At 56.0% G+C, this 230,686-nt stretch carries 209 protein-coding genes, 9 pseudogenes and 1 riboswitch (1 of these 219 cut by a window edge); of the genes and pseudogenes, 104 read left to right on the plus strand and 114 right to left on the minus strand.

Features of this window, described 5'->3' with window-relative positions; translation table 11 throughout:
- The 5 genes and pseudogenes from ACXAET_RS15415 to ACXAET_RS15435 all read left to right on the plus strand — a co-directional run.
- Positions 1–1,308 carry an AAA family ATPase gene (locus tag ACXAET_RS15415; RefSeq protein WP_475187253.1) on the plus strand — a complete coding sequence of 436 codons (1,308 nt, stop codon included), beginning with the start codon at positions 1–3 and terminating at the stop codon, positions 1,306–1,308.
- On the plus strand, positions 1,305–2,411 hold the full coding sequence (locus tag ACXAET_RS15420) for a ParB/RepB/Spo0J family partition protein (protein WP_475187256.1): 1,107 nt from the start codon (positions 1,305–1,307) through the stop codon (positions 2,409–2,411). Before ACXAET_RS15415 ends, ACXAET_RS15420 begins: the two co-directional genes overlap by 4 nt.
- A gap of 1,304 nt (positions 2,412–3,715) precedes the next feature.
- Complete coding sequence (locus ACXAET_RS15425; protein WP_475187258.1) at positions 3,716–4,315, plus strand: DsbA family oxidoreductase; 600 nt, start codon at positions 3,716–3,718, stop codon at positions 4,313–4,315.
- Positions 4,312–4,806, plus strand: a complete 495-nt coding sequence (locus ACXAET_RS15430; protein ID WP_475187259.1) for a nucleoside deaminase — start codon at positions 4,312–4,314, stop codon at positions 4,804–4,806. Before ACXAET_RS15425 ends, ACXAET_RS15430 begins: the two co-directional genes overlap by 4 nt.
- A 129-nt stretch (positions 4,807–4,935) precedes the next feature.
- Positions 4,936–5,578 (plus strand): annotated as a pseudogene (locus ACXAET_RS15435) (IS6 family transposase); the annotation flags it as partial.
- Positions 5,579–5,623: 45 nt separating this feature from the next.
- Here ACXAET_RS15435 and ACXAET_RS15440 read toward each other — a convergent pair.
- From ACXAET_RS15440 to ACXAET_RS15475, 8 genes and pseudogenes are all read right to left on the minus strand, one after another.
- Positions 5,624–6,316: pseudogene (locus ACXAET_RS15440) on the minus strand (IS6 family transposase); the annotation flags it as partial.
- Between the two features lie 124 nt (positions 6,317–6,440).
- Positions 6,441–7,406: a Gfo/Idh/MocA family protein gene (locus ACXAET_RS15445; protein WP_475187261.1), complete on the minus strand. Its 966-nt coding sequence runs from the start codon at positions 7,404–7,406 to the stop codon at positions 6,441–6,443.
- Complete coding sequence (locus tag ACXAET_RS15450) at positions 7,406–8,344, minus strand: sugar kinase (protein WP_475187262.1); 939 nt, start codon at positions 8,342–8,344, stop codon at positions 7,406–7,408. Before ACXAET_RS15450 ends, ACXAET_RS15445 begins: the two co-directional genes overlap by 1 nt.
- A complete protein-coding gene (locus tag ACXAET_RS15455; RefSeq protein ID WP_475187263.1) occupies positions 8,341–9,261 on the minus strand; it encodes a 2-hydroxyacid dehydrogenase in 921 nt (306 codons plus the stop codon). Before ACXAET_RS15455 ends, ACXAET_RS15450 begins: the two co-directional genes overlap by 4 nt.
- On the minus strand, positions 9,261–10,577 hold the full coding sequence (locus ACXAET_RS15460; protein ID WP_475187264.1) for a TRAP transporter large permease: 1,317 nt from the start codon (positions 10,575–10,577) through the stop codon (positions 9,261–9,263). Before ACXAET_RS15460 ends, ACXAET_RS15455 begins: the two co-directional genes overlap by 1 nt.
- A 1-nt stretch (position 10,578) precedes the next feature.
- Positions 10,579–11,160 carry a TRAP transporter small permease gene (locus ACXAET_RS15465; RefSeq protein ID WP_475187266.1) on the minus strand — a complete coding sequence of 194 codons (582 nt, stop codon included), beginning with the start codon at positions 11,158–11,160 and terminating at the stop codon, positions 10,579–10,581.
- Positions 11,161–11,265: 105 nt separating this feature from the next.
- On the minus strand, positions 11,266–12,270 hold the full coding sequence (locus ACXAET_RS15470) for a TRAP transporter substrate-binding protein (RefSeq protein ID WP_475187267.1): 1,005 nt from the start codon (positions 12,268–12,270) through the stop codon (positions 11,266–11,268).
- A gap of 66 nt (positions 12,271–12,336) precedes the next feature.
- Positions 12,337–13,395 (minus strand): LacI family DNA-binding transcriptional regulator, encoded by a 1,059-nt coding sequence (locus tag ACXAET_RS15475; protein WP_475187268.1) that lies wholly within the window; start codon positions 13,393–13,395, stop codon positions 12,337–12,339.
- 246 nt (positions 13,396–13,641) lie between these two features.
- On the opposite strand from ACXAET_RS15475, the pseudogene ACXAET_RS15480 reads away from it, so the two are divergent.
- Together ACXAET_RS15480 and ACXAET_RS15485 are read left to right on the plus strand one after the other, a co-directional pair.
- Positions 13,642–13,833 (plus strand): annotated as a pseudogene (locus tag ACXAET_RS15480) (DDE-type integrase/transposase/recombinase); the annotation flags it as partial.
- 182 nt (positions 13,834–14,015) lie between these two features.
- A pseudogene (locus ACXAET_RS15485) lies at positions 14,016–14,937 on the plus strand (IS5 family transposase).
- Between the two features lie 150 nt (positions 14,938–15,087).
- Here ACXAET_RS15485 and ACXAET_RS15490 read toward each other — a convergent pair.
- On the minus strand, positions 15,088–16,104 hold the full coding sequence (locus tag ACXAET_RS15490; protein ID WP_475187269.1) for a GntR family transcriptional regulator: 1,017 nt from the start codon (positions 16,102–16,104) through the stop codon (positions 15,088–15,090).
- 179 nt (positions 16,105–16,283) lie between these two features.
- Here ACXAET_RS15490 and ACXAET_RS15495 point away from each other — a divergent pair, with 179 nt between their 5' ends.
- The 5 genes from ACXAET_RS15495 to ACXAET_RS15515 all read left to right on the plus strand — a co-directional run bounded on the left by ACXAET_RS15495 (position 16,284) and on the right by ACXAET_RS15515 (position 22,619).
- Complete coding sequence (locus ACXAET_RS15495) at positions 16,284–17,792, plus strand: NCS1 family transporter (protein ID WP_475187270.1); 1,509 nt, start codon at positions 16,284–16,286, stop codon at positions 17,790–17,792.
- 50 nt (positions 17,793–17,842) lie between these two features.
- On the plus strand, positions 17,843–19,189 hold the full coding sequence (locus tag ACXAET_RS15500; protein ID WP_475187271.1) for an amidase family protein: 1,347 nt from the start codon (positions 17,843–17,845) through the stop codon (positions 19,187–19,189).
- 11 nt (positions 19,190–19,200) lie between these two features.
- Positions 19,201–20,082: a polysaccharide deacetylase family protein gene (locus ACXAET_RS15505; protein ID WP_475187273.1), complete on the plus strand. Its 882-nt coding sequence runs from the start codon at positions 19,201–19,203 to the stop codon at positions 20,080–20,082.
- A 368-nt stretch (positions 20,083–20,450) separates the two neighbouring features.
- Positions 20,451–21,416, plus strand: coding sequence for a CobW family GTP-binding protein (locus ACXAET_RS15510; protein ID WP_475187274.1), 966 nt, complete (start codon positions 20,451–20,453; stop codon positions 21,414–21,416).
- 15 nt (positions 21,417–21,431) lie between these two features.
- A complete protein-coding gene (locus ACXAET_RS15515; RefSeq protein WP_475187278.1) occupies positions 21,432–22,619 on the plus strand; it encodes an ABC transporter substrate-binding protein in 1,188 nt (395 codons plus the stop codon).
- A gap of 313 nt (positions 22,620–22,932) precedes the next feature.
- On the opposite strand, the gene metC is transcribed toward ACXAET_RS15515, so the two are convergent.
- The 12 genes from metC to ACXAET_RS15575 all read right to left on the minus strand — a co-directional run bounded on the left by metC (position 22,933) and on the right by ACXAET_RS15575 (position 34,240).
- Positions 22,933–24,111: a cystathionine beta-lyase gene (metC, locus tag ACXAET_RS15520; RefSeq protein ID WP_475187279.1), complete on the minus strand. Its 1,179-nt coding sequence runs from the start codon at positions 24,109–24,111 to the stop codon at positions 22,933–22,935.
- Positions 24,104–25,675, minus strand: coding sequence for a rhodanese-like domain-containing protein (locus ACXAET_RS15525; RefSeq protein WP_475187281.1), 1,572 nt, complete (start codon positions 25,673–25,675; stop codon positions 24,104–24,106). Before ACXAET_RS15525 ends, metC begins: the two co-directional genes overlap by 8 nt.
- Positions 25,672–26,271, minus strand: coding sequence for a cysteine dioxygenase family protein (locus ACXAET_RS15530; protein WP_475187285.1), 600 nt, complete (start codon positions 26,269–26,271; stop codon positions 25,672–25,674). The genes ACXAET_RS15525 and ACXAET_RS15530 overlap by 4 nt, the downstream gene beginning before the upstream one ends.
- Positions 26,272–26,306: 35 nt before the next feature.
- Positions 26,307–26,906: a DUF1989 domain-containing protein gene (locus tag ACXAET_RS15535; protein ID WP_475187286.1), complete on the minus strand. Its 600-nt coding sequence runs from the start codon at positions 26,904–26,906 to the stop codon at positions 26,307–26,309.
- A 34-nt stretch (positions 26,907–26,940) separates the two neighbouring features.
- Positions 26,941–27,723 carry an IclR family transcriptional regulator gene (locus tag ACXAET_RS15540; protein WP_475187288.1) on the minus strand — a complete coding sequence of 261 codons (783 nt, stop codon included), beginning with the start codon at positions 27,721–27,723 and terminating at the stop codon, positions 26,941–26,943.
- The gene (locus tag ACXAET_RS15545; protein WP_475187290.1) at positions 27,720–28,565 is read right to left on the minus strand and encodes a nitrilase-related carbon-nitrogen hydrolase; all 846 of its coding nucleotides are present in this window, start codon (positions 28,563–28,565) and stop codon (positions 27,720–27,722) included. The genes ACXAET_RS15540 and ACXAET_RS15545 overlap by 4 nt, the downstream gene beginning before the upstream one ends.
- A complete protein-coding gene (locus ACXAET_RS15550; RefSeq protein ID WP_475187291.1) occupies positions 28,555–29,598 on the minus strand; it encodes a M14 family metallopeptidase in 1,044 nt (347 codons plus the stop codon). The genes ACXAET_RS15545 and ACXAET_RS15550 overlap by 11 nt, the downstream gene beginning before the upstream one ends.
- Before the next feature lie 32 nt (positions 29,599–29,630).
- Complete coding sequence (locus ACXAET_RS15555) at positions 29,631–30,359, minus strand: ABC transporter ATP-binding protein (protein ID WP_475187294.1); 729 nt, start codon at positions 30,357–30,359, stop codon at positions 29,631–29,633.
- Positions 30,352–31,161, minus strand: coding sequence for an ABC transporter ATP-binding protein (locus ACXAET_RS15560; protein ID WP_475187295.1), 810 nt, complete (start codon positions 31,159–31,161; stop codon positions 30,352–30,354). Before ACXAET_RS15560 ends, ACXAET_RS15555 begins: the two co-directional genes overlap by 8 nt.
- Positions 31,158–32,162, minus strand: a complete 1,005-nt coding sequence (locus tag ACXAET_RS15565) for a branched-chain amino acid ABC transporter permease (protein WP_475187297.1) — start codon at positions 32,160–32,162, stop codon at positions 31,158–31,160. The genes ACXAET_RS15560 and ACXAET_RS15565 overlap by 4 nt, the downstream gene beginning before the upstream one ends.
- On the minus strand, positions 32,159–33,034 hold the full coding sequence (locus tag ACXAET_RS15570) for a branched-chain amino acid ABC transporter permease (RefSeq protein WP_475187300.1): 876 nt from the start codon (positions 33,032–33,034) through the stop codon (positions 32,159–32,161). Before ACXAET_RS15570 ends, ACXAET_RS15565 begins: the two co-directional genes overlap by 4 nt.
- Positions 33,035–33,103: 69 nt before the next feature.
- Positions 33,104–34,240, minus strand: coding sequence for an ABC transporter substrate-binding protein (locus tag ACXAET_RS15575; protein ID WP_475187304.1), 1,137 nt, complete (start codon positions 34,238–34,240; stop codon positions 33,104–33,106).
- A gap of 218 nt (positions 34,241–34,458) precedes the next feature.
- Here ACXAET_RS15575 and ACXAET_RS15580 point away from each other — a divergent pair, with 218 nt between their 5' ends.
- A complete protein-coding gene (locus ACXAET_RS15580; RefSeq protein WP_475187307.1) occupies positions 34,459–35,412 on the plus strand; it encodes a YeiH family protein in 954 nt (317 codons plus the stop codon).
- A 130-nt stretch (positions 35,413–35,542) separates the two neighbouring features.
- Here ACXAET_RS15580 and ACXAET_RS15585 read toward each other — a convergent pair.
- The 3 genes and pseudogenes from ACXAET_RS15585 to ACXAET_RS15595 form a co-directional block, all read right to left on the minus strand.
- A pseudogene (locus ACXAET_RS15585) lies at positions 35,543–35,850 on the minus strand (IS6 family transposase); the annotation flags it as partial.
- A 132-nt stretch (positions 35,851–35,982) separates the two neighbouring features.
- Complete coding sequence (locus tag ACXAET_RS15590; RefSeq protein ID WP_475187309.1) at positions 35,983–36,477, minus strand: hypothetical protein; 495 nt, start codon at positions 36,475–36,477, stop codon at positions 35,983–35,985.
- Between the two features lie 22 nt (positions 36,478–36,499).
- Positions 36,500–36,688, minus strand: a complete 189-nt coding sequence (locus tag ACXAET_RS15595) for a hypothetical protein (RefSeq protein WP_475187311.1) — start codon at positions 36,686–36,688, stop codon at positions 36,500–36,502.
- 212 nt (positions 36,689–36,900) lie between these two features.
- Between ACXAET_RS15595 and ACXAET_RS15600 the strand changes: the two genes are divergently transcribed.
- Positions 36,901–38,580, plus strand: a complete 1,680-nt coding sequence (locus ACXAET_RS15600; RefSeq protein ID WP_475187314.1) for a tetratricopeptide repeat protein — start codon at positions 36,901–36,903, stop codon at positions 38,578–38,580.
- Between the two features lie 123 nt (positions 38,581–38,703).
- On the opposite strand, the gene ACXAET_RS15605 is transcribed toward ACXAET_RS15600, so the two are convergent.
- Positions 38,704–39,432: a transposase gene (locus ACXAET_RS15605; RefSeq protein ID WP_475187316.1), complete on the minus strand. Its 729-nt coding sequence runs from the start codon at positions 39,430–39,432 to the stop codon at positions 38,704–38,706.
- Positions 39,433–39,683: 251 nt separating this feature from the next.
- Between ACXAET_RS15605 and ACXAET_RS15610 the strand changes: the two are divergent.
- Positions 39,684–40,440: pseudogene (locus tag ACXAET_RS15610) on the plus strand (IS5 family transposase).
- A gap of 174 nt (positions 40,441–40,614) precedes the next feature.
- Here ACXAET_RS15610 and ACXAET_RS15615 read toward each other — a convergent pair.
- The 3 genes from ACXAET_RS15615 to gstA are packed head-to-tail and all read right to left on the minus strand — an operon-like array spanning position 40,615 to position 41,889.
- Positions 40,615–40,821 (minus strand): tautomerase family protein, encoded by a 207-nt coding sequence (locus tag ACXAET_RS15615; RefSeq protein WP_475187317.1) that lies wholly within the window; start codon positions 40,819–40,821, stop codon positions 40,615–40,617.
- A 3-nt stretch (positions 40,822–40,824) separates the two neighbouring features.
- Positions 40,825–41,217, minus strand: coding sequence for a nuclear transport factor 2 family protein (locus ACXAET_RS15620; protein ID WP_475187319.1), 393 nt, complete (start codon positions 41,215–41,217; stop codon positions 40,825–40,827).
- 57 nt (positions 41,218–41,274) lie between these two features.
- Positions 41,275–41,889 (minus strand): glutathione transferase GstA, encoded by a 615-nt coding sequence (gstA, locus tag ACXAET_RS15625; protein ID WP_475187320.1) that lies wholly within the window; start codon positions 41,887–41,889, stop codon positions 41,275–41,277.
- Positions 41,890–42,015: 126 nt separating this feature from the next.
- Here gstA and ACXAET_RS15630 point away from each other — a divergent pair, with 126 nt between their 5' ends.
- Positions 42,016–42,426, plus strand: a complete 411-nt coding sequence (locus ACXAET_RS15630; protein ID WP_475187322.1) for a winged helix-turn-helix transcriptional regulator — start codon at positions 42,016–42,018, stop codon at positions 42,424–42,426.
- A 370-nt stretch (positions 42,427–42,796) separates the two neighbouring features.
- On the opposite strand, the gene ACXAET_RS15635 is transcribed toward ACXAET_RS15630, so the two are convergent.
- Both ACXAET_RS15635 and ACXAET_RS15640 read right to left on the minus strand, forming a co-directional pair.
- The gene (locus tag ACXAET_RS15635) at positions 42,797–43,039 is read right to left on the minus strand and encodes a cupin domain-containing protein (RefSeq protein WP_475187323.1); all 243 of its coding nucleotides are present in this window, start codon (positions 43,037–43,039) and stop codon (positions 42,797–42,799) included.
- 196 nt (positions 43,040–43,235) lie between these two features.
- Entirely contained in the window at positions 43,236–43,886 is a 651-nt protein-coding gene (locus ACXAET_RS15640; protein WP_475187326.1) for a glutathione S-transferase N-terminal domain-containing protein, read from the minus strand.
- A 1,136-nt stretch (positions 43,887–45,022) separates the two neighbouring features.
- Between ACXAET_RS15640 and ACXAET_RS15645 the strand changes: the two genes are divergently transcribed.
- Positions 45,023–46,738 carry an ankyrin repeat domain-containing protein gene (locus ACXAET_RS15645; protein ID WP_475187328.1) on the plus strand — a complete coding sequence of 572 codons (1,716 nt, stop codon included), beginning with the start codon at positions 45,023–45,025 and terminating at the stop codon, positions 46,736–46,738.
- Positions 46,739–46,868: 130 nt separating this feature from the next.
- On the opposite strand, the gene ACXAET_RS15650 is transcribed toward ACXAET_RS15645, so the two are convergent.
- Positions 46,869–48,065: an NADH:flavin oxidoreductase/NADH oxidase family protein gene (locus tag ACXAET_RS15650; RefSeq protein WP_475187330.1), complete on the minus strand. Its 1,197-nt coding sequence runs from the start codon at positions 48,063–48,065 to the stop codon at positions 46,869–46,871.
- Between the two features lie 101 nt (positions 48,066–48,166).
- Here ACXAET_RS15650 and ACXAET_RS15655 point away from each other — a divergent pair, with 101 nt between their 5' ends.
- On the plus strand, positions 48,167–48,424 hold the full coding sequence (locus tag ACXAET_RS15655) for a helix-turn-helix domain-containing protein (protein WP_475187331.1): 258 nt from the start codon (positions 48,167–48,169) through the stop codon (positions 48,422–48,424).
- Here the strand turns inward: ACXAET_RS15655 and ACXAET_RS15660 are convergent.
- Positions 48,340–48,717, minus strand: a pseudogene (locus ACXAET_RS15660) (helix-turn-helix domain-containing protein); the annotation flags it as partial. The gene ACXAET_RS15655 and the pseudogene ACXAET_RS15660 sit on opposite strands and share 85 nt — an antisense overlap.
- Positions 48,718–49,206: 489 nt before the next feature.
- Here ACXAET_RS15660 and ACXAET_RS15665 point away from each other — a divergent pair.
- Entirely contained in the window at positions 49,207–50,148 is a 942-nt protein-coding gene (locus ACXAET_RS15665) for an NAD(P)/FAD-dependent oxidoreductase (RefSeq protein ID WP_475187332.1), read from the plus strand.
- Positions 50,149–50,383: 235 nt separating this feature from the next.
- Here the strand turns inward: ACXAET_RS15665 and ACXAET_RS15670 are convergent, their stop codons facing one another.
- The 4 genes from ACXAET_RS15670 to ACXAET_RS15685 all read right to left on the minus strand — a co-directional run bounded on the left by ACXAET_RS15670 (position 50,384) and on the right by ACXAET_RS15685 (position 54,486).
- Entirely contained in the window at positions 50,384–51,142 is a 759-nt protein-coding gene (locus tag ACXAET_RS15670; protein WP_475187333.1) for a LamG domain-containing protein, read from the minus strand.
- Between the two features lie 319 nt (positions 51,143–51,461).
- Positions 51,462–52,478: an ABC transporter substrate-binding protein gene (locus ACXAET_RS15675; protein ID WP_475187334.1), complete on the minus strand. Its 1,017-nt coding sequence runs from the start codon at positions 52,476–52,478 to the stop codon at positions 51,462–51,464.
- Positions 52,448–53,824 (minus strand): sensor histidine kinase, encoded by a 1,377-nt coding sequence (locus ACXAET_RS15680; protein ID WP_475187335.1) that lies wholly within the window; start codon positions 53,822–53,824, stop codon positions 52,448–52,450. Before ACXAET_RS15680 ends, ACXAET_RS15675 begins: the two co-directional genes overlap by 31 nt.
- Positions 53,821–54,486 carry a response regulator transcription factor gene (locus ACXAET_RS15685; protein ID WP_475187336.1) on the minus strand — a complete coding sequence of 222 codons (666 nt, stop codon included), beginning with the start codon at positions 54,484–54,486 and terminating at the stop codon, positions 53,821–53,823. The genes ACXAET_RS15680 and ACXAET_RS15685 overlap by 4 nt, the downstream gene beginning before the upstream one ends.
- Positions 54,487–54,608: 122 nt before the next feature.
- Between ACXAET_RS15685 and ACXAET_RS15690 the strand changes: the two genes are divergently transcribed.
- From ACXAET_RS15690 to ACXAET_RS15715, 6 genes are all read left to right on the plus strand, one after another.
- A complete protein-coding gene (locus tag ACXAET_RS15690; RefSeq protein WP_475187337.1) occupies positions 54,609–55,583 on the plus strand; it encodes a tripartite tricarboxylate transporter substrate binding protein in 975 nt (324 codons plus the stop codon).
- 67 nt (positions 55,584–55,650) lie between these two features.
- A complete protein-coding gene (locus ACXAET_RS15695; RefSeq protein ID WP_475187339.1) occupies positions 55,651–56,133 on the plus strand; it encodes a tripartite tricarboxylate transporter TctB family protein in 483 nt (160 codons plus the stop codon).
- Positions 56,134–56,144: 11 nt separating this feature from the next.
- On the plus strand, positions 56,145–57,659 hold the full coding sequence (locus ACXAET_RS15700) for a tripartite tricarboxylate transporter permease (protein ID WP_475187340.1): 1,515 nt from the start codon (positions 56,145–56,147) through the stop codon (positions 57,657–57,659).
- A 57-nt stretch (positions 57,660–57,716) separates the two neighbouring features.
- A complete protein-coding gene (locus ACXAET_RS15705; RefSeq protein WP_475187341.1) occupies positions 57,717–58,754 on the plus strand; it encodes an AbrB family transcriptional regulator in 1,038 nt (345 codons plus the stop codon).
- Positions 58,751–59,935, plus strand: coding sequence for a CaiB/BaiF CoA transferase family protein (locus ACXAET_RS15710; protein ID WP_475187343.1), 1,185 nt, complete (start codon positions 58,751–58,753; stop codon positions 59,933–59,935). The genes ACXAET_RS15705 and ACXAET_RS15710 overlap by 4 nt, the downstream gene beginning before the upstream one ends.
- The gene (locus ACXAET_RS15715) at positions 59,932–60,735 is read left to right on the plus strand and encodes a citryl-CoA lyase (RefSeq protein ID WP_475187344.1); all 804 of its coding nucleotides are present in this window, start codon (positions 59,932–59,934) and stop codon (positions 60,733–60,735) included. The genes ACXAET_RS15710 and ACXAET_RS15715 overlap by 4 nt, the downstream gene beginning before the upstream one ends.
- Positions 60,736–60,956: 221 nt before the next feature.
- Here ACXAET_RS15715 and ACXAET_RS15720 read toward each other — a convergent pair whose 3' ends face one another.
- Genes ACXAET_RS15720 through ACXAET_RS15735 form a run of 4 tightly spaced genes read right to left on the minus strand, consistent with a single transcriptional unit; the run spans position 60,957 to position 65,172 of the window.
- Positions 60,957–61,739: an arginine deiminase family protein gene (locus ACXAET_RS15720; protein ID WP_475187345.1), complete on the minus strand. Its 783-nt coding sequence runs from the start codon at positions 61,737–61,739 to the stop codon at positions 60,957–60,959.
- A 3-nt stretch (positions 61,740–61,742) separates the two neighbouring features.
- On the minus strand, positions 61,743–63,347 hold the full coding sequence (locus ACXAET_RS15725; protein ID WP_475187346.1) for a 5-guanidino-2-oxopentanoate decarboxylase: 1,605 nt from the start codon (positions 63,345–63,347) through the stop codon (positions 61,743–61,745).
- Positions 63,344–64,528 (minus strand): pyridoxal phosphate-dependent aminotransferase, encoded by a 1,185-nt coding sequence (locus tag ACXAET_RS15730; protein ID WP_475187347.1) that lies wholly within the window; start codon positions 64,526–64,528, stop codon positions 63,344–63,346. Before ACXAET_RS15730 ends, ACXAET_RS15725 begins: the two co-directional genes overlap by 4 nt.
- On the minus strand, positions 64,525–65,172 hold the full coding sequence (locus tag ACXAET_RS15735) for a TetR/AcrR family transcriptional regulator (RefSeq protein WP_475187348.1): 648 nt from the start codon (positions 65,170–65,172) through the stop codon (positions 64,525–64,527). The genes ACXAET_RS15730 and ACXAET_RS15735 overlap by 4 nt, the downstream gene beginning before the upstream one ends.
- A 94-nt stretch (positions 65,173–65,266) precedes the next feature.
- On the opposite strand from ACXAET_RS15735, the gene ACXAET_RS15740 reads away from it, so the two are divergent.
- From ACXAET_RS15740 to ACXAET_RS15755, 4 genes are read left to right on the plus strand one after another with little or no spacing between them, the layout of a single operon-like run.
- Positions 65,267–66,064 carry an ABC transporter ATP-binding protein gene (locus ACXAET_RS15740; RefSeq protein WP_475187349.1) on the plus strand — a complete coding sequence of 266 codons (798 nt, stop codon included), beginning with the start codon at positions 65,267–65,269 and terminating at the stop codon, positions 66,062–66,064.
- Positions 66,065–66,100: 36 nt separating this feature from the next.
- Positions 66,101–66,865 carry a transporter substrate-binding domain-containing protein gene (locus ACXAET_RS15745; protein ID WP_475187350.1) on the plus strand — a complete coding sequence of 255 codons (765 nt, stop codon included), beginning with the start codon at positions 66,101–66,103 and terminating at the stop codon, positions 66,863–66,865.
- A gap of 9 nt (positions 66,866–66,874) precedes the next feature.
- Positions 66,875–67,621 carry an ABC transporter permease gene (locus ACXAET_RS15750; protein ID WP_475187351.1) on the plus strand — a complete coding sequence of 249 codons (747 nt, stop codon included), beginning with the start codon at positions 66,875–66,877 and terminating at the stop codon, positions 67,619–67,621.
- The gene (locus ACXAET_RS15755; protein WP_475187352.1) at positions 67,618–68,379 is read left to right on the plus strand and encodes an ABC transporter permease; all 762 of its coding nucleotides are present in this window, start codon (positions 67,618–67,620) and stop codon (positions 68,377–68,379) included. Before ACXAET_RS15750 ends, ACXAET_RS15755 begins: the two co-directional genes overlap by 4 nt.
- A gap of 123 nt (positions 68,380–68,502) precedes the next feature.
- Here ACXAET_RS15755 and ACXAET_RS15760 read toward each other — a convergent pair.
- From ACXAET_RS15760 to ACXAET_RS15800, 9 genes and pseudogenes are all read right to left on the minus strand, one after another.
- A pseudogene (locus tag ACXAET_RS15760) lies at positions 68,503–68,799 on the minus strand (hypothetical protein); the annotation flags it as partial.
- A gap of 223 nt (positions 68,800–69,022) precedes the next feature.
- Positions 69,023–70,201: an acetyl-CoA C-acyltransferase gene (locus ACXAET_RS15765; RefSeq protein WP_475187354.1), complete on the minus strand. Its 1,179-nt coding sequence runs from the start codon at positions 70,199–70,201 to the stop codon at positions 69,023–69,025.
- A 10-nt stretch (positions 70,202–70,211) separates the two neighbouring features.
- Positions 70,212–72,299, minus strand: a complete 2,088-nt coding sequence (locus ACXAET_RS15770; RefSeq protein WP_475187355.1) for a 3-hydroxyacyl-CoA dehydrogenase NAD-binding domain-containing protein — start codon at positions 72,297–72,299, stop codon at positions 70,212–70,214.
- A 41-nt stretch (positions 72,300–72,340) separates the two neighbouring features.
- Positions 72,341–72,727, minus strand: coding sequence for a PaaI family thioesterase (locus ACXAET_RS15775; RefSeq protein WP_224890193.1), 387 nt, complete (start codon positions 72,725–72,727; stop codon positions 72,341–72,343).
- Complete coding sequence (locus ACXAET_RS15780; RefSeq protein ID WP_475187356.1) at positions 72,724–73,803, minus strand: acyl-CoA dehydrogenase family protein; 1,080 nt, start codon at positions 73,801–73,803, stop codon at positions 72,724–72,726. Before ACXAET_RS15780 ends, ACXAET_RS15775 begins: the two co-directional genes overlap by 4 nt.
- Positions 73,804–73,806: 3 nt before the next feature.
- The gene (locus ACXAET_RS15785; protein ID WP_475188390.1) at positions 73,807–74,991 is read right to left on the minus strand and encodes an acyl-CoA dehydrogenase family protein; all 1,185 of its coding nucleotides are present in this window, start codon (positions 74,989–74,991) and stop codon (positions 73,807–73,809) included.
- 39 nt (positions 74,992–75,030) lie between these two features.
- Positions 75,031–76,524, minus strand: a complete 1,494-nt coding sequence (locus tag ACXAET_RS15790; protein WP_475187357.1) for a class I adenylate-forming enzyme family protein — start codon at positions 76,522–76,524, stop codon at positions 75,031–75,033.
- On the minus strand, positions 76,524–78,482 hold the full coding sequence (locus tag ACXAET_RS15795) for a TRAP transporter permease (RefSeq protein ID WP_475187358.1): 1,959 nt from the start codon (positions 78,480–78,482) through the stop codon (positions 76,524–76,526). The genes ACXAET_RS15790 and ACXAET_RS15795 overlap by 1 nt, the downstream gene beginning before the upstream one ends.
- 97 nt (positions 78,483–78,579) lie before the next feature.
- A complete protein-coding gene (locus ACXAET_RS15800; protein ID WP_475187359.1) occupies positions 78,580–79,719 on the minus strand; it encodes a TAXI family TRAP transporter solute-binding subunit in 1,140 nt (379 codons plus the stop codon).
- Between the two features lie 169 nt (positions 79,720–79,888).
- On the opposite strand from ACXAET_RS15800, the gene ACXAET_RS15805 reads away from it, so the two are divergent.
- Positions 79,889–80,671: an IclR family transcriptional regulator gene (locus ACXAET_RS15805; protein WP_475187360.1), complete on the plus strand. Its 783-nt coding sequence runs from the start codon at positions 79,889–79,891 to the stop codon at positions 80,669–80,671.
- Positions 80,672–80,930: 259 nt separating this feature from the next.
- Positions 80,931–81,725, plus strand: coding sequence for a hypothetical protein (locus ACXAET_RS15810; protein WP_475187361.1), 795 nt, complete (start codon positions 80,931–80,933; stop codon positions 81,723–81,725).
- 613 nt (positions 81,726–82,338) lie between these two features.
- On the opposite strand, the gene ACXAET_RS15815 is transcribed toward ACXAET_RS15810, so the two are convergent.
- From ACXAET_RS15815 to ACXAET_RS15840, 6 genes are all read right to left on the minus strand, one after another.
- Entirely contained in the window at positions 82,339–83,397 is a 1,059-nt protein-coding gene (locus tag ACXAET_RS15815) for a Hint domain-containing protein (RefSeq protein ID WP_475187362.1), read from the minus strand.
- Positions 83,398–83,606: 209 nt separating this feature from the next.
- The gene (locus tag ACXAET_RS15820; RefSeq protein ID WP_475187363.1) at positions 83,607–84,188 is read right to left on the minus strand and encodes a carboxymuconolactone decarboxylase family protein; all 582 of its coding nucleotides are present in this window, start codon (positions 84,186–84,188) and stop codon (positions 83,607–83,609) included.
- Between the two features lie 32 nt (positions 84,189–84,220).
- A complete protein-coding gene (locus tag ACXAET_RS15825; RefSeq protein WP_475187364.1) occupies positions 84,221–85,078 on the minus strand; it encodes an SDR family NAD(P)-dependent oxidoreductase in 858 nt (285 codons plus the stop codon).
- 28 nt (positions 85,079–85,106) lie between these two features.
- Entirely contained in the window at positions 85,107–85,322 is a 216-nt protein-coding gene (locus ACXAET_RS15830; RefSeq protein WP_475187366.1) for a tautomerase family protein, read from the minus strand.
- Positions 85,323–85,406: 84 nt separating this feature from the next.
- Positions 85,407–86,036 (minus strand): FMN-dependent NADH-azoreductase, encoded by a 630-nt coding sequence (locus tag ACXAET_RS15835; RefSeq protein ID WP_475187367.1) that lies wholly within the window; start codon positions 86,034–86,036, stop codon positions 85,407–85,409.
- A gap of 29 nt (positions 86,037–86,065) precedes the next feature.
- Positions 86,066–87,010: an alpha/beta fold hydrolase gene (locus ACXAET_RS15840; protein ID WP_475187368.1), complete on the minus strand. Its 945-nt coding sequence runs from the start codon at positions 87,008–87,010 to the stop codon at positions 86,066–86,068.
- Between the two features lie 176 nt (positions 87,011–87,186).
- Between ACXAET_RS15840 and ACXAET_RS15845 the strand changes: the two genes are divergently transcribed.
- The gene (locus ACXAET_RS15845; RefSeq protein ID WP_475187369.1) at positions 87,187–87,804 is read left to right on the plus strand and encodes a CGNR zinc finger domain-containing protein; all 618 of its coding nucleotides are present in this window, start codon (positions 87,187–87,189) and stop codon (positions 87,802–87,804) included.
- 132 nt (positions 87,805–87,936) lie between these two features.
- Here the strand turns inward: ACXAET_RS15845 and ACXAET_RS15850 are convergent, their stop codons facing one another.
- The 5 genes from ACXAET_RS15850 to folE all read right to left on the minus strand — a co-directional run bounded on the left by ACXAET_RS15850 (position 87,937) and on the right by folE (position 91,034).
- Positions 87,937–88,476 carry a YcnI family copper-binding membrane protein gene (locus ACXAET_RS15850; RefSeq protein ID WP_475187370.1) on the minus strand — a complete coding sequence of 180 codons (540 nt, stop codon included), beginning with the start codon at positions 88,474–88,476 and terminating at the stop codon, positions 87,937–87,939.
- Positions 88,477–89,047: 571 nt separating this feature from the next.
- A complete protein-coding gene (locus tag ACXAET_RS15855; protein ID WP_475187371.1) occupies positions 89,048–89,428 on the minus strand; it encodes a COG4315 family predicted lipoprotein in 381 nt (126 codons plus the stop codon).
- A gap of 112 nt (positions 89,429–89,540) precedes the next feature.
- The gene (locus ACXAET_RS15860; RefSeq protein WP_475187373.1) at positions 89,541–89,909 is read right to left on the minus strand and encodes a cupredoxin domain-containing protein; all 369 of its coding nucleotides are present in this window, start codon (positions 89,907–89,909) and stop codon (positions 89,541–89,543) included.
- Entirely contained in the window at positions 89,897–90,490 is a 594-nt protein-coding gene (locus tag ACXAET_RS15865; RefSeq protein ID WP_475187374.1) for a DUF4142 domain-containing protein, read from the minus strand. The genes ACXAET_RS15860 and ACXAET_RS15865 overlap by 13 nt, the downstream gene beginning before the upstream one ends.
- Complete coding sequence (folE, locus tag ACXAET_RS15870; RefSeq protein WP_475187375.1) at positions 90,444–91,034, minus strand: GTP cyclohydrolase I FolE; 591 nt, start codon at positions 91,032–91,034, stop codon at positions 90,444–90,446. Before folE ends, ACXAET_RS15865 begins: the two co-directional genes overlap by 47 nt.
- Before the next feature lie 104 nt (positions 91,035–91,138).
- Here folE and ACXAET_RS15875 point away from each other — a divergent pair, with 104 nt between their 5' ends.
- The gene (locus ACXAET_RS15875; RefSeq protein WP_475187377.1) at positions 91,139–91,774 is read left to right on the plus strand and encodes a helix-turn-helix transcriptional regulator; all 636 of its coding nucleotides are present in this window, start codon (positions 91,139–91,141) and stop codon (positions 91,772–91,774) included.
- Positions 91,775–91,970: 196 nt separating this feature from the next.
- On the plus strand, positions 91,971–92,357 hold the full coding sequence (locus ACXAET_RS15880) for a transposase domain-containing protein (protein WP_475188395.1): 387 nt from the start codon (positions 91,971–91,973) through the stop codon (positions 92,355–92,357).
- A gap of 177 nt (positions 92,358–92,534) precedes the next feature.
- On the opposite strand, the gene ACXAET_RS15885 is transcribed toward ACXAET_RS15880, so the two are convergent.
- A complete protein-coding gene (locus tag ACXAET_RS15885) occupies positions 92,535–93,683 on the minus strand; it encodes a cytochrome-c peroxidase (RefSeq protein WP_475187378.1) in 1,149 nt (382 codons plus the stop codon).
- Positions 93,684–94,270: 587 nt separating this feature from the next.
- Between ACXAET_RS15885 and ACXAET_RS15890 the strand changes: the two genes are divergently transcribed.
- From ACXAET_RS15890 to ACXAET_RS15950, 13 genes and pseudogenes are all read left to right on the plus strand, one after another.
- Positions 94,271–95,164, plus strand: coding sequence for a MotA/TolQ/ExbB proton channel family protein (locus ACXAET_RS15890; RefSeq protein ID WP_475187379.1), 894 nt, complete (start codon positions 94,271–94,273; stop codon positions 95,162–95,164).
- 3 nt (positions 95,165–95,167) lie between these two features.
- A complete protein-coding gene (locus ACXAET_RS15895) occupies positions 95,168–95,542 on the plus strand; it encodes an ExbD/TolR family protein (RefSeq protein ID WP_475187380.1) in 375 nt (124 codons plus the stop codon).
- A gap of 5 nt (positions 95,543–95,547) precedes the next feature.
- Positions 95,548–95,931, plus strand: coding sequence for an ExbD/TolR family protein (locus ACXAET_RS15900; RefSeq protein WP_475187381.1), 384 nt, complete (start codon positions 95,548–95,550; stop codon positions 95,929–95,931).
- Between the two features lie 53 nt (positions 95,932–95,984).
- Positions 95,985–96,857, plus strand: coding sequence for a cell envelope integrity protein TolA (gene tolA / locus ACXAET_RS15905; protein ID WP_475187383.1), 873 nt, complete (start codon positions 95,985–95,987; stop codon positions 96,855–96,857).
- Between the two features lie 151 nt (positions 96,858–97,008).
- A pseudogene (locus tag ACXAET_RS15910) lies at positions 97,009–97,420 on the plus strand (transposase family protein); the annotation flags it as partial.
- Between the two features lie 675 nt (positions 97,421–98,095).
- On the plus strand, positions 98,096–99,130 hold the full coding sequence (locus ACXAET_RS15915) for a sugar ABC transporter substrate-binding protein (protein WP_475187384.1): 1,035 nt from the start codon (positions 98,096–98,098) through the stop codon (positions 99,128–99,130).
- 61 nt (positions 99,131–99,191) lie between these two features.
- The gene (locus tag ACXAET_RS15920) at positions 99,192–100,718 is read left to right on the plus strand and encodes a sugar ABC transporter ATP-binding protein (RefSeq protein ID WP_475187385.1); all 1,527 of its coding nucleotides are present in this window, start codon (positions 99,192–99,194) and stop codon (positions 100,716–100,718) included.
- Positions 100,719–100,741: 23 nt separating this feature from the next.
- Positions 100,742–101,755, plus strand: coding sequence for an ABC transporter permease (locus ACXAET_RS15925; protein WP_475187386.1), 1,014 nt, complete (start codon positions 100,742–100,744; stop codon positions 101,753–101,755).
- Positions 101,752–102,738 carry an ABC transporter permease gene (locus tag ACXAET_RS15930; protein ID WP_475187387.1) on the plus strand — a complete coding sequence of 329 codons (987 nt, stop codon included), beginning with the start codon at positions 101,752–101,754 and terminating at the stop codon, positions 102,736–102,738. The genes ACXAET_RS15925 and ACXAET_RS15930 overlap by 4 nt, the downstream gene beginning before the upstream one ends.
- A 4-nt stretch (positions 102,739–102,742) precedes the next feature.
- Positions 102,743–103,804: a zinc-dependent alcohol dehydrogenase gene (locus tag ACXAET_RS15935; protein WP_475187389.1), complete on the plus strand. Its 1,062-nt coding sequence runs from the start codon at positions 102,743–102,745 to the stop codon at positions 103,802–103,804.
- 29 nt (positions 103,805–103,833) lie between these two features.
- Complete coding sequence (locus ACXAET_RS15940; RefSeq protein WP_475187390.1) at positions 103,834–105,390, plus strand: xylulokinase; 1,557 nt, start codon at positions 103,834–103,836, stop codon at positions 105,388–105,390.
- A gap of 4 nt (positions 105,391–105,394) precedes the next feature.
- On the plus strand, positions 105,395–106,258 hold the full coding sequence (locus tag ACXAET_RS15945) for a class II fructose-bisphosphate aldolase (RefSeq protein ID WP_475187391.1): 864 nt from the start codon (positions 105,395–105,397) through the stop codon (positions 106,256–106,258).
- Positions 106,255–107,001, plus strand: a complete 747-nt coding sequence (locus ACXAET_RS15950; RefSeq protein WP_475187393.1) for an HAD-IA family hydrolase — start codon at positions 106,255–106,257, stop codon at positions 106,999–107,001. Before ACXAET_RS15945 ends, ACXAET_RS15950 begins: the two co-directional genes overlap by 4 nt.
- Here the strand turns inward: ACXAET_RS15950 and ACXAET_RS15955 are convergent.
- Together ACXAET_RS15955 and ACXAET_RS15960 are read right to left on the minus strand one after the other, a co-directional pair.
- A complete protein-coding gene (locus ACXAET_RS15955) occupies positions 106,966–107,745 on the minus strand; it encodes an HAD-IIA family hydrolase (protein ID WP_475187395.1) in 780 nt (259 codons plus the stop codon). The genes ACXAET_RS15950 and ACXAET_RS15955 overlap by 36 nt on opposite strands.
- A 23-nt stretch (positions 107,746–107,768) precedes the next feature.
- On the minus strand, positions 107,769–108,656 hold the full coding sequence (locus tag ACXAET_RS15960) for a MurR/RpiR family transcriptional regulator (RefSeq protein ID WP_475187396.1): 888 nt from the start codon (positions 108,654–108,656) through the stop codon (positions 107,769–107,771).
- A gap of 293 nt (positions 108,657–108,949) precedes the next feature.
- Here ACXAET_RS15960 and ACXAET_RS15965 point away from each other — a divergent pair, with 293 nt between their 5' ends.
- From ACXAET_RS15965 to ACXAET_RS15995, 7 genes are read left to right on the plus strand one after another with little or no spacing between them, the layout of a single operon-like run.
- Entirely contained in the window at positions 108,950–109,936 is a 987-nt protein-coding gene (locus tag ACXAET_RS15965; RefSeq protein WP_475187397.1) for a thiamine pyrophosphate-dependent dehydrogenase E1 component subunit alpha, read from the plus strand.
- A gap of 18 nt (positions 109,937–109,954) precedes the next feature.
- Positions 109,955–110,959, plus strand: a complete 1,005-nt coding sequence (locus tag ACXAET_RS15970; RefSeq protein ID WP_475187399.1) for an alpha-ketoacid dehydrogenase subunit beta — start codon at positions 109,955–109,957, stop codon at positions 110,957–110,959.
- Positions 110,960–110,963: 4 nt separating this feature from the next.
- Entirely contained in the window at positions 110,964–112,178 is a 1,215-nt protein-coding gene (locus ACXAET_RS15975) for a transaldolase family protein (RefSeq protein ID WP_475187400.1), read from the plus strand.
- A gap of 11 nt (positions 112,179–112,189) precedes the next feature.
- Positions 112,190–113,419 carry a dihydrolipoamide acetyltransferase family protein gene (locus ACXAET_RS15980; protein WP_475187401.1) on the plus strand — a complete coding sequence of 410 codons (1,230 nt, stop codon included), beginning with the start codon at positions 112,190–112,192 and terminating at the stop codon, positions 113,417–113,419.
- 29 nt (positions 113,420–113,448) lie between these two features.
- Positions 113,449–115,449 carry a transketolase gene (tkt, locus tag ACXAET_RS15985; RefSeq protein WP_475187402.1) on the plus strand — a complete coding sequence of 667 codons (2,001 nt, stop codon included), beginning with the start codon at positions 113,449–113,451 and terminating at the stop codon, positions 115,447–115,449.
- Entirely contained in the window at positions 115,446–116,885 is a 1,440-nt protein-coding gene (gene lpdA / locus ACXAET_RS15990) for a dihydrolipoyl dehydrogenase (RefSeq protein WP_475187403.1), read from the plus strand. Before tkt ends, lpdA begins: the two co-directional genes overlap by 4 nt.
- Before the next feature lie 9 nt (positions 116,886–116,894).
- The gene (locus ACXAET_RS15995; protein ID WP_475187404.1) at positions 116,895–117,188 is read left to right on the plus strand and encodes a hypothetical protein; all 294 of its coding nucleotides are present in this window, start codon (positions 116,895–116,897) and stop codon (positions 117,186–117,188) included.
- Positions 117,189–117,359: 171 nt separating this feature from the next.
- Here ACXAET_RS15995 and ACXAET_RS16000 read toward each other — a convergent pair whose 3' ends face one another.
- The 3 genes from ACXAET_RS16000 to ACXAET_RS16010 form a co-directional block, all read right to left on the minus strand.
- Positions 117,360–118,487, minus strand: coding sequence for a hypothetical protein (locus ACXAET_RS16000; RefSeq protein WP_475187406.1), 1,128 nt, complete (start codon positions 118,485–118,487; stop codon positions 117,360–117,362).
- A gap of 172 nt (positions 118,488–118,659) precedes the next feature.
- A complete protein-coding gene (locus ACXAET_RS16005; RefSeq protein ID WP_475187407.1) occupies positions 118,660–119,436 on the minus strand; it encodes a helix-turn-helix transcriptional regulator in 777 nt (258 codons plus the stop codon).
- A gap of 203 nt (positions 119,437–119,639) precedes the next feature.
- The gene (locus ACXAET_RS16010) at positions 119,640–120,677 is read right to left on the minus strand and encodes a helix-turn-helix domain-containing protein (protein ID WP_475187408.1); all 1,038 of its coding nucleotides are present in this window, start codon (positions 120,675–120,677) and stop codon (positions 119,640–119,642) included.
- A 163-nt stretch (positions 120,678–120,840) separates the two neighbouring features.
- Here ACXAET_RS16010 and ACXAET_RS16015 point away from each other — a divergent pair, with 163 nt between their 5' ends.
- The 3 genes from ACXAET_RS16015 (at position 120,841) to ACXAET_RS16025 (ending at position 123,953) form a co-directional block, all read left to right on the plus strand.
- Positions 120,841–122,040 (plus strand): sterol desaturase family protein, encoded by a 1,200-nt coding sequence (locus ACXAET_RS16015; protein WP_475187411.1) that lies wholly within the window; start codon positions 120,841–120,843, stop codon positions 122,038–122,040.
- 249 nt (positions 122,041–122,289) lie between these two features.
- On the plus strand, positions 122,290–122,475 hold the full coding sequence (locus ACXAET_RS16020) for a hypothetical protein (RefSeq protein WP_475187413.1): 186 nt from the start codon (positions 122,290–122,292) through the stop codon (positions 122,473–122,475).
- A complete protein-coding gene (locus ACXAET_RS16025) occupies positions 122,472–123,953 on the plus strand; it encodes a sodium:solute symporter family protein (protein WP_475187415.1) in 1,482 nt (493 codons plus the stop codon). Before ACXAET_RS16020 ends, ACXAET_RS16025 begins: the two co-directional genes overlap by 4 nt.
- 195 nt (positions 123,954–124,148) lie before the next feature.
- Here the strand turns inward: ACXAET_RS16025 and ACXAET_RS16030 are convergent, their stop codons facing one another.
- Both ACXAET_RS16030 and uxuA read right to left on the minus strand, forming a co-directional pair.
- On the minus strand, positions 124,149–125,642 hold the full coding sequence (locus ACXAET_RS16030) for a mannitol dehydrogenase family protein (protein ID WP_475187418.1): 1,494 nt from the start codon (positions 125,640–125,642) through the stop codon (positions 124,149–124,151).
- Positions 125,617–126,822: a mannonate dehydratase gene (uxuA, locus tag ACXAET_RS16035; RefSeq protein WP_475187419.1), complete on the minus strand. Its 1,206-nt coding sequence runs from the start codon at positions 126,820–126,822 to the stop codon at positions 125,617–125,619. Before uxuA ends, ACXAET_RS16030 begins: the two co-directional genes overlap by 26 nt.
- A 116-nt stretch (positions 126,823–126,938) precedes the next feature.
- On the opposite strand from uxuA, the gene ACXAET_RS16040 reads away from it, so the two are divergent.
- The 7 genes from ACXAET_RS16040 to ACXAET_RS16070 all read left to right on the plus strand — a co-directional run bounded on the left by ACXAET_RS16040 (position 126,939) and on the right by ACXAET_RS16070 (position 133,205).
- Positions 126,939–127,649, plus strand: coding sequence for a GntR family transcriptional regulator (locus tag ACXAET_RS16040; protein WP_475187422.1), 711 nt, complete (start codon positions 126,939–126,941; stop codon positions 127,647–127,649).
- A gap of 19 nt (positions 127,650–127,668) precedes the next feature.
- On the plus strand, positions 127,669–128,646 hold the full coding sequence (locus ACXAET_RS16045; RefSeq protein WP_475187425.1) for a TRAP transporter substrate-binding protein: 978 nt from the start codon (positions 127,669–127,671) through the stop codon (positions 128,644–128,646).
- Between the two features lie 67 nt (positions 128,647–128,713).
- Entirely contained in the window at positions 128,714–129,211 is a 498-nt protein-coding gene (locus ACXAET_RS16050; protein WP_475188400.1) for a TRAP transporter small permease, read from the plus strand.
- Positions 129,211–130,488 carry a TRAP transporter large permease gene (locus ACXAET_RS16055; protein ID WP_475187427.1) on the plus strand — a complete coding sequence of 426 codons (1,278 nt, stop codon included), beginning with the start codon at positions 129,211–129,213 and terminating at the stop codon, positions 130,486–130,488. Before ACXAET_RS16050 ends, ACXAET_RS16055 begins: the two co-directional genes overlap by 1 nt.
- 8 nt (positions 130,489–130,496) lie before the next feature.
- Positions 130,497–131,552 carry an L-idonate 5-dehydrogenase gene (locus ACXAET_RS16060; RefSeq protein WP_475187429.1) on the plus strand — a complete coding sequence of 352 codons (1,056 nt, stop codon included), beginning with the start codon at positions 130,497–130,499 and terminating at the stop codon, positions 131,550–131,552.
- Positions 131,549–132,454: a sugar kinase gene (locus tag ACXAET_RS16065; RefSeq protein ID WP_475187431.1), complete on the plus strand. Its 906-nt coding sequence runs from the start codon at positions 131,549–131,551 to the stop codon at positions 132,452–132,454. The genes ACXAET_RS16060 and ACXAET_RS16065 overlap by 4 nt, the downstream gene beginning before the upstream one ends.
- A gap of 196 nt (positions 132,455–132,650) precedes the next feature.
- Positions 132,651–133,205: a hypothetical protein gene (locus ACXAET_RS16070; RefSeq protein WP_475187432.1), complete on the plus strand. Its 555-nt coding sequence runs from the start codon at positions 132,651–132,653 to the stop codon at positions 133,203–133,205.
- 42 nt (positions 133,206–133,247) lie between these two features.
- On the opposite strand, the gene ACXAET_RS16075 is transcribed toward ACXAET_RS16070, so the two are convergent.
- The 7 genes from ACXAET_RS16075 to paaG form a co-directional block, all read right to left on the minus strand.
- A complete protein-coding gene (locus ACXAET_RS16075) occupies positions 133,248–134,228 on the minus strand; it encodes a YeeE/YedE thiosulfate transporter family protein (protein ID WP_475187433.1) in 981 nt (326 codons plus the stop codon).
- A 390-nt stretch (positions 134,229–134,618) separates the two neighbouring features.
- Complete coding sequence (locus tag ACXAET_RS16080; RefSeq protein ID WP_475187435.1) at positions 134,619–135,029, minus strand: ester cyclase; 411 nt, start codon at positions 135,027–135,029, stop codon at positions 134,619–134,621.
- A 595-nt stretch (positions 135,030–135,624) separates the two neighbouring features.
- Positions 135,625–136,245 (minus strand): acyltransferase, encoded by a 621-nt coding sequence (locus tag ACXAET_RS16085; protein ID WP_475187437.1) that lies wholly within the window; start codon positions 136,243–136,245, stop codon positions 135,625–135,627.
- A gap of 273 nt (positions 136,246–136,518) precedes the next feature.
- Positions 136,519–137,115, minus strand: a complete 597-nt coding sequence (locus ACXAET_RS16090; protein ID WP_068332888.1) for a TetR/AcrR family transcriptional regulator — start codon at positions 137,113–137,115, stop codon at positions 136,519–136,521.
- A 3-nt stretch (positions 137,116–137,118) separates the two neighbouring features.
- Positions 137,119–138,429, minus strand: coding sequence for a phenylacetate--CoA ligase PaaK (gene paaK / locus ACXAET_RS16095; RefSeq protein WP_475187438.1), 1,311 nt, complete (start codon positions 138,427–138,429; stop codon positions 137,119–137,121).
- Between the two features lie 23 nt (positions 138,430–138,452).
- The gene (paaI, locus tag ACXAET_RS16100; RefSeq protein WP_475187440.1) at positions 138,453–138,878 is read right to left on the minus strand and encodes a hydroxyphenylacetyl-CoA thioesterase PaaI; all 426 of its coding nucleotides are present in this window, start codon (positions 138,876–138,878) and stop codon (positions 138,453–138,455) included.
- A 2-nt stretch (positions 138,879–138,880) separates the two neighbouring features.
- Positions 138,881–139,666 (minus strand): 2-(1,2-epoxy-1,2-dihydrophenyl)acetyl-CoA isomerase PaaG, encoded by a 786-nt coding sequence (gene paaG, locus ACXAET_RS16105; RefSeq protein WP_475187443.1) that lies wholly within the window; start codon positions 139,664–139,666, stop codon positions 138,881–138,883.
- A 103-nt stretch (positions 139,667–139,769) separates the two neighbouring features.
- Here paaG and ACXAET_RS16110 point away from each other — a divergent pair, with 103 nt between their 5' ends.
- The 14 genes from ACXAET_RS16110 (at position 139,770) to ACXAET_RS16175 (ending at position 154,875) form a co-directional block, all read left to right on the plus strand.
- Complete coding sequence (locus ACXAET_RS16110) at positions 139,770–141,797, plus strand: FAD-dependent oxidoreductase (protein WP_475187446.1); 2,028 nt, start codon at positions 139,770–139,772, stop codon at positions 141,795–141,797.
- A 77-nt stretch (positions 141,798–141,874) separates the two neighbouring features.
- A complete protein-coding gene (locus ACXAET_RS16115; RefSeq protein WP_475187450.1) occupies positions 141,875–142,897 on the plus strand; it encodes a TRAP transporter substrate-binding protein in 1,023 nt (340 codons plus the stop codon).
- A gap of 57 nt (positions 142,898–142,954) precedes the next feature.
- Positions 142,955–143,461: a TRAP transporter small permease gene (locus ACXAET_RS16120; RefSeq protein ID WP_224889927.1), complete on the plus strand. Its 507-nt coding sequence runs from the start codon at positions 142,955–142,957 to the stop codon at positions 143,459–143,461.
- A complete protein-coding gene (locus ACXAET_RS16125) occupies positions 143,458–144,810 on the plus strand; it encodes a TRAP transporter large permease (RefSeq protein WP_475187453.1) in 1,353 nt (450 codons plus the stop codon). The genes ACXAET_RS16120 and ACXAET_RS16125 overlap by 4 nt, the downstream gene beginning before the upstream one ends.
- On the plus strand, positions 144,810–145,997 hold the full coding sequence (locus ACXAET_RS16130; RefSeq protein WP_475187454.1) for a cytochrome P450: 1,188 nt from the start codon (positions 144,810–144,812) through the stop codon (positions 145,995–145,997). The genes ACXAET_RS16125 and ACXAET_RS16130 overlap by 1 nt, the downstream gene beginning before the upstream one ends.
- A gap of 119 nt (positions 145,998–146,116) precedes the next feature.
- Positions 146,117–148,147 carry a phenylacetic acid degradation bifunctional protein PaaZ gene (gene paaZ / locus ACXAET_RS16135; RefSeq protein ID WP_475187455.1) on the plus strand — a complete coding sequence of 677 codons (2,031 nt, stop codon included), beginning with the start codon at positions 146,117–146,119 and terminating at the stop codon, positions 148,145–148,147.
- A gap of 49 nt (positions 148,148–148,196) precedes the next feature.
- On the plus strand, positions 148,197–149,012 hold the full coding sequence (locus ACXAET_RS16140; protein WP_475187457.1) for a PaaX family transcriptional regulator C-terminal domain-containing protein: 816 nt from the start codon (positions 148,197–148,199) through the stop codon (positions 149,010–149,012).
- Between the two features lie 209 nt (positions 149,013–149,221).
- Positions 149,222–150,424 (plus strand): 3-oxoadipyl-CoA thiolase, encoded by a 1,203-nt coding sequence (pcaF, locus tag ACXAET_RS16145; protein ID WP_475187460.1) that lies wholly within the window; start codon positions 149,222–149,224, stop codon positions 150,422–150,424.
- 68 nt (positions 150,425–150,492) lie between these two features.
- Positions 150,493–151,470, plus strand: a complete 978-nt coding sequence (gene paaA, locus ACXAET_RS16150) for a 1,2-phenylacetyl-CoA epoxidase subunit PaaA (protein ID WP_475187463.1) — start codon at positions 150,493–150,495, stop codon at positions 151,468–151,470.
- Between the two features lie 23 nt (positions 151,471–151,493).
- Positions 151,494–151,778, plus strand: coding sequence for a 1,2-phenylacetyl-CoA epoxidase subunit PaaB (gene paaB, locus ACXAET_RS16155; RefSeq protein WP_039130972.1), 285 nt, complete (start codon positions 151,494–151,496; stop codon positions 151,776–151,778).
- The gene (gene paaC, locus ACXAET_RS16160) at positions 151,778–152,536 is read left to right on the plus strand and encodes a 1,2-phenylacetyl-CoA epoxidase subunit PaaC (protein WP_475187466.1); all 759 of its coding nucleotides are present in this window, start codon (positions 151,778–151,780) and stop codon (positions 152,534–152,536) included. The genes paaB and paaC overlap by 1 nt, the downstream gene beginning before the upstream one ends.
- 6 nt (positions 152,537–152,542) lie before the next feature.
- Positions 152,543–153,004, plus strand: coding sequence for a 1,2-phenylacetyl-CoA epoxidase subunit PaaD (gene paaD / locus ACXAET_RS16165; RefSeq protein ID WP_224889934.1), 462 nt, complete (start codon positions 152,543–152,545; stop codon positions 153,002–153,004).
- Between the two features lie 13 nt (positions 153,005–153,017).
- Complete coding sequence (locus ACXAET_RS16170) at positions 153,018–154,091, plus strand: 2Fe-2S iron-sulfur cluster-binding protein (RefSeq protein WP_475187469.1); 1,074 nt, start codon at positions 153,018–153,020, stop codon at positions 154,089–154,091.
- A gap of 13 nt (positions 154,092–154,104) precedes the next feature.
- On the plus strand, positions 154,105–154,875 hold the full coding sequence (locus tag ACXAET_RS16175) for a Phenylacetic acid catabolic protein (RefSeq protein ID WP_475187472.1): 771 nt from the start codon (positions 154,105–154,107) through the stop codon (positions 154,873–154,875).
- A 136-nt stretch (positions 154,876–155,011) separates the two neighbouring features.
- On the opposite strand, the gene ACXAET_RS16180 is transcribed toward ACXAET_RS16175, so the two are convergent.
- From ACXAET_RS16180 to hmgA, 5 genes are all read right to left on the minus strand, one after another.
- Positions 155,012–155,200 (minus strand): DUF2783 domain-containing protein, encoded by a 189-nt coding sequence (locus ACXAET_RS16180; RefSeq protein WP_068332935.1) that lies wholly within the window; start codon positions 155,198–155,200, stop codon positions 155,012–155,014.
- 4 nt (positions 155,201–155,204) lie between these two features.
- Complete coding sequence (locus ACXAET_RS16185) at positions 155,205–156,830, minus strand: FAD-dependent oxidoreductase (protein WP_475187475.1); 1,626 nt, start codon at positions 156,828–156,830, stop codon at positions 155,205–155,207.
- A 42-nt stretch (positions 156,831–156,872) separates the two neighbouring features.
- Complete coding sequence (locus ACXAET_RS16190) at positions 156,873–157,823, minus strand: MBL fold metallo-hydrolase (protein ID WP_475187477.1); 951 nt, start codon at positions 157,821–157,823, stop codon at positions 156,873–156,875.
- An 86-nt stretch (positions 157,824–157,909) separates the two neighbouring features.
- Positions 157,910–159,166, minus strand: coding sequence for a fumarylacetoacetase (fahA, locus tag ACXAET_RS16195; protein WP_475187478.1), 1,257 nt, complete (start codon positions 159,164–159,166; stop codon positions 157,910–157,912).
- Positions 159,167–159,221: 55 nt separating this feature from the next.
- Complete coding sequence (gene hmgA, locus ACXAET_RS16200) at positions 159,222–160,577, minus strand: homogentisate 1,2-dioxygenase (RefSeq protein ID WP_475187480.1); 1,356 nt, start codon at positions 160,575–160,577, stop codon at positions 159,222–159,224.
- Between the two features lie 135 nt (positions 160,578–160,712).
- Between hmgA and ACXAET_RS16205 the strand changes: the two genes are divergently transcribed.
- Both ACXAET_RS16205 and maiA read left to right on the plus strand, forming a co-directional pair.
- The gene (locus tag ACXAET_RS16205; protein WP_475187481.1) at positions 160,713–161,150 is read left to right on the plus strand and encodes a MarR family winged helix-turn-helix transcriptional regulator; all 438 of its coding nucleotides are present in this window, start codon (positions 160,713–160,715) and stop codon (positions 161,148–161,150) included.
- Positions 161,151–161,768: a maleylacetoacetate isomerase gene (maiA, locus tag ACXAET_RS16210; RefSeq protein ID WP_475187483.1), complete on the plus strand. Its 618-nt coding sequence runs from the start codon at positions 161,151–161,153 to the stop codon at positions 161,766–161,768. It abuts the gene before it with no gap.
- Here the strand turns inward: maiA and ACXAET_RS16215 are convergent.
- From ACXAET_RS16215 to ACXAET_RS16225, 3 genes are all read right to left on the minus strand, one after another.
- Entirely contained in the window at positions 161,765–162,220 is a 456-nt protein-coding gene (locus ACXAET_RS16215) for a MarR family winged helix-turn-helix transcriptional regulator (RefSeq protein WP_475187484.1), read from the minus strand. The two genes, maiA and ACXAET_RS16215, sit on opposite strands and share 4 nt — an antisense overlap.
- A 281-nt stretch (positions 162,221–162,501) precedes the next feature.
- Entirely contained in the window at positions 162,502–164,808 is a 2,307-nt protein-coding gene (locus tag ACXAET_RS16220; RefSeq protein WP_475187485.1) for a Tex family protein, read from the minus strand.
- A 65-nt stretch (positions 164,809–164,873) separates the two neighbouring features.
- Positions 164,874–165,905, minus strand: a complete 1,032-nt coding sequence (locus tag ACXAET_RS16225) for an Ldh family oxidoreductase (RefSeq protein WP_475187487.1) — start codon at positions 165,903–165,905, stop codon at positions 164,874–164,876.
- A 249-nt stretch (positions 165,906–166,154) separates the two neighbouring features.
- Here ACXAET_RS16225 and ACXAET_RS16230 point away from each other — a divergent pair, with 249 nt between their 5' ends.
- Positions 166,155–167,234 (plus strand): helix-turn-helix domain-containing protein, encoded by a 1,080-nt coding sequence (locus ACXAET_RS16230; protein WP_475187488.1) that lies wholly within the window; start codon positions 166,155–166,157, stop codon positions 167,232–167,234.
- Here ACXAET_RS16230 and ACXAET_RS16235 read toward each other — a convergent pair.
- Positions 167,207–168,097, minus strand: coding sequence for a LysR family transcriptional regulator (locus tag ACXAET_RS16235; RefSeq protein ID WP_475187489.1), 891 nt, complete (start codon positions 168,095–168,097; stop codon positions 167,207–167,209). The two genes, ACXAET_RS16230 and ACXAET_RS16235, sit on opposite strands and share 28 nt — an antisense overlap.
- Positions 168,098–168,200: 103 nt before the next feature.
- On the opposite strand from ACXAET_RS16235, the gene ACXAET_RS16240 reads away from it, so the two are divergent.
- The 3 genes from ACXAET_RS16240 to fcl all read left to right on the plus strand — a co-directional run bounded on the left by ACXAET_RS16240 (position 168,201) and on the right by fcl (position 171,399).
- Positions 168,201–169,082, plus strand: coding sequence for a phytanoyl-CoA dioxygenase family protein (locus tag ACXAET_RS16240; protein ID WP_475187490.1), 882 nt, complete (start codon positions 168,201–168,203; stop codon positions 169,080–169,082).
- 204 nt (positions 169,083–169,286) lie between these two features.
- Positions 169,287–170,411, plus strand: a complete 1,125-nt coding sequence (gmd, locus tag ACXAET_RS16245; protein ID WP_068333209.1) for a GDP-mannose 4,6-dehydratase — start codon at positions 169,287–169,289, stop codon at positions 170,409–170,411.
- A gap of 10 nt (positions 170,412–170,421) precedes the next feature.
- Positions 170,422–171,399: a GDP-L-fucose synthase gene (gene fcl / locus ACXAET_RS16250; RefSeq protein ID WP_475187491.1), complete on the plus strand. Its 978-nt coding sequence runs from the start codon at positions 170,422–170,424 to the stop codon at positions 171,397–171,399.
- 33 nt (positions 171,400–171,432) lie between these two features.
- Here the strand turns inward: fcl and ACXAET_RS16255 are convergent, their stop codons facing one another.
- From ACXAET_RS16255 to ACXAET_RS16285, 7 genes are all read right to left on the minus strand, one after another.
- Complete coding sequence (locus tag ACXAET_RS16255) at positions 171,433–172,509, minus strand: DUF2793 domain-containing protein (RefSeq protein ID WP_475187492.1); 1,077 nt, start codon at positions 172,507–172,509, stop codon at positions 171,433–171,435.
- Between the two features lie 216 nt (positions 172,510–172,725).
- Entirely contained in the window at positions 172,726–173,619 is an 894-nt protein-coding gene (gene galU / locus ACXAET_RS16260; protein ID WP_475187494.1) for a UTP--glucose-1-phosphate uridylyltransferase GalU, read from the minus strand.
- A gap of 307 nt (positions 173,620–173,926) precedes the next feature.
- A complete protein-coding gene (locus ACXAET_RS16265) occupies positions 173,927–175,732 on the minus strand; it encodes an ABC transporter ATP-binding protein (RefSeq protein ID WP_475187495.1) in 1,806 nt (601 codons plus the stop codon).
- Between the two features lies 1 nt (position 175,733).
- Positions 175,734–176,663 (minus strand): ABC transporter permease subunit, encoded by a 930-nt coding sequence (locus ACXAET_RS16270; protein ID WP_475187496.1) that lies wholly within the window; start codon positions 176,661–176,663, stop codon positions 175,734–175,736.
- Positions 176,664–176,674: 11 nt separating this feature from the next.
- Positions 176,675–177,598, minus strand: coding sequence for an oligopeptide ABC transporter permease OppB (oppB, locus tag ACXAET_RS16275; RefSeq protein ID WP_068333192.1), 924 nt, complete (start codon positions 177,596–177,598; stop codon positions 176,675–176,677).
- 66 nt (positions 177,599–177,664) lie between these two features.
- Entirely contained in the window at positions 177,665–179,293 is a 1,629-nt protein-coding gene (locus ACXAET_RS16280) for a peptide ABC transporter substrate-binding protein (protein WP_475187497.1), read from the minus strand.
- Between the two features lie 397 nt (positions 179,294–179,690).
- Positions 179,691–180,926 (minus strand): lytic murein transglycosylase, encoded by a 1,236-nt coding sequence (locus ACXAET_RS16285; RefSeq protein WP_475187498.1) that lies wholly within the window; start codon positions 180,924–180,926, stop codon positions 179,691–179,693.
- A 185-nt stretch (positions 180,927–181,111) separates the two neighbouring features.
- On the opposite strand from ACXAET_RS16285, the gene ACXAET_RS16290 reads away from it, so the two are divergent.
- Genes ACXAET_RS16290 through ACXAET_RS16305 form a run of 4 tightly spaced genes read left to right on the plus strand, consistent with a single transcriptional unit; the run spans position 181,112 to position 185,103 of the window.
- Positions 181,112–182,074, plus strand: a complete 963-nt coding sequence (locus ACXAET_RS16290) for a cytochrome ubiquinol oxidase subunit II (protein ID WP_475187500.1) — start codon at positions 181,112–181,114, stop codon at positions 182,072–182,074.
- Complete coding sequence (locus ACXAET_RS16295) at positions 182,071–184,155, plus strand: cbb3-type cytochrome c oxidase subunit I (protein WP_475187501.1); 2,085 nt, start codon at positions 182,071–182,073, stop codon at positions 184,153–184,155. Before ACXAET_RS16290 ends, ACXAET_RS16295 begins: the two co-directional genes overlap by 4 nt.
- Positions 184,152–184,784, plus strand: coding sequence for a cytochrome c oxidase subunit 3 (locus ACXAET_RS16300; protein WP_475187502.1), 633 nt, complete (start codon positions 184,152–184,154; stop codon positions 184,782–184,784). The genes ACXAET_RS16295 and ACXAET_RS16300 overlap by 4 nt, the downstream gene beginning before the upstream one ends.
- A complete protein-coding gene (locus tag ACXAET_RS16305) occupies positions 184,777–185,103 on the plus strand; it encodes a cytochrome o ubiquinol oxidase subunit IV (protein WP_475187504.1) in 327 nt (108 codons plus the stop codon). Before ACXAET_RS16300 ends, ACXAET_RS16305 begins: the two co-directional genes overlap by 8 nt.
- A gap of 99 nt (positions 185,104–185,202) precedes the next feature.
- Here the strand turns inward: ACXAET_RS16305 and ACXAET_RS16310 are convergent, their stop codons facing one another.
- Together ACXAET_RS16310 and ACXAET_RS16315 are read right to left on the minus strand one after the other, a co-directional pair.
- On the minus strand, positions 185,203–185,565 hold the full coding sequence (locus ACXAET_RS16310) for a fluoride efflux transporter FluC (RefSeq protein ID WP_475187506.1): 363 nt from the start codon (positions 185,563–185,565) through the stop codon (positions 185,203–185,205).
- Positions 185,562–185,969: a fluoride efflux transporter FluC gene (locus ACXAET_RS16315; RefSeq protein WP_475187508.1), complete on the minus strand. Its 408-nt coding sequence runs from the start codon at positions 185,967–185,969 to the stop codon at positions 185,562–185,564. Before ACXAET_RS16315 ends, ACXAET_RS16310 begins: the two co-directional genes overlap by 4 nt.
- Before the next feature lie 197 nt (positions 185,970–186,166).
- Between ACXAET_RS16315 and ACXAET_RS16320 the strand changes: the two genes are divergently transcribed.
- Entirely contained in the window at positions 186,167–187,747 is a 1,581-nt protein-coding gene (locus ACXAET_RS16320) for an FMN-binding glutamate synthase family protein (protein ID WP_475187509.1), read from the plus strand.
- A 513-nt stretch (positions 187,748–188,260) separates the two neighbouring features.
- On the opposite strand, the gene ACXAET_RS16325 is transcribed toward ACXAET_RS16320, so the two are convergent.
- Together ACXAET_RS16325 and ACXAET_RS16330 are read right to left on the minus strand one after the other, a co-directional pair.
- The gene (locus ACXAET_RS16325; RefSeq protein ID WP_475187512.1) at positions 188,261–188,716 is read right to left on the minus strand and encodes a hypothetical protein; all 456 of its coding nucleotides are present in this window, start codon (positions 188,714–188,716) and stop codon (positions 188,261–188,263) included.
- Entirely contained in the window at positions 188,713–190,125 is a 1,413-nt protein-coding gene (locus ACXAET_RS16330; RefSeq protein ID WP_475187513.1) for a GMC oxidoreductase, read from the minus strand. The genes ACXAET_RS16325 and ACXAET_RS16330 overlap by 4 nt, the downstream gene beginning before the upstream one ends.
- Positions 190,126–190,496: 371 nt before the next feature.
- Here ACXAET_RS16330 and ACXAET_RS16335 point away from each other — a divergent pair, with 371 nt between their 5' ends.
- The gene (locus ACXAET_RS16335) at positions 190,497–191,648 is read left to right on the plus strand and encodes an alpha-hydroxy acid oxidase (RefSeq protein ID WP_475187515.1); all 1,152 of its coding nucleotides are present in this window, start codon (positions 190,497–190,499) and stop codon (positions 191,646–191,648) included.
- 18 nt (positions 191,649–191,666) lie between these two features.
- The gene (gene dld, locus ACXAET_RS16340) at positions 191,667–193,364 is read left to right on the plus strand and encodes a D-lactate dehydrogenase (protein WP_475187516.1); all 1,698 of its coding nucleotides are present in this window, start codon (positions 191,667–191,669) and stop codon (positions 193,362–193,364) included.
- 90 nt (positions 193,365–193,454) lie between these two features.
- Here the strand turns inward: dld and ACXAET_RS16345 are convergent, their stop codons facing one another.
- The 5 genes from ACXAET_RS16345 to ACXAET_RS16365 form a co-directional block, all read right to left on the minus strand.
- Positions 193,455–195,557: an alkyl/aryl-sulfatase gene (locus ACXAET_RS16345; protein WP_475187519.1), complete on the minus strand. Its 2,103-nt coding sequence runs from the start codon at positions 195,555–195,557 to the stop codon at positions 193,455–193,457.
- 126 nt (positions 195,558–195,683) lie between these two features.
- Positions 195,684–196,748, minus strand: coding sequence for a helix-turn-helix domain-containing protein (locus tag ACXAET_RS16350; protein WP_475187522.1), 1,065 nt, complete (start codon positions 196,746–196,748; stop codon positions 195,684–195,686).
- 157 nt (positions 196,749–196,905) lie between these two features.
- Positions 196,906–197,985: an FAD-binding oxidoreductase gene (locus tag ACXAET_RS16355; protein WP_475187524.1), complete on the minus strand. Its 1,080-nt coding sequence runs from the start codon at positions 197,983–197,985 to the stop codon at positions 196,906–196,908.
- Between the two features lie 5 nt (positions 197,986–197,990).
- Entirely contained in the window at positions 197,991–199,244 is a 1,254-nt protein-coding gene (locus tag ACXAET_RS16360) for an aromatic ring-hydroxylating oxygenase subunit alpha (protein WP_475188404.1), read from the minus strand.
- Between the two features lie 82 nt (positions 199,245–199,326).
- Positions 199,327–199,530, minus strand: a riboswitch (cobalamin riboswitch).
- 138 nt (positions 199,531–199,668) lie between these two features.
- A complete protein-coding gene (locus ACXAET_RS16365) occupies positions 199,669–200,556 on the minus strand; it encodes a LysR family transcriptional regulator (RefSeq protein WP_475187526.1) in 888 nt (295 codons plus the stop codon).
- A gap of 125 nt (positions 200,557–200,681) precedes the next feature.
- On the opposite strand from ACXAET_RS16365, the gene ACXAET_RS16370 reads away from it, so the two are divergent.
- From ACXAET_RS16370 to ACXAET_RS16385, 4 genes are all read left to right on the plus strand, one after another.
- A complete protein-coding gene (locus ACXAET_RS16370) occupies positions 200,682–201,305 on the plus strand; it encodes a glutathione S-transferase family protein (protein ID WP_475187527.1) in 624 nt (207 codons plus the stop codon).
- Between the two features lie 67 nt (positions 201,306–201,372).
- Positions 201,373–202,338: a pyridoxamine 5'-phosphate oxidase family protein gene (locus ACXAET_RS16375; RefSeq protein ID WP_475187529.1), complete on the plus strand. Its 966-nt coding sequence runs from the start codon at positions 201,373–201,375 to the stop codon at positions 202,336–202,338.
- 244 nt (positions 202,339–202,582) lie between these two features.
- Entirely contained in the window at positions 202,583–203,251 is a 669-nt protein-coding gene (trhA, locus tag ACXAET_RS16380) for a PAQR family membrane homeostasis protein TrhA (RefSeq protein WP_475187531.1), read from the plus strand.
- A gap of 203 nt (positions 203,252–203,454) precedes the next feature.
- A complete protein-coding gene (locus tag ACXAET_RS16385; RefSeq protein WP_475187533.1) occupies positions 203,455–204,696 on the plus strand; it encodes an acyl-CoA dehydrogenase family protein in 1,242 nt (413 codons plus the stop codon).
- Between the two features lie 4 nt (positions 204,697–204,700).
- Here ACXAET_RS16385 and ACXAET_RS16390 read toward each other — a convergent pair whose 3' ends face one another.
- From ACXAET_RS16390 to ACXAET_RS16400, 3 genes are read right to left on the minus strand one after another with little or no spacing between them, the layout of a single operon-like run.
- Positions 204,701–205,480: a carnitinyl-CoA dehydratase gene (locus ACXAET_RS16390; RefSeq protein WP_475187536.1), complete on the minus strand. Its 780-nt coding sequence runs from the start codon at positions 205,478–205,480 to the stop codon at positions 204,701–204,703.
- 3 nt (positions 205,481–205,483) lie between these two features.
- Positions 205,484–207,499 (minus strand): acetate--CoA ligase family protein, encoded by a 2,016-nt coding sequence (locus ACXAET_RS16395; RefSeq protein ID WP_475187537.1) that lies wholly within the window; start codon positions 207,497–207,499, stop codon positions 205,484–205,486.
- 2 nt (positions 207,500–207,501) lie between these two features.
- A complete protein-coding gene (locus ACXAET_RS16400) occupies positions 207,502–208,662 on the minus strand; it encodes an acyl-CoA dehydrogenase family protein (RefSeq protein ID WP_475187539.1) in 1,161 nt (386 codons plus the stop codon).
- Positions 208,663–208,758: 96 nt separating this feature from the next.
- On the opposite strand from ACXAET_RS16400, the gene ACXAET_RS16405 reads away from it, so the two are divergent.
- The 5 genes from ACXAET_RS16405 (at position 208,759) to ACXAET_RS16425 (ending at position 215,655) form a co-directional block, all read left to right on the plus strand.
- Positions 208,759–209,688: a GlxA family transcriptional regulator gene (locus ACXAET_RS16405; protein ID WP_475187541.1), complete on the plus strand. Its 930-nt coding sequence runs from the start codon at positions 208,759–208,761 to the stop codon at positions 209,686–209,688.
- A 211-nt stretch (positions 209,689–209,899) separates the two neighbouring features.
- Complete coding sequence (fabI, locus tag ACXAET_RS16410) at positions 209,900–210,664, plus strand: enoyl-ACP reductase FabI (RefSeq protein ID WP_475187544.1); 765 nt, start codon at positions 209,900–209,902, stop codon at positions 210,662–210,664.
- A gap of 11 nt (positions 210,665–210,675) precedes the next feature.
- A complete protein-coding gene (locus ACXAET_RS16415; RefSeq protein ID WP_475187547.1) occupies positions 210,676–213,099 on the plus strand; it encodes a DUF3141 domain-containing protein in 2,424 nt (807 codons plus the stop codon).
- Positions 213,096–214,490 carry a bifunctional enoyl-CoA hydratase/phosphate acetyltransferase gene (locus tag ACXAET_RS16420; protein WP_475187550.1) on the plus strand — a complete coding sequence of 465 codons (1,395 nt, stop codon included), beginning with the start codon at positions 213,096–213,098 and terminating at the stop codon, positions 214,488–214,490. The genes ACXAET_RS16415 and ACXAET_RS16420 overlap by 4 nt, the downstream gene beginning before the upstream one ends.
- A complete protein-coding gene (locus ACXAET_RS16425; protein WP_475187551.1) occupies positions 214,483–215,655 on the plus strand; it encodes an acetate/propionate family kinase in 1,173 nt (390 codons plus the stop codon). Before ACXAET_RS16420 ends, ACXAET_RS16425 begins: the two co-directional genes overlap by 8 nt.
- Before the next feature lie 3 nt (positions 215,656–215,658).
- On the opposite strand, the gene ACXAET_RS16430 is transcribed toward ACXAET_RS16425, so the two are convergent.
- From ACXAET_RS16430 to ACXAET_RS16450, 5 genes are all read right to left on the minus strand, one after another.
- A complete protein-coding gene (locus ACXAET_RS16430; protein WP_475187553.1) occupies positions 215,659–216,132 on the minus strand; it encodes a phage holin family protein in 474 nt (157 codons plus the stop codon).
- A 3-nt stretch (positions 216,133–216,135) separates the two neighbouring features.
- Positions 216,136–216,399, minus strand: coding sequence for a hypothetical protein (locus tag ACXAET_RS16435; protein WP_475187555.1), 264 nt, complete (start codon positions 216,397–216,399; stop codon positions 216,136–216,138).
- A 113-nt stretch (positions 216,400–216,512) separates the two neighbouring features.
- Positions 216,513–217,184, minus strand: coding sequence for a D-lyxose/D-mannose family sugar isomerase (locus tag ACXAET_RS16440; RefSeq protein WP_475187558.1), 672 nt, complete (start codon positions 217,182–217,184; stop codon positions 216,513–216,515).
- A gap of 16 nt (positions 217,185–217,200) precedes the next feature.
- Positions 217,201–218,127, minus strand: a complete 927-nt coding sequence (locus tag ACXAET_RS16445; protein ID WP_475187561.1) for a carbohydrate kinase family protein — start codon at positions 218,125–218,127, stop codon at positions 217,201–217,203.
- A gap of 39 nt (positions 218,128–218,166) precedes the next feature.
- Positions 218,167–220,158: a family 1 glycosylhydrolase gene (locus ACXAET_RS16450; RefSeq protein WP_475187562.1), complete on the minus strand. Its 1,992-nt coding sequence runs from the start codon at positions 220,156–220,158 to the stop codon at positions 218,167–218,169.
- Positions 220,159–220,555: 397 nt separating this feature from the next.
- Between ACXAET_RS16450 and ACXAET_RS16455 the strand changes: the two genes are divergently transcribed.
- The 4 genes from ACXAET_RS16455 to ACXAET_RS16470 all read left to right on the plus strand — a co-directional run bounded on the left by ACXAET_RS16455 (position 220,556) and on the right by ACXAET_RS16470 (position 225,101).
- Positions 220,556–221,680, plus strand: coding sequence for an extracellular solute-binding protein (locus ACXAET_RS16455; protein ID WP_475187564.1), 1,125 nt, complete (start codon positions 220,556–220,558; stop codon positions 221,678–221,680).
- A gap of 118 nt (positions 221,681–221,798) precedes the next feature.
- Positions 221,799–222,911 carry an ABC transporter ATP-binding protein gene (locus tag ACXAET_RS16460; protein WP_475187567.1) on the plus strand — a complete coding sequence of 371 codons (1,113 nt, stop codon included), beginning with the start codon at positions 221,799–221,801 and terminating at the stop codon, positions 222,909–222,911.
- Between the two features lie 13 nt (positions 222,912–222,924).
- Positions 222,925–223,845, plus strand: a complete 921-nt coding sequence (locus tag ACXAET_RS16465) for an ABC transporter permease (RefSeq protein ID WP_475187569.1) — start codon at positions 222,925–222,927, stop codon at positions 223,843–223,845.
- A complete protein-coding gene (locus tag ACXAET_RS16470; protein ID WP_475187571.1) occupies positions 223,842–225,101 on the plus strand; it encodes an ABC transporter permease in 1,260 nt (419 codons plus the stop codon). The genes ACXAET_RS16465 and ACXAET_RS16470 overlap by 4 nt, the downstream gene beginning before the upstream one ends.
- Positions 225,102–225,140: 39 nt before the next feature.
- Here ACXAET_RS16470 and ACXAET_RS16475 read toward each other — a convergent pair whose 3' ends face one another.
- The 6 genes in view from ACXAET_RS16475 to ACXAET_RS16500 are tightly spaced (at most 4 nt apart) and all read right to left on the minus strand, a layout consistent with a single transcriptional unit that may run on beyond the window.
- Positions 225,141–227,060 (minus strand): beta-galactosidase, encoded by a 1,920-nt coding sequence (locus tag ACXAET_RS16475; protein ID WP_475187573.1) that lies wholly within the window; start codon positions 227,058–227,060, stop codon positions 225,141–225,143.
- A complete protein-coding gene (locus ACXAET_RS16480) occupies positions 227,057–227,917 on the minus strand; it encodes an SMP-30/gluconolactonase/LRE family protein (protein WP_475187574.1) in 861 nt (286 codons plus the stop codon). Before ACXAET_RS16480 ends, ACXAET_RS16475 begins: the two co-directional genes overlap by 4 nt.
- Positions 227,914–228,519 (minus strand): 2-dehydro-3-deoxy-6-phosphogalactonate aldolase, encoded by a 606-nt coding sequence (locus tag ACXAET_RS16485; RefSeq protein WP_475187577.1) that lies wholly within the window; start codon positions 228,517–228,519, stop codon positions 227,914–227,916. Before ACXAET_RS16485 ends, ACXAET_RS16480 begins: the two co-directional genes overlap by 4 nt.
- Complete coding sequence (locus tag ACXAET_RS16490; protein ID WP_475187579.1) at positions 228,516–229,409, minus strand: 2-dehydro-3-deoxygalactonokinase; 894 nt, start codon at positions 229,407–229,409, stop codon at positions 228,516–228,518. Before ACXAET_RS16490 ends, ACXAET_RS16485 begins: the two co-directional genes overlap by 4 nt.
- 4 nt (positions 229,410–229,413) lie before the next feature.
- Positions 229,414–230,181: an SDR family NAD(P)-dependent oxidoreductase gene (locus ACXAET_RS16495; RefSeq protein ID WP_475187581.1), complete on the minus strand. Its 768-nt coding sequence runs from the start codon at positions 230,179–230,181 to the stop codon at positions 229,414–229,416.
- On the minus strand, positions 230,181–230,686 hold the 3' portion of the coding sequence (locus ACXAET_RS16500) for an IlvD/Edd family dehydratase (protein ID WP_475187583.1). It continues 1,204 nt past the right edge of the window; the window shows 506 of its 1,710 coding nt (coding positions 1,205–1,710); the start codon falls outside the window, past its right edge; it ends in the stop codon at positions 230,181–230,183. The genes ACXAET_RS16495 and ACXAET_RS16500 overlap by 1 nt, the downstream gene beginning before the upstream one ends.

The raw sequence follows: 230,686 nt of genomic DNA on the forward strand, positions 1-230,686 counted from the left end.
ATGTACACGCACGAAGACCTGAACGCATTGCGCAATCAGTCCCTCAAACTTCAGGGCTGGATCCGCCAGCAAACATTCAGCCCAGAGATGGAGAAGACCCTCCGGCGGTTTTCGAGCTGGGAGGTGTCGGAACTGATCTTTCGCGTCAACCAGTCGACCTTTCGCGGTAAGCTGGCGTCAGATCCAACCTTACCCAGTGGTGAGGTTGAACCCGATGGCCGCCAGCGCTGGTTCAGCCTGGAAGAGGTAAATGAGTTGCGACGCCGTCTCAGGGTAAACCGCAAATCCCTGATGCCACCTCGCCCCGTGGGCAAGCGCGCGATCCGCGCAGCGGTGGCCAATTTCAAAGGCGGGGCTGGTAAGTCGACTGTGGCACTGCATTTGGCACACGCCGCCGCTTTGGACGGTTACCGCGTGCTTGTGGTTGATTTCGATCCGCAAGCGACGCTGAGCCATTCGATGGGTCTGACTGACGTGGCTGAGGATTTCACCGTGTGGGGTATCATGGCCCGCGACCTGATCCGTGAGACGGCAAGAATGAACAATCGCCCATCCGCTGCGGAATCCGGAACCGCCCTGCCCCGCCGCGAACTGCCGCCCTCGATCACGGATATGGGCCTTGGGGATCTGCGTATTGCAGACTTCATTAAGCAAAGCTCGTGGTCGACTATTGACGTCATCCCCTCTTGCGCCAACGCAGCGTTTGTCGAGTTCGCGTCGGCGCAGTACCGTCATCTGAATCCTGAATGGTCATTTTTTGCTGCCGTCTCGCGGTATCTGGACCAGATTCCCGACGATGCGTACGACCTGATCCTTTTCGATTGTCCACCTGCGATCGGCTATCAATCGATGAACGCGGTCTTTGCGGCTGACATGCTCTACGTTCCGTCTGGCCCCGGATACTGGGAATATGATTCGACGACGTCCTTCATTGGTCAGTTGGCCGAGGCGCTTGAAGATCTGGCTTACGGTTTCGACAAAACCTTACCCACGGGTAAGATCGGCCTTCCTAAGACGTTCTGTGAGCTGCGGTTTCTCTTGACCCGTTATGAACCAGGCAACGCCTTGCACCTTGCCATGTTCGATGCGTTCAAGAAGGTATTCGGTGATCATGTTGCCGAGCATCCGGTTGAGATGACGCGTGCCGTTGAACAATCCGGCCGCTTTCTGAGTTCGGTCTATGAGATGGATTACCGCGAGATGACGCGCGAGACCTGGCGCCGCGCCCGGTCGACATTTGACAACGTGTATGAAGAATTCCGGGGCGTGATGCTGTCGGCCTGGGACCAGCTGGAGGATGACGCATGAGCCGTAAACGCAGAATGTTCGACATCGATATGCCGGTGATGGATGATATACCGGTTGGGAAAGTTCCTGATAAGGTGCTAGAAAAGCGACGTGGTCCAATGGCCGCTGCAATCTCTGAGAACGCGGACGCCCTACGCAATCAACAATCTACCGAAGATACCATTCGCGCCGAAAACGACCGATTGGCTCATGAGTTGGTTCGCCTGCGCTCCGAAGGTCTCGTGACGGAACACGTTGACCTGTCGGATGTCGTCACAGAGAAACTGACGCGTGACCGCAAGCCGGGTCCTGACCCAGAGCTGGATGAGCTTAAGGATTCGATCCGCGATATTGGCCTGTCGAACCCGATCCGATTAGAGCGTCGTTCGGACGGTCGCTTCGATCTGATACAGGGCATGCGCCGCTTATCCGCTTATCGGGCGTTGTATGAGGAAACGGGCGAAGAGCGTTACGCCAAAATCCCTGCAGGCATTTCAGCGGCAACCGATGTGAGCGACAGTTATCGTCGGATGGTGGATGAGAACCTGATCCGCAAGGATATCTCCTTTGCCGAAATGGGCGCTTTGGCGCGTGCCTATGCAGAGGATCCGTCGCATGATTGCGATAGCGTCGACAAAGCTGTTGCGATCTTATTCAAATCCGCGAGCTATACCAAACGCAGCTATATCCGTGCATTCGCGAGTCTTTTGATGATGCTGGATAAGGTTCTGATGCATCCAAATGATATTCCCCGGAATTTGGGGGTCGAACTTAAGCGCAAAATGGATGCCGATCCAGGGTTGGTACGTCACATCAGTACAGCAGTAATGAATGAGCCTGACCGCGATGCAGCGCGCGAAGTGGCGATCCTTCGGGGATTTGTAGAACCCGATGCTGTGACAACAAAAAAGCCGACGGCGACAAGTGGTAGCAAAACGCGGCGGGCAAAAACAACGTTCCAAGTGTCGGGACGGGCAGGGGTCGCGAAATGCGCGGCCTCAAGTGGGCGGATCGAAGTTCGCTATGACCTGGACTTTACTCGGGTTGATCGGGCCAAGCTAGAGCAGGCGATTGCCATTATGCTTGAGGATCTTCAGGAGGAGGACGATCTTACCCACGGGTAAGGTTTCCCCTAGTCACAAAGTATAGGCGCCGGGTTCAAAACTCGGCGTTTTTTTTACAACGTTAATCCGTCGCCGGGTTTTCCGCTATGTCTTCGTCGTCGTATTACTTCTGCACCTCGGCCATGGTGCGATGCAGGGAAGGGCGCATGGCGGCTTGGATTGGGGCGCCGTCCAGCGCCGTCTGGGTTAGAAAGTCTGAGCACAGCCCCTACGGCGTTGCGGCACCCGCAGCCGGCGGCGCTTCAGATGGATGAATTCCAGCATGTGGTGCGACAGGGGTTCGGAGTGTTCAGGAGCTCGTGCAACCAATGCCAGGAACCTTTATCTCCGGCCGGCCTGTCGCTTACCCATTTTGCCAGCGGTGCCACGCCCCAACCAGACACGGTACCGGGCGATGACCGGGGTCCTGGATTGGGGTGCCCTGGAAGCCTGCGCAATCGCGGCTTCGGAATAAAACGTTTTACTGGCCGATATGCCGTTCTCGGTCGCGCGCAATGGGGCCCAAGCTGGGGCAGGGTGCCTGTCGCACCGACGCATAGGGCTGTAGTTCTCCTAAAACTGCCATACTCGGTTTCAGTCTTCGATGGGTTGAAAAAGAGCGTGGCAGAGGCGCGCCGATCAGATCTTGCTGAAGCAGAGAGTCCGGCAGGGCAGGGGCCTACGGACCAAAGCCGTCGCGTGTCCAGTGGTTAATGGAAACCGACAATGGGGCCCAGCCTGAGCCCATTTCCCGGCAAAATCAATCACCCGAGATAAGCGATACTTAACGGATGTAATGGCAAGACTCATAGTGTCAGCCTGTAATGTGCATAATACTTAAATTATGCACATTAAACGACATGGGCGTCTCTCTTTACGGGATGAATTTGGATCAGTTTGCAGAACAGCCATTTGCGTATTGACATATGTGGACGGTAGCTTGTGAAGCATCGTCAACGCCGTTGGCGGAATTGATATCGAACAGGTATGAGCCTATCTGAGACGCTAATCTCGGTTGGAATCTGCGTCGACTTTCGATCGGCGCGTGGTTGTCTCGTAAACTCTGTTTGAGCTCCCGAAAATCCTGCCTAAAACTGTCACTTGCACCGTCCATTTGATTGGCTGGTCTTGGTAAGGATTCGAACGCTGATCCTGCACCGGTCGCATGAGGATTCGAGAAAGCCATCCCAACATGGTTCAGGCCCTTGCAGCATGTTGCCAGCCCCACCCCTTGGTGCTACCTGCACAACCTGAGCGCGTTCAGCGCGCGAGATAGCGGCACCTCCGCGCCAACCTCAGACCTGATCAACTAGGATCCCAACCCCGTGAAACAAATCCACGTCTATTCAGATTTTGTCTGTCCTTACTGCCTGCTTGCGGAACCGCTGATCAGCGAAGCTGCCGCCGCGGAAGCCGCAGAGATCGTCTGGCACCCGTTTGAACTGCGTCCCGAACCGGTCCCGACCCTGCGGCCGGAGGACCCCTATCTGCCGGATATCTGGCAGCGCTCGGTTTACCCGTTGGCCAAGCGGCTCGGTCAGGACATTACTCTGCCGACGACTTCACCGCAGCCGCGCAGTGCTCGCGCTTTTGAAGGTTTCGCCTTCGCGCGCGACCATGGCCGCGGAAATGAATACACGTTGGCCGTCTTTAACGCCTTCTTCGTCGAGGATCGCGATATCGGTGATATCGACGTGCTGGCAACAGTGGCCGACTCGGTGGGCCTGGATGCGGACGCGCTGTGCGAGGCTCTGCACGAGGGACGCTACCGCGATAACCATGCCAAGGCTCTGCAGGACGCCGCCAACGCGCAGATCAGAGCTGTGCCGACTATCGTGATTGGCGACACCCGTATCGAAGGCATGCCCACACCCGAGACCCTGCGCAATGCGCTGCAGGCCGTGAACGCAGAGGAAAAAGCATGAGCGGAAGCATACTTGCCCCAGAGCTCGCCGAACGACTGATGCGCGAGGTTGTCGAATTATCCGACGCTCGCGTGGCAGAAGGCGGTGTGCCTTTTGCCGCCCATGTGGTGACCCCGGATGGCCGGGTGTTGGGCTCTGGCGTCAACACGGTTCTCGAGGACCATGACCCGACCGCGCATGCGGAAGTCTGCGCAATTCGTGATGCCTGTGCTCAGAATGGCCGCACCAACCTGGCTGGCACCGTCTTGCTTGCATCCGGTGAGCCTTGCGCGCTGTGCTATATGGCGGCGCTTTTTGCCGGGGTATCCGAGGTGTTTTATGCCGTTAGCGCCAGCGAAGCAGCTCAGTATGGCTATGGCTACGGCACGTCATATCGGCTTCTGTCAGGGTTCCCGCAGAGCTTCCCGCTCCCGACGCACCACCTGCCGGTCTCCAATGCGTTAAACCCTTTTGAGAACCAGAACACTCAGATCAGGAAACTGAAGGAGTAAGAAGTCGCGGTAAAATTATGGGCTTGCACCCCTCAGGACAACGCTGGGGTTCTGTCGCAAACTTTGTTCCCACCTGTCAGAGTAAGCTTCGTTTTGGTAGTTGATGCTCAGGTAAGACAGGAGCAGACCGTGACACTCTCATTCAATGGTGCACACCTTCCGAAAGAAGTGATCTTGTACGCTGTTTTCTTCTATCTCAAATACGGCGTGTCATATCAGGATCTGGAAGAAATCATGGCGGAACGTGGCGTTGAACTGGATCACGCGACGCTCAGCCGTTGGGTGAGTCGATACGCCAGACTTGTAGCGAAGGCTTCGCGGTACAAGAAAGCGTCTTGCCGACCGTTCATAGCGCATGCATGAGACATATGTGAAAGTGGAGGGTGAGTGGGTTTATCTCTATCGCGCCATCGACAAACACGGCAAGACCCTCGACGTCGTGCTATCCAAGCGCCGCAATAAAGCGGCTGGGACCAAGTTCTTCGCTCGGGCGCTTGAAGCGAACGGTTTGCCACGGAAAATTGTCATCGACAAAAGTGGTGCAAACACTGCTGGCATCAAAGCCATAAACAAGATGCTGAAAGGCTTTGATTGTCCGATCCCGATCGAGATGGAGAGGCGGAAGTATCTGAATAACATCATCGAACAAGACCATCGCTTCATAAAACTTCGGATCAGGCCAATGCTGGGTTTCAAGTCTTTCGATTCTGCTGCATCCGCCATGGCTGGCATAGAACTGATCAACATGATCCGCAAAGTTCAATTCAAACCCGGGTTTTGTCACGTTAATTTCCGGACGGCCTATGAATACTGTTTTTTGAATGGCGGCATTCCAGACGTCAAGCGCTTCGAGACGGTGATATCGGATTGTTAAGGCGGAGCGGCGGCGAGCGGGGACGCTGAAGCAATTGCGGATTGCTGAGTGGGTCGCCACGAACCTTTGTATCCAGCTCGGAGAGCGATGGCTTTGCATCGTCCTTTCCCGCTTTCGGAAAGGGAGATGACTGTTTTCAGCTCGATCGTTGAGGCCTTTGTGCGACCAATGATCCAAACCCGGTGCGACCTCTCGCTTGGCGGCGCCATACGAGCGTAGCTTGTCCGTGATGATCCGCTTGGGAATGAAACCAAGACGCTTGATCAGACGGTGCAACAGCCGTTTTGCCGCCCGTTTGTCCCGCCCGGGTTGGGGGATTTCGTCCAGCACGACGCCATGCTGATCAACCGCACGCCAAAGCCAATACTTGCGCCCCGCGATTCTCACAGCAACTTCATCCAGATGCCAGACATCATCTGGACGGTTCAGTCTCTGCCGCAGATTTCGAGCTACCGCCGGTCCGAGCTTGATGACCCAACGCCGGACAGTTTAGTAAGAAGCATCGATTCCGCGCTGCAGCAGCATCTCTTCAACTTCCCGCAGGCTCAGATTGAAGCGAAAGTACAGCCACACCGCGTGTGCGATGATCTGAGTAGGAAATCGGTGACGCTTGTAGCAGATTGATGATGACTTCATCGATGTCACCTACGCCCAAATCACATCATGGGCAACCGAACGACAGTTAACGTGACAACACCAGTTAAAGTGACAACACCCTCAATCCGGTCATCTCGTTTGCCCATCGATTGGATTATAAGGTTTAGCGGTATCCGTTCAGGATCGTGTCCATGCAACGCGACGTGCGTACAGATTCCGAGAAATCGTTCGGACTGTCTGCACCAGTTGCGATGGCATCGGTAACCGCTTGGATCATCGGTTGGTGCACATGCGGCGGCAGATCCGCCTCGATCCGGCGCGTACCGTCCGTTGAAGTCAACAGAACCGGTTGAGAGTCGAACACGGAAAACGCAAGTGATCCGGCCTCGCCTTCTATGTGGATGCGGTCAGTATTGACGTTTTTGTGGTACACCCATTCGCCGATGCCCGACACACCCGTTACTGTCTGAAATGAGGCTGTCACTTCGTCGGGTACGTCAAACTGCCCTGAGATGTTTTTCGCGGTACCGCTGCATTCGGTAAAATGTCCCAGCAAAAATTGGGTAAGGTCAATCGCATGGCTGCCCATGTCCATGAAAATTCCACCGTCACCTGCGCCCGTTGCATGACGCCACCCGGCTTCTTCCTCGCTCGGCGGGGCTTTTGCATGCATGATTTGGAAGGACTTGGGTTGTCCGATGGCCCCTGTGTCAAGCAAGTCCTTGATCTTCAGAAATCTCGGCAGCGCCCGGCGGTAGAATGCGCAAAACAGGCGTACTCCGCGGTCGGCGCAGTACTGTCCCATGCGCTCGGCATCGGCAAGGCGGTTGGCAAGCGGCTTTTCAACGAGGATCGGCTTGCCTGCCTTCGCTGCAAGTTCTGTTAGCGCAAGGTGTGTGTCTGGCGGAGTTGCGATGTAAATTGCATCCACATTGGGTGAGAATGCAAGCTTCTCGGCATCGTCCGTCCACTCGGGAACGCCGTGACGGTTTGCGTAATCCGCCGCAAGATCGCGATTGCGCCGCATAACAACCGTGAGCGCCGTATTTGAGGCCTTTTGAAATCCCGGGCCGCTTTTTACCTCGGTTACGTCACCGCATCCAATGATGCCCCATCTGACACGATCCATCACACAGCCTCGCTTTCTTCGGACATTGCGGGCATGGCGGCATGCGGGATGATTGCCCCCTTGTGCAAAATTACGACCGAAGCCAACTCATGCCCCAACTCAATCGCTTTGGAAACGGGTTTGCCGGAAAGTCTTGCCGCGATATAGCCTGCGTTAAAGCTGTCACCTGCGCCGGTAGTGTCGACGGGTCTCTCATTGCGCAGCATGGGAACTTTCAGGGTACCGTGAGGGTCACGGTGATAGACAGGACCACCGCCGGTTTTCAGAAGAATTTCTGTTGCACCGAGGGACGAAAGCACTTCCAAACCCGCCTCTGGTGTATCTGCACCCCAAAGCGCTGCAACATCGTCGAAAGACGGAAGAACGGTCGAAGCGAGTGTAATGAAACGTGCAATAGTCTCGCGGGCGACAGTGGCGGAGTTCCAAAGCTGCGGTCTATAGTTGAGATCCAACCAAATGTCCGCGCCGCGTGCACGGGCCCGTTTCAGGGCGTTATACAGCCGCTCGCGACCTGCCGGTTCGATGATGGCGAGCGTCACAGCAGACACAAAAAGCCCTTGCGCCTCGTCCAGTGCAAGGTCCTCTCCGTCATCAAGGGCGAACATCTGTCTGGCCGGGCTTTGGCTGCGCCAATAGGTGAACGAACGCTCTCCGGTCGCGTCGCATTCTATCATGCTAATACCTGGTGCACCGGTCTCTGATTGACGGAGCAAGCCGCAACCGACGCCATTTTGGGACAGCGTCTCAATAATCCAACGGGACTGCGTGTCTTTGCCAAGCCGTGTCATGTACGAGATAGCACCGGGCCCAAGCAGCCGCGCGAGATAGACGGCGGTGTTCAAAGTATCCCCGCCCAAGCCTCGGCGATAAATATCTGCGTCTGCGTCAGATTGGGTGAATTCAATCAGGGGTTCGCCAATGGCGATCACTGTCTTCATGACAGCACCTCAAAAGGTGTAACGAGCGGCCGGTCGTCGAAAAACGCCGCCAGATTGTCAATCACAAGTCGTCCCATTGCAATCCGCGCGTCAATGGTCGCAGACGCCAGATGCGGCGTTAGAACGACATTTGACATTTTCAAAAGGTCGGGGCGCGGGTTTGGTTCATTCTGAAACACATCAAGCGCAGCGCCAGCAATGTCACCAGTGTTCAGGGCGGCGATCAGATCTTCTTCGTTCACGACACTGCCGCGCGCGACATTGACCAGAAGACCGTTTGGACCCAGTGCCGACAGAACCTTTTGGTCGACAAGCCCGTCCGTTCCGGAACCACCAGCTGCGGCAATCACCAATACATCGCTATCTTGCGCCAGCGCGGCAGGGCTAGATCGAAAGGCATCCTCTTCCCCCGCAACCGCCTGAAGATCGGTGTACAAGACATCCATCCCCATGGCCCGTGCCAGTTCAGCGATGCGCCGACCGATACGGCCATAGCCCAGCACACCCAAGGTGCGCCCACGGATGCTGTAGCCAAGACCCAGTTTCCCCTTGGCCCAGGCCCCTGTCCGTACATGGCGGTCGCCTTCCGCGATGCGCCGGGTTGCAGCAAGGATGAGCGCAATCGCCTGCTCGGCCACGGCGTCGGTCAGCACACCGGGTGTCGTGGTTATTGCAATACCCCGAGCTTGTGCCTGAGTAAGGTCGATCTTGTCTACACCCACGCCATAAACCGCAATCATGCGCAGCGATGGGAGTTTTGCCATAACCTCGCCGGGCAACCCGATGTCACCTTTGGTTACGACTGCAGTGATCTTTTCGGGCATTGCCAAGGCCTCGGCCTCGTCACGCGTATCAAAGCGCGCGCGGATTTCATCCGTGATCTGAGGCGGCTGCAATGGTGAGCGGAGCATTAACATTAGCGCAGTCCAATCATTTCAGGTGCAATCCAACGGGGAAGGCCCAGCGTGATCTCGGGGAAAACGATGATCGCAAGCAAAACAACCAGCATGCCGGTCAGGTACACCAATGTCGGCCCCATAGATTTAAGCAGGGCGATGCCCCCGATCTTGGAAGCGATCATTAGGCACAGGCCATACGGTGGCGTAATCAGCCCGAAACCCAGAGCCATGACACCAACGATGCCAAAATGGACCGGGTGAATCCCGGCAGTCAGGGCAAGTGGTAGAAACAGCGGTGCCAAGATTGCCATGGCAGGCAAGCTGTCCATGAAGGTCCCAATCAGCAACATGACAAGCGCCATGACGATCAAAAGAACAGTTGGGTTGCCGATCTCAATTCCACCCATCAGCATCGGGGGGATTTGATAGAAGGAAATCAGATAGCCGAAGACCGATGCGCCGACCAGGCTGAAAAGTGAGAGAGATGCCAGCCGCACCGTTGCACTGGATGCTTCCAGAACCTTGCGCCCGTTCAAAGTGCGGTACACGACAAAGCCCAGAAACAACGCGTAGAGAACCGCGATAACGGCAGCCTCGGTCGGGGTGAATATACCGATCCGGATACCTCCGATGATGATAACCGGGATAGCTGCAGCAAGCAGGCCATCGCGCGCCGACGACAACACCTCACGCATGGGTGCGGGCTCGTGAACCGGAACGTCGTATTTGCCGACAAACCAGTAATTCACGGCAAATTGCGATAGCCCCAGCAAGAGTCCGGGCACAATTCCAGCCAGGAACAACCCGCCGATCGACGTGTTCGTCAACGCGCCCCAGACGATCATGTTGATCGAGGGCGGGATGATGATTCCGATCACCGAAGACGCGGCCGTTACCGCAACGGCAAATGGGGTGGGGTATCCTTCGCGTTTCATCGACGGAATAAGGATCGCGCCAACCCCGGCACTGTCCGCGGTGGACGAGCCCGAGACCCCCGCAAACATGATCGAAACAGCGACATTCACATTCGCAAGCGCGCCCTTGAACCTGCCGAAAATGTTCAGGGCAAAGCGGATGAGCTTGTCGGTAACTTCGGCCTTGTTGATCAGGTTTCCGGCCAAAAGAAAAATTGGAACGGCCAGAAGGACAAAGCTGTCCATGCCGTTGTACATCCGTTGAAACACGACCCAGGCGGTGACGCGATCATCTAGGAACACCATGGACATCGCCGCAAGCACAAGGCTGAAGGCAATCGGAATACCAAGCGTGATGTATAGAAACAGCAGGCCAAAAAGCAGCCATGGAAAGATGAAGTAGAAGTCAGGACCCAACATCTCAGCGATCCTCTGATTTAGTGTCAACGGCAATGCTGGGGACTGCATCGCTTGCCTGTAACGCCACTTCTTCTGGTGGCGACGCGTTCAGCTCATGCTCCATCGCGTCCAACCCTTTGGTCACAAGCGTCAGCAGTCTTTGAAGCGAGAACAAAGCCATAAGAACGCCGGATGCGAAAAAGCAGACATAGACCCAAAACATCGGAAGCTGTGCCGCAGTAGACCGACGCCGCCAGCCGGTCTCGGCGAATTCCCAGCCGGACCAGATGAAAAAGACCGCAATGATGACAAGGACGATTTCGCGTGAATACCGCGTGAACCTGTCAATCCGTGAATTCTTTGGGAAGGCATCCAGCACAAAGTGGTCGAAGTGATAAACACCAAGCGCCGTGCCCAACATGATCGCCCATTGGAAGGAAAAGCGCGAAAACTCTTCGGTCCAGTAGATCGTAGGCAGGACCGGCAAGTTGCGACTGACGACTTGATAGAGAATGAGGCTTAGAAACAGTCCCAGCAGGCCGAGCAGAACCCACTCCAAGACTTTTTCCAGCCGTTTGTTAAAGGCGTCGAGACCACGAAGCATGACGCACCCTCCTTGTCATCTGCATGTGCAGACGTCCGCGAAGTTTCGATGTTGTGAAAACTGGGCCAACCCGCCTCTGGGGCCGGCCCGAAAGATCAGGGCGACTTAGCTGCCGCTTGCGTCGTCAGCCGCGCTTGCCTGAATCCGATCATAAAGTTCCGCCAGCCCCATGCGTTCGGCAACTTCGAGCACTGCGGGGCGAACCATCTCCTGCATTTTTTCGCGATCCATTTTGTACAGGATTGCGCCCTCGGCTTTCAAAAGCTCCATGGCTTCGGCATCCTGGCGAAGTTGAACCTCGCGGGCGAGGGCGGACGCTTCGGCACCTGCACGCAGGACGACGTCGCGCTGTTCTTCGGTCATACGGTCCCAGGTTGCACCCGAGAATGTAACCAGCCGTACAGTGATGTCATGTTCGGACAGTCCGATATGCGGTGCAACTTCGTGGAACCGCATCCGGTGAATCCACTCGGCTTCGTTCAACAGCCCGTCAATCGAGCCCAGTTGAAGACCTGTGTAGATTTCTTTCCAGGCAAAATTCGTCGGACGGGTGCCCAAAGCACTCCAGGACGCAATCAGCGGGTCGGTCGGGTTGGTCCGCAGTTTCATATCAGCGAGGTCTTCAAGCGACTCGAGCGGACGGTTGGACACGACCTGCCGCTTACCGCCACCGAAATATCCGATGACCTGAACGCTGCTTTCCTCTTTCAGAATGTCGGCAATGTCGCGGCCAACTTCACCCGAAAGAACGGCTTTCCAATGAGCTTCGTCCTTGTAAAGGAAAGGAAACGTAAAGATATTCGCTGTTGGTGCGAAATCCGTTATGTTTCCTGGGTTGATGACCGAGACATCAAGCGCACCTGCCATTTGTTGTTCAAACATCTGGCTTTCACCACCCAGAACGCCGTTTGGGAAGATCTGGACCTCAATGGCACCATCCGAATACTCTTCGGCCAACCGTTTGAACTCCAGCGCACCTGCCTGGTATGCCGTGTCTTCGGCGCCAAGATGGCCAAATCGCAGCGTGAGGTCGGCCGCGCTGGCGCTGCCAGCGGCAAAGGCCAGTGTCGCGCCTGCGACGAGCATTGAGAGTTTCTTGGTAAATTTCACAGTGGGTCCTCCCTACTTGTGGATTGGCGTTATTGCCTAAGCGAAAGTGCGGTGTGTCGGTCTGGATCAGGTCTCGCCTGTTCCCTCAATGTCTCTGGAGGCAAGTGTCGCGCCGCAGGACTCTCGGATGATCAGCCGTGTGGGCACGATGATCCTTTCGTTCGACATGGTGGGGCCTTCGATGCGACGCAACAGAAGCCGCCCGGCCTCACGCCCGATATCACGCGCATGTGTTTCGACAGTCGTGAGGGCAGGGTATGCTTCGGCACCGGCATTGATGTTGTCAAAGCCTGTCACTGCAATATCGCGCCCGGGTACAAGGCCCGCTGCGCGGACAGCAGCCATAGCGCCGAGTGCGACGCGGTCGTTGAAACATGCGATTGCAGTGGGTGGATTCTGGGAATTCAACAACTTGGCCGCGCCGTCGCGCCCTCCGCTACTATCGCTTGCCGTTTTCACGATCAGATCCGAAGGCAGTTGAGCCCGGTCGAGCGCGGCCTTGAAGCCTTTGATGCGCTGGCGCGTGGCTGAGTGATCAAGGTTTCCGCCAAGGAATGCGATACGCTTGTGGCCAAGTCGGATCAGGTGAGCGCACAATGTCTCTATGCCGGTTTGGTAGTCCGCGCTGACGAAGTCACCCTTGGTGTCAGAAACAGAACGCAGCATCTGAATGACGGGTATGCCCCAGTCATGCATCGTATCAAGAAGGTCGCTGCGTGTTCCCGGGGCCGGACACAGGATCAGCCCATCAACCGATTGCTCACGCATCCTGACAAGTAATTCTTTTTGACGCCCCGCGTCTTCGCGGGTGTTCAGAAGAAACGAGATTTTACGCGCTTCGCCGATTATCTCATCGACACCACACACGAGCTCACCGAAGAAGCTGTTGGACAACGTCCCAATCACGACCCCAACAGTATTTGATTGACCAGTGCGCAGACGCGCTGCGCCCCTGTCGTAGACATAGCCCAGTTCCTGCGCTACCGCTTCGACCCGCTGTTTCGTCGCCTGAGAGACGCCCGAGCCGCCACGTAACGCCATAGAGACCGCAGCAGTCGATATACCGAGGCGCTGAGCGATGTCGCCAAGCTTTATCCGTCGGGCAGGATCTGAGGTGGACTTCATCGGTTAAACTGTTTGCCTTCCTGCTGGGCGACCTGCGCCGGGTAAGTCTTGGTGAATTAACTTAAACGATTAATTTTGTCAATCACAGGCCCTAAAACAGTGTGACTTTGGTAGGCTGGGTGGCTTCGCCTGCAATTCTAGCGAGATTAATTTATTTGAATCAGAAGGTTGCTGAGGCTAGGCTGTCGCAGAACGATGGCTCACGAATGCTTTGGCTGCCCGATCCCAATCGTGATGGTCAGGCGGAGGTATCTGAACAACATCGTGGAGCAGGACCATCGCTTCATCATGAGACGAACTCGGTCGATGTTAGGGTCCAAGGCCTTCGCTTCAGCGGCGGCTACACTGGGCGGGGTCGAAGTGGCGCACATAATCCGCAAAGGTCAGCTCACGCCCGGAATCTGTCTGTTTCGTCAATTTGCGGAACTGGCGGCATGAGCCGCGGGTTCGGTGTCAATTTTGCGGTCAGTAAGAAACTTTACAACAGATCCACCAAAGCCTGCTGTTCTTATTGACTGAGTAGCCGCAAACAAGTCGTATGAAGAATTGCTGGCATCGGCTTCGTTGCACGAATCATGCGTGGGCCTCACTGTATGAATCCAGCATGATAGCTGGGAGGCATGAGCAGCTGGACCCTGACGAAGTACAAGACCAAGAACTGGCCTTCGTATAGCATATCGCTGAAGCAACGCGGATCGCTTTCGGTCTGGTTTGATCCCGAGATGGTCTGGGTGCCGCCACCAAGCGGCAAGCGTGGACGCCAGTGCCGGTTCAGCGACGCGGCGATTCAGACCTGCCTGACCCTGAAGGTGCTGTTCGGTATGCCACTGCGGCAAACGACCGGCTTCGTAGAGAGCCTATTGCGGTTGGCCGGGCTGGACTGGGCGGTGCCCGACTACAGAAGCCTTTGCCGCCGTCAGAGAAGGCTGAACGTGAGCCTTCCGTATCGCGGTGGAACCGGCCCGCTGAACCTCCTCATCGACAGCACCAGCATCAAGGCCGAGGGTGAAGGTGAATGGAATGCGCGTAGGCACGGTGGCTCGAAGCGGCGCCTTTGGCGTAAGAAACACATCGGGATTGACGAAGAAACGCTGGAGGGAAGTCACAACCAGCAATATCGGCGATGCACCTACGCTGCCCGAGTTGCTGAACCAAATTTCACCCGAACAGGACGTTGGGTCAGTGACCGCAGACGGGGCCTATGACACGCGCAAATGCCATGACGCGATTGCCGCTCGTGGTGCCCATGCGGTCATCCCGCCCCGCAAGAACGCCAGGCCATGGAAGCCCACGAGCAAAGGTGCCATCGCCCGGAACGAAGCAGGCAATACCTCGCGATATCTGGGTCGGACCATCTGGCGACGATGGAGTGGATACCACCGCCGAAGCCGTGACAAGACCAAGATGAACTGCATCAGACTTCTTGGCCAATCCCTGATGGCAAAAGACTTTGATCGGCAGGTCGCGGAAATCCAGGTCTGTGTCGCCGTTCTCAATCGCTACACCGCTCTTGGCATACCCGTCACAGAGCCCGTAGGATAAGTCCGTCCGGGGAAAGGGGAAGTGCGGGCACACCACGGTTTGTGCAACAAAGCCCTCTGGCAGTGCTATGCTCTCGAAATAACCGTGCGATCGAAGCCAGGCAGGTCTTCCGCGCTCAAGGCGAGTGAATTGGCGATCTGGAAAATAAACCTACCTCCCTTTGAGCAATGCCGTTTGATTAATAGAAACCGTTCCTTGGGTCAGATAGCCAGGCAGTTTTGGCGACGGCAAGACAGATAGAGTCTGTAACCTTCTGCACGTCCGCTCCCGTGCTTCCAGAAGATGAAGTTCCAGCAGTGAGGCTGCATTTGCGGTGTCGTTGCGCGCAAGTGCTTCAAGAACTGAGATGTGTTCTTGAATAAGACGGCCTGCTGCAGGAGACCGGCCAAGAAGCAGGCGAAACATCTCATTGATTGCCAGAACCAGACGCGATTTTTGGAGGACCTTGAGGAGATGGGTGTTTGTGCAGCCTGAGAGCGCTTGAACATGCAGCGCGTTCTCTATCTCCGAAAGAGCGGCCGCGCTTGGTTCAGCTTCTTGACTGGTAAGTTCCTTGGCAAATTCCAGCGCGATTTCGATATTCGATTTTTCGAGCCGCGGCGCAGCTTCGGATAGGGCGACGGGTTCAAGCAAGATGCGCAACTGATAGTGGTTGCGCACATCCAAAGCGGTCAAAACCGGAAGCACCCATTTAGAGCGTTCATTCTTCGCAACAATGCCGGAACTGCGAAGCTGCGAAAGCATGTCTCGGACAACTGAGCGGCTGACCAAAAAACGATCGGTTAGCTGCGCTTCGTTAATTTGCAGGGGGCCAAAGGGCAGGGCACGTATCAGTTCTTCGCGCAGGACTGGCAGCATTTGGTCAGTGTTGGAAACAGCCCGTGGAACCGTGCCACCTGTCTTGGAATCGAACAAGGCCTGCTCAATCGAATCTCTGCGCGGGGGTGCGGAGGAATCAGTTCCAACAAGAAAGCCGCGGCCGTCGAAACGCGTGATCAATTGCGTCGTGTGAAGCTCGGCAAGCGCCTTTCGGATGGTGGTTCTGCTGGCGTCGAAATGTCGGGCCAAAGGTTCTTCCGTCAAGACTTGGCCAGTCTCTAACCGACCGGCTTTGATGGCTTCCCTGATCGCCTGAGAGATCGATATGTATCTGGGAATTATCGACAAATTCTTTTTAAACCTTTGCGTTTTGCCCTGAAGGTCCGGCCGTCGGCTTGAACTTTCAGAGCGCTGAGCCTCTCGCCGCTCGACATCCTAAGGGGCAAGATCACAAAACAAAAGACTTCTCTTTTACAAAAAACGATCTTATGAATACGAAAAATCATTAATGTGTGGGAGGACACAGAATGGCACTTTCCGAAGCGACAGAGCAAAGCCCGTATTCGGGTGAAAGATCGCATCTGCTAGAGGAGTCCATTCTACCCGTCTGGCTAAATCAGCGGACGATTGGTGGACTGGGATATGTGTGGATTTGGATCGGTATGGCGGTGATCATTGCAACGTTCCAGTTGGGAGCGGGCGGGGTCGCCGGTCTACCCCTGACAACGGTGATCGCCACGATATTTCTCGCGAACCTTACGCTAGGTCTGGTAATGGCGCTCACAGCGGATATTGGCACCGAACACGGCATCAGCTTTGCCGTCTATCTACGGGCCCCGTTTGGCACCGTTGGCACACATTTACCTTCGGTCACACGAGGGATCGTTGCGGCTGCCTGGTTCGGCATTCAGACCTATCTCGGAGCGCTCGCATTGAACGGTATCGTGTCCTACCTGGGTGGGTTCGACAGCTGGGTATTCTGGTATGTCGTGTTCGGACTGGTCCAGATCATCAATACCGCCATGGGTATCCGGGCCGTTCAACTGCTTGCCAGTATTGCAGCGCCTGCGATCATTGCGATTTCGATCTGGATGTATTTCACCCTCGAGAACGTTGCTGCGGCAGGCGGACACAACATCTGGACCTTCGCTGGCGATGCGGAAATGAGCGTCATTGCGCTTTTCGTGGCCAACATGGCATTCTGGTCGGCGCTAGCGGTGGATATCCCGAATATCACCCGGTTTTTGAAAACTGAAGGAGGCGAGAAAAGCTTCTTTCGCCGCAACCGCAATATCTTTGCCGCGCAGTTCATCGCGCTGCCGGTGGCGCAAAGCTGGATCGCGCTGATCGGGGCAGTTTCATTTATCGCGACCGGGGATTGGAATCCCATCAACGTTATTCAAGCTCAGGGCACTGGGGTAACGCTGATTGTTTTGCTGGTGATGGTAATCCTGGCGCAATGGTCCACCAACACCAGCGCAAACCTGATCCCTGCCGCGCTAACCTTCGTGAATGCTGGCGCACCGCGTATCACCTATGCGATGGGTATCTTGATTGCGGGTATCGTTGGCACGCTCACTATGCCCTGGCTCATCCTGAACCATCTGTTCACCTATCTTGGCATGTATGGGGCAATGCTTTCTGCAGTAGGCGGTATCATGGTTTGCGACTATTTCCTGATCCGTGGTCGCCGCCTGAACGTTCCCGAACTGTACCGTGAACACGGCCAGTTCCGTTACTTTGGTGGCTGGAACCCGGCGGGTCTGATTGCCTGGGTCGTTGGCGGTGGGCTGGCGCTGTACTTCATCCAATATGCCTATGTCGTTGGCTTCCCGACTGCGATGGCAGTGTATTTCATCCTGATGAAAGTCTGGATTCTGCCGCGCCATGCTCAGGCCGAGATCAAAGACCCGGATGATGAAAAATACCTTGCGACATCGGTGAACATGAACTGGGTCTACACGGCGGAAAGCGGAATGCAACGGGTCAGAACCGCGGACATTCCAGCGGATGCGGTCGCCCGCGAAGACTTGTAATCCGGGTCAATCCGGGCGGGTGCTGACCACACCCGCCCATGGAGAACATCATGACAGAGTTTCACGAACATCACCCAGCCGAGGCAAAGACAGCCTCGGTAACGGACCAGACCGTCGCTGCGCTGCGGGCGCTGGAAAGCTGGAAAGCCTCAGGCGCCTGCACCGCCACCACGGCAGATCGCGCGATGAAGCTGGCAACGCAGGCTGAGGAACGGGCCGCTTATGGCCGGTCATTGGGGCCTTTGGACGGGATGGGTGTCGTTTGGAAGGACATCATAGATCAGAAGGGGCAGGTGACCACTTGCGGATCGGAGCTGCTCAAATCTGCGCCACCGGCGATGCAGGACGCGCGTTGTGTCGCGTTACTTGAGGCGGCCGGAGGAGTATCTCTTGCTCGGACCGGGCTGTCGGAATTCGCCTTCTCAGGCCTTGGCATCAATCCGCATTTCGGCACGCCGCCATCGGCCTTGTCGGAGACGGTCCCGCTGCTGCCGGGGGGGTCAACGTCAGGATCCGCAGTTCTGGTTGCGGCTGGTCTGGCTGATCTGGGGGTGGGAACGGACACCTCTGGTTCCATCCGACTGCCTGCGGCGCTGAACGGCATTTATGGCTTCAAACCCAGTTCGAACCGCTATGACGGAGCTGGTGTTCACGAGCTGTCCCGGACTCTTGATACCGTTGGCACGCTGGCGCGGTCCTTTGACGTGCTGCGTTCGGCCGATCAAGTTCTGAGCATCCAACCGACCGCAAGCGCCGACACTGCGAAGACCGAAATACTGGACCTTTCAGGTTCCTTAGGGCCGGCTTGGGGGCAGGATGTTGCTGCAGCCTATGAGGCGGCGCTTGACCGTATCACAGCGGCTGGATGGACTGTGCGTCCTGCGCGTCTGAAATCGGTTGATGAGTTGCGTGTCTTGACCGCCTCTGAGGGGCCGCTGGTCGCAATCGAGGCTAGGCGGAAATATGCAGATCTGCTTGCCAGCGCACAGGCCAATAAGATTGATCCGATGATCCGCGCGCGGCTAGAGCAAGCACCGGTTTTCAGCGATGCGCAATATGCCGGATACCTGCGCAAGCGGGAACAGTTGATTTCTGCCGCCCGCGCCGAGATCGGGAACAGGCTGCTCGCCTTTCCTACAGTGCCGTCGCTGCGCCATTCATTACCTGTTTACCAGAATGACCCAGACGCGGCGCAGGAACTGAACGCCGGATTGCTGGCCGCCACAATGGTCGGCAGCCTTTTGGACTGGCCCGGTCTTGCCGTGCCGTTGCGCGACGCGGGTGGCCGGGTCGAGGGTTCGATCCTGTTTTCGGCCGCGTCCGGAAATGACGATGGGCTGCTGTCCCAAGCCGAACAGCTCATTCCCGCACTCACCCATCCAATCTTAAACACGTAAGGGAGAATGAAATGACAAAGAAGATTTTTGTCGCTTATGGCGTGGATGTCGATGCCGTTGCCGGCTGGCTCGGGTCCTACGGGGGCGAGGACTCACCTGATGACATTTCGCGCGGGATGTTCGCGGGTGAAGTCGGTGCGCCACGATTGTTGAAGCTTTTTGACAAATACGGCATCAAAGCCACCTGGTTCATTCCCGGCCACTCGATAGAGACTTTCCCCGAAGAGATGGCGGCGGTGGCAGATGCGGGCCACGAGATCGGCGTCCACGGCTATTCGCACGAAAATCCGATCGCGATGACCCGCGAGCAGGAAACAGTGGTCCTGGACAAATCGATCGAGCTGGTAACTCAGCTGAGCGGCAAACGCCCGACCGGTTACGTTGCACCTTGGTGGGAGTTCTCGAATGTCACCAATGAACTGCTGCTGGAGCGCGGGATCAAATACGACCACTCGCTGATGCACGACGACTTCCACCCCTACCGGGTGCGGGTCGGCGATAGCTGGACCAAGATCGACTATAGCCAGCATCCCGATAGCTGGATGAAACCGCTGGAGCGGGGCGAAGAAACCGATCTGATCGAAATCCCCGCTAACTGGTATCTGGATGATCTGCCGCCGATGATGTTCATCAAAAAATCGCCGAACAGCCACGGTTTCGTCAATCCGCGCGATATTGAGCAAATGTGGAAGGATCAGTTCGACTACGTTTACCGCGAAAACGACTATGCGGTGTTCACCATGACCATCCACCCGGATGTGTCGGGCCGTCCGCAGGTGCTGCTGATGCACGAGCGTATTATCGAATACATCAACAGCCACGAGGGCGTGCAATGGGCCACCTTCGACGAGATCGCTGACGACTACAACGCACGAGCACCACGCAAGTCGTAATCCAAACGGGCAGGCGGGACCGCGACCCGCCTGTCCGGTACAGAGGACCATAAAATGTGCGGATTATGCGGAATATTTGGTACAGACAATCACTGGAGTGCCGCAGGGCGAGAAACAGGCGCTTCGGCAGATCCGGTGCAACGGCGTCGAGATCGTGCCGATCGAATTGCCGCAGTAAATCGGATGCTGGCCCACAGACGCATTCAACTTTCGGATTGGCAGGGACAAAGTTACGTCCTACGAAATATGACCGGCCATACGGCCATTGTCAGCAACGTAACCGAAGTATGGGCCGCGCTGGAGACAGAATTCGGTAACAGCTTCGACCCATTGGACGAAGCGAACTTCCCTTGTGTGGAGGATGGGAAATGAGCCAACGGTCTCTTGTTCCAATCACTCTTCTGACAGGTTTTCTGGGTGCAGGAAAAACGACATGGCTCTCAGCTGCGTTGCAGAGTGAAACTGCCGACCGGGTCGCAGTTCTTGTGAATGAATTTGGTGAAGTTGGCATAGATCACATATTGGTCGGGGAAATTGCGCCGGACACTGTGCTGCTCAACTCAGGGTGCGTCTGCTGCCAGATCCGCGGAGAACTGAAAGACGCGATCCTGAATTTGTTAACTCGGGCCCACCGCGGTGAAATCCCTCAATTTGACCGAATTGTAATAGAAACCACAGGGCTGGCCGATCCATCACAGATTCTTTCCACGCTAACGTTCGACCCAGTGTTGCATAACCAGGTCGTCTTGCAGGATGTTGTTACCGTGGTCGACGTTCTGAACGGTGCATCTTTGCATGCTGATCAGCCGGAATGGGTCGCCCAAGTGGCCGCAGCCAGCACGATCCTGATATCAAAAACTGATCTTGTTCCGGAAGCTTTACTGCCGGACCTGCAGCTACGGCTAAGTTTGATCAACCCGGTCGCACGACAACTGGACGCCCTGCAAAATCTGACGTTCGCTGATGTTACGTCCAGTTCAAGCATCGACCTGAGCACCCTGCGGTTTCCCGGGTCGGCCCATCGCGACGGTACCGGGGCGGCGACCCTTGGCCTGACTTTTGAAACGTCACTGGACTGGACAACGTTTGTAGTCTGGCTGTCTGCTCTGGTTCAACGACATGGGGCCAATCTTCTGCGCGTAAAATGCTTGTTAAAAACGCAGGAAGGGGTTGTTCTGATTGATGGCGTTGGACATACGCTGCATCACCCGCGTCATCTTGACAGTGAAATCGCTTCCAATCAAAAGTCGCACCTCGTATTCATTGCGCGTGACCTTGATATGGTTCGACTTCGCGCTTCTTTCGAAGCTTTCTTGAACGTAAAGGTTTCGTAACGGGCGGAGTGAAGAATGTCTGAGCCAGTGACAACGCCCTTTGTGAACACTAATCCCTCGGTGCTTCGCGTGTTGGGTACTGGCGTGACGCTGATCGATACGATTCAAGCTTCTGCCGAGGCCGATTTGGGCATTCGTCTGGAGTTTACCGCTCTGGATGGGATCAAGGCACAACGTCGAGGCGTGCTGGCACCAGAGAGTTTTGATATCTACGATCAGTGGTTTCATGATCTTGATCTGGTATGGCCAGCAAGGTCACTGCGCCCGATTGATGTTGCCCGCATCACCAGTTGGGACCAAGTAAGCAACTGGGCCGTATTGCAACCCGGACCAAACAAGCGTGCACCAAGCGGGACACCGCTGGACCGGCTTTATGTGCAGGAAAATGGCGAATTGGGAAGCGCTGTCTCTGGGCGTATTTCGATGCTGCCGACAGTCTACAACGCCGACAGTTTTGCAATCGTAGGAGAAAGCTCCGTACCCGAACCTACCAGTTGGGGAGATCTTTTATCTGAACAATGGCGCGGTCGCGTCGCTATTCAGGCAGACGCCGCCATTGGTGTACCCGACCTTCTACTGGCTTTGCGTGCACGGGGTGAGTTTCTTTGTGACAACCCCGGCAATTTGACCTTAAACGAAATCAAAAGCTTCATCCGGTTGGTCAAGCAATATCAACTTGCGGGTCATTTTGCTGGTTTCTGGACTGACAGAACACCCAGCCCCGATAACGGCGCCACGCTGTCAACAATGTGGTGGTCGAACTATCTGTCTCAAAAGGCGAAAGGCATACCAATTCGGATGTGTTCTCCTTCGGAAGGATATCGGGGATGGTGCGGCGGTATGGCGCTTTCGCAGAAAATGGATAAGCGCACGGAAGGGCTTGCATACGCCTATCTGAACTGGTGGCTGTCGGGCCCGGCTGGTGCAATCATGGCTCGCAACGGCGCATATATGGTCGCTCCGGATGCGGTTCGCAAAAACCTTTCTGCCAATGAATGGAATTTCTGGTATGGAGGAGAACCGGCCGTTTCGGAAATTCATGATGCCTTTGGCAACGTAGTTTACCGACCCGGAGAACGCCGCGAAGGCGGTAGTTACGAGACCAGGCAAGGGAAAATCGCAATCTGGAATTCCGTGATGGAGGAACACAATTTCCTGGTGAGGTTGTGGGATTTAATCACCATGGATGCACTCATCAAGTAACTCTTCAAAGGTGACACGCGCCGACAAACACTCAAGGCTTAAGCGCAGAGGGGACAGTCACCGAGAACGGTTACTTGTCCCCGTGCATTTCTATCAGCGGTTTTGCCAACCCGGAAACCCGGTCTTAGGGCAGAGGTCGTTTTGGTCAGCCGTCTCTACCTGATCAAATGGTTTTTTGTGCTGCCCAAGTCGTGCGCAATACGTTGGGCATCAGCTATTGATCCTACGGCTTCGGTGACAGGTATACTACGAGCGGTTAAGCAAGCCGAGATAGGATTGATAACGTCTATGTTCAACACTGTGATCTTGCCCGCTAAGTGGCGTCCGCGCATCCGTCGTTGCCGATAGCTCCAAAGGCGCCTGCTATATCGTGAATCAGGTCGTCGACGCACTCAAGTCCAATATGCAGGCGTATTACTACACTATCTTCGGCCTTCGATGTCGTGCTGCCAAGAATAAGAGGCAGCGCAAGGCTTTCGTATCCACCCCACGAAGCGCCGATGCCAAACAACGAAAGCGCATCGACGAATTCATCGGATCGCTTATTCAGCGGCGCGGCGAGGCGGAAGGCGAAAAGGCCCGAAGATCCTGTGAAGTCTCGTTGCCAAAGCTCGTGCCCCGCAAAGCTCTCAAGTGCTGGGTGCAGCACAGCCGCTACGTCATTGCGTTGTTCCAGCCACTGGGCAATCTTCAATGCGCTACGTTCATGAGTCTCCAGTCGGCTCTTTAACGTGCGGAGGCCCCGCAGTGCTGTATAGCAGTCATCCGGGCTGACGCAGATGCCAAAGTCGCTGTTAAGATCAAAGATTGGACGGTACACCGCTTCGCGAGTGACGACTGCGCCCATCATGACGTCGGAATGGCCGCAGATGTATTTGGTCGCGGCTTGGATTGAGATATCGGCACCATGTTGCAGCGGCTTAAAGAAAACACCGGCCGACCAAGTATTGTCCACAGCCAAAAGCGCGCCATGCTTGCGGGTAACTTCGGCCGTTGCAGGCAGGTCGATCATATCGAAGCTGTTTGAGCCGGGACATTCCGCCAACACCAGCCGCGTGTTTGGCTGCATGACATCACGCAATGCCTCTGTCTCTGGCGGGAAAAAGCTGACCTCGACGCCGCGAGGTTTGAAATAATTTTCCGCAAGCCTCCGCACCGGGGGATAGGCCGTCTCGATGATCGCCACATGGTCACCGGGCCGCGTATATGCCAGAAAAACCGCCCCCAAGGCCGCCAGGCCGGAAGGATAGAGAAACGCCCGATCGCCCTGTTCCAGCTCGCACAACGCATCCTCAAACGCCATTGACGACGGTGTACCGCGTGCGCCGTAACTGAAAAGGCGTTCGCCGGTCGTGCGGCGTTGACGATAATCGCGCATCGTGGCGATATCGGGAAAAAGCACCGTCGACGCCCTCACGACGGGGGGGTTTACAGCATGTGGCGAGTCTGCTTTTGCTTTTGCCGCGTGAACCATTCGGGTGGCATCATCCATCTGCATGTTCCTCAGCCCGGATGAGTTGAAATACGGCCCGTTCCATCGGATCGAGCTGATCCACGAGGCCCGTTTCCCACTCGAGATACCGGCGGGAGGCATCAAGGTTTCCGTTGTGCCGGTCGTGGACGAAGAACAGAAAATCGATGGCAGCCTCGTCGGGGGGAGAGCCTTGGCTGCCATCGATCGGTCCGCCAGTGGCGATCCATTCTTGCATACCGCCCGCGAGGTAGCGGCATTTTGCTGGGGTGAGTGTGTTCAGTTCTGATGCAAAGAGCGCGGCGACTCTGGGATTGTCGGCAACGAGGATGACCTGCTCAGTCAGGTCCTTTGCCACTGCCGCTGCCCGTGGGCGAATGGCCCAGATCGCCCCTGGTATATGTCCCTTGCGGAAGGCCATGCTGGACCGCAGATCAAGGATGGTGACGGGGCCGGACACTCGCACGACCTCATCTGCAGAGACGGTCGGAAGGGTTCCGGCTTGGTCGGGCGTGGTGACCTTCTCGGCGTAGTTGAGGCCATTGCGGACTATAACGGCGTCGTGCCCCATCTGACGGAGCCAGAACGCCGCCGAGGCCGCGCGGACGCCGTTGTCGTCGATCAGTGCGATCCGCGCACGGCGCATGGCGACCCATTCATCCGTGGCTTGCACAAGCTGGACAACGGGCGCGTGTATCGACCCGGGAACATGGTCCTCCGCAAATTCTTCGTCCGAGCGGACATCGAGCAGATAGGCGTTCTCCCGACGCCAGGCCGGCAGGTCGGCCGCATCAATGACAGGCAGGTCATGTTTAGAGATCAAGCGGCCTGCAAGGTCCGCGCCCTGTTTCACTTGCTTGGCCGTGAGTTTTGGCAACGCCTTTGGAGTATTGTTGCGCGACAGCTTTTTGCCGGACAAGACCCACCCCTGCGTACCGTTTTCCAGCGCGTAGACTGGATTTGCGATACTGGCGTTGATCAGGCTCTGTGCGCCGATCAGACCGCGGGTGCGGCCGGCACAATGGATGACGATGGGCCGGTCTTCGGGCAGGTCAAGCGCGGCAAGCCGGTAGAGCAGTTCTCCATTGGGAATGTTTCGGGCACCTGGAATTGTCATCTTACGGAAATCATTGGCAGGGCGCCCATCGATCAGGCTTGGGGGGCGTGGCTCTCTCTGCATGTCCAGAAGTTTGTCGGCCGTGATCTGTGGCGTATGTTCGGCTAGTTCAACCAGCTCACCCAACACTTTGCTCGGGACATTGACGCCCTTGAAGACGCCGTATCCGGCTGACCGCCAGGCCGGCAGACCGCCGGACAGGATCGAGACGTCCTTGTAGCCAATCTCTGTAAGGCGAAGGGCGGCGCGCTCGGCGACGTCGTCACCATCATCGTAGAGGTAAATCTCGGCCTGCTTGTCCGGAAGAAGGCGCGAAACTTGCAGTTCCAGACGGCTGTAGGGGCAGTTCGACGCAAAGAGCAGATGACCTTCGCCGTACTGACCGTGCTCGCGCACATCGAGAAGCCCGATCCGTGCTTGCGCGTCGAGTCTGGTTTTCAGGGCGGCTGCAGAAACGGATCCGGTCATTTGTCTGCCTTTCGTGTCTGTACGCCGACATCCATGGTCCAGCATGTGCCTGTTTCCGGGTCAAACATCACACGTTCTGAAAGGGTTTCCAGAGCCCGACCGTAAAAGTGCAGGTGCCGGATGACGCTGTCACCGGGAATGAAGACGGAATGTATGTCGTCGGGCAGCAGGCCGATTGCGGTTCCTGGCTCGATAGAAACCTCGCGGTCTTTTTGCACAGTTGCGCGGCCGGGTTGCGTTTTATCATCCGTGCGAGTCCAGAGCGTGTTGAGCTCGGTTCCTTCAACTGCGGCAACGCAAGCCCAAGTGGTGTGGTTGTGCGGCGGGATACGCTTCCCTGGCCGCATGACGTTGAGGTAAAGAGCAAATGTTTTGCCTTCATCCTCGGCGATCAGGTAGCGCGCCTGTTTGCTGTCGTCGTCCGGGGGTGGAAACTGGTCCTCTGACCAGAGTTGGGCCTGACCTGCAATGTCCCTTAGGTCATCGGCAATTGCGGCGATAGCCTCGCGGGTGACGCCCTGCGCGGCGATGCGCGCGCGCGCAGCTTGACGCAGAGCGTCTACAAGTTGGGTGCGCTGCAGGGTGTGATCGGTCATCGGTTGTGCTCCTTTGGAATTGACTTTGGCCGGGCTCAGAACAGCACGACATGCGCTTCTGTCGGCATCCGGGTTTCGCCATTGATCGGAATGAGGTCCTGCGGGCACGCGGAGAGCACAAGGACGATGTCGCGCGCGGCCCGGAAGGCAACATAGTCGCCAGGGCGGGTGACCGGGGGCTTGCGTGAGAACCCGCCATCTGCGCCGAGCGGGTAGTTCATGAACAAGTTAAGAGGGGCCGGAGTGTGGCGTGAGGCAAGCCCCACCTCGGCCAGAGCTGCGTGCAGGTTATCCTCGCAATTGTCATGATACTCGGTACAGCCCATGCGCTCGTAGATCGGCATGGAACAGCAGCACATAAGCATGTCATGTACACCCGGCGAGGTGTCTTCAAGTACCGTCAGCATCGGCTGGTAGTGGTTGTCGACCAGCGTGTCGTTGGGTCGGATATGAATACGGCTGATAAATGAGCGTGTGTGCGCCATCGACAGAAAAGTTGAAGTGTCACCGGCGGCAAAGGCCCACGTGTCGAGCACCTGGGTGCCATGGGTATTGATCACCCGAAATTCCTGACCGGCGGCGACATCGATCGCCTTGCCGCGCCGTGCCGGAACGGTATGTTCGTGTCTGCTCATGATTTAGGTGCTCCCTTGCTTCGGCGTCTTGATGTCATTTCGAGGACGCCCCACCGGCGCCAAATGGGAAATCCCGAGCGCCGAGTTTCAGCGACAGTGTGCGCGAGGCATCGAAAAGTTGTTCGCGCAGATGGTCGAGGTCCTCGGTTTCGAAAAGCGGATCCGGCAAGACGACTCCGAGGGCCAGCGGAACCTCGTTTGCTGCGTCGAAAACAGGCACGGCCAGCGCCGCGAGTCCGGGCGCGCTTTCGCCGCGGGTGACAGAGCAGCCGGATTCGCGGATATCAGCCAGGACGGCTTCGAGATGGTCGCGGCGCGTGATCGTTTTTTCGGTGAGCGGGCGGAGATCCAGATTGCTTAGCGATTCCTTGCGCTGCGCTTCAGGTTGCCAAGCCAGCAGGACCTTCCCGGCTGAGGTGCCATGCACCGGTAGGCGGTTTCCGACGCGCCAGCGGCCGTCAATGTAATGTGGTCCTTCGACGGCCATGATATGCAGTACGTGGGTGCCACGCAGAATGCTGAGGGTCGCAGAGTGGCCGGACGCGTTCACAAGCTGGCGCATCACCGGAAGGGCGTCGCGCGCCTGTTGCGAACGGACGATGTACCGGGTGCCGAGCTCAAACGCCTCGACCCCGACAGAATAGCGCCGGGTGACGGGGTTCTGTTCCACCATTCCGGCATTGCGCAATGTGCTGAGTATCTTCGATACGTGGCTTTTCTTCAAATCGACGAGTTCGACGACTTCGTTCACAGACAGGTCGCTGTCGGCGTCGATAAAGACCCTCAGGACGTTCAGTGCGGTTTCTAGTGACTTCAAGACGCATCCTCCCGTGTTTGGACCGCGTAGATATCCGTGCGCCGGGATTCCATATGGCTTTGCGCTGCGCCAAGGGTGGGACCGATGGCGATGTCGGCGATCAGAAGGTCAGTCGTGTCGGCTGGGGCCGGACCGGCGGCGACATCCCCGGTGCCGGAGATAATGCAGCTGTTGCCAAGGAAGGTAAGGTCTCTTTCATGGCCGACACGGTCGGCGACGATTACCGGAACCTCGTTCACGCAAGCGGTTGAACGGGCGACATGAAACCCCATCGCCTGTCCGTGCGCGTCCAGCGGCGATTTCATCCGAGGGTTTCCGGCCCAGTTCGCAGGACAGGCGATCACCTGTGCGCCATCCAGCGCCAGTGCCCGGCTCAGTTCCGGAAACCAAAGGTCATAGCAGATCATTATGCCGATCCGGCCGGCCGGAGTGTCGGCGATGACAGCGCGGTTGCCGGGGCTATACAGGTCGCGCTCTATTCCCCAGAGGTGCAGCTTTCGATAGGTTGAAACATTCCCATCCGGCGTAATCACGACAGCGCTGTCGTAAAGGCCGTCGTCGGCCAGTTCGATAATTCCGGCGACGAGGGTCAGGCCGTGCCGTGCCGCGCGCGCGCGCCATGCCGCGATGGCCGGTCCGTCCAACGGGGTTGCGTACGGTGCGGCGGCCTCTGTGTCTGTGAAGACGTAGCCGCTGAGACAGCACTCAGGTAAAACCAGAAGGCTTGCACTGTCTGCCGCGGCCCGGTCGATCCATTTGAGGCTGGTGTCGAGATTGGCCTGCGTATCACCCAATACCGGGGAGTATTGCGCGGCCGCAGCTCTGATTTCTTTACTGACCATGCCAATCATCCCATTCCAGCCCAACGAAGCCGACCCGATCGCCGGAATGCACCACCGGATCGTTACGGACGCCTATGACCTGCACGTCCTGCGAGAAAGTGATTGTCTCCAAAATATTGCCCGCGACGCCCTGAATAAGGCCCAGCGGCTGGCCAGCGGGCAAGGTTGTTCCCGCAGCCGCGTGCTGGCGGAAAAAGCCGCCTTGATGACTGAAGACATGAGTGCGGCGCGTGACGCGCCGGATGGGTCCGGGTTTCGTCGCAATGGTGGATATCATCCCCAGATGCGCTGCGAGACGTTTGAGCCCATCGACCCCAGACCGGATACAATCGGGCTGCTGCTGGCTTCCGGCACCAAGCTCGATCATGAAGGCCAGTTTGCCAAGCTTCAGGCACTGGTAATCAAGTGCGCCGGCATTGTTGCCGGGCAATTCCGATGCGGATGTCACGGACATGCGGCAGGCCACGAATGGCGAGAATTGCGATACGGCGCCAAGGATGTCACTTTCGCCTGGGGCGCCGTCGCCTGCATCCTTGTAAACCGCATATGGCATGCTGGAGAACAGCGGGTTCATCGTATGGAAGTTAACCACCACGTCGGCGCTTTGGCGGATTCCGTCGAACACCGCGTGGGCCAGCAGCTGGGCCAACATACCTGCGTCGCTGCCTGGAAAGCTCTGGTCAAGATCCTGTTCGTCCTGCGGCACACGCTTGCGTCGCGCGTCAAGCGCCGTGGGGTTCGATATCGGCGTTGCCACCACTGTTCCCGCCAGATTGTTGCAGTCCAGCCCGGCCATAAAGTCAGAAATCGCCAGGATGCCGTTAATCTCGTCGCCGTGGACCGCGCCGTTCAGCCACAGGACTGGCCCCTCAGCGCGACCTTTCGCCACCAACAGGGGCAGGGTGATAGGCTGGCCGCTGGCCATTGCTCCGACCTGTAGAGTCGAATGAGTGAATTCGCCCGGGGCTGCACGTTCGACCTGCTCGGATGCGTTGGCGCGGCGTTGAGTTTCGGGTGTCAAAGGCAGATTCATAACTTCGTACTTTCGTTCTTGAAAAGAGGGGCTTAGGCGTCGACCGGCTCACCACCGAGAAAAGCCGCCCGGATTTTCGGGTCGCTCATCACGTCGCGGGCCGGGCCTTCGATCAGCTTGGTGCCGAGGTCCAGCACCACCGCGCTGTCCGATACAAGGAGCGAACCCACGACATTTTGCTCGGCCATGATCACGGTCACGCCCGCATCGCGCAGCTGTGCCACGTTGTCGAACACGTCCTGTTGCATCTTTGGCGAAAGGCCCAGCGATGGCTCGTCGAGCAGAAGCAGCACCGGGTCGGTTTCCAGCACCATGGCGGTTTCCAGCACCTGCTGTTCGCCACCACTAAGATTGCCAGCCACTGTCCTGAGTTTCCGGCCAAGCATCGGGAACAACTCGATCACCCGATCCTGGGCCGCCGCCTTGTCACCCTTGGCGAGCGTATAGGCGCCCATTTCAAGATTTTCACGCACCGTCATCTGTGGGAAGTTGCAGCGGCCCTGAGGCACGATGCCTATGCCTGCACGCATGCATTCGCCGGGGCTCTTGCCGTGTAACGGCTGGCCTTGAAAGATGATCTCGCCGCTGAACCATTTCGACAGGCCAAAGAGCGACTTGAGCAAGGTAGACTTGCCTGCACCGTTGCCGCCCAGAAGGCTCCATATCGTTTGTTTCTGCACATCCAGCGAGAAATCGCGTACGATCGGGTCGTCGAGATAGCCGACCGCAAGGCTGCGAAGGGACAGGATTGGGTCAGACATGAAGGGTCTCCTCTTCGGCGTATTCGGCGTAGTTACCCAAGTAGGCCTCTAGTACGCGAGGGTCGCTGCGGATGACCTCTGGTGCGCCCTCGGTCAGGAGACGCCCCTGTTCAAGCACAATCACCTTGCCGCAATGGCGCATGATGAAATCGACATTGTGTTCGATCAGCAGGAACGTCTGGCCTTGCGCGTTGAGTGTGTCGATCAGTTCGGAAATCCGGCGGATCACCGTCGGGTTCACGCCGGCCAGCGGCTCATCCAAGATGATCAGGCGCGGCCGACCCATAAGACACATGGCGAAGGCCACCAATTTGCGCTGGCCGTAGGACAGAATGCCGGCGGGTGCATCGGCATATTTCTCGATGCCGACCAGACGCAGATGAGACAGGGCCTCGTCGCGCAGCTCTGCTTCGTGCTGTGTGACGCGAGGCAGTTTCAGAACCTGTTCGGCCCATGTGAAGCGCCGCAGGCTGCGGGCGGCAACAACAAGGTTGTCGGTAACCGTCATCCCCTCGTAGATGCGCACGTTCTGGAAAGTGCGCACCATCCCTGCCGCAGCCAGCTGCTCGGGACGCCAACTGGTCACGTCGCGACCATCAAATTGGGCACTCCCACTGTCGGGCCGGGCGAATCCGGTCAGGCAGTCGATGGTGGTGGATTTTCCGGAACCGTTGGGTCCGATCAGGCCGACGATGCTGCCGGGCAGGACGTCGAAAGTGACATTGTCCACTGCGGTGACGCCTGCGAAGGTTTTGGTCAAGTTGGAGACGCGCAGCATGTGCGCCGGGTTATCGAGGGTCATGGGCGGACCTCCTTTCTCCAGCGTTTCAGATTGGTGTCCCGCAGATACCCACCGAAACCGCCCGGCAGAACCAGCGCCGCGCCGACAAGTATCGCCCCGAACATCACCAGCCGAAGCTCCGGGTCAAACCGCAGCAATTCAGGCACTGCTGTCAGGACAAAGGCAGCAACGATCACGGTCCAAAAGTTTCCAGCTCCGCCAAGGATCACGATGATCAGCAGCATTTCGCTGTAATAGGCGTCGAAGATCGACGGGTCGACGATGCCGAGGTGAAAGATGTACAGACCGCCGGTCATCCCGCTGAAGGCAGCGGCCACCGAAAAGGCCAGAAGCTGGTAGTGCTTCACGTTGATCCCCTGCGATCGGGCCAGCGCCTCATTCTGGTTGGTCGCCAACAGGATGCGACCGATGGGTGAGCGGATCAGCGCGAACATGAAGCCCAGTGCCAGCACCGCAAACCCGAGCATGATGCAATAGAATGTCAGCGGATCGTGCCCGTCGATCAGCACGCGGTCACCGAACGCAATGGAAGGCGCAGGCAAGCCGGGAATGCCGAGCGGTCCGCGCGTTACATCAATCCAGCTTCGCGACAGCAGTGTCGCCAGCAGGGTAAAGCTGAGCGATACGATAACGAAGGAGGCACGCGACACGCGCAGCGCCGGGATGCCGACCAGGATCGCGAGTATGCCGGTGAACGCGCCGCCTGCAAGGAAGGCCAGCCATGGCGAAATGCCGTAGTCTGACGTTGCGATCGCCGCAACGTAGGCGCCGACGCCCCAGAAGCCGACCTGGGCAAAGGACAGCAGTCCGGTAAAGCCAAAGATCAGGTTCAGCGAGGTTGCCAGGACAGCGAAGGCCAGGGCCAGCGAACCGACATTGAGCACATAGCTTGAACCAGTCAGTGTCGGGGCAAGTGCAAGGATGGCTATGCAAATTAACCAGCGAGAGTCAGGAGAGAGAGATCCGCCGGAGCGGCTGTCTTTTAGGGTTCGCGTCATCATACCCGAACTCCTTTTCCAAAGAGTCCTTCCGGGCGGGCCATGAGGATCGCGATCATTGCGAAAAAGGCAACGGCATCCTGTAGCGCGACCGGGCCAAAACCCCCCACGAGACTTTCTGTCACGCCAATCAGTACGGCTGCCAGCACGGCCCCCGGAATATGGCCGAGCCCGCCGATGATGACGATCGCGAAGGCCTTGAAGAGAATTGGAATACCCATCGCCGGATGCACAGTGAAGACCGGCGCGAGCGAGGCACCAGCAAGCCCGGCCAGTCCGATACCAAGGCTAACCGCCGTGCCGGCAATGACCGCAGGCCGGATTCCGACCATGAAGGCAGCTTCGCGATTCTGGGCAAAGGCACGCATGGCTTTCCCGATCTGGCTGTGTTGCAGAAGCAGATAAAGACCGCCCATGGCCAGCGCGCTTAACCCGATCGTAAGCAGCCGCATCAGGTCGATCCGCAAACCCCCCATTTCCAGATAGATGAAACTGAACTCGGTATCGATGACACGGGGCTGAGCACCGTAAAGATAGGTGATGCCGTTCTGCAGCACCATTCCGATGCCAATGGTCAGGATGATGCCCCGTTCGAATTCACCTTGCTGGAGATGACGCAGAACCGTCGCATAAAGCAACAGCCCGGTCACCGCCACAACCAGTGTTGCAAGCAGCACGGCGGGAAAATACCCAAGGCCCAGCACGGTTACGCAGGTCAGCATCGCGGTGGCGCCCAGCATGTAAACCTGTCCATGCGCGAAGTTCACGATTTCCATCACGCCGAAGATAAGTGACAGGCCGACGGCGATAAGCGCATAGGTCAGTCCGATCACGACGCCATTCAGCACCAGTTGACTAATGAAAAGCCCGGTCAAGATATTTGCCTCCCTACAGTCTGCTTTGAGGAAGAGAGGCCGAGACCTCTCCTCCAACGAACGCGCGGATCAGGTGTCCGACTGCGCTTCGATGACGACCTCGGTGCCATCGACGCGCATGATGATGGCCGCGTTATGAGCCTGGTTGTTCTCATCGAAGGCGATCGTGCGGCCAGTCAACGAGGTATATTCTGTCTTCTCCAGCGCGTCGCGGATCGCGGCGCGGTCGGTTGAGCCGGCCCGCTGGATCGCGTCGGCGATGATCTTGACCGCCTCGTATGCCTCGAAGCTCTGATAGTTGGGCAACTCGCCATACTTTGCTTTGAAGGCTGCAACAAACGCCTGGTTTTCGGGCGTATCCAGATCGGCGGCGTAGGGGAAGACGCTTGTCGCCCCGTCGATGGCGCCTGAGGTTATCACCGTATCGCGGATCTCATCAAAGGCGATACGGCCCGTAAGGTGCGAGGGCAGGCCCATGCCGCGAAACTGGCGCAGAAAGTTGAGTTCGTCCGCACCGACAGCATAGAGAGCAATGGCATCAGGTGCGGTATTTGCCAGCCGGGTCAGCAGCGTGGTGAAATCTGGAGTGTTCTGTTGAAAGAAATCAGCCGAGACAACTTCGACTCCGTTGGCCTCAAGAGCTGCGGCAATTGCCTCGTGTCCGCCGCGACCGTAATCAGTATCCTCACCAACGAAGGCGACAGTTTCGATATCGCCAGTGGAGGCAATGTAGTTGGCCATTGCAACGGCAAGTCCCACGTCGGAGGGGTTGATGCGGAAGGTCCAGTCATTTCCGCCGATGCCAGATTTCTCGGTGATGACCTTAGAGGTCGAGACGGCGACGACCAACGGAACTTCTTTGCGCTCGACCATCGGCATGATCGCAAGCGTGACTGAGCTGCATAAAGCGCCGATAATAGCGACGGGATCATTCCGCAGCAGGTTTTCAACACTGGTCACACCCTGCGAGGGGTTACACTGGTTGTCCTGAGCGTCGAGTGTAAGCGTATGGCCGTCAACGCCGCCAGCGGCGTTCAGTTCTTCGATAGCCAGTTCGGCCCCCCACATCTCATGTTGGCCCAACGCGGCGACACCGCCGGACAACGGTGTGCTGAGACCGATGCGAAGATCGTCCGCATAGGCAGGACTGAGTCCAAAGCCGAGCCCGGTGATTGTCGCCGCAAGGGCAAAAGCCTTCAGTTCCATTTTAAGTCTCCCAGTTGTTTCCTATCTAGAAACTAGATTTCCTATTTGTGAACTTAGATAACCACGATATAGGTCGCCTGTCAAACGGCACGCCGGTAATCGGCATCGAAAGGCGAAAAATGCGGCAGAAATCTGAGACTTCGGAGCTTGATACCCTTGATACGAATCAGCGGACCCTTCGTTCGCGATGGCGGAAGGTTCTTTCGTGGCTTCCCGGCATGGGCGTTTGCCTTCTGGCCGGCAGCCTGGCGATATTGGCTGCGGGGCACAGCCAGCTTCCGGCGATGCTGATCGCGTTGCTGCTTGGCACGTGCTCTGGCCCGCTTCGTCGAAACACTTTGCTGGCGCCGGGATTGACGCTCACGGTACGATCGCTGACCAAATGCGGCGTTGCACTCTTGGGGCTGCAGATCAGCCTTGGCACCGTATTACAGCTTGGAGCGGGCAGTTTGTTCTTTCTTCTAGGAGCTACCGCAGCAACCATCGGTCTGACGATCTTGGCAGCGCCGCTTTTCGGGCAGCGGCGGGATTTTGGTTTGCTGATGGGAGGTGCGACTGCGATCTGCGGTGCCTCGGCCGCGCTTGCGATCTCGGCGCTGTTGCCACCGTCCGCGCGGCTCAACCGACACCTGTCTTTTACCATCATGGTGGTCACACTGCTTTCCACCATCGCCATGGTCGCCTATCCCGCCGGTCTTTTGGCCCTTGGTTTCAGCGATGAACGGGCAGGATTCGTGCTGGGCGCGTCCATACATGACGTGGCGCAGGTCGTGGGGGCTGGTTATGCGATGTCCGATACGGCTGGCGAAACGGCAGTTGTGGTCAAACTGTTCCGAGTGATGCTTCTGTTTCCGCTGGTTTTTGTTTTGGCCCATTTGAACCGTCATACCGGGGGGGCAGGTTCCAAGCCACGTCTGCCACTCTTCATCCTGGCCTTCCTCATGGGTGTTCTGGTGAATACGATGGGTGCGATCCCGGTATGGCTGGTGGACACCACAACTCTTATTTCTCAACTGATGCTCACTGCATCGGTTTACGCTGTCTGCGTTCTGACACCATTTTTTGAAGTTAGGCGCGTGGGTCCTGCCCCTGCTGCGCTATCAGTGTCGGCCACACTACTCATTCTCTGTTTTGCTGTGGCTGCTTCGATGTTTCTTCCAACCTTCAGATGAGAGGGAAGGAGTAGATGTGCTTTCCTTCAAAAATGCAGTTTCCATCAAGTTTTTTTGGCTGAGATAAATGCGGGGTCACGACAACTCAAATCGTCAGGCCTCCTGAATTATAGATACTGATCCAAACAAAACCGTCAGGCGAGGCGGCCCGCCAAAACCATATCTTCGCGCCGTTGATTGGCACGACAACTTCATCGAGGTGTCACTTATCTGTTGCAGCGGGCCGGTCGCGCTTGATGCAATCTGCGAAATGTCGACCAAACCGGTTCAACCATTTGCGGACGGTTTCTCGGTTGACGGTTACGCCTCGCTCGACAAGCGGAATTTCTACATCAGCCGTGCTCAGCGCGAACCGGTGGTAGACCCACGCGACGTAAGCGATGACTTAGCGGGGAAACAGTTACCTTTCAGGTGGAGCATCTCAGCAGGTATTTTCATAGCAACCGCCTAGACTTCACTGTAGGCGACGGCAAGTTGGCAATGCCTCGCGGAAGCTAGGCACTGGCCGGGACGCGCATCGTGGCTGATGCACGTCCTTTTCTGGTTTCACCGATACAACAGGTGCCTTTATTATGGCTGTTCAGCGGTTAATCGGGACCCTGTTGTATGATGGATCAGCCGAATTATCATCATCGCATGTGTGACCAGAAGAACCGGGACCACAAAGGTCGGGATATACCAGGCGGCATTGAAGTGCGGAACAACCTCAAGCTGCTTCAACGCATTCATAAGGTCAAAGACGCCAACAATATTGAGTGCCCATAACAGGGGTAGGGCGACAACCCAGCCGCGCCAAAGCGCGATCAGTGTCAGGATGCCAACGACGGCCGAGCTCAAGTCTCCGTAGCCTGCTTCCGCTGCGAACCCGCCTGGCATTGATTCTGCAACCACGCCCGGAACAAGGAAAACCAGCCCCAAATGACGGAGGGCATGAGGTACTGCCAGCCAAAACATGGCGTCTGGCCACTCAAGTCTGTTCAGTGCCGGAGAAATTCGGATCGCGACAAGCGTACAGACCACTAGACTAAGAGCGAACTGCAACAAGAAAATCTGTTCAACTGACATCTTTTTTCCTTTCTGGTTTAGCTCAACTGACGGAAATTGTGTCAGCGTGAGCGGTATCGGATGCTTCCAATGTGTCGAGACGCCTTTCCATTTGTTGGATGCGAAACAGCAAATGATCTGTAGCGTCTGCGTGGATGGCCTCGTCCCAATCCGAAAGAAAGGTTCCGACCTGCTTTAGAAACTTGCGCGTGCGAGTAAGTGTTTCAGTCATTTGGACGCCCTTTCCCTTGCATCGAATGGATTGTGTGCAAGGTGCGAACAAAAGCCGGAACCGAAAAGTATGTAACGGTTATCGTGGCGTTACCTGTTGACGTAACCTTCGTGAGAAGTGTTTAAAAATAAAGGCTTATAGTGTCGACGGCAGCGTTGCCAACAGATCGAAGCGTCGAGGTCCGTTGTTGGACACGCTTGAGTTGGTTGCGTATGTTAGCCTGGTTGGCAGGTCAGGGGGCTCGGATCGCGAATTCTGACAAAATCGAAATCAAAAAAGTTCGGGAGCAGCTGGAGCGCATTCTCGACTTCAAGGCATTCGCTCAGGCCGAACGGCAAACCAAATTCCTGCGATACATTGTTGAGCAGTCTCTAGCAGGCAAAGATACTGATCTGAATCAATTCTCGATCGGCATGGATGTCTTTGATCGAGGACAGGATTTTGACCCGACCACTGATGCAATCGTTCGGGTCGAAGCCGGGCGGTTGCGATCCAGGATTGCCGACTATTATGCAACGACAGGCAAGAACGATCCGATCCTCATAGATTTACCGAAGGGTGGATACACGCCGGTAATCACTATGCGCATGGCTGAACTCTCAGACCAGAATGCGCGTTCCGATCAATTGGGCACCGCACGTATTTCGCGCCGTCTTGTATACCCTACTTTGGTGGCTGTTTTTGCCGGCATGTCTTTTCTCCTTTGGTCGGCATTCAGCCAGGAGGGTGGAGACGTGCCTTCACCTCTTCCATCAACCGATCATTCGGTTGCGGTTCTGCCGTTCGACAACTTGAGCACTGACCCGGAGCAGGAGTATTTCAGCGACGGCATCGCCGAGGATATTATTACGGATTTGTCGGTGATTTCCGGGCTTCGTGTCATCGCCCGACATTCTACATTTGTTTACAAGGGTAGGCCGGTCACCATCAGAGAGATCGGAGACGAACTAAACGTTCGTTACGTTCTGGAAGGCAGCGTGCGCAGGCAAGGCGACCGCTTAAGGATTACGGCCCAGCTGATCGATGTCGCCACCGAGGGTCACATCTGGGCCGCGCGATTTGATCGGGGCGTTTCGGACGTATTCGATGTTCAGGACGAGGTGACTGCTCAGATCGTAAGTGCATTGGAAGTGGTTCTGACTGACGCTGAAGTAGAACGGTTGAGCCATAGAAACACGGCCAGCGCGGAGGCGCATGATCTTTATCTGCGTGGTCAGGAGAGATTTTGGCACCTTGATGCTAAGGGAGTAACCGAAGCCATCGCGCTGTTCCAAGGTGCCATTGATACCGACCCGGACTATGCTGAGGCGTATGCGTGGAAAGCCCGCGCGCTGACATTTGCGTTTCTTAGTGGCATTAATTCCTCCAAACGCGAGACAATCGAACGCGCCGTTGATCTTGCCAACGAGGCAATCAAGATTGATGAACGTTTGCCGATGGCTTACGCCAACCTTGCCTGGGCGCTTCGATGGCACAGGGAACTTACCGAGGCACAAAGATCAGTGGAAACTGCGATCACTTTGGATCCGAATTTTGCCGATGCACTGTTGTGGAAATCGATGATCCACTCCGCGGCATTGGACGGTGAAGGGGCGTTGAACGCAATCAACCGGGCGATTGAACTAAATCCAAACTATAGCGTGACATACACTCTGGCGCTTGGGCGGGCTTACTTTGCGCTTGGCGATTACGAGGCAGCCCTGTCCAATTTTCGGCGAACGGTAGCGAGAAATCCCCAATTTCTTCCGGGGCGCATTCATGAGGCTCTTACGCTGGAGCGTCTCGGAAAAATAGAGGCTTCAAATACCGCTTTTTCAAATATCGAAAAAGCGTTCCCAGACTACCGAAACAGCCCCAGTTATGAGATCATTCAGTTGGAATGGCCAAAGTAATACAGTTCCAAATTTTCGCATGCTGAGCACTTGGCAGCAACGGACTGCCTGAGCCCTTCAGTCGAATGCGGTCACCGCATAGATAGGACGTCACTGTTCGGTTCGTGCGTGCGGACGAGGAACTTATGCGATGACCTCAAAAAACAAATTCCATGGGTGGCGGATCAGCATAGCGCTGGCAACGGGGCCGATCCCAGGGACAGAACGCAAGATACCAGCGGTTTGTGCTAGGCCCTGATCTGCGGCGATGGTCTGCGCAATCTGATCTTCCAATTTACCGATCTGTCGGTCCAACAGCGCCCTCAGCTTAGCATCAACTTCAGTGAATATCCCATCCGTTCCCAACTTCTCATGCGCCTTGATCTGCGCCAGAACTCTCTTGCGCGTCTCGACACGTTGCGCACGCTTTGATGCCAAGGCTCTGAGAAGGCGCAATTTCCCATGTGGCAGTACGCGCCCTGCGTCTGGTCGAAATGCCATGAATCGCGCAATGAGTTCCGCGTCGATCCGATCCGATCCGTCTTGGCGCGTGTGCCATGGCTGGCGGCGAAGGCTTTGATCTGAGCTGGCGGCAACTGCCGAGTAGCAATACCGGCTGCATCCAGCGCGGTCCACAGACGCCATTCCTGCCCACCGCCACTCGGGAAAACGATCCCCCGGATCGTCTTCTGATCCTCGTAGCCCTCGAAACAGACAGGTGCGTGCGTTTATTTGTGCCAGGCCAACAAGCTGCGCGTAGCCCTCATCGCTGTTCGGGAGCCGCAACCTACGAATGTCCGGCAGACAATGAACGTCAAGCCAATCGCGGCTGACGTCTATGCCGATGATCTGCTCTTGTGATACTTTGTTCATACCCTCTTCCTTCTGCTCCGCGGTCCAGACCGGCCGCATTCAACTGTTCGAGACGAGGAAGAGAGACGGTGCTGGCTCGCTAGAACACGTGGTCATGCCACAAGGCTCAGACGCCATACACCGCCCCGTCAGTAACCTCGGCAAAGGTGGCTGACGGGGGTTAAGTTAGCAAACTCGAGATACAGAAGGCTCAGGATGCATTGAATATCGCGGCACTCCGTAATTCACAGCTCAGAAAACGGAGCGTTGACATGAGCGACCTTTATTGGCTTGCAGATGAGCAGATGGCCAAGCTTTCCCCTTTCTTCCCGAAGTCGCATGGCAAGCCGCGGGTCGATGATAAACGGGTGTTGAGCGGGATTATCTTTGTCAATCGCAATGGATTGCGCTGGCGAGACGCCCCGGAAGCGTATGGACCGCACAAAACGCTTTTCAGCCGGTGGAAGCGTTGGAGCGAGAAAGGCATCTTCGCACGAATGATGGCTGGTCTGTCCGCCGAGCACGGTAAAAAGAAGACGGTCATGATCGACGCCACATACCTAAAAGCCCATCGCAATGCGTCCAGTTTGGGCGTCAAAAAGGGGGGCGTGGTCGCCTGATTGGCAGAACCAAAGGCGGTATGAATACCAAGTTGCACGCAATCTGTAACAGCAAAGGGCGGCCATTGAACCTATTTGTCACCGCCGGGCAGGTCAGCGATTACGTCGGTGCGCGGGCTCTGCTCAGCAGCTACCAAATGTGGACTGGCTACTCGGGGATCGCGGCTATGACGCCGATTGGTTCCGAGATGCGTTGAAAGACAAAGGGATACGCGCCTGCATCCCTGGGCGAGTACAGCGCAAGACGCCGGTCAAATTCGACAAACGCAGATGAAGGCGGCGAAACCGCATAGAGATCATGTTTGGCAGGCTCAAGGATTAGCGGCGCGTGGCAACACGCTATGACCGTTGTCCCAAGGTCTTCCTATCAGCCATCGCACTCGCGGCAACCGTCATGTACTGGTTATGAATCCTGACCCTAAGAAGGACATTTTACGAAAGAAGAAGACGGAGAATGTAAACGCTTTGTATCCTCTTGTGGCAGAGTCGCAGTGTCGGCCGTTGCAGGCCGACACCACTCCCGCTACCGTTGGCGCGAACCAGAATTGTTAGAGACGATTGGGTCCATGGCAACCTTTTGCCGTCACTTGCCGGATTGTCGGCGGTACTCTTCGACCGGCAGTCCGCCGATGCCCCAGTGTTCCATCTCGACTTCGTCGATGACGACAAATGTCGTTGCCGGGCTCTTACCGAGCACTTCGACAAGAAGATCCGTTGCGCCCTTTATCAAGCGTGCTTTTTCTTCGGCAGTGGCGCCTTCCCGAGTTATTTTGATGTTTACGTAGGGCATGGATTACTCCTGAAGGTGCAGTGTGGGTATCAGATCAAAGTGGAAGACTTTGGCGATAATCCGCCAGCCTTCGTCTGTTCGAATGAAGCTGAGAAAATCGGTGAAATAGCGATCGCCAACGGCACAATGCGCAACTACTAACGCGGTTTTCTCGCCAGCCAACGTGATCGAGACAATCTCGTCGCGACGCGTTTCCTTGCGAGCGGCTGGTGGTTCGCGCCCGGCAACGATCTGAAAGTATTCCTCGAGCTTGAGATTGATCGTTTCGTCACCGGTCGCGCAGACATAGCGTGCTTCGGGCGCAAAGACGCGATCAAGTCTGTGCACGTCGCTATAATAGAGCCCGTCAAAATAGAGCGCCATCTGCGCTTCGATGCAAGAGAAAGGACTGTGCATAACATCACCTCCGAAACTGGTTGATGTCGGGGGCGGCCGAAGCTGCCCCCAGAAGTATCAGGCGGCAAGCCCTTCACGTTGCAGGACTTCATGTACCTTCGGTCGGCTAGCAACACGCGCGACGTAATCCTTTACGTGCGGGTGCCCGGTCAGATCAAAGTCGATGACTTTTGCCCAGGATGCGACGACAAAGGTATAGGCATCGGCCACGGTGAAAGTATCGCCCATGACATAGCTCCGACCGTCGGCCAACCGTGCCTCAAGCTCATCGAAACGTTTGCCAAGTTTCACCAGTGCCTGTTCTTTCAATGCCCCTTCAGGTTTCAGCGGAGCAAAAAATGGGCCGAAGGATTTGTGCAGTTCCGACGCCGTATAGTTTAACTCCGCCTGAAGGTGGACACGATCGCGGGTACCGTTGGCCGGTGCCAGCCCGGAGTCGGGTCGAAGGTCCGCAAGGTATTGCAGGATTGCAGGCGCCTCAAGGAGCACGTCGCCATCGTCAAGCTCAAGAGCCGGTACATAGCCAAGGGGATTGATCTTGGTGTAGTCGCCGCCGGTTTCAGTGGTCTTCTCGACCAGGTCGACCTTTTCAATCTGGTGTTCGATTCCAACCTCATTAAGCGCGATATGCACTGACTGAGAACAAACACCGGGGCTGTAGTAGAGTTTCATCAGAGTTCCATTTCCGTTTTGGTTGATTGCAATGTCAAAATAATATGGAAATAAGATTTCTGTTGTAAATTAGGTTTCCTTTGGATATCGAATAATCGAGTTTCCAATTGGTAACCGGAGGTGGTGATGGCATTGAAGATGCGAAACAATAAAGGACCCGATACACCCGAGGCTTGCCCACTGCTGGAATGCATGGCGATCATTGGCGGCGCCTGGACACCGAATATCATCTGGTATCTGCGCGGTGGGCCGCGGCGCTTCAGCGAATTGCGCGCTGATATCCCGCAGATTTCTCCGAAGGTGCTGACAGCTCGCCTCCGCGAGTTGGAGGACAGTGGCGTGGTTGACCGGACTGTGATGCCGACGTCGCCGCCATCGGTCGAATATGAGCTGAACGATCTGGGAAAACGTCTGGTTCCGGCGATACAAGCTATAGTGGAGGTAGGCGAAGAGCTGAAAGACCGCACGTCAAGGGACGGATCAAACAAGCCGCCGAAACAGAAACACTTTAGAGCGACGACCACCAGCGGCGAGTAGCGCCGGGCTATTGCGCCATTGAAAACCTGCCTAAATCTGGATGGCCAATCTATCGTCGCCGCCAAGTGACTAGATGAAAAATATCACCGGATTGACCCGCTTATTGTCATTTTGGCAGGTGTCAGCTTCGCTGTTTGTCATTAAGACGTTGCTGTGCGCATGCGCAGATGTCTTTCTTTGATCCAGGGGCGACAGCCTCCAGGTCCTGCCTGTGCGATCAAGGGGGCACCTGGGGCAGCCGCAACCAGAAATGCAGTCTGAAGGTCTCGCCATCCTTCTGAAATCCACTTTGAAGGCATAGAGACTCCATCCCTCAATAACGCGCCAGATCGCCCCGTGTGTTGGCAGCCCGGTCCTCGATCCGGACGGTTTAGTGTGCAGACTTGTGGATCACGCGACTGGCAATCCCGGTCGCGCCTCCCATCGGCGGCAGCGTCAACGCGTTGGTATCCACAACTGTGTGCTCTAGGTCATTCGCCGGAAATTGCCGAAGCTTTACAAAGACTGTACAGCCTGTCGCGGATTCTGGACGATGGCTGGTCCCCGGCGGATTGCGTACATAACTGCCTTCTGGAAAGTCGCCATGTTCGTCCTGAAATACCCCCTCAAGCACGAGGAATTCCTCACCCCCATAATGGGTACGCGAAGAAAAGCTGCCCCAGGTGCAAAGCGTACGATCGACGTCGCGCGCGCTACTTCCTCACCAACCCGGTCGAACATCTTGCGATCCACATCAGGCATCGGTGATGAAACACACTCCATGGCACCAGCATGCTGAGCTACTCGGGTTGAAAAATCGGCAATGATCTTCATACGGATGTCCCTTCGCTCGTCAACATAGGCGGCTCGACCGAAGCGTCTGGTACGCGATAGCCCCGCTGAACCGCCGGTCGGTCAGACAGCATTTCATACCATCTCGCGACATTTGGATAGGTTGCCAAATCGATCCTCTGGTGTTCAAAGCGCGAAACCCACGGCCAGATTGCCATATCCGCAATGGAATATTCGCCCGAAATAAATTTGACCTCGGCCAACTGCCGATCCAGCACTCCATAAAGCCGCCGGGTTTCAGTACCAAAGCGTTTAGCGGCATAGGCTGATTGCCCGGGATTGTAGTGCAGGAAGTGCGCAGCCTGACCGAGGATCGGACCAAATCCACCCATTTGCCACATCAACCATTGCAGTGTGACAGCCCGCTCACGGCCAGAGGTCGCTAAAAACCGACCTGTCATTTCCGCAAGATAAATGAGGATCGCACCGGACTCGAAAATCGCCACCTCGTTTGCATGATCAACAATTGCGGGTATTTTGCCGTTCGCTGAGATAGCGATAAATTCCGACGCAAATTGTTCATCCTTGTAAATGTCAATTGGATAGGTGCGGTAATCCAGCTCCATCTCTTCAAGCGCGATTGCGACTTTGCGGCCATTTGACGTGCTCCAGGTGTAGAAATCGATCATTCGTGAGTTCCTTAAGTGGGCTGGTGGACTTTAAATATCTTTAGGAAACGAAGTATCTCTTGTAAATTATTGGGCGTAACATCGACGATTTATTGAGTTTCCACTCGGTAACCTCGTCATGCTCAAGAATGGCAGAGGTAACGGCGGATAGATGCCGTTTCGATCAAACCCGAGAGACTTTAAGCGGTTTTGCTGTATTGGGTTGCGACCCTTCCATCATTCTTGTGTCTGTTTAAACAGCGTACGACCATGTTTCGCAGCCGTCAGCGAGAGTGGTCGACGCCACTGAGTATTTTTCGAGTTTTGCGAACGGGACCCTATGAATGACCACCCTGTTTCTCCATGTTTGTTTACATGAGGCCAGTATCTTGACCCCAACTCACAGAAAAACACTTAACTCAATCGAATGCTTATCCCGGCATGCCGTCCGTCCGCATGGGGACTCCATCCCCGACCGAAGGAAATGAAAGACGCTGGTCAAATACGACCAACGGCGAAACCAAATTGAAACCATGTTTGGCTGGCACAAGGATTCGAGACACGTCGCGAGCCGCTAACCCCGAGCATTTGTTGCAGCGAGAGCTGCACGCGGGTGAGTTGGTTCCCCTCAACATCGAAGGGTTTCCTCCGCGCCGTACCAAGATTTTTGCGAACCGGCGACGGGACCGACCCGTTGGACAGGTGATGTCCGCCATCTGGACCAGTTTGGGTGCTGATCGTCAATTGATGACCTAATTCCGGTACAAAGCTGTCTCTCTGTTCGCGCAGTCCTTTGCGCGTCGGTCAATATACGATGGCCGCGCGATCATCCATCGCGCCGCTCCGCGTGATGATCTTACGCAAATGGCGATACGGGCCGGCATTCCGGATTGGACTCTGGCACCCGAAGATGGCCACGAACTGATCTTCCCAGCATTGACCGCTCAACCACGACCAATTGCCGCTTCTCCAGACAATCGGACACCAACTGGGCCTTCACAATCCACCTATTCTTTGCTAGCACACAGTCAGCGTGTCAGAACGCTTCCGATCCGCGGGAAGGGCTTAGCCCGTTTGTCCATGACAACTACCCTTTAAATTCGACCTTCTTTCAGGTCCGAGGGCGCGGATACCGGACAGTGTGAAAGGAGGCCAATATGGCGCACCTCCCTGACAATCCGTCGCTTGAGCATCTCAAGGGACAGGCAAAAAAACTCCACAAACAAACAAAGGCTGAAGACGAGGCCGCGCTGTCGCGTGTTGGTCCTTATTTCGGCGACCCTACCCAGATAACCCTGCAACAGGCGCAATTGGTTGTGGCCCGCGAATACGGTTTTTCCAGTTGGACCCGGTTGAAACGGCATATTGAAGCCGGGTTGGGGAGTCAGAAAACTGCCGAATATTGGGTCAACCGGTTTCTGGATTTGGTGTGTTTGCACTATGGACCCGATGATACCCGCGGCCCGGCAGATTTTGAGAAGGCCGCAGCCATTCTGGCCGAGCACCCAGACCTTGCCATACATTCGATCCATCTGGCCGCGGCATGCGGGAATGAAGCGGCGTTGAAAGATTGGCTCAACTCTCATCCCAACGCGGTCGATGAACGCGGCGGACCGTTCCAATGGTCGCCGCTGATGTATGCGGCCTATGCCCGGTTGCCGGGGCAGTCCTCCTACGGCACAGGTAAGCTTCTGCTTGACGCTGGCGCGGACCCGAATTTCTTCTATCTTTGGGGCGGGCACTATCGCTTCGCCGTGCTGACGGGGATCTTTGGTGACGGTGAGGGCGGCAAAACCCGTCTTCCGGAACACCCCGACATGGTACCGTTTGCCCGAGCTGTTCTGGACGCGGGGGGAAACCCGAACGAATCTCAGGGGGCCTATAATCGTTGCTTCACACCCGACGATACGCATCTGGAACTGATGTTGGAATACGGATTAAAAGACAGCGATCCGACCTCATGGTGGCCGATTGTGGAAGGTGCGGAAAAAGACACCCACCGCACGATGCATTGGAACCTTATCATTGCCCTGCGCTGGGGTTTTGCTGACCGCGCGCGTTTGTTGATTGAACACGGTGTGGATATCAACAGCCCTGACAACAACAGCTACCCCACCTTCACAGAGGGGTTTACGCCCTACCAATCCGCATTGATGCGCGGATTGCCGGAGGTTGCAGAGCTGATCAAGGAAAAAGGTGGTGATGCCAGCCCCTTGCCGGACCGCGCGCAGTTCTACGCGGCATGCATGTCGGGCGATATTGAGACGGCGCAGCGTCTGAAAGCTGACCATATGGGCCAGACCCCTGAGGTAGAGGCCGAATTACTGCGCGACGCGGCCGGCAACGGTAAACTCGACGCGTTGAACACAATGATCAGTCTGGGCTTTGACTTAAATCCCAAAGGCGTCCAAACACCGTTGCACTCTGCCGCCTGGCGCGGTCAGGCCGAGGCGATCACACTGTTGCTCAACGCGGGGGCAGACCCCAAGATCCGCGATCCTGAACACCACGGGCCGCCGCTTGGTCACGCGCTTTATAGCCAAAAAAAGGAGGCCATCGCAATTCTGATGGACGCCGAGATGGATATCTTCACCGCGGCAGCCTTCGGCAAAAAGTCTCAGATCGAGGCGCGTCTTGCGGAGGATCCAAAATGGCTGAATGCGCAACTCTTGCGAGTCATTCAGCCGGGATCCGTTGCTTGCACGCTGGAATGGGTCACACCTGCTTGGATGGCTGCGTTTAAAGGGCAATGGGAGACTGTGCAGTATTTGGCAGAACTCGGCGCTGACCTCTCTGTTGCCGACCCGGAAGGCCAAGCTCTTCGCGACTTTGCAGTTGCATCTGGATACGCTGACCTGGGGGCGGTTCAATAAAGTTACACCTTACCTGGAAAACAAGGCTGGGTCCCAAATGGGACCCGTGCTGCACCAATACAAAAACTTTAAGTAGTATAGTTTCGACAAAGCAGAAAAATGCCGCGCTCGGGAACCGTAAAGAACGTCCCTACGGACCTGAGTTTCTTTTCTTCCAAAGCGCGATACGCTGGTGATCACGTCCTTCGTATTCAGCTATCGCCTGATCAATAGTCCGATCCAACAGATGCTCACGCTCTGCTCCAAGATCGGTCATGCGCATGGTGAACCACGCGGTCATACCGCCAGGCGGCAAGGTGGTGAAGCGAGGGAAAGTGGGATCACTTCTTCCAGCCTGCCACTTGGCCGGCAAGGACGGGTCAAGGATGAATCCCCGCGCTAACCCCACCGCATCCACATCTCCAGAAAGGACGGCTGCTGCAGCTTCCTCTCGGCGTTTGAACCCTCCGGTGGCCATGATTGGAATCGACGTCAATTTTCGCGCCGCTCGGGCGAAGTCGACAAAGTAAGGCCCCTTGCTCGCGCGTTCTGAACTGGACGGCGCACCGGGAAAATAGGTGCCTCCACTGATGTCCAGAAGGTCAACACCCTTTCCCTCAAGCGCAGCCACGACCTTGAAGGCATCGTCCTCTGAAAAGCCGCCGTCGAGCTGATCGGTCGCGTTCAGCTTTACCGAGACTACGAAATCAGATCGGACAACCGTTTGAATTGCTTCGACCGTTTCGATGAGCAACCTCATCCTGGCCTGTATAGAACCGCCATAGGCGTCCGTTCGGTGGTTGAAGAGTGGGGAAAGAAACTGGCTCAGAAGAAAGCCATGTGCAGCATGGACTTGCACCCCGCCAAATCCCACGTCTGCCGCAAGTCTTGCCGTCTTTGCAAAGCATTCCGGTATAGCCTGGATCTCGGCAAGAGACATTGCCTCGCTGCGGAAATCGGGTAAATCGATTGCGCTCGGCCCTTTGGGCGTGCTGATTGGCAAATGTGCCAATGCCCCGGCATGCCCAAGCTGTAGCCAGAGTTCGGCGTTGTCTGCTGAACCGTGTCTGGCAAGTTTACCAAACGCCTCCATGTCTGCTTTGTCGTCCAAAACCAGGTTGCCCGGTTTTTCGGGGTATCGCGGGTCAATTTGGACCTCTCCGACGATCGATGCAGCAAGCCCGCCCTCCGCCCAACGCTCATATAGTCGGGTTTGTATTGCGGTTGGGTTGCCCTGTCCGTCTCCCAGTGAATCCGACATAGCTGCTTTTATGATCCGGTTCTTTAGCACACGACCGTTTGGCAGGGTCAGCGGAGTGAAGAGGGTTTTGGGCGATGCAGCGTGCAAGAGTGGTCTCCGTGGGTGGTTGCTCCTTCTCTCAGATACTTTAGATGGCTTATGGGGATAATAGGCTAATCTGACCTATGACCTGATCGTAAATAGAATTGATGACACAAAAAACGGAACTGGAAATCCTGTTGGCCGTTTTTGATCAGGGCAGTTTCTCCGCAGCAACCAGGGTTTTGGGATATAATCCTTCTGCCGGTGGCAAGCGGGTGAGTCAGCTGGAGCAGCGGCTGAATGTGCCGCTTTTTATTCGCTCCACCCGTCACATTTGCCTGCGTGTGCCGCGTGGAAGTCGGTTCAGCCCATGGCGACGAAGAATGCGGGAAGCGGTTGCATCCGAAATTTTGATGCCATGGTAGCGCTCCAGATACCAGACGGTCCGCATTGGGCCGAGATGGTGTTTACGACGAAGATGCAGTACCTTCTCGTCACGCTCAGGCGGCGTTCGATTGCCATGCCACTTGGGAATAGGTGGCGCATTGGCGCATTGAGTGAGTCCGGCCTCACCGCGTTCTTTATAGGCTAGGCGCCAACGGTAGAATGTGGACCGGGCGATCCCAAAATATCGACACGTCCTCGCGACGCGGCCGGTTTCCTCTGCATGGTGAAGAATGCGTAACTTGCGGTGAATCTCGCGTTTGTTCTGGTTCATCATCATCTCCTTTATCCCAAAACTGGGAGGCTAAAGGAAATGTCCGGCGCGTAACGACATATCTACAGCAACAGGACGGTAGCGCGGTCGACGTTGTGCGGTTCCGTGGAGTTGCATGAATGAGTTGCCCCTAGATTTGTAGACGTTTTGCTTGGTAATTTCGGAAGTAAACGGAAAACCTTGTAGTGCCACGCGACGCGCAGAGTCATAACGGCCTGGAGTTAACGCGAGCAAGGAGCAGAGAAGATCATCCAAGAAATTACTTGGGTGCATACATTAAGCGGTGCATGTAATGGTTGGCTATCATCCGGGAACACGACAAAGAACGTCTGGATCGCATTTTAGCGGTGCCGGGTCGTGGTCAACTCCGATGGGTAGAAGCAGTTCAGCCCGGTACGGCAGGGTCTTTTTTGTCAATGACGCGGAGGCACTTATGGGAACTGGCTACGTGCAAAGCGAACTCGGCTTTTGTCCAAGTGCGGAGTTGACATGATCGACATCGTGATCATCGGCGCAGGCATGGCTGGGATCGCTTGCGGACGAAACCTGCAGGCCGCTGGTGTTCCTGTGCGTTTGATCGACAAGGGTCGGGGGATAGGTGGACGCGTGGCAACCAGACGAGCGGACGTATCCGGAGAGCGCGTTACTTTCGACCACGGTGCACAATACCTCGATCAAAATGATGAGGCCGCGAGGATCTCGGCACTTGTACCTCGCAATTCAGATACCTGGCACTTGAGTGAAGGAAAGAGCCGCATCATTGGTGCGCCCGAGATGGCGGCCCTTCCGAAAGCTTTGGCGTGTGGCCTGGATGTGACCCTCAACACGCGCGTGACGGTTGTGAGGGAGCGTGCTTCGCACTGGGAAATTAGGACAGAGGCAAACAACACGACTGCCTCGCATGTGATCATTACGGTCCCGGCGCCCCAACTCGCCCCGATAATCAGTGAAACACATGCGGTTGTTCAGGACGCCGCCAATGTGGTCATGCGTCCTTGCATAACTCTAATGGCGGCGTTTGACCGTGGCACACCCGCGCCCTTTGTGACGCGGCGCGACGCCGAAGCCGAGCTGAGTTGGATTGCACAAAACGACACCAAACCCGGGCGGTCTAAGGCGTATCAGACATGGGTCGCTCAGGCACACCCGGATTGGAGCGCCAAGCACATCGATGCGGACCGGGCAGAAACCAAAGCGCACATGGCGAACTTGCTATGCAACGCATTGAACGCCGATCCCGCCACGCTCCGCCACGCAGGCCTGCAGGCGTGGCGATACGGTTTGGTTGAGAAACCTCTCGGCCGGTCTTTTCTATCACACGGAACCCTTTGGGCGGGGGGTGATTGGTGTTGCGGCCCAAAGATTCAGGATGCATGGCGATCGGGTACAGACATAGCGGAAGATGTCCTGAGAACCTTGAATTTTCCATAAACTGGCAGACCAGAAGCTTCCAGCAGAAGCGTACACTTTAGCCCCTGCTTGGTCTTTCTACGGTAGTTATCAAGGGTTATGACCCGTTCAGTTGATACCCCAGCTATTTGGTGGTGCGGGCTGATGGCGATGTTGAACTGCGGCGACAGGCTTTTGGGCGGTAAGACTACTGATCAGCAGCCCGCCAATTGGGACGGTACTCTAGCGCCGAAAGCACATCTGCCTGTGGATGGGATCATTGCCCAACAGAGACCGGGGTGGTGGACTCATAGTGGGCCTTGATTTCATCAGATGACAGGACGCGATTGTAAATTCGTACGTCATCTAGACGGCCAGTGATCTCATCGATGATCGTGCCATCGGTTCGATAATAGGCGCCAATCGTCAGAGGTTCATCGCCAAAGCCGATCTCCCCTTCGTAGGGCAGCGCACATACCTCGGTTCCGTCGGCAAAAAGGCGTGCCATCTGACCGTCATAGGTTGCCGCAAGGTGAATCCACTTATCAAGTTCAGCCACGTGTTTCAAATCAGCGTAGCATTCGACCTGAACCTTTTCCGACAGTCCGATCTTTTGCGTTACCTTGGCCATGAAGGAACGTTGCTCGGCAAGTTGCAGCTTGAATTGCGGGCCGTGAAAACCAAAGAACAACGCCGGGTAGGCACTGGAAACGACGGCGACATTTTTATCTTCGGTTCGATAGGTCCATGCCATCAGAGAGATAGATTTCGAGGTTGCACGGATATCGTCCGTCATCTGCACCGAGACGATGCTCTCGTTCTCGCCATCAAGCAACAGAGCGCCATCAGTTATTCCTTCTCCGGACCCGATATTGATGAGTGCGCCATCATGCCCATTGCCGGACATATCAGTGACAAGGTCGCCGCTCTGTTCGTCAAAACTCCACATTCCGATAAGGCCTTCTGCCTCATCCGCACCCGCTTGTGGGGCGAAAGCCATCAAAGTTGCCAATGCAATACTTAAAGTGATCTTCACAACCAATTACTCCAATACACTTCGAGGAAGCTCACAACACTGCCTCCCCTCCAATAAGTCTATTCAACAATATCACGGCTCCTAGCCATTAAACCGCACGACATTGGACATAATCATACACGATTTCCGCAAAAAATTGCATGATTACTCTTTCGATGGTGCCGAGAGAGCAATTTGAACCAATCCCAGCCGTGCAAATGAAGGCCGCTTTAAACGGCGCCAAGTTCCGCATCTTTCTATTGATTTTTACAGATGTCTTTCGAGGAATGGTCGCGTCTGGCGGGATCTCATGCTCTCAACCCGACCAAACAAAACGCCGCTAATTCTGTACAATGGCGTTTTCCCATTCCGACAAAAATGCACGCTTTTTGAGTTGATCGAGATAGACCAAGAGGCCGGGACCAATCCGGATGCGGTTCAGGGCGATGTCTATCTGGCTTAGGTTGAGCGCCGGGTCAGTCAAAGGGTCACTTTCGTCTCCATGCGTTCTTGTCATCAAGTGATCTACAAAAAGTCCTGCCAGTTCATAGGATGGGCTGTTGTGCGGTATCATCACCGTTCGCAGCATGACAGTGGTGAAGTCAGAGGGCAGGATGATTGCAAACTCATCGCGGTCTTCCCGGTTGAACGCATAGCTTCCAAGAACATTGTAAGCGATTAAAAGCTCGCCGGTCTTCACGGCTTCGATCATGTCGGAAGAACAGCAATAAAGCTGCGCGTTGAGTGCGCCCATTACCTCGGTCAAACGCCAGTACGTTTCAGACGCGCGGGTGTCCTGAGTGGCAAACAAATAGCCCAGACCGGATTGCCGCACGTCATAGGTACCGACCCGGCTGCGGAAAACGTCTGGATGTTGTCGCAGCAAGTTGATCAGGTCGTGGCGATCCTTCGGTATAGGCAAGTCCCCAAGCGCGGATTTGGAAACCACGATTGCGGCTGGTTCCTGGGTGAAGGCAAACAGCATGTCGTTCCAGACGGCCCAATCCGGAAAAGCATCGATGGATCCGATCTCGTATCGCTGAACCCAGCCATCATTTGCCAACTTTGTCTGCAGATCCATTGCGCTGGAAATTGCGATGTCAAACGCCGCGCCGTCTTCGACAATTGCCTTTTGCAACTCGGTTGAACTGGCGACAGTATAGTCGATGGCCGTTCCCGGCTGCGCGGCGAGGAAAGATGCGATCATTGGCTCAAAAAACCGAATATCGGCGGTAGAGACGATTTTTAGCACCTTTTGGCTATCGCTTGGTCCAAAACGCGCAAAGTCTTCCACCTCAAACGCGCTGGCCCATCCGGCCGTCATGATCAGGACGAGGGAAAGAGTAAGCTGACGCATGCGCCACCTCCGGTGTTGTTGCCGATCTGCATTTTGCCGCCATGAGCTTCGACGACCTCTTTCACGATAGTCAGGCCAAGCCCGGACCCAACGACGTTTTGCGCGTTTGCACCGCGCGAGAAACGTTCAGTGAGGTGATCCAGTTCCGCTTCGGGAAAGCCCAGGCCGGTATCGGAAATGGAGATACTGGCAGCCCCCGCCTTTCGTGTAAGATTAACACTGATTTGCGCCCCGGAGGGCGCGTATTTCACCGCGTTATCGAGAAGGTTATGAAGCGCGTTTTGAAGCAGGATCGGGTCTCCGTCGATTATGATGTCCTCAGTGCCTGTCGCGTCGATGTCGATATCCTTCAGGTCGGACACAGGCCGAAGGCGTTCAACGGTGTCATGTACCAAACGCAGCAGGCTGACTTCTTCGCGCAGCAAGTGATCCAGACGGAAGGTCACCATTGCATGGTCCAAAAGCTGACCGGCTGTCCGCGAGCTATCGTCGATTGCGTGGATCATCTCTTTGAGGGCGGCGCGGGTTTCGGCGTCATCCGACTTACGCTGAACAATTTCGGCTTTGGTGCGCACAACCGCCAACGGTGTACGAACGCGGTGGGCGGCTTCGGCTATAAAATCCTCGGAGCGCATGAGGGAATGTTGCAATCGGCGCATCAAGGAATTCAGCGAGGTGACCAATGGCACCATTTCGGTCGGAACCGGCGCGGCGACGGGACGCAGGTCTTTCGGACCCCTGCGAGAGACCGAGGCCGTCAACCGGTCCAGTGGACGAATTGTGCTGCGTGAAACGATGGTCGCCAACAGAACAGAGATTGCAAAGAACCCCGCTCCGATCCCCATGGATGTCGTTGAGATTCGAGCCAGCGCTTGTTTTTGCCCTGAGAGCGTTTGGGCGACCGAAACCTGGAGAAAGCTTTGTCCGATGTCCGTCGACACGCGACGCTGGACCGAGGCTATTCTGATGTCCTCACCCAGAAACTCAGCCGACAAAAAGGCCGGCCCCCCGTTTGAGGGATTATCGGGGCTGGGTAGGTTTTCGTATCCGCTCAGGAATTCATCTTGCAGTCGTATGGCATAGAAAACGCGTTCATCCGAGATACTGTCGAGCATCGACAGCGCTGAATAGGGAAGATCCACGTTTATCTCTCCACCGCTGAACCGAGAGCTGTCAAGGATCGAAAGCGCGGAAGCGGCAAGCACATTGTCCTGGCTTTCCTGTGCGACCTGTCGCGCAACGGATTGCACCATGAAGTATACCGCTACCGCCAAGACCGCCGCGCTGACCAATAGGGACAACAAGAGCCTCCGGCGGATGGAGCCATGGGCAACCGGCGTGTTCATTCGGTTTCCAGTTTGTAACCAAGTCCCCGGATCGTGGTGATCCTTACGTTCGATTTCTGCAAGTGCCGCCTGAGCCGACCAACATAGACTTCAATCGCGTTTTCCGAGACCTCTTCGTCATACGAAAACAACCGGTCAACCAAGGACGCTTTCGAAAACACCTGGCCCGGCGCGTTTGCGAGCACTTCGAAAAGACGCAACTCTCGGGTGCGCAACTGCACATCCTCATCGGGGAATTTCAGAGTGCCCGAAAGCGAATCAAATTGCAGGTCGCCAAGGGGCAACAGGTTCTGTGCTGCGCCTCCTCGTCGTCGGAGCACGGCTCTGCAGCGGGCTTCCAACTCGGAAAAATCAATTGGCTTGACCATGTAGTCGTCGGCGCCAAGGTCCAGAAGACCGACCCGGTCTGCGACTTCGGACCGCGCCGTCAACACGATCACCGGGGTTTGGGATTCTTGCTTTCGATGCCGCGACAGAAAACTGCGACCATCCCCATCGGGAAGCATAATATCCAGTAAAATCAGATCGTAGCCGGTTGTCGAAACAAAGTCATTGGCTGTTTCCAGATCGGCAGCATGATCGACGACGTGCCCGTCAAGCACAAGCCGGTCAACCACCGCCCCTGCCAGTTGTGCGTTGTCTTCGATCAATAAGAACCTCATTGCTCCCTTTTTACTCCATTTGCCACTTTTTTGACCCGTGTCAGCTTTGTGTCAGCTTAGCCCGTCAGCTTTCTGAGTCATGAGCGGTATGAGCCGCCAATGTCAAATGGGAGGACCAAGACATGACATTCTCATTAGGCCGTCGTGCCATTCTTGCTGCCGCAGCGGCCTTTGCCATCACCGGACCGGCGGCGGCCGAACCGGTGGTCGATAGCATCCACTTTCTGATCCCCGGCGGTGCAGGTGGCGGTTGGGACGGAACGGCCCGCGGAACAGGCGAAGCCCTGACCGGCGCTGGTCTGGTCGGCAACGCTTCTTACGAAAACATGTCGGGCGGAGGTGGCGGCAAGGCCATTGGCTATCTCATTGAGAACGCGGACAGCCAGCATGGCACGCTGATGGTCAACTCGACCCCTATCGTGATCCGCTCGTTGACAGGTGTGTTTCCGCACAACTTCCGTGACCTGACCCTGGTTTCGGGCACAATCGGCGACTACGCCGCAATCGTTGTAAACAAGGACAGCCCGATCAATTCGATGAGCGATTTGCTTGCGGCCTTTGACGCCGACCCTTCGGGCACGGCAATTGGTGGTGGTTCGGTACCCGGTGGTATGGATCACCTGGTGGCAGCCATGACTATGGAAGCCGCCGGCAAGGATGCGCTGGCCCTGAAATACATCCCCTATGATGCGGGCGGCAAAGCGATGGCCGCGCTGCTTTCGGGCGAGATCAAGGCCCTGTCCACCGGTTTCTCGGAAGCCGTGGCCCTGGCCGAAGCTGGTGAAGTCAAGATCATCGGTGTGACCTCGGACGAGCGCGTTGAGGCCTATGCCGACGCCCCGACCATGAAGGAGCAGGGCATCGACACAACTTTCGTCAACTGGCGTGGGTTCTTTGGCGCCCCGGGCCTGCCCGCGGAAAAGCTGGCCGCCTATCAGGAGGTCATCGCCAAGATGTATGACACTCCCGAATGGGAAGCGGTTCGTGCCCGCAACGGTTGGGTCAATATCCACAACTCGGGTGACGACTTTCAATCCTTCCTGGAAGGTCAGGAACAGGTCATCGGTGACCTGATGAAGAAACTGGGCTTTCTCTAAATCACAGTCACGCAACGCAGCCGGCCCAACACGGGGCCGGTTGTTTCTTATCCGAGGGAGGGGAAAGATGGCACTGGACCGCTGGGTCGCATTCGTCATTCTGTGCGCGGCCATGGCCTATGGCTACGCTGCATTTTTCACCATGGACGCGCTGTTGCCACCGTTTATGCAACGCAATCCGATCTGGCCGAGCACCTTCCCAAAGGTTCTGGCCGTCCTGACCATCATCACGTCCCTTATCATCCTTCTGGGGCTGGAAAAGTCCGAGGATGACGGCAAGGAACCGGACATCGATTATCGCCGTCTGGGCGACTATCACCTATCGCAGGCACTGGGACTTCTGGCGCTGATGGTGGGTTATGCACTGGTTTTACGCCCCGCAGGATTCCTGAGTGCAACCTTCCTGTTCCTTGTGATCGGGGCTGTCACCCTGGGTGAGCGTAAGTTCGTCGTCTTGTTGCCCGTCGCCGCTGTCGCAAGCTTTGTTGTCTGGTACCTCGTCGACGAGGTGCTGGGTATCTACTTGCACCCTTGGCCGTTTTTTCTGTGAGGAGCTGAACGATGCTTGAAGGACTCCTCATCGGTCTGAGCGCCGCATTTTCTATTCAAAACCTGCTTATGGTGGTCGCCGGCTGTCTGATCGGAACATTCATCGGCATGCTGCCGGGCCTCGGTCCGATGTCGATCATCGCGATCATGATCCCTGTCGCGATTACAATCGGCGATCCCTCTGCCGCAATAATCCTATTGGCCGGAGTTTATTATGGGGCCATCTTCGGTGGATCGACCTCGTCGATTCTTCTCAATGCGCCTGGCGTTGCGGGTACGGTGGCTTCCAGCTTTGACGGCTATCCGATGGCCCGAAAAGGGCAGGCTGGAAAGGCCCTGACCATCGCCGCGATCGCGTCTTTTGCGGGCGGATCTATCGGGGCACTGCTTTTGATGGTCTTTGCGCCGATGCTGTCGACCGTGGCGCTACTGTTCCATTCGGCCGAATACTTTGCGCTGATGGTCGTGGGCCTATCGGCCATCGCCGCATTTGCCGGAACTGGAAACGTAGCCAAAGCAGTATTGATGACTCTTTTGGGGCTAATCATGGCAACGGTAGGCGAAGGCGCGCTGTTTAACATGCCGCGCTTCACGATGGGGCTGATGGACTTGCAGTCCGGTTTGAGCTTTATCACCTTGGCCATGGCCATGTTCGCGCTTCCCGAGGCACTTTTTCTGGTCCTCAACCCTGCCCGAAGCGCGCAAGGGTCCAGCGGCAAAATCGAAAACCTGCGTATCAGCCGCGAAGAGGGCCGCAAGATTGCCCCTGTCATCGGGCGCCAGTCGGTTCAGGGCTTTTTCATCGGGGTACTGCCGGGCGCAGGTGCCACAATTGCCTCGTTCCTAGGCTACGCAGTTGAGCGCAACATCGCCAGCAAGGAAGAGCAGGAAGAATTTGGCAAGGGTTCTATCAAAGGGCTGGCCGCGCCGGAAACTGCCAATAACGCCGCCTGTACCGGCTCGTTCGTGCCGCTGCTGACGCTGGGCATCCCTGGTTCTGGCACAACGGCGATCCTGTTGGGTGCGTTAATCGCCCTGAATGTCACACCGGGCCCGCGCCTGATGATCGATAACCCTCAAATCTTCTGGGCCGTGATCATCTCAATGTATATCGGGAACCTCGTGCTGTTGATCCTAAACTTGCCGCTGATCCCGTATATCGCCAAAGTTCTGGCAATCCCGCGCAACTATCTAATCCCATTCATCCTTTTCTTCACGTTGATGGGGAGCTACATCGGCCAGAACAATGCGACCGAGCTGCTGATACTGGTGGGCATGGGGATCGGTGCCACGGTTCTGAAGTTCGCGGATTACCCTCTGGCACCCTTGTTGATCGGATTCATCCTTGGCGGAATGCTGGAAGACAACTTTGCACGTTCCATGCAGCTCTATGACGGGATCGGGTTCATCTTCGAGCGACCGATGACCCTGGGTCTGCTGGTGATCGCGGTGCTGCTGGTTGTCGTTCCCAGCTATCGCGCGCGCCGCGCCAAGGCCCGTAAAGAGGGCGTTGCCGAAGGCGATTGATACCGAAACAGGGGGCGCTTTGAGTGCCCCCGAGGATCTGTCCGGCGGGTATCTTGCATGAGATTTGTCACCAAAGAGCGTATCACGACACTCTCTCTCGCCGTGACGGGTGTTGTGGTGTTCATGTTTGCGGGTTTGCCTTTGCCATTCCTGTTGGGCCCGATGTTCCTGTGCCTCGGTGGAGCGCTGATGGGCGCCCGGATGCAAAGCCTGGGGATGATTGAAACCGTTTTTCGCACGATCCTTGGGGTGGCGGCGGGGGCCTCGATAACACCGCAAGTCACATCTCAGATCCTGCCCATGGTTCTGTCGCTGGCCATCATGCCGGTGTTTGTGGCAGTCATCGCGGCCGTCAGCTATCCGTTGATGCGCCGGGGTTTTGGCTTTGATCCGGTCACCAGTTTCTATGCGGCGATGCCCGGCGGCCTACAGGACCTGTTGATGTTCGGGCAGGAAGCCGGGGCCAACATGCGCGCGCTGGCGCTGGTGCACGCCACGCGAGTGCTTCTCATTGTGTCTGTGATGCCATTGTTGCTGGTCGCGGTCTGGGGGGTCGACCTGTCTGCGCGTCCGGGCTCCCCTACCTCGCAAACACCGCCGCTGCAACTGCTGCTGTTTGCGATCTGCGGGTTGGGCGGCTGGCAGATTGCCAGAAGGTTGGGCATCTTCGGTGCTTCGATAATAGGCCCAATGCTCTTGAGCGCGACCCTTTCGGTCAGTGGCATCCTAACCCAGCGCCCCCCGGCCGAGATGATCTGGGCGGCGCAGTTCTTCATCGGGTTGACCGTGGGGGCGAAATACACCGGCGTGACCCTGCACGAGCTCAGGCACATGGTGTTTGCCGGCGCGGTCAACGGGGTGGTGCTGACGGCGGTTTCGGCCCTGTTCATCCTGACGGTTATCACCGCTGGCCTGGCCCCGTCGCTGGACGCGCTGCTGGCCTACCTTCCCGGCGGGCAGAGCGAAATGGTTGTTCTGGCGCTGATTGCCGGGGCCGACCTGACCTATGTCGTGCTGCACCATGTGCTGCGTATCTTGTTGGTGGTGACCTGCGCGCCACTGATTTTTCAGTTGTTTGACGGAGGGGAAAGATGACCCAACCATTGCGTGGTACGCGGATATTAGACCTGACCAATGTGTTGGCAGGTCCCTATTGTTGTTATCATCTAGCCCTTATGGGGGCTGAGGTCATCAAGGTTGAACGACCCGGCACCGGTGATCTGGCGCGGGTGCTGGGCGCGGACCCCGCGCGTAACAAGGCCGGAATGGGGATCAGCTTTCTGGCCCAGAACGCAGGCAAAAAATCCGTCACGCTGAACATGAAATCTGATCGTGGCAAAGCCCTTCTGAAGGAATTGCTGTCAACCGCCGACGTGCTGGTCGAAAACTTTCGCCCGGGTGTGATGGAACGTTTGGGATTGGGATATGAAAAGCTACGCACCGTGAACCCCAACCTGATATACGCCGCCATCAGCGGTTTCGGGCAGAACGGCCCGCGCAAGGACGACCCGGCCTATGACCAGATCGTACAGGGCATCAGTGGAGTAATGTCAATTACCGGCGCCGCTGACACCGCGCCGAACCGTGTAGGCTACCCTCTGGCTGACACGGTGGGTGGGCTGACTGCAGCCTTTGCCATCGCTTCGGCCCTTAACGCCAATCCGCGTGGTACGTTCCTCGACATCTCAATGACCGAGGCGGTGATCTCCACGATGGGGTGGGTGGTATCGAACTTTCTGATCGGGGGCGTAGTCCCGGCCGCTCATGGCAATGAAAATACCACCTCGGCCCCGTCTGGCACATTTGCGACTGCAGACCAGCCCATCAACATCGCTGCCAATCGGGATGAACAATGGCAGGCATTAGCGCGGCATTTGGGGCGCGACGATCTGCTGTCGCACCCAGACTACACCACGCGCGAAGACCGCAAGCGTAACCGGCACCGCCTGCGGGCCGAGTTGGAAGATGTCCTGCGCACCCGCCCCGCTGCTGACTGGGTGCCAGAGTTGAACGCCATCGGTGTCCCGACCGGTCCGGTGCTCAGCGTGGCGGATGCGTTGGCGGATGAACAACTGGCGGGTCGTGGATTGGTTGGTGCCTTGCAAGTGGCGGGTGAGGAATTATGCCTGACAGGCAGCCCGGTTGTGGCCAACGGGTTCCGGCCCATGCCGCAAACGCCGCCGCCTGAACTGGGGGCCGACAATAACGCGATCTGGGCCGAGCTTGGACTGACCGAGCGCGAGATCGAAACACTTCTAGACGAGGGAATACTATGAGCGACGTTTCCGACTGGTGGCGCACCGCTATCATCGACATGGAGCCAGGTAAGATCCACCTGCGTGGCCACCCGATTCAAGACCTGATCGGCAACGTGAGTTTTCCGGAAATGATCTGGCTGATGGTGCGCGGCGACCGTCCCACATCTGCACAGGCCCGGTTGTTCGAAGCGGCTTTGGTCTCGGCGGTTGATCACGGCCCCCAAGCCCCTTCCATTGCCGCGGCGCGCATGGCTGTCACCTGTGGACTGCCTCTTAACAACGCTATGGCCAGTGCTGTGAACATGCTTGGCGATGTGCATGGCGGGGCAGGCGAACAGGCCGTTGAGTTGTTTCACCACATCCAAGCGCACACGGATGGCATCGACGCAGCTTTGGATGACTGGATTGATCAGCGCGGCAAAATCATCCCCGGCTTTGGGCACAGGTTCCATACGCCGACCGATCCACGCGCGCCGCGCCTGATGGAGTTGGTGCGCGACGCTGTGGAAAGCGAGGCTTGCGAAGGCAGCTATCTGCGCATTGCACAGGACGTTGAGGCCGCTCTTTCAAAGCGTAAAGCCCGTCCGATCCCGATGAATATCGATGGTGCAACTGCTGTTATCTATGCAGAACTTGGGTTTGCACCACCGCTTGCACGCGGGTTGTTCTGCCTGTCGCGTTCGGTTGGTATTCTGGCACATGCGTGGGAACAGTGTCAGGAAGGCGGACGCAACAAAGGGCCAACGCCGCCCGGATATCGTTGGACTTACACCGGTGTTAAAGTTCCGCTTGTCGAGGGCGGACCAGACGGCAACTAACTGTCCGGGACCATCCTTGAACCGCTGGGCTTTGACGACGGACAATCGTGTTCTGACGCTGCTATATACCTTAGCTGTGGACTAGGTCCTCGTGAACCCAGACAAAAAATGACGTGGCTCTATTGAAGTTGGGTCGACTTTGCCTGAAATTTACTGATTGCTTTCGAACATCAAAGAAACACCAGTTTATGCAACATTCACTCTTGCTGCCTGTTAAGCATCTAGAACCGCAGTGAGAGACAGGACATACCACCGTCCAATTTGGCGCAGTCGGTGTTGTCTATTTGGACGATCTCATACCCAGCCTTGTCCAGCAGCTCTGCTGTGCGGGGAAAACCTGCGGCCATAATCACAAGATTGTTGAAGCGGATAGCGTTGGCTGCGGCTTCTTCGCCCTCGGCCACATGCAGCACCCGGTAGCCGTTAAAGCAACCGGACGCATCCAGGCGCTTGGTCGAAAGGATCGTCTCTGCGTCCATCAACGAGCAGTCGGTTTTGAAATGCAATACGCCTTCCGGTGTGAAGACTTCGCGCAACGCATAGCCCCATTCGTTGGCGATTTTAGCTAGTTCCGCAACACCAGCGGCATCTGTGCGATCTGAACGGCCAACAAGGATTTCTTTGCCGGTTACCAGAATGTCGCCTCCCTCAATATGGCCGGGGCCTTCGATCCTGCGGATATCGTCATAACAGGCGCGGAGTGTTGGCGCTATTTCAGCCACCTCACCTAACCTGGAGGGTGCACCCGGGCGCATGAGGATAGCGGCCTGCGGCAAGCACAGTGCGGTATCTTCGACGAACTGTGCGTCTGGAAAGGCCTCCAGCGGCTCAAGCTCGATCACATTTGCGCCGGTACTGCGTAGGGCCGCAACATAAGCCGAATGAGCGGCAAGCATTCCGTCAAGGCTGGGATTGCCTACGTCCTCGACGCGCAAACCATCTGCAATGGTCGAGGCTGGTCGGCGGGTGATGGCGCGGGTAAATTCATAGGTTGGGTTGCGCATTGGCTACTCCTGCACCGGATTGCGTCCGGCAACGTCAATTTCCAGAATGGAGGGGCAATCACCTGCGCGCGCTTCTGACAGCGCAGCTGCAACAGCCCGCGGGTTTGGGGGTACACGGGTGTAAGGGATACCAAATGAGGCAGCGGTGGCGGCAAAATCGGGCGGGGCAGGGTCGCATCCGATCACCTCGACATCTACAGCTTTCATCGCACTGGCAATCTCGCCGTAGCCGCGATTGTTCCACACAACAAAAGTTATGCTCAGGTTTTCGTCCACTGCAGCCATGACCTCGGGCAGTGCGAATTGGGCTCCGCCATCGCCAGCAATGCAAATGACCGGGCTGTCAGGGGCAGCGATTGCAGCACCGATCGCAGCAGGAATACCGTAGCCGAGTGCGCCATAGCCGGTGGCCGCATTGAACCAACCGCCGGGCCGGTCATGGTCAAAATAGAGATTGCCCGCATAGATCGGCTGCGTGGAGTCACCAATCATTAGGGCATTCGGGACCACATTGCGCATTGCATTCAAAATCTCGACCTGAGCGCGGTAATCCGGACCAATTTCTTCGTATGCAGCGGCACGGGTTCGCGCGGCGCGGACTGCCCCTGCGCTTTGGTTGGGTTTTGCTGGCAATGCCATGAGCAGCGCAGATATGGCGTCGTCGACATGGCCTTCGATGGCAATTTCGGCTTCGTGGCGGGCTAACTGCTCGGGGCAAATATCCACTCGTATGAGACCGGACATTTTTGCCATGTTCCCAGTGGCATACATATCGTAGTCGGTAGGCCCAAGCTCGGTTCCCAGCGCAAGGACGCAATCTGCGTCTTCGATCAAAACCTGAACAGATTTCAAACTGGGGCTGGCCGGTACAGTCAGTGGATGATCGTGCATCAGGCCACGGGCGTTCACAGTTTGCAGCACCGGCGCGTCCAGACGTTCTGCCAAGGCTTGCAGGTCTGCCTCCGCCGTTTTTGCGCCGCCACCAGCCAGAATGACCACCCGGTTTGCAGTCGCCAGCCGATCCGCTGCCTGTTGGATCCAGCCCGGCTCCAGCGCCGAACGGGCTTTGTCCTCTGCAGTGAGCGCACCTTCCGCGACAAGCCCAGCCACATCCAACGGTATCTGGATATGAGTTGGACCGGGCCGCCCGGCGGAAAAAGGGGCAAAGGCGCGATCCACCGCAGCGCTCAAGTCATGAGGATGTTCAACGTGCTCGGAAACCAGCGCCACAGTCTTAGCCAACGCGTGCTGGTTGGGCAATTCGTGCAGGTGACCAAAGCCACGACTCAAAGTATCTTTCGCATTCACCCCCGAAACCACCAGCATCGGCACCGACTCTGCCCGTGCCTGAGCCATCGGTGTCAGCGTGTTAGTCAGGCCGGGGCCGGTGATGACAAAGGCGACACCGGGTTTGCCCGAAACACGCGCATAGCCGTCAGCCATAAAGCCAGCGCCCTGTTCGTGTCGGGGCGTCACGTGCCGGATTCCTGAACCGGCAAGACCACGATAAAGCTCGACCGTGTGCACACCGGGAATGCCAAAAACACAGGACACGCCCCGTTGCTTCAGCTCGGCGACCAGCGCCTCGCCAACAGTTGATTTGGTCATGCAACGATCCGCTTGTTTCGGTTTGCGTGGGCGACGATACGGTCCAGCGCCCTGACGAAACTGTCGTCGTCAATGGTAAGGGCAACCCGAATCCAATCCCTGAGGCTTTCGCCAAAGGCAGAGCCGGGCATGACAGAAACGCCGTGTTCCAGAAGATCCCAGGCATAGGTGTCGCCATCCATGCCGCTGGCCGAGACGTTGACCAAGGCAAACATGCCAGCGTCTGGGCGGTGCACGGTCAACTCAGTATCACTATGAAGACGCTGTTCCAGCAGTTCGGCGCGGGCCGCGAAACGGGCGCTCATTCCTGCAGCGACTGGGGATCCTTCGCGCACGGCCTTTTCGGTCATATCGGCAATAAAGGGTTGGTTGCCAAATAGCATGGTTTCTGAAACCGGCAGCAGCGCGGTACAGAATTCAGCCGGGCCTACGCACCATCCACTTCGAAAACCGGGGGCGGCATGGGATTTGGAAATCGAAGACACCGCGATGACCCGGTCCGCCAGCGCCGGCTCAGAAAGCGGAGATACAAATTCTGCGCCGTCGAATACCAAGTGTTCATAAACTTCGTCGGAGATGATCCAGAGATCGTGCGCTATCGCGAGTTCACCAATTTCGCGCAAATCCTCGGAGGTCAGAATGGCACCGGTGGGGTTGTGCGGTGTCGTAAGCAATATGGCGCGGCTGCGTGGTGTGATCCGTGCGGCGACGTCTGCGGCCTGCAATCGAAATCCGTTTTCAGCCCGCAGCGGCACGGGTACGGGTTCGGCACCGCATGCGCGTATCACTCCTTCATAAGTGGCATACATCGGATCGCCCACCAGCACCTCGGTACCGGCTTCGGCAACACCTTGCATCACGGCAAAAAGCGCAGTCTGGGTGCCAGGGAAACAGAGAATGTTTTCAGGCAGAAATTGACGTCTGCGGCTTTGGGAGTAGGACTCTGCCAAGGCCGCGCAAAGCCCCGCTTCGCCGCGCCCGTTGGAATACCCGGTACGGCCCGCTTGCAACGCCAACGCCGCTGCATCGCATAAGTCCTGCGGGGTTGGTACGTCTGGCTCTCCGATGGTCATTTCCACAATATCGGCTCCGGCCTCTGCCATTTCACGCGCCTTCAGGTGCACTTCCCATTTTCCACCGCCCAATCCGGCTAGCCGTTCGGTAATTGCTGTAAGCTTCATAGACCTTCAGCCTCCTGCGTTAGATCCAAATCAATGATGGCCGAAACCGATTTCAGTCCGATTTCAACCAGTTCACCCGGTGCGAAAGCATCAGGCAGGGCACCACCCTCCAGCCATAGACCGTCTATTACTGCGTTGCAGGCGATGGCCAGTTGACGCAACTGGACAGGGGAAACCGAGCGGTCCACCTCTTTCAGTGAAGCGGCGATCAACCCCTCTAGTTGATCGCGAAAATAAGCGTAGGTGCGTTCGTGCGTGGCTTTCATCTGCGCATCCTGCTGAACCTTGTTCAGAAAGCTGGCCCACAATGCGATGGCGCGCGGGTCTACAACCGGGGCCGTCAAAGACGCCTTGACGAACGCGGTCAACCGAGCGCGTGCGCTGGCTGACGCGTTGAATACTGGGGCAAGCGTCTGATCAGTCATTGCGTTCATGTGAAATTCGTAGGCCGCAACAACCAGGTCTTCTTTGGAGCTGAAGTAGTGGCGGATCAGTCCTTGCGTGACATCTGCACGTTCGGCGATTCTGCGTACCGTGGCTCCGCGCACGCCGTGCTCAGCCACAAGTTCGAGCGTGGCGTGAATGAGTGCCTCTTGCCGGGATTCGGGCGACTCTCGCCTGAATTTTTTGCGCTCTTCGCTCACCTCGGGTCCTATTTTGCAGGATGCAGCAATTATACGCTTGCATAATTACTGGGCTCGCGGCTTACTGCAATCAGAAAATTGAGGTCGCGAATAAATGGACACAGACGCCGCTGTCGCTTCAGCTCAGCAACCGGATACACGCCGTGAAGCCATTCGCGTTGAGGACTTGCACAAGTCCTTTGGAAGTCTGGAAGTGCTGAAGGGCGTGGATTTAGTCGCACACCAGGGTGATGTTGTCGCAATCATCGGTGGGTCCGGCTCGGGCAAGTCTACGATGCTGCGCTGCATAAATTTTCTTGAGACGCCGAGTTCCGGCAAAATCGTGATCGGCGGTGAAGAAGTCGCGATGCGGGCGGACGGCAGCCCGGCCAGCCAGAAACAGATCGAACGGATACGGACCAGGCTGGCGATGGTATTCCAGCAGTTCAATCTATGGACCCATCGAACACTTCTGGAAAACGTGATCGAAGTGCCGGTGCATGTATTGAAGGTGCCGAAAGCCGAAGCGATTGAGCGCGCGCACGAATTGCTGGCCCGGGTCGGGCTGGGCGGAAAAGAGGACACGTTCCCTGCCTACCTGTCCGGCGGCCAGCAGCAGAGGGCCGCAATTGCACGGGCGCTAGCGGTTGATCCTTCTGCCATGTTGTTTGATGAGCCGACATCGGCTTTGGACCCCGAACTGGTCGGAGAAGTACTGACGGTGATCCGCGATCTGGCCGCTGAAGGGCGCACAATGCTGCTGGTCACCCACGAAATGAAATTTGCGCGCGAGGTCGCGAACCACGTAGTTTACCTCTACCAGGGTCGCATCGAAGAGCAGGGACCACCTGCCGAGATCTTTGGTAACCCGCAATCCGAACGGCTGAAGCAGTTCCTCAGCTCTGTCGGGTAGCACTAAAAAGACGAACAAAACAACAGGGAGAATACTATGAAACTGAAAGCACTTCTGACTGCGGCCTCTGCCATGGCCGTTTTGACCGTAAGCTCTGCCGCGGCTGAACAAGTCAAGATTGGCATTGCGGCCGAGCCATACCCTCCGTTTGCCTCGCCAGACAGTTCGGGCAATTGGGTTGGCTGGGAAATTGAGGTGATCAATGCTGTTTGTGCCGCGGCTGAACTCGACTGTGTGATCACTCCGGTTGCCTGGGACGGTATCATTCCGTCGCTGACCGGCCAGCAGATCGACGCCATTATGGCTTCGATGTCGATCACCGAAGAGCGGCTGAAAACCATTGACTTCAGCGACCCGTATTACAATACCCCGGCGGTGATCGTGGCGGATAAGTCCATGGATATTGAGGCGACGCCGGAGTCGCTTGCTGGCAAGGTCGTCGGGATACAGGCCTCGACCATCCATCAGACTTATGCTCAGGAGTATTTCAAAGACTCAGAGCTGAAAGTCTATCAAACGCAGGATGAGGCCAACCAGGACCTGTTCGCAGGCCGTATCGATGCGACCCAGGCGGACAGCATTGCGATGGCCGACTTCGTGAATTCAGACAGCGGTAGCTGCTGCGAGATCAAAGGTGCTGTCGCGGATGATCCGGCGATCCTTGGTCTCGGTATCGGAGCTGGTGTCCGCAAAGGTGATACCGAGCTTCTGGAGGCGCTCAACAAGGGGATCGCGGCGATCCTTGCCGATGGCACGCATGAGAAAATCACATCGGGATACTTCACGACCAGCATCTACTAGAGAGTTGCGGTGACCGGACTGTTCGAGACACTGGGCCTTGGCGCCAGCGTTGAGTTGCTGTCGCTTTCAAGTTGGGGGGGCAACCTGCTGCGCGGGCTTGCCAACTCACTGCAGATTGCATTTGGCGCCTTTGGGATGGGGCTGGTGATCGGGCTGTTTGGAGCCTACGGAAAACTATACGGCGGGAAGGTCACACGCGACCTTCTTGCCATCTATACGACAGTGATCCGGGCGGTGCCTGAACTGGTTCTGATCCTGATCCTCTATTATGTCGGCAGTGATATCATCAACAAGATCTCTGAGGCGATCGGAGGCGGACGGGTTGAAATCAATGGTGTTGCTGCCGGTATCTGGGTCTTGGGTGTGGTGCAGGGGGCTTATGCCACAGAGGTTCTGCGCGGGGCCATCAAGGCGGTCCCTGTGGGACAGATCGAGGCAGCGAAGTCTTATGGTATGCCAGCGTTCATGATCATGCGTCGGGTAACGATCCCGGCGATGATGGGATTTGCGGTTCCGGGCCTGGCCAACTTGTGGCTCATCGCTACCAAAGACACAGCGTTGCTGGCCGTGGTTGGTTTTAGCGAGTTGACGTTGGAGACACGGCAGGCGGCAAGCAGCACCCGCGCCTATTTTACGTTCTTTCTGGCAGCGGGTTTCCTTTATCTGATGGTGACCCTGTTCTCGGGCGTGATTTTTGCCCGTATCGAAAAATGGGCGCGGCGCGGGCAACCTTCGCTGAAAGGTGGTGCCACATGATCACCGTCCGATCCCTGATGCAGCCGCACCGCGTCATTATGATGCTCATTTTCGCCGCTCTGGTGATCTGGTGTGCAATCTCGCTGCGCTGGGATTGGATACCGAAATATGCACCTTTGGCACTGCAAGGTCTTTGGACCACAGTATGGCTATTGGTTGTTACGACTGTTCTGGGGTTTCTTCTGGCCGTGCCGCTGGGCTTGGCGCAAGCGGTAGGCCCGTGGTATTTGGCCACGCCAGCTCGGGTTTTTTGCACCATTATTCGTGGCACTCCACTGCTGCTACAAATTTGGTTGCTATATTACGGGCTGGGCTCTTTGTTTCCGCAGTTTCCCTGGATACGGTCGTCGGAACTGTGGCCTTACCTGCGGCAGGCTTGGCCCTATGCGGTGCTTGCGCTGACGCTATCCTTTGCGGGCTATGAGGGTGAGGTCATGCGAGGCGCGTTTTCCGGCGTAGCGAAGGGGCAGTTGGAGGCAGCAAAGTCTTTCGGAATGCCGCGCTTTACAATGTTTCGCAGGATCTGGTTGCCGCAGGCCGTACGTAATGTTCTGCCGACCTTGGGCGGAGAAACGATCCTGCAGCTTAAAGCAACGCCTCTGGTGGCAACGATCACGGTGGTCGAGATATACGCGGTCTCATCCAGGGTGCGGTCAGATACGTTTGTTGTATACGAACCACTATTGTTGCTGGCGATGATCTATATGGCGATTGCCGGGCTGATTGCTTTGGCCTTCAGGCGATTTGAGGGAGTTTGACACAACTCTAGGACCGGTTTTCTTGGCGTCAGATCGGAATAAAACCTCCCCTCTTTCTTTGCTGCGATGGCAGAAAGGCGCAGCCCGTGCGGGTATGTGGGATATGCAGCTGACGGGGTGTTGTCACTTTAACTTCGAACGCACCAAGAAATGCTGACGATCAGATTTCAAGCTGCTCCAATAGGCGGTACTCCAGGCGTCAAGCGCTTCGAGACGATGATATCTGAATGTTAAGGCGGAGCGACGGCGAGTCGGAACACTGAAGCAATTCCGAACGGCTGAATGGGTAGACACAAACCTTTGCAACCCGCCCGGAGACCGATGGCCTTGCACTGTCCGTTCTCGCTTTCGAAACGTTAGTTGGCTGTTTTCGGCGCGGTTGTTGAGGCCCTTGTGCAACCAGTGATCCAGACCCGGCGCGATCCCACGCTGCAGCAGCATCTCTTCAACTTCGCGCAGGATTAGATTGAAACGGGCGTACAACCACACTGCATGGGCGATGATCTGAGGGGGGAAATCGGTGACGCTTGTAGCTGATAGGCGATGAATTCATCGATGCCACCTACGTCCCAATCCAGGCAAGAGCAACCGAAAGGCGGTTAACGTGCCATCACCCCCTTAGTGCCTCAGCCAAAATGGCCGTTCAGAAAATCTCAAACAACCCGGCGGCCCCTTGACCGCCACCAATGCACATGGTGACGACACCCAGCTTCGCGCCGCGACGTCTGCCTTCAATCATCAGATGGCCCGTCATGCGGGCCCCGGTCATGCCAAAAGGGTGACCGATAGAGATTGAGCCACCGTTGACATTACAAATCTCGGGGTCGATTTCCAGGCGGTCCCGACAATATAGCGCTTGGCTTGCGAAGGCTTCGTTCAATTCCCAGAGGTCTATGTCACTGACCTTCAGGCCGTGGCGTTCCAACAGGCGCGGTACGGCAAACACAGGGCCAATACCCATTTCATCGGGTTCGCATCCAGCAACGGCAAATCCCTTGAACGCGCCAAGCGGTTCAATGCCTTCGCGAGCGGCCACGTCGGCGTCCATCACAACAAGCGCAGACGCGCCATCAGACAGCTGAGACGCGTTGCCCGCTGTGACGAAGTTGCCTTCGCCGCGCACGGGAGCGAGACCTGCAAGACCCTCGAGCGTGGTATTTGGACGGTTGCAATCATCCATGCTGAAGGTCACATCCTTGCGGGTGACCTCGCCTGTTTCCTTGTCTTTGAACGCCTGGGTGACAGTGATCGGTACGATCTCATCGTCCAGCTTTCCCGCGGCTTGCGCAGCAGCAGTTCTTTTCTGACTTTCCAAGGCCAACGCATCTTGCGCATCACGGCTGACGTTATAGCGCTTGGCAACGATGTCGGCAGTGTGGATCATGTTGAAATAAAGCTCGGGCTTGTTTTCGACAATCCAGCTTTCCTGCGCTTGCGGTGGTCTGGACGGTGGCATCTGGCTGATGCTCTCCACACCGCCTGCAATTGCGGCTGGTACACCTTCCTGCACGATTGCATGAGAGGCCATCGCCACTGCCTGCAAACCCGACGAACAGAAACGGTTAATTGTTGTGGCGGCCACGGTTACGGGCAGACCTGCACGGACAACAGATTGCCGCGCGATATTGCTGCCAGTCCAGCCTTCGGGATAGCCGCAGCCGATGAACGCATCTTCCAGAAGGTCAGGGTTGACGCCTGCACGCTTTACCGCATGCTTGATTGCGTGGCCGGCCATGGTTGCACCGTGGGTTTCGTTGAAGGCACCACGATAAGATTTTGCAAGACCTGTCCGGGCGGTTGAGACGATGACTGCTTGTTTCATGGAAATGTCCTTAGTCGTTCAGGCTAGAGAAGAGTTTGCCTTCGGAGGCAAGCTTTTCGAGTAGGGGGGCAGGTTGCCACAGGAAAGCATCTTCTTTCGCAAACCTTTGGATGTCTTCAAGGATTTTTGCCGGGCCAACAGCATCGGCATAGTGCATAGGACCGCCGCGCCAGCGGGGGAACCCATAACCATTGAGCAAGACGACGTCCACATCAAGTGGACGCAGGGCGATGCCTTCTGCGACAACGCGTGCTGCTTCGTTGACCATCGCCGCCATAAAGCGATCCACAATTTCGCCGTCACCCAGCTTGCGCGGCGTGATGCCCTTGGCCTTACGTTCCTCCGCAATAATGACGTCTACTTCAGGGTCAGGTGTTGGACCGCCCTCACCGTAGATATAGAACCCACGGCCGGTCTTGCGGCCAAAACGACCTGCTTCGCAGATGCGATCGGCAAATTCGGCATAGGTCTCACGCGGGTCGCGTGTAGGGGCGAGGCGTTTGCGCGTGGCCCATCCGATGTCCAAACCTGCAAGGTCACTTACGGCAAAGGGTCCCATGGCGAGGCCAAATTCCCTCAAGGCACGATCAACGGCAAATGGGCTTGCGCCTGCCAGTACGGTGCCATCAACGGCTTTTCGGTAATGCGACAAAATCCGATTGCCAATAAACCCATCACAGACCCCCGCCCGTACTGCGATCTTGCGCATCGCCTTGGCGAGGGCAAAGCCTGTCGCGGTGACCACTGGCGACGTTTGGTCGGCGACGACAACTTCTAGCAGTTTCATCACATGAGCCGGAGAAAAGAAGTGAAGGCCAATGACATCCTGCGGCCGGCTCGTGACTTGGGCGATCTCGTTGATATCAAGGTACGAGGTGTTGCTGGCAAGCACAGCGCCCGGTTTGCAAACACGATCAAGCTGGGTGAAGACATCTTTCTTCACCTCCATGCTTTCAAAAACGGCTTCGATCACCAGATCTGTTTCAGACAGGGCCGCATAGTTGTTTTCAGCCCGGAATCGCTCGGACATCAGCGTTTCAAACGTCGTCTGATCAATCTTGCCGCGCTTCACCGAACCTTCAAGTGTGCGCTCGACAGTCTGATGCGCGCGTTCAGCGCTCTCGATATCTCGTTCGATCAAAGTGACATCAAGACCCGAGAGAAGGGCTGAGGTTGCGATGCCGGCGCCCATGGTGCCGCCACCAACCACGCCGATCTGTGCCACGTTCCGGGGGTCAACGCCTTCGAGTTCCGGCAGTTTTGCAACTTTGCGTTCCGCAAAGAAAGCATGGATCAGTGCGCTTCGCTGATCCGTTTCCATCATTTTTCGGAATAGCTTGCGTTCCGCGCTGAGACCTTCGGCAAAGGGCAGTTTCGCCGCGGCCTCCAGCGCATCTACGCAGGCGAGGGGGGCAAGCTGCCCTGAGTGGGTTTTGCTTAGCTTGCCGCGCGCCGTATCAAAGACCGACGGATCATGGCGTGTCACGTCCAGGGCCGAGACAGGGCGCGGGCCTTTGCCGTCCTTCACCAGGTCTTTTGCAAATGCGATGGCTGCGGCGGTCACATCTGTCGCGTCGGTGACGAGGTCGACAAGCCCAAGCGCGGCGGCTTCCTTAGAGCCAATCTGCTTGCCGGTTGTGATCATTTCAATCGCCGTCTCAAGCGAAACAAGGCGTGGTAGTCGCTGGGTCCCACCAGCGCCGGGCAGAAGGCCCAACGTCACTTCGGGCAGGGCAAAGCGTGCCTTCGCGGTGGCGACGCGATAATGACACCCAAGCGCCAATTCCAGACCGCCACCAAGGGCCGTACCGTGCAGGGCTGCAACGGTTGGTTTGGGAATGGCCTCTAGCGCGTTAATGACATCCGGGAGCAACGGTTCAACGGGCGGTTTACCGAATTCGCGAATGTCAGCGCCGGCAACAAAGGTGCGGCCCGCGCAAGCCACAACAATGGCTTGAACGGCCGCTTCATCGGACGCTTTTCGCGCCAGTGACTGCAACTCGGCACGCACGGGTTGTGAAAGCGCATTTACCGGGGGGTTGTCGATTGAAATAACGGCGATACCGTCCTGAACGTCATAAGAGACAACAGAGGTCATGGTGTGTCCTGTTGATGTGCCGTGATGGCGTGAAATATGTTTTACTCTCGCAGCAGTTTGAAAACACCCGAGGCCGTCGCCAGCAAAGTGCCATCCTCGGTTCGCAGTTCAGCCGAAGCAAACTTGGTGCTTTTGCCACCACCCGTGACATTGCCCGTGGCAACCACCCGGCCAGAGCGTGCAGGGGCGATGTAATTCACCGACAGCGACATGGTGAGAACCGCGCGATCAGGATCGCCGCTGTCATTTCGCACGGCCAGACCGCACCCATTATCCAGAAGCATGGCTACGAAACCGCCATGCAAAACGTTCACTCTGTTTAGGTGTTGTGGTCCGATATTCAGCGCGCAGATACCGCTGCCTTGGCCGAAGACGCTGGACTCATAGCCAACAAAGCTTTGCGCGGCGGACTCATCATCTGTGTTCATGCCGCATTCTCTTTTTTCATGGCAATCAGACGCATTGCGTGATCGTGACGCCCACCGAGTTGGTGATCCAGCATGATCAAGCGTTTCGCGTAGTGCGCGCCCGGGTATTCCCACGTCATACCGATGCCGCCGTGCAGCTGAATAGCCTCTTCGGCGCAGAGCTCAGCCGCGCGCCCAATCAGGTTTTTTGCCATCGATGTATGGCGACGCTGATCTCCGGTCCCATAGCTTGCAACGGCACGGATTGTGATCGACCGGGCTTGTTCCACCCACATGGTCATATCCACGATACGATGTTGCAAGGCTTGAAACGAGGCAATGCTACGGCCAAATTGATTGCGCTGCTTCAGGTAGTCTGTTGTCATTGAGACAAGTGCTTCCATCGCGCCCACGGCCTCGGCACACAGCGCGATACGACCCAGGTCCAGCACATCTTCGATATGTTCTGCGCTGCCTGCTTTAAGAAGCCTTGCCGGCGTTCGTTCAAGCAGCAGGTCAGCGATACCGCCACCATCCTGCATGGGTGCTGCGAGAACTTGAACAGAAGTGACGTCTTCTATCAGGTACAGGCCAAGACCCTGATCGTTTCGGGCAGCAATCAACAAAAGGTCGGCACCCGGTGCGCCGTAAACCGAGGATTTGCGGCCAGTCAGCTTGCCATCTTCGTCTGCGACCGTGCCGATTAGGGACAGATCCTGCGAGATTTCCGGCTCAAAAACAGCAAAGGCGGGGCGGCGGGCACCGGCCATGATCTGCTCGACAAGATCAGTTTCGCCGCTTTCGGCCAAAAGACGCAGGCCCATAAGACAACCCAGATATGGATCGGTACTGAGCGCACGGCCAATTTCTTCAAAGACCACCGAAACATCTTCAGCGGAGCCACCCAATCCGCCAAGGTCTTCTGAGACAAATGCGCCGAGTATCCCCAGTTCAACCATTTCCGACCAGGCTGTTTGATCAAAGAAAGGCTCTGTCCAGGCCGTTTCGTTGCGCCGCTCTGGTGTGCTGGTTTCTTGCAAGAACCGGCCGAACATTTCGGACAGCATGGCGTGATCTTCGCTGCGTTCAAAATTCATCGGTTAGTCCCTGAACAGTGTCTTTGCGACGATATTGCGCTGAATCTCATTAGAGCCGCCGTAGATCGACAGTTTTCTGTTGTTGAAATAAACGGGGGCCGCGCGGGCGGCTTCGGGTGGCAGGGCGATCTGATTGTCTGACAGGCTTTCTGCATCTGGGGCCGCCGCATGGCCAAGGGCAGAGCGATAAAGGCTCAGGATGCCTTGGCGTACCTGAGTACCGCGGATTTTCATCAGCGAACTGTCGATACTGCTCGCTGCGCCATCCCGCGTCCGCGCGAGAGCGCGCAGATTGGCCACGCGCAAAGCTTCCAAATCCGCCTCAAGTTCGACTGCTTGTGCCGCATAAAGCGGGTGCTCTGCTAAAGACATACCATCGCGACGCACATCAGCTGCCATCCGATGATAGCGGTCCAGATCACGCGCCGAAAAGCCGACACCGGCGATGTTGGTACGCTCATGGGTCAGCAAATATTTCGCCACTGTCCAGCCGTTGTTTTCCGCGCCAACGATATTTGCGACAGGCACGCGCACGTCGGTAAAAAAGACCTCGTTCACCTCATGGCCACCATCGATCAGACGGATGGGGCGCATTTCGATGCCGGGCGTGTCCAGGTCAACAAGGACAAAGCTGATGCCTTCCTGAGGCTTAGCCGTTTGCGATGTACGCACAAGACAGAAGATGCGGTTGGCGTGTTGACCAAGGGTTGTCCATGTTTTCTGACCATTGATCACGTAATGATCTCCATCACGCTCGGCGCGGGTTTTTAGGCTTGCCAGGTCCGAACCGGCACCCGGCTCGGAAAAGCCCTGACACCACCAATCGCGACCGTCCAGAATACGGGGAAGATATTCGGCCTTCTGTTCGTCTGTGCCATAGCGGATCAGAACAGGGCCCAGCATCGCAAGCCCAAAAGACAGCAGACGTGGCGCACCAGCAAGGGCGCATTCTTCCGCAAAGATGTGGCGTTCAACAAGGGTCCAGCCGGTACCGCCATAGTCTTCTGGCCAAGTCGCCGCGAGCCAACCGCGCGCGTTCAGGATCGCGTGCCACCGCTCAATATCCTCTTTTGTCAGCTCTCGGCCCGAGCTCGTTTTTGCAACGAGATCATTCGGCAGGTTTTCCGCCAGAAAGGCGCGAACTTCAGCCTGAAAGGCTTGTTCCGTATCTGAGTAATCCAGGTTCATTTCATGTCCTTTCGCGCCACTGTCCGGTGGCTTCGCCATTCACTCCGCATTAGGTGCGCGGTCCAAGGCATCGGCAAAGTACGACAACAGTTTGTGCTTAATGATTTTGCCCGTGGCTGCTTGCGGCAGGGCATCAGAGACGATCACGCGCGCCGGCACCTTATAGGCTGCCATGCGTTCCCGGGCCCAATTGCGCAGCTCTGATTCAGATACTTCTGCATGCGCGCTGACAAAGCCGATCACGTCCTCGTTGCTGTCGTGGGCGCGGCCCACAACTGCGGCTAAAGTTACGGCGGGATGCGCGGCCAATACGGCCTCGACCTCTGGAGGGTAGACGTTAAAGCCAGAGTGAATGATCAACTCTTTCGCGCGGCCCACGATATGCAGTGTGCCGTCTTCTTCCTGCTTGGCCAGATCTCCGGTGCGGAAAAAGCCGTCGTCTGTCATGGCTTTGTGTGTGGCTTCAGGATTGCGGAAATAACCTTTCATGACGTTTTCGCCGCGGACACATAGTTCGCCGACCCCGTCGTCATTTGGGTTTTCAAGGCGGACTTCAACACCCGGCAGCGGGGGGCCTACGGCGCCGTCATTGCGTGGTGCGTCCATCAGTGTAAGCGCCACGCTTGGTGAACATTCCGAAAGCCCGTAACCATTATGGAGTGGCAGGCCAAGAAGGTCCTCGGTCTGCGTTTTCAGCGCCATGTCCAAAGGCGCACCACCAGCATAGATGTAGCGCAGGTTGTGATCGGCTTTTTCGACCTTCTGCTCGCGCAGACGCTTGTTGATTGCGGCAAAGATCTGGGGAACAGCAGGAAAAAGCGTCGCTGTCTTCAACTGCTCAATCACATCATCCACGTCAAAACGGGGGCGTACGATCAGGCGTGTCCCGCCACGAACAGCACCAAGAAAAACAGAAGAAAGCCCAAAGATATGCGTGCCCGGCAACACCGCCAGCATCACATCTGTTGGCGTAAGTCGACGGGCGTCGGCAGAAAGTTGGGATACAAATAAAAGGTTCCCATGAGTCAGCATCACGCCTTTTGGCTCACCCACGGTGCCGGTCGTATAGATCAGGATAGCGGTTTGCGCACGGTCAGGCTCGACGGGCTCGACCGGTGCGTCGCGGATAGCGGATACAGTCAGCGATCCACAAGCCAGAGGTTTTAGATCAACCCGGCCCATACAATTAGCGTGCGCCGCGGATGCTGGCGACGCATCCGGCGTAAATAGAGCACAGCGTGCCTCGCTCAGCTCAGAAAGTCGCAGGATTTCAGTATCCGTTAGGCGTGCATTGACCAGCACCGTCCAAGCATCAAGGCGGCTCAGCGCAAAGATCGCTACAAGGTAGGCCGCGCAGTTTTCGCTGATAAGCAGCACCCGGTCTCCGGCACGCACGCCATGGTCCATCAGGCGGTCAGCGGCCTGCTGGCTCATCTCGTTGAGTTCGCCATATGTGTAGGTTCGACCGTCATAATCGGAAAGGGCAACAGCGTTTTGATCCGCTGCAATCAGGATTTCGTGGATCCGGTTCATCAGGTGTTTTCTCCTGCAAACGCTGCGCTGCGCCGCCGCAGGGCCACGAAAAGGGGTAGGATCGCAAGGAGGATGCCAGCAATCAGGCTTGGTCCGAAGGGTATGCCTACATAGTCCATTTCTGGTAGGGCTATCAAAAACCCCGCGACAAAAAGAACGATGCGCAACGGAAACTCGCCTGTGCCCGAAAGCGGTCCTAAAAAGATAACGTAACCCTGAAGCGCCATGCAGATCAAAGCCAGACCCAAAAGGGCGCAGGTTACAGCGATAAAGACTTCGATCGCCGGGGATTGCGCAACCAGCGCAGGATTGAGCACAAAGAAAAACGGCGCGATGTAGATAACTCCACCTAGTCGCATGGCTTCCAATCCGGCCTTCATCGCGCTTGTGCCCGCCATGGTCGCCGCAGCATAGGCGCCAAGCGCCACAGGAGGTGTGATGTAGCTGACCATGCCCCAATAAAGAATGAAAAGGTGCACGGCGAGTATGTTGAGACCGCCTGCCTCCAGTGCGGGGGCAAGAACCACAGCCAGGAAAATATAACAGGCGGTTACCGTCATACCCATACCAAAGACAAAGGCTGTCATGGCACCGGCGATCAACAGGATAAAGACGTTGTCTCCCGCCAGGGCCAGCAGTTCGTTGACCAATGTACCCGCAAGGCCGGTGGCCGAGAAAGAGCCGACAATCAATCCGACGCCAAGAATGATTGCCGTCAATTCGGTCAAACCGGTTCCGACCCGTTTCAGAACGTCAATCAGGCCAGCTACCGAAAGGCGGTGACGGGGGAAAATCTGGTTGACGATAAGCAGCAGAACAGTCGCATAGAAAGGTGCAGCAGTTTCCTGGCGCAGCACGACCATCATGAAGATCAAAACTGTAAATACCAGCACATAGGGCCAACCTTCCCGCAAGGTTGCATTTAGTCGAGGCAGATCGGGCCCGGACATGCCGCGCAGACCGAGGCGTGCGGAATAGGCGTCAATCTGAACAAAAAGCCCAAAGTAAAACAGCAGAGATGGTATCGCGGCGGCAATCGCGATCTCGACATAAGGCATCGACAGGAAAGAGGCCATGACAAAGGCGGTCGCACCCATGATCGGTGGCATTAAAACACCGCCTGTCGAGGCGCAGGCCTCGGTCGCTGCGGCTGTCTTCGCTGAGAAGCCAGTACGACGCATCGCCGGGATCGATACCGCACCTGTTGTCAGGATGTTGGAAATCACACTGCCAGACATCGAACCCATGAACCCGCTGGCAAAGATCGAAACCTTGGCGGCACCACCGCGGTATCGGCCGACAAGGGCAAGGGCGAGATCGTTGAAGAACTGCCCGCCGCCCGTGTGTTGAAGCACGGCGCCAAAGATTATGAAGCCGATCACCACACCCCCAAACGCGCGCATGGGAATGCCAAAGATGCTTTCAGAGGAATAGACGTGATAGGCAACCGCTTCCGAAACTGTACTCTGAAATCCGGAAAACGGATCTGGCACATGTCCTGCGAAGGTTGGATAAAGCGAAAAAAGGGCCACGATAGCGAACAGGACTTTTCCCCCGGCTCGGCGTGTGGCTTCCAAGACAAGGGCAAAAAATACATAGGCGACCCATTGGGCCGTTTGGGGGGCTGCGTATTCCCAGCCTTCGGACAGATTGAGCTTCGCCACCCATGCCAGATAGACACCGCTGGCAAGAGCGAGGGTCGCAAGACTCCAGTCAAAAAAGGCGACCGGCCCAAGGCGCTCGCCGCGACGACTGAAGACAAGAAAACTCAGCGACAGGAAGATGGCTGCGAGAAGGGCAAGATACCTGCCATCCAAAAGCACGATCCCGAACAGCTGAATGTTGAACAACTGGTGAACGACAAGAAGAATTGCGCCAGTTGTGCCGATGATCAGCGCCAGATTGCGCCCGGTATCGTAGGTTTCAGCTATTCCGGCTTCGTTTTCGAGTTCTTGCATTACAAGACCTTTTTGTCGGCACGTTCAGCGCGCCGCAGAGAATTGTTTTAGCCCGGCCCAGTTTTTCTGTCGGGCCAGGCAAATACAGTCTGATCGATTAGAATACGACTTGAAGTCCGGCTGCTTTGAGTGCTTCGCGACGCTTGGTTTCCCACGCGGCAGTCCAGTCGTCAGCGCCTGTTTCCTTCAACTCGTTCCACGCGTCTTGCAGAACTTGTTGCCGGCGCAGGAGTTCGTCGTTATGCGCCTGGGCCGCTTCCGTCCATACACCCAGCTCTTGGAAAAGGCGGATGGAACCTTCGTGATATGGAACAACCCATTCGAAGTTCTGGTTGTCGATGGACCAGCCACCGATACCTGGCGCTTTACCGTCATACTCTGGGTAAAGGTCGATCATCGCTTTCGTCATATTGTAGACGAGAGCATCTTCTTGTGCGTCCGTTGTTACGAGAACCGGGTACGCATACGCAGCGCCCTTGTGACCGTCGGTTCCGTCGATATTCGCGCCAACCTTGGCCGTGTTCGTTTGGAAAAACGGCGCGATTTCTTGCATGCGTGCAAGACCCTCGGTGTTGTTCTCATCAATTTCAGGCCAAAAAAGTCCGCGCGGCGAAGACGCCGCTTCGTAAGCAGGTCCCGAATTGGTTGAAGCAAAAGCCGCATCAACCTGACCTTCGATCAAGCCTTTCCAGGATGCAGAGTAGCCACCAAAATCTACGCGCTCGACGTCATCCCAAGTCAGACCAGCGTAGGCCAGATAAGCCGTCGTATTTGCGTTGAGCGCCGGCGCTCCGGTAACCCAGGCAACACGCTTGCCCTTAAGGTCAGAGAAGTCCTGAATTCCCAGGTCACCTGCAACGCCAACCGTCAGGTTAATGGCGCCACCGGAGTTGGCCAATAATACACGTATGGGCTGCGGACCCCATTTTTGCTCCCCAAACTGGAAGACGCCCTCTTGCGCCATGAAGCTGCCGCCTACGCCTGTGGCTGAGAATTGCACCCGGCCCTGACGCAACGGTTCTGTCCGCGACACGTCGTTCTTACCCGGCAAGATCCGAAGGTTGGTGCCCGTGGCGGTTTGCAGAGCGGCGCCAATGGCAACGGCTTGATTGTAGCCAGCGGTTCCCGTGCCGTAGGCCGTCCAGGAAAGTTGCTTCGGCAGATCCAGATCAGCAGCACTTGCGGCTGAAGATACACCCAAAAATGCGGCGGCGGCCACGACAGTCCGAAACTTCATAGAATTGATCCTCCTCGAACGCGAACTAAGTCCGCTATGCGAACGTATATTTTGCAAAATTACAACTCAGTCAATGATTTTTGCCGATAATAGAACAAACATCGTCTAAATATTGACATATGGTTCGCATAGCGAAATGATTGCGAGAATATTTAGGAGAAAAAGTTGGATGGAGAAATTTGAGGGCGACGCTGAAACAGATCGGCAATTTGTAACCGCCTTGGCGCGTGGGCTGGATATACTCTCTGCCTTCGATGGCCAAAGCCGTTACCTCTCGAATTCGGCTTTGGCCGCGCGATCAGGCCTGGCGAAACCTACGGTGTCGCGGCTTACACACACTTTGACCCGGACCGGCCATTTGGTTCGTAACCCTGAGTCCGGGGAATACCGGCTGGGCGCGAAGGTGTTGCAACTGGGCTTCAGCGCGCTATCCGCCATGAGTGTCAGCGAACTTTATCTGCCCGAAATGGAAGCGCTGAGCGTCGGGCCCAACCCTTACGTCACCGTTGCTTTGGCAGAGCAGGTGGGTAACCGAGCGATTTACGTTGCGACGCAAAAGTCTACGCAAGCGGTTACGCTGTCGCTTTATGTCGGCGCGCGGTTGCCTCTGTTTTACTCCGCTGTTGGACGGGCCATTCTTGCCCGCCTTGAGCCAGACGCAAGGGCGGCGGCGGTTTCGTTGGGAGCCGCGGAGTTCCCGGAGCAACAAGCGCGGATCCGGGCGAGTGTCGATATTGCCGTCGGCGACTATGAAACACTTGGCTATGTGCGCAGCTTTGGTGATTGGAAAAAAGAGATCAATGCAATCGCTGTTCCCGTAACGTCGCTGGATGGCTCGACCATTTACGGGCTTAACGTGGGTGGGCCGTCTTTCCTCGTCTCACCCGAAGAGTTAGAAAGCGCCTATGCGGATCGGCTTATGGCGACAGGCAGACAGCTATCGTCAGAGTAAGACTTTAAGCCTGCCAAACGCGATGCGCCGCGTAAGGTCGGATGGAATTGAATTTCATTTCTCTGCGTGTTGCACGATCCAGACGCTTGGGATCTTGCGGCCTACCCAAGTCGGTCTGTGGTCGCTGTCGACGTTAGCGTGGGAAAGGCAGTCTCGACAATTCCTCATGGGTGCAGGTAACACGGGCGTTGGTAGCGAGACCGCCAATGAGGTTGGCGGGTTCGTTGAGTAGCGCGAAAAAAGAGTTGGAAATGACGTTTTGAAAGTCGTGATTCATCAGGGATTTCACAAGACCGGGACCACAACGTTACAAAGGACGCTTTCCAAGAACCGGAATATCCTGAAGGATCGTGTGAATTTACTTTTGCCACGGGATACCCAGGATGCCGGATTCTCGGCACGTCGGTACGCGGTGGTCCCCAAAGACGACACCCTTCAAAATTTTGGTAAGAAACTTCGCGTCACTCTCAAGCCTTATGTAGGCCAGACTAAAAAACCGTTGTTGATCAGCAACGAAGAATTCGCTGGCTTGATTCCAGGACGCAAAGGTGTGTGGTCCTATGCGCATACTCACATCCTTGCGGGGGTTTTGTTAGACGAAATTCACCGACTTGCCGAGGCGCCTGTTCATATCACGTTGCTGTACACAACTAGAAGTGCCACCGACTGGATTCGCAGTACTTATTGGCAGAACCTTCGGTCACACAGGATCACGGAGGACCTTCAAGACTACGCGAAAGCCCTGCAACAGGGTGCGGATCTTGACGCGGTCGTTGACCGGGTCAGTTCTTCGGTTTTCTCTCGAGCGAACATCGTAGCATTCGATGTTACTAAACCCAGTGACAGTTTACTGCCGTTGAAGAAAGCACTTTCTATACTGAATGTGAGGTCGGATGATCTGGTTGAAATCCAAGATCAGAACGTTCAACCAAGCGGAAGCGCCGCGTATTTTCTGAAATTGAACCGATCTGATATGCCCGACGAGAAAGTCGCGGCGGCAAAACGCGCACATTTGGATTTCTTGAAGGCTGGAAGAAACAGTGTGCCGAGCTAACCCGGCCTTGAACTTGATTATGGTTTGTGCGTGCCGGTCAAGCGATCAGGTTCGTGATCGGGGCGCGATGCGAAGAGTTGCAGAGCGCAGGCTTACGCAAGCTCAATTTATTCGTACATTCGCCTGTACGAATTGAATGATGCCTATAGGTATCCGGGCGGCCACTCTGCTGGTTTCATTGTAACTTGGTGGACTGGCCATCTGAAACCAGCTTTCAGAGATGAAGCCTACCTGTTTATCCGCACGTGCACGCAATCGACCTGATGGGAGACCTTGACCCGTTTGCAATCGGCAATCTCACAACCTGGCTATGCGCAAGGACGAGGACGCAAATCTCGACAATGCTTACCCCGGGCGCTCCGCCTATCGCTGAGGACATTTGGGGCCCGGTTTCATAACCGAACGGCCAATGTCATCGAGTGGGTTAGGAATGTGCAATTGGAGGGCGATCCGGCGCCGCAGTGTCGCCTCACCGGTTTTGAATTGGCCCATCTCAAGGCTGCAAAGATCAACGCCAGTTTCGAAAAGCTCGGGATAGAGGCGAAGCCTCTCAAACGTTCATGAAACGAGCCATAAAGGCAACCAACTTCTTTTTCTCCTAGTTAACCGGTCATTAACTCGTACGAAGGTGTAAAAGCGCCTTCTTGTTTCGGTCATGCCGTTCGATCAAACGTTTTTGTTGTCTTGGAGATGGAATCGACCTTGCTGATTTCGGTACGAGACCCGATTTTTTGAGTTCCGGAAATAGTGTGTAAATCTCCTTAAGGGCTTCTGGTGATACCGCGGAGAGTGCCATTGGACCGAAATAGAGGCTCTCTGTCGGCGCTCCCTCGGCGAAGATGATTTCGTGTCGGTCCAGCAGAAAATGGTAGTAGTCAACGTCTTGAGTTTCAGTCGCAATTTCAATTCCGGGCAACGTCGTAAGCTTTTTCGCGGCCACAAGCACTTCATCCTCTCCGAACATGCGCTTCACGATCAGTGAGTTGGCCAGGAACCGATGCTGAGGGGAAACCATCAACGCTCGGCTTGGCAAGCCTTGCCCCAAGGCTCCACGTGCAATTCGAACAGGAACCAAATCGAGACTCGCTTGCAGTTCGACTGCGCGCACATGTCTATGAACAACCTTTCGAATAGGTTGGAAACCCCTGTCCCGCGTTTTTAGTTCGTCTCCTGGAACAAGACACTCTACCGGTTGCAACCCGCGCTGTGTCAGTATGCGTGTCCCGGAAACGAAACAGGTGACGAATTCCTGGAAAGGGGTGGGGTTACTTGCGGAGGTTTGCGCTCGGTCAAAAGTATAGGTTTGACCTGGCTCCAGCGGTATAGTTGAAATTACACCGTCGACCGGACCCGTTAACCGTCCAGCCATGTTGAAGTGTAGGCTGGTCACCTGATGACCGGTCGTGTCGTTTATCAGATCGTAAGCTGTAACTATCGAAGTGCCGGCAGGAAAAACAATACCGTCTATATCGACATCGTTTGTTAAAAACTGTTCTTCATTGTCTTCTTCTTCGAAAAGATCATCATTGTCGGTGATTGCGACTAGGGTTGGTGTGGCTCCCGGCTTTAAGGTTAAAGTATATGGGGCTGATCCGGCCGCATTACCGCCGGACAGTTCATCAGGCAATGCTTCTTCAAAGTCAGTTGGACTGTAAACAAATAGAAATCGCATCTCATCTCACAGTCAGTTGTTCATCCAACGCCTTCGAACCCCACCCGCTGCCGGTTTGGGTTTCGTTCCGCACCCGTTGAGGTACGCCCCCGCAAAGCCCGGGTGTTTTTGTACTGGGCTTACGAGGGCGCGCGTCGACTCCTGCGGCCAAAATTAAACTGCGGACGCTGCAGGGTTTTACGATTTTAAGTAGAGCGCGGTGAGCGCCGCTAGTTTATCAGCGGTTTTTCCCAGTATTTGCTCTGGGCTTCGGGATCCAACGGAGTTCCTGCGATGGAGTTGGTGTAGTTGCTGATAAGTTTGACCGCCAAAGCCAGTATCACTTCAAGTGCCTGCTGGGGGGTATAGCCTGCATCAAAAAAGGCCTGCAACTGCATTCGGGACACCTTGCCGCGATTGGCAATCAGAAGGCGGGTGAAGTCACTGAGCGCGTTTTGTTTGGGGTTGGAGAGCTTTCCACCACCTCGTAAGGCGTCAATGTCGCATGATTTCAATCCGGCCTGCTCAGCCAGAATAGTGTGCCAGGGCACACAGTAGTTGCATTCATTCTCGTAGTTGGCAGTTAAATAGACGACCTGTCGCTCTTGTGTGTCCAGGCTCGTCGTATTGAACCCATCCCACATAAAAGTATACCCGGCCAACAATTGAGGGCTGAGTGCCATCACTTTCTCGACATTGGGTATCATGCCGAAATTCGCTTCGGCTTTCTCCAGCCATTCAACAGAGTCTTTCGGCGCTGTTTCTTTTTCGAGCAGCGGAAAATGCGCAGCTTGCGTCATTTCATCTTTCATATTGAACATCCTTTCCTGTTAGGTGGCCTATGCTAGGCGCGCGCATTTCCTGCCTTGTTCGATTTTGCTTTACGTCGTTGATAAGACCTCATCGCGTTTCCAATCAGAAAACCGAACAAGTGAACCGGCCACGAACGCGGAATAAGGCGGTTTTCCCAAGCGTAGAACTTGTTCAGAACACCTGAGACAACGCTCATTTTACGCCCCAGGTTGCGCAATCCGGTGCGCGCCGCGCTTCTGGGATGTTGCGGTATCATGGGAAGCAGTGTCGTGTTCATCTTCAGGCCTGCCGCAAATGGCGTGTCCGTTAGGCCCGGTGACAACGTCAGGACGTCGATTTTCGCAGCCTTCATCTCGGCAGTCAGTGCTTCGCCCAAGGTCAGGACATAGGCTTTGGAAGCTGCATAAACCGCAAAGTTCGGAATTCCCTGATATGCAAACAGGCTGGACACCAGAATTATACCAGATTTTTTTTGCGCTTTGGTCTGTCGGGCAGCCATGTCGCGGCCAAACAAATGGGCAAGTTCGCTTGGGGCATCTATGTTCAGACGCAGCATCTTGCGCAAAGCAGCATAGTCCTTGTCGAGGAACGGACCCATTTCATCGATACCAGCGCTGGCGATCAGCAGTCCGATATCAATGCCACTGGTGCGTGCGTGCAGCTCCTGAACCGCACCCTCCTGCGCGAGGTCCAGCGAGATGACCCGCGTATGAATCCCATGAGCTAAAATCAGATCTTGCGAGAGTTCCTCAAGGGCATCCTCGCGCCGCGCGACCAGGATCAGGTTAAATTTCTGCCTTGCGAGCTGGCGGGCCATTTCCTTTCCAATGCCCGATGAAGCACCGGTGATCAGCGCCCAGCCACCGTAGGTTTTTTTCAGATTTCGCATTTTTTGGCTCCGAACAACAGTGTTTAAGTCAACCGGCGATCATGGCTTTCACGTCACTAAGACTCAGCGCATTGCCGCCAACGCCCCAATGGCCATTCCCGACTTCTTCAATCACCACCCATGTTGCGTCGCGCAGTTTCTCGCTTGTCACGTCCAGAACGGTCGAGGTGATTTTTTCGATCATCTCCTTTGATTGATCTTGACTGAGTTCGTCCTTGAAAACTTTTACAGTTACCAGGGGCATGGCTCTTCCTTTCGGTTGGATTGGCGCGGCGCCTGCTGCAGGCCAAGGGCAACAGGCGCATCTGTGTGCGAAATTTGGTTCCGGTCAGGCTGGTTCATGCGCCAGATTCTTCGCGGACCTAACGGCAGCCATCTGGCCGCCCTCCGGGTCTGACGTAAGAAGCGATGGCTGGAACCGGACATCGTCAATTTCTTTGACGCCGATAAAGTCCAGCCACCAGGACAAGTATTCTGAATGGTAATCCTTGCCGTATTTCTCATGAGCCCCGGGCGCCCAAACCCCCGAAGTGTAGAAAACACGCGCGCGTTTGCCTTCGAGCAGGCCGGAATAACCGGCCTCGGGGTCGAACCCGAACAGCAGTCCGGGTTGTGTGATTATATCGATGTACTGTTTCAGTTTGTAAGGCACGCCTCCGTTCCACATCGGGACGGAAATCACGTATTCATCCGCGTCGGTGAAACGGGAAGTGATACTTACGACCTGATCCCATACGGATGCTTTATGTGCATCCATCTCGCCAACACCAAAAAACGTCATTTTTGCCGCAGCTTTGTCCCCGTCAAATTCCGGCAAGTTTTCGGTCCACAGATTCAGCGTGTCCACGGTCAGTGCCGGGTCTGCTTCAGTCGCGGCTTCTAAATAAGCCTCCGCCAGTTTCGTTGACTGAGAGGCCTCTCCCCGGGGGGAGGCGACGATATGAAGGACTTTGGTCATTTTATTTGTCTCCTGAGTTAAGGCGCGTGTTACCGGGCCATGAAACGGCGAACTGCATCGCCTATCTCTTCTGAATGGGTTTCGAGGGCGAAATGCCCGGCGTCGTACAGGTGCACCTTTGCGTCTGGCAGCAGCTCCTGAAGAGCTTCGACACCGTCCATCGGAAAGAAGGGATCATTACGCCCCCAGACAACAAGCGTGTCCGGCTGGCTTTCCGCCAGGTAGGTCTGCCAGGCTGGGTATTGGGCAACGTTGTCTTGATAATTCCACAGGTATTCCAACTGAATTTCCTGGTTACCTGGCCGGTCCAGCCCAGCCTGATCGTGCACCCAGGCGTCCGGATTGATGCGGTGTGTCAGATCGGCGCCTTGGGTGTATTGCCACTTGGTGGTTTCGGGTGTGAGAAAGTCGCGCACTGGGGCTTCGGTTTCAGGGGTTCTGTCAGCCCAGAAGGGTGCGAATTTTCCGACGATATCCGGGTTCCATCCTTGTGCATGGATAGTTGCGTTCTGGATGATCAGCCCTTCGATTTTCTCTGGATCGGCTTGGGCTAGTCGAAACCCAACAGGGCCGCCGTAATCTTGCATGAATAGAGTGTAGCTGGTCAGGCCGAGGGTTTTCGTAAACTCTCGAATGGTCGCCGACAAAGTTGCAAAATCATAGTCATACTCATCTGCATCCGGGGCTGAAGATTGTCCAAAACCCGGGTAGTCGGGCGCGATGACGCGGTAGTTCTCTGACAATTGCGGGATTAAGTCCCGGTACATATGCGAGGAGGATGGGAACCCGTGAAGGAGCAATATCACGGGTGCAGTTTTTGGCCCTGCCTCGCGATAGAAGACGGAAACCGAGCCAACATCCACGGACTTGTACTTGAGTTCATCGCCTTGCCCATTTCCCGCTGAAACCGACGCACTGCATAGTAAGAGCGCTACAGCACTTGCGACAGGAAAAGCACTTTTATTCGTGCGCATCTTGAGTAACCTTATAAGTAAGTTTTAGATAGTTACTGTATGATGCCGCGGTCGCTCTCTGGCAAATCACAAGAAATTGTGCAAGCAACAGGAAAAGCAACTTTTAAATCCATGTTAGATAGTAAAAGACCTGAATCTTCAGAGATATACGTCACGAACAGAAAGGTTTTTAAACAATGGCCGATGTTCGACCTGCACCTTTTTTCATTGGGGACAGCATTGCGTTAGACTTTGTGAACTCAATTGCGTCGCCCAGAGCAGTTGAGTACGAGTGGCTCGCGACTGGAACGGATCTGCTCGATTGGCTTGTTCAATCCGGTCTGTTGCGCGAGGAAGAGATTTCGCACCTACGTCATGCTTCGCATCGTTCCGGACTAGGCTTGGCCGCCGAGGAAATCCGCGAATTCAGAGAAGAATTTCGGACATTCGTCAGCAGCGCCAGCGAAACAAATATCGTGTCGTCCGATCATCCGATGCTTGAACGACTGAATTGCTTGATGCAAAGGGGATGCCAGTCGTTGAGATTGTCACCGAGTGAGACAGGCGTTAGTGGCTTCCAGCTTAGTGTTGAGCACCATTTAGAGTCCCCGGATGATCTGTTGCCGCGCATTGCCGCTGCTTGCGCTGAGTTGATTGCCGACGCGGACTTCACGCATGTAAAAAACTGCGAAGGTGAGGGCTGTACCTTGATTTTCCGAGATGTCAGCAAAAACCACAAACGGCGGTGGTGCAGCATGGAGGTCTGCGGCAACCGTGCGAAGGCGGCTGCGCACAGAAAGCGGTCGTCAACGTAGGATTCCAGTAGCATTCCGCATTCAGCAGGCCACCAAAAAAGTCGGGTCACAAAACGAACTGAGACACCGAACGCACTTCATTACAACTTCTGGAAGGCTGGTGTTGACCTGGTCCGATTTACCATTGGCCTGTCAGTGGCTGTGACCGCCATCAACACTTGCTGGTACAACCAAAACACCTGGTGCGGGAGTATCAAGATCATGACCGTCTTGGCCAGCCTCAGGGATTTCGATCCAGTGTCGCTCGCTATTCGCGCATTCCTGAATCGCGGGAATATAGAGAGTTTCGCCTGCAGTTACATGATCGCTGATCCAGGCGCGGAATACAAATTCATCATAGTAAGCGTCAAGAAGCTCTCCCGACCATATGATTTCCTGCACGCCTTCCGAGACGGTGCTACCATAATATTCGTAACTGTTCTGGTACTCGCCGATCACTGTTTCAAGTGTCCATCCAGCTTTGACCATCGGCTGAGCTGCGATTAGTCCCTCTGGGATCTGTACACGGACACGCAAGGTTGCCTCGTCTCCGCAGCCGTGGGGAATGCGCAGCGTCAGACGCGCGGTTTCCCCCTGTACAACTTCGGGTTCTGCCAGGGAAACATGCGCATTCGCCTGTGATGCGAGTATCAGCAATGAAGTAATTGCAATGAATGTAGTGGTTTGTTTCATGGGTTTGTTTCCGTTTTCCGTTTTGATTCAGTTGGATTTCGAAACGAGGCTGGGGCGCGGTGTATATCTTACGAGCGGGCCTTTGATCAGGCTGGGTTTTTGAAGATCCCAAGAGGTATCCGGTCGAGCGTAATTCTGCTGTCCTGAGTACGATCTCAAAGTAACACCTGGTTTGTGAACAAGCTCGCCTCCCAGTGCACCGCCGACTTCGAGGGTCGTAACTGAAATCAAGTCCAACAACAGCACCCAGACCGGCAACCAGGTGCGAATGGTGTTGTCCTCAATGTGTCCGAGCAAACTGGCCAAGAACAATTGCCAAGCCGCGCCTCATAGTAAGATGTGTGTTGCAATAAGAAACAGCCCCAAGGCGCCAAGCGCCGCATGTATCAGCGACAGAGCCCAAGGAGCAAACTTTCCTCGAAGCACAGAAGCTGCCAGAACGAGACCACCAACGACGGTCACGAGGAAAGTGACAAGTGCATATGTCATGAAAGATACCTGCGGAGTGGATTGGTTAGCGACGGTATTGCTTTAGCAACTAAAGCCTCAGGAGCATCGGTGCAGGCGGCGTTTAAGGGCGCGCAAGGTGCCAAACGTCGTTGACACCATCACCTGTTATGTCGCCTGGGTTTTCATCGCTGACCCACCGGTAAAGGGGCTTGCCATCGTAAGCCCATTGCCGTGTACCATCGTCGCGCAAGATCGCAGTGAACTTGCCAAGCTCATCAGCGTCATCTGGCGCGATGAGAGGGGGCCACGCCTCAGCGCATCCGCCGTTGCAGGCAGAAGAGGTGGGTGTATCAGGATCGAAAGTATAGAGGCTCATCCCATTCTCATCGACGAGAATGCCATTGACCTCTGAGACAGGCGCAGTGGCGTGACCATCTGCATGGGCTGAATTTGCCGCCAGACTCAGGGCGAGGAAGGCTGAGGCGAGTGCAACGAATTTCATAGGAGTTCTCCGTGGTTTTGGTCCAAGCCAATTGGGCCGCTCGACACTGCCGAGGGGCTACATCACTTGATGATCTTGGCCGTTTTGGATTGGTTGCGTTTGAAGACAGACGTTATGCGGAAACTGTCACCGTGCCCTTCATATGAGGGTGGTAGGTACAGATGTAATCAAAGCGCTCGGCAGCTTGGAATACGATCTGCGCCGATTCTGACTTTTCCAGCTTGCCGGTGTCCCAGACAACGTTCTGCTCGGTGGCTGTATGGGGCGCAATATCCTCATTCACCCATTCAACGATATCCCCAGTTTGGATCTCAAGATGCTCAGGTATGAACTTGAACCGTCTGATCGTGACAGTATGGGTTTGTAAAACCTTGCTCTGAGATCGAGTGTCAGCGCTTGCACCGGTTGCAAGAATGCCAAGATGCGCGCCAAGCATCGTGCCGAACACACGCCGATTCATGGTGTTGTTCAGCTTTCGCATTGCAGCGACTCCACCATCACTTCAGCATGTTTCTCATGCTGCTGGAAAGTGGCCAGCGCATCTTTCAGCAATTCCCCAAGCGGCTCTACAGTTACCGCTGGAATGAAGCTATCCTTCACCGTGGCATTCACCAGTCGATGATAGGCCAGTTCATTGGTTGCATAAGCACAGTCAAATGCATGTCCTGACAAACCGACCAGTTCTTGTCGTTTAGCTGCCGCACCTTCAAGAAGTGCCTTTGACAGGTCGTTGTCCTGAGGCGCTACATCCAATTCAGTAAGCAATTTCACAGCAGCTTCGTTCACCGCGGAGTGATCGCGCAGCATGGTCGTTGCGAATTCAAGCACGGTTGGGTTTTCCGTCCATGCTGCCGCCAGATGCGCATATCGGATGTCGATCACGCCCGCGATGTAGGCAGAATGTGCGATTTCAAGATCATTCATGCCTTCTTGGGCTGCAGCACAAGTGGCGATGGCACCTGCGGCGAGGCAGCAAATCAAGCGGTTGGGTTTCATATTGGTTTCTCCCAGTTGGTTAGTGATTAAGAAGTTCGAAGAAGCGGTGTCGCGCTTGTTGGTCATCACGAAATACGCCAGTCAATTCCGTGGTGATGGTTTCAGTTCCGTGGACGTGAACGCCGCGCGTCGACATGCACTGGTGCTCGGCTTTGACCAACACGGCCACGCCCTGAGGGATCAGCACTTGCTGCAGAGTTGACGCAATCTGAGCCGTCATCCGCTCCTGGACTTGCAAACGGCGCGCAAAAGTACCGACGAGGCGGGCAAGTTTCGACAGTCCGACCACCCGGTCTGAGGGCAGGTAGGCCACGTGCGCGGTGCCGATAATTGGCGCCAAGTGATGCTCGCAAAAGCTGGTGAAGGGGATGTCTCTGACCAGAACGATGTCCTGATAACCTTCGATGTCTTCGAAGGTTCTGCCAAGATACTCTTCCGGGGACTCAAGATAGCCGGAAAACCATTCGCGATACGCATCGACCACCCGTCGTGGCGTATCCTGCAATCCTGGTCGGGTGTGATCGTCACCAGCCCAGTTCAGCAGTGTTTTGACTGCCTCCATAGCCTGTTCTTTGCTTGGGGGCAGCGTGATGTTTGTGGGTTTGGTCATCCTTACCTCGCGAATCATACACTTTGTTAATTAAAAACATTACAAAGTTGCGTCAACTGGAAAACGGCTCTATATGCAAGCGGAAGAACACGGGTACACGGACAATGCTTGGATCAAGTCAGACTGAAATCCTGAAGACGCTGCTTTATGCTCCGGAGGGTGTGAACATCGATACGATTTCGCAAAGCTTGGGCATTTCGCGAAACGCCACGTACCAGCATGTCAAAACTCTTGAACGTGATGGTCTGATCGCTCGTCATGAAATTGAGAAAACCAGAGGCCGGCCCGGCCAGACCTATCGCCTTACTCGCGAAGGACAGGCGACCTTCACTCAATCATACTCACTTATTGCGACATTGCTGATAGGAGCGGTAAAGCAAGACCTCGGAGAAGAAAAACTCACAACCTTTCTTGAAAGTCTGGGCCACTCCCTAGCGGAAGGTGTAAGTGAAGACCTCGCTGCAATGTCCACTGCGGACAGGGTTGCAAAGATATCTGACATAATGAAATCCCTTGGATATGAAACGATTGTGGAGCCTGATGGGACGACGCCGGGCGCCCCACCGCAGATTGTTGCCCACCATTGCGTGTTTCACGATGTTGCTGAGGAGCATCCGGAAGTATGTTCGATGGATCTCGCATTGCTTGGCTCTCTTTCCGGATGCAGCGTTGAACATAGCGAGTGCATTGTGCGCGGTGGCGGAAAGTGCAGGTTTAAGTTCCAATCAAGAAACTCATAAAGACCGTCAATATCGGTGTTTTTCACCGGATAAGCCTTTGCGTTTTTGACGGGATTGTCAAAGTCAGGCCTGATCCTCACAAAACGGTTCTGTTGCAAACATTTGACCATTGGGGCTGCCACAAATGGCAATACCCGTCGGGATGTTCTTATGCTTCGAAGGAAGTTGCAAAGCCATAACCATTGCTTAAATCCTGATCGAAACAGCCAAGCTTAACTGTGTTGACCGACATGTCAGGCTAACATGGGTATTGGTCCAGATCGCAGATCACAATATCCACCAGATCGACGAACTGCTCCGCTGCCGACACGCTGCCCAAGCAACGTACCAGGCCGCACCAGAACAACGCCAGTGCACCTTCTATGGACGATCGCTGCGTGAACCATCTCTGCGCCACTCCACCAATCAACTTGGCAAACAGCAAAAATTCGCGGTCGGGCAACTGTGTGTCGTCAGGCACGGGCTAGCAGCACGTGCAAAAGGCTGTGCAATAGGTCAAACACGTGTCAGTACCAGAATCGATGCAAAAGGCCGTGCCAGTTACCTCTTGCGTTCTAAGCGTCTACACATATTGCAAACTTGATCCCGACCGTCAGGCTGAGCGTCGTTTTGGTAGCACATGCTCTAAATGACGGGATCAAACCGTATGCCTGAGCACACGCAGGGAATTGCCCACGTGGACAGCATCAAACAAACTCAAACTGCCGCCTGATCAGGCTTCACCAACTTTTGGGCATAGGTTGCTTGGGGTTGCAGCTCGTCAATCCTCCAATAGGTGCTCATAGCGCTCGTCGGTCAGAGTTTTCAGAAAAGCGACAAGCGCATCAATTCGTTGATCGTCAAGTGCGGGACCGTGTGTAAGTTCTGTGACGGCAAGGGTTTCAGGCACTGGTGTTGGGCCGAAATTGACGCCTGTCTCGGGGTTGATCCGACGCGCATCAGATCTTGTGTTGTAGATATTGTAGAACAGAACAACTGTCCGCAGATCCTGAAAAACGCCGTTGTGCATGTAAGGCCCGGTGACAGCGACATTGCGCAGCGTCGGCGTGCGAAACTTGCCGCGCTGCGCCTGATCGCCCCCCACCGCTTCATTTGCGACAAGGCCTTCGTCCACAGTGCCTGTTGCGACACCATTCAGTTTTCGCAATGCATGGTTTTCGGGCGTGCCAATGTTGTGGTAACGATGGTCGGAAAAGGTCTCGCGAGGGTCGATAGCACTGCGGGACAACTGGTGGCATTGGTTGCAGTTTGTGAATTGTTCGGAAAAGAACAGCACGCGGCCCAACTCTTCTTCTTTTGTCAACTCAACCTCACCGCGCAGGTACTTATCGTATTTTGAATCGAAGGGGCTGAATTCTGGTGTACGTTCAAAGGCGGCAATGGCCTGTGTCATCGCAGCGTATCCTGTGTCAGCATAGTCAAGAACGTCAGAACCGAACAAGGTGGAAAAGGCTTCGGTGTAAACCGGATCTTCAAGCAGCCGCGCCACAACGGCCTTTTTGGACGGCATCCCCATCTCAATTGGATTGAGCGGTGGGCCACCCGCTTGGTCTTCTAAGGTTGGTGCGCGCCCATCCAGAAACCGCCCTCCAACCCACTCTCCTTCCGAGTTCTTGTGAAGTTGAGGAATAAACGCTGCGTACCCGGCCGTAGGAGCGTTGCGATCCCCGAGCGAAACTCCGTCAGCGCCAAGCGAAGCCATGCCTCGTGGGTCGGCAAATCCAAACTCGGGGTCATGGCAGGTTGCGCAGGCCTGAGTTCTGTTCATCGAAAGGTTTACATCGAAAAACAGACGCTCACCAAGCTCTTCAATATTCTTTGGGGGATTGTCCAAAGTATCGGACAGGGCGATTGCAGCGGTAAAAACACAACACAAACCGACAACAGCGAAGTAAGAGGTTTTGAGCATGGAGTCTCCTTTCTCGACAGTTTTAGTAAACAATAAGCGTGTCGGTTTTGATTTCGGTCAAGCTTTCGATCACTGTCCCAAATAGGTTTCAAAAATCAGGCATTTGAGGAAGAAGCAACTGCAGATTTTCGCGATGTATAAATCGGAAGTATCTTTATGAAATCAATATGGAATTCTCAACTCACTACATGCTGTGGGAAGCTGAATTTGCAACTCTTCCTTCGCTCTGGGTCGCACCGAGGTTTTGATCGCCTGGACGCAGATATGCCATCGTAAGCGTTTCGATTTAGCGCGAGGTCGGTATCAAGGCTGAACCAGCACTGCCTTAAAAACACGTGCCGCGGGGGTCAATGAGCACTGTAAATTTGGATGTTTACACTGCAGCTGCCAATCGTGTCGAAAGCCTATTTCTAATTCTTGACAAGAATAGTCAGTTTGAATATCGCAACCCCAGCCGATTGAGCCAGTCTGGTATCTGACGAGCTAGATCAACAGTGGTCACCATACGTGTGTCGTGAAAACGGTGATTTGCTCAATGGCGCAAACACACTCAACACACTTGAGGAAAAAGAGAGGCAGGGCACGCTATGAATAACGCAACACTTGCACGCGTTCTGGTTGTAGTTTTGGTTTCGTGCGCAAGCGCTGCATTTGCCCAGGAAACGCCTGTTTCGCCGCCACAAACACTGTCGCAGCCTGAAGCGCCAGTGTTAGAGCTGCCTCCAGCTTTGAACTCCGGAGACGTCCTTGTCACTCAAGACAGTGATGCCCTCGCGGGGGCGGCGGCGCAAGGCGCTCAAGAACCGCAGAATGTTGATCCGGTTTCCGACTCTGAATTGGCGGCAAGCCGTGCGATGACGTTTCTTCAGAATGGCGGGCCAGCGATTTGGGCAATCTCTGCCCTGTCAGTGGTCACGCTTGCGCTTATCTTGTGGAAAATCTGGCGACTGGCACTCGTTGGCGCGTGGTCTCACGGCAAGGCGGTTGATGCGGTGGAAGCCTTTGAAAACGGCGATGGAAAGAAAGCCATGGGGTTCGTGGAAGGACGCCGCGGAATTCGGTCCCGGGTTGTCGAAACGACGTTAAGGAGTTTCCAAAGCCTGCCCGAAGACAGCGTTCGGGAAGAAACTGCACGTGTTGCAAAGCGCGAGTTAGCGTCGGCACGGGTTGGTTTGGGTGCACTTGAACTGATTTCGACAATTGCGCCGTTGCTCGGATTGTTAGGCACTGTGCTTGGTATGATTGCCGCGTTTCAGGCGCTGCAGGCTGCAGGCTCCAAAGCTGATCCGGCATTGCTTGCCGGAGGCATCTGGGAGGCGTTGCTGACCACCGCCGCCGGCATGGCGGTTGCAATACCAGCATCCGCAGCGCTGACTTGGTTCGAAGCGGTAATTGAGCGTATGCGCAGGGATATCGAAGACAACGCCGCACGGATTTTTGTAGCAGCTGGTCCGGACAGAATGAAGCTGGCGGCTGAGTAACACATGAATCTTACCCAACCCGCTCGACCCCGGCGCAAGCCTAGTCTGACCCCAATGATCGATGTGGTTTTTCTGTTGCTGGTGTTTTTCATGTTGGCGTCCCGCTTTGGCGTTGAGGTGATGATGCCCCTGCCACTCGCCTCATCGGGGGACGGAACCTATGACGGGCCGCCAAGGATGGTGGTTATTTTGCCGGATGGCGTTTTGTTGAACGGTCAACCGGTTGCAGATTTGCCTGATGCACTACGCCCGTTGATTGATCAGCCAACTGACATGATTATCCTGCGCGGACAAGGCGATGCGACCTTGCAAAGTGTCGTCGCTGTCACCGAGCAGTTGCGGGCCGCTGGGTTCACCTCATTGGTATTGGTGGAGTGACCTTGATGGATCTGAGTGAGCCGGTCAAAAAACAGCGTTCGGAATCCATTGTGCCGATGATCAACGTTGTTTTTCTGTTGTTGATTTTCTTTTTGATGACGTCGCAACTCTCGCGCCCAGAGCCATTTGAGATCACCCCGCCGGAAGCCGCCACCCAAGCCGAAGTCGAAGCCGAAACGATTTTGTTTGTTGGCACAGATGGACGCCTGTCTTTCGATGGAGCCGAGGGAGAAGGCGCAATAGCAGCCATAGCCGCGCAAAGCGATGCGTCAGATGTGATTCAGGTTCGGGCCGACGCTAACCTTAAAGCGACCGTTCTCGCAGGAATTCTGAAGCAGCTTGCTGCCGCAGGACTGGCGCGTGTCGAGTTGGTGGTGCAAGCGAAATGAGACGCTGGACAGAAGCTGCCGTCTTTTCTGCGCTGGCACTTGCCATTCATGTTGTGCTGTTTGGCCTGCAATCAAATGACGGTGTGGAAGCCGGCGGCGTCGGGGGTGAGGCTATTGTCTCGATCGAAGCGGCTTCTCCGGCGGTGATAGAAATGGTCGAAAAGTGGGAGCGCCCTGCTGCCCGAACACCTGAACCCATTGAAACACTGATTGCACCCGAACCGATAAAAACACCACAAACACCCAGGATTCAACTAAGCGAAGCCCCGCGTGCTGATCTGAAAGTCGCGGCTTTGCCAGCGCTTGAATCTGATGAGCTGAACCTTGACGTCCAGCAACCTCCGCCCAAACCAGTCAAACGCCCTTCCGAAGTTGAGAAAAGCCCTACGCAAGAACCAAAGCCGGTAAGCGAACCCCCCGAGCTGGAACCATCAGACATTGCTCCGACGTCGTCGCCGAGGCCGACCGAGCGCCCACAACAACGAGCCGAAAAGCAAAAAGAACAGCAGGTTGAAGAAAAAAGAAAGGCCGAGAAAGCCAGCGCAGGACGTGCAGCCCAAAAAGCTGCCGGAACGGGGGGTAGTGCCCAAGCTGGCAATTCCGGTGCAGCGCAAACAACAACCGTATCAAGGGGGCAGCAGGCCAAGCTTCAGGCAATCTGGGGATCCAAAATTCGGTCGCGGATTGAGCGGGCCAAACGTTATCCGCGCGGTGAAAGAGATTCTGGAAAAGTCAGTTTGAGAATATCGATTGGCGGCAACGGCCGGCTTTTAGGTGTCAATGTCGTCCAGTCGTCAGGGAATCCTACGCTGGACCAGGCAGCGCTGGCGGCAGTTCAGCGCGCCGGTAAGTTCCCGCCTGCACCAAAAGGACTGGCGGGCAACTCATTTACATTCAGTTTGAGTGTCACTCTTCAAAGGAAATAGGTCGTCATCTTGCGGTGAATCCGACTGACCTATCGTCCAGATGTTCTCTGGTTGAACCTGTTCAATCCGCGCCGATCATCAGGCAGCGGGTGCAAAAAGGATTAAGGGTGGCCGTAATTCATTCAGTGGATGAGTTGCGAACCTGAACGTCCGAAGGACTCTGCGACAGGCTTTTGGTCGTTCAAGAGGTGGCTTCACCACCAAGTTCCACCTTCTCGTAAACGCACACAGCTTGCCTATGAGGACCGAGATCATACCGGGTCGGACTTCTGACTATCGTGGTTTCGATTTGGTCATGGAGGGCAATCTGCCTCAGCTGCGCGTGTTGTTAGAGGATCAATGATCGCGATCTGATGACCCAGATACCCATGCGCAAAACCAGAAAGATGCGCGTTGGTGTCGACCGTTCACTTTACCGACTGGGAAATCGGGTCGAGCGCTGCTTCACCAAGCTCAAGAACGCTCGGCGTGGTGCAACCCGCTACGACAAGATCGCAGAGAGCTTCCAAAGATTCATCGACGTAACGTCCATCCGACTTTGGCTTCGCCATTTGCCGACATGACCTAGGCGCCAATGTCGACTATCAGGACATCATTTCAGGTGCTGAATTCCTGGCACATGGTTACTACCTGAGCCCAGAACAGATGACCTTTGCCACTACGGACGAATTCACGTTTTAGTCGCTGGCGACATAGATTTCGAGCGCACAGCGTGTTTCACAGCTCCGAAAACGGAGCCGTTACATGAGCAACTTGCGCGCCCGGACGAACGACGTCTTGCCTGGCAGAAGATGGTCCCGATGACCTTTAGGCTGCTTTTGTTGCGACCAATCCACGCTTGGTAGAAGGGATCTAGGCAGAACGGAATCATGGGATGCCCCGAAAAGAAAGATAACCAGTAAGACGGAAAGACTCTACGGGCTGCAGCAAGAGAGGAAAGTTTCTTTCACTTTGACCGGTTGACTTCATTCCGTTGAAATCCAGGTCAGGAGTTTGGTCAAAAACGTTTGAAAATATACAAATGAAGAGCTGGAGCATAGAAAAATAGTGCCATATGAGAGACTAGTTTTCTCATTGTGTGCAAATTTTTTTCACAATTTTTATTCACGGCGAAAATTTTCTTCTTGACCGGTGAAATGGTTTCATTACGCTTCAAGTCGTCGGGGGCCTAAGGTGGAGGAGCTTTGGTTGTCCTGGCTTTTTGGCAGTGTCTTTTTGGCGCTTACAGGGAGGAATCAATGTCCGACGAAATCAAAAAAATCACCGAAGCCCCAAGCGGTTTCGCAATGTCTCGCCGTCAGGTGCTTTCTGCGGGGGCGGCGGCGGCCGTGTTGGCTTATACTGGCGGTGTCAGACCTGCGGCTGCGTCTGGTTACAAGTTTGCAGCCGCCTTAGGTTGGACCGCTTTCGATAGCGGCGCGGCCCTTCTGCAGGGTTATAAGGATGCCGTGAGCGAGCTTGGGGGCGAGTTATCGATCACCGATGCCGGGTTCGACCCCAAGAAACAGTCAGACCAAATCGACTCGATAATTGCATCGAAGCCGGATTCGCTGTTTATCACGCCTTCCGACGCTGCTGCGATTGCTCCGTCAGTGCAGCGCGCCATCGACGCGGGTATTCCGGTGTTCTGTGGCGATAGCATGGTTCCGGGCGTGGCTGTGCATACAACTGCCTTGTCCAACAACTTTGGCATGGGCTTTGTAACTGCTGAATACATTGCCAGAAAACTGGGCGGCGAAGGCAACATTGCAATCGTTACCCTGCCATCGAACGAAAGCTGGGACCAGCGTACTTTGGGTATGGAACATGCGTTGCGTAAATATCCCGGCATCAACGTTGTGGCCAAATGGGCCTTCAACTTCCTTGTGAACACGACGCCGCGTCAGGCGGTTGAAAACATGCTGACCGCACATGACAACATCGACGCTGTATGGTGCGCGTGGGATGGCGCGGCCATCGAGGGGTCGCTGGCGGTACGAGCCGCGGGCCGTGACAACATCTTCCTGACGGGCATTGATGGTGGTGAGCAGGCATTTAGTTACATTGCCGGGGGTGCCGCGTTTGAGATGACCTGTGCCCAAAGCTTTTACGAGATGGCCTATCTCGATGCGCTCTACGCACACGAGTATTTGGCGGGTCGCAACATCCCACGTCTCGTCATTACGCCGACCTACGCAGTCAACTTTGAAGATCTTAAGGATCTTGGTCCTTCAGCGTCGGATTACGACCGCCCTGGTCGCGCGGATGAGCTCGGCTGGACCCGCGCAATCTGAGTCCGCGACATGAAATCCTGATGCGCGATCGCGCATCAGGTAATCGCAAAATGAGGCGGGTATGGTCGAACCAATTCTGAAAATGACCGCAATCTGCAAGGATTTTGGTCACGTCAAAGCACTCAATAACGTGGACTTTGAGCTTGTTCCGGGCGAGGTGCACGCGCTTTTGGGCATGAATGGTGCTGGAAAAAGCACTTTGACGAAAATCCTGTCCGGGATTTACGAGCCGTCATCAGGGCGTATCGAGGTTGGCGGGCGCGAAGTCGTGCTGAGTGATCCCAAGGCGGCGCAGCAAGCGGGGATTGCAGCCGTACAGCAGCACCCTGAACTTGTTCTTTCGATGACTGGGTACGAGAATATCCTGTTGGGGCGTGAAACCGGCAAACCGGGGCTTTTCCGCAAGATCGACCGCAGGATGTTGAGAGAAAAGGCCAAATCCCTCTTGGCTCGGTTTCCATTGTCCATCGACCTGTCTCGCAAAGTGTCCGAATTGTCAGCTGTTGAGCGAGAGGTTCTGGCGATCCTCCATGCGCTGACGCGCGATGATATCCGCATCCTTCTTCTGGACGAACCAACGTCCACACTCACGGAAAACGAACAGGAATTGCTGTTTTCGTTGATGCGTACATTGCGAAGTGAGGGGATTTCGATCCTCTACATCACTCACCGTCTGGAAGAGGTTTTCCAGATCGCAGACCGATTTACCATTTTTCGAAACGGTGAGCGTATCCTGACCATGGAAGCCCAAGAGGCCAAGCGCACCGGGGCTTCACTGGCCGAGCTGATGCTGGGGCAACCGCTGAATGATCTCTATCCTGACCGCATATCAGTAAATGAACTGAAAGACGACGGGGAAGTCGTGATCGAGGTGGAAGGTCTGTCGTTGGCCCGGGATTTCAAGAATGTGTGCTTGAAAGCGCGTAAGGGAGAGATCTTGGGCATCTTCGGTCTTGTCGGATCGGGGGTCCATCAGCTGTCGGATGCGTTATTTGGTGTCAAACGGCCGGATGAAGGGATAATCCGGCTGAATGGGAAAGACATAGCAATCAAGTCCCCCGGGATGGCCTTGAAGCAGGGGATATTCCTGCTACCCGGGGATCGGCGCAGCCAGGGCCTCGTGATGGACCGAAACTCGGTCTTCAACATAACGCTGGCAAATCTCAAGCGTTCCTCAAACGTGATCGGGTTCAATCGGGTCAAACACAACCGCGAAAAAGCCGAGGAACTGGCAGGACGGCTGGACCTGACCCCGGCCAACGTCATGGTTTCTGCAAGCAGTTTTTCAGGTGGCAATCAACAAAAAGTAGTGATCGGAAAGGGGCTGTTCACCGAGGCGCAGCTCTACATCTTTGTCGAGCCGACCATCGGTGTCGATATCGGTGCGCGCGCCAAGATATACACCTTGATCCGCGACCTTGCCAAACAAGCCGCAGTGATAGTGATCTCCTCTGATTGTGACGAGGTTCACGGGTTAAGCGATAGAGTCATGGCGATTTACAAAGGCCGCCCAGTCACTGAGCCGCTTCCGTCCAGCACGCGCGACAACCTGCTGGTAGCGGGCGTCATGGGGGAGGCAAGAGCGTGACATCCGACAAGAAGATCTCGCCAATGACACTGCGTGTAATCGGGTATTTTGCACTGATCTCAGCCATCGCGTTGTTCTTTTTTCTGAACGAGCCGCGTTTCCTTTCTGCGGACAACATCACCGCGATCCTGCGCCATCTTGCGGCCACTGGGCTGGCTGGATTGGGGCTGACCTTCGTGATCGTTGTACGCAAGTTTGATCTGTCCTTTCCCGGCGTGATCAGTTTTGGCGCCATGTGCACGGGCTATTTCATTGCAATGAATGTAGATTTGCGGCTGGCTATCCTGGCCGCGATGGGTGCGTGCGCAGTCTTCGGCTTGGTTAACGGGCTCGCAGTTAGCTATCTCAGGATGCCTGACATCGTAACCACGGTTGCAGTCGGGTCAATCGCGGCGGGCGGCGCATTCCTTTTCTCAGGCGGCACCAACATTTTCAGGGGGTTTTTTACTTCGGGTATTCTCGACCTCAATGATGGTAAGATCTGGGGCATCAGTTATTCCACGATCTTTCTGTTGTCGGTTTATGCCATCGCCTTTGCCATCCTGAATCTCTCGCGATGGGGTCGCAGTTTTTATGCCACTGGCGAAAATGCCATTGCTGCGATGTATTCGGGAATAAATGTACGAGCCTATGTGCTGATCGCCTTTGTGATCTGCGCGGTGATGATGGTCTTTGCCGCGACGCTGGTGATTGCACAAGGCGGTCGATCCGAGCCGATTGCGGGTAATGGCTTTCTGATGAGCGCTTATGCCTCGGTGCTGTTGGGCGCAGCCCTGTTCGAGCGTCCTGGCGTGATCCCGACTTTTGCCGGGACGCTAATGATATCTATGATTTTGAATGGATTTACCTTGATCAGTGTGCCTTATTACTGGTCGAACGCAGTCGTTTCGACCGTCTTGATCCTGGGCGTGATCGTTTTTGACAGCCGAACTGGCGGAGCAATACGCCGCGCGCTGTCGCGAGCTGGCGCCCGAACCGCCACTGCATCGCCTTCGGGCATGGCGAAAACCACACCGGCAGGAGAACCTGCAGAATGATGGCCGATACCGAGTTCCACCCTGAAAACCCCATGCGTCGGTTCCTTGAAACTTACGGCTTGGTAATTGCCCTTGTGGCGTTGTTCCTGATCTTTTATGCCCTTCGACCACCCATTGGCAGCGCGTCGAACTTGGTGACTATTCTAAAGGCGGCGTCGATCTCGGTTATCATGGTGATTGGCCTAACCTGGATCATTGCAACAGGGCAGATTGACGTAAGCTTTGTCGCTTCGGCGGCCCTTGCGAACATGATTTCAGCGTGGATGGTGCAGAACGGCTATGGCTGGGGCGCGGGAATAGCCTGCGGTCTTTCTGCGGGATTGGTCATGGGATTGATCAACGGAGTGTTGATCCAGTTTCTGGGACTGGCACCGCTGGTCGTGACGATAGCTACCGGTGGGCTAGGATCGTCCATCGCGGCGGCGATTGGTCTCGGTACGTCGTTCCGAATAGACGACACCGGCGCGTTGGGCGCATTTATGGATACCAATTTTGGGGTTTTCCCCGCAGTGACGTTGGTCGCAATCGCGGTGGTTGCGCTGGCTTGGTATGTGCAGGAGAAGCTGACATTCGGCCACTACATATATGCGCAGGAAGGCAATTTCGAGGCCGTTCATGAAGCCGGCATAAATGTACGCAGACTAAACATGATGTTGTTTATCTTCTCGTCCTTGATGGCCTCGGTCGCTGGTATCCTATTAGCTGCGGGGCTTTCATCTGGCCAACCGCAGATTGGCACCAGCTACTTTATCGATGGCTTGACGGCTGTATTCTTGGGTAGCCTGGCCATCCGAACCGGGCAGGCCAACGTGCTGGGCACGCTCGTGGGTATCCTGATCCTGGCCGTCCTGTCATCAGGTGCGGCTCTAATGGGGTGGCCAGACTACCAACGCGAAATCATCAAAGGCGCGATGCTTCTGGTCGGGATCTGGCTGGTTATCGTTGCCCGCCCGCAAACGCGTGACGCCGCGCAGGAGATTTGACGAAATGAACGTGCAAAGCCGCAACAAGACACATATGAAGGCGTTGGTGAAAACCGCGGCAGGTCCGGGTAATCTGTCATTGCTGGACTATGACGTGCCCGCGGTTGAACCGGGCGAGGCGCTGATCCGCATTCGCGCGGCAGGTATTTGCGGCACTGATCTGCACATTAAGCACGATACGTTTCACAACTATCCTCCGGTAACGCTGGGGCATGAATTCTCGGGGGAAATTGCTGAGCTTGGCGAAGGGGTGGAAGGATGGGCGGTCGGCGATCGCCTTGTCGCTCAGCCACATAAAGGTGGGTGTGGGGTTTGCCGGTACTGCAAGACCGGCATGGTCGAGATCTGCGCCAACAAAAGGGCGATCGGCTATAAAATCGACGGCTCGATGGCTGAGTATGTCGCACTACCCGTCGGGTCATTGCACCGTATTCCGGACAGCCTCGATTTCGAAACGGCTGCGTTGGCCGAACCTCTGGCAGTATGTGTAAAAGCGGTTCTAGAGCGGGCTCGTGTTGAACCGGGCGACTTTGTCGTTGTGCAGGGTTGCGGTGCCATCGGTTTGTTGGCAGCGGCGGCTGCCAAGGCTGGCGGGGCAGGGACAGTGGTCGTTACCGGAACCGATCAGGATCTGGATGTGCGCTTGCGTGTCGCGCGAGCGATGGGCATGGACGATGCAATTAGCGTGCAGCAGACGAATTTGGTCGACTATGTTGCAGAACGCACTGAAGGTGGTGCGGATCTTGTAATCGAGGCCAGCGGCGCTCCGGTTGCAATCGCGCAAGCCTTTGATCTGGTGCGCCGCGACGGGCGCATCTGCGCGATTGGCCTGACTGCGGCCGAAGAGATATCTGTTCCCTGGTCCAAGGCCATCCACAAATGCATCGAGATCAACACAAGCTATTCCAGTAGTTGGACGAGCTGGGAAACCGCGATCCAGCTCTTGGCTGGCGGGTCGGTCAATACCGCGCCTTTGATTTCAGGGCGCTATGCATTGGATGAATTCGAAGAAGCCTTTGCCTCGCTTGAGCGTTTGCAAGCCGTCAAGAACCTGTTTCTGCCGTAACCTGACCACGATCACAGGACCACGCACGCATGATGAAAGACCTGATAATCGGCGTCGACAGTTCGACAAGCGCGACCAAAGTGGTGGTATTTGACCGCACAGGTCGTATCGTGGCACTGGCGGCGAACGGGTATGAGATTTCGACACCCAATCCAGGTTGGTCTGAACAGGACCCGTTGGACTGGTGGGGTGCGTTCAAGGCAGGCTGTGCCGAGGTGATGGCCCATCCCGATGTGGCGTCCGATCGGATCGCTGGGATCGGCATCACCCATCAGCGATTTACCTTTGTTCCTGTAGACACTGACATGACGCCGCTGCGCCCTGCGATCCTTTGGAACGACATCCGATGTGGCGCCGAGGCTGATTTTGCACGCAAGACGATTGGCGGCGCGAAAGTGTTCGACCGAACAGGTTATTCACCGGGACAATGGACGCTTTACAAGGCGTTATGGCTCAAGCGGAACGAGCCCGAGGTCTACGAGAAAACCCACAAGCTGGTGCTCGTGCAGGATTACTTGATCCACAAACTGACGGACCAATTGGTCACGCTTTCGGGTGCAGCGACGATGACCGGGGCGTTGGACATTACCGACCGCCATACTTGGGCGTATGACGTTATCGACGCGATGGGTGTGCGGCGGGATATCTGGATCGACACCATCCTGCCGGGCTGTGCCGAGGCCGGGCGCGTGACTGCTACCGCTGCTGCCGAGACCGGACTGCCCGAGGGGCTGCCGGTTATAACCACGGCGGGGGATCAACCCTGCGGTATTCTGGGCGCTGGTGTGACCGATCCCGGCCAGATCGGTATCAATGGTGGAACATCCTGTACCAACGAATTTGTGGTCGAGGGGCTGCCAGCCCGCGATACCGAGGACTACATGATCGAGGTTTCGCCGACAGGTGACTATGTTGCCGAGAACTATATCCCGTCCGGTGGTTCGGCGCTTATGAATTGGTACCGCTCCAATCTGGGTGCAGCTGATGTGGCTGCCGCCGACGAGGCGGGTGAAAACCTATGGGACAGGATTTATGGTCTGGCCGCAGAAAGTCCCGTTGGCAATCACGGGGTTGTGGTGCTGCCATTTTTCCAAGGCGCGAACGGGCCGTTTTGGGATCTTGACGCGCGGGGTGTAGTTTTTGGACTGCACACCGAGCATGGCCGCCCGCAGATCGTGCGTGGCATCATTGAAGGGTTGGCTTACGAGTGCCGTCGCCAGGCCGGGCTTATGGAGAAGGGCACGGGAACCAAGGTGGATGCAGTGCGGATGTATGGCGGTTCGGCCGTCTGTGATCATTGGAACCAGGCATTCTCTGACATTTTCCGTGTGCCCGTCGAAGTGCCAGACACACCCGAAGCCACAGCACTAGGGGCAGGGATCGCTGCTGCGGTAGGCGTTGGCCTCTTCGAAACCTGCCGTGATGCGGCGCAGGAAATGGTCACGATCCGAAAAACCTATCAGCCGATCCCTGAAAATTCCGATCTTTATGACCGCTATTACCGGGACGTTTTCGAACCACTTTACGAGCAGACCAGTGCCCTGATGGCTGCTGGTGCTGCGATTAACCGAAGCCTGACGGAGTGAAGAAATGCCATTGACACGAATGGGCCCAATGTTGCGATCCGCGCTTGGGCAGCGGCGCGCTGTTGCCGCTGTGAACATCATTGACTTCAACTCAATCCGCGCCGTGATCGACTGCGCCCAATCGCTGAGTGTTCCCGTGATTGCGCAGGTCTCGGTCAAGACTGTGCGCCATTGGGGCGCGAAACCGGTGGCAAGCTGGGTCAAGGTTCTGGCGGCAGACGCAGATGTCGACGTGGCGCTTCACCTGGATCACTGCACAGACGAAGACGTCATAGATACCTGTATTGATGCAGGTTGGACTGCGGTAATGTTTGACGGCTCAAGCCTGCCGTTTCAGGAAAACCTTGACCGTTCCACAGCAATTTATGCTCGTACACAGGCGGCTGGCGTCGATCTGGAATGCGAAATTGGCGCGATTGGCGGGGTCGAGGATGACAAGATCGTGGACGATGACGACGCGCGGCTGGCAGATTACGCCGAGTGTCTTGCGTTTGCACGTGCCATGCCGGAAATGGGTGTTTTCGCTCCGGCGATTGGCACGGCTCACGGGTTTTACAAAGGCGAGCCAAACATAGCCTATGACCTGTTGGAACGTGTTTCAAAGGGGACAAATCTGCCCATTGCATTGCATGGCGGTACGGGGCTGAGCAACGACCAGTTTCGCGCTTGCATCGCGCGAGGCTGCGCCAAGGTCAACCTGTCAACGATGCACAAGCGCGACTTCATCAACGGGTTTGTATCCGTTGCCAGCCGGTCCCCAAAACCCTCTGAGCCGCTCTCATATATACAAGAGCAACACCGTCAGATGAGTGACAGCCTGCGCCCCTTCCTGACGCTTTTCAACGCACCTCAAGAGGTGGCGGCATGAGCAAGCTTGAGGCGCTCTTGTTCGATTGTGATGGCGTTTTGGTGGATACAGAACGGGACGGACACCGCGTTGCGTTCAATCGGGCCTTTGCCACCCTGGGGTTGGAAGCAGATTGGTCGGTCGCATACTATGCCGAGTTGCTGGATATTGCCGGTGGTAAAGAGAGGATGCGACACCACTTTGACCGGGTCGGTTGGCCGGATGTCCCAGACGCGGACACCTTTATCCGAGATGCGCATCGCTGCAAAACGGATGCATTCATGGATCTGATCGACAGCGGCGCGATGACCCTGCGCCCCGGCGTTGCCAGGTTGATCAACGAGGCATTGGCAGACGGGGTGCCGGTGGCCATTTGCTCAACGTCGAATGAACGCGCGGTCGAAGGTATTCGCGACAAACTGATAGGCGGCGACGCAGCAGCCCGAATCCGGGTTTTTGCCGGTGACATGGTGCCGGCCAAGAAACCAGACCCTGCAATATATCTTCTGGGAGCTAGGACACTTGGTGTCGATCCGTCGGCGTGTGTCGTGGTCGAGGACAGCAATATAGGGCTGCGCGCAGCCAAGGCCGCCGGTGCCAAATGTGTTGTAACCAAATCAACCTATACTGGCGGTGAGAATTTTTCAGCTGCTGATGTTGTGGTGGATGACCTAGACGAAGGCGGGATCACTCTGGCATCCTGCCGTGACCTTGTGACTGAACAAGGCTCAACCCAATCCGAAGTGCCCGGCGAGGTCGTGTAGACGGTCGAGAACCAGATCGGGGCGATAGGGGTGTTGCCCGATCGTGGACCGGTCAGAGCTTCCGGTCAGCACCAGAGCGGTTTTCAGGCCCAGTTCCAAACCGGCTAGCACATCCGTGTCCATTCGATCTCCGACCATGATCGCATCCGAAGCACGGACGCCCAAACGGTTCAGCGCGCCGCGCATCATGAAAGGGTTTGGTTTTCCCAGATAATAGGGCATCTTTCCCGTTGACGCCTGGATCAGCGCGCAAGCAGAGCCGCAGGCAGGGTGCTGGCCATCCTCAACTGGCCCGCTCACGTCCGGGTTAGTGCCAATAAACCGCGCCCCGTCTGCCACCAGCTTAGATGCTGTCGCAAGATCGGAATAGGTATAATCCAGACTTTCTCCGACCACCACAAAATCAGGCGCGTTGTCGGTGAGAATACAGCCCTTGTCCTTAAGGGCGAGATGTAGCCCATCATCCCCGACAGCAAAAACGGTCGCACCGGGTTTTTGAAGGTCTAAAAACCGGGCCGTTGCCAGCGCTGAGGTATAAATATTCTCGGCAGCAACGGAATACCCCACGGAACACAACCTTTCGGCATGCACCTCAGGGGCAAAGCGAGAGTTGTTTGTAAATACCATAAATGGAATGCCGTGATCGCGTAGCAACGTGATGTATTCCGGCGACCCGCTGATTGGTTGCATCCCGCGCACAAGGACTCCGTCCATGTCGAGCAGGTGATTGGGTGTGGGGGACATCTTTTTCCTCCGAAAAAGTCGGATTAGTCTGGGTTGTAGTAATTCTTCAGCGCGGCGCCGGTCTTCAGAAGATAGTCTTTCTCACCGTTTTCTGACCGCATAAGAACCTTAAGATACAGAAGGTCTATCAGGAAAAGCTGGCAAATGCGCCCTTCCAGAAAGTCGCCAAACAGTGGGATTTGGGGTGCTCCTGTTTTCCATGTGGTCAGCGCCATTTTGGCAGCTCTTGCTACAGGTGAACGTTGATCCGAAGTTACCGCAATGGTCGGGATCCCGTTGGCATCGGCCAACACAAGCGCATTGGCGACCGATCGGGTTTGCCCTGTATGAGAAATACCGACCAGCACGTCGCCTGGTTGCATCGTCGATGCACAAATCGCTTGGCTGTAGTCGTCAGCGATGGCAACCGCATTGCGACCAGCTTTGTTGAACAGGTGCATGGCCTCAGTGCAGATGGACGCAGCACCACCAACACCGACAAAGACTATTCGCTGTGCGTGCACCAGGGTCTCAATTGCATCTTCCAGGGCCTGACGATTGATGATCTTCTGCGTCTCTTGAATTGACAGAGACAAGACTGCAGCAAGTTTGCTGCTGATCTCAGTTACGGAGTCAGAGTCAAGAATCTCCGATGGCATGTTTGGCAGCGGCAGGGTGGTGTGCGACCCGGCGGCTATGGCCAGTTTTAGATCGGGGTAGCCTGCGTAACCCAATGCCTTGGATACCCTGCTGATCGTCGCCTCACTGACTCCGATGCTTCGTGAAAACTCGGTTATCGAACTTTCCAACCGGGTATGTGAGTTCTTTAGTAGATAATCAGCCACGGTTTTTTCTGCATTTCTAAGCGAGTCGTAGTTCTCGTGGATGCGGTCGACGATTCCCTTGGAGTTTTGTGAATCAACATTGTTCATATGCGTTTGGGTCCAATACCGGCAATGGGGCTTTGTGTGCGTGGTGAAAGTTTGCTTCATACGACAGGCGAAGGCAAGCAGACGTGCGTATCAATTTATAAAACGGCAATAATCGGGTGGTGGCAGCATTTGAGAGAAACTAGGTGGCAGCGATTTTCAAATTTCCTTAGATGTGAAGGAAATTTTCCTCGACACTCGAACTGTGAAAATGTAGAACAGAATCTAGACGAGCTGGGCCAGCAACTTAACCAGAGTGTTTCGCTTATAAATGGCAGATTTTGGGAGGAAATCGAATGGCAACGAAGAAGTCTGCACAAAATGTACGCCCGAAGGAACTCTTGGAAAAAATTTTCAAGACCGCTTACTCGATCCGAGTTTTCGAAACTGGCGGCATTAAGTTGTACCGCCAAGGACTTATCCGTGGCTATTTTCACCCTTACCTCGGCCAGGAGGGTATCGCGACAGGTGTGTGTGCGGCGTTGAAAGAGGGCGACTACATTGCGTCCACGCATCGAGGTCACGGTCATTGCATCGCGTGGGGCGCAGACATCAAGCGCATGGTGGCCGAGCTTTTGCAAAAGAAAACCGGCTACTGTCAGGGCTATGGCGGCTCGATGCATATTGCTGACATTACTTCAGGCAACCTTGGTGCCAACGGGATCGTGGGTGCAGGCACGCCCCTAGGCGTCGGTGCGGCGTTGGCCAATCAAATCCGCGGATCGGATGCAGTCACTGTGACCTTCACGTCGGATGGCGCCTCAAACAACGGAACGTTTTTGGAAAGCCTCAACCTGGCTGCAATCTGGAACCTGAACTTTGTGCTGGTAATTGAAAACAACCAGTATGCTGTGTCTACGACAATCGCTGAATCGACCCGGGAAACCGATCTCTACAAGCGGGGAGAAGCGATCGGCGTACCGAGCTTCAAGGTCGATGGAAACGATCCGCTGGAGGTGCACGACGCCACGCAAAAGGCCGTCGAAATGTGCCGCGCTGGTAAGGGGCCTGTGTTGATCGAGGCGGTGACCTACCGCCATACGGGTCATCATGTGAACGACCCCGGTGCCTACATGCCCGAAGAGAAAAAGGCATATTACGCCGAGCGTGACCCAGTGGATCGGGCACGCAGCTACCTTCTTGAGATGTCCGATATGACCGAAGAAGACGTCGCTGCTCTGGAGGTGCAAATCGAACAGGAATTTGCCGACGCCGTCGAGTTTGCCAAGACAAGCGATGAGGTCACGGTCGACGAATTCAAAACCTTTGTGGCCAGCTACTAATTCAGGGGAGGTCCAGCCATGGCTGACAGGGAAATCATGTATCGGGACGCCCTGCGCGAAGCGATCGACGAAGAAATGGCCGCGAATGATCAGGTGTTCATTATAGGCGAAGGCATCGCGGAACGCGGCGGCAGCTACAAGGTTACCGAAGGCTTGCTGGCCAAGTATGGGGCGGGTCGGGTGCGCGACACTCCGATCGCCGAAGCCGGTATGATAGGTGTGGGCGTTGGTGCGGCCATCGCCGGAGCGCGGCCTATCGTCGAAATCCTGTATGTGGATTTTGCCATGCTGGGCATGGAAATGCTTGTAAACCAAGCCGCCAAATTCCGACTGATGACAGGGGGCGACGGTCGGGTTCCTTTCATCATGCGGACACAGGGCGGGACAGGTGGCGGCGTAGCGGCCCAGCACAGCCAAAGCCTTGAAGCGCTATTCTATCACATTCCAGGGCTGAAGGTCGTGATGCCGTCGACGCCATATGACGCCAAGGGACTTCTGAAATATGCCCTGCGCCAGCAAGACCCGGTGATGTTTATTGAACACAAGCATCTATACATGACCAAGGGCATGGTGCCGGAAGACGAATACGTAGTCGAATTCGGCAAGGCGGACATCAAGCGTGAAGGCAACGATGTCACTCTGATCGCGTGGTCAAACATGATCCCCCGCACTTTGGATGCAGCCCAGAAACTGGCCGCCGAAGGGATATCGGTCGAAGTTATCGACCCGAGGTCGCTTTCGCCGCTGGATACTGACACGATTTACGCGTCGGTCGGCAAGACCAACCGAGTGGTTATTGTGCAAGAGGCGGTGCGGCGTGGTGGCGTGGCCAGCGATATTGCCAGCCTGATCCAAGAGAATATGTTTTTCGATCTGGATGCACCGATCGAAATCGTGGCAGGCATGAACACGCCAATTCCATTCAATCTTGAATTGGAAAAAGCATCCGTCCCCCAGGTCGACGACATAACTGCAGCCGTTAGCAATGCGCTGCACGCCGAAACCAAGCTGGCGGCGGAGTAGGACCATGGGCAAGCACATACTCGAACGACTGGCCGAAACTAACCCGAACTGCGAAATCTGGTGGGACAGTTCGCCGTTGGTCTACGAAGCCTGGAAAGCGCAGGTTCTGGCGGATGCGCCCGATGAGAAGCGTTCGGATTGGCAGGCGCAATTGACGCGTCTTTTCGACCCCTCAACGGCACAATCTGATGGCAGAATGGGATTTCGTGGCGTGACCACGAACCCGCCTTTGTCGTTGCAAGCCTTGCAGCAGGACCCTGGCTTCTGGTCTGACCGTATCCTCAAAATCGCGCATGGCATTGCCAACCCAACAGTCGAGGCTGTCTATTGGCAGCTATATCTCGATATTGTGGGTGAAAGTGCTGCGATGATCCTACCTGTTTGGGAGAAGTCAGGTGGTAAATACGGTTTTGTCTCGGGGCAGGTCGATCCCCGGTTCGTAACAGACTTTGACCGGATGCTGGCGCAGGGGCTGGAAATTTATTCGCAATCGCCAAATGTGATGGTAAAGGTGCCAGGCTCGAAAGAGGGCTACGCGGTGATCGAGGAGCTAACCGCGCGCGGTATTTCGACCAACAACACAACCTCTTTTACAGTCTCACAATATGTCGCCTGCATGAGTGCCGTCAGTCGTGGCCTGGAACGGGCCAAGGCGGCGGGCATAGACCTTGGCCGCTGGCGCTCTGTAATCACTCATATGAGCTCCCGTCTGGGGAATATAGGTGATCTAAAGACCGAGGCCGAAGCGCGCGGTATCTCGCTGACGGATGAAGAGATCACGCTTGGTGAAATGGCGGTTCTTAAACGCGCCTATCGCTATGGCAAAGAAATTGGTCACCCTTCGAAGATGCTGCAATGTTCCATGCGGATCAAGGATGACGGCGTTTCTGCAAGTAGTTGGCATATCGAGAAAATAGCCGGATCAGATATGGTTTATACATGCCCGCCTTCTTACATCGCGCAGCTCATGCAGGCAGAGGATCGGATAGCCCCGTTCAAACTGTCGGCAATAGAGGAAGACGCCCCGGATGAGCTTATCGCGCGCCTGCGTCAACTGCCTTACTTTCGTCGCGCATACGACTTTGACGGCATGACGCCGAACGAGTTTTCCAGCTTTGGTGCGTTCACTGCTACGGCAACCGAATTCGCGGCGGCTACACGGAAGACCGTCGATTTTGTAGCTCGCGTGCTTGAAACCCTGGATGCCCGCGCGGCCTGAGGAGGAAAGACATGGCAAACTCCATTCTGGTGCCCCAGGTTGGTCAGGATTTGACTGAAGGGAAGATCCTCGAAATCAACGTCAAGGTTGGTGACAAAGTAGAAGTCGGTGACATAGTCGCAACGGTCGAAAGCGAGAAAGCAGCATTTGAGGTCGAAGCTTTTGAAGCCGGCACGGTTTTGAAGATCTGCTACGCTGCAGGTGACTGGGGCACTGTTCTTGAACCCCTCATTATTGTTGGCGAACCGGATGAGATACTGGATGACGCGGATGCAACTCCTCCCGCGGCGGACGCGTCATCCACACGCGAAGCAGGAGGAGAGGTGATCGAACTTGTCAGCGCAGCATCTGCGGTTGGTAAGCTCAGAGCCTCTCCTCTTGCCCGCAAGATTGCCATACTTGAGGGGCTGGATCTGAGCCAACTGACGGGGTCGGGGCCAAGGGGCGCTATTGTAAAGCGCGATGTCCAAGCGGCGCTGGAGGCCAAGGTCAAGGTTGCCGATATCGCAAAGCCTACTGCAACTGTGACGTCGACCGTTCCGCGCCCTGCCGCGCCAGTGCCTGCGATGCACGGTGAGGATGTAGAAATTCCACACAGCCGTATGCGCCAGATCATTGCTGATCGTCTCGTTGCGTCGAAACAGACTGTGCCGCATTTTTATCTGTCCGCGGAAGCGGATGTGACCGACTTGCTGGCCGATCGGAGGGCGTTCAACGAGTCGACGGGTTGCAAGGTAACGGTCAACGACATTCTTGTGCGGTGCTCGGCACTTACGCTGATGGAACACCGGGTGATGAATGCCCACGTAACCGACACCTCGGTCATTCAGAAGGCCGACATCAACATCGGCGTCGCAGTATCAGTTAAAGAGGGGCTGATGGTGCCGGTGGTGGCTGGAGCTGATCGGTTGGATACTCTTCAGATATCGAATGAGACCCGCGTGCTGGCCGAGGCCGCACGCCGCGGCGTCGCGAAGATGGCCGCACCGGGAACTTTCTCGATTTCGAACCTGGGAATGTTTGGCGTCAATGTTCTGCCGATCATCAATCCGCCTGAAGCCGCGATATTGGGTGTCGGGCCCACCAAAGAGCAGCTCAAACCCCATCGCGGCGGGTTTCATGTGCGCCAGATCCTGTCGCTGCACCTGTCTGCCGACCACCGCGCCGTGGATGGGGCGATTGCCGCCACTTTCCTCGCCCGCCTGGTCGAGGTGATCGAAACCTTCAAACTCAGGGCCTGACAAAAACGGGCACAAATAGGGAGTCCCCAATGGACCCAGTACGAGAAATGGCCAATGCCGTGCGGGTATTGGCAATGGACGCTGTTGAACAGGCGCAATCCGGCCATCCCGGCATGCCAATGGGGTTTGCCGATGTAGCGACGGTATTGTGGCGTGAGTATCTGAAATACGACGCCAGCACGCCTGACTGGCCGGATAGGGATCGCTTTGTTCTGTCGGCTGGTCATGGCTCTATGTTGCTGTATGCGCTGTTGCATCTGACGGGCTATCCCGGTTGGGACATCGGCACTTTGAAAAGGTTCCGGCAACTGGGGTCGCCTGCGGCAGGACATCCCGAATTCGGTCACGGGGCCGGAATTGAAACAACGACCGGACCTTTGGGTCAGGGGATCGCCACGGCGGTGGGCATGGCCATTGCCGAAGAAATGGATCGGGCCCGCTTTGGTGCGGAACTGGTAGACCATCGCACTTGGGTCGTGGCCGGAGACGGCTGTTTGATGGAAGGTGTCAGTCAAGAAGCCATCACGCTGGCGGGTCACCTGAAATTGTCGCGTCTGACCGTCTTGTTTGACGACAACCGGATCACAATTGACGGCGATACCTCCCTTACCACCCGAGAGGATCAACCGGCGCGCTTCGCCGCTGCTGGCTGGCATGTTCTTCAGTGCAGCGGGCATGACCCTGTCGCCATACGCGAGGTCTTGAACGAGGCGAAACACTCTGATCTTCCAACGCTGATCGCGTTCCGTACAATGATTGGTTTCGGTGCCGGAACCAAGGCAGGCACGGAAAAGTGCCATGGCTCTCCGCTTGGATCAGATCATATCGACGCTGCTCGACATATGCTGCAGTGGCCACATGCGCCATTCGACGTTCCCGAAAGCATTGCCGCCGCTTGGTCACGTGCTGGAGCGCGAGGCGCAAAAACACGCAAGGACTGGGAAAGCCGGTTGTCTGCCCGCAGCGACGCGGAACAGGCGGTTCTTCTGGCTCATATCTCGGGGGACTTAGAGACGGATGTTGCCGGAATTTGCCAAAGTGTCGTCGATGCCTTCGTGTCGCGAAACGATGCAATGGCAACGCGCGTGGCATCAGGGCAAGTGCTTGAGGCGTTGACCCGGCAAATACCGCAGCTGGTTGGTGGATCAGCCGACCTGACAGGTTCTGTCAACACATCCACGGATGCGCTGGACGCGATCACGCCCGGCGATTTCAATGGCCGTTTCATGCATTGGGGGATACGCGAACACGGCATGGCCGCTGCGATGAACGGGATGGCCCTGCATGGTGGCTGGGTACCGTTTGCTGGCACGTTTCTGGTGTTCGCAGGGTACATGATGGGGGCAATGCGCTTGTCGGCGCTGATGCAGCAAAAGGTGATTTATGTCCTGACCCATGACTCGATTGGCCTGGGCGAGGATGGGCCGACACATCAGCCGGTTGAGACTTTGGCGCAGTTGCGCGCGTTGCCCGGATTGACGGTCATTCGCCCCGGCGATCCTGTTGAGGTGGCCGAGGCCTGGCACGCGGCGCTGTCAGCCAGCGGCCCGTCCGCGATTGTGCTCAGCCGTCAGAAAGTTCCGCTGTTGCGGTATGGCGCGCTGGATCATGGGGGCGCGATGCGTGGCGGTTATGTACTGGCTGAAGCCGCAGGTGGTGCGCGCGATGTTACGTTGATTGGCACCGGCTCTGAAGTGTCGCTTGCCGTTGAGGCTCGGAACATACTGGCAAAAGATGGCATTCGCGCTGCCGTGGTGTCGCTGCCCAGCTTCGAATTGTTCAACGCGCAGCCAGATGCGTGGCGCCGCTCGGTCCTCGGGTCCGACCACGTGCCACGCGTTGCGGTCGAGGCAGCATTGCGATTTGGCTGGGACGGGATCATCGGGCGGGATGGCGGGTTTGTCGGCATGACAGGCTATGGCGCTTCGGCCCCTGCGTCTGAACTTTACCAGCATTTCAATATCACCGCGCAGGCCGTGGCACAGGCCGCGCGTGGTTGTCTGACAAAAAAGCTGGGAGAGCCGGCATGAGTAAATATGACCTGATCGTCATTGGCGCCGGCCCCGGCGGTTACGTGGCCGCGATCCGCGCTGCGCAACTGGGAATGAAAACAGCGGTGGTCGAGCGAGAGCATCTGGGTGGGATATGCCTCAACTGGGGGTGCATACCAACGAAAGCCCTGCTGCGATCCGCAGAGGTGGCGGACCTTGTGCGACATGCCGATGCCTTCGGGATCACCAGCAATGGTGCCAAGCCGGACCTCGCCGCCATCGTCCGAAGATCGCGCGACGTTTCGGCCAAGTTGACAGGAGGAATTGGTTTTGTCCTGTCCAAGCACAATGTCGATATTATCTGGGGCGAGGCAAAGCTGATCGCGCCGGGCACGATCAAGGTGACCAAACCTTCGCGCGCACCGATTCAGCCACAAAACACGCCGCCGCGCAAGGTGTTGGGTGCCGGGACGTATTCGGCCGGGAATGTCATCCTTGCTAGCGGTGCTCGACCTCGGGTGTTGCCAGGTCTGGAGCCGGACGAAAAGCGCATTCTGACGTATTTTGGCGCGTTGAAACCGCAAAGCCTGCCCAAACGCCTGCTGATTGTCGGGTCAGGTGCAATCGGGATGGAGTTTGCCAGTTTCTACGCGAGGATGGGCAGCGATGTGACCGTGATCGAGGTTATGCCCCGCATCCTGCCTGCCGAGGATGAGGAAATTGCCAAACAGGCACAGAAACGACTTGAGAAGACAGGTATTCGGTTCTTAGCAGGGGCCAGGGTCTCGGGCGCGAAATCGGATGCCAACGGTGTCTCGCTATCCTTCACAGACTCTTCGGGCAAGGACCAAGTGCTTGCGGCTGATGTGGTGATATCGGCCGTTGGTGTCATCGGGAACACAGAGGGGCTTGGCCTAAAGGCGTTGGGCGTTGCAGTCGAGAATGGCACCATTGTCGTTGATAGGGACGGGCGCAGTACTGTTGCCGGTCTGTGGGCGATTGGCGATGTCGCAGGGGCGCCAATGCTGGCCCATAAGGCCAGCCACGATGGCGTGCGTGCGGTTGAGGCGATAGCAGGTCAGGCAACCCATACACCACCACTTTCCGATATTCCCCGCTGCACCTATTGCGACCCGCAAATCGCATCAATCGGATTGACCGAGGCCCAGGCGCGGCATCTTGGCAAGCCAGTCAGGGTGGGTCGTTTCCCATTTGCGGCTAACGGCAAAGCCCTTGCATTGGGTGAGTCTGATGGCCTTATCAAGGTAATCTTCGACGACAAAACCGGCGAACTCTTGGGCGCTCATATGACCGGACCCGAGGTGACTGAGCTTCTTGCAGCTTTTTCTGTTGGAATGAGTGCCGAGGCGACGGATGAGGCACTGGCGCAGACGGTGTTCGCGCATCCGACCCTGTCAGAAAGCCTGCACGAAGCGACGTTGTCATCTTTTGGCCGTGCGCTGCACATCGCCTGAGCTTAGCACATGAAAGTTGTTGCTTTTGACCTAGACCGAATATTGATCGATACCGCTCCGGGCTTGCATGCGGCGGCAAACCTGATGCTTGAGGAGTTTGACACAAAACCACTGTCCCTCAGGACTGTAACGGGCTTTGTCGGCAATGGGGTTCCGAAACTGGTGGAGCGTTTCTTGCAAGAAGCCGGTCTCGCAGGCCGGAATCTTGACCTTGTGCTAAGTCTGTTTTCTGGCGTCTATGGTAGTGACCATGTTTTGGAACCGATCCCTACCAAGGAGTACGTCACCTGTTGGAAAATCTAAAGTCCGCAGGCAAAACCTTGGGGATCTTAACGAATAAACCAGAAAAAGCTGCCCGCAAAAAAACAGGTCCCGGCCCCGCTTTCCGTGTGCCTGCGAGAACAGCAATCATCCCGTTAGAAAACGAAGGCGCACCTAAATGCGCCTTCCATCACCGTCGAACGGTCCTATCGTTTAGACGTAGTCGAAAACAAGATAATCCGTGTACGTATCTCCGCCGCGTTGGGTTTCATACAGGATTGTAAAGCTGTCGCTGTCTACTCCCACGAGTTCCAGTCGTTCGTCGTTATCGACTATTCCACCGGCACCTGATACACCGCCGATTTCCCCTCCCGCTGTTACCAGAGCATCCAAAAGGTTGTTATCGTCGAGTTTGTTGTTGCCTGCCCCGCTGTTCAGGCCACCGCCGAGGTTGAATTGGAACTCAGCTTCAATCTTTTCGAACAGAAATCCATCGCTGGAAGTTCCTTCCGTTCCACCGGCTTCTGGCAAGTTTGCGCTGTCGTTCGTGTCTTCTAGAATGACAAAGTCATCGTCTCTCTTGTTGACTGTATTTTTGAAATTGTTGATCAGTGCATCAATTGAGCTTTCGGTGTTGGAAAGCAGGTCTCCAATTCCAGTTACGATAAGCGTGTCGCTTGGGTTATTGCCATCCGTGAGGCTAAGCGCGATCGAGTTTGCATCAACATCGATGATTTCAACGCCGTCAATCGCTTCGCCTTTTAGAAGCTTGGCAATCGTGTCTTCCAGAGCGACCTTGCCAGCGTTGTCTTTGCCCTCTTTTATGTTGTTGTTGATAAGATCAAAGTCATCATATGCGCGATCGCCAAGGATGCTTAGGATGTCACCACTGTCCTCGTTCAGATCCAAAATTGAAAACTGCCGGGCGTTGTTGTTGTTATCGTTCGGGTTTAAAACCCCACCGTCGAGGTTCGCCAAGGCTTCTTTAGCGGCAACGCCCTCAAACACCATATAATCTGTGGTTCCGCCCGCGCCGGACACCGCGACGGTAAAGCTATCGCCATCGAGTCCGACGAGTTCGACCCCACTTACGCCATCGCCAAGCAGCAGCTCTTTTAACAGCGCCTCGGCGTCGTTTACGCCGCGCTTACTGTCGTAATTCATCTGTCCACCGACCAGATCGCGAAACTCACCATCACCGACTACGTTGGTTCCGCCGACATGGTCTTTTCCAGTGACTTTATGTCCTTTGTCTTTGGTCTCTTCGAGGACCAGAGCAATCTGATTGGTCTTGTTCTTGACATCGACGCGCGTGTCGAAGGAACTGGTGATACTTGTCATAACTCTTCCTATGGTTCATCCACACCTGTCGAGCGTTTTAACAGTTCATTAACCAGCTCCCAATTGCGCCCCTTTAGTAAAATAATGGCAAAAATAGGGCACACACTCTCCTTATGCGGGTGATCTTCTTACGCCACACGCTATGCGAGAATATGGGGATTTCACTTATGTGTTAAATTAGAATCAAACCTAGCTCGAGAGCGAGTGCAACCGCATGTGCTGCTGACCGTGCACCAAGTCGCTTGCGCGCACTGGCAATTTGGGCTCGTATCGTTGTGAGCGAGCGCCCCTCTTCTTCGGCAATTTCGCGTGGGCTCAGGCCTTTCGCTAGTTGGGTGAGTACATGGGCCTCTCGCTCGGTGATAAGGTCCACGGTATCGGATACCGCGCGATCACGCAAAACAACGCTTGTAAAGGCGGTTGCGCCAAGCATCAGCAAATCAGTGTGGTGTCTCGTCAGGTCGCGGAATTGAGTGCGACCTTGCTGTTTGTTCATTGCGAAACCGAACCAACCGGCATGCGGGCGACCTGGCATTTCCACCCGAACGACGCCGTGACCGGAATAATCTCGTTCATAAAGAAGCTGTTTCACTTTAGCTGCGCCGTGAACCAACGCACGAGGAGCTTTCGCAAGCGCGTCTTCAGAGTCAACGAAGCGCGCGCCGCGCGCGATGGATTGTGATACCGGGTCGCTCAGATGCAAGTTTTGATTTGTGTACAGTTCAAACGTGGTCTCGTAGAACGGTGTTCCATATGTCAGGTCAATCGACACCAAATCTTCCGGAGAGGCAATTACGCCAACGCCGCAGATGTCAAAGCCCAGATCGCGGCACAGTTTTTCTAGATCGGGCCAAGCTGCATCCCCGTTAGTGGACTTGGCGATACTGGAAAGACTGCGCAATGCGGATTGGCTTTCGCGATAAGCCGAAAGTAATGAGATTTTTTTCATTTTTCTCAAATATACTTTGACCGATAAAAGTAAATTAATGTCTCACAGAATATCCTAAAACAAATCTGAATTGCATACATTAATATTTTTGAAACTAAAATGAACCATTGACGTAGGTCTATTAATTTTTGTTGTGTAGCAAGGTTATGGATCGATAAGAGTCTGCGGATTGCTGGGCGCATTAAAAACGTGAATGTGGAAGCCTAAACGCTCGTTACATTGTCGAACCGAATTCGCTTCCGAAATTCCGTCGGCGACATACCTTGCGAGGCGCGAAAGGCTCGGTTGAATGGTCCGATAGAGGAAAAACCAACGTCATAGGCGATGCTTTGAACGGGATAGTTCGACTTCATGGGATCGGCCAAAATCAGCTTCGCGTGCTCAATACGATAGCTGTTGACGAAACTACTGAAGTTGCGAAACCCAAGCTCTTTATTGATCGCGTGTCTGAGACGATGCTCTTGCGTCCCTAAATGAGCCGCGAGTTGAGCAATGGTCAGGCCTTCCTTCTTCCAGAGACCGCCCGCCATCGCGGATTTCGCCTGACCGGCCAACAGATGGTTCTCGGGAAAATCCCGGGGTCGCAGATGTACCGTTTTTTGTTTCGATGGCCAAACCTCGGACACAGGCCGAACCGCCCACACTAGGAATGCCGCTGCAAAACAAAGCATTGCGACGGCATGGATAACGAAGGCCCATTCCGGTAGTTCATCATCTTGCCCGGTCACTTCCAGACTGGTGATGATGATTACTGTCGCTGCCATCATCAAGAGGAACCATTTTCGAAACCTTCGGCGTTCTTCAACGAGGTCTCCGTCGCCGCTTGCGACGACCACAAAAGCGAGATGGCTGAACAGGATGATGGCCGCGATGCCACGGGCGAGATCGGCAAAGGGTACGGTTGACGGAAGCCACGCCCCGATGATCACGACAAGTCCGATGGCAATCTGCCACGGCGAAAACCTGACGTCGTCGACGAAAAACTCAAGCGACGCCCAGTAGCCCAGGACGGGAACCAGACCGGCCAGTCCAATGAGGATCACAGTAGTGTACCCTTCTGGCACCGGGATATGCGGGGATGACACAATCAGATAGCCGCATAACCCAACACAGAAGGCGGTTACAGAAAGCGATTTTCGTGACAGGTCGAGCCGAGCTGAGAAGACTAATGCGCACACAAAAAAGATCGCAACTGCGCCGCCACGCAGGAACACATCAAGAATTCCCCAAGTATCGCTCATGCCTCATGAACACATGCAGGACGCCAAACCGTCAACACAGCGTCGCAAACCGATTCTGAAAAATGTTGGCTGATTTCGAAAAATCCGATGCGATTTCAGAATTCGGCGCGCATTCTTCACGCCGAAGGGTCACCAAGCCGGAAACGACAGTCGGAGTGACCAAATGAATCAGATTCTAGAAACCGTCAAAAGTATCCTGCCCCTCTATGTCGACGTGTTCGGAGGCGATCTTTTACGCTACGTTATGGGCGCAGGCGGCGTCTACCTCGCGATTAATCTGGCGATGTCGCGTCGTCTTGCGGATCAGAAAATCGGCGACCGTAAGATACCCGCCGGCCAGATGCTCCGAGAGGTACGCGCCAGTGTCCGTACTGTCGCTATTTTCGCGGCAACCGGGACGTTAATTGCCATCGGCGCCAGAAGCGGCTTGATGTCTGTTTATCCGGGCGTCTCGGATTATGGCACCACGTATTTCTGGATCAGCGCGGCTCTTTTGATTGTCCTCCACGACGCGTGGTTCTACTGGACGCATCGCGCATTGCATTATCCGCCGCTTTTTCGCCGACTCCATCGTCTGCATCATCGCTCGAACCGCCCGACGCCCTTTACAGCTTACAGCTTCGATATCGGCGAGGCCGTCGTTAATGCGCTGTTCCTGCCGTTGATCCTGATTGTTTTGCCGGCACATCCTTTGGCGCTTCTGATCTTTGTCACGCACATGATGTTTCGGAACGCCCTGGCACATTGCGGCTATGAGGTTTTCCCTGCGCGACGTGACGGACGTCCGCTCTTTGGGTGGATGACTACGGTCACGCATCATGACATGCACCACGCATACGCCGGTAAGAACCTCGGATTTTATTTCACATGGTGGGACCGTTGGATGGGCACCGAGCATCCGGCCTACCTCGACGCCTACAAGAAGGTGGGAAAGCCCATTTCGGCCGGATCCGTGCGACTGGGCGTTGTTCTTGTAATCTTGTTTCTCGGCTTGGGAGCCGGCGGCGCACTCGCGTCAGAGCTAAAGGGCAGGTATGCATCCCCTGGGCTTGCTGTCATCGTCGAATTTAACCCTTGTCGTGCGTCTCCTGACAGGCGATGCGGTACGCTTGTTTGGGTGTGGGACCCCGGTTCGATGTCGCATGCTGAGGTTGGCGATGTCATCCTGCCGAACCTTGAGTTTGATGGCGAGCGTTGGGTCGGACATCTGAAAAACCCCCAAAACGGATGGGTCTTTAGGGGAAATGTCGCGCAAGCTGGTCGCGACCGACTTAATCTGAAGGGATGTGCAGGACCCATTTGCGCGCACCAAACCTGGTGGTCGGTAGATCATCTGACAAAAGTTCTTGATCGTGGCTGGTGATTTGGTCGCGCTACTTCGCCGCTGTGTTCTTGGTTGTCCGAAGAAAACAGAAAAGCATCGACGAAGTTGCCCCACACTGCGTCAGCGTTCAAAGGCTTGTTGACACTCACTGCCGCGGCGGTCTGGCCGGAGGCTTGCCCTGGGCAGGTCCACACTTTCCACCCTGACACGGCGCGGGAAAACAACGAGTGGCGTGTCTTGTTAACCGCGACTATAGATGTCTCAACAATCCAATGGGAGCAACGACACGTGTTACGCAAAGTGTCTCTTTGTCTGGTGGGGCTGGTGGTTCTGGCTTGCTACGCCGTGCCTTACGGCCTGCTTGCTGACACGCCGAGTTGGGCCGGAGCCTTTCTTTTCTGGACCCTTTCGGGCGTTGCCATCATCGTTTTGAACGCGTTGGCTACCGCATCTTTCGAGGAGGATGAAGAGTGAGCCAATCATTCATCTGGTTTGGCATCCTCGCCTATGTGGTGATTACCGTCATCGTGGCGGTCCTCTCGCGGGTTGAAAAATCCACTACAATGTCACATTTCTTTCTTGGCGGACGCAGCATGGGCGGTATCGTCTCGGCGCTGAGTTATTCCGCCACAACCTACTCTGCGTTCATGATGGTCGGGCTTGCGGGACTGACTTACAAAGGTGGTGTTGGCGCGCTTGGGTTCGAGATCGTCTATTTTGCCGGAGTTTCGCTGGTCGCCATCTTTGGTCCACGTTTTTGGGCCGTCGGTAAAAGATACGGTTTTGTGACCCCATCCGAGATGTTAGGTGCCCGCTATGGCAGCCGCTGGGTTGCGATCGCCGCAGCGATTGTCAGCTTTGTTTTTTTGATCCCATACTCTGCGGTTCAGCTTTCTGGTGTGGGATATCTTGTGTCCGGAATGTCCGACGGCGCGATTTCGTTTGGGGCCGGGCTGCTGATCGCGACCGCGCTGGCAATCATTTTCTCGTATGTTGCAGGTATCCGTTCGGTGATGTGGACCGACAGCCTGCAGGCGCTTGTGATGATCCTTGCTTCTTCCATCGTTGCCATTCTGGTGGTAAGCGAACTGGGCGGCTTCTTTGGCTTGTTCGAGACCGTAGCCGAACGCAAACCCGAGATGCTGACAGTGCCTGGGCCGGGTCTGTTCAGCCTGCAAACCTTTATCGGTCTGACAGTTCCATGGTTCTTCTTTTCGATCTCAAACCCACAGGTGAGCCAACGCCTGTTCATGCCTGAATCCAAGGCCGCGCTGCGCCGGATGCTGCTGATCTTTCTCTGCTTTGGGTTGATCTATACGCTGGTGTCGGTGATCTGGGGCTTTTCCGCCTTTGTTGCCTTTCCGGACCTCGAGCGCGCAGACCTTGCGACCTCGGTGCTACTGGCCTCAGACTATGTTCCGCCCTTGCTGGGTGTGATCGTAATGGTTGGTATCCTCGCGGCGGCTGTTTCCACTATCGACTCGATCCTGCTGACCTTGTCGTCCATGCTGGCGCGCGACGTTTATGGCAACGTGAGCGGAGATCGTTCCGATCACCGTCAGCTGTGGATCGGTAAGCTGGTGATCCCGGTAATCTCTCTCCTCGCCCTCGGATTTGCAGCCCTCGAGTTGAGCTTGATCTCGATCCTGTCGGTTGCGGCCTCTGCCGGCCTCGTGGTGACCGTGCCAGCAATTGTCGGCGCCTTTTTCTGGACGCGCGGCACGGCAGCCGGCGCTTTGGCGTCCATAGGTGGTGGCGGTCTTTTCGTGATCTTGATGTATGCGACCGGAAACAGCTTGTTTGGCTACAATGCAGGTATCCTGGGCTTGCCGGTGGCAACGCTGCTTTTTGTCGGCGTCAGCCTTCTGACCCGTTCGGGTAGCGAAATGACTGAAGGATTTGTGTCCGGCAAGCAAAATCCAGCTCATTCAATACCACTGAAGGCGGGCTGAAACGCCCGCTAGCCGTTAGAAAATTTGCTGTGCCGGCATTCCGCCGGTCCTGCGGTGACAGCTTACAATAGTGGTTGCGTCATGGGAAACAGATCGAAAAAAGGGACGTCGGCAATCAGCGAAATTAGAGTGTGTTGCGACGGCAAAGCAGCCCGGTGACCGAGGGGCCGTCGTCATCAGGTGGCGCGTAGGCATTTATTGACCAACGGACGCTGCAGATCGCAGAACACCACTCGTTAAAATCTGGTCAAGATTTCCGACAACTGAGTTTGCCCATGTTTCATTCATGAATAGCTTTTCGGGCAGTAATCCGTCGAGTCCTTTTAAGGTTGCGTAGATTGCCGCAGCGTCCTTTTTCCCGGCCAAGAGCTCACGGATTGCCCGCTCTTTCGGGTCACGAAGGCCGTAGCGATTTCGGTCTTCGCGGTGGCCCAATAAATACCGGAACCAAGCAGCCGTCGCGAATGCGTAGGTTTGGATAGAAGCACCTTCTCTCAATGCTTCTTCTGCGGGTTCAAAAATGCGCTGGGGCATTTTAAGACTGCCGTCCATCGCGATCTGGTAGGTCGCATGCTGGATATCGGGGTTGTCAAAGCGATCAATCAGCTCGCGCGAGTAGGTCGAATAGTTGACCCCGGCTAGCGGTGCTAACGTCTTGCTGAGCTCGGCCAAATGAAGTTGCACAAGCGCCCGCAACTCCGGCGTTTTCATACAGTCGCTGATGGTTTTTACCCCGGCCACGTGTCCGGTATAGGCCAATAGCGAATGACACCCATTCAGCATTCGCAGCTTCATCCTTTCATACGGAGCTACGTTTTCGACAAATAGCGCTCCGGCGGCATCCCATGCAGGGCGACCGTATTTGAAGGTGTCTTCTATCACCCACTGACTGAATGGCTCTGTCTGAACGGGAACCGCATCAAATAGCCCCACGGATCGCTTTGCTTCTTCGACAAAGCCATCCGTCGCTTCTGGCGTTATTCGATCCACCATTGTAGATGGGAACGATACGTTGTCCCTGATCCAGTCCGAAAGGTGCGGATCGATCCTGTCAGAGAAATCCAGCACAACTTGTTTGGTGATTTCACCATTGTTGGGCAGGTTGTCACAACTGAGCAGTGTGAAGCCCTTTAGCCCCAGACTTCGGCGTTCGCTCAGAGACTTAACGATAAGACCCGGAACGCTGATTGGTTGGTTGAACTTCGCAAGATCGTGACGGATCGTTTCGGTGTCCAAATCCAGCCTATGATCGCGTGTGCTGTAGCAATACCCTTTTTCAGTCACGGTCAGGCTGACGGTTTTGACATCTGGTGATGTCAGCAGCGCCATGACTTCGGCGCGCTGAAGTCGCAGTGCAAGAGCCGTGGAAATACTGCCTATGATCCGTAAACGGGTTTGGCCGGGCGCCTTTTCAATAAGGCTATAGAAACCGTCTTGTTCAGTCAGCTTCTGCGCGGTTTCTGTTGAGCGCATACTGATAGCAGCAATGCGCCAGTCTCCACCGTATGCTGCCAGCGCGGTATCGGTGTAAGCCGCCTGATGCGCGCGATGGAATGCGCCAAGACCGATATGGGCAATTCCCGTTCCATGTGCGGTGGGTTGGTATCCGGGGCGTTCCACGTCGCCACGCGCGTTCGAAAATGATCGCCCGGTTAACCGCGGTTCAGCGGCTTGCATATGAAATACCATCGATCAAACCCCGCAGCTCTGCAAGACCCTTGAGGCGTCCGATCGCCGGGTAACCCGGTTGAGCCTTACGCGTCAGATCATCCAGAATGTCCTGACCATGATCAGGCCGAAACGGAATCGAATGGTCGGCGCGGCCAGCAGATTTGCGGCGGTTTTCTTCGCGAAGGATCGCGGCAATCAAACTCGGCATGTCGACGTCACCGCTCAGATGTTCGGATTCGTGAAATGATCCAAACACAGCATCATGCTCGCGACTGACGTTGCGAAGATGCAAGAAATGAACCCTGTCACCCAATCGGTCCATCATGCCGGGCAGATCATTGTCGGACCGGGCCCCCAATGAGCCCGAGCAGAGCGTGATCCCGTTGGCGGGAATATCTACCGCTTCGATGAGCCGTTCGTAATCGGCTTGTGTCGACATGATCCGCGGCAGGCCCAACAACGGCACCGGTGGATCATCGGGGTGGCAGCAAAGCTTTAGCCCCAGCTTTTGGGCAAAAGGAGCGACTTCTTCAAGAAAATCAGTTTGATTGCGCGCCAGCTGATCGTGATCGAAAGCAACGTAAAGCCCCAGATGTTCTTTTATATCATCGAGGCTGAAATGCTCGGCAGCTCCCGGCAACCCGCAAACGATATTGTCAACAAGGCGCTTTTTGTACATGTCATTTGTCGACTGGAATCGATGCCGCGCTTTTGCGACATGCTCATCATCATGTTCTTCAGACGCACCGTGGCGCTTCAATATGAAGACGTCAAACATGATGAAGTCGACAAGATCGAACCTCATGCAGGTGGCGCCTGTGTCCACCTCATATGCAAGGTCCGTTCTGGTCCAGTCGAGAAGCGGCATGAAATTGTAACAGATGACCTCAATACCTGCTAAGGCAATGTTCTCAAGGCTGGTTTTGTAGTGTTCGACATGCTCGCGCCAACTGCCTGTTTGCCTTTTGATATCCTCTGAAACCGGCAGGCTTTCAACAACTGACCATTTAAGCGGACGCTGAGAACGTACCGAGTTTTCCGCAATATAGTCCCGGCGCTCGGTTATTTCAGACAGTGGCCAGATCACACCGGGCGGTATGTGATGAAGGGCTGTGACAATCCCAGATGCGCCTGCCTGTGTGACATCGCTCAAAGAGACCTGATCCTGTGGACCAAACCATCTCCAGGTCTCTTGCATTGTACCTTCCTCCCGACTTCTTACGATTGCTTTGTCAGCCATCGGCGACGGCCTGTCAACATTCTTGTTGACTTGTATGGAAGTTTACGAGAGACAACACATAGGAGGACAACGTGGTGCATGAAGTCGTTATCAATGATGCTTTCGATCGCGACGCGGCGATAACACCGCAGATCTATCGGATATTGCGCGAACGGATCATCAAGAACGACCTACCGCCGGGCTCCAAACTGTCTGAACCAGAGCTTGCGCGGCACTATGAAATCAGCCGCCAGCCAGTGCGCGAGACGTTCATAAAGCTTTCCGAGGAAGGACTTGTGATTGTGCGGCCGCAGAGAAAGACGCAGGTCACAAAGATCGACTTTCCGACTGTGTTGCAGTCCAGGTTCGTGCGTGAGGCGGTCGAAGCCGACATTGTCTCAGAGCTGGCGGTTTCAGCCGACAAAGCGTTGATTAAAGACCTTCGCGGACAGCTAAAGAACCAGTTGAAGGTCGCCAAGACATCGCGCCCGGATTTCATCAACGAAGATACGAAGTTTCACCGAACCTTGGCGCAAGCGGCTGGAAAAGAAATCGCCTGGAAGTTCCTGGAAGGGCTCAACAGTCAAATGGACCGTGTGCGCTTCCTCAGTTTGGGGCAATTCCCAGCCGAGCAATTGGTCGAAGAGCACGGGAAAATAGTGGATCAGATCGAACGTCAGGATGCAACGCGGGCCTCAGCCGCCATGCGCAAGCACCTGCAGCGGTTGATCAATGATCTTCCTGAAATCGTTCGCCAACACGAAGAATTCTTTGATCGGTTCGACCCCGAACTGATCCACACATAGTCACCAAATCGGAGGAAAAATGGTGTTTAGGTTCAAAAACCTGGTGGCCGCAGGGCTACTGTCTCAACTCATCGGCGGAGTGGCCTTTGCGCAAGAAGTCACATTGAAACTCGGCCATCTGGCAAACGAGCAAAACGCCTGGCACCTTGCTGCTGTCAAATTCGGCGATGAGCTCAATACGCTCACCGACGGGCGCATTGCCGTGGAAATCTTCCCCAATGAATCACTGGGCAAGGAAATCGACCTGATCAACGGTATGCAGCTGGGCACGGTTGATATGACAATCACCGGCGAAAGCCTGCAGAACTGGGCGCCGATGGCCGCCTTGCTGGCAGTTCCGTACGCCTATGCCTCGACCGAACACATGGATGAGGTCGCCAGCGGTGAGATCGGTGATCAGATCGAAGCACAGATTGTCGAAAAGGCTCAGATCCGCCCAATTGCTTACTTCGCGCGCGGTCCTCGCAACCTGACCTCGAACCGTCCGATCGCGCATCCCGATGACCTGAATGGCCAGAAAATGCGCGTTCCCAACGTTCCGCTGTTTGTCGACGTCTGGAGTGCTCTTGGCGCCAACCCGACCCCAATGGCGTTTTCGGAAGTCTTTACCTCACTTCAAAACGGCACCATCGGATCGCAGGAAAACCCCCTTGCCCTGATCCGGTCGGCTAATTTCAACGAAGTCCAAAGCCACGTAAACCTGACGCAGCACGTGCGTTCGTGGATATATCTGACGATTGCGGAATCCACCTGGCAATCGCTCAGCGAAGAGGATCAGGCCCATGTGATGGAGGCAGCCGCGCGTGCGCAGGCATATGAGCGCGGATTGCTGGACACCAGCCTTGCAGAAGACCGGGCGTATCTTGAGGCAAACGGCATGACCTTCGTCGAGGTCGACGGCGCAGCCTATGCGGCAAAGGCAAAAGACGCCGTGCTGGCCAATGTCAACGATGAGATCAAGCCGATCGTTGAAGAGCTGTTCAACAGCCAGAACTAAGTCATCAGCAAACCCATCTGCCGCTGGTTTGATCAGCGGCAGATGTTTTTGAAGGGGAAAGGCCGTGATGAAGCGTGTCCACCACTCTATGACATTGATATGCAGGATCGGCGCGCTTGCCGCCTTTTCGGTTTTGATCATCGCGGTGCTCACTCAGGTCATCGGCCGCACCATCGGCAACTCGCCGGTCTGGACCGAGGAGCTGACCCGCTTTGCCCTGATTTACCTAACTGCATTTGGTACCGGTGTCGCACTGATGACAGGTGATCTGGTGAACGTCGATGTCATTTGCGATTCACTCCCCGGAGATATGCCCAGAAAACTTAGGATGCTGGCATCTGCTGCGACCGCCATTCTTAGCATCACCCTAATTCCCGGTGCCCTGAAATACGTACAGATCGGCACATTGCAAAGCTCTCCTGCCTTGGCGCTACCTATGGAGTTCGTGCACTTCAGTGTCCTGCTACTTTTGGGCCTGCTCGCGGCCTTTGCTGCTCTGCGCTTCGTCCTTGATTGGGCAAGAATCGAATACCGGCCCCAAGGCGCCAGTGGAGCAGACCAATAATGGAAGTCTTTGTCCTATTCGCGGTTTTCGTAGTTGGACTGATGGTGGGCATTCCCGTCGCCATCACGCTTGGCTTGTCCTCGATGGCCTATCTGTTGCTTGCGGATATTCCGCTGGTTGTGATGCCACAAAAAATCTATGCGGGCATGGATGTCTTTGTTCTGCTTAGCATCCCGGGCTTTATTCTTGCCGGAAACCTGATGAACAACGGCGGGATTACCGAACGCATCATTCGGTTTGCAAATGCACTTGTCGGTTGGGTGCGTGGCGGTCTGGGCCTGACCAATATCGGTGCGTCCATGCTGTTCGGGGGGATCACGGGTACAGCGGTGGCTGATGCGGCCTCAATCGGTGGCGTGATGATCCCCGGCATGAAAAAGGCGGGATACCCGGCTGATTTTTCGGCTGCGGTCACAGCCGCGTCTTCAACCGTAGGTCCCATCATCCCACCGAGTGTCCCGATGATTATCGTCGGTGCTTTGTCCGGTATTTCAGTCGGCAAGATGTTCCTTGCCGGGGCGATCCCAGGAGTTCTGATGGGTCTTGGTATGATGGCAACGTGCTACATCATTTCCGTCCGCAAAAAGTTTCCACGGCAAGAGTGGCAAGGCTTTAGTGAAATCGGACAAGCGTTTGGTGGCGCATTCTGGGCCCTCGCGATGACCGGCATCATTCTTTACGGGCTGCTCAGTGGAATTGCGACACCAACGGAAACCGCCATTGTTGCAAGTGTCTATGCCTTTGTTGTCGGCGCTTTTGTCTATCGAGAACTGCCGGTCCGGCGGCTGCCCAAGATCATTGCAGACAGCGCAATCTCTGCCGCGGCCATCCTGGCGCTGGTCGGATTTGCCAATGTGTTCGGGTGGATCCTCGTTTCCGAACGCATCCCCCAAGCTATTGCATCTGGCGTACTGACGATTACTGAAAACCCCATTCTGGTTATTCTGATCATCAACGTTCTCCTGCTGTTCGTCGGCATGTTCATGGAAACGATTGCCGCGCTCATCATCCTGTTCGTTCCGCTGCTGTCGCTGGCTACCGCCGTAGGTGTCGAACCTTTGCACTTTGCGACATTCGCGGTCCTCAACCTTATGATCGGCTTGACGACCCCGCCGGTTGGCGTGTGCCTGTTTGTATGCGCCGGAATCGCCAAATTGCCGCTGACGCCGGTGGTGCGTGCAATCTTTCCTTTCCTTCTCAGCAACCTGATCGTCCTGTTGATGGTGTCTTACATCCCGGCACTGGCAACCTGGTTGCCTAATCAGATCCTTCCATAAGGTGCATCATGGAAACGCGAATTTGTCGGCTACATGCGGCCCATGACCTGAGGATTGAGACTCAGACCGTCCCTGACCTCGGGCCGGACGATGTGCAAATAGCGATTGGCGCCGGGGGAATTTGCGGTTCCGATCTGCACTACTATCACGACGGGGGTATTGGTCAGATCAGGGTGCGGGAACCGATCATCGTCGGTCATGAGGCGGCCGGTCATGTGACGCAGGTCGGGATGAACGTGACCGGGTTTGCCGCGGGTGATATGGTTGCAATAAACCCCAGCCTTCCATGTGGGCAGTGCGGTTTCTGCAAAAGGGACGAATTCAATCACTGCAAAGAGATGCAGTTTATGGGCTCTGCATACCGAATGCCGCATGAGCAGGGGATGTTTCGCGAAATCCTGACCGTACCCGCCTTGCGCGTGCACCGCTTCATCAATCCGATACCCGTGAAACTGGCCGCTTGTGCGGAACCTCTTGCTGTATGTCTTCATGCCGAGGCACAGGCTGACTGCCTTCGCGGAAAAACCGTTTTGATTACCGGAGCGGGGCCGATCGGTGCGCTGATGACTTCGGTTGTTGCTCGAAAAAATCCGCGCGACTTGATTGTGACGGACCTCCACGATTTTCCTCTGTCAGTCGCGAAAAAGATGGGTGCGTCTGAAACAATCAACGTCGCCGATCGACCCGAGGCATTGGAGCCTTTCCACCAGAACAAGGGACAGTTCGACGTGGTGTTCGAATGCACCGGATCGCCCGCTGCTATTGCCGCTGCATTGACCATGCTCAGACCACGTGGAACCATGATATTGGTTGGCGTCGCCGGAGAGGTTAGCCTACCCCTGAACGTAATCGTAAGCAAAGAAATCCGAATGGTCGGCACCCATCGGTTTCATCCCGAATTTGCCGAGGCCGTGCGGCTGATTGACAGTGGTGAAATCAACGTCGAACCAATAATTAGCCGATCCTTCGACATCGAAGATGCCACAGCGGCATTCGATCTTGCCGGGGACAGAACTAAGGCCATAAAAGTCCACCTTACGTTCAAAAAGGATCGTAAGTTATGAGTGGCATGAAAATTGCATGTGTCGGCGAGGTGATGCTTGAATTGCAAGTGTCCACGGTCCCCGGTCCGGCGCAGGTCGGGGTAGCAGGGGATGTTCTCAACACAGCGATTTACCTGCGTCGCATGCTGCCCAAGAACCATAGCGTGAGTTTTGTCAGCCTTCTGGGGGATGACCGCCTGTCCGATGACATTGTCAGGTTCGTGGCTGAGCAGAATATCGACACGTCTCAAGTGACGTATTTAAGGAACAAGCTTCCCGGCGTTTATGCGATTAGTACCGATGAAGCGGGTGAGCGAAGTTTCCAATACTGGCGACAAAACTCAGCAGCACGGCAGCTGTTTCAGACTGGCGCAGAGCCGCGCTTTGACATGCTCGCAGGGTTCGATCTTATCTACCTGTCCGCGATTACTCTGGCTATCCTGCCGCAGACCGTCCGGCTTTGCCTTCTGGACTGGATTGACAGCTATCGCGCGCGCGGGGGGCTTTTTGCCTTCGACTCAAACTATCGCCCCAAACTCTGGGACTCGGAACATGCAGCACGCGAAATAATTGAAGCATCGTGGTGCCGGTGCGACTTTGCCCTGCCTTCGGTAGATGATGAGTTGGCCGTATTTCACGAGAAAGATGAGGCTGATGTCCTCACCCGGTTTAGCGGCTATACGGGCTGTGTTGGTGCGTTGAAACGGGGTGTCTTGGGGCCAATATCCATCAACGAAGTCACGACCCCATCCTCCTTTGAGCCAGCGCGAACCGTTGTCGACACGACAGCTGCAGGCGACGGGTTCAACGGGGGTTATCTGGCTGCAAAACTGTCGGGGCGGTCCCAGTCAGAGGCGCTTGCTCAGGGTCACGAATTGGCACGCAGAATTATTGGTTTTCGAGGTGCGATAATTCCGGTTTGACATTGGGCGTGGCGACTGGCGGTGTGTCCGGATACAGAAGATGGCAGTGGCCGCTGGATCGATGAAACTAAATTCGACTGTTTGCGTGGTCGTCTAAGTCGCTGAAATATCTCAACAGTGCGCCCGAAGAAATTTGCGGCATAACCTCTCTTGATCGTGAGTTGATAATTTGGATGCGCAACGACACCTAACACTCATGAAAAGACTTTTGGCCATACTGCTATTGGCAGCCACCGCGACATCGGCTCAGGACTTGCAGGGTAATGATACTGCTAGCAATTGGAAGGGTACGCATCACGCACGATTTGGCATTTGGAACTCAATATGTGACGAGCGGGTAGAATACGGCGAGCTTGTTCAGCGATGTTACCTAAGATGGGTCGACGTCTTCTCGCCCCGTCCAAACTTCGCGGGCCAATTTATCTTCATTGTCACGGAAGAGACAGGGTACAAGGTTGAATTTGGGATAGAGCCGGGGACTTTTTTCCACCCCAATGGGTTTCGAATCGAGCGGGCCGGAGAGGCCGTTTGGCGCACCCGTTGGCCTGGATGCCTTACCGGGATTGGATGTGACTTCTACGAAGATGACGCCGACGATTTGATTGCTCAGATGAGACAAGGCGGTGCTTTTCTGTTTGACTTTCGTGACCGGCATGGTGTGTCGCGAGCGCTGAATTGGCCCTTGGAGGGCTTCGACGATGCATGGGCAGATTTTCAAAACCAATCCCGGCTTCGCGATCTAGTCGAATAGAATTTGTTTACTTCGAACGCGCCTGATCAGAAAAGGTTTGGCTTAGTTCTTGTCAGGATCTGACATGGCGGTTTTTTTTGTGATGAGAAAAGCCAGACATAGAACTGCTGACATGGCCAGATATGCACTGATCGCGTTTGGGGCCAGCGACGGCACACCAAAAACCAGTTGCCAGCCATTCCCTCCGGGTATGAACACAGCCGCAACGCCCATCAAAGCCCCGCCGAAAAAGGATAGAATTGCAGACCGGAAATTGGGGATTTCCAACCGAAAGTCACGGTTTGAAAGAGCAGATAAGACCCCTCCGAGAACGACAAGTATGGCGGCCACCAACGCCACCCATGTCGCTGCTTGTTCGCTGGGATCAAACAACTTTAGCGTATGAGTCGTCAGCATGCCCATGTAGATCCAGTTTTCAGTTGTCGCGAATAAAATGCCGCCACCTACACCCACGATAAGCGTTGCCCGGTAAGGGCCTAAACGAAACCCGGTGCCTTTTCGAATGCCACTTACCCAACGAAACATGCGTCGGGATACCGCTGAAAAAAGTATGACACCATACAGAGTGACAAGAGCCAAGGCCGGCAGAGAATGTGAGTCAAGCGCAGACGGCATCTCTTGCATTGTGTTCGTACCGGTATCAAGAAAGATAGCGGCCAGGGATCCAACTAAAATTCCAAGCACAGTTGCGAGAAATCTAAGGTTCCCACCGGTCAAGTGCGCAAGGGTGCCAAGCCCACAAGCGCCGTTCAGCCAAGCTCCGATGCCAAACGCGGCGCCGGCAAGCAAGGTTTTCAGCGTAGGTGAAGCACCGGCGGCAAGGCTCACTTGTTCCGGAAACAACCAATGAAGAGGAACGATGACTGCACCGGCACCTGCCGCGGCAACTCCGAAAGCTCGCAACCGCGTGGTCTTTTTGTCGAGCACCAGAACTCTTGTGGCCAGAACAACACAAACCGAACCGCGTCGAATTGAGTAACCCACGATAAGCGCCAGCAAGAAAATCAGAAAATTCGAAAGCACCGAAGCCATCCTCAATGAACACGTCCATTGGCGGGATACAGAGCCATCACGAAAAACCTATGACCTGCCATCCGCTTGTTCTTTGAATATAACAAGAGACTGCAGGTTTGTGAGGCGTTCACCAACCTTGGACCAGCGGAAGCTGAAATTGGTCGGCGGTTCGACGTGTTGCCTTTGTGCGGTCCGCTGAATTTGTTAACAGTTTTCTCGATCGGTTAACCGGGGCTTAAAATGCCAGAGGTGTCGATCCTAGTGCTTTGCGCGTTTTTCGCCCGCAGTGACGCAATTCCCAAAAAGAACGACAAATCCACAAGCTTTTGCCGATGGTGGTTCAGTTGTCTGTTTGCTAGGCGGCAAAGCCTGCATCAACGGGTTGTGGATTGGCGACGTCTATGCCCAGCCCAGTTGCTTTAGTGAGTGCGCATCATTCCAGATCTTTGTCATATGCCGTATTTTGTCGCCCTCAAATTCCATGGCGTAAACGTAGTCGGCCGCAACCTTTTTTCCGGTGGCTGGTACGGGACCATCAACCGAGTGGGTTCCGTGAAAAACGGCAAAAGCGTTTACGATCCGGCGTTCGTCATCGACCGAAAAAGACTTAAGTTCGTAACGCCCGTCCGGAATAGGTGTTAATAACCCTTTCATCCACTCTGCATACCCTTCCACTGTCACGACGTCAGTCAGCGCATCAGCCTGAGCTGCAAAGGTTGCTCCGTCATGACAGTAGGGTTTGCAACCGTCCCAGCCCTTGCCTGTCTCGCAAGCTTCGAAAAATTCCCTGGCAGTTTCTTGGATAGACATCTTTTCCCCTTTCTGATCCTCGGGCAGAAGATATTGCAGCTCATTCGAGCCACATGACTGAGGATACGCTCAAGTAGGCAGTTTTCAAAGTGATCCGAGTCGAAAGTTGGTAAACAGAAGCTGGCCAGCGGAATATTTCTTGTTTCTTGAACCGCAGAACAAGGGGTGTCTGTTGGCTGTGAGTGGATACCGATCAAGAACAGCCACAGGTTAACTGAACGCACGCACCTTACCGCTCGAACACGCGGCAAACCGGCGGCGCGCCTCAAACCGTCCCTGGAACCGTGTAGGAGCATAATCGTTTGCGACAGGGCCAATTCATTTTTTAACGGAAACGCAATCAACCCTCGCAGAGAGTATCAGACTAGGTCGGTGCCAGTGTCACAGTTGAGATAAAAACTTGAATAATATTCGTGTCTTGCGCTTAATTTTTTTTGCAAGGAAAGGGTAGCCAGCCTTTCAGAGGGTTTCTGCTTTTTCCAAAGTTCCAGCCTCACTGCGGTTAAGTCGGGTCGCCAATGCCTCGCCTATCTGGCAAGGAGAGAACGTCCCCAGGAGGCTGGCGATAGCTGCGCAGTGTTTTAAGTACGGCACTTCATTCTTGTTGCCGATTTGCCAAGCGGTCCAATACCAGTGGGTCAAACTCCGGAACGCGCACACGCCGCCGATCCGGCTCGACTTTGCGCAACGGATTTACGGGAACAACTTCATCCGCTGCTCTGCGCGCAAGGTCCTGATAAACACCAGTCCCGCGGGTCTTCCAGTCGATTTCGGCCTCTGTCAAAGGTCGCAAGACCCGCGCGGGTGAGCCTGCGATCATCTGCCGTGGTTCAAAGACGGATTTTGCTTTCACAAAGCTGAGCGCGCCGACAATGCACTCCTGTCCGATCCGCACCTCGTCCATGATGACGCTGTTCATTCCGATCAAAACGTTTTCTTCCAGATGGCACCCGTGCAGCACGGCTCCGTGCCCCACATGGCCAAGCCGTTCAACGACCACATCCCGCCCTGGAAAACTGTGTAGCACGCAGGTTTCCTGAATATTGGCGCCTTCTCCGATAACAATCCGCCCAAAGTCACCCCGAAGAACGGCAGCCGGACCTATATAGCAGCCCTCTGCTATGATCACGTCTCCTATGACGACGGCATCCGGATGCACAAACGTCGACGGAGCAACGACAGGAACAACGCCATCGAAAGCGTAAAAACCGCCCATTTACTAACCCCCCCTTATCCACCAATGGGCGCGGTGTCGCCCTGTGTGTCGACTTGAACAAAAGCTACGGCCGGTTGCGCTTACCCTAACCGCGAACCTAACCAATTGTCTGATGCAAACCGGTTGTCGAAAGCGGGCATGATCATGGTTCCACATAAGGTACATTTCCGATCTTTGGTCTTGTCGTATCCGGCTGTTCAATACGCCTGTTCCGGATGCAGCCTTTGAACTGAACTCCGGGATAACCTGCAGCGGTAGATTACTGCGTTCCGCCTAAAGCTTTTGTATCCCGTGGACAGTCAAGGTGCAGACCAGATTGGCATAGTCCTCGCGCGCCTTGGTCCCGGCCCCTGTGTTCCACATATAGTACCAGTTCAGCATCCCAAAGACGGACATCGTGGCACCGCGCAGCTTAATTTTGTCCGCCCCCAGGGTCTCAGGTGCCAACTCTCTCAGAATCTCTCGGATGAAGTTGACCATATCAAGCTGATACTCGCGCAATTTCTTTTGCTGCTCGTCCGTCAAAGCATTCATACCGCTGATTTGGACCCGGTGTTCGTCATCGGCCCCTTGGTACGCAAAGAGGATTTCGCGTACGGCTTTTCGCAGTTTTTCTTCTGGTCCCAGCCCGTCAAAATCCACATTGCAAATGCGGTCGCGCAGTTCACGAAGATAGGTTTCAAGGATGTCATACAGGATGGCATCCTTACTATCATAGTAATGGTAAATGTTCGCCTTGGAGATACCGCATTCTTTTGCGAGCAGCGTCATAGAGGCGCGGTCAAAGCCTTGGTCTGCAAAGATCTTCGCAGCTCTTGTGAGGATTTGTTCCCGCTTCTGGTCGTGGTCTTTGGCAATTGTCCGTGCCACTGCTCAATCCTTATCGCGGTTGTCAATGACGCGCTTCGCCTTGCCCTGAGAGCGTTCGACGTCGCCTGGATCACCTACAACAATTTCTGTTGAAACGCCAACGATGTCCTTGATGCGCTTGGTCAGCATTCGGGCTGCAGCCGTTTTGGACATCTCGTCGGTCGAGTCTGTCGACGCTTCGACAAATACCCGCATCGCATCCATGCGACCGGACTTGTAAAGCTCGATCTGATAGTAGGGTGCCAGCCCGCCTGTTGCCATTACCTGCTCTTCGATCTGGCTGGGGAAAACATTTACGCCCCGCAAGATCATCATGTCGTCACTGCGGCCCGTTATTTTAGCCATTCGTCGCATAGAACGCGCAGTGCCGGGCAGCAGGCAGGTCAGATCGCGCGTGCGGTAGCGGATCATGGGCAAGCCTTCTTTGGTCAAGGTCGTAAACACAAGCTCGCCCGTTTCGCCGTCCGGCAGAACTTCGCCAGTGGCGGGGTCGATGATTTCCGGAAGGAAGTGATCCTCCCATATTACAGGCCCATCCTTTGTTTCGACGCACTCGCTTGCGACGCCGGGGCCCATGATTTCAGAAAGGCCATAGATGTCTACCGCATGCATATCGAATGCAGCCTCGACTTCAGCACGCATCGCGTCTGTCCAGGGCTCTGCGCCAAAAATCCCGACTTTGAGCGAGCTTTTCCTGGGATCGAGCCCCACTTTGTGAAACTGTTCAAGGATATTGAGCATGTAGGAAGGGGTCACCATGATCCCATCGGGTTGGAAATCCGATATCAAGCCGACTTGCTTTTCGGTCTGACCCCCGCTCATGGGAACAACGGTCGCGCCCAGGCGTTCGATCCCGTAATGTGCGCCCAGGCCGCCAGTAAACAGGCCATAGCCATAGGCGTTGTGGACCATATCGCCCTTTCGCAAACCCGCCGCCCGTAGCGAACGCGCGACCAGATCCGCCCAATTGTCGATGTCGCCCTTGGTATAGCCCACCACTGTCGGTTTACCGGTCGTGCCTGAAGACGCATGCAGCCGGATTAGCTCACTCCGTGGCACAGCAAACAGGCCAAAAGGGTAGTTGTCGCGCAGATCGTTTTTGTACGTGAACGGAAACTTGGAGAGGTCACTGAGCTGTTGGAGATCATCGGGATGTACGCCAGCTTCGTCAAAGCGCTGCTTGTACATCGACACGTTTTCGTACGCGTGCCGCAGCGACCATTTCAGACGTTCAAGCTGAGTCGCTCGGATTTCATCAATCGAGGCGATCTCTATCGGATCCAGATCGCCTTTGTTGGGGGACATGTCATCCATTGCGTTGCTCCTCCTGCGTCGTTCTATTCGTCAAAATTCTGACCGCCGATTGCACGGGACATTCCGCGGAATTCGGCGATAGTGATGTTGTTCTGATTGGTGATGCGCACATCATAGATCCCGCTGCGACCCGCCACGGCGGTTTCTGTAGCTTTCGCAGTCAGGTGGTCACCACGTTTTGCGGGTGCGAGATAACTCATCATCGTGTGTTGTCCGACGGTCGCCACGTTTCGGCTGTTACAGGCAAAGGCAAAGGCGCTGTCTGCCAGGGCGTGCGTGACTCCGCCATGGCAGATGCCATGCCCGTTGCAATGATGAGGCGCGACAGTCAGCGCCAGAACGGCGCGACCTTCGTCGACATCGACAAGGTCCATACCGAACCACTTGCTGGCTTCGTCATTGGCCCACATCACAGCAGCTGATTTGGCGGCGCGTTCTTTCGGGGTCATCGTCATTTTCCCTGAAACCGTGGCGCGCGTTTTTCAAGGAAGCTGGACACGCCTTCGGCATAATCCGTGCTTTCCCCACAGATTTTCATAGCGTCCGCTTCGATCTCAAGATGATCCGTAAGCGTGTTGGTCGCAGCAGCCTGAATGCACTGTTTGGTCTTGCCCAACCCAAGGGTCGGACCTTCGGCGAATTGACTTGTCAAAGAACGGGCCTCGGTCAGCAATTGCTCATCTGGCAGCGCTTTCCAGATCAGGCCCCAGTCTTCCGCTTGCTTCGCGGGCAAGGGTTGGGCCGTTAACGCCAGCCCCTTGGCTCTTGCCTCACCCAGCAGGCGAGGCAGGTGCCAGCTGCCACCAGTGTCAGGGATCAGGCCGACCTTGGCGAAACTCTGAATGAATTTGGCACTCTCACCGGCCAACACCATATCGCAGGCCAATGCCAGATTGGCTCCTGCACCAGCGGCAACCCCATTAACGGCACAAATGACCGGGAAGTTCAGTGAGCGGATCAAACGCACCAATGGCGCATAATAGGTCCTTACGGTCTTACCCAGATCAGGAGGGCTGTCCATTTTTGATGGGTCACGGTCGCCAAGATCCTGACCGGCGCAAAAGCCACGCCCTGCGCCTGTTAACAAGATCGCGCGCGCACCGTTGTCGCGTGCGGATTTCAGCGCATCCTGAAGCGCGTTGTGCATCTCATCGTTGAAGGAATTCAGCTTGTCTGGACGATTCAGGGTGATTTCAACCCAGTTTCCGTGATCTTCCACAAGAATCGTATCGCTCATAACCGTTCTACCTGATGTCGTTATAATTTAATCATTGCATTAACCGAACGGTTGGTCAATATATATACGAGTTTCGAATCTGAACCGTTTTAAGGGCATGGCAATGTCGCATACGTCACTTGTGGCTGTTGAATTTAAAGGCGATGTTGCGTGGGTGACCATCGACAATCCGCCAGTGAATGCAACGTCGATTGGTGTCCGACAGGGGCTTGCGGATGCAGTTACTGCTGTTAAAGCTGCGCGGGTGGCCGTGCTGCGATGCGCCGGTAAAACCTTCATCGCAGGCGGCGACATGACCGAATTCGATAGCGCACCGGTCGAGCCGCACTTGCCCGACGTTGTTCAACTAATTGAAGACAGCAAGGTTCCGTTCATCGCCTGTATGCACGGAAACGTTCTGGGTGGCGGTTTCGAAGTGGCTATGGCGTGCGCATGGCGGATTGCGGCACGAGGCACTGGATTTGGACTGCCGGAAGTCAAAGTGGGGCTGATCCCGGGTGCGGGTGGAACGCAACGTCTGCCGCGCCTTGTGGGGATGGAAGCAGCGATTGACATGGCTTGCACGGGAAAGGTGCTCCAGGCCGAGGCTATCCAGCAGCTAGGCGGCGTCGATCTGGTGACTGACGATCTTGAAGCCGCGGTTGAAAGCTTTGTTGCTGACTTGCCGGAACGCCCGGTACCGGTTAGTCAACGACCTGTTCCTGATTTCGCGCCTGATCTGATTGAAACCTCTGGCGAGGCATTGAAAAAGCGCGCCAAAGGACAACCGGCGCCGCTGGAAGTCCTGACCGCGCTAAGCTGGGCCACTGAGCCGTTTCCCGAAGCACAACCGAAAGAGCGCGCCCTTCACCTGGCGCTGCGCGATAGTGCGGAGAGCCGGGCTTTGCGGTACGCATTCTTCGCCGAACGAGTTGTATCCAAACCGTCATTGATCAAAGGCACCGCTGCGCGTGAAATCAGTCGCATAGCCGTTGTTGGCGGTGGTTTGATGGGGGCCGGGATCGCCACCGCTGCCTTGAGCAACGGTTTGTCCGTCACGTTAATCGAACGCGACACTGAAGCTGCGTCAGCGGCCCGCGAACGGGTTGAAGGTTTGTTGCAGGGTGCCGTCAAACGCGGAAAGATGTCGGATACAGAATTCCAGAATGGCTTGTCCCGATTTCGCGCCGTTGACAGCTATGTCGAGGCAACTGACGCACAATTGGCGATCGAAGCGGTGTTCGAGGACATGACGGTGAAGCAGCAGGTCTTTGCAGGACTGGCGCAGAATATGGACGCCAACGCCATTCTTGCAACCAACACCTCTTACCTGGACCCGGTGGAGATATTTGCAGGTATCAAGAATCAAACGCGTTGTATCGGTTTGCATTTCTTCAGTCCGGCCCATGTCATGAAGCTGCTTGAGATCGTGCATACCCCGCACACGGCACCCGAAGTGGTGGCCACCGGATTTGCGCTTGGCAAGAAACTTCGTAAGGTGTCTGTCCTGTCGGGGATTTGCGACGGGTTCATCGGAAACCGAATGCTGTCCGCCTATCGACGCGAGGCAGACTATCTGCTGGCAGATGGGGCGCTGCCTTACCAAATTGATCAGGCGATGCGGGACTTTGGCATGCCAATGGGGCCGTATGAGCTTCAGGATCTGACCGGGCTACAGATCGCTTGGGCCAATCGCAAACGCAACGCGGCCACGCGCGATCCGAACGAACGTTATGTCCCCATCGCGGACCAATTGTGCGAGATGGAGCGATTTGGCCAGCGTGCAGGCAAAGGTTGGTACCGATACGAAAAGGGGGACCGGACACCGGTCCGAGATCCCGAAGTTGAGGCTTTGATCGAAGACTATTCTGCGGAACAGGGTATAACCCGCCGGGTCTTCTCGGCAGAGGATATATCTTCTCGCATGCTAGCTGTGTTGGCCAATGAGGGTCGCTTGATCATTGAAGAAGGCGTCGCCGAAAACGCTGAAGCTGTGGATATGGTTCAGGTTCATGGTTACGGTTTCCCACGCTGGCGCGGCGGACCTATGAATTACCAGAATGAAATCGGTAGTCAGGTCTCGCGCGCGACGATGGATATCGTAGACGCCGAAAGTCCTGGCTCTTGGAGGGCTGCGCGAGGAGACTGTTAAGACGCTCAACTCACTTACTACATTAAAGCCTGCTTCACAGGCTTTGAACTCAAATTGCCATAATCAGGGAGGATCCAATGGCTAAGTTCACAAAACTCACATCGCTTTTGGCCGGTGCGACACTGGCGCTGACTGGTTCTGCGGTTTTTGCCGCTGACTACACATTGACCATTTCCAGCTGGGCACCACCAACCCACGGCATCAACGCCAAGATGTGGCCAAAATTCGTCGAGATGGTGGAAGAGGCCACAGATGGACAGGTCACTGCTGAATTGAAGCTGGGCATTGCACCGCCGCCTGCGCAGATGGATCTGATCATGGATGGCGCGGCGGACGCTTCGATCATCTTTCACGGCTACCAGCCGGGTCGTTTCGTGACCACTAAACTGATCGAATTGCCAGGCTTCGAGGGTTCGGCTGAGGCGGCATCGGTTGCCTATTGGCGTGCTTATGAGAAATACCTCAAAGAAGCAGATGAGCATCGCGGTGTAAAAGTTATTGCCCTGCACACCCACGGTCCGGCCCAATTGCACACCAGCAACGCTGTGACTGCATTGGACCAGGTATCGGGCCTGAAGGTTCGTATTCCTGGCGGCGTTGGAGGTGATGTTGGTACGGCGCTGGGTGCAACGGGTATCCAGGTCCCGGCTCCGAAGGTGTACGAAACTCTGGCTTCGAAGGCGGCGGATGGTGTTGTGATGCCATTTGAATCCCGCAAAGGCTTTAAACTGACCGAAGTGGCGCAGAACGTTTACGAAGTTCCGGGCGGCCTGTATCGCGGGTCTTTTGCCTTTATCATGAACGAGGACACGTTTGCCGATCTGCCTGCCGATCTTCAGCAGGCGCTGGAAGAGAATGTTTTCGGGGAGCCCTTGAGCCGCGAAATCGGGAAAATCTGGGATGAGATTGATACGATTGGTCGCGCAGAAACCGAAGGCACGGAAGGCAATGCAATCAACACGGCATCCGCGGAAGACCTTGAAAAGTTCAATGCGATCGCTGTCGATGTGCGCACCAAGGTCATTGACGAAGTCAATGGAGCCGGCATCGATGCTCAGGCCGCATACGACATGATCGTACAGGAAATGGCCGCGCAATAACGCGACCTGGTTGGCGGTATCAAACCGCCAACCAATTCGCTCCGACGGGGACTCAAAATGCAATCTCTTGTAACACTTGCGCGCCGCATCAGTGTTTTTCCAACACTGATGGCTTGTGTGGCGCTGTTTATCCTTATGGTCATGACGTTTTGTGACGTTGTCCTTCGGTCCGTGTTCAACGCGCCGATCGAAGCGGCGACCGAGCTGACGCGTATTCTGATGGCGATCCTCGTTTTTTCGGTTCTTCCGATGATTTCAGCTGGCAAAGGCCAGATTGCAGTCGACCTGACCGATGGAGTGTTTTCCCGACTTCGTCTGAGCCGTGCACGGGATGCAATCGTCTATCTGATCTCGGGCATCATTCTTTTCTGGCCCATTCAAAGGGTCTGGGTTCTGGCTGAACGGGCGCGGGATTATGGTGACGTTACCGAGTATTTGGCGATCCCCGTTTTCTACGTCGGCTGGTTCATTGCCGCGTCCACTGCAATCACGGCCGTCGCGATGATTGTGACCGGCCTTCTGTATATCTTCGCCCCCCACACTTTGTCGGAGCACCACCAATGACTGCCGCGCTGATCGGTTTTGCCCTTGTTCTAGTTCTCGTGCTTCTGCGGTTGCCGATTGTTTTCGCAATGGGCCTCGTCGGGACGCTGGGTTTTGCATATGAGCGTGGAGACAGCATTTTCTCGGAGCGCGGCTTAAAGGCAGCAATGTCCATGGTAGGCCGCCAGATCACCGACACAGCGCAAGACTACGGTCTTTCTGTTATTCCGCTGTTTATCCTGATGGGGTTGTTCGTGAACAAGGGTGGGCTTGCCCGCGAACTTTATGCCGTATCAAACGCTTTTCTGGGGCATTTCAAAGGCGGGATTGCGATGGCTACGGTCGCAGCCTGTGGTGGGTTCTCGGCCATCTGCGGCTCGTCCTTGGCAACGGCTGCAACGATGTCCAAAGTCGCCATGCCGGAAATGCGCCGCTATCGGTATTCGGATGAGCTTTCGACCGCCTCGATTGCGGCAGGTGGTACGCTGGGTATTCTGATTCCGCCGTCCGTGATCCTTGTCATCTACGGTTTGTTAACCGAAACATCCATCGGCAAGCTGTTTGTCGCGGGTATTATTCCCGGCGTTTTAGGCATCCTTCTGTACCTGTTTGCCGTCCGCTGGACCGTCTGGCGCAAACCCGAATCCGGCCCTGCCGGTGAGAAACACGGTTGGGGTGAACGGTTGTCAGCGCTGCGGTCGGTTTGGGCGGTGTTGCTGTTGTTCTTTCTGGTCATTGGCGGGCTTTACGGTGCCTTCGATTTCCACCCTTTGAACCTGACGTTCAGCCCGACGGAAGCAGCCGGCATGGGGGCCATGGGAGCCTTCTTGATCGCTCTGTCGCGTGGCGGGTTGAGCCTGTCTTCGACTTTCGAGGTTCTGAAAGAAACAACCTACACCGCTGCGGCTTTGTTCTCGGTTTTGATCGGCGCTCAGATCTTTTCGAACTTCATTAATCTTGCCGGTTTGCCCGAGGCGCTGATCGCATTGGTTACGGCGTATGACGTGGAACCTTTCGTGGTGATCCTGATGATCCTGGGCATCTACATTATCCTGGGCTGCGTGTTTGAGTCGCTTTCTATGCTCTTGCTGACCGTGCCGATCTTTTTCCCGCTGGTGACGTCACTGGGCTATGATCCGATCTGGTTTGGCATCGTAGTTGTTGTCGTGACGGAAATCAGTCTGATCACCCCGCCAGTTGGTTTGAACGTGTTCATCCTTAAAGGTGTCGTTGGGGATGTTTCGACCGGAACGATCTTCAAAGGTGTTACTCCGTTCTGGATCGCCGATATCTTCCGCCTTGCGCTGATCGTCCTGGTGCCGTGGCTGGTGCTGGTCCTGCCCGAGCATATGGGGGCGATGGGTCACTGATGTTCTCACTGACTTCGCTTCCGGATGGGTTTCACGAAGACCCTTATCCAGCCTATACCGCCCTGCGCGAAGAGACACCAGTTTGCCCTCAGCCCGATGGCTCGGTGATCCTGTCGCGTTACGAGGATTTGGATCTGGTTTACCGGGATACGGCGCGGTTCATCTCGGACAAGAAATCGGTATTTGGCCCCAAGTTCGGGGTCGACAGTCCGCTATACGAACACCACACCAACAGTCTGGTGTTCAACGATCCGCCTTTGCACACCCGCGTCCGGAAGGTGATGGTCGGCGCGATGAATCCGCGTGCTTTGGCGCAGATGGAACCGGGCTTGATCATGCTTGTCGATAGCTTGCTGGATCAGATGCAGGCCAAGGGCGCGGTCGAGTTGATTGAAGACTTCGCGGGAGCAATTCCGATTGAGATCATCGGCAACCTGTTGGGTATTCCCAGATCCGAGCGCGGGCCTTTGCGCGACTGGTCCCTGGCAATACTCGGCGCATTGGAGCCGGAACTGACGCCGGAACAGGAAGAGTGGGGCAATCACGCAGTCTCGGAATTCAAGGCGTTTCTGCGGCATATCATTGATGACCGAAGATCCAATCCCGGAAACCCCGAGACGGATGTTCTGACACGGCTGAGACAGGATGACTCGGATGGTGGTCTGACTGAGGTCGAGCTGTATCAAAACTGCATCTTCATCCTGAATGCAGGGCATGAAACGACGACGAACCTAATCGGCAACGCGCTGGAGCTGCTGGATCGGCACCGCGACAAACGAACCGAGTTGCTGACCAGGCCCGACCTGATCTCCACGGCGGTGGATGAGTTCTTGCGCTTGGAAAGCCCGAACCAGTTTGGGAACCGTTTGACTACCGAAGATGTAACGTTTCACGGTTTCACCATTCCGGCGGGCACGGATATTCACCTGTGCATAGGGGCCGCCAACCGCGACCCACGGCAGTTTGAGCGGCCAGACGACATCCTACTGGACCGCCGACCCAACAAGCACCACGCGTTTGCCGGTGGTCCGCACACGTGCGTCGGTCTGACTCTGGCCCGGATGGAGGGCAAGATTGCGGTCAGCCGATTTTTGGACCGGTTTCCAGATTATCAGATCACCGATGGCGCCAAACGCGGTGGGCGCATTCGATTTCGCGGGTTCGCCCGTCTACCCGCGCAGGTTTGAGGTGGTCAAGGCAAGAAAAAGGCCGGTCAATTTAATGACCGACCATACGGTGAATAATATGATAATCATTACCGCGCGCATCGGGCCGCGAAGATCATCTCAGGACTAAGGAGAGACTCATGACGATCCAGCAAATTTCAAGTTTCGCGGCCGGTGAGTGGATCGCGCCGGGTGAAGGGGCCCGCAATATTGCCAGTGCCGTGACAGGCGAGGTGATTGCCACTGCTGGCAATAACGGATTGGATGTGCAGGGCATGTTGGACTACGCGCGTAATGTCGGTGGACCAGCGTTGCGCAAGTTGACGTTTCACCAGCGCGCCAAGATGCTGAAGGCACTGGCGCAGCATCTGGGTCAGAACAAACAGGCCATGTACGACCTATCCTTCAATACGGGCGCGACACAGTCGGATCATCTGATCGATATCGATGGTGGGATCGGCACAGTGTTCGTGTTTGCCTCGAAAGGCCGCCGCGATATGCCTGACGGGCATGTCTATCTGGATGGTGATGTCGAGCAACTTTCGCGCAATGGTACGTTTCTGGGTCAGCACATCTGCACACCGCTGCGTGGTGTGGCAGTCCATATCAACGCGTTCAACTTTCCGGTTTGGGGCATGTTGGAAAAGCTCGCTCCGACCTTGCTGGCGGGTGTGCCGGCTATCGTCAAACCGGCGACCAATTCCTGCTATGTGACGGAACTGTGCGTGCGGCTGATGCTGGAGTCAGGCATTCTACCCGCCGGAGCGCTGCAACTCGTTTCAGGTGGACTGGGTGATATGCTGGATCGACTGACCATGCAGGACGTGGTCAGTTTTACCGGCTCGGCTGATACTGCGCTGAAACTGCGTTCTAACCCTGTCATTCTGGAAAACTCCGTACGTTTCGTGGCGGAGCAGGACAGCCTGAATTGCTCGGTTCTGGGCGTTGATGCAGAACCCGGAACACCTGAGTTTGATCTGTTCGTCAAGGAAGTCCAGCGCGAGATGACTACAAAAGCGGGTCAGAAATGTACCGCAATCCGACGGATAATCGCGCCCGAAACCCATGTGCAGGCGGTGATCGAAGCCCTTTCCGCAAGGCTTGAAAAAACAGTCATTGGTGACCCGAAACTTGAAACGACGCGCATGGGTGCTTTGGTCTCTAATAGCCAGAAACGGGACGTACTGGAAAAGGCGGCGATCATTGGCCAGGAGGCAGAGCGCGTGTTTGGCGACCCGGACGCGTTCGACGTTGACGGCGCTGATGGTGACAAGGGGGCTTTCTTGCCGCCAATGCTGTTCAATTGTGCCAACCCCGATACGGCAAAGCGCGTTCATGACACCGAAGCCTTCGGTCCCGTCAGTACGATCATGGGGTATCGGGACACGGATCACGCGATTGAGCTGGCGAACAAGGGGCAGGGCTCTCTGGTCGCTTCGGTCATTACCCGAGACGCAGACGTGGCGCGCAGTTTTGCATTGGGTGCCGGGGCATTTCACGGGCGGCTTTACTTCAACAACCGCGACTCGATGAAAGAGTCCACCGGCCACGGCTCACCCTTGCCGCATTTGGTTCATGGTGGTCCCGGTCGCGCGGGTGGTGGTGAGGAAATGGGCGGTGTGCGTGGTGTGAAACACTACATGCAGCGCACGGCCATTCAGGGTTCACCCGACCTGTTGACGGCGATTGGGTCCAAATGGGTTCCGGGCGCGACCGAGATCAAGGGTCCTGCCCATCCATTCACCCGCCGGTTCAATGATTTGGCTATTGGTGAGACCCTCCATACGGCGCCCCGGACCATAACGATTGACGACATCCAGCATTTTGCGGACTTCACCGGCGATACCTTCTATGCGCACACGGACGAGGCCGCGGCGAAACGTAACCCGTTCTTTCCGGGTCGTGTCGCGCATGGTTATCTTCTGTTGTCGTTCGCAGCCGGTTTGTTTGTTGAGCCGAACGAAGGACCGGTTTTGGCCAACACGGGCCTGGACGGTTTGCGCTTTATGAAACCTGTGGTGGCAGGGGACACCATAAAGGTTCGTCTCACGGTCAAGTCAAAGACAAAACGAAACGATCAGTATGGTGAGGTGCGCTGGCATGTCACCCTGACTCAGCAGGACGATGAACTGGTTGCAGAATACGAGCTGCTGACAATGGTGGCATACTGATGATCACGGGCCGGATGGTAATTCAATCCGGCCCGCTTATACTGGGTCCATGAAAGACGCTGCCTCAGACTGGTTCGACACGTGTGTCAGTCATTTAACGTCCGAGGGTTCCCTGCGGGTGTGGTCGGTTCTTGTCACGATCTTTGGCGATCTGGCGCAAAACAAGTCCGACCAGATAAGTGGGTCGCTGATTACGGCGTTGACTAGCCTTGTTGGAATCAAGGCCGAAGCGACAAGGGTGGCACTGCACCGATTGCGCAAAGAGGGCTGGATCGAAAGTACGCGGGTTGGACGGGCAAGCGTTCATCGGCTTACTGAATATGGCCGCAGTCAGAGCGCGACTGCGGCGCTGCGAATTTATGCGCGCGAAACAAGCAAGCCTGACATCTGGCACGTGCTTATTTCAAGCAACTCGGACTCGTCCAGGAAGGAACTGGCTGATCTGTTGCTGACCGGGGACTACGTGTCATTGAATCCAGTTACAGCAATGGCTGCTGGTCCGATGCCGGACGATCTGGAGGACTTGTTGGGTTTTGAAACCAATACGGTTTCTGTTCCCAAATGGTTACAAGACTTGTTCGGACCAGAGCAGTTGAAGAGCGCATATGATGAATTCTGGAAATCATCTTGCGCTATTGATGAGTTGTTGCCGCCGGCCGGGGTGGATGACCTGATGAAAAGGGCAATGCTGCGCGTTCTTATCGTCCATAACTGGCGCCGCATCATACTGCGGCACCCGGTTTTGCCAGCGGATTTTCTGCCGACTGACTGGAAAGGTTCTGCCTCCCGCGAGGCTGTATCCAGGCTATTGGACAGGTTACCGCGGCCAGAACTTGCAACTCTGGAAACAGAACTGATTAGCTAGGTTCTGACAGAACTTCCATTTTGCCGACTAGGAGCGACAGGTCTGACTTGTGCGGTGAAACATCGTGGCGAGCTGATCATTTTATATGTTACGAAATTAGGTGATTTACCTGATTTTTGGTAACATGATGCTTGCTTCGAATCAGTGGTGGCACTATAAACCGACCATACGGTCTATGAATGAGCGTGAACGTACGGGAGAATTCAGACATGGATGCATTCATTTGCGACGCGACGCGCACGCCGATTGGTCGGTATGGGGGTGCTTTGTCGTCGGTCCGCGCGGATGATTTGGCCGCCATTCCGCTTGCTGCTTTGAAAGAGCGGAACCCGCAAGTTGATTGGTCCAGTGTGGATGATGTTGTTTATGGGGATGCGAACCAGGCCGGTGAAAGCAACCGGAACGTGGCAAGGATGGCGGCCTTATTGGCCGGGTTGCCGGTTGACGTTCCGGGAACCACCATAAACCGCCTGTGCGCCAGCGGAATGGATGCGGTTGGAATGGTGGCCCGGGGCATCAAGGCAGGTGACTATGACCTGGCGATCGCAGGTGGCGTAGAAAGCATGTCCCGTGCGCCCTTCGTGATGCCCAAGGCGACAGCTGCGTTCACACGCAGCAACGCGGTTTACGATACCACCATTGGCTGGCGTTTTGTGAACCCCAAGATGAAACAGGATTATGGCATCGACTCGATGCCGCAAACCGCTGACAATGTGGCCGCTGATTATGGCATCAGCCGCGCGGATCAGGACAGTTTTGCCGCACGTAGCCAAGCCCGTTGGGCAGCGGCGCATGAGGCCGGGCTGTTCGCAGACGAAATCACTCCGGTCTCGGTTCCGCAGCGCAAGGGCGATCCGATCGTGATCGACACCGATGAACACCCCCGACCGGGAACTACGGCAGAAAAACTGTCGGGTCTCAAAGGCGTCAACGGACCGGATAGGACTGTTACGGCCGGCAATGCATCCGGGGTCAATGACGGTGCGGCAGCCATTTTGATGGCAAATGAAACGGCGGCGGAAAAAAATAGACTTTCCCCGATTGCTCGGGTCGTGGGAATGTCGGTTGCCGGTGTCGAACCGCGCATCATGGGAATTGGCCCTGTTCCCGCCAGCCGCAAAGTATTGGCACGGGCCGGACTGACCATTGAACAGATGGATGTGATAGAGTTGAACGAAGCATTTGCGTCTCAGGGGTTGGCGACGCTTCGGGAATTGGGTCTGCCGGACGACGCGCCGCACGTTAACCCCAATGGCGGTGCCATTGCTATTGGCCACCCTCTTGGCATGTCCGGGGCGCGACTGGTGTTGACTGCGGCCTACCAACTGCGTCGGACAGGCGGGCGGTACGCGCTGTGCACAATGTGCGTGGGTGTTGGGCAGGGCGCAGCATTGATTTTGGAACGGGTTTGATAGGCAGATCACAGAGTTGACCGTGTACGTTGGTTCAATTCTGGCTCAGCCTGAGAGGAGGAAATACGATGTACGCACAAATGGTTAAGTCCGAGGCCACGAATGATGACCCCGAAAAGCTTGCCGAATTTCAGGCAAAGATTGACGCGGACATCAAGATTGAGCCGAAAGATTGGATGCCACAAGGCTATCGCAAGACCCTGATCCGCCAGATCGGTCAGCACGCTCATTCCGAGATTGTCGGACAACTGCCCGAAGGCAACTGGATTACGCGCGCGCCGACGCTGGAACGCAAGGCGATCCTGCTGGCCAAGGTTCAGGATGAGGCCGGCCACGGGCTGTACCTCTACTGCGCAGCGGAAACACTGGGTGTCAGCCGGGACGAGTTGACCGAGATGCTGTTAGACGGTCGGATGAAATACTCGTCGATCTTCAACTATCCCACACTGAACTGGGCCGATATCGGCGCAGTCGGGTGGCTGGTCGATGGCGCCGCGATCATGAACCAGGTCCCGCTGCAGCGGACCTCTTACGGGCCGTACTCACGCGCCATGATCAGGATCTGCAAGGAAGAAAGCTTTCACCAGCGTCAGGGATACGATGCCATTCGCAAGATGGCCGAAGGCACGCCAGAGCAGAAGAAGATGGCACAAGATGCGTTGAACCGGTTCTGGTACCCGTCGCTGATGATGTTCGGACCGTCCGACAAGGACTCGGTCCATTCGACCCAATCCATGGCGTGGAAGATCAAGATGAACACCAATGATGAGCTGCGTCAGAAATTCGTCGATCAGACTGTGCCGCAGGCCGAATACCTTGGATTGACCGTACCCGACCCGGACCTGAAATGGAACGAAGACCGCGGCCATTACGATTTCTCAGAACCGGACTGGTCCGAGTTTTTTGACGTCATCAAAGGCAACGGTCCTTGCAACACGGATCGTTTAACCGCGCGGAACAAGGCCTGGGACGACGGGCAGTGGGTCCGCGATGGATTACTGGCCCACGCAAAGAAGAAACGTGCCCGCCATCTGGCTGCTGAATAAGCCTGACCTGAGGAGGAAACCCGATGAAAAACGAATGGCCCCTATGGGAAATCTTTATCCGCGGTCAGCATGGCATGAGCCACCGTCATGTCGGTTCGCTGCACGCCCCAGACGCGGAAATGGCGATCAAGAATGCGCGCGATGTGTATACGCGTCGCAACGAAGGCGTATCGATCTGGGTGGTCGAAGCCAACAACATCTCGGCCTCGTCTCCCAGTGACAAAGGCCCGCTATATGAGCCCAGCGAAAGCAAGGTGTATCGTCACCCGACATTTTTTGACATCCCCGACGAAGTGGGGGCGATGTGATGACCTGCGACGAAGCTTTCCAGCAGTTTCTGCTGAGAATGGGTGACAACACGCTCATCCTTGGTCACCGCGTGAGTGAGTGGTGCGGCCATGCGCCTGTACTTGAAGAAGATATTGCGCTGGCCAACACCGCGCTGGACCTGATCGGCCAAACCCAAATGTGGTTGGGCCTTGCCGGTGAAGTAGATGGTGGCAAAAGCGCAGATGATCTGGCGTTCCTGCGCGATGCCTGGGATTTCCGCAACGTGCTGATGGTCGAGGTTCCGAACGAAGATTTCGGCCGGACCATGATGCGTCAGTTCCTGTTTGATGCGTGGCACTCGATCATGCTGGGGCGTCTGATCAAATCGTCAGACGAACGCGTTGCAGCAATCGCGGCCAAGGCCAGCAAAGAGGTTGCGTATCACCTGGAACGCTCAAGCGATACGGTTGTCGGATTGGGCGACGGAACAGCTGAAAGCCATGATCGGATGCAAGCGGCGCTGGACTACCTGTGGCCTTACGTTGGTGAGATGTTCGCCAGCGACGAGATCGACGCCGAGATGGCAAAGGCAGGCATCGCGCCTAACCCCACCGATCTGCGCGCCGAGTTTGACGCTTTGGTCCAGCGGGTATTGGCGGATGCAACGCTGACAATCCCGGAAAGCGAATTTGCGCACAAGGGCGGGCGCAACGGGAAGATGCATACTGAACATCTGGGGCACTTGCTAACGCAGATGCAGTGGCTGCAACGCGCCTATCCCGGCGCAAGCTGGTAAGCCAAAATGAACCAGGTGCCGACAGACCAGATTTGGGAGTGGCTGGATGCCGTTCCGGACCCCGAAATTCCGGTCATTTCAGTGGTTGATTTGGGTATTGTGCGCGATGTCTGCTGGGATGGTGGCACATTGAAGGTGACGGTCACACCGACCTATTCCGGCTGTCCGGCGACATCCATCATCAGCATGGACATCGAAACGGCGCTGCGGGATCACGGGATAAAGGATCTGCGGATCGAAACCAGTATCTCACCCGCATGGACGACCGATTGGCTCAGTGAAAAAGGCCGCGCACGGCTTGAAGAATATGGCATCGCCCCTCCGCAACCGGCGGGCGGCCCGGAACGTTGCCCACATTGCGGCAGCAAGGCGGTTGAGAAGGTCAGCCAGTTTGGCTCGACCCCGTGCAAGGCGCACTGGCGGTGTACCGACTGTCTTGAACCTTTCGACTATTTCAAGTGCATCTGAGGAGGAGCACCGGATGGCACGTTTTCACGACCTGAAAGTCACCGATATCCACAAAACGATCCGTGATGCGGTGGTTTTGACGTTGGAGCCCGTGAACGGTGCGGCGGAGGAATTTGATTTCACCGCTGGTCAATACCTGACTTTCCGCCGCGATTTTGATGGCGAGGAACTGCGCCGGTCCTACTCGATCTGTGCAGGCAAAGACGATGGCGTATTGCAGGTCGGCATCAAGCGGGTCGAGGGCGGGGCGTTCTCAGGCTGGGCAAACACAGAACTGAGCGTCGGAGATATTGTACAGGCCATGCCGCCGATGGGCAGCTTTCACGCTCCGATCGATGCGAGCGCCGAAAAGAAATATCTTGGTTTTGCAGGAGGTTCGGGTGTCACACCTGTTTTGTCGATCCTCAAAACGACGCTCGCGCGGGAACCCCAATCGCAGTTTACGCTGATCTATGCCAACAAAGGCATCAACACGATCATGTTCCGGGAAGAACTGGAGGACCTCAAGAACCTCTACATGGGTCGTTTCAATGTGATCCATATTCTTGAGGCTGACGCGCAGGACATCGACCTTTTTACCGGGTTGGTCACACAGGAGAAATGCGCAGAGCTGTTTAAGCACTGGATCGACATCGACAACGTCGACACGGCCTTTATCTGTGGCCCCGAGCCGATGATGCTGGGCATTGCCGCGGCGCTGCGCGAACACGGGCTGGATGACAGTCAGATCAAATTTGAACTCTTTGCCAGCGCTCAGCCAGGCCGCGCAAAACGCAAGATAAATTCTGCAGATGCTGACAGGAAAGACAATCAGACCAGTGCATCCATTACGCTGGATGGGTCCACACAGACGCTGACAATTCCCAAGAACCTGTCCATTCTGGATGCCGCTTTGGAAAATGCGATGGATGCCCCCTATGCCTGCAAGGCGGGTGTGTGTTCGACCTGCCGCTGTAAAGTACTGGAAGGAGAGGTCGAGATGATCGCTAATCACGCGCTTGAAGACTACGAAGTTGAGAAAGGCTATGTTCTAAGCTGCCAGGCCTATCCCGTAACAGACCGCGTGGTCGTGGATTACGATCAATAAAGGGGAGGCTGACATGACCGACACAATGACCCTCGACAGCTATCTTGCCGCAGGTGGCGTGCTGACCAACCCGTCGAATGTACCGCCGCGTTATCGCGCTGAGCTGATGAAACTGATGGCAACTTTTGTAGACAGCGAACTGGCCGGGGCTGCAGGCTTTGCTGACATCATAAATCTTGGGCCGGGCATCAAGGAACGTATCGCTGCGGCCAAGATCGTGCTTGAGAAAACGGACCACGCGCACCGTGTTCTGAACATCATGGGAGAGTTCGGAGCCGACACGGACCGCTACGCAAACCATCATCCCTGGACGGCGCGCCTAGGCCGCGACGCGGATATCGGAGCGACACGTTCTGAGCATGACATGCGTTTGGCCGTATTCAACTATCCTTTCTCGGGCTGGACGGACGCTGTGATTATGAACCTTCTCATGAGCCGAGCCGTAGCTGAACAATTGGCCGAGTACTCAACGATTTCCTATCAGTCCCTGGCCGAAGCCTTCCGTTCGATTGCCCCAAGCGAAGCGCACCACGGCGATTTGGCCTTGGAAGGCGCGACGAAGCTAATCGAACGGGGCGAAGACCAGCATATGCAGGACTCGGTGGACTATTGGTGGCCCCGCGTCGCAGTGTCTTTCGGGGGCGACGATCCGAAACGGTTCGAGTTTTTGAAATCGCTTGGCCTGCGGCGGAATAAAAACAGTTCCTTGCGAGATCGCTGGAGCCAGACAATGGCTGAAACGCTGAAGAGCTTGGGAATGAAAACGCCCGAACAGAACGTATGAACAGATAGGAGTCGGGCCGGTCCGCAGGTTGAGACGACAGGCCCGATTGCGCAAGACATACAAACAGGCGTTGCTTTCCTACCCTTGGGCTTCGGGGTGTTTCTGCGCGAAAATTGACGGGTAAATCGAAAAGAGGTCAGCTTTTCTTTGCAGCCTCCAGCGCCTGTTTCAGTGTTTCCCGCTCTCCGATGTGATTGGACAGGATGAGAATGAGACGAGAGTTCAGCGCCTCGCTTTCCTCATCCGACAACCCCTCATGCGCGGCAATGAGATCTGCGTAAAAATCATCCGGTGAATACAGGTTGGGTTCAGTAATCAGGGGCATCGGCTTATTCCTTTCCGCAGGCTTTCCGGACTGCTGAACGCAGTGCATCCTCGTCGTATTCACGCCAACGCGCCGTGACATGCTGATCAGGGCGGACAAGGTAGACCGCCTGGCTTTCCGAACCAAGATATCGTTCCGTCAATGCGCCGGTAGGATCATCCGAGGTGTTCAGGGTTACGCTTCTGACTTTGATCCCGTCGATATCGACGCTGTGCGGGACATCGGTGTTGATCGCCAAAATTACAAAGTCATTTCCAAGCTGATCAAGCAGGAAGCCATCACCAACCGGCGCGTCTTTGCACGGAGACCCCATCCGGGACGCAACAGGACCTCCGGGAAGATCGTCTGTACCATTCAATGGCGAGTGATCATAGGTGCAAGGCACTGATAAACGACCCGAATTCACCAGAGGCCGCGCAAACGTATAGCGTTCTGCCAGATTGAGGACAGCATCCCGAAAATTCTTGCTCACCTTTGATTTCGGAGTGATGAAATCGGTGGATCGGGTCGAATTCAGGATGTTTTCATCCGCGCCGTAAATCCGTTCGTCATCATAGGTGTCCAGCAGACTTTCCGGGGCTATGCCTAAGATCACAAGGCCAAGCTTCCAACCAAGGTTATCGACGTCCTGAAGCCCGGAATTCGCGCCGCGCGCACCGAAGGGCGACACCTGATGCGCGGCATCACCCGCGAACAAAACGCGGCCGTGGCGGAACTTGTCCATGCGGCGGCACTGGAAGGTGTAAATGGACGACCAGACCATTTCATAGTCAACATCATCACCCAGCATCGCATCTAATCGCCTGCGGATGTTTTCCTCTTTCAGTTCCTCTTTGCGGTCGACATCCCAGCCGATCTGGAAGTCAACGCGCCACACGTCGTCGGGTTGTTTGTGCAGAAGGGTCGAGGCGCCGGATTTGAAGTATGGTTCGAACCAGAACCAGCGTTCTGTCGGGAACTCGGTACTCTTCATCTTGATGTCGGCAATCAGAAAACTGTCCTGAAACACACGACCTTCAAAGCCCAGACCAAGCATGTCACGCGTTGGAGAACCAGCGCCATCGCAGGCAATCATCCAGTCAGCTTCAACCTGGTATTGCCCGTCCGGGGTTTCGACGGACAATACGACATGGTCGTCTTTCACATCTATGGCATCGACCCGGTTCTTGCCACGGATCTCAATTGGCGCGCCTTGTTCCTGTTCAGTGCAGATGGCGTCGAAAATGAACTTTTCAAAGTATGGCTGCTGAAGGTTTATGAATGCAGGGTTGCGATGGCCGGACTCTGGCAACAGGTTGAATTCGTAAACCTGCCGGTCATTCTGAAATACTTTTCCGACGTTCCAGACCACCCCTTTGTCCAGCATAGGTGCGCCGCAACCATAGCGGTCTGCGATTTCCAGCGTCCGCTTGGCAAAGCAGATGGCACGGCTGCCCATCCCTATTCCTTCGTGGTCGTCCAGAACCAATGCCGGGATGCCCTGCCGACCCAGATCAAGCGCTGTGGCCAGACCGATAGGGCCACCGCCAACGATGACGACCGGGTGTCGCACCGCATCAGGCTTGTCCTGGTCCTTGGACTTTTCATAAGGGTAAAGCTTGAAGGCGAGGGAATATCGGTCTTGAAACATCGTCGTACCTACCTTGCAGAATATGGCTGAGATGATCTGAGATCACCCTTGCAGTTGTTCCCACATTTCGAGATCCCGTTTGTCGGTCCAGATGCGTGGGTGCCAGATGCCGCGGGCTTCGTCATATGCGCGCGAGACGTTAAATGGCAGGCAGTGTTCGTAGATGGCGTAGTCTTTGAACTTGGGGTCGCAGGCATCGCGGACGGCGTCCCAGGCGTCTTTCAGGCTACCGCCTTTCATGGCCACCTTCTTTGCGGGCTCATAGGTTGAGTTGACGAAGTCGCGGGTGCTTTCGATCGCGCGCTCGACCGCCTCTTTGCCGATCAGCGCACCGCCGCGACCCGGGGCAATGGCGTCGACATCATAGGCTTTGATATTGTCCAGCGTCTGACCCCAATCCGAAAAGTAACCGTCGCCGCAATAGCAGGCCGAATGGTCCTCGACGATGTCGCCGGTAAACATAACATTCTGGTCGGGCACATGGATCACTGCATCGCCTGCCGTATGGGCGCGGCCAATCTGTTTGATGTCGACGCGGCGGTTGCCGAGATAGACGGTCATGCTGTCGCTGAAGGTGGTGGTCGGGTAGGTCAGACCCGGAATGCTTTCATGGCCCTCAAATAGGCGCGGGAAGCGTTGAAACTCGCTGTCCCAGTCTTCCTGCCCGCGCTCTACCACCATCGAACGGGCAACATCGGACATGATCACTTGCGGTGCGTTGTAGGCCGAGGCCCCCAGAACGCGCACTGCGTGGTAGTGGGTCAGCACCAGGTGGCTGATCGGCTTGTCTGTGACCTCGCGCACCTTGTCGATCACTTTATTTGCCAGACGTGGGGTGGCCTGAGCTTCGACAATCATGACGCTGTCATCGCCGATGATGACACCCGAATTCGGGTCGCCTTCGGCGGTGAAGGCCCACAGGCCATCGCCGATCTCATCAAAGGTGATTTTCTTTTCGGTCAGGTCGCCTTGCGACGCAAATGCCTTGGCCATGTGGTTTTATCCTTCTGACGTTGCGCCGGTGGTTGGATCGCGAAGCCTCCGGCGTGGGTATTCTTGAAACGCGTATGATCAGACCGTCATCTGCCGTATGGATCGTCGAGCGCCGGCAGAACCTGCCCTGTGCAGTCACCGAACCCGATTGTGTAGCCATCGCCTTTGGCTGCGCCTGACAGGGTCAGGGTATCGCCGTCTTCGATGAAGCTGCGGGTTTCACCAGTATCGAGTGTAATTGGCTCCTTACCTCCCCAGCTGAGTTCCAGAAGGGAGCCGCGGTTCTGCTTTTCTGGGCCGGAAATCGTGCCGGAGCCCAGCAGATCGCCGGTGTTCATCGGGCAGCCGGATGTGCTGTGATGGGCCAATTGCTGTGCCGCCGAATAATACATCTCATTATAATTGGTCCGGGCAATGGTTGTGGCCGCCTTGTCCTTGGGGGCCAGCGTGATCGACAGGTCGATGTCATACAGCATCGGACCGCAATCCTTCAGGTGGTCCAGCAATTCGAACTCCCGCGCAGGGGTGTCGCAGCGGAATGGCTCAAGCGCAGCTTTGGTCACGATCCAGGGGCTGATTGAAGTCGCGGTGGCCTTGGCCTGAAACGGCCCCAGTGGTTGATATTCCCAGGCCTGAATGTCACGGGCGGACCAGTCGTTCAGCAGCACGTAGCCAAAGATGTTATTATCCGCCTCTTGCACCGAAATCGGACCATCAGACGGGGTGCCCACGATTGCGCCCATCTCAAGTTCAATGTCGAACCGTTTCGACGGAGCAAATCGGGGCAAGGTGTCGTTCGGTCCCTTCAACTGACCCCAAGGCCGGCGAATATCCGTATCCGAGACTACCACCGATGAGGCACGCCCGTTGTAACCGATCGGGATATGCAGCCAGTTTGGTGGCAGCGCGTTTTCTGGACCGCGAAACATTGTGCCGACATTCTGGGCGTGATGACGACCCGCATAGAAATCGGTGTATTCGCTGACTGCAAAAGGCATATGCATATCGGCATCGTCTTGTGCGACAAGCAAGGGCTCAACTTTAGTTTGGTCTTCCGAGCCGTCGGCCAAGAGACTTGTCAGCCGGTCTCGCAAGGCGGTCCAGACAGCCGGGCCTTCTTCCATTAACGGGTTCCAGAAGGGCAGATCGAACAGGGGTTCGTCGCTCAGCGCAATCAGACCTTCGGCCTCGGCGGCGCAGACGTCCAGGATCATGTCGCCAATGGCCACACCGCAACGCGGCTCAGCACGTTCGGTCGAAAACACCCCATAGGGCAGGTTGTTAAGAGGAAAGGGATGGGCTTCATCATTGGCTGAGGTCACCCAGGATTTCATCAAAGGCATTATATTTCCTGACTTTTAGCACGAGAGCGGGACTCGTTGATGCCGTCGTGTTGCATCACTTCTTTCCGGGCGTGCCGTCGAATTTCTTTTCAATATCCGTCCAGCAATCGATGTAATCGTCCTGAAGCGGCGCCTCTTTCGCGGCAAACCCGGTGAGGTGCTGCGGGAAGCGGGTTTCGAACATGAACGACATGGTGTTGTCGAGCTTGTCCGGCCCTAGATTGGCATTTGATGCCTTCTCAAAGGCTTCTTTATCCGGCCCATGTGGAAGCATCATGTTGTGAAGGCTCATACCGCCCGGAACGAAGCCCTGAGGTTTCGCGTCATACTGGCCGTATATATTGCCCATCAACTCGGACATAATGTTCTTGTGGTACCATGGCGGGCGGAACGTGTCTTCCATCACCATCCAGCGCTCACGAAACAGGACAAAGTCAATATTGGCTGTGCCGGGATGGCCCGAAGGCGCGGTGAGGACGGTAAAGATCGACGGGTCCGGATGGTCAAAAAGGATCGCTCCGACCGGGCAATAGGCACGCAGATCGTATTTGTACGGCGCGTAGTTGCCGTGCCAGGCCACGACGTCCAGCGGGCTTTGATTGATCTTGGTGACGTGGAACTGGCCGCACCACTTCATTGTCACGGTCGAGGGGACTTCGCGGTCTTCATACGCAGCCACCGGAGCCTTGAAATCGCGCGGGTTGGCCATGCAGTTGGCCCCGATCGGACCGCGACCGGGAAGTTCGAATTTCTGGCCGTAGTTCTCGCAGACAAAACCACGACAGGGACCTTCCAGCACCTCGACCCGGTACACAAGGCCGCGAGGGATGATCGCTATCTCTTTCGGTTCTACGTCAATAATCCCCAGCTCGGTCGCAAAGCGCAGGCGGCCTTCCTGCGGAACCACCAGCAGCTCTGAATCGGCCGAGAAGAAATAGTCGTCCACCATAGACGTGTTGACCAGATACACATGGCTGGCCATGCCCACCTGCGTGTTCACATCGCCTGCCGTGGTCATTGTGCGCATGCCTGTCACCCAGGTCAGCGGCTTATCTGTGTGTTCTACCGGGTCCCACCGGTACTGACCCAAAGAAATGACGTCCGGGTCAATACAGGGAGCCGATTTCCAATAGGGCAGGTCGATCTTTTCGTAACGGTGCGAATGCTTGACCGATGGGCGAATGCGATAGCACCAGGTGCGCTCGGGCGGATTGGCGGTGAAGGCCGTACCGCTGAGTTGTTCGCCATAAAGGCCATAGTTACATCTTTGCGGGCTGTTCATTCCGATTGGCAATGCGCCGGGCAGGGCCTCGGTCTCAAAATCATTTGCCCAACCGGGCATGTAGCCCTTGGAGATAGCGTTCCCATCATCGGCGACAGTCAATCCGCTGTGTTTCACGAGTTCATTCATCTGGATCTCCCACTCACTCGATTCGGTAGATTTTGAGCTTGCGGTAAATATTTGTTGCATTTGCAACGTTGTCAATATTTTTGTTGCAGATGCAACGAAAATCTGACTTCAATAACATCGAAAGGACCTCGATGCATGAGCCCAAAAGACTTGCCAGAATTCGATTTGGAACGGTTTTTGCCGTACCGGTTTACTGTTTTGGCCGCGCGTTTAAGCGCGGAAATGGCGCAGCACTATAAGCACGAATTTGGCATTTCGAACCCCGAATGGCGCGTTCTTGTGAATGTAGGATATGCGGAAAACCCGTCGGTTCGGGACATCGAGAAAAGGGTCAGTCTGGAAAAGTCCAAGGTCAGTCGGGCGGCGGCACGCCTTGAAGCCCGCGGCCTGATTACAAAGGTTGAAGACCCCAATGACCGGCGGTTGGTCAAGCTCAATCTGACAGAAAAAGGCGCTGACCTTCTAAGCCAACTGGTCCCAATCGCGCTGTCGTTTCAATCCAGCCTCGAAGACAAACTTGGTGCATCCGAGGCGACCCTGCATGACGCGCTAGATTTGCTGTTGGAAGATTGAATGATCAAACTTTATGACTATTGGCGCTCATCGGCCAGCTATCGCGTTCGGATCGCCCTTGGCCTCGCCGGGGAGAATTGGGAAACCGTCATCGTAGATCTGCTAAATGCCGGGCAGCGTTCCGAGGCGCATCTGGCAAGAAATCCTCAGGGCCTTGTGCCAGTGCTGGAAATAGATGGACACAGCTTCACCCAGTCTTTGGCACAGATCGAATACATTGATGAGACCAGAGGCCTTGGCCTTTTGCCGTCTAACCCCGCGAGCCGTGCTGAGGTGCGCGCTTTGTCTTACGCGGTGGCGATGGAGATTCATCCGGTTTGTAATCTACGGGTTGCGAAATGGGCTGTCGAACAATCAGAAAAACAGATCACGATGGAAGGCTGGATGCAGCATTTTATCGGTGAAGGGTTGATGGCTTACGAAGCCATGCTTCAGGGCGGCAGATTTTCTTACGGTGACCGTGTAACGCTGGCCGATGTTTGCCTGATGCCGCAGCTTTACAACGCGCAACGGTGGGGTGTTGATCTGGCTGGACTTCCAAAGACTGTTCGCGTCATGGACAGTTTGGAGCAGATACCAGCCTTTCAGAACGCCCATCCCGACAGTAGCCCGCGCTAACTGTCCTTTTTCACCTCATCCTGCCCATAATCAACTACAGCCCGTTGAAGCGCGCGAAGCCCGTCTTTGAGTTTGCTGATGTCGTCATCGCTCATGTGTTCCAGGATCGCGTCAGCACAGCTCTGAACAGCCGGAAAGACTTCGTTGAACAGGGATTTTCCCTCCTCGGTACAGGTGTACTGGCGCAAGCGCCGGTCAGTATCCGCGACAGCACGGCCAATCAGGCCTTTGTTCTCAAGTCGAGTCGCAGCGCGGCTGACCTGAACCTTGTCCAACGTGGTGCGCTGCGCCAGTTGCAGTGAGCTCAACTGACCGGCACTGGCCAGCAAGAACAATAACCGCCATTCTTCACGCGATAAACCGAAAGTACGGCCATAGACCTGAACAAGCTGACGTGAAAATGCTTCGGCAGTCGATGCAAGCTGATAAGGGAAATATGTTTCAAGCTTCATCGGAGCGCCTCTCTTGTTGAGAATATAACTCGTTGCATATGAAACGAAATGATCTGAATCAAACCAGAATTGAATAGTCATTGAAAATGCGATGAAACCCGCAAAAACAGGGCATTTCCAAAGGATAAGTTTCTAGTCCAGAAGTTAAATTTGTTCGTGCGTCGGAAGGTCGGAGTTATCGCGTCAATGCATGCCTTGGAAAGATGCTTTCAAATTGTCACCATCGACGGTTGGCCACGCGAATGCTGAGAAAGCGCCCGTGCACAAATTTGCACACCTGATCATTGGTTTTTCAGCGCTGACTTCAACGCATCGGCAATTGCATTGTTTTGCGCCGTGTTTTTAGATTTTGCCTGCCGTGGCCCGTTGGGTTTTGACTGCGAGGAGTTCCGTTTATCGCCCCGGCTTGTCCGGTCTTCGTGCGCGGACCTCCCTCCGTCCTTGCGCATTGTCAGGCCAATCCGTTTGCGGGCCACATCCACCTCGACAACGGTCACCTTCGCCACTTGGCCGGTTTTAACCACCTCGTGCGGGTCCTTGACGAACCGGTCCGCCAATTGGCTGACATGAACCAGCCCGTCCTGATGTACCCCGATATCGACAAACGCGCCGAAGGCCGCGACATTTGTCACAGTTCCCTCAAGCACCATTCCGGGTTTGAGATCGGTAATGTTCTCGACGCCATCGGTGAAAGACGCGGTGACAAAACCGGGGCGGGGATCACGGCCCGGTTTTTCCAATTCTGCAAAAATGTCCTGCACGGTTGGCAGGCCAAAGGTGTCGTTAACAAACTGTTCCGCGCGCAAGCCTTTCAACGCTCCCTCGTGCCCCATGATTTGACGGATGTCCCGACCGCAAGCCGAAACAACCCGACGCGCGACGTCGTAGGCCTCGGGGTGAACCGAAGATGCGTCCAGCGGCTCCTGCCCATCACGAATACGCAAGAAACCTGCGCATTGCTGAAAGGCGCGCGGGCCAAGGCGTGCCACCTTCAGCAGTTCTTTGCGCGATTGAAAAGCACCGTTCGTATCGCGGTGCATCACGATGGCCTCGGCCAGCCCCGGCCCAAGGCCCGAGACATGCGAGAGCAGGGGGGCAGACGCCGTATTCAGATCGACACCCACCGCGTTCACCACGTCTTCGATCACAGAGGCAAGAGATTGCGAAAGCCTGTGCTGATCCACGTCATGTTGATACTGGCCGACCCCGATGGATTTAGGTTCGATCTTAACGAGCTCGGCCAGTGGATCCTGTAACCGTCGTGCGATCGAAACCGCCCCGCGCAATGAAACATCGAGATCGGGAAACTCACGCGCTGCCAGTTCTGAGGCTGAATACACCGATGCACCGGCCTCGGACACGACAACCTTGGTCGGCGCGGTCACGGTCTTGGGCAACAGTTTTAGGGTGTCAGCCACCATCTTTTCGGTTTCGCGGCTGGCCGTGCCGTTGCCGATTGCGATCAACTCGATTTTATGAGCGGCAATCAGGTTCAGAATGGTCGCCTGTGCGCCGCGCAGGTCATTCTTGGGCTGGAAGGGATAAAGCGTATCCGTCGCGATAACCTTGCCCGTGGCGTCGACAACCGCGGCTTTGACACCCGTTCGAATGCCGGGGTCCAAACCCAATGTCGCCCGGGCCCCTGCCGGCGCGGCAAACAATAAGTCCTTCAAGTTGCGCGAGAAAACTTGGATGGCTTCTTCCTGCGCACGGCTGCGCAGATCGGCCATAAGTTCAACCATCATGGACAGAGACAGCTTTACCCGCCAGGTCCACCCTGCCACTTTGCGCAGCCAAACATCGCCAGGCCCGTCACCACGCGTTTGCAGATGGGCGGCAACAATGGCCTCGGCGCGTGCCGCTCCAGTCTCAGGCTCTGGCGCGATATCAAGCGTGACTATCCCCTCTTTCGATGCTCGCAGCATCGCCAGCGCACGGTGCGAGGGGGTCTTGGCCCAAAGCTCTGAGTGGTTAAAATAATCGCTGAACTTCGCGCCTTCCTGTTCCTTGCCGTCGATCACCTTGGATGTCAGCAAAGCTTCGCGCTGCATGAAGCTGCGCAGCTCTCCTAAAAGTGCGGCGTTCTCGGTCAGACGTTCCGTGATGATGTCCCGTGCACCGTTCAGCGCGTCCTTGGTGGTTGGCACAGCCTCGGTAACATATCGCTGCGCCACCGCTTCGGGCTCGGCTGAGCGATCGGCCAGAATGGCATCGGCCAGCGGCTCCAACCCGTTTTCCCGCGCGATCATCGCCTTGGTCCGCCGCTTGGGTTTGTAGGGCAGGTAGATATCTTCCAACTGCGCCTTGGTTTCAGCCTGCGCGATGGACCGGGCCAATTCGTCGGTCAACTTGCCCTGATCCTTGATTGAGCCAAGGATGGTTTCGCGCCGCGCGTTCAATTCCCGCAGATAGGTCAGGCGGTCAGACAGTGTGCGCAGTTGCGTGTCGTCCAGACCACCTGTCACCTCTTTGCGGTAGCGGGCGACAAAAGGCACGGTTGCCCCATCGTCCAGCAGTTTCACCGCGGCACCGACCTGTTCCGGGCGGGCGTTGATCTCGGTGGCGATGGTGCGGGCGATACGGTCCAAGGGGGCCTCCTGCAAATGACTGGACGGACTTCTTAGCCAGCCGCATCACCAAGGGGAAGAGGGTTTTACAATGCCCGGACGTCTTCGGCCAATGCTTGCAGATCATCATACAGGGTTTTGCCGATTTCGACATATCCGCGTTCTGTATTCCGCGCCCGCGCCGCGAACCGTCTTTGTGAGGGCAAGCGGGCCCCCTGATCGGTAATGTCGGCAAACAAACGTTCGGCCCGGGCATCGTTGTCGGACACCCGGCCACCGCTGAACAGCGCAGGGTCGAACGCAAGGATGATTTCGCCGTGATAGGGTGCGCCACCTGCTCCTTGGGCGAACTCCATGCTTTCAAGGCTGGTCAGGTCGTCGATCAACGGGCCGGCCAGCAACTCGATCATAATCGACAAGGCCGAACCCTTGTAGCTGCCAAACGTCAACATCGCGCCATCCATTGCCGCTTGTGGGTCGGTGGTCGGATTTCCGTTTTTGTCAATCGCGACACCCTCGGGCAATGGTTTCCCAGCACGGCGATAGAGTTCGATTTCACCGCGAGCAAAAGCGCTGGTGGCAAAATCAAAGGTGAACGGGTTTTTGCCACTACGCGGCCAGCTAAAGGCCAGCGGGTTGGTGCCAAGGCTGCCGCGCGTGCCACCCGCAGGGGCAACCCAAGAATGGCTGGGAACCATCGCCACCGCTGCAAGTCCGGCCGAGGACAGACGCTCCACCTCTGGCCAAAGGGCCGAGAAGTGAAAGCAGCGGTTGATTGCCATGGCGGCAATACCGTGGGCGCGGGTCTTTTCAATCAAGAGCGGTAGCGCCTTTTCAAACGCCAACAAAGACATCCCCGCACTTGCATCCACTCGAACAATGGCATTGTTCGATGGCACCAGAACCGGGGCAGCGTGTCCGTCGACCTTGCCTGACTTCATGGTGTCATGACACATGAACAGGCGGAACAGACCGTGAGACTGACAATCGTCGGTCTGGCAGGTGGTCAACGTATCGGCGATAGCTGCGGCATGCTCGGGCCCGAACCCGGACTTGGTCAGGATAGACAGGCTGAGCGCCCGAACCTCATCCAATGTCATTTTGACAGTCTCGCTCATGCTCTACACCTCCTCTGCCGTGCGCGCGACAAGGGATAACGCGGCGAGACGGGAAAAGGGAACAAGATTTCCATAAGATACGTGATCATTCCTGAGACTTCGCCTGATATTGAGTAACCGGACAGACGATGTGCGGGTCATCCGAACGACACACGGCATGTTGTCAGCGGGAATTGTTGACACAATCCCTTTCCTAATGGTCGACAAAAACGCCTTGTGAACCAGTCTAAATCCCCGAAATATAGGGCCATGACTATCAAGCCCGTCACACCTGATCCGGACGAAGAGGCCGACAACATCGGCCCGCGCAGTATTTATGATGTGGATCCGCCAGAGGATGACGATCTGTGGTTTCTTCCACCCGAGGATGAAGAGCGGATCGAGGATTTTCAACCTCCCGGTCCGATGGCTGATCGGCGTTTGCTATTCGATCCCCGAGACTGGCGCGCGGCGCAGGCAGAACTGTCTTTCGAGTTGGCGGATCTGGCGGCGATCTTTGGCGCTTTGGATGAACGGCTAAGGGCCGGGCCAGATGGATGGACCCATCGACTGGCCCTTATGGACGTATCCGATCTGGGCTGGTGGACGGGCGACCGGATCAGCGTGGATCGTCTTGCCCTGTGGACTGGTTTGCGGATCGGAGCAACCGGAGACGACGTTCAGGCCTTGTTCAGGGCGGGATGGGCGGTGCGTCGGCTGACATCCGGTCCTGTCCCTTCGGACGGGGGATGGGACTCGGGGCTTACTGCTTTTCTGGATCGCCTCGCGCAAGGCATTGAGGATATCCCCGAAGCCGTGGCCGATCTGGCCGAGGTGATGCGAAATGCCGAAGGATTACACCCGGTCACGCAGGCGGCGATCGGGTTTCACGCTTGGCGTGCCCTGTCCCCGGGGATTGGACAGGATACTGAGGCCGCGATTATTGCGGCGCGTCACGCGGCCTCCATGGGGCGGGGCGGGGCAAAATTCATGCCCTTGGCGCTGTCTGGGCCAGGCGCTTTGCGCGGAGTGGGCGAGGTTAACGAAAAGCTTGCTGCGTGGATCCGTGGGGCAGGGCAGGCAGCTTTGGCGGCGTTGATGCACCTGGATCGTGTCAGCGCATGGGAACAGCGCGCCCGCGCGGCAACGGGTGGGCTAAGCGGCAGGACACCGCCCTTGTTGATCGACGTCCTCACAGCATGGCCGATGGTGTCCGCGCCGTTGGCAGAAGAGTTGACAAAGGCGTCGCGCGCGGCAGTGCAACGCAACATTGACCGTTTCACCCGACGCGGCCTGATCCGTGAGGTGACGGGGCAGGGACGTTACCGGGTTTGGACCGCCGCGCTGTGATCCAGCAACCAGTCGCGAAAGGCGCGCGCGGGTGGTCGCAAGGCTGTGCGGGATGGGTAGGCCAAGTGATACGCCTCTTGCCCTGCAACGTGAATGTCGGGCAGGCAGGGAACAAGGCCGGACAGGTGCATGATCCGATCCGATGCGGGCGCGCGGGCCAGGGCAATGCCTCCTCCGCTAGCTGATAGCTCGGCGGCCATGATCGAGTTGTCGGCGAAAAAATACCGCGCCTGACCGGATGGCAGACGCAGAGTTTCGAACAGATGCGGCCAACTTGCGCGATGCGTCGAAACCTCGATCAAAGGGAATTGGAACAGGTCCTGGGGCTGGCGTATCTGCGCGGCGACATCAGGCTTAGCAACCGGATACAAGTGTTCGTGCATCAATGGATCGCTTTCTGCACCAAATAGGCTCGGGTTCCCGAACACAATCTGCAAATCGGTGAATTGGTTGGCGAAATCCGATACCAGGTTGCCAGTGGTCAGAGATAAACCGATCTGCGGATGCGCTGCGCGGAAATCGGGCAGGCCTTTGGCAAGAACCCCATGGGCATAAAGTAGAACGGACTGCACGAAAAGCCGCTGCTCGCGGGTTTCCCCGAAAAGGCCGGTGGTGGCGGTTTCCAGCATGAGTAGGGATTGTTGAACGGACGGCAGATAGGCCCTGCCAGCCTCGGTGAGGGTTACCGCATGTGCGTGACGGTGAAACAGCGGCGTTCCCAGCCGAGACTCCAGCGCTTTGACCTGCTGGCTGACAGCCGCCGCTGACATGTTCAACTGCGTGGCGGCACGGGCAAAGCTTTCGGTCCGCGCGGCAGCCTCGAATACGCGGAGCCAGTTGAGGGAAGGGATACGTGATGACATGCAGACAGGCTAAGCTGAACTTAGTCTTACCGGCAAGAGGTGCCACGCTGCTTTGTACTTATCTCGGTTTAAGCTGGATGGACCAGATTTCATGAGGTTCACCATGCTGCAAACCGCTCAATCTTCACTCGCCCTGACAGCCGACCAAACCGCGCAGTACTGGGAAGACGGTTATCTATTTCCCTTGACGGTTTTCTCGGAAGCAGAAGCCGCTGAGATTCGTGCAGAATTCGAACAGCTTGAGCGTGACTGGCTGTCCGCCGATCTGCCGCTGCCGCTGAACACGTACAAACGCGTCAATGCTCACCTTGTGATACCGCTGGCCGCACAGATCGCCTTGGATAAAAGGGTCCTGGACGTGGTTGAGCACATTTTGGGACCTGACATCATGGTTTGGTCCGCCGAGTTTTTTGTCAAAGAGGCCCATACCGAACACACTGTGGGCATGCATCAGGATCTGACCTATTGGGGCATGGGCGAAACTCCGGATCAGGTGACAGCCTGGATCGCGCTGTCGCCCGCCACGGTCGCAAGCGGATGCATGGATTTCGTTCAGGGTAGCCACAAGAACCCGATCCTGCCGCACACCGACACGTATTCTGACACAAACCTGTTGTCGCGGGGGCAGGAAGTTGCTGTTGAGGTCGCAGAAGAGGAAAAAACCCATATTGAATTGGCACCCGGTCAAATGTCGCTGCATCACGGGTTGACCATCCATGGGTCGGGGCCCAACCGGTCCGATGACCGCCGTATTGGTTTGGCAATCCGGTATCTCAACCCGAACGCACGACAATTGGTTGCTGATCGCGACTATGCGGTGCTGGCACGCGGGCAGGACGGGCAGTCGAACTTTGTGGCGGTTGACCCTCCGCAGGAACTGTTTTCAGAGCAGTCACTGGCCTTGTATGAGCAGGTGCGCCGTGATCAGAGCAAAGCGTTAGCCGATGGTGCAAATAGCGCTGTCCCGCTATACGGAGGGGACTGACACATCCTCTGCGATCGAAAAGGCGGATCCAGCTTGTTCCTTTGCGGTTAATAAAAGCTTTGTTACCAATAAAGTTTCTTGGCGACTTTGCAGGCAGGAAATAGCCGCCGACTCTCGTGATGTTCGTCGCCTTGGGTTGCATTCTGGGACGTCTTGCTGTTTTGAGACGGCAACGTTTCAAAATGGATTCAGCGAGAAAAGAAGATGACAAAAAAGGCGTTGATTACCGGCATTACCGGGCAGGACGGATCCTATCTTGCGGAATTCCTGCTTGAGAAAGGGTACGAGGTTCACGGAATCAAGCGCCGGGCGTCTTCGTTCAATACGCAGCGGATCGACCACATCTATCAGGACCCGCATGTTCCGAACCCGAAACTGCATCTGCATTACGGCGACCTGAGCGATACATCAAACCTGACGCGCATCATTCAAGAAGTACAACCGGACGAGGTCTACAATCTGGGTGCGCAGTCGCATGTTGCGGTCAGTTTTGAATCACCGGAATACACGGCAGATGTCGATGCAATTGGCACATTGCGCTTGCTGGAAGCGATCCGGTTTCTTGGGCTGGAGAAAAAGACAAGGTTTTATCAGGCCTCGACGTCGGAACTTTACGGTCTGGTGCAGGAAACTCCGCAGCGCGAAACAACGCCGTTCCACCCACGTTCGCCTTACGCGGTTGCCAAGCTGTATTCCTACTGGATCACCGTGAACTATCGCGAAGCGTATGGCATGTATGCCTGCAACGGTATTCTGTTCAATCACGAAAGCCCGCGCCGTGGTGAGACATTCGTGACCCGCAAAATCACCCGCGGGCTGGCGAATATTGCACAGGGTTTGGAAGACTGTCTTTACATGGGCAATATCGACAGTCTGCGCGATTGGGGCCACGCAAAAGACTATGTACGGATGCAGTGGCTTATGTTGCAGCAGGAAAATCCCGAAGATTTCGTAATCGCGACCGGAGTGCAATACTCGGTGCGGCAGTTTATCGAATGGTCGGCTGCCGAGCTTGGTATCACGTTGGAATTCACAGGCGAGGGCGTCGATGAAATTGCGTCCGTTAAGGCGATCCAGGGTGAAAATGCTCCGGCGCTCAAGCCGGGGGATGTGATCATGCGCATTGATCCGCAGTATTTCCGCCCTGCCGAGGTCGAGACGCTGCTGGGGGACCCGTCGAACGCCAAGACCAAGTTGGGGTGGGAGCCTGAGTTGACAGTGCAGGAAATGTGCGCCGAGATGGTCGTCGAGGATCTGAAAACCGCCAAACGCCATGCGCTGTTGAAAGAGCATGGGTATGAATTGCCGGTAAGCCTGGAAAACGGTTGAGGAGAGCGCCATGCGCAAGATCTATGTAGCTGGCCACCGCGGGATGGTCGGCGGTTCAATTCTGCGCCGTTTACAGGATCGTCAGGCCGCGGGTGACGCGCTTGAACTGATAACCCGTACCCATGCTGAATTGGATCTGACCGATCAGGCCGCTGTGCGGGACTTCATGCAGACGGAGCGACCGGATGTGGTGATCCTGGCCGCCGCCAAGGTTGGTGGAATTCACGCGAACAACACCTACCCGGCGGATTTCATCTACGACAACCTGATGATTGAATGTAACGTGATCCATCAGGCGTTTGCGGCGGGGATAAAGAACCTGCTGCAGTTGGGCAGCTCTTGCATCTATCCGCGCGCTGCGACGCAACCGATGCGAGAAGACGCTCTGCTGACCGGTGTTCTGGAGCCCACAAACGAGCCGTACGCTGTAGCCAAAATTGCCGGGATCAAGCTGTGTGAAAGCTATAACCGGCAGCATGGGGTCGACTACCGCTCGGTCATGCCGACGAATCTTTATGGTCCCGGCGACAATTTCCACCCGGAAAACAGCCACGTCCTGCCCGCCTTGATCCGCCGTTTTCACGAGGCAAAGCGGGACGGTCTGGCAGAGGTGGTGATCTGGGGCACCGGCAAACCCCGCCGCGAATTCCTGCATGTGGATGACATGGCCGAGGCATCGTTGTTCGTGCTCGAGCTTCCGCGTGACGTCTACGAAGCAAACACCCAGCCGATGCTGAGCCACATAAATGTGGGGTGTGGTGAGGATATCTCTATCGCGGAACTCGCGGCTTTGGTGGCTAAAACGACCGGCTTTACCGGGCGCATTACGCAAGATGTCAGCAAACCAGATGGTACCATGCGAAAATTGATGGACGTGTCCCGTCTGGCCGATATGGGTTGGCGCGCGCGCATCGGGTTGGAAGACGGTATTCGAGAAACTTATGCCTGGTTCCTTGATCAGGCAGATGCGGATCTGCGGGTCAAGTAACTGCCCGGACAAGCGCCCGAGCAGACTTTCAGATCAGAACCAGCGGCCTATTGCGACGCCCGTTGGGGCCAGTGCTGTTGTATCAAGTGTGGTTGCCATGACCTTGAAGCCCACCTCTGTCTCGGTCGGGGCATCAAAGCCGATAAACCGGGTGCTTGCCCCACCTCCGCCGCTAACCGCAATTGCCGCTCCAGAAGCGAAAGCCATGGGGAAAGCCCAGATTGCGGCGTTGCTTGAAAACAATGCCCCATCGGCATTTGCACATCCCGTTGCAGGCAGCGTTGCGGTGCATATTTGCGTTCCATCGGCAAATCGAACGTAATCTCCGTTTGTGGTCGATCCTCGCTCGATCACTGCACCGGTCGGCGCGCCGCCATTTTCCGAAACGGGACCAACAAGATTTCCCGGACCATAGCCGAAGTCCGCTCGCATCAGGCGACCAGAAGTTGTGTCGTCAGGGCTGTTCTGAACCGCGCCACCACTTGCGGTACCCGTGGTCGGGTCAAAGCGAAGCGCGTCGGTCCAGGTGCCGCCGTCAGGCGAAACCTTGATGGCAAAGCCGGTATTGCCTGACAAACCCATCTCGGCGTGACCGGTCCAGTTGGACTGAAACAGCAAAGACGCTGTTTCGCCTGCGCTGGCCTTGTTGATTTTTAGCTGATGACCACCGCCTTCGTGGCTAAGCAACGTCGCAGGCGACCTCACGGACAGGCGGTTCGTGCTGTCAAAGCTGGTTGCAATACCCACGCCATCAAGATTCTGCGCCGCAACCGGAGGCTCAATCCATGCACTGCCATCCCAGACGGTCATACGCCCGTTGGATTCATCCCAAGCGCGCCAGCCGATGCGGGGGGCGACAAGATGCCAGGCGTTGTCCAGCCACGCGGCAAGCATCCCGGCCTGGCCCGTCCAATCCCCGGTCGGAGCAGAACCGAGGGCGTGAACCTCACCCTGATCAGGAACGGCCGGCGGGGTCGATGCGTTTATCGAGACTAGGCTAAGCTGGGTGATGAGATCCAACTGCCGCAATGCCTCGTTATGGGTCACGTGTTTCTGTGCCTGCGATGGTTGCAGAAACGGTAGGTTCAATCGGGGTGAGTTCTGTGACAAGGGCGTCCTCCAGTGACACTAGGTGCGACAATTGAATTGCGCGCCACATTGCCGGGCGATGGATGAATCCCGCCTGACCGGAACGTACGCCTTTGGAACCTTTTGTTATTCTTTTGCAGGCCAAAAAGACATGGGCCAAGTCGCAGAACGCCTTAGCCAATCGGTAAATTTTCCACATTCGCCGAAAACAAGCGTTTTCCGTCAAGAATGCGTCTGTTACTCAGCAGCTTGCCCTGTGGCGACAATATCATGCAGATATTGGCTCAGGTCGTCACGTAGGTCACTGCGGGCGAGGGCAAACGCAACAGTTGCTTGCAGGAACCCAGATTTCGAGCCGCAATCGAACCGCTGACCATCGAACTTGTATCCAAAGACTGGCACGCCGTTGCCAATGTCTTCGGCAATTGCATCGGTCAGCTGAATCTCTCCACCACTGCCCTTTTTCATCTGGTTCAGGTTATACAAAACCGACGGACCCAGCACGTAGCGGCCAATAACCGCAAGGTTTGAAGGGGCCTCTTCCGGTTTTGGTTTTTCGACCATGCCCCGCGCGCGTACGACGGGGCCAATGTTTTCACCCACATCCAACACGCCATATGCGCTGGTCTTGTCCGCTGGAACCTCCATAGCTGCGACCATGTTTCCGCCGGTTTCCTCATAGGCTTCAATCATCTGTTGCAGACATGGTTTTTCAGCAGCAATCACGTCGTCGGGCAGCATCACGGCAAAGGGTTCATCACCAATAAGGCGACGCGCGCACCAGACGGCGTGACCCAGACCCAACGCTTTGTGCTGGCGAATATAGGCTATTGCCCCGCTTTCCATGTTGGTGGCGCTCAACGTCTCCAAAAGGTCATCTTTGCCTTTGGCTTTCAGCTCCTGTTCAAGAACCAGGTTGTGATCAAAATAGTCTTCAAGTGCGGACTTGCCGCGCGACGTAACAAAAATGAATTCGGTGATGCCGGCAGCACGCGCTTCGTCAATGGCGTACTGCACCAGCGGGCGGTCGACCAAAGTCATAATCTCTTTCGGGACGGACTTTGTGGCTGGCAGGAACCGAGTGCCAAGCCCCGCGACTGGGAAGATCGCCTTTGTGACTTTGCGTACCATATGACCTCTCAAATTAGCAGAACAGTGTCGATATTTTGTTGTCCAACGTGGACCTCTTAGGGGCTGCGCCGCTAACAATCAACGTCCACGACGAACCCCGGCAGACTTAGTTTGGATGGTGCCACCCAAGGGGATAGAAGTCAAAAAGATCGCGTTTCGTTCGCGAAAACCAATCGATTTTTTGCTGCGACTTGCTTCAGAACCAAGCACCAACCTCCGGCCTGTCGGGCCGGCGTCGTTCTGCGCCCACTGCGGGCAAGATGAAAGAAATACCGAAGCCGCGCAATTGGGCTTCGGTACAGGGTGGTCAGGCACCGTTCATTATCGCATCGAGCGGATCGTGTTCGGCAACGAAGTGATCCGGTCTCACCTCGCTGAGTTGCGGGACGTAATCAGGCTGACCCGCAGCTAACCGGCTGGGCAAAAACCGCAATGCCGCTTTTGGGTCCATCGGTGAAGGCAATTCGCCAGGCAGTTTCAACCGCCGCCGCGTTCGTTCAACGTCAGGGTCCGGGATTGGAACGGCCGAGATCAGGGATTTGGTGTAAGGATGGATCGGATCAGAGCAAATCACTTCGCCATCCCCAAGTTCGACGATCCGACCAAGATACAAGACCATGATCCGGTTTGAGACCGCGCGCACCACGGAAAGATCATGGCTGATAAAGATCATCGACAGCCCGAACTCTTGTTGCAGTTCTCGCAACAATTCCACGATTTGCGCCTGAATGGATACGTCCAGCGCCGAAACCGCCTCGTCACAGATGATCAGCTTGGGTTTGTTGATCATGGCTCGCGCAATGCCAACCCTTTGGTTTTGCCCGCCGGACAGTTCATGCGGGTATCGGTTGATCATGTTGGCATTCAGACCCACCCGCTCCATCATCTGCGCGACCATGTCCTTGCGTTCGCGATCCGTCAGGTCGGGGCGATAGGTTTTCAAAGGTTCCGCGATCGAGGCGGAAATCGTCATCCTGGGATCAAGGCTGGCCAGCGGGTCCTGGAACACGATCTGAAGGTCCTTGCGGTACTTGTTCAGTTCGGCTCGTTTCAACCCGACGATAGGATGACCCAGCCAGCTGACATTCCCCGCACTGGGTTCAATCAGTTGCAGCACGGCCCGGGCGAGGGTGGATTTGCCGCAACCGGATTCACCCACAACGCCCAGCGTTTCACCCTTGCGGATGTCAAAACTCACGCCATCCACGGCCTTCAACGGTACCTTGTGACCGAACAGCCCGCCCGAGACATGGATCGGGAAATGGACTTTGACGTCGTCGACCTTCAGCAGAGGTTCTTCGGTCTTTTCCAGCGCTTTGGGCGCATCGCCTGCATCAATGCGCGGCATCGCCTCAAGCAGAGTTCGTGTGTATTCGTGCTTTGGCGCGCGGAAGATTTCACGCGCGTCTCCGGCCTCGACAAACTGACCCAGACGCATGACCTGTATCCGGTCACACATTCGTGCGACGACGCCCATGTCATGTGTAATCAGGGCAATTGCGGTACCTTCGTCTTTTTGTAGCCGCACCATCAAGTCCAGAATGTCGGCCTGAACCGTGACATCGAGCGCAGTGGTTGGCTCGTCCGCGATCAGCAGTTTTGGATTGCAAAGCATCGACATGGCGATCATCACGCGTTGGCGCATCCCGCCCGATAGTTCATGTGGGTATTGATCGAGACGCCGTTTTGCCTCGGGGATACGCACACGGTCAAGCCATTCAAGGCATCGCTGTCGCGCGGCAGAGCCTTGTAGCCCTTCATGCACTTGCAGAACTTCGCGCATTTGCTGGCCGATCCGCAGATGCGGGGTCAAAGCGGTTAGCGGGTCCTGAAAGATCATGCCCACATCCGAACCACGGATCTTGTTCAGCTTGCCAACGGGCAGGTTCAGGATTTCTTGCCCGTTCAGCATGGCCGAGCCCTCGGCCCGCCCTGCTGGCGGCAACAGCCCCATCGCGGCCATGAACGTCTGGCTTTTTCCCGATCCGCTTTCGCCGACGATGCCAAGGCACTCGCCCGGGTTGATGTCGAAGCTGATCCCTTTGACAGCCTCGACAACGCCGTCCGGAGTTTCGAACTGGACGCTCAGGTCTTTTATGGAAAACAAGCTCATATCAGCGATCCTTCGGGTCCAGTGCGTCACGCAGACCATCGCCGATGAAGAACATCGAGATGATGATTGCGACATAGAATGTCAGGGGGAACATAAGCTGCCACAAGGTTCCATAGGCCATCGTCCCGGCACCTTCGGCGATCAGCCTACCCAAAGACGTGTAGGGCTCTGAGATACCCAGACCCAAAAACGAGATGAAGCTTTCGGTAAGGATCATCTCAGGCACCAGAAGCGAGGCATAGACGATCACCACCCCCAATAGATTGGGCAGGATATGACGATACATGATCGTGAATTCGCTGACGCCGGCGGCGCGTGCGGCTTCGATGAACTCGCGGTTCTTCAGGGTCAGAGTTTGCCCTCGAACGATCCGCGACATGGTCAGCCAGCCAACCGCGCCAAGAGCGAGGAACAACATGAAAAATGACCGTCCAGCCACGACCAGCAGCAGGATGATGATCAAGGTTGCGGGGATCGCCAACAGGATATCGACAAAGCGCATCATCACGCTGTCGACACGCCCCCCGATGTAACCGGCGGCGATACCGTAACAAGTGCCGACGATCAGCGCCGTGGCCGCCCCGATGAGGCCAACCAAAAGCGATGTGGTCGTTGCCTGAATGACGCGGCTGTAAAGGTCGCGCCCCAGATCATCGACGCCGAAAAAATGCCCGGTTTCGAGGGAAGGCATCCCCATCCCGCGCACATCCCCCATGACGTTCCAGTCGATTTCTTCATTGTCCCATACGGCGAAGTACGGTCCGATGATTGTGAACAGAACAATCAGGCTTAGAACAAAAACGCTGGCCATCGCGGCCTTGTTGCGAACAAACCGCATCCGAGCGTCCTGCCACAGCGAGCGCCCCTGAATGACCGTGTAGTCGGTGACATTTTCGGCCAATTGGGCGGCTTTTTGTGATTTTCCTAGCATTGGTTCGCCCCTCAGTACCGAATTTTCGGATCAAACCAGGCGTAGGCCAGGTCCGTCAGCAGGTTCACGACGACAGTCAACGCGCCATAAAGGATCGTGACCCCCAGCAGCACGGCATAGTCTCGCGACAGGGCGGACCCGACATAGGCTTGCCCCAGCCCGCCGGTGGAAAAGTAGATGTCGACGAAAACTGAACCTGTCAGCACATAAACAAAGACCGGCCCAAGATATGACACGACCGGCAACAGCGTTGGCTTCAACGCGTGACGCCAGATCACGGTTCTGGTTGGCAGACCCTTGGCCCGCGCGGTGCGGATGAAGTTCGAGTTCAGCACCTCAAGCATCGAGGATCGCGTTATCCGTGCGATAGATCCCATGTATGACGTCGCAAGTGCAATCACGGGCATGATCAGGTACGGCCATTGCCCGCCGTTCCATCCACCGCCCGGCAGCCATCCCAGCCATAGGGTAAAGGTCAGGATCAGGATCGGGCCCATGATGAAGTTCGGCAGCGCTTGGGCTGCGATGCCCAGCCCCACGGCGAAATAGTCGATCCAACTGTTGTGCTTGATCGCCGCGGCAATTCCTAGACCGACACCAACGGACGTCGCGACGAGGAACGACAGCGACCCGTAAGTCAGTGAGATCGGAAAACCCTGGGCGATGATATCATTGACGTCCCGGTCCTTGAACTTAAAGGACGGGCCAAAGTCGAAATGCACGACGATATTGTAAAGGTAGTCCCACAACTGCTTCCACAGTGGTTGGTCCAGCCCGTACCGCGCTTCGATATTCGCCAGAACCGCCGGCGGCAGAGGTCGCTCAGACGTGAATGGCCCACCGGGCGCAAAGTGCATCAGAAAGAAACAGGCGACGATCAGCAGCAGGATCGTCGGAATGGCAACCAGCAGTCGCCGCAGACTATAGGCAAGCATTTCATGCCCCCATGCTTATTGGCCCTGCCCCGGATGCTTCCGGGACAGGGCGTGGTTCAAAGACGATTACTCAGCGAGCTTGTATAGGTTTTTCGAGTACCAGTTTTGCTCGACATTGTTGATCGGCCAATTCCCGACATCGGTGTCCATCATGTAAACACCCGCATAGTGGTAGATCGGGATCACAGGAGTTTCCTGCGCGATGATGCGCTCAACCTCGGTGTACAACGGGGCCGGATCATCAGCAGTTTTGGCCTGGGCCAGAAGCTCGTCGACACGGGCGTTGCTGAATTTGCCGTCGTTATAGCCGGAATCCGACTGCAGCAGGTCCAGGAAAGTCGAAGCTTCATTATAGTCGCCGCACCATGCGCCGCGGGCCAGTTCGAAGTTCTGGTTGCCGCGCTCTTCCAGGAACACTTTCCATTCCATATTGGCCAGTTCGACATCTACGCCCAGTTTCTGCTTCCACATCTGGCTAACAGCAACTGCGACCTTTTTATGGTCTTCGTTGGTGTTGTAGACCATTTCAAAGCTCAGCGGATTGTCCGGGCCATACCCGGCACCGGCCAGCAATTCCTTGGCCAGTTCATCCCGTTCAGCTTGGGTCATTGAGGCCATCTCAACCTCGGGAACGGTAAACCCTGCGGTCGCTTCGGGCGCGAATGTATAGGCCTGCGGCTGACCCCCGGCCATTACTTTTTCAGTGATGATTGCACGATCCACCGCGAGCGACAGGGCCTGACGTACGTTCGGGTCTTTGAAGGCCTCGGGGCCATCTTCCGTCAGGTTGAAGGTATAGTAATAGTTGCACAGGCGCGGAAAGCTGATCGCTTCGTCCGGATGCTCTTGGCTAAGGCGGGGGAATTGGCCTGCTGGAACTTCGGTACGGTCCAACTCACCAGCCAGATAACGCGTCAAGGCAACGTTTTCGTCATTGATGATAAGCGCGACCACCTTGTCGAGAATAGTGTTCTCGTTGTCCCAGTACATTTCGTTCCGTTCGCGAACCGAACGTTCCTGCGGCACGTGCTCGGTCAGGATGTAGGCTCCATTCGACACGATATTTTCGGGGCGGGTCCAGGCGTCACCATGTTCCTCAATGACCTTCTGCGGAGCCGGGAAGGTGGTAGAATGCGTGGTCATTTGCGGGAAATACGGCAGCGGCGCGCTGAGCGTGACTTCCAGTGTGTGATCGTCGATTGCCTTGACACCCAGCTCGTCAATCGGCTTTTCGCCAGCGATAATTTCGGCGGCGTTTTCAATCGACATCAATTCCATGAACCAGGCATAGGGTGACGACAGTTCGGGATCGACGGCACGTTTCCATGCATAGACAAAATCACCAGCGGTCACCGGGTCGCCATTCGACCATTTGGCATTGTCACGTAAAGTGAAAGTATACACGTCCTTGGTGTCGTTGGTTGTGTACGCGGTGGCTACGCCAGGAACCAAATTGCCGTCTTCGTCCTGATTCATCAGGCCTTCGAACAAATCCCGTGTGATTTCGGCGCCATAGGTGTCTTCGACAACCTGCGGGTCGACCGAACTGTGCTCATCCCCAAGGCGATAGATAAAAGTCTGGTCTTCGGCCAGCGCTTCGCCGGTTTCCGGGTGTGTGCCAGCGGCAAAGGCGGCACCGGTGATCATGGTCGAGGTCATTAGCCCCGCCAGAGATGTCCGAATGTACTTGTTCATTTTTGTCTCCCATTTTTAAGGTGGCAAAGCGCGCGCCATTCAGGATGGTCGCTGCCACCATGTTTGTCCGACCTTGAACAGGACTGACACGGATTCAGATTTTGCTTTTTCAAATCGCACTGAACACCGCATCACAGTCATTTGGTTTGCAGTCAGGAACGTGTTTGCGAAAGTCGCCTCTCACTGCCGCAGAAAGTGACACTATTTCAAATCGGGATAAAGATGCTGCCTGCAATTAAAGCAACTATAGGTGGATAGTGAGCGAAACCGGTGTTAGTGCTGAAATTAAATAAGGAAACTTGACCTAATCGTGACACTTTCGTGAAGGCGACTGTTCATACTTGACCTGAGGGAAATGCGGCGATGGTCGGTAAAGGTAAGAAAAACGGGCGAATCGCTATTGTGTGAGGGCGGCGTTCATACCCTGTTTTGGAAAGCAGGTCGGCGGTTGCCCAGTGCCCTCTTGCCACCGCCCGATTGAGCGTCGGGTCTTGTACCCAGGCAACCCATCGACCCCGCCGACATCATGCCCTCGGTTTTCGAGCGCCTGTTGCATGGCGGCGATGTCAGATCGGTACAGGGTGCCGATGTTGTCCCAGCCCGTATTGAAGTTCTGGACGCCGAATTGAATGCGGTCGCCGACATGACCCACAAACAAAGCATAAAGATCGCTTTTATTGTAGTCTTTCAGCACATAGAAATTCGGTGTGACGATAAAGGCTGGCCCATGGCGTCCGGCGGGCATCATTAAATACCCTTCACCTTGTAATTCGTGCTGGGGAAATGGCTTACCCGAGACGCGGGTTACTCCTATGTCGACCCAGTCCTGAATGGACCGCCCTTGGTCTGGTCCTTCTAATGCGCAGGAAACGTGAGCTGGAACCGATACTTCAAACCCCCAATCTCTCCCGGCGACCCAACCATGCGCCGACAGAAAATTCCCGATGGAGGCAATCGTATCCTCAGTCGATCCCCAGATATCGAGCCGCCCGTCCCGGTTCCCGTCCACTGCGTAAGTCAGAACGTTCGAGGGCATGAATTGCGGTTGACCCAACGCGCCTGCCCAGCTGCTTTTTAGTCTTCCCGACGGTGCGTGGCCGGCTTGTGCGATCTGCAGTGCTGCGATTAGTTCTTCGGTGAAATATACCGACCGGGTGCTCATGAACCCCTTGGTGGCTAACACCTGAAAGGCGTCGTGCCGGATGGGCACTTGGCCATATCCGCTCTCGCGTCCCCAAATCGCAAGAATGATCTGTCCGGGCACACCAGTTTCCGCTTCGACCTGCGCAAGGATCGTCGCGTGACGCCGGGCCATCTGCCGACCAACCGCAGTAGCGCCTTGAACGGAGTTTGCGTTAAAATATATGCCCGGCGATCCGAACTCGGCCTGATTTTGCTGTTGAGGCGTTTTGGCAATCGACCCCGGCGGTACAAGATCTGGCAACTTCCAGTTGAGCGTCACGCCATCAAAGGCCCGCTGCATCGTCACCCGGGAAACGCCCTTGGCCTTGGCCCGCGGCCAGATCGTTTCTTGTAGCCAGATTTGGAACTGATCCTCAACCGCAGAACGATCCTGCGCGCGCGCCTCTGTCAGAAGGCATGTCAGGCAAAAGGCGAAAACTATCCAACGCATTGCTTGAATATGTCATTAGACCAAGCAGGTGTGTCAACCGCGTCATCGACACGCTTTTGAGTATTCGCTTCTACAAAAGCTGCCCCCTACTGTGCGCGAAGACCAAGAAGTTAGGAAAAACCTTGAGAAAACCGCCGACCCTGCCGATAGTTGGCAGAAACGAAGGCTTAAGAGGATGAACAAGCGTGGCCATACTCAAACCTTCAGCACTGCTATGGGCAGGACCGGCTGCGATTGCTTTTGTGGTCGTCTCAGGGCAAGTTTCTTGGGCCAGTGACAGTTTCTTGGACCCTCAAGGGCCGATTGCTGCGGCCCAGAAAACGCATTTGCTGCGGGCGACCGCCCTCATCCTGATTGCAGTGATCCCGGTGCTGGTTCTGGTGCCACTGATTGCTCTGCGATATCGGCGGCGTCGGGGCGGGTCTGCACAGTACAGGCCAAAGTGGGACTTCTCGGCCAAGCTGGAATTTGTAATGTGGGGTGTCCCGGTCGTAATCGTGGCGCTCTTGTCGTTCTACTTATGGAAGGCCACGCACCGCTTAGACCCATACTCAAGCGGTTTTGGTGAAACACCAGCTTTGACTGTTCAAGTCGTCGGTCTGGATTGGAAATGGCTGTTCATCTACCCGGATCTTGGCATTGCCAGTGTTGGTGAGCTGGGCATCCCGGTCAAACAACAGGTCGCGATGACGTTGACCACGGATACGGTGATGCAGTCCTTTATGATCCCCGCCTTGGCCGGTCAGATCTACGCCATGCCGGGAATGACAACAAAATTGCATCTGGTTGCGGACACACCCAAGACGATGCAGGGCGAAAACACGCAATATAGCGGGCGCGGGTTTACCAAGCAGAAGTTTCAGACCTTTGCGATGCAACCCAAAGAGTTCGATGCCTGGGTCGAAGGGGTCCGTGCCAATGGTATCCCCCTTACCGACGAAACCTATCGGACCCTTGCCATGCGCACCGACCGGGATGAAGTGCAAGCCGCACTTGGGACCGCAAAAATGCCAGAGCGTGCGCTATACTTCACGCTTGAGGATGGTGATCTATTCCAGTCCATCCTTCACCGCTATCACGGAGGGCAGCCGCTGCCGGTTGATCAGCAACCGGGCACCGCTCAGTTTGGCAAGAAGGGTGCGCAATGACCGAAACCGGTTTCTTTGGCCGCCTGACTTGGGACTCTTTCCCGATTGCAGGGTTAATGAAAGAACCCAATGCCAATGAGATCGTGGCAAACGCAGCCGCAGGCGTTGTGATTGTTGGGGTTGTCGCAGTCGTCGGGTTGCTGACCTGGTTCCGATTATGGGGACCATTGTGGCGCAACTGGCTGACCAGCGCAGACCATAAGAAAATCGGGATCATGTATATCGTCTTCGCCATCGTCATGCTGGCACGTGGCGTGCTGGAGGGCGTTGTCATGCGTGCCCAACAGGCGGCAGGACCGGGCGAGGGTTTCCTTGAGGCCGAACACTTCGCCGAGTTGTTCAGCACGCACGGCACCATCATGATTTTCTTTGTCGCTGTTCCCTTTGTCTTTGGCATCGCGAATTTTCTGATCCCACTGATGATCGGTGCGCGGGATGTAGCCTTTCCAGTGATGAACCAGATCAGCCTTGGCCTCACGGTATCGGCTGGCATGATGCTTATGGTGTCGTTGGTCGTGGGGCATTTCTCAACCGGTGGCTGGACGGCCTATCCGCCTTACACGGGCGCGGCATTCAACCCGGGAGTGGGTCCGGACTATTGGATTTGGGCCATCGTCGTTTCCGGCATCGGAACCACGCTGACCGGGATCAACTTTGCGGTTACGATTTATAAACTGCGCGCACCCGGAATGACGTTCATGAGGCTGCCTATCTATTGCTGGACGATCATCAGCAGCTCGATCCTGATCGTCTTTGCCATGCCGCCGCTTGGTGTGGCGGCGCTGATGCTGGCTGCGGACAGGTATCTGGACTTTCATTTTTTCACCAATGACCTGGGCGGTAACATGATGAATTATGCCAACCTGTTCTGGTTGTTCGGCCACCCCGAGGTATACCTGCTTGTCCTGCCTGCCTATGGTATTTTTTCCGAGGTTTTTGCCACGTTTTCGGCCAAGCGACTGTACGGCTACAACTCGTTAGTCATCGCCACCATGTGCATCGCCATTCTGTCATTTACCGTCTGGCTGCACCATTTCTTTACCATGGGCCAAAGTGCGCTGATCAACGCGGTGTTTGGCATTGCCACCATGCTGATCGCCATCCCCACAGGCGTTAAGGTCTATGACTGGATGGCGACCCTGTACCGCGGCCGCATCCGGTTTTCGGTGCCGATGCTCTATGGTCTGGCCTTTCTGATGCTGTTCGTCATCGGCGGGTTGTCGGGTGTGATCCTCGCCAATCCGACGGTGGATTACCAAGTGCACAACACGCTGTTCCTAGTGGCGCATTTCCACAACGTCCTGTTGCCCGGCGTGCTGTTTGGTCTGCTGGCGGGATACAATTACTGGTTCCCCAAGGCGTTTGGTTTCCGTCTGAACGAGGTCTGGGGCCGGATCAGTGTTGTGTTGTGGACCGTCGGTTTCATGCTGACCTTCCTGCCGCTGTATTTTGTGGGCCTGATGGGAATGCCGCGCCGGTCGTTCAGCTGGGAAGACCTCAGCTTTCATCCCTATATGATTGTCGCCGTCATCGGTGCGCTGGTGATCCTGTCCGCGTTGCTGTCGGTGATTGTGCAATTGTTGATTAGTATCCGCGACCGCGAGAAAACCCAAGTACCCGTTGGCGATCCCTGGGATGCACGCACCTTGGAATGGTCGATCCCGGCACCGCCTCCGCCCTACAATTTCGCCATCATTCCTCAGGTCACGGACCGGGACAATTTCGCCGCCGCCAAGGAACGGGGCGATGCCTACCCAAGGCCGGACGAATACGAGGATATCTCGATGCCGCGCAACACCGGGATAGGATTCATCCTGTGCGTGCTCAGCGGTGTTTGGATGTTTGCTCTGGTCTGGTGGATTTGGTGGCTGGCCGCGTTGGTGACAGCGCTTATGCTTCTATCCTTCATCTTATGGACTTTCCGGCTGGATATAGAAGAAGTCATTCCCGCCGCAGAGGTTCGCAAACAGCACGAGGCCTGGCTGGATTTGGTGAACACTGCTGCACCTGTTGATCGCGATCATGAAACCGCCCCGGAAAACCGCGGTCTCGCCCGGCCTGATCTGAAGGCGGTGACATGAAGCGTGCCCCAACCCATAGCTATCCGGGCCTGAACCTTGGGCGACGTCATGCCAGTGCCGACAAGGCTAGCGAAGTCGTCACCTTCGGCTTCTGGGTCTTTCTGATGAGCGATCTGGTCTATTTCGGGCTGATGTTCGCGATCTACATCACAATGATCGACGCGCAGGCTGGCGGGCCCGGCCCACATGATCTGTTCAACATGACGAGCATTTTTGCCCAAACCCTGATCCTGCTGACCAGCAGCCTGACCGTGGGGCTGGCGATGCTAGCGCTGAAGTACAACCTGCCCCGGTGGCGGATCGTATTCTGGTTCAGCGTCACTCTGGTGTTGGGAATTTGCTTTTTGGTGCTGGAAATCCGCGATTTCATGGACATGGCCGAAAAAGGAGGCATCCCCCAGCGCAGCGGGTTTCTGTCCGCTTTTTATGGTTTGGTTCCCTTGCACGGGTTGCACGTTGCTGCCGGGTGCCTGTGGCTTATCGTTCTTGGCATTCAGCTGCGGGTCTTTGGTTTGACGGACCTTGTGATGTCGCGCGTCGTGCGGCTTGCATTGTTCTGGCATTTCCTCGACCTGATCTGGATCGGCATCATCACCATCGTTTACTTCGGAGGTCTAGCCTATGGATAAGCGCAGCGAGATGCACCGGCGCGAGCGGCGGCGCTATGTGATCGGATATGGTGGCTCTCTTTTGCTGACGGGGGCAGTTTTTACGATCGCCTATACGTTCGGGATAAAGACAATTGGCGCCTACCTTGCAATCGCGGTGCTGGGCTTGGCGCAGCTGGTCGTGCAACTGGTTTACTTCCTGCACATTGACCGTCGCCGAAGCAGCCGGGAAGACCTAGATCTGATCCTATTCTCGACGCTTGTCCTGCTGATCATCATACTGGGTACCGTCTGGATCATGGGAAATCTTGCGGTTCGAATGCATACTTACCCAATGTAACAAAGCTGATCAGCGTGGGCGATCACGTCTTTCACATCGCGGCTGCTTCCAGTTCTCGACACGTTTCCAAATGCCAAATCGCGCGCGTTTTCTGACGCACTAACCTATCAGGACCAGGCCCATCCAAAATGCAAACCAGCACAAACCAAGGCTAAGCAAGATGTTCCCTGCGGCCATCGCGATTGTGCGCTGACGCCGAAGTTCAAGCGACTGGTATGCAAAGCTTGAGAACGTTGTGAACCCGCCGCAAAAACCAAAGACCAGCCGCTTTTCTTCTTCGCCTATGTCACCGGGCCCGCCCAAATACCCGACCCAAAGCCCCAGAAGAAGGCTGCCCACTACATTTACAATCAGGGTCGCAAAAGGCAGGTCGTGCCGGACCCGCAACGCAATCCAATGACGCAGCACTGCGCCAAGACCGCCACCTAGTCCAAACATGACGTGAAGGTAAAATTGGCTCATTCACTTGCCCGCGGTTCGTGCAGTCGTCGCCCCAAAGCTTCACCAAGGATCGCAGCAGCGAGTCCGATCGCAATCTCCAACCCTGCAGCCGATACAGCGCCCCAAAGGTTCGAGGTGGCCAAGCGTTCCAGTTCAGCCACAAAGGACGAAAACGTGGACATCCCGCCACAGAACCCGACGGCCCCAAGATGCAGGACATGCGCGTGTACGCGGTTTCGAACCGCATAAAGCCATCCCAGGATGAAGCAGGCCACAACATTGATACCAAATGTCGCCGTCAGGATCGGAGCGCCGGGAATCTGCGCCGAGAACGCTTCGCGTAGCAGCGATCCTATTGCTCCACCTACAAAGACGGCGGCGAACATGATGGCCGTGGTCCGGGCGGTGGCTGAGGTCTTTGTCACGGTCAATCATCCTGCCCGATGTCGTCATTGATTTTGCATACATATTGTCGATTGGCTGATCAACACTGGTCACATCCCGTGGCCGTATCGAAAGCCCGCCCAATCGCACGATACCGCTCACAAATGCTTGCAATTAAAAGCCGATTTGATCCACTTTTGTCACAAGCCAATCCGCCGACACTTTGGGAGAGCAAAACATGGTTGTACGCAGACTCTACTATTTTCTAAGTTTCGTTTGTCTGCCGCTGACCTTGCTGCTGGGGTTTTACTGGCCGCCCGCCCATTGGCTTTTGGTTGTTCTCATTCCTTACGCCATCGTTGGCATGTATGACATGCTTACCACCAAGCACAACGTGCTGAACAATTATCCTGTGTTGGGTCACTTCCGTTACATGCTGGAATTTGTCAGCCCAGAAATCCGCCAGTATTTCGTAGAAACCAACGAAAGCGGCCGCCCCTATAACAGGATTGTGCGCAGCCTCGTTTACGCCCGCGCCAAGGGGCAGGTGGACACACAAGCCTTCGGTACGCAATACGATATTCTGTCTGTGGGATATCACCGTGCCGCCCACTCGCTAGCGCCCAAAGATGTGCCCGAAAGCGAAGAGCGTGTCATGCTTGGTGGTCCGCAATGCAGCAAACCTTACAACGCTTCGCGCCTGAACGTTTCAGCCATGAGTTTTGGCGCGCTCAGCGCAAACGCTATCCGTGCGTTGAACGGCGGTGCGAAGGATGGCGGTTTTGCCCACAATACGGGCGAGGGTGGTCTGTCGCCCCATCATTTGGCCGAGGGTGGTGATATCATTTGGCAGATTGGCACCGGTTACTTTGGATGCCGCACGCCAGACGGCGGGTTCGATAAGGATAAATTCGCCGAAAAGGCGAAAAAAGACGTTGTGAAAGCGATCGAGATCAAACTTTCACAAGGCGCGAAACCCTCTCATGGCGGGGTACTGCCTGCCGCCAAGGTTGATGAGGAAATCGCTGTAATTCGCGGTGTCCCCGTGCACCAGGATGTTATCTCGCCGCCCACCCACTCAGCCTTCGAAGGCCCAATGGGTCTGATGCATTTTGTCCAGCACCTGCGCGAAATGTCGGACGGAAAGCCTGTCGGGTTCAAGCTGTGCATTGGCCGCCGGTCCGAGTTTATGGCGATCTGCAAGGCAATGCTGGAAACCGGAATCCTACCCGATTTTATCACTGTTGATGGTGCGGAAGGCGGGACCGGGGCAGCGCCGGTTGAGTTCACCAACCGACTTGGCATGCCGCTGAACGAGGCGTTGATCTTCGTCAACAATTGCCTGCGCGGCGTCGGTCTGCGCGACAAGATCCGGATCATCTGTTCAGGCAAAGTGGCGACCGGATATGATATGGTTGAGAAATTCGCGCTTGGCGCCGATATGTGCAATGCCGCGCGTGCCATGATGTTTGCGGTGGGCTGCATTCAGGCACTGCATTGCAATACCAATCGTTGCCCGTCAGGTGTTGCGACGCAAGATCCGATCCGGGGCAGGGCGGTGAATGTGCCCCAAAAGCGCAAGCGGGTGCACCGTTATCATGACGCAACTTTAGAGAGCTTTCGAGAACTGCTGGGCGCCATGGGTAAGGAAAGGGTCTCGGACCTGCATCCAGGCGATATCCACCGTCGCACGGCCGATGAAACAGAACGGTCCTATGCTGAGCTCTATACGTTGATCGATAAAGGTGTTTTGCTATCCGACTGCGCCCCGGACGCCTTTGCAACAGATTGGAAAAACGCTTCAGCCGACCGTTTTTAGCCTTCGGCACTTCCGTCCACTCAGTGCTGGCGCGTAGGGTGTGAGGCTAAAATTCTCTTGCAGTTTAGGCTTGTAAAGTTTCCTTGCCATCACTTTCATCCGCCTACGCCCAAGAAAGTATTGCGGCCGTAGAACCCCGTACTGACAATCACTCGTGAACTGGCGTTGCGGGACGTCAGCAAACGCATTTGGGAGGTGGGTTTTTGGACCGCGGTCTCAATCAAAGTAGTGCTGCAGGACGTGGGACTTGCACCAAGTGGAAGTATTGCGCGATGCGGAATCCAGCCCGCAAGGGTGAAACTCAATTAGCGGTGCAGTCAGCTTCACGGTCCAATACAACAACCGTTCCCGTGTCCCAGAGATCAACCCTGTGCGAGAAAGAAGTACAACGCTTTTGGGTCGGCGGCTGAACGAGTACGCTCCAGAATACATCGATTGTAAGGATCAGCAGATAATGGTTCGCCGCTCAGACTCCCGGTATGTTTGGCGCCATCGGAAAGGTGAAAACCGAATTCACTCGGCCTGTGCGATCGAGTCCGCCCAGGCCAGCCCATTATGGGACAATTGGTTGATGCAGCTATTTATGAAAGGGTGGAAAATCCCGAAAAACTCCAGATCAGAGCCGGTCTCGGTCGAAAGAACGACATTGGTTGAGGTCGCGAATTTGACAACAATACTTCTGTCCAGTTTCACCGTTTCGTCTTCAACATAGGGAAGATGCCCACCCTTCAGATTGAAAACTGCGTTGACCACGTGGCCGGGCATACCCTTGTTGATCAGAAAGCTCTCATAGGCGCTTGTGAATTCCTGCGCTGCGGGTTTCTCCGCGACGTCCGGGCCATAAACACGCGTGATAACCTCTTGCGCATGGGCTTTGATCGCGCCGGGCTGCAGGGCAAACCGAAGCCCGCCGATCACCGTTGCCAGACACACACCCCCAAGCAATGCGCTACGTCTTGAGATCATCATCGTACCACCTCCGCCGCGCGTAAGGATAAAGCCGACAAGGTCAGGGTCGGATTCGCCGGCGAGCAGGTCGGAAACGCCCCCGACCCCAAAGCAAAAACATTCGGAACCTCGTGTAGCCTCAGATATTCATCCACCACCCCTTCGGCAGGATCGGTGCTCATGCGGTGCGTGCCCTGGATGTGGGCCTGGCTGGGCAAGATGCCGCTGACCGTCATACCGTCAAGATCGTCTGGAATGATGCCTGGTAGACCCTCCAGCGCGCGCTGCAACCCCTTGTATGCATAAGGATGATGTCCCGTCCACTCGATTACCGGAACGTCATTTTCAAGAAGAACCCTGTTCTCGGCAAGAGGCAGATCCTCGGCCGCAAGGGTCAGAACCAGCCTGTTGGTCCATTTGCCGACTTCTTCACGAATGTTGGGCGTTGCGTTCGTGCTTTCGATCAGCACAGCGGCGGCGTTTGAACGGTCGGTGTCGTGATAGAAATGATATCCGTGGCTGGTTTCAGAGGTGCCGCCAAAGTAGTTTTTGATCGTGGCCGTATCGACGATCACAGTCTGCGAGGCTTCCTCATGCAGATACCGCCCCAGCGCCGCTGATGTCACGCCGGACCGCAGCAGAATGGAGGTGTTGAAAATGGCATTGGCCCCCAGCGCGAACACGCTGCCTTTGACTTTGATCTCTTGCTCGTTTGGTCCTCGCAAGATGCCATGTGTTGCCCGACCCCCTTCAATCACCAACTCTCGGAACTCTGTTTCCAGCACATAGCTGGCCCGAGGATGGGCAAGCTGATCAAAGCCGTTCAGGATGGTGAATTTTGCCCCTGCCGGGCAAATGCTGCACACGCCGTTGGCGCAACAGTTTGGCCGTGTTCCGCCGTTCGAGCGTGCGGTCGGCAGCGGAACCCACCAAGGGCTGTGTTCCCGCAGAACCTTGTCGGCACGTGACATCTGATGCGGTGGGAAAGGAAAAGGTGTGTCGCGCGGGATGATGTGATCTGATTTGCCTCCTGCGACCTCCATCAAGGATTCCGCCCACTCATAATACGGGGTCAGTTCCTCGTAGCCGAATGGCCAGTCCATCCCGACGCCGAACAATGAATTCATCTTGAAATCATCTGGGTGAAACCGGGGCGTGTCCCCCTGCCAGTAGTTGGAGTTTCCACCGAAGGCCGTGAAACTCAGCCATTTTTTTTCAAAGCCCGACGTATTGCGTTGAGTGATGCTTTCCCTGACGCCCCAGCCATCCCGAAGCTGCGCTTCGTGAGAACGAAACGCACCTTTTTCAATTACAAGAATGTCCAAATCCGGCGGCAAAGCATGTGCAAAAAACATTGCAGCAAAACTGCTGCCGACAACGACCACATCCCATTCGCGGGACGCGACCTCCGCAAGTTCAATGCGATTCATTTATTCACCCAAGCCTCTAAAGAGGCGCATAACAACTTCAATCGTACGACATACCTGGTTGGTCCAGCCTACTCTGTAGCGGTGGTTTGTCAAATCACGCTTATATTTCGATAATTTACGATGCAATTGAGACATGCCGAGCCAATTGTTTTCTCAGCTCTTTATGGCCTCAGTTCACATCTGATGCATCGCCAGATTACCTGGTGCTGCTAGTGCTGAAATGCGTTTACCAAGCCCGGATCAAGTTGATGCATGTCCAAAAACGCGTCATACCCTTGGTGTTGCCGCGGTTGGCCGGTTGGGTGTTGGTCCTTGTCAGATCACTCCTTGCCAGCTGGCTGCTTTTGATCGCCTGCTACGGAGCGTGAAATATGCGTCTGAGCCAATGCCATAACTTCCATGACTTTCGGCGACTGGCCAAGCAGCGGCTGCCGGGGCCGATTTTCAACTATATTGACGGTGGCGCGGATGATGAGGTGACATACCGCGAAAACACCATCGCGTTTGAGCGTTGTGATCTGTTACCTTCGGTCTTGCGCGGGGTTTCGGACGTCGACATGTCTGTCACTGTGATGGGGCAAAAGCTGGATATGCCGGTGTATTGTTCGCCCACTGCATTGCAACGCCTGTTCCACCATCAGGGTGAACGCGCTGTAGCGGCAGCCGCCGAGAAATACGGCACCATGTTTGGTGTGTCCTCGCTGGGCACCGTATCGCTGGAAGAGTTGCGGAAGAAACACAAGAATCCGCAGGTCTATCAGTTCTATTTCCACAAAGATCGGGGTCTGAACGCCGCCATGATGCAGCGTGCCAAAGAGGCGGGCGTCGAGGTGATGATGCTGACCGTGGACAGCATCACCGGCGGCAATCGCGAGCGTGACCTGCGCACCGGCTTCTCGATCCCGTTCCGTCTGACGCTGGGCGGCATGATCCAGTTTGCGATCAAGCCGATGTGGGGGATCAATTACGTAACGCATGAGAAATTCCGCCTTCCGCAGTTGGAAGAACACGTGGATATGGGCGGCGGTGCAAGCTCGATCGGTGGGTATTTCACCGATATGCTGGACCCGTCGATGAACTGGGATGATGTGGCCCAGATGGTGCGCGACTGGGACGGGCAGTTCTGCCTGAAAGGGATTATGACCGCAGAGGATGCCAAGCGTGCAGCCGAGATTGGGTGCACCGGTATCATCCTGTCAAACCACGGTGGCCGTCAGCTTGACGGGTCACGCACGCCTTTTGATCAACTGTCCGAGATCGTGGGCGCGGTCGGTGACAAGCTGGACGTGATGATGGACAGCGGTGTGCAACGCGGAACGCATGTTCTGAAAGCACTGTCGCTTGGGGCCAAAGCAGTTGGCGTTGGGCGGCATTATCTTTATCCTTTGGCTGCGGCAGGGCAGGCGGGGGTAGAGCGGGCCTTGGGTCTGATGCGTGCCGAGATTGAACGCGACATGAAACTTGTGGGCGTCACCAGCGTGGACCAACTGAGCCGCGAGAATATCCGCTTTCGAACAACATAGTCAGAGGCAAGGGCCGAAATGACCAATGACGCATTGATCAAACTCTTTCGCTCGATCGTCGGATCGCGCCACCTCCTGACCGGAGAGCGCGCGACAGAGCGGTTCCGACGCGGCTTTCGCTCGGGCGAGGGTCAGGCGCTGTGTGTCGTTCAACCCGGCAGCCTGCTGGAACAGTGGAAGGTGCTGCAGGCCTGTGTCGCAGCCGACAAGATCGTCATCATGCAAGCCTCAAATACCGGCCTGACAGAAGGGTCCACACCCAAAGGCGGTTATGACCGCGACGTTGTTTTAATCAATGTGAGCCGAATGAGTGCTTTGCACCTTTTGCAAGGCGGGCAGCAGGTGCTTAGTTTTCCGGGCGCGTCGCTGTTTGAGCTGGAAAAGCAGCTGCGCCCACTGGGGCGAACACCCCATTCCGTGATCGGTTCGTCCAGCATTGGCGCTTCGATCCTGGGCGGGGTCTGCAACAACTCGGGCGGCTCGCTATGCGAGCGCGGCCCCAGCTATACCGAGCTGTCCCTTTTTGCCAAGATCACCGCAGATGGCGAACTGACGCTTGTGAACCATCTGGGTCTGGATCTGGGCAACTCTCCCGAGGAAATCCTGACGCGGCTTGAAGCTGGAGATTTCGATAAGAACGCCCCCACGCCCGAGGGCCGCAATGCCTCGGACCCGGATTACACCACGATCTTGCGAGATGTCGATGCGGATACACCTTCGCGCTATAACAACGATGATCGCCTGTTGTTTGAGGCGTCCGGCTGCGCGGGCAAGCTGGCAGTTTTCGCGGTCCGGCTTGACACATTCCCGACCTATGACCGCGAGCAGGTTTTCTACATCGGAACAAACGACCCCGCTGACCTGACGGAACTGCGGCGTCACATCCTGAAAAACTTCGCAACCTTGCCGGTTTCGGCCGAATACGTACACCGCGAGTGTTTCGACATTGCCGCGAAATACGGCAAGGACACGCTGGTGATGATCGACAAGCTGGGAACCGACAGGCTTCCGATGTTTTTTGCATTGAAGGGCGCGGTGGATTCGCGCCTGAACAAGTTCGCCTTGACCCGAGGGTTCACGGACAAGTTCATGCAGATTGCCTCGCGTCTATGGCCCGAGCATCTGCCGAAATTCCTGCATGAGTTTCGTGACAAGTACGAACACCATCTCATCCTGAAAATGCACGATGGCGGTATCGAAGAGGCAGCTGAGTTTCTGCCCAACTTCTTCGAAAACCGCGGTGCAAAGTTTGTCACCTGCACGCCGCGCGAAGCCAAGATTGCTGGATTGCATCGGTTCGCCGCCGCTGGTGCCGCCGTGCGGTATGGCCATGTTCATGCAGCTGAGGTCGAAGAGATCCTGGCGCTGGATATCGCGCTGCGCCGCAATGACCGTGACTGGTTCGAAACTCTGCCCGCCGAGATCACGGATCAGCTTTTGGGCAAAGTCTACTACGGCCACCTGATGTGCCATGTGATGCATCAGGACTATATCGTCAGAAAGGGATGTGACCCTAAAAAGATCAAGGCTGCTATGCTGAAAATTCTGGATGAACGCGGAGCGGAATACCCGGCAGAACATAATGTTGGCCACCTGTACGAGGCCAAGCCTGATCTGGCGGCACATTACAAACGGTGCGATCCGACCAATTCGTTCAACCCGGGGATTGGCAAAATGTCAAAGTCACGCAATTACGGCGAAGACCGCACGTCCTAATCGTTTCTCTCGCCTAGCTACCCGCCATTCAGCAGTTGTAACCTGCCCGCCATTGCGGACAGGAGCAACCTGTTTAGCAAATTGCGTCCGCTATTCAGGAATGGTTGCGCCAGGTACAGCCTCATAGGCGTTGGCCTGCTGAATTTCATGCTCAACCGCTGTTCCAGGTAGCACTTCGAACAAGGGGTCAAAGTCCACCATGGTCTCAGCAAGCTGGCCGAGTATCGCGACGTCGCCCTCGACCTGCACCGTGCCATCGCCGATCAGCGCTTCGAACTCTGCTTCACCAGTCATCACACGCTCAAGATCTGCACGGTTGACCACGAGACTGAGATCCGGGTTGTCGGCAAGGAAACCCTCGATATTAGTCAGCGTGGCATTGGATAATTCGAGAATGAACTTTTCGCCATTGTCCGGTGTGACGATGTTGATAGTGAATTCCATCCCCTCGGCCTTGCGACTGTCCATTCGAATACCAAGAAAGTTGAGGAACATCTCAGTGGTCATGGCGCGGATGACGTCGGGCCCCGACGTGCTTGCCCTTTCGCCACCGGGAATGCCCGAGCGCAGCTCATAGGCACCCGCTAGGAAGCTGTTGCGCAAGCCCGGGTTTTCTTGCTGGTAGCCAAGCTGTTCGAATGCGTCCGCAAGCGCATCCTTGGCCTCTTGGTTGTCGGGTTCGGCATGTACAAGTTTGTCAAGAATTTCAGTTGCAAGGCGATAATCTCCGGCCTCGTGCAGCTCTGCGGCCTTGGCTAGTATCGCATCAGCGCCGCCCATCATCTCGACATATAAAGGTGCGCTGTCCGACGGCGTGTGAGGGATCAGCGTCGTCGGATTGCAATCCCAGAACCCGAGATAGCGTTGTATCACACCCCGAGAGTTGTGTTGCGGCGACCCGTGATATCCCCGGGTATGCCACGTTTGTTTAAGGCCCTCTGAGGGTTTATACACCTCGTGAACCTGATTTATGGTCACGCCCTGGTTCGCGTAATGCAGCACCTGGTTATTCATATGGGCATAAAGGTCGCGTTGCGCGCGCAGCACCTCTTGTACGCGGTCATTGCCCCAGCGCGGCCAGTGGTGGGACGCAAAAAGCACCTCTGCCTCGGTTCCGAACAGATGCAGCGCGCGGGCGATGTACTTGGACCAGCGCAAGGGGTCACGCACCGGTGCACCGCGCAGCGTGTATATGTTGTGGAGTGAGGATACGACGTTCTCCGCCATCCACAGCGCCTGCATCTCGGGGATGTAAGTGTTCATCTCGGACGGTGCCTCAGTGTTCGGCGTGTTCTGGAAAACCATCCGAACACCGTCGACTTCAAGATACTCAATGTCCTCATTCACGATCTTCGTGGGTGCGATCAGGCCGACGACGCCAGCAGACACGCCCTGACCAAGACCCTGGGTGACGAAGCCGTGTGGCGCCACGGGCAAGACCTGACCATATTGGAAGGATAGACGCCGATTCATTGCGTTCCCGGCATAGACATTTTCGGAAATCGTATATTCCATGAAGTCGCGCGGGGCGATGATCTCAACCTTTCCTGCGCGGACATCGGCCTCGTCGACGATACCACGCACGCCCCCCCAATGATCAGTGTGTGAATGAGAATAAATCACCGCGGTTAGCGGCCGCCCCTCGCCTCGGTGTTCCTGAAAGAATTCCCAAGCGGCGCGCGCGACTTCTGCCGAAATCAACGGATCAAAGCAAATCCAGCCGGTTTCGCCGCGCACAAAGGAAATCTGCGAAAGATCAAAGCCACGTACCTGGTAGATCTGGCCTTCAAGCACCTCGTACAGACCGTAGTCCTGATTGAGACGCGCCTGGCGCAGCATTGACGGATGGATGCTGTCCCATTCAGTGTCCTCGTTCAGGAAGTCAAACCGGGACTTGTCCCAGGCCACATGCCCGGCATCCGCCATGATCTGCTTTTCTGGCATCTCTGCTATCAAACCGCGGGCCTGCTCGTCGAAATCGCGCGTATCGGAGAAGGGCAGCGTCTCACGCGCTTCGGCAAGTACCCGAAGCGTGTGTTCGGACGGAGCCTTGCCTTTCGGATGGAAATGATCCGGTAGCGGGGCCGCACCCTGCGCCCGCGCGATGCCGTCTTCGCTTAACATGGCGGGCGCCACCGCAAACGCGGCTCCAAGCGCCGGGGCCGACTTAATGAAATCTCGACGAGTTGTCATTTCGTTATTCTCCTCCGGTCAAACAAGACGAAAAGCCGGGGGCATCGGGCCTACCGAAGCCAATAAAGCGGCGCTCCGCCGAAACAATTTACTTCCCGACAAGGCAGCACACAGAAAAAAGGCCTGTCATTTTGCGACATTCGACACGTCACGGCGCAGTGGATCATGGGCGCTGTTCGCCGCAGACCTGAATTCGGTGGGTGAGACTCCGTGCCAGTTTCTGAAGGCACGCGTAAAGTTTTCAGCCTCGCCATAGCCAAGATCGGTCGCAATCGCCTTGACTGTGCGGCGCGTTTCCAGAAGGAGTGCCGCCGCTCGACGCTGGCGCGCTTCTTGCAACATTTCGCGGAAGGTAACGCCGTGCCGTGTCAGATGGCGTTGTAAGGTTCGTGGGCCAAGATCGAGACAGCGTGCCACCGCGTCAAGGTCCGTCACACCATCCAAGAGACAAAGATCGACTGTTTCGAGAATTGGTCTGAGACCGTCACCATCGCCTCGCGGCGCATGTTTGAGAAGATCAATTGACGTAAGCGGGCTTGGCAGGCTCTGCGCTATTTGCATAGGCTTGCACAAATCTGCGCGCTTAATGGGCAGTCCAAAACTCAGCTGCTCATACTGGATCGGTACATCAAGCAACGCCTCACCATCCATTTTTCGCTGAGGTGCCGAATACCCGACCTCAAGCCAGTCGGGCATCCAGGTGCCACCGAGAAAGGCGCGCACAAAATCCAGCATTGGCTTGAGAAGGTGGTCAGAGAACTGGCGTGTAGTCTCAGCGGTTTCAAACCCCGTGGCGTAGCTCCAGACAACGTGATCTTCCCGCTCGGACAGGAACATACGGCTTCCGCTTTCATGAGCCCAAATTGTTCCGCAAACCCTGTTCAACCCGTCCAGCAGGTCACTCGCCCCGGCTGCGTAAGCACCCCAATCGCCATAGTCGACAACGGACATGCTGTCCCCAATCCGCCGGCCAAGGTTGGGATCGCCCGTCTCGCGCGCTGCGGCTTCGAAAATCCGCTGCATCTTGACCAACGGAATGCGACGATGCGGAGCGTCCAGCACACTGAGCGGAATGTCGTGATGCCTGAGAATACGAACAAGCGCGCGGTCGCTTGCCATGGCGCGAACCAAGTCGGGCAAGGGCCCCCAACCTCGGATCGTCGTCATCGCCACTGCTGTCATCGCCGCCATCCCATTCCTGTCCCAGACGAGTGTAGCACAGCAATTTTATGTCGGTAATATTATTGCGCACGTGATCTGTTGCGACCGCATCTGCCCGCTCGCATCATGAAAATCTTGTGCAGTTCCAAGTGGCAGGGCGTTTCATAACGCCGCGCCAATTTGCGTATCAGACGTCGACCTCGACCTTCCCCATCGGGTTCGAGCAGCAGGCCAAGATATACCCGGCCTCGATGTCGTCTTCAGAAATGCCGCCATTATGGACCATGTGGACGTCACCCCTAAGCTTCTTGACCTTGCAAGTTCCACACACACCGAACGTACAGCCTGATGGGATGTTCAGACCAACAGACCTTGCAGCCGCCAGAACTGTATCGGTTTCGGCCACTTTCGCCGTGACGCCTGAGCTTGCGAAAAGAATTTCGGCACTGGTGTCGTCGTCGGGAACAACATCATCAAGTTCCGGTTGCTGCGCTTCGGTCTCTACGGGTGCGCCAAAACTCTCTTGGTGGTAGTTTTCCATGTCATAGCCCAGACCGGCCAGCGCATCGCGCACAGCTTGCATAAAGGGCTCGGGGCCGCAGCAATACACCTCGCGGTCCAGATAGTCCGGCGCCATAAGGCCCAGCATCAGCTGGTTAAACTGGCCTTGATACCCGGTCCAGGGGCGGTACGGGTCGGGTTCCTCGACGACAAATTTTAAGTTCAGTCCATGCGTCCGGCTGGCCATTTGCTCTAACCGCTGGCGAAAGATAATTTCTGACGGCCGTTTGGCGCAATTGATGAACACAACGTCCAGCGCGCGCCCTTCATCCCACATACAGGTTGTCATCGACATCAAGGGTGTGATGCCTGAACCGGCCGAGATGAACAGGTATTTGCCAGAGGAACTCTTGGCATTCGTAAACAAACCTGCCGGGCCAATGGCTTTGATGCGCATGCCTGGTTGCAGGTTGTCCAGCATCCAGCGCGTGCCGATGCTGTCGGACTGCGCCTTGGCCGTAATCGTGATTGATCTGGGTCGTGAAGGCGAAGAAGAGATTGTATAGGTGCGATGCACAACGCCGCCCGGTTGACCCGGTGCCGGAATTTCCAACGTCAGGAATTGCCCGGGCTCGTAGCTGAAAAGGGCACCAGAAGGGGCTCGAAATGTAAAGCTGGCAGTATTTGGCATTTCGGGCACGACCGAGACGCATTCCAAACTTTCGCTGTCCTGCCAGACGGCTGCTGCCGAGGTCACAACGTCCATAACCGTCACTCCGCAGCCACAGCGTCAGGGAGCAATCGGCGCGTAAGAGTTGCGCAATACCAATCGACAAACTGCAAAACGCCGGATTCCTGTATCGCAGAATAGGGTCCGGGCACATAGGCCGGACTGTTGATACCCTGCTGGTTATCCTCAACCACTCGGCGGTCTTCATCGTTGGTCGCTTCCCAAACTTCGGTCAGGCGTTTCAGGTCATAGTCCACGCCTTCGACGGCATCCTTGTGGACAAGCCATTTCGTCGTGACTTCGGTTTCCGTGGGGCTGATCGGCGTTACGCGGAAAACGATGGAATGGTCCGCCAGAAAATGGTTCCACGTGGTTGGATAATGGAATTTCAACAACGATCCCGCATCAGCAAAGGGTGATCGGCCCAACCAGCGGCGCACGGCGGATTTGCCATCCATCGTGTAACTTTGGGCCCCTTCCTTAAGGGGCATCCGGGCCAAACGGTACTGCCCATCCTCGTGCAGGTAAAATTGTGACGGCAGCCCTGCGGCTTCGCAGCGGTCGAAATGGGTTCGCAAATGCGCTGGCAGAGCGCCCCCTTCGATGCCGGTTACGGTCGGATCATCGGGGAAAGTGCGGCACAGCGCAGGGTGGTTCCCTCCGCAGTGGTAACACTCACGATTGTTCTCCCAAACCAGCTTCCAGTTCCCGTTCTCGATTATAGAGCTTTCGAAAGCGACCTTGGCATTGCCCAGGTCATGAGGCTCGAGATAGGCCTCTGCGATATTGGCGAATGTATCAAAGTCCGGCGCGTCCTCTGCCAGGCAAATATAGACCAGACCAGCCAGCTCGCGGCAGTGCACTGTCTTTAAACCGTGCTGCTTGGGGTCGAAATCAGCACCCATGTCCCGCGCCCACAGCAAAGAGCCGTCAAGTTCATAAGTCCACTGGTGGTAGGGGCAAACCAGCTTGGGCGCATTGCCCTTGGACGCTTTGCAGATCACCGATCCGCGATGACGGCACGTGTTATGAAACGCCCGGATTTGATTGTCTGCACCGCGCACGATGATCACGCGATAGGCACCGACGTTATAGGTGACATAGTCGCCTGCTTTGACCAATTCACATGCGGGAATGGCAAACAGCCAGTCGCGGTAATGGATTGTTTCAAGGTCGGTCTGAAAAACCTCGGGGTCGGTGTAGAATGCCTGTTCCAGGGCATATGCCGGATTTCGACGCGCCAACAGGCTTTGAATTCTGTTCACTTCTGGCTCTCCTGCCGCGCCCCGCGGCATTGCTTGGGCAGATGACAAGAGGGACCAGTCCGGAGGCGCGTGAGGATCGCGTCCGAAACCCGTGCCCCCACCGCCACCCTCAGTTTGACATATCAGCGAGGCTGGTTTCCGGACTTGGAAGGGGCTTGCGCCCGGTTTCAGCACCTTCCCGGGATCCTCCTCCCAGTGGTTGATTGCTGAGCCTGACCTTCGTTACCGTTGCGGGGGCAGTGCCGGATTTGCACCGGCTTCCCAATTCTCCGCCACCTGAGAATCAAATGGCGGCACCTCGTGGCCGTAAGTTATTTCAAGCCCAATCCGGCGCTGAAATACTTGCGACATTTTCCGCTCTGAAACAGACACGCAGGTGAACTGCTTGGTGAAAATGTCTGCCTACGGTGCGATTTGAGTACCGATGCGAAGGGTTGCAATCGAAACGCCGTTTTCAAACCCCGCGAAACTGCGCCGCAAGATGGTCGATCAACGCACGAATACGTGCGGTCAGGTGGCGGTTTTGCGGGTAGGCCGCATAAAGGCCCAGCGATAAAGCCTCTTGCTCTTCGAACAGAAGTTGCAGTTTTCCTGTGTCCAAAAAGGACTGCGCCGTATAAAGCGGAATCCGCCCGATCCCCAGCCCATCCGCAGCCATATGAGCAACAGCACGCGGTGAGTTTGCGCGGAAATTGCCCGAAACCGGGACAGAGTATTCTCGGCCTTTTGCTTTGAACGCCCAATGGTCAGAAAAGCTACCGGTGGTCTGAAGCAGGCAATTATGGGTTGCCAAAGCGGCCGGTTCTTTAGGTGTTCCGTGCACTGCCAGGTATTCGGGTGATACGCAGCATACAATCCGCATGTCCGTCAGCTTGCGTGCCACAAGGTTCGAATCCCTCAAAACGCCGAACCGAATGGCCAGATCGAAGCCTTCCTCAACCATCGAAACATGATGATCTGACAGGTGCAGTTCAATCGAGACCTTTGGATGCTCGGTCTGGAAAGGTTTCAGCAGATGGATCAATTCAGCCGAACCAAAGCCAGTCGGCGCAGTGACCCGTATGCGCCCTGCCAATTCTGTCTGGCGTTGCTGGACAAGGCTCTCCAGTTCATCAAACTGCTCTAGCAGAGGCAGGCAGCGTTCGTAGTAAGATCGCCCAGTGTCGGTCAGGGTGACGCTTCGCGTGGTTCGGTTGAAAAGCTGGGCATTCAATCGATCTTCCAACTGACCAACATATTTGCTGGTCAATTTAGTGCTTATACCGATCTGTTTTGCGGCTTCGGTGAAAGACGAATGTGCTGCCACCGCCGCAAAGGCTCGCATGCCCTGAATCGTATCCATTATCTACACCACGTTCATAGTAATTCACCAAATTGATATATTATCGCCCAAGTGAAAGCAAACTATGTCTGGGGCACAGATGCTGATCAACAGCCTAACCCCTAAATCAGAGAAAGAGTTTCCAGATGTCCGAAACGATCCGTATTCACAGCTTCCCTCTGTCCGGTCACTCGCACCGGGTGCGTCTGTTCGCCAACCTTGCCGGGATTAAACACGACGTTATCGACGTTGATCTTGCGGGTGGTGAGCACAAGCGCGAGCCGTTCTTGACGCTCAACCCGGCGGGTCAGGTGCCCGTTTTGCAAGACGGCGACGTGGTTGTAAGCGACAGCAACGCCATTCTGGTCTACCTGGCACGAAAATACGCACCTTCCTACCTGCCTTCTGATCCTGCCAGTGAAGCCGAGGTGCAGAAATTCCTGACCCTGGCTGCGGGTGAGATAGCCTTTGGCCCGGCCGCCGCGCGTTTGATCAACGTGTTCAACGCACCTTTGAACATGGAGTTTACCCATGCCACTGCGGCTAATGTTCTGAAAAAGCTGGATGACCACTTGGAGGGGCGCGACTGGCTGGTCGGCGATGCGCCATCCATCGCGGATGTCGCAATCTACAGCTACACAGCACACGCGCCCGAGGGTGGCATCTCGCTTGAGCCTTATGCGAATGTGCGTCGTCTGCTGGCCAATGTCGAGGCGCTGGATGGATTTGTCCCCATGCCAAGCACCGCAGTTGGCTTGAACGCAGCCTGATCCCACTACGCCATAGGTCAGTCGCACCCGCGACTGGCCTTCAATCCCACAACACACGAGGTCTGCCATGAACGATCAAGCCACTGAAATGACATCGCCTTTTCATGCCGGCGAGCGTGAGATGCAGTCTCGCATTGGAAGGCGTGACAGGACCGAGGAATTCGGGCGCAAGTTCATCCGTCCATTCATGCCTGACCAGCATCGAGAGTTCTTCGGCAAGCTTCCCTTTCTTGTCTTGGGCAGCGTCGACGCCGATGGCTGGCCTTGGGCGTCAATGATCTCGGGCCGTCCGGGGTTCATACAGACGCCGCATGACCGACGTCTGGACATTGATGCGCGACCCTTGGCGGACGACCCGCTCAACACTGCATTACAGGCCGGAGCACCCATCGGTGTTCTTGGGATTGAGTTGTCCACACGCCGTCGCAACCGAGCCACTGCAACCGTGGGTGCGGTTGGGGATCATGGGTTTTCGCTGGATGTGGTGCAGTCTTTTGGAAATTGCCCGAAATACATTCAAACGCATGACGTTTCGTTCGTCCGCGATCCAAAGGCCGTCATAGCCCGTCCTGCAAACGACCGCTTTGTTGAATTGGATGCACGGGCGCGGGACGCGATCGCAGAGAGTAATGCGTTCTACGTCGCAAGCCACGCAAACACGCCGGATCAGGCAGGCGTTGATGTCTCGCACCGGGGTGGACGGGCCGGGTTCGTCAAGGTTGAGGGCAACAGCTTGCTGGTGCCGGACTTTGCCGGCAACAACTTTTTCAATACTCTGGGCAATTTTCTGTTGAACCCTAAGGCCGGTCTGCTGTTTTCGGACTATCAGACCGGAGATACCCTGATGCTGACTGGCACTGTAGAGGTTTTGGCCGATGGCCACCCCGATATCGCGGGCTTCAAAGGTGCAAACAGGGGCTGGCGGTTTCATCTGGACCATGGGCTGCGCATCTATGACGCACTTCCGTTCCGCGCCGAGTTCCTCGAGTTTTCTCCTTTCAGCCTGAAGGAAGATAGCTGGAAGGCGCTCTAGGTGGCGTCTGGCTGAACGATCCTGCTATGTCACGCCTGCGGATAGAGCGTTTCAAGTATATCTCTCCCGGCAATTCGCACGCTAACTTCGATGATCTGGGCAATCGGGGACCGGATTTGTGCACTGCTCTGGAAAAGAAACTGGTCCAGACAGTCGAGTTTGACCAAGCAGGTAAAAAATCTGATTTCCTGTATTCACCCGCGTTGAACTTGCCCGCGTCGGTCTCCAGGCCTACCTTTAACGTATGTGGCGTTTCACAGACATCCGTCCGGCCTATACCCGCGCAGAGCGTGTCAGCGACGGTGTAGTGCATATTCTTGGCGTGACCTTGGCGCTTGTGGCAGTTCCGGTTCTGATCACGATCACCGCCTTTCACAGGGTCGAACCCGAGGCCCTTTTGGGTGTATCGATCTATGGCGCGACACTGGTTATGATGCTGACATTTTCGGCGCTTTATAACATGGTAGAAAGCGATCGGTGGTCTGATGTGTTGCGGCGCCTTGATCACTCGGGCATCTACGTAAAGATTGCCGGTACCTACACTCCGTTTGTTCTGCTATCAGCAGGGCAGACGCCGGGGCTGTTGGTCGGTTTATGGTCTTCGGCAACGATCGGTTCGGTGTTAAAGCTGATCGACCCAAGCCGTTTCCGGTGGTTTGGCTTGTTTCTGTACCTGATGATGGGATGGGCGATTGTCTGGGCCGGGCAAACGATGCTGGCCGAGCTTTCACCCATGGTAATCTGGCTGATCATCGCGGGTGGCGTTGTGTATACAGCGGGCGTTGGGTTCTACTTGCTGGAGCGGCTGCCGTTTCATAACACCATTTGGCATGTGTTCGTTTTGACGGGGAGCGTGCTGTTTTTTCTTGCGATCTTTGTTCGGATCGTCTGGGTGCCACACACGATTTCCTGAAAAGCGATTTTGAGTACTCGCTTGGCTCTCCCATTCAAAAACTGCGGAAATAAAACCAGGGAACTCAAAGGGTTTTTCCGGACACAGTAATCCCATGTAATTTTTTGGTCCGAGATTGCATAAGTCGATTTCACATTAAAAGGGACGCGGCTAGGGTACCGGCAAGCTAACGTCTTGTTGCACCAGTCTGAAAAGGGACCGTCATGGATTTTGCCCCATCACAGCGCGCCGTGGAAATCCGCGACCAGCTAAAAGGTTTTATGGAAGCGCATATCTATCCGCGCATCCGCGACCACAAAGAACAGATCGAAGCGGGCATCTTTCCCGTTTCCTTCATGGAGGAACTAAAGGCTTTGGCGCGGTCCGAGGGGCTGTGGAACCTGTTCTTGCCTGCGCTGCGCGATGATGAGCCCGGCACGCGATTGACCAACCTTGAATATGCGCCTTTGGCGGAACTGATGGGTCAGGTCAGCTGGTCGTCAGAAGTGTTCAACTGTAATGCCCCCGATACTGGCAACATGGAATTGTTGCATATGTTCGCAACGCCCGAGCAGCGCGAAGACTGGTTGGTGCCGCTGCTGAACGGCGAAATTCGGTCGTCTTTTGCGATGACGGAACCCGATGTGGCCAGCTCGGACGCGACTAATATCACGACCTCGATCCGGCGCGAGGGGGATGAGTACGTTATCAATGGCCGCAAGTGGTTTATCACCAATGCCTGCCATCCAAATACCAAAATGTTCATTGTGATGGGCAAGACCGATCCCAGCGCCGACCGTCACAAGCAACAAAGCATGGTGATTGTTCCACGGGATACGCCGGGTCTTGAGATTATCCGCAACCCAACAATCCTGAACATGCATGACCCCGAGGGTCACGCCGAGCTGTTGTTCAAGGACGTACGCGTACCCGCCGGGAATCTGTTGGACAGAGAAGGCAGCGGCTTTGCCTTGGCGCAGGCGCGGCTTGGTCCGGGCCGCATTCATCACTGTATGCGTTCGATCGGGGCGGCGGAAATGGCGCTGTCGCTGATGGTTGAACGGGCGCAAGAGCGGACGGCCTTTGGCAAGAAACTCTCGGAACAGGGCGTGATCCGCGAATGGATCGCGAAATCGCGGCTTGAGATCGAACAGGCCCGTCTGCTGACATTGCAGGCAGCCTGGAAAATAGATCAGGTGGGCGCCAAAGCGGCGCGGCGTGAGATTTCGCTGATCAAGGTTGTTGCACCCAATGTACACGCGGCCGTCACAGACCGCGCGATGCAGGTATTTGGCGCGATGGGGATGACACCCGATACGCCACTGGCCGATAGCTTTACCTGGGCACGGGCCTTGCGCTATGCCGACGGGCCGGATGAGGTGCACTTGCAGGCCATTGCGAAACAAGAACTGAAAAGCACCAACTATGGCATGTCGGCACAGTGGCTAACTCCGCCGCAACGTTGATCGGTTACTTGCCTTTCCAGACCGGGTCGCGCTTTTCCGCAAAGGCGCGCGCCCCTTCCATCTGGTCTTCGCTGGCATACAGTGCATCGACCGTGCGCAACTGCCGTTTGGTGATGCGATTCATGGTGTCTTGGAACTTGGCATCCTCGGCATCGCGGACGATTTCCTTGATCGCCGCGTAGACCAGTGGGGGACCCGAGGCCAAAAGACGGGCCACCTCGCGCGCGCGGTCGATCAGTTGATCAGCGGCGATGATTTCGTTCACCAATCCCCACCGATTGGCTTCCTCCGCGTCGAACCAGCGCCCTGTGAGAAGCAGCTCCATTGCGATGTGATAGGGGATGCGCTTGGGCAGTTTGACGCTGGCCGCGTCTGCAACCGTGCCTGAACGGATTTCGGGCAGGGCAAAGGTGGCGTGCTCTGCGGCAAGGATCATGTCAGCAGACAACGCCAGTTCAAGACCGCCGCCACAGGCAATACCGTTGACGGCCGCAATCACCGGTTTGTTCAGGTCGCGCAATTCCTGCAGACCGCCGAACCCGCCAACCCCGTAATTACCATCGACCGCATCGCCATCCGCGGCGGCTTTCAGATCCCAACCGGGGCAGAAGAATTTGTCACCTGCACCGGTCAGGATGGCAACCCGCAGTTCCGGGTCATCGCGGAACTCGGCAAAGACATCTCCCATGATGCGGCTGGTCGCCAGATCGATGGCATTGGCTTTCGGTCGATCCAGTGTGACCTCTAGAATGGCGCCGTCACGCCGGGTTTTGATCGGGTCCATTTCTCAGGCCTTTCTAATGAGTGCATCCACTGCGACGGCCCTGTCCGGCGTGCAAAGAAGCGGGTTAATCTCAAGCTCGGCAAGCGTGTCGGCATTTTCAGTGACATAGGCTTGAATGGCCTGCACTGCAGCAACGATTGCATCCATATCAGCCGCGGGTTGACCTCGATAGCCCGCCAGAACAGGCGCAATGTTCAACTTTGTCAGGGCCGTCCGGATCGCGCTCGCCGAGCTGGGAACCAACAAAGACACGGTGTCGCGCAGCACCTCTGTCAGGACACCGCCTGCCCCAAGGGTCAAGACAAATCCGTGCGCTGGGTCGCGGACAATTCCAACCAGAACTTCGGCCACGGTGCCAGTGACCATTTCTTCGATCAGAACCTCATCCGTTCCAATATCAGCGACCACATTCGTGACATCCTTTGCAGAGACCCCCAGGCGCACCGCGCCATGCTCGGATTTGTGGGCAAGCCCGACGCCTTTGATGGCAAAAGGCGCCGTCATCTCTTGCGCAGAGGCTAAAGCCGCTGCCGGGCCGCGCACCGTGTGGCTGCACGGGACTGATAACCCAAATGCGGCCAGTGCCTGCTTTGCCTCGCCCTCGGTCAGAGTGGTGGATGCCTCGGCCCTGCCCGGAAGGCAAACGGGGTCGTCTACTGGTGGAAAAACCCGGCTGGCGGCGCGGATCGCGGACAGAGCCTCGCGCAATCCCATCAAGGGAACGACGCCCCCGGACATTAACTCCTGGGCGATGTCCTCGGGCAAGAGTTCAGGCAATGTGGCGGCAATTGCAAACCGCGCGCCCGTGCTGGCACGTACATTAAGGGCAGCCCGCGTTGTGCAAACCCAATCCGAAGGGTCGGTGGTGGGATAGTCGACAATAGACACGGTCAGGTCGATGTTGTCGCCCGTCATCCCGGCCCATGCCTGCGCCATCGCGCCTTCGTCACGCCAGATATAAGTGTGATAGTCCAGTGGGTTATTCAACGCAACCATTGGCCCAAGCGCCGCGCGCAGTTGGGTTCGTTGATCATTTATCAGGCTTGGAAACGTCAGGCCGGTGCCGACAGCCATATCCGCAATCAGGCTGGCCTCACCCCCGGAGCAGCTGATCGAGGCAATGTTGCCACCTGGCAGAGGGCCGTAGCAATGCAGCAGTTTCAATGTTTCCAAAAAGTCGGGCAGGGACGTCAAACGCGGTATTCCCAGCCGATCCAACAAAGCCTGCGCCCCGGCATCGCTGCCTGCCAACGACGCAGTATGTGAAACGGTCGCGGCTTTTGCCTGCTCTGACGCGCCAACTTTGAGGGCGACCAGTGGCACGCCTTTCTGATAAGCCTTTGCAGCCAACGCTTCCCATTCGCGTATATTCTTGAAGCCTTCGATATGGAGACCAACGGCTGTCACGCGCGGGTCGTCGATCAGAGCTGATGCGATCTCAGCCTGGCTGGTCTGCGCCATGTTCCCACAGGCGACCATATAAGCTATGGGCAGGGCGCGTTTCTGCATGGTCAGGTTGATCGAGATGTTCGAGCTTTGGGTCAGGATCGCGACGCCCTTGTCCACCCGTGTTGCCCCATGCTGATCCGGCCACAACAGTGCCCCGTCCAGCGCGTTGATAAAGCCATAGCAGTTCGGGCCGAGAATGGGCATGTCCCCAGCGGCGGCAATCAGCTGATCCTGCAGGTCACCGCCCGTGGTGTCCTCCGCCACCGCCTCGGAGAAGCCCGAGGCGAAGCAGACGGCCCCACCTGCGCCCATGGCTGACAGTGCCTGCACCGCCTCGATTGTGGCGTGCCGGTTGATGCCGATGAACACGGCATCCGGGGCTTCGGGCAGGTCTTCGAGACGGGTGAACACCGCGTGCCCCCCGATATCAGGTGCCTTGGGATGAACCGGCCAGATTTGACCGGCATATCCCAATCGTTCAGCTTGTAAGATGACCTGCTGGCACCATGCCCCGCCGCCGATGACAGCGATGGATTTTGGGCGCAGCAGCCGGGTTAAGTCTTTGCTCATATTCAGGCGCCCAGCGGACGCAGAAGATCACGGCTGATGATATGGCGCTGAATTTCGCTGGTCCCATCCCATATACGTTCAACCCGCGCATCACGCCAAAACCGTTCGATCGGGAAGTCATCCATCAGGCCCATGCCGCCAAAGATTTGCAGCGTCGTATCTGTCACCCGTGCCAACATCTCTGAGGCATAAAGCTTGGCCGAGGCGATTTCACGGTTTGCAGGCAGTTTCTGATCCAAACGCCATGCCGCGGACAGCGTCAGCCAATCAGCCGCGTCAATCTCGGTGATCATGTCGGCAATTTGGAACCCAACGCCCTGAAACTTGCCAATCGGCTGGCCGAATTGCTTGCGTTCGGCAGCATAGTTTAGCGCATAGTCAAAGCAGCGGCGCGCGCGCCCGACCGAGAAGGCCGCGACCGTCAAGCGTGTGGCGTAAAGCCATTCGTTCATCACTGCAAAGCCGCCATCGACCTCTCCCAGAACCTGCGCATCGGGCAGACGGCAATTGTCAAAATAAAGGATGTAATTCTTGTAGCCTTTGTGGCTGACCGAGTTATACCCCTCGCGCACTTCGAACCCCGGCGTGCCGCGATCCACCAGAAAGGTTGTGATCCGCTTTTTCGGACCTTTTGGAGTTTCGTCCACGCCGGTTGCGATGAAGACGATAAAGAAGTCTGCGTGCTCGGCGCCCGAGATGAAGTGCTTTGAGCCGTTTACGACCCAGTCGCCGCCATCGCGTGTGGCCTGACATTTCATTCCGCGCACATCCGATCCTGCATCTGGTTCGGTCATGGCCAGGGCGTCCATCTTCTCACCCCGCACTGCGGGTAGAAGATAGCGTTCCCGCTGCTCGTCGTTGCAGGCCATCAGGATGTTCTGCGGGCGGCCAAAGAAATGCGTCAGCGCCATAGATCCGCGTCCCAATTCACGTTCGACCAACGTAAAATCCAGATGGGAAAGCCCCGCCCCCCCGACCTCTTCGGGAAAGTTGCAGGCATAAAAGCCCAGATCGATACATTTCTGCTTGATCTGTTCCCCCAGTTCATGCGGAACCTGTCCGCTGCGCTCAACAGCGTCTTCGTGCGGGTAGATTTCATTTTCGACAAAACTACGGACCGTCGAAACGATCATTTCCTGTTCTTCTGACAGACCAAACTGCATGGCGCATCTTCCTGGGTTTGTGGTTGACGAATGAAACGTCAAAGCTCAGGCTGACGACATGCAGTATTAGTCGGTTGCCGTGCAAAGTTGGAAAAAATGAACTGCCGCTACAACATCTTGCTTTTTGACGGCTTCTCGAACCATTGCCTTGCAAACTTGGTTGAACCGCTGCGTGCCGCAAACACATTGTCGCGGCAGAAACTGTATTCGTGGCACTACTATTCTCTGGACGGTGGTCCGGTCCAAAGTTCCAGCGGGTTGGAAGTTTCACCGCATGGGGCCTTGCGCGATCAGAGTGGTGATGTGTTGGTTGTTATGCCTTCCTACGGTTACTTGGCACTGGAGACGCGGGAAACTGTTCGGGCGTTGCTTGCGGCTGCCCGGCGCCATACGCAATTGGCCGGGCTGGACACAGGAAGCTGGCTGCTGGCCCGCGCGGGCCTTCTTGATGATCACCGCGCGACAATCCATTGGGATGAGCTGATGCGGTTTGAAGAAGCCTTTCCATTGGTTGATGCTGTGCAGGAACGCTTTGTCATCGACGGCAACCGGTTGACCTGTACGGGTGCGATGGCTGCTTTTGATCTGGCTTTGGCCCTGATACGCCGGGATCATGGCCCGCTGCTGCCGATGGAAGTCGCGCATCTGTTGATGAGCCGCAATGCCGCAGACCGGTATGTTCTTCCATTGAAGTCCGAAGACACCCTAGTGAACCGCGCGCTGGCTGTTATGCAAAATAACCTTGAGACGCCGTTGTCGATTGCAAGCCTCGCCCGAAAAATCGGCTGTTCTCAAAAACGGATCGAGATGCGGGTTCGGGCCGAGCTGCGTACCACGCCGCAAGCGTTGTACCGGCGGTTGCGATTGAACCTTGCGCGAAAGCTGACAGAAGAGACCGAGCAATCCATTGCGGAAATCGCAGGCCGCTGTGGATACGAGAATGCCAGCGCTATGACCCGGGCCTTCAAGGCGGAGTTTGGCCGAACTCCGACCGCATTCCGCAACGGTCTGCCAAACGAGACGTAGGCGAAGGTTTGATGCTGGATCGGAGGGCTGGGTCAAAAAACTAACATAGTAAACGTGCCCGTCTGCAATAAACCGACGCAAATTGTCTTTAGACCATCTGTCCAAATTTACATGTTACATTTCGCTGCTATGCGGCGTCGCAGCAATAAAATTGAGTGTCATTGCGAAACAAGCTATGCTGCGGCGCAGAATGCTGTAGAGGACGGGTGGAATGTTCAGGCTGGAAGGCAAGAAAGCTGTCGTCTTGGGCGTCGCTAACGACCAGTCCATCGCGTGGGGAATTGCGCGCGCCTTGCACGCGCAGGGGGCAGAAGTCGCGTTGACTTTTCTGAACGAAAAGGCCGAGCCTCATGTGCGGGTACTTGCCGAACAGATCGGCGCGCCGATTGTAATGCCTTTGGACGTGCGTGACCCGGATCAGGCAAAAGACCTGTTCGACGAGATCACCCTTCGTTGGGGTCGGCTGGATACGCTGGTGCATTCAATCGCGTTTGCCCCGCGCGACGATCTGCATGGCCGTGTCATCGACACGTCACCTAAGGGGTTCGGGCTGGCCATGGATATCTCGGTGCATTCCTTCCTGCGGATGATCCGACTGGCAGAACCGCTGATGGGGCAGGGCGGTACGTGTATGACTGTGTCGTTTCTTGGGGCCTCCCGCGTCATTGAAAACTACAACATAATGGGTCCGGTGAAGGCGGCGCTCGAGGCGTCGGTACGCTATGCCGCAAGCGAGTTGGGGGCCAAAGGAATATCCGTTCACGCGCTGTCACCCGGACCGCTCCGGACACGGGCTGCCTCGGGTTTATCCGACTTTGACGCCCTTCTGGATGATGCTGCCGCGCGGGCACCGACCCATCATCTGGCGACGATCGAGGATGTCGGGGCTTACGCCGCATTCCTGGCCAGCCCCGAAGCGTTCAATGTCACCGGCGGCATTCACCTGATTGACGGCGGTTACAACATCGTCGGGTAGAGGAGAGGCTCATGATTCCCAATGCACAAAACACCTCGCTTAAACTTGGCTCTGAAATGGTTGAAAGCGCGGCTGAAGTAACGGACCGAACGGCTGATATCGCCGCCCGCATAGCGGATCAATCAGGGATTCAGTGGAACCTCTTGGCCCAATCGGCCGAGCTGCAATCGACGAGGATTGTCGAAACCCATGCCGCGCGGTCGCGGGATTTGATAGAAGGCTTAACCGATGTCTCACACCGTATTGTAAGCTCGGGTTCGGTTTTAGATGATTGGGCGAGATACCTGAAAGATGCCGCACAGCGTGTGGTGCTGACAATGGACGCGCTGCGCGAGCGGGGTGACGTATTTCTGGAGCATGAGGCCAAGGGCTGCCCACCGGTTCTTGTCTACGACTATGAGGTAATTGTCGACGGCCGGACCTTGAATCGCCCTTGTAATTATCAGTTGCTGCGCATCCTGCCACCTGATGGGGTTGAGGTGAACAGCGCGCGCCGTCCCTACGTTATCATCGACCCGCGGGCAGGGCATGGCGGCGGTATCGGCGGCTTTAAATACGACAGTCAGGTTGGGGTCGCCTTATCCAAGGGGCACCCCGTTTATTTCGTAAGCTTCGGACGAGATCCTGTTCCGGGCCAGACGCTTGCTGATGTGATGCATGCCGAGGCCGGGTTTGTCCGCACCGTTCGGGCGCGCCATCCCGACAGCCCTCAGCCTGTTGTGACAGGCAATTGTCAGGGCGGATGGGCTACATTGTTGATGGCGGCCTGCAATCCTGATCTGACCGGGCCGCTGATCTTGAACGGAGCGCCGATCGCCCCTTGGTCGGGCGAAGTGGGCGACAACCCGATGCGCTACATCGCTGGTGTGCTGGGTGGAACGTGGCAGCCGATGTTCTGGTCAGACGTCGGCGGGGGTCAATTCGACGGTGCCAATCTGGTGATGAATTTCGAACAGCTGAACCCTGGCCGGAACTATTTCGGGAAGTATTTTGACCTTTACCGCGATCCAGACGGGGGGCGGAAACGCTTTATCGATTTCGAACGCTGGTGGGGCGGTTACTTCCTTTTGAACGAGGCTGAAATCCACTGGATCGTTGAGCAGTTGTTCGTCGGAAACCGGTTGGTCAAAAACACGGCACAACTGGAGCCCGGGGTGCCTATTGACATCAAGGCAATCAATGGTCCGATTTTCGTTTTTGCCAGCGAGGGCGACAACATCACCCCGCCGCAACAAGCGCTGAACTGGATCGCTGCGACCTATGCGGACGAAGAAGAAATTCGGATACGCGGTCAGCGGATCATCTATATGCTGCATGACGAGGTCGGCCATCTTGGTATCTTCGTGTCGTCCAAAGTTGCGCGCAAGGAGCATACCGAGCTGGCCTCGACCCTCGAAACGGTCGAAGCGATGGCTCCGGGGCTGTATGAGATGGTGATCGAAAACATCGAAGGCGAAGGCCAGAACAAGCGGTTCGAGGTTCGGTTCCATGAGCGGACCATGGATGATCTGGCCTCGCTGGATGACGGCCAGCATGACGAGGCAAGCTTTGCCGCAGTGGCGCATATGTCGGAGGTTCAGGCGAACATCTACGAAACCTTCGGACGTCCCTTGGTTCGGTCTACGTCGACTCCGGTTGGGGCAAATGCCATGCGAAACCTGCATCCCCTCAGGGTTCAGCGGGCCGTGATGTCATCGTCAAACCCAGCGTTGAAGGGTGTTGAACCGTTGGCAAAAGCTGTCCGCGAGCAACGCGCCACAGCCACCCCGGACAACCCGTTTTTTGCCCTTGAAAAGCAGACAGCCGATTGGATTGAGCAGGTGATGGACCTGAACCGCGATCTGCGGGATGCCTGGTGCGAAAACCTGTTCTTCTCTTTTTGGGGAGGTCCGCTGGCTGCCTGGTTCGGTAAGAAAAACGCGGCTACGCGCACTTTGCCAGATCCCAAAACGTTAAAAGCCCTGCCCGAGGTTGAAGCCGCGTTGGCCCATATGAGACAAGGCGGCCTTGCCGCGGCTGTAATCCGCCTTTTGCTTCTGTTGGCCAACAGCAACAAAAGTTTCAAATCTGAGATTCTTCACCGCTGGGCGCATGTGTTCAACAATGAAGCTCCGTTCAAAGATCTTACAGTGCAGCAGCGCCAGTACATGCTGCGTGAACAGACGGTGATTGTTACCTTTGACGAGAAGGGCGCGATGGATACGCTGACAGACCTTTTACCGTCGACCTCGGACAGGCAACAGGCGATTGATTTGCTCAAGCGCGTTCTGGGCGATGTTCCGAACCCGTCCGCCAAGCTTATCGAGATGGCGCGTGCGCTTTACAAGACACTCGATCTTGCTGAGACCCAACAAAATTCTCCCGCTCCGGCGGCTCCTGCATCCGAACCGCAGGGGCGCAGGGCCACAACTCAAAACAAGGCCAAGACAACATGAAGATTAGGGAAAACCGCACTTTCGCGCAGGTGGAGGTCGGAGAGTCCGCGCATTTGACGCGCCTTTGCACGATTGATGATCTCTATGCTTTTGCATCGGCTTCTGGTGATCATAACCCACTTCACCTTGCCAGCTATGACGGTGACGGCGATGGCCGCCCCGAGGCAGTTGCGCCCGCGCTTTGGCCCGCTGGCCTGATCGCCGCGATCCTGGGAAATATCCTGCCAGGTGCGGGAACGCAGACCCGCCGCGTGAACTTGTCTTTTCATATTCCGGTGGTCGCAGGGGACGAAGTGTCGGCAGTTGTCACCGTGGTTGAAAAGCTTGTTGACGGCGATCTGCGCTGCACCGCCGAAGTGCGCCGCATAAGTGACAAGGCCTTGATCCTTAGCGGAGAAGTGCAAGTGACGCCCCCGGCCAAGCATATGGCCTTTGACTCAGTAGAAGTTCCCGGCCTTATCGTCCAGCGCCATCGGCATTTTGATGCGTTGATAGCGAAGGCAGAGCCACTGGAGCCTATGCCAACTGCCGTGGTTGCCCCGGAAGAGCCCAATGCATTGGGCGGTGCTTTGCTGGGCTATTCTAAAAGTATCATTATACCGATCCTTGTGGGCGATCCCAAAAAGATCGCGGCTGCAGCCACCGCTTTGGACGCAGACCTGTCGGGGATCGAAGTGATCGAAGCCAACAGCCACGAAGTTGCCGCGCATAAAGCGGTGGACCTCGTCGTCGAAGGCCGGGCAAAAACACTGATGAAGGGTCATTTGCATACAGATGTCCTGCTGCATGCGGTTCTGCGCCGCGAAAGGGGTCTGCGGACAAGTCGCCGCTTGTCGCATGTGTTTGTTATGGACGTTCCGGGGTTTTCACGACCCATCATGGTGACGGATGCCGCCGTCAACATCGCCCCCGATCTGGAGACAAAAGCCGATATTGTGCAAAACGCCATCCGCCTCGCGCAGTCCATCGGGATTGAAACGCCCAAGGTCGGAGTGCTTTCGGCGGTCGAGACGATCAACCCGCATATGCAATCTTCGGTGGATGCAGCACTGCTTTCAAAAATGGCCGAGCGGGGGCAGATCACTGGCGGAATGGTTGATGGGCCGCTTGCCATGGACAATGCGGTCGATCTGAACGCAGCACGCACAAAGGGCATCACGTCTCAGGTCGCTGGTTCGGCGGATATCCTTGTCGCTCCGAATATCGAGGCGGGGAACATGGTAGCGAAACAGCTTACCTATATGTCACATGCCGAGGCGGCGGGGATCGTCGTCGGCGCCGCTGCGCCGATTATCCTGACGTCACGGGCAGATGACGATGCTTCGCGGCTGGCCTCCTGCGCAGTGGCGGCCCTGCATGCGCAGGCGAACAAGGGCAAAATAAATGGTTGACCATGTTCTGGCATTAAATGCTGGTTCCTCTTCGCTGAAATTCGGATTGTATGAACTGGCCGAGAACAACCTCCCGTGTGTGCGCTGGCATGGTCAGATCGAGCGTCTGGGTGACGCGCCGCGCCTATTGGCGAACTCCACAGATGGGCAGACTATTGATCAGCCGCTGACCAAAACTCAAAGCCATGATGAAGCAATCCGTGCGTTTCTTGATATGGCGCGTGAACAGCTCCCCGATATCAACATCCGTGCTGTGGGCCACAGGGTTGTGCATGGCGGGGCGGTCTATTCCGAACCCGTCATGGTTGATCAGAAGGTTATGGATGTTTTAGCAGGCTTCATTCCCTTTGCACCGCTGCATCAACCCTTCAGCCTTACCGGTATACGTGCAGCCATCGATGCGTTTCCCGGAACAGTGCAGGTGGCGTGTTTCGACACTGCGTTCCACCGCACTCATCCATGGGTAAACGATACTTTTGCCCTACCGCAAAGCTACTATGACAAGGGTGTGCGTCGGTATGGGTTTCACGGCCTTAGCTATGACTATGTCACGCAAAAACTGAAAGAGAGTGCCCCAAGCCTTTACGATGGTCGCGTGGTCATCGCTCATCTGGGCAATGGTGCCTCCATGTGCGCGGTGTCGGGTGGGCGCGCTGTCGCCTCGACTATGGGCTTTTCCGCGCTTGACGGGCTGCCGATGGGCACGCGCAGCGGCCAACTGGACCCGGGCGTCGTCCTCTACATGATGCAGCAGGAAGGCATGAGTGCGGATGAGATCGCCGACACGCTTTACCGCAAGTCCGGATTGCTTGGTCTGTCAGGGCTTTCGTCGGACATGCGCACGTTGCTTGCTGCTGAAACGCCCGAGGCGCGCAGGGCGATCGACTATTACGTATTCCGCATTCGCCGTGAACTTGGGGCCTTGTCCGCTGCTTTGGAAGGATTGGATGCGTTGATTTTCACGGGCGGAATTGGTGAAAACGCAGCCCAGATTCGTCGCAGAGTGTGCGAAGGGATGCGCTGGATCGGAATTGAGATCGACCCGAACAGGAACGCGGATAACGGTACAGTGATTTCGACAGATTTCAGCCGGGTCCGTATTCTTACGATTCCCACAAATGAAGAGATGGTGATCGCTCGCGCAGCGGCACGTATGGTACAATAGGCGTTAGGGATCGGGTTTGTCTTTTTTGCGCTTGGCGAACTTGATCAGTATTCCCAACACGGCACTGATGACATCCGGGGTCAAAATACCAAGTGGATCGCGCCGGATACCCGTTACGGTGTTGCGGGCGTCAGAAAGGGTGTCCTTGATCTCAATTTCGATGTCTTGCAATGCCATATCACGCAGTTCGACTGCCGCTGTCGTATCTGCCTGAGCGTCTTGCATGTTGGCCAACAGGGCCAATACCAAGGCAATCAACAGGTTCACCCCGGCCATGATCAATGCCGCCAATGGCTTGGACAAGCTGGCTGACAGCCAGAAGAAACCGGCCACGTTGAGCATGATGACAGCCAGGCCGACAGCCAGCCCTGCCGCAGCAAAGAACCCGGTCCGCCGTGCGGCCACGGCGATGTGACGTTGGGCTATCAGCCGTTCGGCGCGCAGAATGATCGAGATATTACGGGAAATGCGGCTCATGGTTCAGCTCCTACCGGACCGGCCCAGCAGATAGCCAATCGCGAAAATACCAACGGCAAACAGGATTGGCCTCTTTTGCGGCAGGTCTTCCAGTTCATTCAGCGCTTCTTCTAGCTGCCCGGCCCAGTCGTCGATATTTTCGGCTATCTTGTCGGCCATCGAGCCGTGCGTCTCTGGCTCAGCCGCTTGCTTCGTGGCTGCGGTCTGCTCAGCCAGTTGCCGGCGCAGGTCGGCGACCTCGGCTTCTAGTTCGGCTTTCGTTACCATCCAACCGGTCCTCTCACATCAAGCGTGCCCTCAAGGCCAGGGCATAGGCCCCAGCCTGTTGTTGAGAACCATGATAATGTGTTTTTCCGATTTAAGAAAAGAACCTTAACGCTTTAGCTGAAATAGTCTGCCACCAGAAGGAAATCGGGCGCGACGTCTTCCTCAATTGTCGCGAAGCGCGGGATCGGGTCTTCAAACACATTGTCGGTGCGATCATCATTCACGGTTGAGACCTCGCCAATCAGACAATCGCCTTGTTCCGCCCAGAACGCATGCCAAATGCCGGGCATGAGGGTGACACTTTCACCCGGTTTCAGACGCAGCAATTCACCGGGTCTGATCGTCACCGGACAACCATCGCTGGGTACTATAACTGGAGTGTCGCGGTCGACCCCACCATCAGCGTCTGAGGCATAAATCTCCATCACCAGATCGCCGCCGCCACGGTTGATGATATCTTCGGCCTTTACGATGTGGCGATGCATCGGTGACAATTGTTTGTCCCGAGACACCAGCAGTTTTTCAGCATAGAGCATACCCCGGCCACTGTTCAGATCGTTCACATCGCCGTTTCGCAGGGTGAAAAGGAACAGGCCCAATTCGTCAAAGCGACCTTGCCCATAATCGGTGATGTCCCATCCAAGGCCACGGTCACGAATGCCAGCGGCCTTGTCGCTGCGCATCTGGTCGGCGGACCAGTTTGCAAAGGGTGGCAGGACAGCACCGAATGAGCGGATAAAGGCCTCGGCCTCGGATTTTATAGCGTTGATTTCAGAACGTTTCATTGGACTCTCTCAGCAGTCAAAGCTCGTGCGCCCAGGGCGGGTTCGCCCCGGCGCGGGAAACTGTGATGGCGGCGACGGCTGCGCCCTTGGAAAGCGCGGCGCGCAACGTTTCCGCCTGCAGGGACCGCAAGGCGGTCTTGGTCAGATGGCCGCTGCGATCAAGTTCGGCAAGAACCCCGGCGTTGAATGTGTCACCGGCGCCCACGGTATCGACAACATCTACCGGCTGAACCGGAACCGAGGTTGTGGACCCGTCCGCTATATAGCCGGATGCGCCGTCACTGCCACGCGTCACGATGACTATGGCCGGGCCAGCCTGCAGCAGCAGCGGCACTTTCTCGTCCGTGCCTTCCGGGCCGGGAACAATCCAGTCCAGATCTTCGTCCGAGACCTTGACGATGTCGGCCTGAGCAATCATGCGATTTAAACGGCTGCGATAACGGGTTTGGTCCTTGATGAAATCCGGTCGGATATTTGGGTCTATCATAACGGCCCGATCCGCCGCATGCCGGTTCATCAAAGCTGCATAAGCATCGGCGCAGGGTTCGCACGCAAGGCTGATCCCGCCGAAGTACAAGGCCGATACGGCGGGCAGTTGACCGGGCATATCCTCGGGCGTCAGCATGCGCCCGGCCGAATTCTCGTCCATGAAGCTGTAGGTGGCATGCCCGTCCTTCAGCTGCACAAAAGCCAGAGTGGTGGGCCGATCCGATCGGATCACGTGGCTTGTATCTACATGGCTGTTTTTCAATGCGTGTGCCAATTGGTCCCCGAACATATCGGAGGAGAGACCAGTCAACAGTCCAACCGAAGACCCTAAGCGTCCCAGTGCAATGGCCGTGTTAAAAACAGCGCCGCCGGAATGAGGCACGAACCCGTCATCGCCCGAAACGGTCGGGGTAGCGATCATATCAATCAGGGCTTCGCCGCAGCACAGGATCATGCCGGGTCCTTTCTGCTATTTGTGAGGCAAGTGTTTACTCTAACGTTCAAGCGCACTTTTGCAGAAGTTGTTAGCGCCAACAATGCCAAATTCATCTTGTTCCGATACGTATAAGTTCATCGACCGCCGCAAGTTTGTGAAACGACCACCCGCATTAAAAGCGTCGCGGAACGTATCCTTGAACAACCAACGGTTTTTTTCGGCAACCCCGCCCACAAGGAAGACGCCACCCGTCGGCATCAAGGCCACGGCAAGATCTCCCATCACCGCGCCCAGGTGGGTGGTGAACATATATGCTGCCTTTTCGGCGATTGGATCGGCCTGCATACGGGCATCCTGCAAAATGTCCTTGGCGCTGCGCATGGGTGTTTCCGCATGTCCTGCGGCGATACCGGTGGCCCGGTACAGGATCGGAAGACCCGTGCCGCTGAGGAACATCTCTGCCTCAAGCACCAATGTGTCGTCAAAAAAACAATCCGGCGCGATGTGTCGGGCGGCGCGGAAAATCTCGACCTCATCTTCATGACGGGGTGCCAATCCGACATGGCCACCTTCGCCAGACGCGGTGTGGTAGCGGCCTTCGGAAAATACAAGCGCGCCAACGCCAAGACCGGTGCCCGGACCCACAACCAAACGGGTACCTTGGGGTGGGGTCGGGGCACCTTGCAACACCTCGACATCATCACCGGCGATCTCGGCCACGGACCACGCTGCTGCAGTGAAGTCATTGATCACAAATGTATGCTGCGCTCCGGTGGCCTTGCCGATATCAACCTCGGACAGGTCGAGCTTTGCATTCGTCAGGCTAATCGTCCCGTCTTTTACCGGACCGGCGCCCGCAGCTACGACGGCGCGCGGATTGGTGCCAACCTCATCGCACAGAGTTTGGAAGGCTTCCAGCAATTCGGGCAAATCTCCGGTCGGATACTTGCGCAGGTCTGTCACCTTGCCGTCCGAAATCACAGCCAGCCGCGTATTGGTGCCGCCGATGTCAGCAACAAGGTTCCAATGCGCATGCATAGCGCCAACAGGCTGCGCCAAAGGCAATGAAACAGCGCCACCTGCCAGAACGGTTTTCAGCATTGGAGCAAAGTTATGAGACCCAGCTTTGTCAATGTCGGGCACGGCGCGCGCAAAGTATCCCTTGATCGGAACACCCTTCTCCAATGCGTCGTGCACTGCCGTCAGGTGAAGGTCAATGTCGCGAGTCCAATCGTCATGCTGCAGGTGCAATGAGTTGGCTGTGCGACTATCAAAAACGTAGACCGGCAGATCACGAGTATAGTCCTGTTGGACACACTCAAGGTCGCCTGGTTTGACCTGATCTTGCACGGTGTAGCCTAGCGCGCACCAGTCTAGCGCGGCACCAATTATGCCCAAGTCGTCTTGCCACCCGACGGGCAGGTGGGGTTCTAAATGCTTTAGCAAGGTATCTGGATAGGCCTTTTTGAATATGCAATCCCACAACGGCCGACTGTCATTGATTGGATTGCCGATTTCAGCCCCAAGATTGGTCATGCCAAGTCCACGCATCGCGTTGATGGCATTGCCATGTGCCAGCATCATGTGGTGCATCGTTCGGGTGGCGGAGCGGGCGTCTTGTTGACCGAACATCAGGCTCTCGCCAGCAAACGCGCCCAAACTATGCGGTAGAAAGTTAATGGGTGCGACGCTGAAAATCCGATCGCCAATCCGACTCATGACCAAGTCGGTAAAGTCTGCGAACCACCCGGCGACATCGCGGTTACGCCAACCGCCCACATCCATTAACGCCGCTGGCAGTTCCCCGTGATGGAGCGTGGCGCAAGGGCGAATACCATGCGCCAGCAGCGTGTCGGCCAGGCGGTCGTACACGTCCAGTCCAGCCTCTTTCACAGTGCCACGCCCGTCGGGCAGGACACGAACCCAGTCAATCTGGAACCGAGAACAGTCAAACCCGGCGCGGTGCGCCAGGTCGACATCCTGCGCGCCAGAGGATTTGACACCAAAAAGGAAATCCGAAGGAAAATCAGAACGGTTGTATTTCATCATCAGAACCTGTTTGGACCGGTCGATCTGGCACTTAGCAGGTCAAGTTGCAGCATTCTAGCCGTTAGCGATACCATGTACGAGTTGAGTGACGTTTTCAGTGACTTTTTAACCGCAAAAAGTACGTCGCATGACACTGCGGGCGGAAAGAAATCTTAGCGCCGGGCGCATTCGAGGTTTTCCAAGTTTAATCTGCACAGGTTTAGGCCGCACAGGTATAATCCCATTGGCCGCAGCCTGGCGGAGCACTGAATTTGCACAGGTTTTGACGGGTGCGGCAACAAACTGGACCTATCGAAACTGACAACTGTCACTTTTGCGCTGACAGGGCGGGCACAAAGCTCTAGCGTGCAAACAATCAAAAAAATCCAACAGAGTCCAAATCACGGGAGATGTAAAAATGACTTATCGGAAAACTATTTCCAGACGCTCGGTTCTAAAAGGGGCTGGTGCAGCTGCTTTGGCCGCGCCGCTTTACAGTAAATCTGCGTTGGCCTCCTCGGGTGAGATCAACATCCTGATGTGGTCGGACTACCTGCCGCCGTCATTCATCGAAGAGTTCGAGACCCTGACCGGAATCAAGGTGAACTATACCGGCATCGGGTCCAACGAAGAAATCATCAACAAGATGAAGGCTACAAGCGGTCAGGGTTTTGACATCGTCTCGCCCACCAACAACCGCTCGCTTCAATGGGAGCCGCTGGAACTTCTGCAGCCGTTCGACATGAGCAAGGTTCCGATTGATCTGGTGAACCCGGCGATGGCCGCAATTGGAACGGATGCATGGAACTTTGCCGAGAGCGGTGTTCATTGGCTGCCGCACATCTGGGGCACCGAAGGCATTGCCTATCGGACTGATCTGTGGCTACCGGAAGGTGACGCTCCATCCTATGGTGACGTCTGGTCTGAAGAAAACGCCGGAAGAACCATGGGCCGTGCGCATTCGATGATGCTGGGTGCGGGACTGTTCATGGAGCGTTCGGGTGAGATGGAGCCAGGCTCTGTCTGGGCCGCGTATAACGATGAAGAAACTATGCGCGCGGTCTGGAGCCAGATTACCGACTGGTGCGTGGCACGCAAAGATCGGATCAAGCTGATCTGGAACGACGCTGACACCCAGAAGAATGGGCTGCTGAACGAAGGCGTTGTGGTCGGCCAGACATGGGATGGTCCGCCGCTGGCCTTGAAGTCGGCGGGCGAGCCGGTGCATTACCAAGCGCCCGTTGAAGGCGCGATGGCGTGGGTTGACGGTATGTCAATGCCAACCGGTGCTACCAATATCGACCAGGTCTATGCCTTCATCGACTTCGCATATCAGGCGAAACCGGCCGGTGTGGCGATTGACAGCCACGGCTACAACTCGCCGGTTCTGGGTGCCGACCAGTATTCGGGCGACACCTACAAAAAGAACTTTGCCGAAGCCTATCCGGGCGACTCACTGGCGAACCTCAACCCGTGGCCGGCCGAAGCGCCGTGGTATGCGGAAACCCGGACCGAGTTCGTCAACAAATTCAAAAGCGCCTGATCGCTTTGCAACGATGCCCTCCGCTGCTGCGCGGGGGGCATTTCACCTGCGCGCCGTTTCGGCGTGACGGACACTATTTCGGTGCGGTCCGCCAACGCACCATACGGAGATACCAATTATGAGTGCAGGGGTCGGTGTAGATCTGGAAAACCTGTGGATCCGTTTCGGCGATTTCGTCGCTGTGAGGGATGCCAATGTGAACATAAACGGCGGTGATTTCTTTTCGTTTCTTGGACCCTCGGGATGTGGAAAGACAACGATCCTGCGCGCCGTCTCCGGTTTTCTGAACCCAAGTGAGGGTCGGGTCCTGATCGGCGGTAAAGACATGCAGGGCATCGGGCCTAACAAACGTCCGACTGCACTCATCTTCCAGAATCTCGCGCTGTTCCCGCTGATGAAAGTTTGGGAAAACATCACCTTCTCGATGGAGATCAAAGGGGCAAGTGCCGCGCAACGCCGTAAGCGCGCGGATGAGCTGTTGGACATGATCGCGCTGCCGGGGCAGGGCGACAAGCTACCCAGTGAGCTTTCGGGCGGGCAGCGCCAGCGCGTAGCCATTGCCCGTGCCTTATGCGCTGAACCTGATGTGCTGTTGCTGGACGAACCGCTTTCGGCGCTGGATCTCAAGCTACGCCAGCATATGCGGACGGAACTTCGCGAGATACAACAGCGCGTTGGGATCACCTTTATCTACATCACGCATGACCAGGGTGAGGCGTTGACCATGTCGGACAATATTGCCGTCATGCGGGACGGGGTGATTGATCAGATCGCGACAGGAAAGACTATCTACAATGACCCAAACACGGCCTTTGCGGCATCGTTCGTGGGCGAAAACAATGTGTTTCGGGGTAAGATCAAACAAGTTATGGGCACCGAGGCGATGATCGCGACCAACCGCTCGGGCGATTTGGTGGCGCGAATTTCGACGGCCAATCAAGGCAGGATGAAAGAGGGCGACGATGCAATGCTGTTCATCCGCCCTGAGGCATTGGCAATCGCTCCTGATGGCGCGACCGGAGATCACTATGTAACGGCGCGTGTCAAACACGAAGAGTTCGAAGGAAACGTCTTCAACATCTTCACCCAAGGTGACGGTGGCAAGGAAATCAAGGTGTCAATTCCAAACCACGGCCAGTCCTTTCAGGACCATACCGGGCAAAGGATAACGTTGGAATACGAGACCCAAAATGCGGTTTTGGTTCCAGCGGGTGAGCTGGCCGCGGAATAAGAGGGACTGACGGATGCCCAAATTTCTGAAAGAGTTTTTCAATCGCAACGGCACCGGTATGGGGCTGGCGATCCTGGGTTTGGTCCTGTTCTGGACGATTGGCCTGATCATCCTGCCGCAGCTGTCGATGCTCGATTTCTCATTCCGTCCGAACCTGCCGCCGCCAGAGATTGGCGGGCCAAGGGACGTCTACACGCTCGAGAATTACAAGTACCTGATCTACGGCCCGGAAGGCGGCAGTCAGGACTATAACGCTGTTGATCTCAGGGTCTTTTTCCGCACGTTGATAGCAGCGGTTTGCGTGACGATCTTCAACCTGATTATTTGCTATCCGATTGCCTACTATCTTGGACAATCCAAGGGCAGCCATATCCGCATCTTTGCGATCATGCTGATCATCCCCTATTGGATCAACGAAATCCTGCGCGCTTTCGCCCTGCGGATCATTTTTGGCGAGACCGGCGTGTTGAATACCCTGTTTGTTGGGTTGGGGATATTCGATACGCCGTTCGACTTTATCCGTAACGATATCGCGCTCTACGCGGGTCTGGGATACGCGTATATCCTGCTGATGATCTTCCCGATCTACAACGTGATTGAAAGCCTGGATCATAACCAGATTGAGGCCGCACGGGACCTGGGCGCGCCTTGGTGGCGGATTCACTGGCGCGTGGTCATTCCGTATGCCAAGCCGGGGATCAGTTCAGGCTGTACGATGGTGTTCATGCTCAGCGCCGGAGCGCTGGCCGCACCGCAGATTTTGGGCGGGCCGTCTTCGCTGTGGTTCACGCAACTGATCTATCAACAGTTCAATGACAACAATGACTGGCCGCAAGGGGCTGCCTACGCGATTGTTCTTCTGGTGACCTGTATCCTGTTCGTTCTGGCCGTGATGCGCCTGTTCAAGGTGAACATGGGGGATATCGGGAAATGAACGGGTCCTTCCTTCGTGTCAGCATTTGGGCCTACCTGGTCATCTTTTTCCTGTACCTGTTAGGCCCGCTTGTGATCATGTCGGTTACGGCATTCAACTCTTCGGTCTTTCCAAGGATGACGCCGTGGGAGTGCCTGACTTTCCAGTGGTTTGATGAATTGTTTCGGGATCAGCGCATTCTGAATGGTATCAAAAACTCGTTGATCATTGGTGCCGGGACGGTGGTTCTGTCAGTGGCGATGGGGCTGGCGGGGGCGCTGATGCTGACGCAGATCTGGCCCAAACTGCGGGCCACATACTACACGGTCATCATCGCGCCGATCCTGATACCCGGCGTGGTTCTGGGTATCTCGACACTGGTGTTTTGGGATCGGATCAACCGCATGCTCGGGCTGGGCGCAGACAGTGTATTGTCGAACGGCGTATTCCTGACGGTGATTGGCCAATCCACCTTTATCGCCAGTTATTGCATGCTGGTTTTGGTGGCGCGTCTGCAACGCTACGACGTGGCGCTGACCGAAGCGGCGCTGGACCTTGGCGCGACCCATGCGCAGGCATTCCGGAAAATCCTGCTGCCGTTTATGCGACCCGCTATTGCTTCGGCAGCGGTTCTGGCCTTCCTCGCCTCGTTCGAGAATTACAACACGACCACCTTTACATTTGGTGAGTATCCGACGCTGACCATCGAGCTGGCGCAAAAGGTGCGCTATGGCATCACACCTTCGATCTCGGCACTGGCCTTTATCATCGTAGTCTTGACCGTATTTTTTGCGCTGTTGAACGAGGCCAAACTGAAGCGCCAGGAACTGGTTGCAGCAGCGCGTAGACAAGCGACAGTTGAAGAACTGGCAGGCAAAATCAAGCTGCCAAGCTTTTTTGCCGGCAATGCAGCCGCAGTTTTGGTTGTTGTTTTTGCCGTCGCTACGATCACGGTAGTCGGCACCGCAACCGCCTATGACCCCGCCCAATGCGTTGCTAACGTCCGCGAACAGAAGCGGCTTGAGGCAGAGCAACGCATTCAGGAACTGCGCCAGCAGCGCGAGGAACAGCGCAAACAACGCGAGGAGGAAGAAGCCGAGCAGGGTGGCGCGCAATCCGCCCCGAGGCCGTCGAACAACAGCGGTTTTGGCAATGTATTCGCTCCCAACGCCTTGGGCGGCGACAGTGAGGAAACAGAATCGGAGCCCGACACTCCGCCATCCGGCAACGGCGGGTTCGGCGGCGCCTTTGATCCGAACAGCCTGCAAAATGAGTGACGGAACGGGTCGAAACTCGAAAGAGGCGCGCCCGGAAATCTAACCTTTTTGGGGCGCGTTCTTCTTCAGGATCACGACATCACAGGGCGTAATTTCGTGGTTGTTCCAATTGATTGGCGCGGCGGTGTAGTTTGTCAGGAATACATACTGATCCGTCTCGCGCCGCCGCAACCCTTCGGGCATGGGGTGGATGTCCAATTTGACCTTGGCTGCAGCCATCTCGACGACCCGGTCCCACAGGTGTTCATCAGGAAAACCTGCAAGATACCAAAGCCCATCAGTCCCTTTTAGTGCTGGTGTGCCATCGGTAAACGTCAACAAGTCAGGCGCAGTGCCGGACAAACGATCAATCCAATGCTGGGCGGCACCACCTCCGTCGACAGTTCGATTTACGTTTGGGGGCAGGGTTTCGACAAGATCGACGTTGCAATCCAGCCCTGACAGACCAGGGCGCCCTGCTTTTGGGATTTGGAAGTCTCGCGTAATCGCGCCACTACGAGGGCCAAGAATTGCCAGATCACATCCCTGTAGAAGGCGGTGTTCCAGGTCGCTGTTCAGCGTCGCGAGCCCCGGAGCAAGTATAAGCTTGTATCCGGGTTCCGGGGTGTCTTGTGCGGATAGGAAGTCCACTGAAAGACCCGCCCGCCGCAACGCGCGATAGGCTGAGAAAACCAGCCGGAAATAGTTGAACCCAGCCCCCTGCGGTTGTGTCTGCCACGCCCAATCCGAGGCGTAATCGAACAGAATGGCCACGTCGGCCCGAGTCTGCGTGACCGGACCCAATTGCGCCAGATCATCGGCTGTCTGCCGTACTTCGGACAAGGCGGGGGCGGGTTTGTCGCTCGGCGTCAAAAGTCCGGCATGCATTTGTTCTTGCGCAAATGGTGCCTGCCGCCATCGGAAATAACTGACCACCTCGGCTCCGTGCGCGACGGCCTCAAGCGACCAAAGTCGCACCGCTCCGGGCAGAGGAGCGGGATTGAACGGTGCCCAGTTTACCGGGCCGGGTTGTTGTTCCATCACCCACCAGCGGCCGCGCCCCACGGCGCGGTAGAGGTCGTGGTGAAAGGCCTGCATGTCCGGATCGCCTTGTTGCAGGAACGCAGTTTTATGCGCCTCGTCCGCCTCAAGCCGGTCTGAAAGAAACCCGATCGGATAGCTGTCCCAAGTGGCGATATCCAAGTCTTCGCCCACTTTGAAATGGTCGAAATCCAGTATCCGGCCCATATAGTTGTGCAAAAGCGGCGCGTCGGTCAGAGGCCTCAATACGTCAACTTGCGCTTTGTTAAATGCCGCCACCTGATCCGAGCTGAACCGTCGGAACGCCAGAACATGTGCTGGGTTTGGTTCGGTCACGGTCAGGTTGGGCAGGTCGATCTGGTCGAAACTGCCGTATTCCATCGACCAGAACACGTTGCCCCAAGCTGTGTTCAATGCGTCGATCGAGCCGTATTGGTCCTCTAGCCACTGTTGAAACGCGCGCAGGGCGGCTTGGCTGTAGCTGATCGTTGTGTCGTGGCAGCCATATTCGTTGTCGATCTGCCACGCTGCCACATGCGGGTTACGGCCATAACGCTCGCCCATGATCCGGGCGATCCGGGTGCATTCTTGGATATAGCCCTGATGGCTAAAACAGTAATGCCTGCGCGAGCCGAATTTGCGCGGCTGCCCCTGCGCGTCAACGGCCAGCATATCGGGGTGTTTCTCTAGCAACCAGCGCGGTGGGGTCGCCGTTGGTGTTCCCAGGACAACCTTGAGCCCGGCGGATCCCAAAACCTCGATCGCGCGGTCCAGCCAGTCAAAGCGCAAATCGCCCGGGGTGGGTTCCATCCGGCTCCACGCAAACTCACCGATGCGTACCCAGGTCAGCCCGGTTTCTACCATGCGGGCGGCGTCTTTGGCCCACATCTCTTCGGGCCAGTGTTCGGGATAGTAGCAAACACCAAGTTCAGGTTTCATAAAAGGACTCTGTATTCGGGCAGCCCTTTACCTGCATCAGAGGCGGAAAAGGTCATGCCGTTGGTAGGTTGTTGTGCAAGTGTTTCAGCGTGCAACCCTTCGCGGGCCGACGTGCAAAAAAGCGTTGTCAAATCGTCACCGCCGAAGGCAGGGCACGATGTATGCGCGGCATCAAAAGTCTTGGCGGTTATGAAGCGCCCGGATGGTGTATAGGCTGCTACGCGGTTTGCACCCCATTGCGCGATCCAAATGTTACCTTCGGCATCGACCACGGCACCGTCGGGGTTCAGGCCATCGACCCGAAAATCCAGAAACACCGATCCGTCTTCTTCGGGCCAGCCGGTTTCCGGGTTCAGAGACCGGCGCATGACCTGTTTTGTCACTGTATCGGTGTAGTAAGCGCAGGAGCGGTCCGGCGCAAAACAGATCGCGTTCGGGATCGTGACGCCTGGTACCAACTGCCGCAATTCGCCCTGCCAATACCGATAGATCGCACCGGCGTGGGGCTCCGCCGCTTTGCCCATCGTCCCGATCCAGAACCCGCCCCAGGGGTCAGCGCGCCCGTCGTTCGAGCGGGTAATCGGGTTCTCTGCCTCAAGAGACGCGACAAGGTCTTTTTGACCAGTCCTGAGGCTGAAACGCCACAAACCCGTTTCAGAAGCTATCAGCAGCGTTTCCCGGTCGACCCATCCGGCGGCTGAGACATGTTCGTCAAACTGCCAGTCGCGTGGTTCGCCGCTTTTTTGCGTCATCAGAGTTTTACCGATGATATCGAACCAGAAAAGCTGTTGGCGTTCGGGATGCCACAAAGGACCTTCGCCCAACTCGCAAGGGCGGTTGTCGAAGATGGTGCTCATCCTGCGGCCTCGTCGTAGGCGGCGACGATCTGCGCGGCCCTTGCCGCGACCTCAGATACCGTCATGCCGGGTTTATACAGGGCCGATCCGATGCCGAACCCATCTGCGCTGGCCGCGATCCACTGGCCAAAGTTTTCAGGCCCCGCGCCGCCCACAGCATATACAAGTGCACCCTTGGGCAGCACAGGGCGCAGCGCCGACAGACCTGCCGTGCCGGCCAATGCGCCAGGAAACAGTTTCAGCCCGGAAGCTCCAGCCTTGAGGGCGGCGAAAGCCTCGGTTGGTGTGAAGATGCCGGGCCAGCTTTCCAAGCCCAGCCTGTGAGTGTGTGAAATCACCTCGGGGTCGCAATTTGGCGATACGATGAGTTTACCGCCAACCCCGGCGACGTCGTCCACTTGCCCCGGCGTCAGAACGGTGCCTGCGCCAATCAAGGCGCGGTCGCCGAATTCCTTGGCCAGACGGCCGATGGAGTCCAGCGGATCGGGCGAGTTCAGCGGGACTTCGATCTTGTCGATCCCGGCGTTGATCAGGGCTTGCCCGGTTGCCAACGCAGCCGACGGTGTGAGACCCCGCAGGATGGCAATGATGGGACGGTTCATGCGGTTTGCCTCGTCAGGTTGCGGGCCAGCCGAAGGCCAGCCAATGTGCATTCAGTGCTGTCTGCGGTTTCAACGAACGCGCCTTGGGTTTCTAAGGCTTTGGCGTAAACTCCAGACAGCCCGGCAGCCCCAATGATCGCCAGTTGCTGGCCCAGCCAATAGGGTCGGGTTGCAGCCAGTTCAGCGCCAATCAGAAAACCCGAAAGCTGCGCCCGGGCGATACTACCACCCTGTCCCTTCAGCAGATCGGCGGCGCGCAAGCCAAACAGCCGCGCCGCCAGCTGTTCCGGTTTTGACAACGTGTCAGTCATGGCATCGACAAAGGCTGCATCGTCCCAACCAGTGCCGACTGAGTGTTTCAGCACTGAATGGCCACTGAGAAGGTTGAACATCTCTCCGGTCATGAAGGTACGGAAGCTGACGACTTCTCCGGCGCTGACTTGAACCCACTTGCTATGGGTTCCGGGCAGGCAAATCACACCGTCCCAGTTCGGGCGACTGGCCAGAAATCCTGCGATCTGGGTTTCTTCGCCCCGCATGACATCTGGTGGAGAGGTCTGCTTCAAACCGGGCACGACAAAGGCGCGAATGCGCGCGTCAGTGTTGGGAACGCGAATTGGGGCCACGGGCGTGGGGGCGCAGGGAACCGCCGAATAAGGTGCCTCAACCCAACCCTGCCGCGCGCCCACCATTCCACATGCGATCACATCTATGGGCGCAGTCTCCAACCAGCTTTCGATCAATTCCAACAAGGCGGGCTGGAACTCATCCCTGTCGACGCGGGCCATGCCTTTGTCAGACTGAGCCTGATTAACCACAGTATCGCCCCCCATCGCCCAGACGCGCAGATGTGACGTTCCCCAATCGACAGCGATCCATTCAGAATTCATGTCTCTACCCCGATACGACAACGCCGCCGTCAACCGCCATGCATTGCCCGGTCATTGCCCGGCTGGCGTTGGAGGCCAGGAACAGGGTCGGCGCGATCATATCTTCGGGCGTCAGGTGTTCCTTCAGACATTGGCGGTTCATATGGGCCGCAAGGTCTTCGGGAGTGGCCCACATATCCAACTGTTTCTGGGTCAGAACCCACCCCGGGGCCAGCGCGTTCACACGTATGTTCTTCGGCCCAAGCTCACGCGCAAGGGATCGGGTCATCCCTGTGATCCCGGCATTCGCGGTCGTGTAGATCGGATAGCCGGCATTGCCCATCATGTAGCTGATCGAACTAAAGTTGACGATGGCCCCGCCTTCCCCTTGCATCTGGCGTGCCGCTTCCTGACAGGCGAAGAAATAAGCCTTGAGGTTGACCTCAATCATCCAGTCCCAAAACTCGGGCGTAGTTTCCTCAAGCGAGTGCCGTTGGTCGTTGGCTGCATTGTTGATCAGTACATTCAAGGGACCATGCGCATCAGATGCTTTTTGCATCGTGGAGCGCAGCAATGCGGTATCTGTCATATCGGCCTGCATGAACAACGGTGCGCGACCGTGTTTGTCACGCATTTCCGCGACAAATCCGCTGGCGTCCGAGCGACCGATGAAGGCCACGTTGGCACCTTGGGCCAGAAATCCGTCTGTCAGTGCCGCACCAACGCCTGAGCCGCCACCAGTAATAAAGACAGACGCGCCGTTTAAATCGTGGAAAGTTGCTGGTTGATCCATCAGTGGCTCTCTCTGGTCACAAGGCGGGTGTCTTTGCCGACAAGGAAATCAAGGTCGGCACCCTGATCGGCCTGCAGCACGTGGTCGATATAAAGTTTTGCGTAGCCGCGGGTATAGTGTGGATCGTCCGGTTGCCACGCCGCGCGGCGGGTGTCCAGCTCTGCTTCATCGACCAGCAGTTCCAACTCACCCTTGCTGGCGGACACCCGGATGCGGTCGCCGGTTTTGACCAGTGCCAGCGTTCCCCCGGCCTGAGCCTCGGGGCTGACATGAAGGATCACAGTGCCAAAGGCTGTGCCGGACATGCGTGCATCCGAAACTCGGATCATGTCGCGCACACCCTCTTTCACAAGCTTTGCGGGAATTGGCATGTTGCCAACTTCCGGCATGCCAGGATAGCCTTTGGGCCCGCAGCCCTTGAGCACCAGAATAGTGTCTGCCGTCACTGGCAGATCATCCCGGTCTATGTTGGCTTTCAGGTCTTCAATATTCTCAAAGACATAGG

The sequence above is a fragment of the Ruegeria sp. AWH4_226 genome, from assembly GCF_056159225.1.

Coding starts and splice junctions, on each gene's coding strand:
- ACXAET_RS16330 (WP_475187513.1), bottom strand. CDS start 190,125: ATGAATCGCATTGAACTTGCGGAGGTCGCGTCCCGCGAATGGGATGTG.
- ACXAET_RS16030 (WP_475187418.1), bottom strand. CDS start 125,642: ATGGTATTTCATATGCAAGCCGCTGAACCGCGGTTAACCGGGCGATCA.
- ACXAET_RS16480 (WP_475187574.1), bottom strand. CDS start 227,917: ATGAGCACCATCTTCGACAACCGCCCTTGCGAGTTGGGCGAAGGTCCT.
- ACXAET_RS15930 (WP_475187387.1), top strand. CDS start 101,752: ATGATGGCCGATACCGAGTTCCACCCTGAAAACCCCATGCGTCGGTTC.
- paaA (WP_475187463.1), top strand. CDS start 150,493: ATGTACGCACAAATGGTTAAGTCCGAGGCCACGAATGATGACCCCGAA.
- ACXAET_RS15560 (WP_475187295.1), bottom strand. CDS start 31,161: ATGACCCTCGATAACCCGGCGCACATGCTGCGCGTCTCCAACTTGACC.
- ACXAET_RS16355 (WP_475187524.1), bottom strand. CDS start 197,985: ATGGACGTTGTGACCTCGGCAGCAGCCGTCTGGCAGGACAGCGAAAGT.
- ACXAET_RS15580 (WP_475187307.1), top strand. CDS start 34,459: ATGGGCGTTTGCCTTCTGGCCGGCAGCCTGGCGATATTGGCTGCGGGG.
- ACXAET_RS16375 (WP_475187529.1), top strand. CDS start 201,373: ATGAACGATCAAGCCACTGAAATGACATCGCCTTTTCATGCCGGCGAG.
- ACXAET_RS16465 (WP_475187569.1), top strand. CDS start 222,925: ATGCCCAAATTTCTGAAAGAGTTTTTCAATCGCAACGGCACCGGTATG.
- ACXAET_RS15875 (WP_475187377.1), top strand. CDS start 91,139: ATGCTTGGATCAAGTCAGACTGAAATCCTGAAGACGCTGCTTTATGCT.
- ACXAET_RS16010 (WP_475187408.1), bottom strand. CDS start 120,677: ATGAGCGATACTTGGGGAATTCTTGATGTGTTCCTGCGTGGCGGCGCA.
- ACXAET_RS15785 (WP_475188390.1), bottom strand. CDS start 74,991: ATGAACCTGGATTACTCAGATACGGAACAAGCCTTTCAGGCTGAAGTT.
- paaB (WP_039130972.1), top strand. CDS start 151,494: ATGAAAAACGAATGGCCCCTATGGGAAATCTTTATCCGCGGTCAGCAT.
- ACXAET_RS15680 (WP_475187335.1), bottom strand. CDS start 53,824: ATGAACACGCCGGTTGCCCATGGCTCCATCCGCCGGAGGCTCTTGTTG.
- ACXAET_RS15805 (WP_475187360.1), top strand. CDS start 79,889: ATGGAGAAATTTGAGGGCGACGCTGAAACAGATCGGCAATTTGTAACC.
- ACXAET_RS16370 (WP_475187527.1), top strand. CDS start 200,682: ATGTCCGAAACGATCCGTATTCACAGCTTCCCTCTGTCCGGTCACTCG.
- ACXAET_RS15710 (WP_475187343.1), top strand. CDS start 58,751: ATGACCCAACCATTGCGTGGTACGCGGATATTAGACCTGACCAATGTG.
- ACXAET_RS15715 (WP_475187344.1), top strand. CDS start 59,932: ATGAGCGACGTTTCCGACTGGTGGCGCACCGCTATCATCGACATGGAG.
- ACXAET_RS16400 (WP_475187539.1), bottom strand. CDS start 208,662: ATGCAGTTTGGTCTGTCAGAAGAACAGGAAATGATCGTTTCGACGGTC.
- ACXAET_RS16055 (WP_475187427.1), top strand. CDS start 129,211: ATGGAAGTCTTTGTCCTATTCGCGGTTTTCGTAGTTGGACTGATGGTG.
- ACXAET_RS15765 (WP_475187354.1), bottom strand. CDS start 70,201: ATGAAACAAGCAGTCATCGTCTCAACCGCCCGGACAGGTCTTGCAAAA.
- ACXAET_RS15460 (WP_475187264.1), bottom strand. CDS start 10,577: ATGTTGGGTCCTGACTTCTACTTCATCTTTCCATGGCTGCTTTTTGGC.
- ACXAET_RS15895 (WP_475187380.1), top strand. CDS start 95,168: ATGAATCTTACCCAACCCGCTCGACCCCGGCGCAAGCCTAGTCTGACC.
- ACXAET_RS16460 (WP_475187567.1), top strand. CDS start 221,799: ATGAGTGCAGGGGTCGGTGTAGATCTGGAAAACCTGTGGATCCGTTTC.
- ACXAET_RS16420 (WP_475187550.1), top strand. CDS start 213,096: ATGAAGATTAGGGAAAACCGCACTTTCGCGCAGGTGGAGGTCGGAGAG.
- ACXAET_RS15885 (WP_475187378.1), bottom strand. CDS start 93,683: ATGCTCAAAACCTCTTACTTCGCTGTTGTCGGTTTGTGTTGTGTTTTT.
- ACXAET_RS15795 (WP_475187358.1), bottom strand. CDS start 78,482: ATGCAAGAACTCGAAAACGAAGCCGGAATAGCTGAAACCTACGATACC.
- metC (WP_475187279.1), bottom strand. CDS start 24,111: ATGGATGATGCCACCCGAATGGTTCACGCGGCAAAAGCAAAAGCAGAC.
- ACXAET_RS16360 (WP_475188404.1), bottom strand. CDS start 199,244: ATGCCGCGGGGCGCGGCAGGAGAGCCAGAAGTGAACAGAATTCAAAGC.
- ACXAET_RS16175 (WP_475187472.1), top strand. CDS start 154,105: ATGACCGACACAATGACCCTCGACAGCTATCTTGCCGCAGGTGGCGTG.
- ACXAET_RS16070 (WP_475187432.1), top strand. CDS start 132,651: ATGAAAAGACTTTTGGCCATACTGCTATTGGCAGCCACCGCGACATCG.
- ACXAET_RS15820 (WP_475187363.1), bottom strand. CDS start 84,188: ATGAAAGATGAAATGACGCAAGCTGCGCATTTTCCGCTGCTCGAAAAA.
- ACXAET_RS15495 (WP_475187270.1), top strand. CDS start 16,284: ATGGCACTTTCCGAAGCGACAGAGCAAAGCCCGTATTCGGGTGAAAGA.
- ACXAET_RS16365 (WP_475187526.1), bottom strand. CDS start 200,556: ATGGATACGATTCAGGGCATGCGAGCCTTTGCGGCGGTGGCAGCACAT.
- ACXAET_RS15830 (WP_475187366.1), bottom strand. CDS start 85,322: ATGCCCCTGGTAACTGTAAAAGTTTTCAAGGACGAACTCAGTCAAGAT.
- ACXAET_RS15530 (WP_475187285.1), bottom strand. CDS start 26,271: ATGACCGATCACACCCTGCAGCGCACCCAACTTGTAGACGCTCTGCGT.
- ACXAET_RS15640 (WP_475187326.1), bottom strand. CDS start 43,886: ATGATCGATTTCTACACCTGGAGCACGTCAAATGGCCGCAAAGTCGCA.
- ACXAET_RS16240 (WP_475187490.1), top strand. CDS start 168,201: ATGCTGCAAACCGCTCAATCTTCACTCGCCCTGACAGCCGACCAAACC.
- ACXAET_RS15595 (WP_475187311.1), bottom strand. CDS start 36,688: ATGACTGAAACACTTACTCGCACGCGCAAGTTTCTAAAGCAGGTCGGA.
- oppB (WP_068333192.1), bottom strand. CDS start 177,598: ATGCTTGCCTATAGTCTGCGGCGACTGCTGGTTGCCATTCCGACGATC.
- ACXAET_RS16225 (WP_475187487.1), bottom strand. CDS start 165,905: ATGAGCGAGACTGTCAAAATGACATTGGATGAGGTTCGGGCGCTCAGC.
- ACXAET_RS15590 (WP_475187309.1), bottom strand. CDS start 36,477: ATGTCAGTTGAACAGATTTTCTTGTTGCAGTTCGCTCTTAGTCTAGTG.
- ACXAET_RS15755 (WP_475187352.1), top strand. CDS start 67,618: ATGATCACCGTCCGATCCCTGATGCAGCCGCACCGCGTCATTATGATG.
- tkt (WP_475187402.1), top strand. CDS start 113,449: ATGGACCCAGTACGAGAAATGGCCAATGCCGTGCGGGTATTGGCAATG.
- ACXAET_RS16215 (WP_475187484.1), bottom strand. CDS start 162,220: ATGAAGCTTGAAACATATTTCCCTTATCAGCTTGCATCGACTGCCGAA.
- ACXAET_RS16305 (WP_475187504.1), top strand. CDS start 184,777: ATGGATAAGCGCAGCGAGATGCACCGGCGCGAGCGGCGGCGCTATGTG.
- ACXAET_RS16120 (WP_224889927.1), top strand. CDS start 142,955: ATGCAATCTCTTGTAACACTTGCGCGCCGCATCAGTGTTTTTCCAACA.
- ACXAET_RS15700 (WP_475187340.1), top strand. CDS start 56,145: ATGCTTGAAGGACTCCTCATCGGTCTGAGCGCCGCATTTTCTATTCAA.
- ACXAET_RS16000 (WP_475187406.1), bottom strand. CDS start 118,487: ATGACAAGTATCACCAGTTCCTTCGACACGCGCGTCGATGTCAAGAAC.
- ACXAET_RS16190 (WP_475187477.1), bottom strand. CDS start 157,823: ATGGCCAAGGCATTTGCGTCGCAAGGCGACCTGACCGAAAAGAAAATC.
- ACXAET_RS15675 (WP_475187334.1), bottom strand. CDS start 52,478: ATGCGTCAGCTTACTCTTTCCCTCGTCCTGATCATGACGGCCGGATGG.
- ACXAET_RS15815 (WP_475187362.1), bottom strand. CDS start 83,397: ATGCGATTTCTATTTGTTTACAGTCCAACTGACTTTGAAGAAGCATTG.
- ACXAET_RS16125 (WP_475187453.1), top strand. CDS start 143,458: ATGACTGCCGCGCTGATCGGTTTTGCCCTTGTTCTAGTTCTCGTGCTT.
- ACXAET_RS15575 (WP_475187304.1), bottom strand. CDS start 34,240: ATGGAACTGAAGGCTTTTGCCCTTGCGGCGACAATCACCGGGCTCGGC.
- ACXAET_RS15855 (WP_475187371.1), bottom strand. CDS start 89,428: ATGAAATTCGTTGCACTCGCCTCAGCCTTCCTCGCCCTGAGTCTGGCG.
- ACXAET_RS15740 (WP_475187349.1), top strand. CDS start 65,267: ATGGACACAGACGCCGCTGTCGCTTCAGCTCAGCAACCGGATACACGC.
- ACXAET_RS15980 (WP_475187401.1), top strand. CDS start 112,190: ATGGCAAACTCCATTCTGGTGCCCCAGGTTGGTCAGGATTTGACTGAA.
- ACXAET_RS16235 (WP_475187489.1), bottom strand. CDS start 168,097: ATGTCATCACGTATCCCTTCCCTCAACTGGCTCCGCGTATTCGAGGCT.
- ACXAET_RS16470 (WP_475187571.1), top strand. CDS start 223,842: ATGAACGGGTCCTTCCTTCGTGTCAGCATTTGGGCCTACCTGGTCATC.
- ACXAET_RS15655 (WP_475187331.1), top strand. CDS start 48,167: ATGACACAAAAAACGGAACTGGAAATCCTGTTGGCCGTTTTTGATCAG.
- ACXAET_RS15450 (WP_475187262.1), bottom strand. CDS start 8,344: ATGAAGACAGTGATCGCCATTGGCGAACCCCTGATTGAATTCACCCAA.
- ACXAET_RS15430 (WP_475187259.1), top strand. CDS start 4,312: ATGAGCGGAAGCATACTTGCCCCAGAGCTCGCCGAACGACTGATGCGC.
- ACXAET_RS16280 (WP_475187497.1), bottom strand. CDS start 179,293: ATGAACAAGTACATTCGGACATCTCTGGCGGGGCTAATGACCTCGACC.
- ACXAET_RS16300 (WP_475187502.1), top strand. CDS start 184,152: ATGAAGCGTGCCCCAACCCATAGCTATCCGGGCCTGAACCTTGGGCGA.
- ACXAET_RS15645 (WP_475187328.1), top strand. CDS start 45,023: ATGGCGCACCTCCCTGACAATCCGTCGCTTGAGCATCTCAAGGGACAG.
- ACXAET_RS16185 (WP_475187475.1), bottom strand. CDS start 156,830: ATGTTTCAAGACCGATATTCCCTCGCCTTCAAGCTTTACCCTTATGAA.
- ACXAET_RS15500 (WP_475187271.1), top strand. CDS start 17,843: ATGACAGAGTTTCACGAACATCACCCAGCCGAGGCAAAGACAGCCTCG.
- paaG (WP_475187443.1), bottom strand. CDS start 139,666: ATGAGCGATACGATTCTTGTGGAAGATCACGGAAACTGGGTTGAAATC.
- ACXAET_RS15695 (WP_475187339.1), top strand. CDS start 55,651: ATGGCACTGGACCGCTGGGTCGCATTCGTCATTCTGTGCGCGGCCATG.
- galU (WP_475187494.1), bottom strand. CDS start 173,619: ATGGTACGCAAAGTCACAAAGGCGATCTTCCCAGTCGCGGGGCTTGGC.
- ACXAET_RS15960 (WP_475187396.1), bottom strand. CDS start 108,656: ATGAACAATGTTGATTCACAAAACTCCAAGGGAATCGTCGACCGCATC.
- ACXAET_RS16490 (WP_475187579.1), bottom strand. CDS start 229,409: ATGAATTCTGAATGGATCGCTGTCGATTGGGGAACGTCACATCTGCGC.
- ACXAET_RS15890 (WP_475187379.1), top strand. CDS start 94,271: ATGAATAACGCAACACTTGCACGCGTTCTGGTTGTAGTTTTGGTTTCG.
- ACXAET_RS15620 (WP_475187319.1), bottom strand. CDS start 41,217: ATGCACAGTCCTTTCTCTTGCATCGAAGCGCAGATGGCGCTCTATTTT.
- ACXAET_RS16475 (WP_475187573.1), bottom strand. CDS start 227,060: ATGAAACCTGAACTTGGTGTTTGCTACTATCCCGAACACTGGCCCGAA.
- ACXAET_RS16445 (WP_475187561.1), bottom strand. CDS start 218,127: ATGATCCTGTGCTGCGGCGAAGCCCTGATTGATATGATCGCTACCCCG.
- ACXAET_RS16430 (WP_475187553.1), bottom strand. CDS start 216,132: ATGAGCCGCATTTCCCGTAATATCTCGATCATTCTGCGCGCCGAACGG.
- ACXAET_RS16110 (WP_475187446.1), top strand. CDS start 139,770: ATGTCGCATACGTCACTTGTGGCTGTTGAATTTAAAGGCGATGTTGCG.
- ACXAET_RS15775 (WP_224890193.1), bottom strand. CDS start 72,727: ATGAACACAGATGATGAGTCCGCCGCGCAAAGCTTTGTTGGCTATGAG.
- fahA (WP_475187478.1), bottom strand. CDS start 159,166: ATGCCTTTGATGAAATCCTGGGTGACCTCAGCCAATGATGAAGCCCAT.
- ACXAET_RS16390 (WP_475187536.1), bottom strand. CDS start 205,480: ATGGACCCGATCAAAACCCGGCGTGACGGCGCCATTCTAGAGGTCACA.
- ACXAET_RS15945 (WP_475187391.1), top strand. CDS start 105,395: ATGCCATTGACACGAATGGGCCCAATGTTGCGATCCGCGCTTGGGCAG.
- ACXAET_RS16415 (WP_475187547.1), top strand. CDS start 210,676: ATGATTCCCAATGCACAAAACACCTCGCTTAAACTTGGCTCTGAAATG.
- fcl (WP_475187491.1), top strand. CDS start 170,422: ATGCGCAAGATCTATGTAGCTGGCCACCGCGGGATGGTCGGCGGTTCA.
- ACXAET_RS15665 (WP_475187332.1), top strand. CDS start 49,207: ATGATCGACATCGTGATCATCGGCGCAGGCATGGCTGGGATCGCTTGC.
- ACXAET_RS15475 (WP_475187268.1), bottom strand. CDS start 13,395: ATGAAGTCCACCTCAGATCCTGCCCGACGGATAAAGCTTGGCGACATC.
- ACXAET_RS16265 (WP_475187495.1), bottom strand. CDS start 175,732: ATGAGCTTGTTTTCCATAAAAGACCTGAGCGTCCAGTTCGAAACTCCG.
- ACXAET_RS16170 (WP_475187469.1), top strand. CDS start 153,018: ATGGCACGTTTTCACGACCTGAAAGTCACCGATATCCACAAAACGATC.
- ACXAET_RS16205 (WP_475187481.1), top strand. CDS start 160,713: ATGAGCCCAAAAGACTTGCCAGAATTCGATTTGGAACGGTTTTTGCCG.
- ACXAET_RS16295 (WP_475187501.1), top strand. CDS start 182,071: ATGACCGAAACCGGTTTCTTTGGCCGCCTGACTTGGGACTCTTTCCCG.
- ACXAET_RS16045 (WP_475187425.1), top strand. CDS start 127,669: ATGGTGTTTAGGTTCAAAAACCTGGTGGCCGCAGGGCTACTGTCTCAA.
- ACXAET_RS15790 (WP_475187357.1), bottom strand. CDS start 76,524: ATGAACCGGATCCACGAAATCCTGATTGCAGCGGATCAAAACGCTGTT.
- ACXAET_RS15935 (WP_475187389.1), top strand. CDS start 102,743: ATGAACGTGCAAAGCCGCAACAAGACACATATGAAGGCGTTGGTGAAA.
- pcaF (WP_475187460.1), top strand. CDS start 149,222: ATGGATGCATTCATTTGCGACGCGACGCGCACGCCGATTGGTCGGTAT.
- ACXAET_RS15725 (WP_475187346.1), bottom strand. CDS start 63,347: ATGACCAAATCAACTGTTGGCGAGGCGCTGGTCGCCGAGCTGAAGCAA.
- ACXAET_RS15465 (WP_475187266.1), bottom strand. CDS start 11,160: ATGCTTCGTGGTCTCGACGCCTTTAACAAACGGCTGGAAAAAGTCTTG.
- ACXAET_RS15860 (WP_475187373.1), bottom strand. CDS start 89,909: ATGCGAAAGCTGAACAACACCATGAATCGGCGTGTGTTCGGCACGATG.
- ACXAET_RS15510 (WP_475187274.1), top strand. CDS start 20,451: ATGAGCCAACGGTCTCTTGTTCCAATCACTCTTCTGACAGGTTTTCTG.
- ACXAET_RS16405 (WP_475187541.1), top strand. CDS start 208,759: ATGAACTGCCGCTACAACATCTTGCTTTTTGACGGCTTCTCGAACCAT.
- ACXAET_RS16015 (WP_475187411.1), top strand. CDS start 120,841: ATGAATCAGATTCTAGAAACCGTCAAAAGTATCCTGCCCCTCTATGTC.
- ACXAET_RS15970 (WP_475187399.1), top strand. CDS start 109,955: ATGGCTGACAGGGAAATCATGTATCGGGACGCCCTGCGCGAAGCGATC.
- ACXAET_RS15605 (WP_475187316.1), bottom strand. CDS start 39,432: ATGAACAAAGTATCACAAGAGCAGATCATCGGCATAGACGTCAGCCGC.
- ACXAET_RS15745 (WP_475187350.1), top strand. CDS start 66,101: ATGAAACTGAAAGCACTTCTGACTGCGGCCTCTGCCATGGCCGTTTTG.
- ACXAET_RS15900 (WP_475187381.1), top strand. CDS start 95,548: ATGGATCTGAGTGAGCCGGTCAAAAAACAGCGTTCGGAATCCATTGTG.
- ACXAET_RS15835 (WP_475187367.1), bottom strand. CDS start 86,036: ATGACCAAAGTCCTTCATATCGTCGCCTCCCCCCGGGGAGAGGCCTCT.
- ACXAET_RS15615 (WP_475187317.1), bottom strand. CDS start 40,821: ATGCCCTACGTAAACATCAAAATAACTCGGGAAGGCGCCACTGCCGAA.
- ACXAET_RS15915 (WP_475187384.1), top strand. CDS start 98,096: ATGTCCGACGAAATCAAAAAAATCACCGAAGCCCCAAGCGGTTTCGCA.
- ACXAET_RS16435 (WP_475187555.1), bottom strand. CDS start 216,399: ATGGTAACGAAAGCCGAACTAGAAGCCGAGGTCGCCGACCTGCGCCGG.
- ACXAET_RS16350 (WP_475187522.1), bottom strand. CDS start 196,748: ATGGCGGCGATGACAGCAGTGGCGATGACGACGATCCGAGGTTGGGGG.
- ACXAET_RS16440 (WP_475187558.1), bottom strand. CDS start 217,184: ATGAAACGTTCTGAAATCAACGCTATAAAATCCGAGGCCGAGGCCTTT.
- ACXAET_RS15780 (WP_475187356.1), bottom strand. CDS start 73,803: ATGAATTTTGAACGCAGCGAAGATCACGCCATGCTGTCCGAAATGTTC.
- ACXAET_RS15940 (WP_475187390.1), top strand. CDS start 103,834: ATGATGAAAGACCTGATAATCGGCGTCGACAGTTCGACAAGCGCGACC.
- ACXAET_RS15550 (WP_475187291.1), bottom strand. CDS start 29,598: ATGAATCTGCCTTTGACACCCGAAACTCAACGCCGCGCCAACGCATCC.
- ACXAET_RS15955 (WP_475187395.1), bottom strand. CDS start 107,745: ATGTCCCCCACACCCAATCACCTGCTCGACATGGACGGAGTCCTTGTG.
- ACXAET_RS16060 (WP_475187429.1), top strand. CDS start 130,497: ATGGAAACGCGAATTTGTCGGCTACATGCGGCCCATGACCTGAGGATT.
- ACXAET_RS15515 (WP_475187278.1), top strand. CDS start 21,432: ATGTCTGAGCCAGTGACAACGCCCTTTGTGAACACTAATCCCTCGGTG.
- ACXAET_RS15505 (WP_475187273.1), top strand. CDS start 19,201: ATGACAAAGAAGATTTTTGTCGCTTATGGCGTGGATGTCGATGCCGTT.
- gmd (WP_068333209.1), top strand. CDS start 169,287: ATGACAAAAAAGGCGTTGATTACCGGCATTACCGGGCAGGACGGATCC.
- ACXAET_RS15800 (WP_475187359.1), bottom strand. CDS start 79,719: ATGAAGTTTCGGACTGTCGTGGCCGCCGCCGCATTTTTGGGTGTATCT.
- paaI (WP_475187440.1), bottom strand. CDS start 138,878: ATGACCCCGAAAGAACGCGCCGCCAAATCAGCTGCTGTGATGTGGGCC.
- ACXAET_RS15565 (WP_475187297.1), bottom strand. CDS start 32,162: ATGATGACGCGAACCCTAAAAGACAGCCGCTCCGGCGGATCTCTCTCT.
- uxuA (WP_475187419.1), bottom strand. CDS start 126,822: ATGCAAGAGACCTGGAGATGGTTTGGTCCACAGGATCAGGTCTCTTTG.
- ACXAET_RS16005 (WP_475187407.1), bottom strand. CDS start 119,436: ATGAAAAAAATCTCATTACTTTCGGCTTATCGCGAAAGCCAATCCGCA.
- ACXAET_RS15420 (WP_475187256.1), top strand. CDS start 1,305: ATGAGCCGTAAACGCAGAATGTTCGACATCGATATGCCGGTGATGGAT.
- ACXAET_RS15535 (WP_475187286.1), bottom strand. CDS start 26,906: ATGAGCAGACACGAACATACCGTTCCGGCACGGCGCGGCAAGGCGATC.
- ACXAET_RS15445 (WP_475187261.1), bottom strand. CDS start 7,406: ATGGATCGTGTCAGATGGGGCATCATTGGATGCGGTGACGTAACCGAG.
- ACXAET_RS15995 (WP_475187404.1), top strand. CDS start 116,895: ATGAAAGTTGTTGCTTTTGACCTAGACCGAATATTGATCGATACCGCT.
- ACXAET_RS15975 (WP_475187400.1), top strand. CDS start 110,964: ATGGGCAAGCACATACTCGAACGACTGGCCGAAACTAACCCGAACTGC.
- ACXAET_RS16455 (WP_475187564.1), top strand. CDS start 220,556: ATGACTTATCGGAAAACTATTTCCAGACGCTCGGTTCTAAAAGGGGCT.
- maiA (WP_475187483.1), top strand. CDS start 161,151: ATGATCAAACTTTATGACTATTGGCGCTCATCGGCCAGCTATCGCGTT.
- ACXAET_RS15950 (WP_475187393.1), top strand. CDS start 106,255: ATGAGCAAGCTTGAGGCGCTCTTGTTCGATTGTGATGGCGTTTTGGTG.
- ACXAET_RS15690 (WP_475187337.1), top strand. CDS start 54,609: ATGACATTCTCATTAGGCCGTCGTGCCATTCTTGCTGCCGCAGCGGCC.
- paaC (WP_475187466.1), top strand. CDS start 151,778: ATGACCTGCGACGAAGCTTTCCAGCAGTTTCTGCTGAGAATGGGTGAC.
- ACXAET_RS15845 (WP_475187369.1), top strand. CDS start 87,187: ATGGCCGATGTTCGACCTGCACCTTTTTTCATTGGGGACAGCATTGCG.
- ACXAET_RS15720 (WP_475187345.1), bottom strand. CDS start 61,739: ATGCGCAACCCAACCTATGAATTTACCCGCGCCATCACCCGCCGACCA.
- ACXAET_RS16320 (WP_475187509.1), top strand. CDS start 186,167: ATGGTTGTACGCAGACTCTACTATTTTCTAAGTTTCGTTTGTCTGCCG.
- ACXAET_RS15525 (WP_475187281.1), bottom strand. CDS start 25,675: ATGACCGGATCCGTTTCTGCAGCCGCCCTGAAAACCAGACTCGACGCG.
- ACXAET_RS15600 (WP_475187314.1), top strand. CDS start 36,901: ATGTTAGCCTGGTTGGCAGGTCAGGGGGCTCGGATCGCGAATTCTGAC.
- lpdA (WP_475187403.1), top strand. CDS start 115,446: ATGAGTAAATATGACCTGATCGTCATTGGCGCCGGCCCCGGCGGTTAC.
- ACXAET_RS16345 (WP_475187519.1), bottom strand. CDS start 195,557: ATGACAACTCGTCGAGATTTCATTAAGTCGGCCCCGGCGCTTGGAGCC.
- ACXAET_RS15865 (WP_475187374.1), bottom strand. CDS start 90,490: ATGACCAACAAGCGCGACACCGCTTCTTCGAACTTCTTAATCACTAAC.
- paaD (WP_224889934.1), top strand. CDS start 152,543: ATGAACCAGGTGCCGACAGACCAGATTTGGGAGTGGCTGGATGCCGTT.
- ACXAET_RS16115 (WP_475187450.1), top strand. CDS start 141,875: ATGGCTAAGTTCACAAAACTCACATCGCTTTTGGCCGGTGCGACACTG.
- ACXAET_RS15685 (WP_475187336.1), bottom strand. CDS start 54,486: ATGAGGTTCTTATTGATCGAAGACAACGCACAACTGGCAGGGGCGGTG.
- ACXAET_RS16080 (WP_475187435.1), bottom strand. CDS start 135,029: ATGTCTATCCAAGAAACTGCCAGGGAATTTTTCGAAGCTTGCGAGACA.
- ACXAET_RS16230 (WP_475187488.1), top strand. CDS start 166,155: ATGACTATCAAGCCCGTCACACCTGATCCGGACGAAGAGGCCGACAAC.
- ACXAET_RS15455 (WP_475187263.1), bottom strand. CDS start 9,261: ATGTTAATGCTCCGCTCACCATTGCAGCCGCCTCAGATCACGGATGAA.
- hmgA (WP_475187480.1), bottom strand. CDS start 160,577: ATGAATGAACTCGTGAAACACAGCGGATTGACTGTCGCCGATGATGGG.
- ACXAET_RS15730 (WP_475187347.1), bottom strand. CDS start 64,528: ATGAAGCTTACAGCAATTACCGAACGGCTAGCCGGATTGGGCGGTGGA.
- ACXAET_RS15630 (WP_475187322.1), top strand. CDS start 42,016: ATGGCATTGAAGATGCGAAACAATAAAGGACCCGATACACCCGAGGCT.
- ACXAET_RS16450 (WP_475187562.1), bottom strand. CDS start 220,158: ATGATGAAATACAACCGTTCTGATTTTCCTTCGGATTTCCTTTTTGGT.
- ACXAET_RS16310 (WP_475187506.1), bottom strand. CDS start 185,565: ATGAGCCAATTTTACCTTCACGTCATGTTTGGACTAGGTGGCGGTCTT.
- ACXAET_RS15770 (WP_475187355.1), bottom strand. CDS start 72,299: ATGACCTCTGTTGTCTCTTATGACGTTCAGGACGGTATCGCCGTTATT.
- ACXAET_RS16485 (WP_475187577.1), bottom strand. CDS start 228,519: ATGAACCGTCCCATCATTGCCATCCTGCGGGGTCTCACACCGTCGGCT.
- ACXAET_RS15920 (WP_475187385.1), top strand. CDS start 99,192: ATGGTCGAACCAATTCTGAAAATGACCGCAATCTGCAAGGATTTTGGT.
- ACXAET_RS16270 (WP_475187496.1), bottom strand. CDS start 176,663: ATGCTAGGAAAATCACAAAAAGCCGCCCAATTGGCCGAAAATGTCACC.
- folE (WP_475187375.1), bottom strand. CDS start 91,034: ATGACCAAACCCACAAACATCACGCTGCCCCCAAGCAAAGAACAGGCT.
- ACXAET_RS16285 (WP_475187498.1), bottom strand. CDS start 180,926: ATGCGTTGGATAGTTTTCGCCTTTTGCCTGACATGCCTTCTGACAGAG.
- ACXAET_RS16325 (WP_475187512.1), bottom strand. CDS start 188,716: ATGATGATCTCAAGACGTAGCGCATTGCTTGGGGGTGTGTGTCTGGCA.
- ACXAET_RS15965 (WP_475187397.1), top strand. CDS start 108,950: ATGGCAACGAAGAAGTCTGCACAAAATGTACGCCCGAAGGAACTCTTG.
- ACXAET_RS15850 (WP_475187370.1), bottom strand. CDS start 88,476: ATGAAACAAACCACTACATTCATTGCAATTACTTCATTGCTGATACTC.
- ACXAET_RS16385 (WP_475187533.1), top strand. CDS start 203,455: ATGGATTTTGCCCCATCACAGCGCGCCGTGGAAATCCGCGACCAGCTA.
- dld (WP_475187516.1), top strand. CDS start 191,667: ATGACCAATGACGCATTGATCAAACTCTTTCGCTCGATCGTCGGATCG.
- fabI (WP_475187544.1), top strand. CDS start 209,900: ATGTTCAGGCTGGAAGGCAAGAAAGCTGTCGTCTTGGGCGTCGCTAAC.
- ACXAET_RS15555 (WP_475187294.1), bottom strand. CDS start 30,359: ATGTCTGACCCAATCCTGTCCCTTCGCAGCCTTGCGGTCGGCTATCTC.
- trhA (WP_475187531.1), top strand. CDS start 202,583: ATGTGGCGTTTCACAGACATCCGTCCGGCCTATACCCGCGCAGAGCGT.
- ACXAET_RS15545 (WP_475187290.1), bottom strand. CDS start 28,565: ATGGTCAGTAAAGAAATCAGAGCTGCGGCCGCGCAATACTCCCCGGTA.
- ACXAET_RS16140 (WP_475187457.1), top strand. CDS start 148,197: ATGAAAGACGCTGCCTCAGACTGGTTCGACACGTGTGTCAGTCATTTA.
- paaZ (WP_475187455.1), top strand. CDS start 146,117: ATGACGATCCAGCAAATTTCAAGTTTCGCGGCCGGTGAGTGGATCGCG.
- ACXAET_RS15705 (WP_475187341.1), top strand. CDS start 57,717: ATGAGATTTGTCACCAAAGAGCGTATCACGACACTCTCTCTCGCCGTG.
- ACXAET_RS16425 (WP_475187551.1), top strand. CDS start 214,483: ATGGTTGACCATGTTCTGGCATTAAATGCTGGTTCCTCTTCGCTGAAA.
- ACXAET_RS16130 (WP_475187454.1), top strand. CDS start 144,810: ATGTTCTCACTGACTTCGCTTCCGGATGGGTTTCACGAAGACCCTTAT.
- ACXAET_RS16335 (WP_475187515.1), top strand. CDS start 190,497: ATGCGTCTGAGCCAATGCCATAACTTCCATGACTTTCGGCGACTGGCC.
- gstA (WP_475187320.1), bottom strand. CDS start 41,889: ATGAAACTCTACTACAGCCCCGGTGTTTGTTCTCAGTCAGTGCATATC.
- ACXAET_RS16065 (WP_475187431.1), top strand. CDS start 131,549: ATGAGTGGCATGAAAATTGCATGTGTCGGCGAGGTGATGCTTGAATTG.
- ACXAET_RS15840 (WP_475187368.1), bottom strand. CDS start 87,010: ATGCGCACGAATAAAAGTGCTTTTCCTGTCGCAAGTGCTGTAGCGCTC.
- ACXAET_RS16180 (WP_068332935.1), bottom strand. CDS start 155,200: ATGCCCCTGATTACTGAACCCAACCTGTATTCACCGGATGATTTTTAC.
- ACXAET_RS16085 (WP_475187437.1), bottom strand. CDS start 136,245: ATGGGCGGTTTTTACGCTTTCGATGGCGTTGTTCCTGTCGTTGCTCCG.
- ACXAET_RS15825 (WP_475187364.1), bottom strand. CDS start 85,078: ATGCGAAATCTGAAAAAAACCTACGGTGGCTGGGCGCTGATCACCGGT.
- paaK (WP_475187438.1), bottom strand. CDS start 138,429: ATGGATGACATGTCCCCCAACAAAGGCGATCTGGATCCGATAGAGATC.
- ACXAET_RS15415 (WP_475187253.1), top strand. CDS start 1: ATGTACACGCACGAAGACCTGAACGCATTGCGCAATCAGTCCCTCAAA.
- ACXAET_RS16395 (WP_475187537.1), bottom strand. CDS start 207,499: ATGAGCAAAGACTTAACCCGGCTGCTGCGCCCAAAATCCATCGCTGTC.
- ACXAET_RS16050 (WP_475188400.1), top strand. CDS start 128,714: ATGAAGCGTGTCCACCACTCTATGACATTGATATGCAGGATCGGCGCG.
- ACXAET_RS15925 (WP_475187386.1), top strand. CDS start 100,742: ATGACACTGCGTGTAATCGGGTATTTTGCACTGATCTCAGCCATCGCG.
- ACXAET_RS16495 (WP_475187581.1), bottom strand. CDS start 230,181: ATGGATCAACCAGCAACTTTCCACGATTTAAACGGCGCGTCTGTCTTT.